Annotated in this window: 209 protein-coding genes and 1 pseudogene (2 of these 210 cut by a window edge); 101 read left to right on the top strand and 109 right to left on the bottom strand. The window is 37.6% G+C overall.

Translation table 11 applies throughout. The features are described 5' to 3' along the window. Window positions 1–256: the 3' end of a DEAD/DEAH box helicase gene (locus tag BUA72_RS14220; RefSeq protein ID WP_072923497.1), read on the top strand. The gene continues 3,086 nt to the left of window position 1, outside the view; the window shows 256 of its 3,342 coding nt (coding positions 3,087–3,342); its start codon lies off the left edge, out of view; it ends in the stop codon at window positions 254–256. Between the two features lie 186 nt (window positions 257–442). Here the strand turns inward: BUA72_RS14220 and BUA72_RS14215 are convergent, their stop codons facing one another. The 6 genes from BUA72_RS14215 to BUA72_RS14190 all read right to left on the bottom strand — a co-directional run bounded on the left by BUA72_RS14215 (window position 443) and on the right by BUA72_RS14190 (window position 4,744). After that, window positions 443–1,237: a T9SS type A sorting domain-containing protein gene (locus BUA72_RS14215; protein ID WP_047453373.1), complete on the bottom strand. Its 795-nt coding sequence runs from the start codon at window positions 1,235–1,237 to the stop codon at window positions 443–445. Between the two features lie 210 nt (window positions 1,238–1,447). Next, window positions 1,448–1,948 carry an endonuclease V gene (locus BUA72_RS14210; protein ID WP_047453375.1) on the bottom strand — a complete coding sequence of 167 codons (501 nt, stop codon included), beginning with the start codon at window positions 1,946–1,948 and terminating at the stop codon, window positions 1,448–1,450. Window positions 1,949–1,963: 15 nt separating this feature from the next. After that, the gene (locus BUA72_RS14205; protein ID WP_072923495.1) at window positions 1,964–2,326 is read right to left on the bottom strand and encodes a VOC family protein; all 363 of its coding nucleotides are present in this window, start codon (window positions 2,324–2,326) and stop codon (window positions 1,964–1,966) included. Beyond that, window positions 2,326–2,769, bottom strand: a complete 444-nt coding sequence (locus tag BUA72_RS14200) for a GNAT family N-acetyltransferase (protein ID WP_072923494.1) — start codon at window positions 2,767–2,769, stop codon at window positions 2,326–2,328. Before BUA72_RS14200 ends, BUA72_RS14205 begins: the two co-directional genes overlap by 1 nt. Before the next feature lie 279 nt (window positions 2,770–3,048). Beyond that, on the bottom strand, window positions 3,049–4,092 hold the full coding sequence (locus BUA72_RS14195) for a M28 family metallopeptidase (protein ID WP_072923492.1): 1,044 nt from the start codon (window positions 4,090–4,092) through the stop codon (window positions 3,049–3,051). 97 nt (window positions 4,093–4,189) lie between these two features. After that, complete coding sequence (locus BUA72_RS14190) at window positions 4,190–4,744, bottom strand: hypothetical protein (protein ID WP_072923491.1); 555 nt, start codon at window positions 4,742–4,744, stop codon at window positions 4,190–4,192. A 169-nt stretch (window positions 4,745–4,913) separates the two neighbouring features. Here BUA72_RS14190 and BUA72_RS14185 point away from each other — a divergent pair, with 169 nt between their 5' ends. Next, a complete protein-coding gene (locus tag BUA72_RS14185) occupies window positions 4,914–6,053 on the top strand; it encodes an aminotransferase class I/II-fold pyridoxal phosphate-dependent enzyme (RefSeq protein WP_072923489.1) in 1,140 nt (379 codons plus the stop codon). Between the two features lie 352 nt (window positions 6,054–6,405). Here the strand turns inward: BUA72_RS14185 and BUA72_RS14180 are convergent, their stop codons facing one another. The 11 genes from BUA72_RS14180 to pdhA form a co-directional block, all read right to left on the bottom strand. Further along, complete coding sequence (locus BUA72_RS14180) at window positions 6,406–9,141, bottom strand: sodium-translocating pyrophosphatase (RefSeq protein ID WP_072923487.1); 2,736 nt, start codon at window positions 9,139–9,141, stop codon at window positions 6,406–6,408. 316 nt (window positions 9,142–9,457) lie between these two features. After that, entirely contained in the window at window positions 9,458–10,069 is a 612-nt protein-coding gene (locus tag BUA72_RS14175) for an inorganic pyrophosphatase (protein WP_034727727.1), read from the bottom strand. A gap of 17 nt (window positions 10,070–10,086) precedes the next feature. Further along, window positions 10,087–10,599: a DUF7935 family protein gene (locus BUA72_RS14170; protein ID WP_034727726.1), complete on the bottom strand. Its 513-nt coding sequence runs from the start codon at window positions 10,597–10,599 to the stop codon at window positions 10,087–10,089. A gap of 24 nt (window positions 10,600–10,623) precedes the next feature. Continuing rightward, window positions 10,624–11,790 (bottom strand): hypothetical protein, encoded by a 1,167-nt coding sequence (locus BUA72_RS14165; RefSeq protein WP_139259618.1) that lies wholly within the window; start codon window positions 11,788–11,790, stop codon window positions 10,624–10,626. A 112-nt stretch (window positions 11,791–11,902) separates the two neighbouring features. Continuing rightward, a complete protein-coding gene (locus BUA72_RS14160; RefSeq protein ID WP_072923484.1) occupies window positions 11,903–12,835 on the bottom strand; it encodes a phytanoyl-CoA dioxygenase family protein in 933 nt (310 codons plus the stop codon). A gap of 87 nt (window positions 12,836–12,922) precedes the next feature. Beyond that, window positions 12,923–13,783 carry a hypothetical protein gene (locus tag BUA72_RS14155; RefSeq protein WP_228407886.1) on the bottom strand — a complete coding sequence of 287 codons (861 nt, stop codon included), beginning with the start codon at window positions 13,781–13,783 and terminating at the stop codon, window positions 12,923–12,925. 50 nt (window positions 13,784–13,833) lie between these two features. After that, on the bottom strand, window positions 13,834–14,511 hold the full coding sequence (gene radC / locus BUA72_RS14150; protein ID WP_072923482.1) for a RadC family protein: 678 nt from the start codon (window positions 14,509–14,511) through the stop codon (window positions 13,834–13,836). A 91-nt stretch (window positions 14,512–14,602) separates the two neighbouring features. Next, window positions 14,603–15,181, bottom strand: coding sequence for a murein L,D-transpeptidase catalytic domain-containing protein (locus BUA72_RS14145; RefSeq protein ID WP_072923481.1), 579 nt, complete (start codon window positions 15,179–15,181; stop codon window positions 14,603–14,605). Window positions 15,182–15,197: 16 nt separating this feature from the next. After that, window positions 15,198–15,866, bottom strand: a complete 669-nt coding sequence (locus BUA72_RS14140; RefSeq protein ID WP_034727716.1) for an ABC transporter ATP-binding protein — start codon at window positions 15,864–15,866, stop codon at window positions 15,198–15,200. 298 nt (window positions 15,867–16,164) lie between these two features. Further along, window positions 16,165–17,781: a 2-oxo acid dehydrogenase subunit E2 gene (locus BUA72_RS14135; protein WP_072923479.1), complete on the bottom strand. Its 1,617-nt coding sequence runs from the start codon at window positions 17,779–17,781 to the stop codon at window positions 16,165–16,167. Between the two features lie 97 nt (window positions 17,782–17,878). Further along, window positions 17,879–18,880 carry a pyruvate dehydrogenase (acetyl-transferring) E1 component subunit alpha gene (gene pdhA / locus BUA72_RS14130; RefSeq protein WP_047453401.1) on the bottom strand — a complete coding sequence of 334 codons (1,002 nt, stop codon included), beginning with the start codon at window positions 18,878–18,880 and terminating at the stop codon, window positions 17,879–17,881. A 124-nt stretch (window positions 18,881–19,004) separates the two neighbouring features. On the opposite strand from pdhA, the gene BUA72_RS14125 reads away from it, so the two are divergent. From BUA72_RS14125 to BUA72_RS14115, 3 genes are read left to right on the top strand one after another with little or no spacing between them, the layout of a single operon-like run. Then, the gene (locus BUA72_RS14125) at window positions 19,005–19,607 is read left to right on the top strand and encodes a phosphatase PAP2 family protein (RefSeq protein ID WP_072923477.1); all 603 of its coding nucleotides are present in this window, start codon (window positions 19,005–19,007) and stop codon (window positions 19,605–19,607) included. Between the two features lie 9 nt (window positions 19,608–19,616). Beyond that, a complete protein-coding gene (locus BUA72_RS14120) occupies window positions 19,617–20,111 on the top strand; it encodes a BlaI/MecI/CopY family transcriptional regulator (protein WP_072923476.1) in 495 nt (164 codons plus the stop codon). Between the two features lie 23 nt (window positions 20,112–20,134). Then, complete coding sequence (locus BUA72_RS14115; RefSeq protein WP_072923474.1) at window positions 20,135–21,925, top strand: DUF4153 domain-containing protein; 1,791 nt, start codon at window positions 20,135–20,137, stop codon at window positions 21,923–21,925. A gap of 518 nt (window positions 21,926–22,443) precedes the next feature. On the opposite strand, the gene BUA72_RS14110 is transcribed toward BUA72_RS14115, so the two are convergent. Next, window positions 22,444–22,812: an RNA recognition motif domain-containing protein gene (locus BUA72_RS14110; protein ID WP_034727704.1), complete on the bottom strand. Its 369-nt coding sequence runs from the start codon at window positions 22,810–22,812 to the stop codon at window positions 22,444–22,446. Between the two features lie 308 nt (window positions 22,813–23,120). Here BUA72_RS14110 and BUA72_RS14105 point away from each other — a divergent pair, with 308 nt between their 5' ends. From BUA72_RS14105 to BUA72_RS14080, 6 genes are all read left to right on the top strand, one after another. After that, window positions 23,121–23,324: a helix-turn-helix domain-containing protein gene (locus tag BUA72_RS14105; protein ID WP_047453408.1), complete on the top strand. Its 204-nt coding sequence runs from the start codon at window positions 23,121–23,123 to the stop codon at window positions 23,322–23,324. Window positions 23,325–23,379: 55 nt separating this feature from the next. Continuing rightward, window positions 23,380–23,790: a DUF6157 family protein gene (locus BUA72_RS14100; RefSeq protein ID WP_072923473.1), complete on the top strand. Its 411-nt coding sequence runs from the start codon at window positions 23,380–23,382 to the stop codon at window positions 23,788–23,790. 95 nt (window positions 23,791–23,885) lie between these two features. Beyond that, on the top strand, window positions 23,886–24,278 hold the full coding sequence (locus tag BUA72_RS14095; protein ID WP_034727696.1) for an acyl-CoA thioesterase: 393 nt from the start codon (window positions 23,886–23,888) through the stop codon (window positions 24,276–24,278). Then, window positions 24,275–24,835 (top strand): helix-turn-helix domain-containing protein, encoded by a 561-nt coding sequence (locus BUA72_RS14090; RefSeq protein WP_072923471.1) that lies wholly within the window; start codon window positions 24,275–24,277, stop codon window positions 24,833–24,835. Before BUA72_RS14095 ends, BUA72_RS14090 begins: the two co-directional genes overlap by 4 nt. A gap of 303 nt (window positions 24,836–25,138) precedes the next feature. Then, window positions 25,139–28,003: a heavy metal translocating P-type ATPase gene (locus tag BUA72_RS14085; protein ID WP_072923470.1), complete on the top strand. Its 2,865-nt coding sequence runs from the start codon at window positions 25,139–25,141 to the stop codon at window positions 28,001–28,003. Window positions 28,004–28,010: 7 nt separating this feature from the next. Then, window positions 28,011–28,739: a DUF72 domain-containing protein gene (locus tag BUA72_RS14080; protein ID WP_072923468.1), complete on the top strand. Its 729-nt coding sequence runs from the start codon at window positions 28,011–28,013 to the stop codon at window positions 28,737–28,739. 4 nt (window positions 28,740–28,743) lie between these two features. On the opposite strand, the gene BUA72_RS14075 is transcribed toward BUA72_RS14080, so the two are convergent. Both BUA72_RS14075 and BUA72_RS14070 read right to left on the bottom strand, forming a co-directional pair. After that, window positions 28,744–29,013, bottom strand: coding sequence for a hypothetical protein (locus BUA72_RS14075; RefSeq protein WP_072923467.1), 270 nt, complete (start codon window positions 29,011–29,013; stop codon window positions 28,744–28,746). Between the two features lie 162 nt (window positions 29,014–29,175). Continuing rightward, window positions 29,176–29,568 carry a carboxypeptidase-like regulatory domain-containing protein gene (locus BUA72_RS14070; RefSeq protein WP_072923465.1) on the bottom strand — a complete coding sequence of 131 codons (393 nt, stop codon included), beginning with the start codon at window positions 29,566–29,568 and terminating at the stop codon, window positions 29,176–29,178. Window positions 29,569–29,833: 265 nt separating this feature from the next. Here BUA72_RS14070 and BUA72_RS14065 point away from each other — a divergent pair, with 265 nt between their 5' ends. From BUA72_RS14065 to BUA72_RS14040, 6 genes are all read left to right on the top strand, one after another. Then, on the top strand, window positions 29,834–30,700 hold the full coding sequence (locus BUA72_RS14065) for a polysaccharide deacetylase family protein (protein WP_072923464.1): 867 nt from the start codon (window positions 29,834–29,836) through the stop codon (window positions 30,698–30,700). Window positions 30,701–30,868: 168 nt separating this feature from the next. After that, entirely contained in the window at window positions 30,869–31,528 is a 660-nt protein-coding gene (locus tag BUA72_RS14060; RefSeq protein ID WP_072923462.1) for a YggS family pyridoxal phosphate-dependent enzyme, read from the top strand. A gap of 56 nt (window positions 31,529–31,584) precedes the next feature. After that, complete coding sequence (locus BUA72_RS14055) at window positions 31,585–32,769, top strand: sigma-54-dependent transcriptional regulator (RefSeq protein WP_034727684.1); 1,185 nt, start codon at window positions 31,585–31,587, stop codon at window positions 32,767–32,769. A gap of 105 nt (window positions 32,770–32,874) precedes the next feature. After that, window positions 32,875–34,233, top strand: a complete 1,359-nt coding sequence (locus tag BUA72_RS14050) for an MATE family efflux transporter (RefSeq protein ID WP_047453427.1) — start codon at window positions 32,875–32,877, stop codon at window positions 34,231–34,233. A gap of 257 nt (window positions 34,234–34,490) precedes the next feature. Further along, window positions 34,491–35,318 carry a GLPGLI family protein gene (locus BUA72_RS14045; RefSeq protein ID WP_072923461.1) on the top strand — a complete coding sequence of 276 codons (828 nt, stop codon included), beginning with the start codon at window positions 34,491–34,493 and terminating at the stop codon, window positions 35,316–35,318. A gap of 11 nt (window positions 35,319–35,329) precedes the next feature. Continuing rightward, entirely contained in the window at window positions 35,330–35,818 is a 489-nt protein-coding gene (locus BUA72_RS14040; RefSeq protein ID WP_072923459.1) for a hypothetical protein, read from the top strand. Between the two features lie 51 nt (window positions 35,819–35,869). Here the strand turns inward: BUA72_RS14040 and BUA72_RS14035 are convergent, their stop codons facing one another. The 3 genes from BUA72_RS14035 to BUA72_RS14025 all read right to left on the bottom strand — a co-directional run bounded on the left by BUA72_RS14035 (window position 35,870) and on the right by BUA72_RS14025 (window position 37,745). Continuing rightward, window positions 35,870–36,418 carry a hypothetical protein gene (locus BUA72_RS14035; RefSeq protein WP_072923458.1) on the bottom strand — a complete coding sequence of 183 codons (549 nt, stop codon included), beginning with the start codon at window positions 36,416–36,418 and terminating at the stop codon, window positions 35,870–35,872. Between the two features lie 7 nt (window positions 36,419–36,425). Continuing rightward, complete coding sequence (locus BUA72_RS14030) at window positions 36,426–36,926, bottom strand: GNAT family N-acetyltransferase (RefSeq protein ID WP_072923456.1); 501 nt, start codon at window positions 36,924–36,926, stop codon at window positions 36,426–36,428. Between the two features lie 252 nt (window positions 36,927–37,178). After that, complete coding sequence (locus tag BUA72_RS14025; protein ID WP_072923455.1) at window positions 37,179–37,745, bottom strand: Crp/Fnr family transcriptional regulator; 567 nt, start codon at window positions 37,743–37,745, stop codon at window positions 37,179–37,181. 77 nt (window positions 37,746–37,822) lie between these two features. Here BUA72_RS14025 and BUA72_RS14020 point away from each other — a divergent pair, with 77 nt between their 5' ends. Next, window positions 37,823–38,512, top strand: coding sequence for an HAD family hydrolase (locus BUA72_RS14020; protein WP_072923453.1), 690 nt, complete (start codon window positions 37,823–37,825; stop codon window positions 38,510–38,512). A 10-nt stretch (window positions 38,513–38,522) separates the two neighbouring features. Here the strand turns inward: BUA72_RS14020 and BUA72_RS14015 are convergent, their stop codons facing one another. The 3 genes from BUA72_RS14015 to BUA72_RS14005 form a co-directional block, all read right to left on the bottom strand. Continuing rightward, entirely contained in the window at window positions 38,523–38,972 is a 450-nt protein-coding gene (locus tag BUA72_RS14015) for a hypothetical protein (RefSeq protein WP_072923452.1), read from the bottom strand. A gap of 50 nt (window positions 38,973–39,022) precedes the next feature. Continuing rightward, on the bottom strand, window positions 39,023–39,739 hold the full coding sequence (locus tag BUA72_RS14010; RefSeq protein WP_072923450.1) for a hypothetical protein: 717 nt from the start codon (window positions 39,737–39,739) through the stop codon (window positions 39,023–39,025). 65 nt (window positions 39,740–39,804) lie between these two features. Further along, on the bottom strand, window positions 39,805–42,207 hold the full coding sequence (locus BUA72_RS14005) for an alpha/beta hydrolase family protein (protein ID WP_072923448.1): 2,403 nt from the start codon (window positions 42,205–42,207) through the stop codon (window positions 39,805–39,807). A gap of 127 nt (window positions 42,208–42,334) precedes the next feature. On the opposite strand from BUA72_RS14005, the gene BUA72_RS24500 reads away from it, so the two are divergent. Next, complete coding sequence (locus tag BUA72_RS24500; RefSeq protein WP_156122788.1) at window positions 42,335–42,496, top strand: bacteriocin-like protein; 162 nt, start codon at window positions 42,335–42,337, stop codon at window positions 42,494–42,496. A gap of 57 nt (window positions 42,497–42,553) precedes the next feature. Here BUA72_RS24500 and BUA72_RS14000 read toward each other — a convergent pair whose 3' ends face one another. Together BUA72_RS14000 and era are read right to left on the bottom strand one after the other, a co-directional pair. Then, the gene (locus BUA72_RS14000; RefSeq protein WP_034727664.1) at window positions 42,554–42,982 is read right to left on the bottom strand and encodes a DoxX family protein; all 429 of its coding nucleotides are present in this window, start codon (window positions 42,980–42,982) and stop codon (window positions 42,554–42,556) included. A gap of 67 nt (window positions 42,983–43,049) precedes the next feature. After that, on the bottom strand, window positions 43,050–43,925 hold the full coding sequence (gene era / locus BUA72_RS13995; RefSeq protein ID WP_034727661.1) for a GTPase Era: 876 nt from the start codon (window positions 43,923–43,925) through the stop codon (window positions 43,050–43,052). 222 nt (window positions 43,926–44,147) lie between these two features. Between era and BUA72_RS13990 the strand changes: the two genes are divergently transcribed. Both BUA72_RS13990 and BUA72_RS13985 read left to right on the top strand, forming a co-directional pair. Next, on the top strand, window positions 44,148–44,711 hold the full coding sequence (locus BUA72_RS13990) for a Crp/Fnr family transcriptional regulator (protein WP_034727659.1): 564 nt from the start codon (window positions 44,148–44,150) through the stop codon (window positions 44,709–44,711). A 216-nt stretch (window positions 44,712–44,927) separates the two neighbouring features. Further along, entirely contained in the window at window positions 44,928–45,254 is a 327-nt protein-coding gene (locus BUA72_RS13985; protein ID WP_034727656.1) for a DMT family transporter, read from the top strand. Between the two features lie 68 nt (window positions 45,255–45,322). Here BUA72_RS13985 and BUA72_RS13980 read toward each other — a convergent pair whose 3' ends face one another. From BUA72_RS13980 to gpmI, 5 genes are all read right to left on the bottom strand, one after another. After that, a complete protein-coding gene (locus BUA72_RS13980; RefSeq protein WP_072923447.1) occupies window positions 45,323–46,090 on the bottom strand; it encodes a class I SAM-dependent methyltransferase in 768 nt (255 codons plus the stop codon). Next, a complete protein-coding gene (gene map, locus BUA72_RS13975) occupies window positions 46,090–46,899 on the bottom strand; it encodes a type I methionyl aminopeptidase (RefSeq protein ID WP_047453451.1) in 810 nt (269 codons plus the stop codon). Before map ends, BUA72_RS13980 begins: the two co-directional genes overlap by 1 nt. A gap of 178 nt (window positions 46,900–47,077) precedes the next feature. Next, window positions 47,078–47,509, bottom strand: coding sequence for a BT0820 family HAD-type phosphatase (locus tag BUA72_RS13970; protein ID WP_034727649.1), 432 nt, complete (start codon window positions 47,507–47,509; stop codon window positions 47,078–47,080). A gap of 94 nt (window positions 47,510–47,603) precedes the next feature. Then, window positions 47,604–48,584: an acyl-ACP desaturase gene (locus BUA72_RS13965; RefSeq protein ID WP_034727646.1), complete on the bottom strand. Its 981-nt coding sequence runs from the start codon at window positions 48,582–48,584 to the stop codon at window positions 47,604–47,606. A gap of 152 nt (window positions 48,585–48,736) precedes the next feature. Continuing rightward, window positions 48,737–50,278 carry a 2,3-bisphosphoglycerate-independent phosphoglycerate mutase gene (gene gpmI / locus BUA72_RS13960; RefSeq protein ID WP_072923445.1) on the bottom strand — a complete coding sequence of 514 codons (1,542 nt, stop codon included), beginning with the start codon at window positions 50,276–50,278 and terminating at the stop codon, window positions 48,737–48,739. A 359-nt stretch (window positions 50,279–50,637) separates the two neighbouring features. Here gpmI and BUA72_RS13955 point away from each other — a divergent pair, with 359 nt between their 5' ends. After that, on the top strand, window positions 50,638–50,961 hold the full coding sequence (locus BUA72_RS13955) for a translation initiation factor (RefSeq protein WP_072923444.1): 324 nt from the start codon (window positions 50,638–50,640) through the stop codon (window positions 50,959–50,961). Window positions 50,962–50,963: 2 nt separating this feature from the next. Here the strand turns inward: BUA72_RS13955 and BUA72_RS13950 are convergent, their stop codons facing one another. The 3 genes from BUA72_RS13950 to BUA72_RS13940 all read right to left on the bottom strand — a co-directional run bounded on the left by BUA72_RS13950 (window position 50,964) and on the right by BUA72_RS13940 (window position 56,244). Then, window positions 50,964–51,863, bottom strand: a complete 900-nt coding sequence (locus BUA72_RS13950; RefSeq protein WP_072923442.1) for a leucine-rich repeat domain-containing protein — start codon at window positions 51,861–51,863, stop codon at window positions 50,964–50,966. Between the two features lie 54 nt (window positions 51,864–51,917). Beyond that, a complete protein-coding gene (locus BUA72_RS13945) occupies window positions 51,918–54,071 on the bottom strand; it encodes an alkaline phosphatase PhoX (RefSeq protein WP_072923441.1) in 2,154 nt (717 codons plus the stop codon). Window positions 54,072–54,414: 343 nt separating this feature from the next. Further along, the gene (locus BUA72_RS13940) at window positions 54,415–56,244 is read right to left on the bottom strand and encodes a cytochrome c peroxidase (RefSeq protein WP_072923439.1); all 1,830 of its coding nucleotides are present in this window, start codon (window positions 56,242–56,244) and stop codon (window positions 54,415–54,417) included. A gap of 875 nt (window positions 56,245–57,119) precedes the next feature. On the opposite strand from BUA72_RS13940, the gene BUA72_RS13935 reads away from it, so the two are divergent. From BUA72_RS13935 to BUA72_RS13925, 3 genes are all read left to right on the top strand, one after another. After that, window positions 57,120–57,581 carry a hypothetical protein gene (locus BUA72_RS13935; protein WP_034727631.1) on the top strand — a complete coding sequence of 154 codons (462 nt, stop codon included), beginning with the start codon at window positions 57,120–57,122 and terminating at the stop codon, window positions 57,579–57,581. A gap of 19 nt (window positions 57,582–57,600) precedes the next feature. Then, window positions 57,601–58,455 (top strand): nucleoside phosphorylase, encoded by an 855-nt coding sequence (locus tag BUA72_RS13930; RefSeq protein WP_072923438.1) that lies wholly within the window; start codon window positions 57,601–57,603, stop codon window positions 58,453–58,455. Window positions 58,456–58,606: 151 nt separating this feature from the next. Continuing rightward, window positions 58,607–59,125, top strand: a complete 519-nt coding sequence (locus BUA72_RS13925; RefSeq protein ID WP_072923436.1) for a hypothetical protein — start codon at window positions 58,607–58,609, stop codon at window positions 59,123–59,125. 20 nt (window positions 59,126–59,145) lie between these two features. On the opposite strand, the gene BUA72_RS13920 is transcribed toward BUA72_RS13925, so the two are convergent. The 4 genes from BUA72_RS13920 to BUA72_RS13905 all read right to left on the bottom strand — a co-directional run bounded on the left by BUA72_RS13920 (window position 59,146) and on the right by BUA72_RS13905 (window position 65,883). After that, a complete protein-coding gene (locus tag BUA72_RS13920) occupies window positions 59,146–59,904 on the bottom strand; it encodes a Rossmann-fold NAD(P)-binding domain-containing protein (protein ID WP_072923434.1) in 759 nt (252 codons plus the stop codon). A 254-nt stretch (window positions 59,905–60,158) separates the two neighbouring features. Then, the gene (locus tag BUA72_RS13915) at window positions 60,159–61,592 is read right to left on the bottom strand and encodes a TolC family protein (RefSeq protein ID WP_072923432.1); all 1,434 of its coding nucleotides are present in this window, start codon (window positions 61,590–61,592) and stop codon (window positions 60,159–60,161) included. Further along, window positions 61,585–64,740 carry an efflux RND transporter permease subunit gene (locus BUA72_RS13910; RefSeq protein WP_072923431.1) on the bottom strand — a complete coding sequence of 1,052 codons (3,156 nt, stop codon included), beginning with the start codon at window positions 64,738–64,740 and terminating at the stop codon, window positions 61,585–61,587. The genes BUA72_RS13915 and BUA72_RS13910 overlap by 8 nt, the downstream gene beginning before the upstream one ends. Window positions 64,741–64,743: 3 nt before the next feature. Then, the gene (locus tag BUA72_RS13905) at window positions 64,744–65,883 is read right to left on the bottom strand and encodes an efflux RND transporter periplasmic adaptor subunit (RefSeq protein ID WP_072923429.1); all 1,140 of its coding nucleotides are present in this window, start codon (window positions 65,881–65,883) and stop codon (window positions 64,744–64,746) included. A gap of 104 nt (window positions 65,884–65,987) precedes the next feature. Here BUA72_RS13905 and BUA72_RS13900 point away from each other — a divergent pair, with 104 nt between their 5' ends. Beyond that, entirely contained in the window at window positions 65,988–66,869 is an 882-nt protein-coding gene (locus BUA72_RS13900) for a LysR family transcriptional regulator (RefSeq protein ID WP_072923427.1), read from the top strand. A gap of 125 nt (window positions 66,870–66,994) precedes the next feature. Here the strand turns inward: BUA72_RS13900 and BUA72_RS13895 are convergent, their stop codons facing one another. Together BUA72_RS13895 and BUA72_RS13890 are read right to left on the bottom strand one after the other, a co-directional pair. After that, window positions 66,995–68,371 (bottom strand): hypothetical protein, encoded by a 1,377-nt coding sequence (locus tag BUA72_RS13895; protein WP_072923426.1) that lies wholly within the window; start codon window positions 68,369–68,371, stop codon window positions 66,995–66,997. Between the two features lie 268 nt (window positions 68,372–68,639). After that, entirely contained in the window at window positions 68,640–69,197 is a 558-nt protein-coding gene (locus tag BUA72_RS13890; protein WP_072923425.1) for a DNA-3-methyladenine glycosylase I, read from the bottom strand. 138 nt (window positions 69,198–69,335) lie between these two features. Here BUA72_RS13890 and BUA72_RS13885 point away from each other — a divergent pair, with 138 nt between their 5' ends. The 3 genes from BUA72_RS13885 to BUA72_RS13875 all read left to right on the top strand — a co-directional run bounded on the left by BUA72_RS13885 (window position 69,336) and on the right by BUA72_RS13875 (window position 71,251). Continuing rightward, window positions 69,336–69,635 carry a hypothetical protein gene (locus BUA72_RS13885; RefSeq protein ID WP_072923424.1) on the top strand — a complete coding sequence of 100 codons (300 nt, stop codon included), beginning with the start codon at window positions 69,336–69,338 and terminating at the stop codon, window positions 69,633–69,635. A gap of 120 nt (window positions 69,636–69,755) precedes the next feature. Further along, the gene (locus BUA72_RS13880) at window positions 69,756–70,562 is read left to right on the top strand and encodes an enoyl-ACP reductase FabI (RefSeq protein WP_047453483.1); all 807 of its coding nucleotides are present in this window, start codon (window positions 69,756–69,758) and stop codon (window positions 70,560–70,562) included. Window positions 70,563–71,056: 494 nt separating this feature from the next. Next, a complete protein-coding gene (locus tag BUA72_RS13875; protein ID WP_072923423.1) occupies window positions 71,057–71,251 on the top strand; it encodes a hypothetical protein in 195 nt (64 codons plus the stop codon). On the opposite strand, the gene BUA72_RS13870 is transcribed toward BUA72_RS13875, so the two are convergent. The 6 genes from BUA72_RS13870 to BUA72_RS13845 form a co-directional block, all read right to left on the bottom strand. Next, complete coding sequence (locus tag BUA72_RS13870; RefSeq protein ID WP_072923422.1) at window positions 71,241–72,680, bottom strand: glycoside hydrolase family 30 protein; 1,440 nt, start codon at window positions 72,678–72,680, stop codon at window positions 71,241–71,243. The two genes, BUA72_RS13875 and BUA72_RS13870, sit on opposite strands and share 11 nt — an antisense overlap. 43 nt (window positions 72,681–72,723) lie before the next feature. Further along, window positions 72,724–73,533, bottom strand: a complete 810-nt coding sequence (locus BUA72_RS13865; RefSeq protein WP_072923421.1) for a glycoside hydrolase family 16 protein — start codon at window positions 73,531–73,533, stop codon at window positions 72,724–72,726. A 196-nt stretch (window positions 73,534–73,729) separates the two neighbouring features. Continuing rightward, window positions 73,730–75,952: a glycoside hydrolase family 3 N-terminal domain-containing protein gene (locus BUA72_RS13860; protein WP_072923419.1), complete on the bottom strand. Its 2,223-nt coding sequence runs from the start codon at window positions 75,950–75,952 to the stop codon at window positions 73,730–73,732. Between the two features lie 9 nt (window positions 75,953–75,961). Beyond that, on the bottom strand, window positions 75,962–77,389 hold the full coding sequence (locus BUA72_RS13855) for a glycoside hydrolase family 30 protein (protein WP_072923418.1): 1,428 nt from the start codon (window positions 77,387–77,389) through the stop codon (window positions 75,962–75,964). A gap of 3 nt (window positions 77,390–77,392) precedes the next feature. Continuing rightward, the gene (locus BUA72_RS13850) at window positions 77,393–78,937 is read right to left on the bottom strand and encodes a RagB/SusD family nutrient uptake outer membrane protein (RefSeq protein WP_072923414.1); all 1,545 of its coding nucleotides are present in this window, start codon (window positions 78,935–78,937) and stop codon (window positions 77,393–77,395) included. A gap of 11 nt (window positions 78,938–78,948) precedes the next feature. Beyond that, the gene (locus BUA72_RS13845; RefSeq protein ID WP_072923412.1) at window positions 78,949–81,870 is read right to left on the bottom strand and encodes a SusC/RagA family TonB-linked outer membrane protein; all 2,922 of its coding nucleotides are present in this window, start codon (window positions 81,868–81,870) and stop codon (window positions 78,949–78,951) included. A gap of 177 nt (window positions 81,871–82,047) precedes the next feature. On the opposite strand from BUA72_RS13845, the gene BUA72_RS13840 reads away from it, so the two are divergent. The 4 genes from BUA72_RS13840 (at window position 82,048) to BUA72_RS13825 (ending at window position 87,468) form a co-directional block, all read left to right on the top strand. Further along, entirely contained in the window at window positions 82,048–83,235 is a 1,188-nt protein-coding gene (locus tag BUA72_RS13840; protein ID WP_072923406.1) for an MFS transporter, read from the top strand. Window positions 83,236–83,258: 23 nt separating this feature from the next. Continuing rightward, window positions 83,259–84,047 (top strand): NUDIX hydrolase, encoded by a 789-nt coding sequence (locus BUA72_RS13835; RefSeq protein ID WP_052202469.1) that lies wholly within the window; start codon window positions 83,259–83,261, stop codon window positions 84,045–84,047. A gap of 129 nt (window positions 84,048–84,176) precedes the next feature. Further along, complete coding sequence (locus BUA72_RS13830; protein WP_047453496.1) at window positions 84,177–85,355, top strand: acyl-CoA dehydrogenase family protein; 1,179 nt, start codon at window positions 84,177–84,179, stop codon at window positions 85,353–85,355. Between the two features lie 163 nt (window positions 85,356–85,518). Continuing rightward, complete coding sequence (locus BUA72_RS13825) at window positions 85,519–87,468, top strand: T9SS type A sorting domain-containing protein (protein ID WP_072923405.1); 1,950 nt, start codon at window positions 85,519–85,521, stop codon at window positions 87,466–87,468. Window positions 87,469–87,531: 63 nt separating this feature from the next. Here the strand turns inward: BUA72_RS13825 and BUA72_RS13820 are convergent, their stop codons facing one another. The 6 genes from BUA72_RS13820 to BUA72_RS13795 all read right to left on the bottom strand — a co-directional run bounded on the left by BUA72_RS13820 (window position 87,532) and on the right by BUA72_RS13795 (window position 94,674). Then, entirely contained in the window at window positions 87,532–90,225 is a 2,694-nt protein-coding gene (locus BUA72_RS13820; protein ID WP_072923404.1) for a PD-(D/E)XK nuclease family protein, read from the bottom strand. Next, a complete protein-coding gene (locus BUA72_RS13815; RefSeq protein ID WP_228407885.1) occupies window positions 90,222–90,761 on the bottom strand; it encodes a DUF922 domain-containing protein in 540 nt (179 codons plus the stop codon). Before BUA72_RS13815 ends, BUA72_RS13820 begins: the two co-directional genes overlap by 4 nt. After that, a complete protein-coding gene (locus BUA72_RS13810) occupies window positions 90,761–91,165 on the bottom strand; it encodes a hypothetical protein (protein WP_034727594.1) in 405 nt (134 codons plus the stop codon). Before BUA72_RS13810 ends, BUA72_RS13815 begins: the two co-directional genes overlap by 1 nt. A gap of 62 nt (window positions 91,166–91,227) precedes the next feature. After that, a complete protein-coding gene (gene rsmG / locus BUA72_RS13805; RefSeq protein WP_072923402.1) occupies window positions 91,228–91,863 on the bottom strand; it encodes a 16S rRNA (guanine(527)-N(7))-methyltransferase RsmG in 636 nt (211 codons plus the stop codon). Between the two features lie 89 nt (window positions 91,864–91,952). Then, a complete protein-coding gene (locus BUA72_RS13800) occupies window positions 91,953–93,290 on the bottom strand; it encodes a M28 family metallopeptidase (protein ID WP_072923401.1) in 1,338 nt (445 codons plus the stop codon). A gap of 451 nt (window positions 93,291–93,741) precedes the next feature. Next, window positions 93,742–94,674, bottom strand: a complete 933-nt coding sequence (locus tag BUA72_RS13795; RefSeq protein WP_083544217.1) for a GLPGLI family protein — start codon at window positions 94,672–94,674, stop codon at window positions 93,742–93,744. A gap of 60 nt (window positions 94,675–94,734) precedes the next feature. Between BUA72_RS13795 and BUA72_RS13790 the strand changes: the two genes are divergently transcribed. The 4 genes from BUA72_RS13790 to BUA72_RS13775 all read left to right on the top strand — a co-directional run bounded on the left by BUA72_RS13790 (window position 94,735) and on the right by BUA72_RS13775 (window position 97,420). Beyond that, complete coding sequence (locus BUA72_RS13790; RefSeq protein WP_072923400.1) at window positions 94,735–95,931, top strand: pyridoxal phosphate-dependent aminotransferase; 1,197 nt, start codon at window positions 94,735–94,737, stop codon at window positions 95,929–95,931. 156 nt (window positions 95,932–96,087) lie between these two features. Further along, the gene (locus tag BUA72_RS13785) at window positions 96,088–96,720 is read left to right on the top strand and encodes a peroxiredoxin (RefSeq protein ID WP_034727580.1); all 633 of its coding nucleotides are present in this window, start codon (window positions 96,088–96,090) and stop codon (window positions 96,718–96,720) included. A gap of 143 nt (window positions 96,721–96,863) precedes the next feature. Further along, window positions 96,864–97,172, top strand: coding sequence for a thioredoxin family protein (locus BUA72_RS13780; RefSeq protein ID WP_034727578.1), 309 nt, complete (start codon window positions 96,864–96,866; stop codon window positions 97,170–97,172). After that, the gene (locus BUA72_RS13775; RefSeq protein WP_034727575.1) at window positions 97,172–97,420 is read left to right on the top strand and encodes a DUF6952 family protein; all 249 of its coding nucleotides are present in this window, start codon (window positions 97,172–97,174) and stop codon (window positions 97,418–97,420) included. The genes BUA72_RS13780 and BUA72_RS13775 overlap by 1 nt, the downstream gene beginning before the upstream one ends. Before the next feature lie 475 nt (window positions 97,421–97,895). Here the strand turns inward: BUA72_RS13775 and BUA72_RS13770 are convergent, their stop codons facing one another. The 3 genes from BUA72_RS13770 to BUA72_RS13760 are packed head-to-tail and all read right to left on the bottom strand — an operon-like array spanning window position 97,896 to window position 100,134. After that, the gene (locus tag BUA72_RS13770; protein ID WP_047453509.1) at window positions 97,896–98,585 is read right to left on the bottom strand and encodes a Bax inhibitor-1/YccA family protein; all 690 of its coding nucleotides are present in this window, start codon (window positions 98,583–98,585) and stop codon (window positions 97,896–97,898) included. A 25-nt stretch (window positions 98,586–98,610) separates the two neighbouring features. Next, window positions 98,611–99,054, bottom strand: a complete 444-nt coding sequence (locus BUA72_RS13765) for a peptidylprolyl isomerase (protein ID WP_072923399.1) — start codon at window positions 99,052–99,054, stop codon at window positions 98,611–98,613. A gap of 45 nt (window positions 99,055–99,099) precedes the next feature. Beyond that, a complete protein-coding gene (locus BUA72_RS13760; RefSeq protein WP_047453514.1) occupies window positions 99,100–100,134 on the bottom strand; it encodes an aldehyde dehydrogenase family protein in 1,035 nt (344 codons plus the stop codon). 59 nt (window positions 100,135–100,193) lie between these two features. Here BUA72_RS13760 and BUA72_RS13755 point away from each other — a divergent pair, with 59 nt between their 5' ends. The 7 genes from BUA72_RS13755 to BUA72_RS13725 all read left to right on the top strand — a co-directional run bounded on the left by BUA72_RS13755 (window position 100,194) and on the right by BUA72_RS13725 (window position 108,249). Continuing rightward, complete coding sequence (locus BUA72_RS13755) at window positions 100,194–100,544, top strand: 4Fe-4S binding protein (RefSeq protein WP_034727562.1); 351 nt, start codon at window positions 100,194–100,196, stop codon at window positions 100,542–100,544. 121 nt (window positions 100,545–100,665) lie between these two features. Further along, on the top strand, window positions 100,666–101,730 hold the full coding sequence (gene serC, locus BUA72_RS13750) for a 3-phosphoserine/phosphohydroxythreonine transaminase (protein ID WP_047453516.1): 1,065 nt from the start codon (window positions 100,666–100,668) through the stop codon (window positions 101,728–101,730). Between the two features lie 124 nt (window positions 101,731–101,854). After that, on the top strand, window positions 101,855–102,820 hold the full coding sequence (locus BUA72_RS13745) for a D-2-hydroxyacid dehydrogenase (RefSeq protein ID WP_047453518.1): 966 nt from the start codon (window positions 101,855–101,857) through the stop codon (window positions 102,818–102,820). 3 nt (window positions 102,821–102,823) lie between these two features. Then, window positions 102,824–104,068 carry a DUF1015 domain-containing protein gene (locus tag BUA72_RS13740; protein WP_072923398.1) on the top strand — a complete coding sequence of 415 codons (1,245 nt, stop codon included), beginning with the start codon at window positions 102,824–102,826 and terminating at the stop codon, window positions 104,066–104,068. Between the two features lie 55 nt (window positions 104,069–104,123). Next, window positions 104,124–105,527: a M20/M25/M40 family metallo-hydrolase gene (locus tag BUA72_RS13735; RefSeq protein ID WP_083544216.1), complete on the top strand. Its 1,404-nt coding sequence runs from the start codon at window positions 104,124–104,126 to the stop codon at window positions 105,525–105,527. A gap of 1 nt (window position 105,528) precedes the next feature. Then, entirely contained in the window at window positions 105,529–106,887 is a 1,359-nt protein-coding gene (locus BUA72_RS13730) for a M28 family peptidase (protein ID WP_072923397.1), read from the top strand. A gap of 3 nt (window positions 106,888–106,890) precedes the next feature. Continuing rightward, window positions 106,891–108,249, top strand: coding sequence for a M20/M25/M40 family metallo-hydrolase (locus BUA72_RS13725; RefSeq protein ID WP_072923396.1), 1,359 nt, complete (start codon window positions 106,891–106,893; stop codon window positions 108,247–108,249). A gap of 302 nt (window positions 108,250–108,551) precedes the next feature. On the opposite strand, the gene BUA72_RS13720 is transcribed toward BUA72_RS13725, so the two are convergent. Further along, on the bottom strand, window positions 108,552–109,064 hold the full coding sequence (locus BUA72_RS13720; protein ID WP_072923395.1) for a hypothetical protein: 513 nt from the start codon (window positions 109,062–109,064) through the stop codon (window positions 108,552–108,554). 492 nt (window positions 109,065–109,556) lie between these two features. Here BUA72_RS13720 and BUA72_RS13715 point away from each other — a divergent pair, with 492 nt between their 5' ends. Continuing rightward, on the top strand, window positions 109,557–109,820 hold the full coding sequence (locus BUA72_RS13715) for a hypothetical protein (protein WP_139259616.1): 264 nt from the start codon (window positions 109,557–109,559) through the stop codon (window positions 109,818–109,820). Between the two features lie 568 nt (window positions 109,821–110,388). Here BUA72_RS13715 and BUA72_RS13710 read toward each other — a convergent pair. The 7 genes from BUA72_RS13710 to BUA72_RS13680 all read right to left on the bottom strand — a co-directional run bounded on the left by BUA72_RS13710 (window position 110,389) and on the right by BUA72_RS13680 (window position 117,845). Further along, the gene (locus tag BUA72_RS13710; protein WP_072923393.1) at window positions 110,389–111,555 is read right to left on the bottom strand and encodes a retropepsin-like aspartic protease; all 1,167 of its coding nucleotides are present in this window, start codon (window positions 111,553–111,555) and stop codon (window positions 110,389–110,391) included. A 94-nt stretch (window positions 111,556–111,649) separates the two neighbouring features. After that, a complete protein-coding gene (locus BUA72_RS13705) occupies window positions 111,650–112,375 on the bottom strand; it encodes a DUF5131 family protein (RefSeq protein ID WP_072923392.1) in 726 nt (241 codons plus the stop codon). Beyond that, window positions 112,362–113,216, bottom strand: coding sequence for a three-Cys-motif partner protein TcmP (gene tcmP / locus BUA72_RS13700; protein ID WP_072923391.1), 855 nt, complete (start codon window positions 113,214–113,216; stop codon window positions 112,362–112,364). Before tcmP ends, BUA72_RS13705 begins: the two co-directional genes overlap by 14 nt. 139 nt (window positions 113,217–113,355) lie before the next feature. Further along, complete coding sequence (locus tag BUA72_RS13695) at window positions 113,356–114,396, bottom strand: peptidylprolyl isomerase (protein WP_228407911.1); 1,041 nt, start codon at window positions 114,394–114,396, stop codon at window positions 113,356–113,358. Window positions 114,397–114,477: 81 nt separating this feature from the next. Next, the gene (locus tag BUA72_RS13690) at window positions 114,478–114,990 is read right to left on the bottom strand and encodes an FKBP-type peptidyl-prolyl cis-trans isomerase (RefSeq protein ID WP_034727537.1); all 513 of its coding nucleotides are present in this window, start codon (window positions 114,988–114,990) and stop codon (window positions 114,478–114,480) included. Window positions 114,991–115,386: 396 nt separating this feature from the next. After that, on the bottom strand, window positions 115,387–116,667 hold the full coding sequence (locus tag BUA72_RS13685) for a spondin domain-containing protein (protein WP_072923389.1): 1,281 nt from the start codon (window positions 116,665–116,667) through the stop codon (window positions 115,387–115,389). A 104-nt stretch (window positions 116,668–116,771) separates the two neighbouring features. Next, window positions 116,772–117,845 (bottom strand): branched-chain amino acid aminotransferase, encoded by a 1,074-nt coding sequence (locus tag BUA72_RS13680; RefSeq protein WP_072923388.1) that lies wholly within the window; start codon window positions 117,843–117,845, stop codon window positions 116,772–116,774. Between the two features lie 85 nt (window positions 117,846–117,930). Between BUA72_RS13680 and mnmD the strand changes: the two genes are divergently transcribed. After that, entirely contained in the window at window positions 117,931–118,629 is a 699-nt protein-coding gene (gene mnmD, locus BUA72_RS13675; protein ID WP_047453536.1) for a tRNA (5-methylaminomethyl-2-thiouridine)(34)-methyltransferase MnmC2, read from the top strand. Window positions 118,630–118,729: 100 nt separating this feature from the next. Beyond that, window positions 118,730–119,146, top strand: coding sequence for an NUDIX domain-containing protein (locus BUA72_RS13670; RefSeq protein WP_034727529.1), 417 nt, complete (start codon window positions 118,730–118,732; stop codon window positions 119,144–119,146). Window positions 119,147–119,177: 31 nt separating this feature from the next. Here BUA72_RS13670 and BUA72_RS13665 read toward each other — a convergent pair whose 3' ends face one another. After that, on the bottom strand, window positions 119,178–119,882 hold the full coding sequence (locus tag BUA72_RS13665) for a DUF4294 domain-containing protein (protein WP_047453538.1): 705 nt from the start codon (window positions 119,880–119,882) through the stop codon (window positions 119,178–119,180). A 51-nt stretch (window positions 119,883–119,933) separates the two neighbouring features. On the opposite strand from BUA72_RS13665, the gene BUA72_RS13660 reads away from it, so the two are divergent. Then, window positions 119,934–121,007, top strand: coding sequence for a chryseobasin maturation metalloprotease ChrP (locus BUA72_RS13660; RefSeq protein WP_034727527.1), 1,074 nt, complete (start codon window positions 119,934–119,936; stop codon window positions 121,005–121,007). A gap of 96 nt (window positions 121,008–121,103) precedes the next feature. Continuing rightward, window positions 121,104–121,754, top strand: coding sequence for a ribulose-phosphate 3-epimerase (rpe, locus tag BUA72_RS13655; protein ID WP_072923387.1), 651 nt, complete (start codon window positions 121,104–121,106; stop codon window positions 121,752–121,754). Between the two features lie 71 nt (window positions 121,755–121,825). Here rpe and BUA72_RS13650 read toward each other — a convergent pair whose 3' ends face one another. The 4 genes from BUA72_RS13650 to BUA72_RS13635 form a co-directional block, all read right to left on the bottom strand. Then, a complete protein-coding gene (locus tag BUA72_RS13650) occupies window positions 121,826–122,455 on the bottom strand; it encodes a DUF4082 domain-containing protein (RefSeq protein ID WP_072923386.1) in 630 nt (209 codons plus the stop codon). A gap of 811 nt (window positions 122,456–123,266) precedes the next feature. After that, window positions 123,267–123,764, bottom strand: coding sequence for a chryseobasin maturation helper ChrI (locus BUA72_RS13645; protein ID WP_072923385.1), 498 nt, complete (start codon window positions 123,762–123,764; stop codon window positions 123,267–123,269). Between the two features lie 34 nt (window positions 123,765–123,798). Continuing rightward, window positions 123,799–124,890 carry an MNIO family chryseobactin maturase gene (locus BUA72_RS13640; protein ID WP_072923384.1) on the bottom strand — a complete coding sequence of 364 codons (1,092 nt, stop codon included), beginning with the start codon at window positions 124,888–124,890 and terminating at the stop codon, window positions 123,799–123,801. Window positions 124,891–124,893: 3 nt separating this feature from the next. Then, complete coding sequence (locus BUA72_RS13635; RefSeq protein ID WP_072923383.1) at window positions 124,894–125,103, bottom strand: MNIO class RiPP chryseobasin precursor ChrA; 210 nt, start codon at window positions 125,101–125,103, stop codon at window positions 124,894–124,896. A gap of 191 nt (window positions 125,104–125,294) precedes the next feature. On the opposite strand from BUA72_RS13635, the gene BUA72_RS13630 reads away from it, so the two are divergent. Further along, on the top strand, window positions 125,295–127,139 hold the full coding sequence (locus BUA72_RS13630; protein WP_072923382.1) for an alpha-L-fucosidase: 1,845 nt from the start codon (window positions 125,295–125,297) through the stop codon (window positions 127,137–127,139). Between the two features lie 77 nt (window positions 127,140–127,216). Here the strand turns inward: BUA72_RS13630 and BUA72_RS13625 are convergent, their stop codons facing one another. From BUA72_RS13625 to BUA72_RS13585, 9 genes are all read right to left on the bottom strand, one after another. Then, the gene (locus BUA72_RS13625) at window positions 127,217–127,633 is read right to left on the bottom strand and encodes a nucleoside-diphosphate kinase (RefSeq protein ID WP_034727888.1); all 417 of its coding nucleotides are present in this window, start codon (window positions 127,631–127,633) and stop codon (window positions 127,217–127,219) included. Window positions 127,634–128,250: 617 nt separating this feature from the next. Further along, window positions 128,251–129,177: a ribosome small subunit-dependent GTPase A gene (rsgA, locus tag BUA72_RS13620; RefSeq protein WP_047456548.1), complete on the bottom strand. Its 927-nt coding sequence runs from the start codon at window positions 129,175–129,177 to the stop codon at window positions 128,251–128,253. Between the two features lie 175 nt (window positions 129,178–129,352). Then, window positions 129,353–130,432 (bottom strand): chorismate mutase, encoded by a 1,080-nt coding sequence (locus BUA72_RS13615; RefSeq protein WP_072923381.1) that lies wholly within the window; start codon window positions 130,430–130,432, stop codon window positions 129,353–129,355. A gap of 427 nt (window positions 130,433–130,859) precedes the next feature. Beyond that, window positions 130,860–131,438, bottom strand: coding sequence for a hypothetical protein (locus tag BUA72_RS24140; RefSeq protein WP_083544214.1), 579 nt, complete (start codon window positions 131,436–131,438; stop codon window positions 130,860–130,862). Window positions 131,439–131,470: 32 nt separating this feature from the next. Further along, complete coding sequence (gene dnaX / locus BUA72_RS13605) at window positions 131,471–132,556, bottom strand: DNA polymerase III subunit gamma/tau (RefSeq protein ID WP_072923380.1); 1,086 nt, start codon at window positions 132,554–132,556, stop codon at window positions 131,471–131,473. Window positions 132,557–132,653: 97 nt separating this feature from the next. Further along, the gene (locus BUA72_RS13600; RefSeq protein WP_047456553.1) at window positions 132,654–133,286 is read right to left on the bottom strand and encodes a TetR/AcrR family transcriptional regulator; all 633 of its coding nucleotides are present in this window, start codon (window positions 133,284–133,286) and stop codon (window positions 132,654–132,656) included. A 6-nt stretch (window positions 133,287–133,292) separates the two neighbouring features. Beyond that, entirely contained in the window at window positions 133,293–134,549 is a 1,257-nt protein-coding gene (locus tag BUA72_RS13595) for an aminotransferase class I/II-fold pyridoxal phosphate-dependent enzyme (protein ID WP_047456554.1), read from the bottom strand. Window positions 134,550–134,968: 419 nt separating this feature from the next. Continuing rightward, window positions 134,969–135,325 carry a helix-turn-helix domain-containing protein gene (locus tag BUA72_RS13590; protein ID WP_072923379.1) on the bottom strand — a complete coding sequence of 119 codons (357 nt, stop codon included), beginning with the start codon at window positions 135,323–135,325 and terminating at the stop codon, window positions 134,969–134,971. A gap of 100 nt (window positions 135,326–135,425) precedes the next feature. Continuing rightward, window positions 135,426–136,169 carry a response regulator transcription factor gene (locus tag BUA72_RS13585; RefSeq protein WP_072923378.1) on the bottom strand — a complete coding sequence of 248 codons (744 nt, stop codon included), beginning with the start codon at window positions 136,167–136,169 and terminating at the stop codon, window positions 135,426–135,428. Window positions 136,170–136,251: 82 nt separating this feature from the next. On the opposite strand from BUA72_RS13585, the gene BUA72_RS13580 reads away from it, so the two are divergent. The 3 genes from BUA72_RS13580 (at window position 136,252) to BUA72_RS13570 (ending at window position 138,771) form a co-directional block, all read left to right on the top strand. Continuing rightward, window positions 136,252–136,899 carry a DUF1349 domain-containing protein gene (locus BUA72_RS13580; RefSeq protein ID WP_034727507.1) on the top strand — a complete coding sequence of 216 codons (648 nt, stop codon included), beginning with the start codon at window positions 136,252–136,254 and terminating at the stop codon, window positions 136,897–136,899. Window positions 136,900–137,731: 832 nt separating this feature from the next. Then, complete coding sequence (locus tag BUA72_RS13575; RefSeq protein WP_072923377.1) at window positions 137,732–138,163, top strand: hypothetical protein; 432 nt, start codon at window positions 137,732–137,734, stop codon at window positions 138,161–138,163. Next, a complete protein-coding gene (locus tag BUA72_RS13570; RefSeq protein ID WP_034727502.1) occupies window positions 138,160–138,771 on the top strand; it encodes a response regulator transcription factor in 612 nt (203 codons plus the stop codon). The genes BUA72_RS13575 and BUA72_RS13570 overlap by 4 nt, the downstream gene beginning before the upstream one ends. A gap of 172 nt (window positions 138,772–138,943) precedes the next feature. Here BUA72_RS13570 and BUA72_RS13565 read toward each other — a convergent pair whose 3' ends face one another. Then, entirely contained in the window at window positions 138,944–139,792 is an 849-nt protein-coding gene (locus tag BUA72_RS13565) for a hypothetical protein (RefSeq protein WP_139259614.1), read from the bottom strand. 256 nt (window positions 139,793–140,048) lie between these two features. On the opposite strand from BUA72_RS13565, the gene BUA72_RS13560 reads away from it, so the two are divergent. The 4 genes from BUA72_RS13560 to BUA72_RS13550 all read left to right on the top strand — a co-directional run bounded on the left by BUA72_RS13560 (window position 140,049) and on the right by BUA72_RS13550 (window position 143,034). Further along, complete coding sequence (locus BUA72_RS13560) at window positions 140,049–141,011, top strand: helix-turn-helix domain-containing protein (RefSeq protein ID WP_072923375.1); 963 nt, start codon at window positions 140,049–140,051, stop codon at window positions 141,009–141,011. Window positions 141,012–141,127: 116 nt separating this feature from the next. Continuing rightward, a complete protein-coding gene (locus tag BUA72_RS24755) occupies window positions 141,128–141,598 on the top strand; it encodes an MFS transporter (protein WP_262484413.1) in 471 nt (156 codons plus the stop codon). Beyond that, the gene (locus tag BUA72_RS24750; protein WP_262484412.1) at window positions 141,580–142,413 is read left to right on the top strand and encodes an MFS transporter; all 834 of its coding nucleotides are present in this window, start codon (window positions 141,580–141,582) and stop codon (window positions 142,411–142,413) included. Before BUA72_RS24755 ends, BUA72_RS24750 begins: the two co-directional genes overlap by 19 nt. A 204-nt stretch (window positions 142,414–142,617) precedes the next feature. Continuing rightward, window positions 142,618–143,034: a hypothetical protein gene (locus BUA72_RS13550; RefSeq protein ID WP_034727493.1), complete on the top strand. Its 417-nt coding sequence runs from the start codon at window positions 142,618–142,620 to the stop codon at window positions 143,032–143,034. A 272-nt stretch (window positions 143,035–143,306) separates the two neighbouring features. Here the strand turns inward: BUA72_RS13550 and BUA72_RS13545 are convergent, their stop codons facing one another. Both BUA72_RS13545 and BUA72_RS13540 read right to left on the bottom strand, forming a co-directional pair. Then, window positions 143,307–143,810, bottom strand: coding sequence for a thermonuclease family protein (locus BUA72_RS13545; RefSeq protein WP_047454090.1), 504 nt, complete (start codon window positions 143,808–143,810; stop codon window positions 143,307–143,309). 172 nt (window positions 143,811–143,982) lie between these two features. Continuing rightward, on the bottom strand, window positions 143,983–144,834 hold the full coding sequence (locus BUA72_RS13540) for an AraC family transcriptional regulator (protein ID WP_072923374.1): 852 nt from the start codon (window positions 144,832–144,834) through the stop codon (window positions 143,983–143,985). Window positions 144,835–144,946: 112 nt separating this feature from the next. Between BUA72_RS13540 and budA the strand changes: the two genes are divergently transcribed. The 4 genes from budA to BUA72_RS13520 all read left to right on the top strand — a co-directional run bounded on the left by budA (window position 144,947) and on the right by BUA72_RS13520 (window position 147,989). Then, window positions 144,947–145,717, top strand: coding sequence for an acetolactate decarboxylase (gene budA, locus BUA72_RS13535; RefSeq protein WP_072923373.1), 771 nt, complete (start codon window positions 144,947–144,949; stop codon window positions 145,715–145,717). A 26-nt stretch (window positions 145,718–145,743) separates the two neighbouring features. Then, window positions 145,744–147,147 (top strand): L-dopachrome tautomerase-related protein, encoded by a 1,404-nt coding sequence (locus BUA72_RS13530; RefSeq protein ID WP_072923372.1) that lies wholly within the window; start codon window positions 145,744–145,746, stop codon window positions 147,145–147,147. A gap of 139 nt (window positions 147,148–147,286) precedes the next feature. After that, entirely contained in the window at window positions 147,287–147,595 is a 309-nt protein-coding gene (locus tag BUA72_RS13525; protein ID WP_072923371.1) for a putative quinol monooxygenase, read from the top strand. 148 nt (window positions 147,596–147,743) lie between these two features. After that, the gene (locus tag BUA72_RS13520; protein ID WP_047454081.1) at window positions 147,744–147,989 is read left to right on the top strand and encodes a hypothetical protein; all 246 of its coding nucleotides are present in this window, start codon (window positions 147,744–147,746) and stop codon (window positions 147,987–147,989) included. A gap of 164 nt (window positions 147,990–148,153) precedes the next feature. Here BUA72_RS13520 and BUA72_RS13515 read toward each other — a convergent pair whose 3' ends face one another. The 4 genes from BUA72_RS13515 to BUA72_RS13500 all read right to left on the bottom strand — a co-directional run bounded on the left by BUA72_RS13515 (window position 148,154) and on the right by BUA72_RS13500 (window position 154,115). Continuing rightward, entirely contained in the window at window positions 148,154–149,449 is a 1,296-nt protein-coding gene (locus BUA72_RS13515) for a TolC family protein (RefSeq protein ID WP_072923370.1), read from the bottom strand. Window positions 149,450–149,569: 120 nt separating this feature from the next. Next, entirely contained in the window at window positions 149,570–151,984 is a 2,415-nt protein-coding gene (locus tag BUA72_RS13510) for an ABC transporter permease (protein WP_072923369.1), read from the bottom strand. Between the two features lie 132 nt (window positions 151,985–152,116). Then, entirely contained in the window at window positions 152,117–152,839 is a 723-nt protein-coding gene (locus tag BUA72_RS13505; RefSeq protein WP_034727465.1) for an ABC transporter ATP-binding protein, read from the bottom strand. Window positions 152,840–152,873: 34 nt separating this feature from the next. After that, complete coding sequence (locus BUA72_RS13500) at window positions 152,874–154,115, bottom strand: efflux RND transporter periplasmic adaptor subunit (RefSeq protein ID WP_072923368.1); 1,242 nt, start codon at window positions 154,113–154,115, stop codon at window positions 152,874–152,876. A gap of 206 nt (window positions 154,116–154,321) precedes the next feature. Between BUA72_RS13500 and BUA72_RS13495 the strand changes: the two genes are divergently transcribed. The 3 genes from BUA72_RS13495 (at window position 154,322) to BUA72_RS13485 (ending at window position 158,137) form a co-directional block, all read left to right on the top strand. Beyond that, window positions 154,322–155,665: a sigma-54-dependent transcriptional regulator gene (locus BUA72_RS13495; protein WP_072923367.1), complete on the top strand. Its 1,344-nt coding sequence runs from the start codon at window positions 154,322–154,324 to the stop codon at window positions 155,663–155,665. 22 nt (window positions 155,666–155,687) lie between these two features. Further along, entirely contained in the window at window positions 155,688–157,004 is a 1,317-nt protein-coding gene (locus tag BUA72_RS13490) for a sensor histidine kinase (RefSeq protein WP_072923366.1), read from the top strand. A 272-nt stretch (window positions 157,005–157,276) separates the two neighbouring features. Then, window positions 157,277–158,137: a penicillin-binding transpeptidase domain-containing protein gene (locus tag BUA72_RS13485; RefSeq protein WP_072923365.1), complete on the top strand. Its 861-nt coding sequence runs from the start codon at window positions 157,277–157,279 to the stop codon at window positions 158,135–158,137. A 615-nt stretch (window positions 158,138–158,752) separates the two neighbouring features. Here the strand turns inward: BUA72_RS13485 and BUA72_RS13480 are convergent. Beyond that, window positions 158,753–159,406: a response regulator transcription factor gene (locus BUA72_RS13480; RefSeq protein WP_175548905.1), complete on the bottom strand. Its 654-nt coding sequence runs from the start codon at window positions 159,404–159,406 to the stop codon at window positions 158,753–158,755. Next, on the bottom strand, window positions 159,390–161,117 hold the full coding sequence (locus BUA72_RS13475; RefSeq protein ID WP_047454066.1) for a sensor histidine kinase: 1,728 nt from the start codon (window positions 161,115–161,117) through the stop codon (window positions 159,390–159,392). Before BUA72_RS13475 ends, BUA72_RS13480 begins: the two co-directional genes overlap by 17 nt. A 695-nt stretch (window positions 161,118–161,812) precedes the next feature. Here BUA72_RS13475 and BUA72_RS13470 point away from each other — a divergent pair. Further along, window positions 161,813–162,517 (top strand): type 1 glutamine amidotransferase domain-containing protein, encoded by a 705-nt coding sequence (locus tag BUA72_RS13470; RefSeq protein WP_047454209.1) that lies wholly within the window; start codon window positions 161,813–161,815, stop codon window positions 162,515–162,517. Between the two features lie 181 nt (window positions 162,518–162,698). Beyond that, on the top strand, window positions 162,699–163,358 hold the full coding sequence (locus BUA72_RS13465) for a metal-dependent hydrolase (protein ID WP_072923364.1): 660 nt from the start codon (window positions 162,699–162,701) through the stop codon (window positions 163,356–163,358). A 15-nt stretch (window positions 163,359–163,373) separates the two neighbouring features. Here the strand turns inward: BUA72_RS13465 and BUA72_RS13460 are convergent, their stop codons facing one another. Next, on the bottom strand, window positions 163,374–163,952 hold the full coding sequence (locus BUA72_RS13460) for a Crp/Fnr family transcriptional regulator (RefSeq protein WP_072923363.1): 579 nt from the start codon (window positions 163,950–163,952) through the stop codon (window positions 163,374–163,376). Window positions 163,953–164,095: 143 nt separating this feature from the next. Here BUA72_RS13460 and BUA72_RS13455 point away from each other — a divergent pair, with 143 nt between their 5' ends. Beyond that, the gene (locus BUA72_RS13455) at window positions 164,096–164,860 is read left to right on the top strand and encodes a hypothetical protein (protein WP_072923362.1); all 765 of its coding nucleotides are present in this window, start codon (window positions 164,096–164,098) and stop codon (window positions 164,858–164,860) included. A gap of 129 nt (window positions 164,861–164,989) precedes the next feature. On the opposite strand, the gene BUA72_RS13450 is transcribed toward BUA72_RS13455, so the two are convergent. The 3 genes from BUA72_RS13450 to BUA72_RS13435 all read right to left on the bottom strand — a co-directional run bounded on the left by BUA72_RS13450 (window position 164,990) and on the right by BUA72_RS13435 (window position 169,735). After that, window positions 164,990–167,329: a hypothetical protein gene (locus BUA72_RS13450; protein ID WP_072923361.1), complete on the bottom strand. Its 2,340-nt coding sequence runs from the start codon at window positions 167,327–167,329 to the stop codon at window positions 164,990–164,992. Window positions 167,330–167,662: 333 nt separating this feature from the next. Further along, a complete protein-coding gene (locus tag BUA72_RS13440) occupies window positions 167,663–168,583 on the bottom strand; it encodes an AraC family transcriptional regulator (RefSeq protein WP_072923359.1) in 921 nt (306 codons plus the stop codon). A 249-nt stretch (window positions 168,584–168,832) separates the two neighbouring features. After that, entirely contained in the window at window positions 168,833–169,735 is a 903-nt protein-coding gene (locus BUA72_RS13435) for an SDR family oxidoreductase (RefSeq protein WP_072923358.1), read from the bottom strand. A 223-nt stretch (window positions 169,736–169,958) separates the two neighbouring features. Here BUA72_RS13435 and BUA72_RS13430 point away from each other — a divergent pair, with 223 nt between their 5' ends. The 14 genes from BUA72_RS13430 to BUA72_RS24490 all read left to right on the top strand — a co-directional run bounded on the left by BUA72_RS13430 (window position 169,959) and on the right by BUA72_RS24490 (window position 181,252). Further along, the gene (locus BUA72_RS13430) at window positions 169,959–170,675 is read left to right on the top strand and encodes a HEAT repeat domain-containing protein (RefSeq protein ID WP_175548904.1); all 717 of its coding nucleotides are present in this window, start codon (window positions 169,959–169,961) and stop codon (window positions 170,673–170,675) included. Window positions 170,676–170,760: 85 nt separating this feature from the next. Further along, window positions 170,761–171,546 (top strand): hypothetical protein, encoded by a 786-nt coding sequence (locus BUA72_RS13425; protein ID WP_072923357.1) that lies wholly within the window; start codon window positions 170,761–170,763, stop codon window positions 171,544–171,546. 216 nt (window positions 171,547–171,762) lie between these two features. Continuing rightward, window positions 171,763–172,905: a vWA domain-containing protein gene (locus BUA72_RS13420; RefSeq protein WP_072923356.1), complete on the top strand. Its 1,143-nt coding sequence runs from the start codon at window positions 171,763–171,765 to the stop codon at window positions 172,903–172,905. Window positions 172,906–173,002: 97 nt separating this feature from the next. Continuing rightward, window positions 173,003–174,457, top strand: coding sequence for a sigma 54-interacting transcriptional regulator (locus BUA72_RS13415; protein WP_072923355.1), 1,455 nt, complete (start codon window positions 173,003–173,005; stop codon window positions 174,455–174,457). 273 nt (window positions 174,458–174,730) lie between these two features. Then, window positions 174,731–175,675: an MBL fold metallo-hydrolase gene (locus BUA72_RS13410; RefSeq protein WP_072923354.1), complete on the top strand. Its 945-nt coding sequence runs from the start codon at window positions 174,731–174,733 to the stop codon at window positions 175,673–175,675. A gap of 476 nt (window positions 175,676–176,151) precedes the next feature. Then, window positions 176,152–176,445 carry a hypothetical protein gene (locus BUA72_RS13405; RefSeq protein ID WP_047454203.1) on the top strand — a complete coding sequence of 98 codons (294 nt, stop codon included), beginning with the start codon at window positions 176,152–176,154 and terminating at the stop codon, window positions 176,443–176,445. 2 nt (window positions 176,446–176,447) lie between these two features. Continuing rightward, window positions 176,448–177,257 (top strand): hypothetical protein, encoded by an 810-nt coding sequence (locus BUA72_RS13400; RefSeq protein ID WP_139259613.1) that lies wholly within the window; start codon window positions 176,448–176,450, stop codon window positions 177,255–177,257. Between the two features lie 50 nt (window positions 177,258–177,307). After that, on the top strand, window positions 177,308–177,817 hold the full coding sequence (locus BUA72_RS13395; protein WP_317043239.1) for a transposase: 510 nt from the start codon (window positions 177,308–177,310) through the stop codon (window positions 177,815–177,817). 31 nt (window positions 177,818–177,848) lie between these two features. Then, window positions 177,849–178,163: a hypothetical protein gene (locus BUA72_RS13390; protein WP_072923352.1), complete on the top strand. Its 315-nt coding sequence runs from the start codon at window positions 177,849–177,851 to the stop codon at window positions 178,161–178,163. A 32-nt stretch (window positions 178,164–178,195) separates the two neighbouring features. Then, entirely contained in the window at window positions 178,196–178,432 is a 237-nt protein-coding gene (locus BUA72_RS13385; RefSeq protein ID WP_047454044.1) for a hypothetical protein, read from the top strand. A gap of 475 nt (window positions 178,433–178,907) precedes the next feature. Next, complete coding sequence (locus tag BUA72_RS13380) at window positions 178,908–179,702, top strand: LuxR C-terminal-related transcriptional regulator (protein WP_072923351.1); 795 nt, start codon at window positions 178,908–178,910, stop codon at window positions 179,700–179,702. 177 nt (window positions 179,703–179,879) lie between these two features. Further along, window positions 179,880–180,671, top strand: coding sequence for a LuxR C-terminal-related transcriptional regulator (locus BUA72_RS13375; RefSeq protein WP_072923350.1), 792 nt, complete (start codon window positions 179,880–179,882; stop codon window positions 180,669–180,671). Window positions 180,672–180,933: 262 nt separating this feature from the next. Next, the gene (locus tag BUA72_RS24495; RefSeq protein WP_167375284.1) at window positions 180,934–181,077 is read left to right on the top strand and encodes a bacteriocin-like protein; all 144 of its coding nucleotides are present in this window, start codon (window positions 180,934–180,936) and stop codon (window positions 181,075–181,077) included. A gap of 28 nt (window positions 181,078–181,105) precedes the next feature. Then, window positions 181,106–181,252: a bacteriocin-like protein gene (locus BUA72_RS24490; protein WP_175548903.1), complete on the top strand. Its 147-nt coding sequence runs from the start codon at window positions 181,106–181,108 to the stop codon at window positions 181,250–181,252. Window positions 181,253–181,462: 210 nt separating this feature from the next. On the opposite strand, the gene BUA72_RS13370 is transcribed toward BUA72_RS24490, so the two are convergent. From BUA72_RS13370 to BUA72_RS13345, 6 genes are all read right to left on the bottom strand, one after another. Further along, a complete protein-coding gene (locus tag BUA72_RS13370; protein ID WP_072923349.1) occupies window positions 181,463–182,074 on the bottom strand; it encodes a DUF6134 family protein in 612 nt (203 codons plus the stop codon). A 610-nt stretch (window positions 182,075–182,684) separates the two neighbouring features. Beyond that, complete coding sequence (locus BUA72_RS13365; RefSeq protein ID WP_072923348.1) at window positions 182,685–184,154, bottom strand: alpha/beta hydrolase; 1,470 nt, start codon at window positions 184,152–184,154, stop codon at window positions 182,685–182,687. 9 nt (window positions 184,155–184,163) lie between these two features. Next, the gene (locus tag BUA72_RS13360) at window positions 184,164–184,373 is read right to left on the bottom strand and encodes a helix-turn-helix domain-containing protein (protein WP_047454039.1); all 210 of its coding nucleotides are present in this window, start codon (window positions 184,371–184,373) and stop codon (window positions 184,164–184,166) included. Window positions 184,374–184,376: 3 nt separating this feature from the next. Then, window positions 184,377–184,913 (bottom strand): DUF2975 domain-containing protein, encoded by a 537-nt coding sequence (locus BUA72_RS13355; protein ID WP_072923347.1) that lies wholly within the window; start codon window positions 184,911–184,913, stop codon window positions 184,377–184,379. 654 nt (window positions 184,914–185,567) lie between these two features. Next, the gene (locus BUA72_RS13350; RefSeq protein WP_072923346.1) at window positions 185,568–186,182 is read right to left on the bottom strand and encodes a hypothetical protein; all 615 of its coding nucleotides are present in this window, start codon (window positions 186,180–186,182) and stop codon (window positions 185,568–185,570) included. Window positions 186,183–186,347: 165 nt separating this feature from the next. Further along, window positions 186,348–186,719 carry a DUF1801 domain-containing protein gene (locus BUA72_RS13345; protein ID WP_072923345.1) on the bottom strand — a complete coding sequence of 124 codons (372 nt, stop codon included), beginning with the start codon at window positions 186,717–186,719 and terminating at the stop codon, window positions 186,348–186,350. A 906-nt stretch (window positions 186,720–187,625) separates the two neighbouring features. Between BUA72_RS13345 and BUA72_RS13335 the strand changes: the two are divergent. From BUA72_RS13335 to BUA72_RS13275, 12 genes and pseudogenes are all read left to right on the top strand, one after another. Then, a pseudogene (locus tag BUA72_RS13335) lies at window positions 187,626–188,955 on the top strand (IS3 family transposase). 263 nt (window positions 188,956–189,218) lie between these two features. After that, the gene (locus tag BUA72_RS13330; RefSeq protein WP_072923343.1) at window positions 189,219–192,005 is read left to right on the top strand and encodes a polysaccharide lyase family 8 super-sandwich domain-containing protein; all 2,787 of its coding nucleotides are present in this window, start codon (window positions 189,219–189,221) and stop codon (window positions 192,003–192,005) included. A gap of 874 nt (window positions 192,006–192,879) precedes the next feature. Continuing rightward, on the top strand, window positions 192,880–193,446 hold the full coding sequence (locus BUA72_RS13320) for a helix-turn-helix domain-containing protein (RefSeq protein ID WP_072923342.1): 567 nt from the start codon (window positions 192,880–192,882) through the stop codon (window positions 193,444–193,446). A gap of 84 nt (window positions 193,447–193,530) precedes the next feature. Then, the gene (locus BUA72_RS13315; protein ID WP_072923341.1) at window positions 193,531–195,948 is read left to right on the top strand and encodes a heavy metal translocating P-type ATPase; all 2,418 of its coding nucleotides are present in this window, start codon (window positions 193,531–193,533) and stop codon (window positions 195,946–195,948) included. Between the two features lie 42 nt (window positions 195,949–195,990). After that, window positions 195,991–196,383, top strand: coding sequence for a hypothetical protein (locus BUA72_RS13310; protein WP_072923340.1), 393 nt, complete (start codon window positions 195,991–195,993; stop codon window positions 196,381–196,383). A 254-nt stretch (window positions 196,384–196,637) separates the two neighbouring features. Further along, on the top strand, window positions 196,638–197,225 hold the full coding sequence (locus tag BUA72_RS13305) for a helix-turn-helix domain-containing protein (RefSeq protein ID WP_072923339.1): 588 nt from the start codon (window positions 196,638–196,640) through the stop codon (window positions 197,223–197,225). Window positions 197,226–197,470: 245 nt separating this feature from the next. Next, window positions 197,471–198,541, top strand: a complete 1,071-nt coding sequence (locus BUA72_RS13300; protein WP_072923338.1) for an efflux RND transporter periplasmic adaptor subunit — start codon at window positions 197,471–197,473, stop codon at window positions 198,539–198,541. 21 nt (window positions 198,542–198,562) lie between these two features. Further along, window positions 198,563–201,658, top strand: a complete 3,096-nt coding sequence (locus BUA72_RS13295; protein ID WP_072923337.1) for an efflux RND transporter permease subunit — start codon at window positions 198,563–198,565, stop codon at window positions 201,656–201,658. A gap of 30 nt (window positions 201,659–201,688) precedes the next feature. Beyond that, window positions 201,689–203,038, top strand: coding sequence for a TolC family protein (locus tag BUA72_RS13290; RefSeq protein ID WP_072923336.1), 1,350 nt, complete (start codon window positions 201,689–201,691; stop codon window positions 203,036–203,038). 25 nt (window positions 203,039–203,063) lie between these two features. After that, window positions 203,064–204,488 (top strand): MFS transporter, encoded by a 1,425-nt coding sequence (locus BUA72_RS13285; RefSeq protein WP_228407884.1) that lies wholly within the window; start codon window positions 203,064–203,066, stop codon window positions 204,486–204,488. Between the two features lie 147 nt (window positions 204,489–204,635). Beyond that, a complete protein-coding gene (locus BUA72_RS13280) occupies window positions 204,636–204,866 on the top strand; it encodes a heavy-metal-associated domain-containing protein (protein WP_072923335.1) in 231 nt (76 codons plus the stop codon). A gap of 37 nt (window positions 204,867–204,903) precedes the next feature. Beyond that, entirely contained in the window at window positions 204,904–205,758 is an 855-nt protein-coding gene (locus BUA72_RS13275; protein ID WP_228407883.1) for a heavy metal-binding domain-containing protein, read from the top strand. 585 nt (window positions 205,759–206,343) lie between these two features. Here BUA72_RS13275 and BUA72_RS13270 read toward each other — a convergent pair. Continuing rightward, window positions 206,344–206,940 (bottom strand): Crp/Fnr family transcriptional regulator, encoded by a 597-nt coding sequence (locus BUA72_RS13270; protein ID WP_083544212.1) that lies wholly within the window; start codon window positions 206,938–206,940, stop codon window positions 206,344–206,346. A gap of 384 nt (window positions 206,941–207,324) precedes the next feature. On the opposite strand from BUA72_RS13270, the gene BUA72_RS24660 reads away from it, so the two are divergent. Both BUA72_RS24660 and BUA72_RS13255 read left to right on the top strand, forming a co-directional pair. Next, a complete protein-coding gene (locus BUA72_RS24660; RefSeq protein ID WP_228407882.1) occupies window positions 207,325–207,471 on the top strand; it encodes an FAD/NAD(P)-binding oxidoreductase in 147 nt (48 codons plus the stop codon). A 952-nt stretch (window positions 207,472–208,423) separates the two neighbouring features. Then, window positions 208,424–209,713 carry a DUF389 domain-containing protein gene (locus BUA72_RS13255; protein WP_072923333.1) on the top strand — a complete coding sequence of 430 codons (1,290 nt, stop codon included), beginning with the start codon at window positions 208,424–208,426 and terminating at the stop codon, window positions 209,711–209,713. A gap of 179 nt (window positions 209,714–209,892) precedes the next feature. On the opposite strand, the gene BUA72_RS13250 is transcribed toward BUA72_RS13255, so the two are convergent. The 4 genes from BUA72_RS13250 to BUA72_RS13240 all read right to left on the bottom strand — a co-directional run bounded on the left by BUA72_RS13250 (window position 209,893) and on the right by BUA72_RS13240 (window position 213,743). Then, window positions 209,893–210,195, bottom strand: coding sequence for a helix-turn-helix domain-containing protein (locus BUA72_RS13250; RefSeq protein WP_072923332.1), 303 nt, complete (start codon window positions 210,193–210,195; stop codon window positions 209,893–209,895). A gap of 347 nt (window positions 210,196–210,542) precedes the next feature. Further along, complete coding sequence (locus BUA72_RS24845; RefSeq protein WP_410493311.1) at window positions 210,543–210,719, bottom strand: bacteriocin-like protein; 177 nt, start codon at window positions 210,717–210,719, stop codon at window positions 210,543–210,545. Window positions 210,720–210,898: 179 nt separating this feature from the next. After that, window positions 210,899–211,747, bottom strand: coding sequence for an RteC domain-containing protein (locus tag BUA72_RS13245; RefSeq protein WP_072923331.1), 849 nt, complete (start codon window positions 211,745–211,747; stop codon window positions 210,899–210,901). Between the two features lie 334 nt (window positions 211,748–212,081). Next, window positions 212,082–213,743 carry a helix-turn-helix domain-containing protein gene (locus tag BUA72_RS13240; protein WP_175548902.1) on the bottom strand — a complete coding sequence of 554 codons (1,662 nt, stop codon included), beginning with the start codon at window positions 213,741–213,743 and terminating at the stop codon, window positions 212,082–212,084. A gap of 324 nt (window positions 213,744–214,067) precedes the next feature. Here BUA72_RS13240 and BUA72_RS13235 point away from each other — a divergent pair, with 324 nt between their 5' ends. From BUA72_RS13235 to BUA72_RS13225, 4 genes are read left to right on the top strand one after another with little or no spacing between them, the layout of a single operon-like run. Further along, window positions 214,068–214,289: a hypothetical protein gene (locus tag BUA72_RS13235; RefSeq protein ID WP_139259611.1), complete on the top strand. Its 222-nt coding sequence runs from the start codon at window positions 214,068–214,070 to the stop codon at window positions 214,287–214,289. Between the two features lie 3 nt (window positions 214,290–214,292). Beyond that, window positions 214,293–214,463 carry a hypothetical protein gene (locus tag BUA72_RS24485; RefSeq protein ID WP_175548901.1) on the top strand — a complete coding sequence of 57 codons (171 nt, stop codon included), beginning with the start codon at window positions 214,293–214,295 and terminating at the stop codon, window positions 214,461–214,463. A gap of 23 nt (window positions 214,464–214,486) precedes the next feature. After that, window positions 214,487–215,980, top strand: coding sequence for a MauE/DoxX family redox-associated membrane protein (locus BUA72_RS13230; protein WP_072923328.1), 1,494 nt, complete (start codon window positions 214,487–214,489; stop codon window positions 215,978–215,980). A 23-nt stretch (window positions 215,981–216,003) separates the two neighbouring features. Then, window positions 216,004–216,264 carry a DUF6520 family protein gene (locus tag BUA72_RS13225; protein ID WP_072923327.1) on the top strand — a complete coding sequence of 87 codons (261 nt, stop codon included), beginning with the start codon at window positions 216,004–216,006 and terminating at the stop codon, window positions 216,262–216,264. A 15-nt stretch (window positions 216,265–216,279) separates the two neighbouring features. Here the strand turns inward: BUA72_RS13225 and BUA72_RS13220 are convergent, their stop codons facing one another. The 3 genes from BUA72_RS13220 to BUA72_RS13210 are packed head-to-tail and all read right to left on the bottom strand — an operon-like array spanning window position 216,280 to window position 223,185. Then, window positions 216,280–218,766, bottom strand: coding sequence for an alpha/beta hydrolase family protein (locus BUA72_RS13220; RefSeq protein WP_072923326.1), 2,487 nt, complete (start codon window positions 218,764–218,766; stop codon window positions 216,280–216,282). Next, the gene (locus tag BUA72_RS13215) at window positions 218,756–220,147 is read right to left on the bottom strand and encodes a RagB/SusD family nutrient uptake outer membrane protein (RefSeq protein WP_072923325.1); all 1,392 of its coding nucleotides are present in this window, start codon (window positions 220,145–220,147) and stop codon (window positions 218,756–218,758) included. The genes BUA72_RS13220 and BUA72_RS13215 overlap by 11 nt, the downstream gene beginning before the upstream one ends. Window positions 220,148–220,158: 11 nt before the next feature. Further along, window positions 220,159–223,185 (bottom strand): SusC/RagA family TonB-linked outer membrane protein, encoded by a 3,027-nt coding sequence (locus BUA72_RS13210; protein WP_072923324.1) that lies wholly within the window; start codon window positions 223,183–223,185, stop codon window positions 220,159–220,161. Window positions 223,186–223,836: 651 nt separating this feature from the next. Here BUA72_RS13210 and BUA72_RS13205 point away from each other — a divergent pair. Both BUA72_RS13205 and BUA72_RS13200 read left to right on the top strand, forming a co-directional pair. Further along, complete coding sequence (locus tag BUA72_RS13205) at window positions 223,837–224,130, top strand: helix-turn-helix domain-containing protein (protein ID WP_072923323.1); 294 nt, start codon at window positions 223,837–223,839, stop codon at window positions 224,128–224,130. A gap of 88 nt (window positions 224,131–224,218) precedes the next feature. Next, on the top strand, window positions 224,219–224,671 hold the full coding sequence (locus tag BUA72_RS13200; protein ID WP_083544211.1) for an integrase core domain-containing protein: 453 nt from the start codon (window positions 224,219–224,221) through the stop codon (window positions 224,669–224,671). 62 nt (window positions 224,672–224,733) lie between these two features. Here the strand turns inward: BUA72_RS13200 and BUA72_RS13195 are convergent, their stop codons facing one another. The 3 genes in view from BUA72_RS13195 to BUA72_RS13185 are tightly spaced (at most 8 nt apart) and all read right to left on the bottom strand, a layout consistent with a single transcriptional unit that may run on beyond the window. Further along, window positions 224,734–225,258 carry a toxin-antitoxin system YwqK family antitoxin gene (locus tag BUA72_RS13195; protein WP_139259610.1) on the bottom strand — a complete coding sequence of 175 codons (525 nt, stop codon included), beginning with the start codon at window positions 225,256–225,258 and terminating at the stop codon, window positions 224,734–224,736. Between the two features lie 8 nt (window positions 225,259–225,266). Beyond that, entirely contained in the window at window positions 225,267–228,854 is a 3,588-nt protein-coding gene (locus BUA72_RS13190; RefSeq protein ID WP_072923320.1) for a DUF6443 domain-containing protein, read from the bottom strand. An 8-nt stretch (window positions 228,855–228,862) separates the two neighbouring features. After that, a protein-coding gene (locus BUA72_RS13185) for an RHS repeat domain-containing protein (protein WP_139259609.1) crosses the window boundary here: on the bottom strand, window positions 228,863–230,686 show its 3' portion. 1,188 nt of this gene lie beyond the right edge of the window; only the last 1,824 of its 3,012 coding nucleotides appear in the window; its start codon lies off the right edge, out of view — the gene reads right to left on this strand; the stop codon is at window positions 228,863–228,865.

The following is a 230,686-nucleotide window of genomic DNA, read 5'->3' as shown; positions in this document are numbered from 1 at the left end:
TTATATTTATCTGGTAGATCCGTGGTGGAATCCTGCAGCAGAAAATCAGGCAATTGACCGAAGTTACCGTATCGGGCAGACCAAAAATGTAATCGCTGTCCGTTTAATCTGTTCGAATACTGTAGAAGAGAAAATCTTAAGCCTTCAGAAAAAGAAGAATGAACTGGCTCAAAACCTGCTGCAAACCGATGGAACTGGTATTCAGAAGCTTTCGAAGCATGATTTACTGGAAATACTGGATTCCAGGCCATTATAGAGGTTTCGGGCGGGCCGAATGGCCCGCCCGAAACTCTCCCCAATTTTATTGAAATTCTTAATCACTTTAATTCTCACATTAACTTCCCATAAATATTATTGGTTTCTTACAAAAAAGAAAACCGGCAGATAGGTCTGCCGGTCTAAAAAAACAAAAATTGATATGGATATGATTAGATAAGTGTTTCTATTTTTTAATGATCTTTTCAGTGATGCTTTTTTTATCTCTGGTGTAGATCTTAATTAGATAAGTTCCGGAAGCTAAGCTGTCCATATTGACAACATCGGATGTCCCTTCCGTAAGTTTCTGTCCAGCCAAATTATATACTTCGTATTTTTCCAGCCCTTCTTCAGTTTTCACAGTCAGAGAGGCTGATGTAGGATTTGGATATATTTTTGCAGAAGATTTCTTGGTTACCTCAGAGGTTGCCAGGTTGGAAGCCAATATATTGACGCTATAATCTTCTGTCTGTCCTGCTCTTAAGCCGCTATCACAGGCTGTATTAATTGAATTCGCTGCATTTGGATTAGAATAGGCTGCGGTATTCGTATTTTTAAGAACTCTCATCCTTGTAGCTCCAGGTGTTGCATTGGCAGGAACTGCAATCGTTCCTGTGATGGTCATTGCATTGAATGGATTAGCTGCACCAAGTCTTCCGATAGTAAAACTTTCACCTGCATCATCAAAACTACCGTTATTATTAAAATCAATAAAAACCACAACATCACTTGGGAACGTACTGGAAGGTCCTTTTACAGAAATCTGATACGTGTTTCCAGCCTTAATATCTGTAGACAGTGAAGTGAAACTTTCATAAGCCTGTGTACTTCCGGACTGAGAAGGGGATGTATTATTGATGTTTCCAAAACTCACGTTGGTGATCATGTTGCTGTCGGCTCCATATTGAAATGCCGGAGTACAATACTGCGCATTCATCATCATATAGAACATTACGGCAGAAAGAGTAGATAGTTTCTTCATTTATTCCTTTATTTTCTTGAGACAAATTTATATTTATTTAGAATCGATAAAAATAAGAAGCGAATGACATTTGTCACCTTTTACAGAATAATTTAAAAACGAAAAAGAGATAATAGATTAATCTGTTGAAAATCTAACAATTATAACAACGATCAAAGAAATGATCTTGCTGTTTATATTTGAATTTGATAAGTAGATTTGTGAAAATGATTACGTTCTGGACAGTTGATCCAGCTTTTTCAACAGTGTTGGCATTCGGTAGGCACCATGCATTTGTTCAACCTTAGGCAGTATTTCATCTACATTGGCTCCCATTGCTGTAAGAAACAGCGGAGTTTTACTTTCTCCTCTTAAAACATTTCTTCTTTGAGAATCCGGTGCGGCAAATTCATTCTTCGCAATTCCGATAATTGGATATTTCTGGTCCAAAGCTTCATACAGATAGCCTCCCAATCCAATTTTCCCGTCATTATCAAGAGTAACATAGCCATCCACAATAATAAGATCGCTTTCTTTCAATTCGATCGTCTTCAGTAAACTTAATATGCAAGGTAATTCCCTTTTGTAAAATGCACCACTCTCGTAAGCAGAGGTGATGTCTGTTTTTTCAGTAAAAATATTGGATTCGTTCTCAGAAGTCCAGTTTTCAAACGCGATACATACGGTGTTCGCATAATCGTCATAATAATAAGTATCAAAAGCGTAAATCATATTTCCTTTTCGTCATTAAAAAAATTCACCGAAATGCCACAAAATCCCAGACGGATCATGCACAAAGCATTCCTTTCCCCACTCCATGGTCCTCACAGGTGTAAGTCTGACTCTTTCATATTTTTCGGTAAGGTTTAAAGAAACGAGTTCCTTCCAGAACTCATCTGTATTGTCAACTTCCATAAAGATCATCGTATTGTCTACCCAATCTTTAGCATAATAATCCTGAAGATAGAAACCTGTTTGCTCTCTTTTAAATAAGGACAATTTAGGCTCAAGAATCACTTCCTCAAATCCCAAATCCTGATAAAAATGCCTGCTGACTTCAAAATTTTCAGCTCCGATAAACGGTCTGATCGATTTTACGCTCTGTGACATTATCTTCTGTTTTTCCAGTTGTTAAAAGTCATTTCAAATTTGATTTCATTGCCATGGGTTCCTGCTTCCAGCCAACCTGATTTTCTGTAGAATGTTTCAGCTCTGGTTCCCGGATCTGTTCCCAGCCAGACATCTTTCTGAGTCTGTTCAAAGTACCAATCCAGCATAATGTCATGAAGCTTTCTTCCGATACCAAGGTTTTCAAAATCAGGGTGCATAAAAAGTGCCCAGATATTGTTTTCTTTCAGGTCCACAATGGAGAAACCTACAATCTGAGATTCAATTTCACATACCCAGCCTTTTCCTCTTTCGAACAGAAATTCTTTACAGTCTGCATCAGTAACCAATGCAGGGTCGGAAAGCATATTCTCTTTTACCGAGTTTCTGACGGTCTGGATCTGTGGAATGTCTTCCGGTCTTGCTTCACGGATTGCTGTTTTCATTTGAATTAAAATCTATTATGGATTTATTACAATTTTGGCTAAAGCCAATGGTTATTAACTATTTTTATAAAACGGGCTAAAGCCCGCTCCTATTGAATATAAGTTTGAATATTGGACGGATAATGTTGGTCAGCGCAAAGGCGCAATGATTTTATCTCCGATAAAATACATACTGCTGAAAAATACTTTAAATTATCTAAATCAATGATTTAAATACATTTACACACTTTAATTTAAAGCAACTTATATTGCACCTTTGCGCTGATCCAACAAAGTATTTTATTTCTTATCCACTACAATTCTCTCTGCTCTGTTGGCAATTTCCCAGGCTGTAGCAAAAACAAGCTGTGCTCTTTTCTCAAGCAAAGGATAGTCAATTTTCTCAGGATCATCTGTCGGTTTATGATAATCTTCATGGATACCATCGAAGAAAAAGGCTACCGGTACATTGTTTTTAGCAAAATTATAGTGGTCTGAACGATAGTAAAGTTGTTCCGGATCTGCCGGATCGTCATATTTATAATTGAGTTCTAAATTATTGGTCTTCTTGTTTGCAGCCTCATTGATCACTTTTAGCTGGGAACTCAACATTTCTGAACCAATTACATAGACGTACTGTTTCCCTCTGTTTTCGGCATCATCACGGCCTATCATGTCAATATTCAGATCTACCACCGTATTGGCAAGTGGAAATACTGGATTGCTGATGTAAAATTCAGATCCAAACAAACCGTGCTCCTCTCCTGTTACGTGAAGGAAAAGAATAGATCTTTTCGGTCCTTTTCCTGCCTTTTTAGCCTCCTGAAAAGCCTTTGCAATCTGCATTACCGCTACGGTACCGCTGCCATCATCATCGGCTCCGTTGTAGACTACTCCATTTTTGGTTCCCACGTGATCATAATGCGCAGAAATAACCACTATTTCTTCAGGTTTTTCGCTTCCTTCGATGAAAGCCAGGATATTTTCGGAATCAGGAAGATTTCCGCCGCCTCTTTTTTTCATAAATTCAGCAGGAACCTTCTGATAATAGGATACTAATGCCTTTGGAGGATTAATTCCTAAGCTTTTATAATAATTGATCATATACTCACCCGCTTTCTTTTGTCCCGGACTTCCTGTATCTCTTCCTTCCATTTCGTCAGAAGCAATCACATATAAGTTTTTCTTTAGTTCATCAGCCTTAATGGTCTTATAGGCAGACAGAAACGCTTTATCCGCTTTTGCTACAGATGTAGACTGTGCTGAGGCTCCTTCAGAAGTTTTCGCTGTTCCGCAGCTGACTACCAACGCCAGACCCAACAACGGGATAAGTATTTTTTTCATATGATAATAATTTTCTTAAAAATAACAAATTTTTATTGAACCCCAAGCGCTATATAACGACGGTTTATGTTTATTGATCGTCTGGATCACCAATTGATCACAGATTCTGTTCTGCGTTTTTCAAAATTTTAATCAGTTCTTTCAATTCATCTTTACTGAATTCGTTTAAACTCTGGTTATACAGTGTGGACGGTATTTTTATATAATTGATCCAGCTTTTCAGCTTCTCATTATAGATCCCTCCAAATTCAATATTATTCAGGGTCAGAAACTTATACTTTACTTCCTGATCAGGTTTACCTTCATTTTCTTTTTGTTCTAAGGTTTGAAGAGACTGAATCAGTTTAGAAAGTTCTGCTTTTTCAATGGTTAATGTTTTCTTTGAAGTATTGTCAAAAGTTTCATATTCGTAGATAATTCCAAGAACACTTTCTGCAGTCTGATCAGACATGTCTTTAGTAACTATTTTCTGAATATCCAGGGTTTTGAATTTAGCCAGATTATAGATTTTCTTTTCAATGAGAGTCCCCTTTCTTGAGTTTATTTTCAGACCGCTGGATGTCGTTAATGGCTTTTTAATCACCGGAGGAGAAGTCTGTGCACTTAGAATGGTGCAGAAACCAAAAGAAAATAGAAGAATACTTTTTTTCATTGCGTTGTCGCTTATTTAAAATTTAATAATTGGATAAAGATAAAAAAAATCAAAATTTTCAAAAGTAAAAACACAGTTGAATAAAGATTCATTAAAGAAAACAATATATTTTTATGATTCAATTTAATGAATGTCTATTTTTCTTATATTTGATATAAATGCAAAATAGATGGAAAGAATTTACGGATTCACTCATTATTCGTTTTTCACGGAAATGTCTGAACTTGCGTCCAGAAATAACAGCTTCGACCTTTCTCTAGGGCTTCCCGATTTTGATATCGACAGCCGGCTGAAAACATTTCTGATAGAAGCTGCAGACCATCAATGCCATCAATATGAGCCGCTTGCGGGAAATCCTTTGCTCATTAAAAATATTATTACATTCAATGCTGCCAGAGTAAACAGTGTTCATCTGAAAGAAAATGAGGTGACCATCATTCCCTGCGCAACTTTTGCTTTACATACCGCCCTTAAATCTGTTTTAAATCAGGGAGATGAAGTGATCATTATTCAACCTTCCTATTACACATACGGACCTTCTGTAGTCTTAAACGGCGGTGTTCCCGTCTACTATGACCTTGACCATGATTTTACCATTAACTGGGAAAAATTTCAACTCTGCATTTCTGAAAAAACAAAAGCCATCATCGTCAATTCGCCTCAAAATCCTACAGGAACCATCTGGACGCAAAGTGACTGGAATCAGCTGTATGAATTAATCAAGCATCAGGAAATCTATCTCATTTCGGAAGAAATCTACGATACGTATTGTTATGACGGGGTTGAACATTACAGTTCTTTTCTTCATCCTGAACTGAAAAACAGGACTTTCTGTATTTTTTCTTTCGGGAAAATGTTTCACACTTCCGGCTGGAAGGTGAGTTATCTGCTCGCTTCTGAAGATCTCACGGCAAGATTCAGATGTCATCAGCAGTATATTTCTTACAGCGCCAATGCACCTGCCCAGTATGCTCTTGCACGATACCTTGAAGTATTTGATTCTTCTGAAAACCGCCGGATTATGCAGGGTAAAAGAGATATTTTTAATGAAATGATTGCCTTTACGCCTTTAGAAGCCACAAAAAAGGCTGAAGGAAGTGTTTTTCAGGTGGTTAATTTCAGAAATGTTTCCAAAACAATGACGGATGTGGAATTTTCGAAATGGCTGACCGTGGAGAAAAAAACGGCTTGCCTGCCGCTTTCTGCGTTTTATAATTCCAGACAGGACTCAGATTACATCCGTTTCAGCTTCGCGAAAAAAGATGAAGTGATTATTCAGGCTTTGGAGCATTTGCAAAAACACCTTTAGACAAACATTAATTCGAAATGTATCATGATGACAATCGGGCTGTATTTTTTTAACCACTGATTTCACAGATTGACACAGATGACTGTGGGTATTTTACAGTATTATAAAAATCTTTGATTTTTTACCAACTTAAGTGTTTTTTTTTGCATTAAGATTTAAACTTTAAATATACTCTTAAATGATTATAAAAAGCTTTTGTCACTTATGTGGTTGGTATTTTTTCCCACAAAATACACGGATTTCCCAGATGATTGTGGATAATTTTTATTTTAAATCTAAAGTCGTTATCCATAAAAAAGCACCGCCTGATTCCAGGCGGTGCTTTGTGTGTTTAATTAATTATTTTTTGATTTTAAAGAGCAAGAACTCTTACATCAATTCTTCTGTTTTTAGCTTTACATTCATCGGTATCATTTGCTTCACAAACAGGATGCTGAGAACCGTAGCCTTCTGCCTCTACTCTGTCTGAAGGAATACCCAATTCAAGCAACTTTAGTTTAGCCGTTTGAGCTCTCAGATTGGATAGTTTCTGATTGCTTTCTTCATTTCCAGTATTATCTGTATACCCGCCTAGTTTTATTTTTAGGTTAGGATAGGCATTTAGAATTTCAGCAAGATTATTTAACTGTAGTTCTGAACCAGTCTTCAGATCACTGGATCCGGTCTGGAAGTATAGATTTTCAACAGTATACCAGTTATTAGGATCGATGATCGTCTGATCTTTTTGCTGTACCGCTTTATACAATTGAAACAGCCTGCTTCCTTCTCCCAATGTAATTATTTTCCCACCTTTCAGTTTAATCTCCTGAATATTTCCGGTTTCATATACAAAATCTCCGTTTTCGTTCAGATGTCCTTTAATCTCCGTTGGAGAAGGAGTAACCGTTTCAAGCTGTGCATGACTTATCTTTGAGCTGCCAGTGGTTGCTCTTGTCAAGCTCTCCAGTTTAGCTTTTCTGTTCGCTTCAATTTTATCTTTATGAATGACCGCTAATGTCGGTGCAATCACCAGTGAAACGATAGACATCAGTTTGATCAGGATGTTCATGGATGGTCCTGAAGTATCTTTAAACGGATCTCCAACTGTATCTCCCGTTACGGAAGCTTTATGAGGCTCTGAACCTTTATAATACGTTTGACCGTTGATATCCACTCCTTTTTCAAATGATTTTTTAGCATTATCCCAGGCACCACCCGCATTATTCTGGAACATTCCCATCAGAACACCACAAACGGTAGCTCCGGCTAAGAATCCTCCCAATACTTCAGGGCCGAAGATAAATCCAACCAAAAGAGGTGAAATAATAGTAATAGCTCCCGGAAGCATCATTTTTCTGATGGATGCATCTGTGGAAATAGCTACACATTTTTCGTATTCAGGCTGTGCCTTTCCTTCCAGAATCCCCGGAATTTCGCGGAACTGCCTTCTTACTTCTTCCACCATAGCCATTGCTGCCTGTCCCACTGCCGTAATCGCAAGTGATGAGAAAATGAATGGGATCATTCCTCCGACAAACAATCCAGCCAGAACATCAGCTCTGTAAATATCAATGCCGTCAATACCCGCAATTCCTACAAAGGCTGCAAATAGAGCCAATGCAGTCAAAGCTGCGGAAGCAATGGCAAATCCTTTTCCACTGGCTGCTGTCGTGTTTCCAACGGCATCCAGGATATCTGTTTTTTCACGGACTTCTTTTGGAAGCTCGCTCATTTCAGCAATTCCCCCTGCATTATCCGCAATAGGCCCGAAAGCATCAATCGCAAGCTGCATCGCAGTCGTAGCCATCATTCCGGCTGCAGCAATAGCTACTCCGTAAAGTCCGGCACATAAATAGGATCCGTAAATACCGCCTGCCAGCACAAGAATGGGAAGTAATGTAGATTCCATTCCAACGGCAAGACCTCCGATAATATTGGTGGCATGGCCTGTAGAAGACTGTCTCACAATACTGGAAACCGGCCTTTTACCCATGGCTGTATAATATTCTGTGATGATACTCATTAAAGTACCTACAACAAGTCCTACCATAATAGCTCCGAAAACTCCCATCTTGGTAAACTCATGTTCCCTGAGAGTCATTTTTTCAGGAAGAAGGTAATTCACCAGGAAATAGGAAGAGATAGCCGTGATCACGATACTTCCCCAGTTCCCCAAATTCAGGGCATTCTGTACGCTTGAAGTGGATAAGCCATCATTCTCATTGATTCTTACAAATAAAGTTCCTATCATGGAAAAAATAATCCCAGTTCCTGCAATAAGCATCGGAAGAAGAATCGGTGCAAAACCTCCGAAAGCATCATCGGACATTGTTTCTCTTCCCAAAACCATCGTTGCTAAAACAGTAGCTACATACGAACCAAATAAATCGGCTCCCATTCCTGCTACATCTCCTACGTTATCACCTACGTTATCAGCAATCGTCGCTGGATTTCTAGGATCATCTTCAGGAATTCCCGCTTCTACTTTTCCTACCAGGTCGGCACCTACGTCGGCAGCTTTAGTATAAATACCTCCGCCCACTCTGGCAAAAAGAGCAATCGATTCTGCTCCCAGAGAAAATCCAGTAAGAATTTCAATCGTCTTTTCCATTTCGTGGGAATCTACTGTAGAATCAGGAGCAAAGATCTGTTTAATGATCAGAAAGAGAGCTCCCAAGCCAAGAACTGCCAGTCCGGCAACCCCCATTCCCATTACAGAACCTCCTGTAAAGGAAACCTTTAATGCTTTTGAAAGTGAAGTTCTTGCGGCTTCTGCCGTTCTTACATTCGCTTTAGTCGCGATCTTCATTCCAATGAAGCCTGCCAGAGCGGAAAATACAGCTCCAATAGCAAAGGCAAGCCCGATACTCCAGTGAGAATTGGAATTCGTAGATCCCATCACAGCCAGTAAAATGGCGACTACCACTACGAAATAGGTTAAAATCTTGTACTCAGCCTTTAGAAAGGCCATGGCACCGTCAGCGATATGTCCGCTGATTATTTTCATTTTCTCGTTTCCGGCATTCTGTTTACTTACCCAGTTACTCTGCAGGAAAGTATACAACAAGGCGACAACGCCGAAGACCGGAACTAAATAGAACAAATCCATAGTTTATTATTTTAATATTAATAAAAAGTAATTAGTTTTATAAATATAACAAAAAATCCATTGTTTTATTAAGTCTTGTTCTATAATATATTTTTTCGAAAATTTAAAACACGATCAAAAGGTAATTTTATAAAAGCATTAATTTATTTAATCTTTCTTGTATTTCTTATGATGTAAACTATGGAAAAAAGGGGAAATACGTTTTTGAAAAATCAATACAATAGCTTCTGTTCTCATTGGAAAACGAGTTATTTACACAAATAAAAAGGCAGATGAAAATTCACCTGCCTTTTTTATGATTTTGGAATGCTGTATTCTAGCCTCCGAATTTTTCTGCGTAATCTTTTTGAGAAGCTTTGATCACTTTTTTAGCGTGCTCAGCTCCGTATACCTCATGAATTCTACATTTTGCAGGTTCATCCGGTAAGTTTTTATACGTTAAGAAGTAGTGCATTAATCTCTTCACTTCAGCTTCAGGAAGTTCAGCGATATCTCTGAAATGCCCGAAAGCGTGGTCACCAATCATTACGGCAACGATTTTATCATCTGCTTCACCTCCATCGATCATTTTGAATCCACCGATTGGAATAGCTTCCATTAATAATCCTCCTGAATGAATATTGTGAGAGCTTAATACACAAATATCAAGCGGGTCATGATCACCTTCCGTTACATCATCTGCTCCAGCTTCTACAGCCAGTTTCATTACTTCATTGTGGCAGTATGTTCTTGGAACAAACCCATATAAAGCGGGAATAATATTAGAAAATTTCTGAGGTCTGTCTACCTTTAAAAATCCTGTTTCTTTATCTACTTCATATTTAATTGTATCTGAAGGAACGATTTCCACGAATACATTGACAACATTTGGCGCATCTTCTCCTGCAGAAACCCCGTGCCATGGATGTGCTTTAAAATTTGGAATCATTATTTATCTGTTATTTTTTAAGTTATAATTAAAATTTCTCTTCTAAGGTCTTCTATGGTAGCAGCGATATAATCATCCCCTTCCATATAGTTCATGATGAAAATGGTTTTGAATTCTTCAAGATCTGCATTCGCATTCAGCCCGTCATAGGTTTTGTGAAGTAAATCTATCAAAGCATTTTTGGAATCTACGATATTCTTCCATGAATTTTTCGTAACATACAGCTGTTGTGAAGTATTGTATTCAAACTCATCATTGATGGTTTTTTCGGTCAAAAAGATGAATTCATTCGGAGCCAGCCCCTTATCAAACTTCTGAATCAGGTTTGAAGGTTTCATCCTTTCCAGAAACAAAGTCATTCTTTCATAAGAATGGGCCTTGTTTTCAGCATTCGATTTTACAGAAAGCAGTTTGATCTCCTGATTCTTAAGGGTGATGTACGAGTGTACAAATTGTCTCAGCAAAACCAGAAAAGGAATTGCGATAATCAATGCAAAAGCATACGGTAAATATCCTGAAAAACTACCCATAATTTTAGACCGCAAAATTACTAATTATTTTCCGGCTTCTAAAGAGTTTTTGAATATATCGGTCTTAGAATTTTGAATATAAATCAGGGATAGTATAATGACGAGATAAAAACCGATCATCATTCTGTTGGCCAAACTCGGAAAAATCAAAAATCTAAAGAAAACAGAAACATAAATAGTTGCAAAGAACAAAGACTGCAACCAGCTTCTCCTACTATTCACCGAAAATTTATTAGCCAGAATGATCACAATAAATAACAATAAAATTGGAAAATACGAGCCATTAAAATCCAGCATTATTACTTTCTTAACATAATTCAGATAATCCGGAAAGTAAAACGGATCCGGATCTGATATAGGATAAATCTGAACTTTTGTAAACTGATTCATCACCAAGGTAGACCAGGAAATCTGGTTAAAATACTGAATCAAAAAGAAAGAAAGAAAAATATATCCATAAGACATCAATAGTTTCGAGCGGCTAAGCTGAAGATTGTTTCTGTAAAAATAAATTAAAATATAAAGAAATGAATATAGAATAAAATATTCGGGTCTTGTCAAAATACAGAGCATTGCAAAAACCGTAGTCCAAAGATGATTTTTTTTCACCACAAAAGTATAAAAGCTCAACAATAGTAAAAAACACGACAAACTGTCTGCTGAAGCATGTCTGCTGGCCTCCAGAAGAGGTTTGAATAAAGAAATTAAAACCGTTAAGATAAAAGCCAACGGATAATTCTTCAAAATCTGAATCAGAAAGCTGAATATTAAAACCAAAATGGCAACAAAAGAAAGGATGGAAGTTAAAGATACAGCGACTGGAGCTTTGAAGCCCAGTTTAAAAAACATCCAGTTGACAAAATTATAAAAGGGCTTTACTGAAAAAAGCTGCAGTTCCTCTTCATAGGCTTTGGGATTTTCTGATAGCACTTTATAATAAGTGTTCTCACCTACTGCAATTTCCTCATCCTGAGGCGTAATTCCAAAAATTTTCGGATTGGTTCCTTTGAGTTCTGTATAAACTTTTTTATGAATATCCTCTATTTTCATCTCAGGATATTCTGCTTTGTAAATAAGCCCAACATAGGCTTCTATATCAACATTGTAGTACTGATGAGTATACAGATAATATGATATCAGGCATAAATAGAGGGAAAATATAAAAACAAGAATAGTCTTAGTTTGCTTCATGAACATTTTGTTGATTCAGTAGAATGCAAAAGTAAAAAAACTATTCTATTGCCCGTTATTATTAAGATTTTTTATTCAGTAAGACTGTGTAAACCTTCGAAACTTTACTCCATCAAAGTTCAAAAAGCGCAGGTCTCTGGGTAACCTCATGATAACACACACTATTTTCATCAAAAAAGTGATACACAAGGCTTTTTCTGGTTCTGTTCTTATCAGTATGAGGTTCGCCGCCATGAAGGATGTTGGCATGCCATATCAGCATATCCCCTTTTTTAGCTTTAAAAATTTCTTTTTTCAGACCTAATTCCTTGACTTTATCTTCTAAAAATTCTTCATAAGCTCTGTAGCTTTTTTTGCCAATTCGGATGGCATCTCCTTCATTTTCATAATCAGAATTAAGAAAATAAGGAAGTTTGTGACTTCCCGGAATATAATGAAGGGCACCATTAGTTTCATCCACATCTTCCAGAGCAATCCATACTCCAAGAAGTCCGCCCAACGGATAAGTCGTCATGTGAATACTATCGGAATGGGTCTTTTGCTGACTGCCATTAATAAAATTGATACTCTGAAAAAGCTTGGCTTTACCATCTAAAAGTACAGATAGAAAATCCAGAAGCTTCTTATCACTTCCAATACTTTTAATGATTTCAGAATGATGAATAGCAAACATAAGTTTTCCTCCATAAATGAATTTCAGGGTACCATTTTCCATCAGTGTCTCAATTTCACTGTTGATCCTGTCGGCATCATCTTCACTGATAAAATTCCTTAAAATCATATAACCGTTATCATCATACTTCAGCGCACTTTCTTTATTTTCATCTGATAGTTCCTTGAAAAAATCTGTATGGGTAAGCTTCTCTTGACCAATAGTTCTTTCCGAAGCCGGAAGATGGGCAAAATCAGAACTGGAAATGCTGGAAAAGTAATTTTTACTAATACCGTACTTTTTATATAAAGGAATATTGTGCTGTAATTTTTTCTTATTAAAAAAATTATAGATGACATAAGGAAGTTTATATTGACGGATCTGCTTTAGCATAGCTGAAATATTAGTGATAAATACTTGATAAAGGTAACAAATAATATCTAATTAAAACCGTTCTAAATAATAAATTCTATAAGATAATTATCCTAAAATTTTCCCTCTCAAAATAAATGATGCATATTTTTTGATCAATGTTTCTTTTGAATTTTCAATGACTGCATACGGTCTGAGTTCAGGCCTGAATCCCCGAAAAAATTCTTCAATACTAGGGAGGTTTCCTCCTTCAAAATCAAAATTATAATTGGCTATATTTTCTTTGATTAAATAATCGATAAGTACTGATGCTCCGGCTATTTTAATATATTTTCTGTTATTGAAATTTCCTAAAAGAGCAATTGTATCATAATCCGAATAGGTAGCAATCATATTCGTAATCTGCTGATGATAATAGAAAGCTAAGAATTTCAGATGTTTGAGTGAGTAAAATGCTTCAAGACTTTTCAGTAATTCTATTGAATCATGTTCTTTATCAAGCCCTATCACATGCTGTTCTATAAAATCCTTTGCTTCCTGATAACTAACTTCTTTGATATCCGAATTTTCAATAACTTCATCATTCAGTCTTAATTTTCTTTTTCTCTTGGGGGAATATTTAGCAAAAACATTAGAATAATCATCAGAATACAAGATAAAATTCTTTTTAGAGTTCAATTTTGTCTCAAAACTATTGTTCTCATTAAAATAATAGACTCTGATCAGATAGTTTTTCTGTAGAAAACTGAGGAACTTCTCATTTATTTTTGGATTATCCTTAACTGAAAACACGCCCAATTGCTGACACATCAACGGATTATGAACGATTTTAATTCCGTTTTTATAGATAAAGGGGACAGGCATCACTGCTTCGTAATCATTGTACACCAGAAGATCCCATTTCTTGTCAGCCGTTATATCTAAGAAAGTCTGTGATGCTGAATATTTCCTTTGTATTGAATTCTCCAAACATTCTGTATATTTTTCAAAATCTATCTGGTTGTATTTCACTCCTCTAATCATAATAATCCTTCATCTGAGAAACTACAGTAGGTATCCTGTGTAATAATAATATGGTCTAAAAGCTGAATGCTTAAAGTATTTCCGGCTTCTTTTATTTTTTGCGTTATGCTGAGATCTTCTGTGCTTGGTTTTAAACTTCCCGACGGATGATTGTGGGCAATAATAATCCCTGTTGAGAAATGATCCAAAGCCGTTTTAAATAAAATTCTTACATCTACAATCGACTGGCTTATTCCTCCCTGTGTCAATTTTGAGATATGAACTACTTTATTGCTCTGATTTAGAAATACAGCCCAAAATTCTTCAGTTCTTAAATCTGTTAGATGATTTTTAAGAATCAGATAAGCATCACTGCTGTTTGAAATGATAGGCCTGTATGGGATTTCCTGAACAGATCTTCTTTTTCCAATTTCTAATGCTGCAATGATAGAAATGGCCTTTACCTCACCTACTCCTTTAAATTTCATCAGATCCTTGCTGGAAAGGAGACTTAGCTGATGCCAGTTGTTATTGACAGATGCAAGAATCTTTCTTGCCAGTTCCAGCGCACTCTCATCTCTGCTTCCGCTTCCCATGATAATAGCCAGAAGTTCGGAATCAGAAAGTGAATTCTTACCTTTCAGCAAAAACTTCTCTCTGGGTCTGTCGTCTTCAGCAAGGAATTTTATAGTCATTTTTTTTAATTAGAAGTTAGAGATTAGAAATTAGAGGCTAGGGTCGTGTTTATAAATTACTGATTATAAACTTTAAATGATATGAATGAATTTAATAAAATGCATATAAAATTACAGGTTTTTTAGATTCGTCAAGATATTTTGCACTCTGGGTCAACGCCTTCAAAGAAAGCATTGGGCACCCTAAACTTAAACAGGCTGGACTTTGACCTTCCTGATCCGGAACACATCCTAAAGAATGCAGTACTATCGCCCGCTGCATGGCATTGCTATTAGTAGAATCAAGGCCATTTAGCCGATACGCTTTTCCAAATTTACCGCTATAGCTCCCTAATATTGCATATTTCCCGAGTGAAGACTGGTAAGAACCTTCCGTATTGCTGAATTTAAGAGCTTCTGAATTCCTAATTACAGATCCTGAACCATGAGAAACGATAGCTTTTTGAAGTATTTTATCATTTTTAAGATCGTAAACAAAGTATCTATATTTTCCTGAATAGGTTTTAAAGTTAATAAATATAGCCAGATCCTGATTATAATCTTTCCCCTTTACGAAGTTTTTAATCTCCACAACCTTTGCTGCCGGAAGGACCTCGGATACATTATTTTCCTGAGACTCTGCTTTAATGCAGGAAATAATAAAAAGAAACAGGAAAATAAACTTTTTCATCAGGGTTAAAGGATTTTTATTCGACGATCATACCATCTTTCATAACCAGCTTTCGGTCTGTAATTTCTGCAAGATTAGGGTTGTGAGTCACAATCACAAAGGTTTGATTATATTTATCTCTCAAATCAAAAAATAACCGGTGAAGATCATCGGCATTCTTAGAATCCAGGTTTCCTGTAGGCTCATCTGCAAAAATAATTTTCGGAGAATTGATCAAAGCTCTTGCTACAGCAACCCTTTGTGCTTCTCCTCCTGATAGTTGATTAGGCTTATGATTCAGTCTCTGTTCTATCTTAAGGTCTTCAAATAAAGCATATGCTTTATCTAAAGCCTCTTTTTCGTTAGCCCCTCCTATTTTCGTAGGGAGCAACACATTTTCTAAAGCTGTAAATTCCGGAAGTAGCTGATGAAACTGAAATACAAAACCAATATTCTGATTCCTGAATTTTGAAAGCTGTTTATCATTCATATTGATAAAAGATTCTCCCGCAATACTTATCTCCGTATTATACTTATTGGAATTGCTTGGAAGATCTAAAGTTCCGAGGATCTGAAGCAATGTAGACTTTCCCGCTCCGGATTCGCCTACAATAGAAACAACTTCACCCATTTTGATATGGATATCCACTCCCTTCAATACTTCTAAATTCCCATAAGACTTATGGATATTACTCGCTTTAATCATAACCCAAAAGTACTAATTTGATTTTAAAGTTCAGCCATAAAACTCAAATCTCCACAACTTTTTTAAAGAAAAAGATTACATAAAAAGATATTTTGAAAAGCAGAAACTTTATATATTTTTGAATATTATTACAACTAAGAAATAAAAACTTATCATTATTTGAATAACAAAAAAATCAAATAGTAAAATGAGATTTTGAAATAAAATTAGTTTTACAGAAAAACGGGTTAAATGAACCCGTATTAAAACAAAAAACCTCTCGAAGCGAGAGGTTTTAATATTTTACAATCTGAGAATGTTACAGTAACAAAGTTAAAGGACTTTCCAGATATGTTTTTAAAGTCTGCAAGAACTGAGCTCCCGTAGCACCGTCCACCACTCTGTGGTCACATGCCAATGAAAGCTTCATGATATTTCCTACTACGATCTGTCCGTCTTTAACAATCGGTTTTTCAATGATCGCACCTACTGAAAGGATCGCAGAATTCGGCTGGTTGATGATACTTGTAAATGTTTCGATTCCAAACATCCCCAGATTTGAAATCGAGAATGTAGAACCTTCCATTTCATTAGCTTTAAGACCTTTGCTTTTCGCTCTTGAAGCCATATCTTTCACCGCTGCAGAAATCTGAGTATAGTTCATCTGATCTGTATTTTTAAGTACAGGAACCACTAATCCGTCAGGAATAGCCACTGCTACACCCACGTTGATATTTCCTCTGTGGATGATCTTGTCTGCCGCCCAGCTTGAATTCACCTGAGGGTGTTTTCTTAAAGCAACAGCAGTCGCCTTGATGATCATATCGTTGAAAGAAATTTTAGTATCCGGTAAAGAGTTGATTTCTTTTCTGGCCTCAATCGCTTTATCCATATTGATCTCTACCATCAGATAGTAGTGTGGAGCAGAGAATTTACTTTCAGCAAGACGTTTTGCAATAATATTTCTTACCTGAGAATTAGGAGTCTCTGTATCTTCACCCTGTACGAAGCTCAATGCAACCTGAGCTGCTGCCGGAGCAGAAACTGAAGGCTGAGCCTGTGCCTGAGCAGATGGCTGATAATTTTCAATATCTTTTTTAACAATTCTTCCGTTTTCTCCTGAACCATTCACGCTGTTGATATCAACACCTTTGTCCTGAGCCATTTTCTTAGCCAACGGAGAAATCGCTACTCTGTCAGAAGAGGAAGAACTTACAGCCGCAGCCGCCTTTTCTTCTGTCTTAGCTTCAGGTTTTTGTTCAGCAGGTTTTTCAGAGGTTTGAGCAGCTGCTTTTGGAGCACCTACCGCAGAAATATCTGTTCCTTCAGGACCAATAATCGCTAAAACTGAATCTACTGGAGCCGCACCCCCTTCTTCTACACCTTGCTTCAATAATACACCGTTGAATTCAGATTCAAAATCCTGAACGGCTTTATCTGTTTCGATCTCAGCAAGAAGATCTCCTTCTTTTACTGTATCGCCTACGTTTTTGTGCCATTTTGCTACTTTACCTTCTGTCATTGTATCAGAAAGTCTTGGCATGGTAATAATTTCTACACCGGCAGGAACTTCAGCAGTAGTCTGCTCAACGCTGGTAGCATTATTTTCTGTTTTGGATTCTTCTTCAGATTTTTTCTCTTCAGAACCAACTGCAGCAGGAGCAGCAGCTCCACCGGTTAATCCTGAAATATCTTCCCCTTCATTTCCTATAATCGCTAAAACAGAGTCTACAGCAGCAGCAGCGCCTTCTTCTACACCTACGTATAAAAGAGTTCCGTTTATTTCAGATTCGAAATCCTGAACAGCTTTATCTGTTTCAATTTCGGCTAAAATATCTCCTTCTTTTACCTGATCTCCTACTTTTTTATGCCATTTCGCCACTTTACCTTCCGTCATAGTGTCGGAAAGGCGGGGCATCGTAATTACTTCTGCCATAATTTATTGTGTTAATTTGTTAATATGATGATGTGATGATAAGAACAGTGAACATGGTATGGGCACATCATCTATCATCAAATCAGCAAATTATTTTTTAGTTTTCTAATTTGTCTAAGAATGGATAGTTTTCCTGAGCATAAACATATTCATAGATTTTATCTGCATCCGGATACGGAGAGTTTTCCATGAATTCGATACACTCATCCACAAAATCTCTTGACTTGTTGTCTACAGCTTCCAATTCAGCTTCTGTAGCCCATCCGTTTTCCAGAATTCTATGTTTTACCAGTTCCATAGGATCATCATTCTTATGAATGGCTACTTCTTCCTTGCTTCTGTAAGGTTCAGCATCAGACATAGAGTGCCCTCTGTAACGGTATGTTCTGGCTTCAATAAAAGTAGGCCCGTCTCCTCTTCTTGCTCTTTCAATTGCTTCGTAAGCTGCTTCAGCTACTTTTTCAGGATCCATTGCATCTACGGCAAGGCAAGGCATTTCATATCCAAGACCTAATTTATAGATATCTTCGTGGTTGGCAGTTCTTTTCACAGAAGTTCCCATGGCATACTGGTTGTTTTCAACCACAAATACTACAGGAAGTTTCCAGTTCATCGCCATATTGAATGTTTCATGAAGCGATCCCTGTCTTGCTGCTCCGTCTCCGAAGAAACAGATGTTTACAGCTTTTCTGTCATAATACTTATCTGCAAAAGCAATTCCAGCTCCCAAAGGAATCTGTCCTCCTACAATACCGTGTCCACCATAGAAACGGTGTTCTTTGCTGAAAATGTGCATAGAACCACCCATCCCTCCAGATGTTCCGGTAGCTTTACCGCAAAGTTCTGCCATGATTCTCTTAGGATCTACTCCCATCGCCATTGGATGGATGTGGCATCTGTAAGCAGTAATCATACTGTCCTTCGTTAAATCCATTGCATGCGTGAAGCCGGCAGGGATAGCCTCCTGACCGTTATACAAATGTAAAAAACCTCTGATCTTTTGTTTTAGATAAAGAGAACGGCATTTGTCTTCAAACCTTCTCCACATTGTCATATCTTCATACCACTTCAGGTATACCTCTTTAGAAAATTCTTTCATGTGCTAGCTCTTGCTTTTTTATGATGAATATTTGAGCAAAATTATAAAAAAAACTTTGTTTTTATCGTATACATACTAATTGTTTTTTTGCTTATAGTGTTATATTTGAATTTTAAACTTGAACATGGACGAAAAACAGCCTTCACTGGTACATAAAATTTCAAAAGTCATCTCAGATTTTTTCAATCCGCTCGTTTCTTTATTTATTTTCTTTATTTATATGAGTGTAAGAGAATACTCCTTAAAGGACTCTATTCTTTATTTTGCGCCTATATTATTAATGATCATTGCTCCGGTGGTTATCTGGTTGGTATGGAATGTAAAGACCGGAAGGTATACCAATATGGATGTTTCAGACCGCGTACAAAGGAAAACGCTGTATATCTTCATTGCTGCATGTGTTGTAGCTTATCTGATTTTCAATTATTTCAGAAACGGATATATCGATCTTGTCATGTTGTTTATCCTGATCCTGATTTTCACCATGCAGATCAGTAATTTTTATATCAAAAGTTCGATGCATACTGCTTTTAATGTATTTGTAGCCGCCCTATTTTTCACCTTAAACTGGAAAGCAGGACTGGTATGGCTAGGAATCGCTGCTTTAGTGGGACTGACAAGGATAATTTTAAAAAGACATACGGTAAAGGAAGTATTTATGGGTGCCGGAATAGCATTTGTGGTATCTTTTATTTATCTTTATTGCAATATACAATTTCAACATTAAGAACATTCTATGAAAATAAATCATCTTACCGCTGCTGAGGAGAATTTTATGAAGCTGTTTTGGAAGCTTGAATCTTTTTATCTTAAAGACATCATGGAGCAGCATCCTGAACCGAAGCCGCATCAGAATACCGTATCCACCTACCTTAAAATACTGGTAGAGAAAGGCTATATCACGACCCAAAAAGAAGGAAGGATCTTTAAATATACGGTAGTTGTTCCATCTGAGGAATACCGAAAATTTTTATTAAAAGAGCTTTCCCATAATTTTTTCAACGATTCAGGAAAGGAGATTCTGGAGTTTTTATTTAACGAAAAATTAATATCCCAGGATGATCTGAAGAATTATTTCGACCTTAAAATCGAAATCGTTCCTGCAAAAATCGAAGAACCTAAATTTGAGTATGCAGAAGAAATACTGAATCCTAAAAAAGTGAAAAAGGTAAAAGCAAAAGAAAAGGATACTAAAGATAAAGACAAGAAGAAAAAAAAGAAAAAAGACTAGTTTAGTCAAATAACACCCAAATCATGAAAACGAAATTCCAGGAAATAACCGGAAAAGCACAGGATGTCATCTTACGCTATCCAATGGTATTAGTAATGGCCCTACTCTCTTCTATCGGGGCTATTTTGGTCGTGAACAATAGATATGACAAAGAGTTTTTCTTTACGCATTCAAAATTCATTGCCTGCTGCTGTCTTGGAATTTCTTTGATGTTTGCTTTAAAAATCCTTTCGCAAAGAATTGGGAAAAGATTATTATTAGAAGGATTGGGAACCGTTTTCCTGATAGGATTTTTTTTCATTCTGCCCGAAAGAGAAAAAGATTTTAATGAGGTTCATGGCTTCATCATTGCGATTACATTTCTGCTGTCTCATTTACTGGTTTCTTTTGCTGCATTTTTAGAAAAGGATAAAGAACTCAATTTCTGGCAATACAACAAGAATCTTTTCGTGAATATTTTTCTTACAGCCGTATTCACCGGGGTTCTTACCGGAGGTGTTGAGCTGGCGATTCTGGCGGTAGATAAATTATTCGATTTTAATTTCAATGATAACCTTTATATAGATACGTTTTACGTTTTAGCTATTTTCGGAAGCTGTTTTATTTTCCTTCTGTTTAATGAAACCGGCCTGGATTATCTTGAAAAAGACGGGACTTATCCTGTCATCTTAAAATTTTTCACCCAATTCGTTCTGATTCCACTGCTTTTCATTTATCTGATTATTCTTTATATCTATTCATTTAAAATAATCATCAACTGGGAACTTCCAAGAGGCTGGGTTTCTTATCTGGTATTGGCTTACAGCATTGTGGGAATTCTTGCGTTACTGCTGGTTTATCCACTTAAAGAAGAAAAGGCAAAATCATGGGTGAAAGTTTTTTCAAAGCTGTTTTACTACACCATCATTCCACTGATAGTCCTATTATTTACGGCGATATTTACAAGAATCTTAGAGTATGGGTATACAGAGCCCAGATACTTCGTACTGTTACTGGCATTGTGGCTGTTGAGCGTTGTTGCTTATTTTGTATTGAATAAAACAGCAAGTATCAAATTTATTCCGATAAGCCTGTTTGCATTTGGAGCCTTTTCTTTAATTTTTCCATATTTGAATGCATTCAGCGTTGCAAAAAGAAGCCAGAAAAATGAGCTGGTAGCGTTGCTGGAAAACAATAAGCTTTTAATCAACAACAAGATCAATTTTGAGAAGAAAGTTTCCGATATGCTGGTTGACGAAATTGCCGATAAGTTTGGCTTCCTGGCAGAAAGGAAACAGAAAGATTTTCTTTTAACCCTTCTCGATCCTAAATCAAAAGAACTTTTAGTCCGTGATTTTGATAGCCCTACTTCATGGGGAATCAATAACAGTATTAGAAATGCTTTTACCCACGTAGATAAAATTTCAGACGTTTCAAAATTTGAAAGACTTGTTTTAGAATCCGAAACAAAGGTTACCCTTATTCAGGGATATCAGTATCTGATTAATTTCAACAGTTTTAATCAGGAATCCAGAACCATCAATGGCGATACATTTCAGATTGATAATCAGACCGAGGTGAATAACGCGAGGTCAATTAAAGTAAGTCTGAATTCGAAAGAAGCCGTAGACTTCAGCTCAGCCATGAATAAGCTGTTTGAAGACAATACAGGCAACACAGAAACTGTAAGCCTGAAGGAAATTGCGATGGAAAGTGACCTGGGTAAATACCACATCAAAATCATTTTTCCAAGTATTTCAAGAGACAAAGCCTCTTACAATAAGCAATACAATATCTACTATGAGGATGCAGTCATGCTCATCAGGGAGAAATAAATATACAAAGCCGTTTCACAACTGTGGAGCGGCTTTTTTGTTTTACCCCCTATTCTTTATCCACTTTAATACGTTCGCTTAGTCCAATTAATCTCGATTGACTTATCCTTTGCAATGCTAAAGTATGCATTATTAAGGCAAAATCTTCTTATCAAAAAATTGGATTAGGCGCAAAAGTTTTGAACTATACAAAAATTATGTACTCTCGCAGATCATATAGATAGAGCAGATTAAAAAAGTAAAAATCTGCGTCATCTGATTAATCTGCGTGAAATTTTTAAATCATTATACATCCACTGCCTTCATCAGAATCAATTCCATTGATTCCCAATTTACTTCCCTTTATAAAACAGTATAATAATTTTCTTTGCGTTAAAAAGACATGGTCAGTTCCACAGATTTTGCACGTAATCCTGAACATTCCCAATTATAGATGCAAAAAAATATCCCTTTCTAAAATCTTTTAAAAAGGGATAAATAATGCATAAAAAAAGCGGCTAAAAAGCCGCCTTATATTTTTACCAACGATTTCCGCCGCCGTTACCACCACGGTTGTTTCCACCACCGTAGCCGCTACCGCCGCCTCTATTGTTGTTTCCTCCGTAACCTCCTCCTCTGTTGTTGTCAAAGCTTCTTCTTGGCTTTTCTTCTCTTGGCTTAGCTTCAGATACGTTCAACTCTTTTCCGTTGAATTCTTTCTGGTTAAGAGCTTCGATAGCTTGCTTTCCTTCTTCATCACCCATTTCTACAAAACCGAAACCTCTTGAACGGCCAGTTTCTCTGTCTGTAACGATTTTAGCTGATGATACATCACCAAATTCTGCGAATAGATCGTGCAACTCATATTCTTTAGTTGCGTAATTGATGTTTGAAACAAAAATGTTCATTTTAAATAAAAATTAAATATTAATAAAAATTTGATATATAAGAGAAAAACAACATAAATTAATGAACAAATATTGATTCCAAATATAAACGTATGCAAGATACAATTAATAAATTAAAATCAAAGTTTTTTTTTAAGTATTTCTCACCTCCTATTGAATTCATCCTTTAATTTTATTAATTAATATCAATTAAGTATTGTTAATCAATAAATTTTTACCGAAATTCGCTTAAAGTTAAAGTTAGTTAACATAATAAAAACAGTTCGCGAATCCCCCCGGAACAGCAAATATAACCCAATATAATTACTATGCCTATTATAATAAACCTTGATGTGATGATGGCCAGGAGGAAAATGTCACTAAATGAGCTCTCAGAAAGGATCAATCTCACCCTATCCAACATCTCAAACCTAAAGACCGGGAAAGCGAAGGCTATCCGCTTCAGTACCCTGGATGCTATCTGCAAAGCACTCGACTGCCAGCCCGGAGATATTCTGGAGTTCCGGGAGTAATCCATACTGAACATTTCATAAATTTGTATTCCCAATCACTATACCTATTATATATATGATACACACCACCAATTACACCAATACTTTTATTGAAACCGCTGACGACTGCCCGGTATCAAATGCTGAAATACCTCCTGAAAAGAAAGTAAAAACCTTAGCTAAACTTCAGTATGAGCAGATTGTAAAAGAACCTTACCGGTATTCTTCTGATGACATTGTTTTTGAATGCTATGCTGTAAAAAATGATATTTCAGATAGTGAAAAGCCACAGGCAAGAATTGATTTCTTCTCTAAAGGTCAACCATGCCTCAGGTCCTCCCCTTTGGCCAAACGTTACGGATTCGGAATTCATCATAATGAGGATAGTAAAGTAGCCATTTTTCCAATTGAAAGTGACGAGTACGAGAAGTTTTTACATGATAATACCATCAAAAAAGTAAAAGCCATGCGTTCCAAGAAAATATGATTGAGAAAATGAATCATTTCCTTCAGATCAGTAAATACAGTTTCCTTGATAAACCCAGTTTTTAACACTAAATTTGTGAAGCAAATTATTAAAAGATGAACTACCATACCAGAAAATGGGTAAAACCCGAAGACCTGAACCCGAATCATTCTCTTTTTGGAGGAAGACTTTTACAGTGGATTGACGAAGAAGCCGCATTGTATGCCATTATTCAACTGGAAAATACAAAAGTGGTAACGAAATTTATTTCAGAGATCAATTTTGTAAGTTCAGCCAAACAGGGAGATATTATAGAAATAGGGATTGAGGCCACTCACTTCGGTTCTTCTTCCGTGACCTTAAAATGCGATGTAAGAAACAAAATGACCCACCAGACCATTATCACCGTAGACAAAATCGTAATGGTGAACCTGGACAGTGAAGGAAATCCTGCACCGCACGGAAAAACACAGATTGAATTCGTAAAAGACAGACTGAGCAAGCCATGAAAATTTTCATCAAAAACATGGTGTGCAACCGCTGTATTTCCGCAGTAGAAAAAATATTCAGTGAGGCAGATGTGAATATACGTTCTATCACTTTGGGAGAAGTCGAGACTGAAACGGATATTCCAGCTGAAAAAATGCTGGCCGTAGAAAAAAAGCTCCTCGAAACAGGCTTTGAAAGGATCATGGATTCTACCCATCAATTAGTCGATAAGATCAAAAATATAATCATTCTCAAGATCAGTGAACTCGATATTGATGAAGACTTTCTTCTTTCAGAATTTTTAAGTTCAAAGATCCATAAAGACTACAGCTCTCTTTCCAAAACCTTTTCACAAAACGAAAATATTACTCTGGAACAGTTCTTTATCCTTCATAAAATTGAAAAGGTAAAGGAGCTGCTTCTTTATAATGAATTTACCCTAACCGAAATTGCCGGAAAGCTAGGCTATAAAAGTGTTCAGCACCTTTCTTCCCAGTTCCGTAACATTACCGGTTTTACCCCTACAGAATTCAAAAAACTGAAGGACCATCAGAGGAAAACCCTGGACAGCTTTTGAGTTGGAGAGTTTGAGCGTCAGAGAGTTTGAGTGTCTGAGAGTTTGAGCGTAAACTTGTTTTAAGTTACTCAACTAGATTACTATGATAATAAAACATCAAAAGAGTCTCCATTCTCAAACTTTCCAATTTATATACACTCTTCCACTCTCAGACTCTAAAACCCTCCCACCCTAAAACCCTCCAACTCTAAAACACTCCAACTCTCAAAACTCAGCCCCGGCAAAATTCTATAACTATTATCCTTAAATTTATAACAGCCTTAGCCATTCATTTTGGACATTTGTACTATAAATTCAAGGATCATGAACAGACAATATAATATACTCGGAATGACGTGCTCCGGTTGTCAGAAAAAAATTTCTGAAAAACTCAACAGTGTTGAGGGAGTAACAGCCGATGTCAATCTGGAAACCCATACCGCAACCATCACTTCCGATAAGGAAATCGAACTTTCAGTTTTAAATAATGCTTTAGGAGATAAATACAGACTGGAAGACCCCAAAAAACCCGAAACTGCATTTGTAAAGCCTCAGGATAGGGTTTCGCCGTCTTCAGTCTATTACTGCCCGATGGAATGTGAAGGTGACAAAGTATATTTCAAGCAGGGCGAAAGATGTCCGGACTGCAAGATGTATCTGGTTCCCATCGAGGAAAAACATGCTAAAGATCCCAATCATAAACCAACCTATTCATCAACCCATCTTCCGGAGAACTTCAAAGACAGTGTAGGAAAGCACTACTGCCCGATGTTTTGCGAAGGTGATAAAGTCTATGATGAAAAAGGCGATTGCCCGGTCTGTCATATGCATCTGGAAGAGATTACCGAAGATTTAGCAAAAAATGCGGCTTCTCATAATAACCAACAGACTCATTCCCATCATAATCATCATGACCACAGTCATCATCATGAAGCACCAAAAGTCACCGATGATATGGCAGGAAAGTATTACTGCCCTATGTATTGTGAAGGTGATAAAACCTATGATTCCAACGTAGGATGTCCTGTCTGCGGAATGGATCTGGTGAAATATCCCGAAAAGAAAACCGCAAAGTATATCTGTCCTATGCACCCGGAGATCATTCGTGACGAACCCGGAGACTGCCCGATCTGCGGAATGGATCTGGTGAGAATGCCCGACAGTGAAGGTGATGAAGAGGATGAAACTTACAATATTTTAAAAAAGAAATTCCTTATTTCTCTGGCCTTTACCGTTCCTGTTTTTATTCTTTCAATGGGTGGAATGTTCATCAATTTCCCTTTCTCTCATAACATACAGGGATTCATCGAGCTTGCCTTAACGCTTCCTGTTCTGTTTTATTCAGGATGGTTTATTCTGAAAAGAGGCTGGGTTTCATTCAAAACGTGGAATTTAAATATGTTCAGCCTGATTGCTTTAGGTGTTGCCGCAGCATTTATATTCAGTATTGTGGCATTGACTTTTCCGGATATTATCCCTCATGAAATCAGAGGACACAATCATGAAATTCCGCTGTATTTTGAGGCAGTCTGTGTGATTTTAACTCTTGTTATATTAGGACAGTTAATGGAAGCCGCTGCCCATAAAAAAACAGGAAATGCCATTAAGGAACTCATGAATCTTTCTCCGGACGAAGCCAATCTTATGGTGAATGGAGAAGAAAAAAGAGTATTGCTTTCTCAGGTGAAAATCGGAGATCTTTTAAAAGTAAAACCGGGTGAAAAAATCCCTGTTGACGGAAAGATTACTGAAGGAACTTCTTTGGTAGACGAAAGTATGATCACCGGAGAACCTGTACCAGTAGAAAAAAGTATTAATGACAGGGTTTCTTCAGGAACCATCAACGGGAATAAAGTATTCATCATGAAAGCTGAAAAAGTAGGCGATGAAACCCTTCTTTCCCAGATCATTAAAATGGTGAATGAAGCCAGCCGAAGCAGAGCTCCTATCCAAAAGCTGACCGATAAGGTTTCCAAAGTTTTTGTCCCAGTTGTGATTCTGATTGCCGTTCTTACCTTTATTTTATGGCAGTTTTTCGGACCGGAAGGCAAAAGAAGTTTATTTGCTTTCGTGAATGCCGTTGCGGTTTTAATTGTAGCCTGTCCGTGTGCACTTGGATTAGCCACACCCATGTCTCTAATGGTAGGAATCGGGAAAGGTGCCAAAAGCGGTATCCTGATCAAAAATGCAGAAGCCTTGGAACAAATGCATAAAGTAAATGTTCTGATCACCGATAAAACGGGAACATTAACGGAAGGAAAGCCGTCTGTAGAATATATTGAAACGTCTGGAAACGAAGATAAAAATGAAATCTTAAAACTGGCTTTTTCTCTTAATCAAAACTCAGAACACCCGTTATCCAATGCGGTGATCAAAAAAGCAAAAGAAGAGAATTTAACCGCTGAAAAAGTAGATCAGTTTGAAAATATCTCAGGAAAAGGAGTTCAGGGAAATATCAATGGAAAAACGGTTTACTTAGGAAACGAAAGTCTTCTGATCTCAAATAGTCTTTCCATTCCACAGGAATTAAAACAAAAAGCGGTAGAAGTACAGTCGAAGGCACATACCATTTCTTATATTGCACAGGATAAAAATGTGTTGGGCTTCATCAGTTTTACGGATAAAATTAAAGTTACTTCCAAAAAAGCAGTTCAGCGCCTGATGAATGAGGGAATTGATGTTATCATGATGACCGGCGACAACGAACATACCGCAAAAGCAGTTGCAGATGAACTGGGAATCAAACATTATAAAGCAGGCTGTCTTCCGGAAGATAAACTGAATGAGGTGAAAAAACTTCAGCAGCAAGGCAAAATTGTAGCCATGACCGGCGATGGGATCAATGACTCCCCTGCTCTGGCACAATCGAATGTAGGAATTGCGATGGGAACCGGAACTGATGTTGCCATGGAAAGTGCAGAGATCACACTATTGAAAGGAGATATTTTAGGAGTGGCAAAAGCCAAACTTTTAAGTGAAAAACTCCTTAAAAACATCAAAGAAAACCTGTTTTTCGCCTTCATCTATAATGTATTGGGGATTCCGGTAGCGGCAGGATTATTGTATCCTTTCTTTGGAATATTATTATCACCCATGATCGCAGCAGCAGCAATGAGTGTCAGTTCACTGTCTGTTATTCTGAATTCACTGCGTTTAAACTCGGTTGATCTGGATGCGGATGTAAAATAAAAAAAATATGAAAAAAGGAAGTCTTTACATTGGATGTTCGGGATTTTATAATAACGACTGGAAAGGGTCGCTATATCCTGAAAATGCCCAAAGTAAAGACTTTCTTACTTTATATTCCGGGGTTTTCAATACGGTAGAGATCAATTCTACCTTTTACAGAAAACCTACTGCCAAAACACTTGTAAAATGGCATGATGAAACGCCCGATGACTTTAAATTCTTCATCAAAATTCCAAAAACCATTTCCCATGAAAAACGGCTGAAAGAAGCTAAAGAAGATATTTCGGAATTCTGCGCCCATATCCAGACTCACTTAAAAGAAAAACTTTCCGGGTTTCTATATCAGTTTCCGCCTTCCTTTAAAAAATCACAGGAAAATATGGATCTGATTAATTCCAGCCTTGATTTTAAATATTTCAACGTCATTGAATTCCGCCATGAATCCTGGTGGACCGATGAAGTTTTTACACTTTTAAAAGAACATCAAATTATATTTTCCGGGGTAAGTTTTCCGGGAAATCTTCCTGAAAATATAATCATCAATCATCCTGAAATTTTATATTACAGGCTTCATGGAAAACCTGTTCTCTATAAATCAGAGTACAGCTCAGAGTTTATTAATGCTCTTGCGGAAAAAATCAAACATTCAGACCGAAAAGCATTTATATTTTTCAATAATACCTGGGGAACTGCTGCCATTAAAAATGCGCTGTATCTCAAGAAAATTCTGGAGTAATCATTTATTTCTCTATTAAAACATCTACATTAATCGAAGGCTCTCCTGCTGAGAACTTTTTCCATTCTCCAAAATAATTTCTGTAATAGGTATTTTTAGAAAACGCGAAAATATTTCCTCCTAAAAAAAGCCTTCCTTTAAAATCTTCAGAAGCCCTTACGGAAACAAAGAAATCCCCATTCAACCAAATACTTTTATCATTCAGATCTAAAGAAATCGTATTCTCCCGGATGTCTTCTTTGGTTATCGTGAGCTTCAGTGTTTCATTTACCACCGATTCTCCGGGAAAATCACCTGCCGAGTTTTGAATATCGAAGATCAGGGTAACAGGCTGCTCAATTTCAAATATGGCTAGATTGAGATTAATCTTTTTTACTTTTAGTTTTCTTTGGTTCTTGATCTTTATCGCATATTCTCTGAAAATTTTCTTTACATCCTAGGAATCATAACCGCAATACACTTTTTTCGAATTTCTGGTTCCAAAGTTCTTTTGAACATACTTTTTGGGAACAATATTCACATTTTCAATTTCAACTGCTTTTTTAATGAGTGAAATATTATATTGGTTTAAAGCTTCAAAATCTGAAACCTTGATCTTAAAAGGTTCGTATCCGTTTACCTCTACTTTCAATATTTTATTTTTATCTAAGCCTGTAAAATCAATTAGATACTTTCCTTCCTGATCGGTAATACTTCCGGTATCTTCATTCTCAATTCCAATTCTGGCATCCGTAACAGGCTGATGCTTTTCCGAAAAGATGGTTCCTGAAATCTTCTGAGCAGATAAATTGGCCGAAACCAGAAGAATAAATAGATGTTTAAAATTCATCAGATAAAATAATTCCCGAATATAGGAAGAATAAGAAAACCTCAATACAAATAGAAAAAATAAATGGATTTAGTATTTATAAATGTTAAAATCAAAGAATACAAAAACATAATCCACAAAGCTGGCATTCTATCCTAAATATGCTTTAAAATAAAGTCCTTAAAATAAACTTAAAAAGTAAAATTTAACAATTGATGGCATATAATTTGTTAATATTTCAGCATTATTTTAACGATTTTTAACTATTTAAATCTCCATTATCTTTATGAAAAAAAAATTTGGGGAAAAGTCAAGAAACATGACTTTTCTTGGGATGACTGCATTGATGAGTGCGGCCTCAATGGTATTCAACAGCTGTAATGACAAAACCGATGTGAAAGACTCTGCTCAGATGAGTTCACAGGAACATCCCACCGTACAAACGGTCCCCCAAATAGATGATGAGAGTGTAGAAACCGATAAAAGAATCATCTACCTTACCTTTGATGACGGTCCCAACCAGGGAACGGAAAATCTTCTTAAGATCTTAAACAAAAGAAACGTGTGTGCCACCGCCTTTCTGGTAGGAAAACATGCCTATGGAAGCAAAAGACAGAAAGATGATATGAAGCTTCTGAAAAGCAATCCTCTGATCGAACTGGCCAACCACAGCTTTACCCACGCCCACAACAAATACACAGATTTTTACAAAAATGCTGATGCCGTCGTCCGTGATTTTGACATCGCAAAAGACAGTCTGAAACTTTATGATAAAATAGCCAGAACTCCGGGAAGAAACATCTGGAGACTGAACAATATTAATGTAACGGATATTAAAGGATCAACCGATGCGGCCAACGGTCTTAGAAAAGCAGGCTACAAAGTAATCGGATGGGATCTTGAATGGAGACCTTCGCAAAAAATGACATTGAAAGGCAGCCACGAAGCAATGATCAAAAAGGTAGACAGTATCTTCCTTAATGATCTGGAAAAAACATCCAGACACCTGGTTTTCCTTACGCATGATCAATACCTTAGAGACGCAGATTCCATCAATGAACTGGATATGTTTATTGAAAAACTTCAGAAAAGTAACAAGTTTGTGTTCAGAAAGATCTCGCAGTATCCGAAGATTAATGATATTCTGAATTAAATGTAACAATGAAATAATCTAACAGTGTAACAATTTAATGATGCGGGGAATAAATGACATTGGTGGCAAACTAGCAACTAGCAACTAGCAACTAGCAACTAGCAAAAGTCAACAACAATTTTACAGATTCATTAGTTTTTTCCTTTTATAATTCAGAAATTTGCATTTATGGGTATTCAAGAAAATTATACAGCAATAAAAGATCAGCTTCCGGCAGGAGTTCAGCTGGTAGCGGTTTCAAAAACACATCCGGTTGAGGCTGTTCAGGAGGTTTATGATCTGGGACAGAAAGTTTTTGGTGAAAATAAAGTTCAGGAGCTTATGGAGAAATATCCGCTCCTTCCTAAAGATATAGAATGGCATCTGATCGGGCATCTGCAGACGAATAAAGTAAAGTATATCGCTCCGTTCATCGATACCATTCAAAGTGTGGACTCTGAGAAACTTCTTGCAGAGATCAGTAAAGAAGCAGGTAAGAATGACAGAACGATTAAAGTCCTGTTGCAGGTAAAAATTGCAGCTGAGGAAAGTAAATTCGGACTTGAGATTGATGAAGCGAAAACCCTGTTTCAAAAATATATTGACGGAGAGTTTTCCCATGTTGAAATTACCGGACTGATGGGAATGGCTACATTTACGGAGGATAAAGATCAGGTAAAAGAAGAATTTTTAATTTTAAAAGGGCTTTTTGATGAATTAAATCAGTTAAAAACACTTAAAACATTATCTATGGGAATGAGTGATGATTTCCCGGCTGCCATTGAATGCGGTGCCAATTCCGTGAGGGTTGGATCTGCTATTTTCGGCAGAAGAGATTACTCAAAATAGTATATTTAGGTATGGTTTTTGCTAATAATTGAATCAAAAAATCTAAATTTGCAACTATGCAAAAAATCCTTATTGTAGAAGACGAAAAAGCAATCTCGGGAGTATTACACAGTATTCTTTCTGATGAACTTACCGATTACGAATTTGTTATCGCTGAAGATGGCCTTGAAGGCTACAAACAGATAGAAAAAGAAGATTTCGCATTGGTGATCTCTGATATCAAGATGCCTAAACTTTCCGGAACAGAACTTTTAAAACAAAGTATGATCCTAAAGCCTGAAAGCACATTCATCATGATCTCGGGCCACGCAGACATCGACTCTGCTGTTTCCTGTTTAAAGGAAGGCGCATATGACTTTATTTCCAAACCTATCGACATCAACAGACTGATTACAAGTGTGAAAAATGCTTTAGCCAAAGAAAGTCTGAAAAAGGAAAATAAAAACCTCCAAACTGAAAACAAGACCTTAAAAAGAAAGGTCAACAAAAAATACCAGATGATCGGTGATTCTCCTGCTTTGAAAAAAATCCAGGATATGATCGAAAAAGTAGCTGTTTCTGACGCCAGAGTTCTGATCACAGGACCCAACGGTGCTGGAAAAGAATTGGTAGCTCATGCGATTCACAACCAAAGTGAGCGTGCAAGAGGTCCTATGATTGAAGTGAACTGTGCGGCTATTCCATCTGAACTTATTGAATCTGAACTTTTCGGACACGTAAAAGGTTCTTTTACAGGAGCTATTAAAGACAAGCAGGGAAAATTTGAGCAGGCTAACGGCGGTACCATCTTTTTGGATGAGATCGGAGATATGAGTCTTATTGCTCAGGCTAAAGTCTTGAGAGCATTGCAGGAAAGCAAAGTTTCTCCAGTGGGAAGCGATAAGGAAATAAAAGTTGATGTAAGAGTGATTGCAGCAACCAATAAAAACATGCAGAAGGAAATTGAAGAAGGAAAATTCAGAGAAGACCTTTACCACAGGCTTTCTGTGATTGAAATCTATGTTCCACCATTGGATGACAGAAAAGATGATATCAAATTGCTAGTAGACCATTTTTCCGGTATGATTGCCGATGAACACGGTACTGCTGTGAAAAAATTTGATGATAAAGCAATTGATGCGCTTAAAGTGCTTTCATGGACTGGAAATATCAGAGAACTGAGAAATGTGGTGGAAAGATTAATTATTCTTGGCGGAAATTCTGTTTCCGAGGAGGATGTTGCAAGTTTTGTAAGGAAATAATTTAATTGAACATTAAATATATTATAACAATTTGCAGTAGCCCTACTGCAAATTTTTTTTTGCCCTATTTTTAAGTATTAAACTATATATGAATCATAAAATATTATGAGCTTTTTAAACAAAAACTATACGAAAGAATGCCTGACTCTGGCTCTACCTGTAATGCTTACGCAGGTGGGGCAGGTCTCGGTGAATTTGTTCGACAATATTATTGTCGGAAAACTTTTAGGTGCAGATGCCCTTGCTTCTGTTTCATTGGGAAATGCTGTGTTTTTCTCGGTGTTTGTACTGGCATTGGGATTTTCATTTGCTATTCCTCCGCTGGTTTCTGAAGCACACTCCAAGCAGGACCACGGAACTATTAATTCTGTATTCAGTCACGGATTTGTGATCAATATGTCTGTAGGAATTATTTTAATGGCAGTCTTGCTTTTAGGCATGCCACTACTCTATCATTCCGGGCAGCCGGCGAAGATCATTCCCAATACGGTAGATTTCCTCGGTATTATGGCGATCAGTATGATCCCGTTTATGGCTTTCCAGACGCTTCGTGAAGTTTCTGAAGGACTTTCCTATACCATAGGCGTAACTAAGGCAACGATCATTGCGAATATCATCAATATTGTCCTGAACTATGTTTTGATCAAAGGAATCTGGATCTTCCCTGAGATGGGGGTAAAAGGTTCAGCCTTAGCCACGTTGATTTCCAGAATATTCATGGTCGTATTCCTGTATGTTGTATTGGTGAAAGAGAAAAAAACGAGAAGATATATTAAAGACTTTTCTTTAAAAATCCAGGTGTTCTCCAAAAATATGTTTGATAAAATGGTGAAACTGGGTCTGCCTACTGCTTTACAGATGTTCTTTGAAGTAACGGCTTTTGCAGGTGCTGCTTTTATCTGCGGACTGATCTCCGCTCACGATATTGCCTCTCACCAGATCGCCTTGAGTATGGCTTCATTCACCTTTAACCTTTGTGTAGGGTTCAGTGTGGCTTCAACAGTCATGATCGGAAGAAAGCTTGGTGAACAGAATTTCGTTGAATTAAGAAAAGTTGGGATCAACAACCTGAAAATATCTTTTATTTTCATGTGTATCTGTGGATTGTTCTTTGTTCTGGGAAGAAATATCCTTCCGACTTTCTTTACTAAAAAAGAAGAAGTTGAAGTGATTATGCTGGCTTCAAAACTAATGATTATCGCTGCCTTATTCCAGCTTTCAGACGGAATTCAGGTGACGGCTTTAGGGATGCTGAGAGGTCTTCAGGATGTAAAAATCCCGTCGATCTATACTTTTATCGCTTACTGGGTGATTACGATTCCTTTAGGATATTTCCTGTGTGTCACTTTAAAAATGGGTGCTTTCGGAATGTGGATCGCTTTAGGGTTGGGACTTACCGTTTCTGCGGTTTTCCTGGTGAAGCGATTTCTCAATATGTCTGCGAAGAGAATTAAGCAGAATTAAGGAGTTGGAAGCTGGAAGAGGGAGGATGGAAGTTACTATTGGGCTTTTTTATTCCTGATAGTCTGATGAAAATTGATGAACAATTAACGTCCGATTAAAACCGGATCTTAAACGTTCCTGAAGTTGAATACCTACTCTATTCCCGCTTCTGTATTTCTAACATTATAAAAAATCACTAAAAAAGCTGCGCGAAGTCTTCGACTTCGCGCAGCTTTTTTTATTTTTGGTCCCTCAATTAAACAGAATCAATAAAAATCATGAAAAAAATTATATGCCTGCTCACTTTGTATGCAGGTTCATTCTATCAGTCACAGACCAACAGATTTATTTATGAACTTCAGTACCGGAAAGACGGTTCGGAAGAGTACAGACAAAATCTTATGAATCTTGATATCAGCCCGAAATCAGTCAAGTTTTATGATAAAAAGTTTGCTGATTATGATTCCATCAATAAAAAGGCAAATACTGCTGTTTCGAGATACAGTACAAAAACAGATCAGGTCATTGAAAGGGCACCCAATTCATTTAAAAACAAATGGTATAGAGACTTCTTCGAGTATTTCGTAGTGAATACCAATGATGAAATGAACTGGAAACTGCTTCAGGAAACTCAGCAATACAACGGCTATAAGCTTCAGAAAGCGACTACCGATTTCGGAGGAAGAACATGGAATGCATGGTTTTGCAATGAAGTGAATATTAAAGAAGGTCCGTATAAATTCAGAGGACTTCCGGGTCTGATCTTTATTTTGGAGGACACAGATAAAAACTTCATCTATAAACTGATCAGCAATAAAAAGCTGGACTCCGAATATGATACTAAAGAATTCGTAGAAACCCATTACGGAAAGCCGGCTCTTCCTATTTCTAACGAGAAATTCAACAAGTACATCGAAGAGTTTTACGAAAATCCAACAAGGACGTTAGCAGAAAGCATAAAAAACGGTCAGAAAACCTCTTTTAAGAACGAAAGTATAGAAACTATTGAAGAGCTTAACAGCAAAAGAGCAATGCTTCAGAACGGGATAAAAAGCCGTTACATTTACATTGAAAGGGATAAGGAGCCTTCTTTTAAAACGAAATAATTTCTTTAAAAATGGATTTAAGTATAGAAGAATTACGAAGACACGCTCTCTTCGATCCTACATTTGGAAGATTAGAAATCATTATTGAAGGTTTAAATAATGCAATAGTCTATTTCAGAGGAAATGAATTAGCAATTGACTGGTGGGGCTCATTGGATGAGAAAAAAGAATACGAGTCTATATACAAATTTGCAATTTTAGCCATGGAAGACTATTTAAGATTTACAATAAAGGATTTTTTTGACATTCATGAAGAAAAAGATTATGTCCCTTTTTATGAATCCGAGCCCCATATTGATCTGATTTTTCTTTTAGCTGATTATATAAAATCAAATTCAAAAGCATCCAAAGAATCATTCAGCAAGTTTAATCTAAGTATAGACAATTATCCAATTTATCATGGTGTTGTAATCCTGAATAAAGATCAAGATTTAAATGAAATTCTCAAAAATCTGAAAGAGTATAGAGCTAAACTTATCGATTTAAAATATCCGGAATAAATCTATTCCTTACAAATTCGGCGAAGTCTTCGACTTCGCCGAATTCAACTTTTAAATAATGATTCCGCCATACGCCAGATAAGTTAGCTTTGCTCCTTCTACAAATTCTTTAAAACTTGTATTTTCATCTGCATTTTCATTTTGAAGTTCAAAATAGTATTCATTGGGATTCATCCTACCTCTAAGAACATATTCTACACTATCTTTTTTGGCATTGCTATTTTGAGGGAAAATCCAGAATTTAAATCTCTTAGTTTGAGGATTTGTACTTAATAGAGGTAGCTCGTCCATGCTTGCAATTTTTAAAACAGTATTTCCATTGATTCTCATTGGATCTAACAGTCCATTTTCAAAAATCAATTTAAACTTTTCATCCAAATTCTTTGAAAACTCAATAAGTTTAACAACATCAATAATCATCCTATCCTTTTCCAGCTTAATCTGAAATCTTGAATATTTGGGATATTCCTGTTTCTTGTATTGAGTCTCAAAATGTTCTTTTGCCGGGTGATATTTTCCGCCATAGATATCTTCCGTTTGGGCATTTCCTTTAACCGCAAAAATTATAATGGATAAAATCGTAAATATTTTTTTCATCATATTAAAGCTAACCAACCCTTTTCCCTAAAATCGTCAAGCTCCTTTCTATCCCATCCAGAACCGCTACATCAGGAAACATTCCCCATTCTTCAAACCCGAAATATCTAAAAAGTTTCATACTGGCTTCATTATGAGAAAAGATAAATCCGAGAAGCGTTTTAATTCCTAAGCCGGGTGCCCGATCGATGCAGTATTCCATCACTTTTTTGCCAAAACCTTTTCCTCTACAAGATTCGTCAAGATAGATACTCATTTCAACCGTTCCATTGTACGCAGGCCTTCCATAAAATGAAGAAAAACTTACCCATCCAACCGTTTCATGCTCATTTTCAATAATCCAAAGCGGTCTTGTTTCAGGATTGTGTTCTCCAAACCATTCTTTTCTGCTTTCTACAGACACATTTTCAGTATCTGCCGTCACCAGTCTTGAAGGAATGGTAGAATTGTAGATCTCAACTATCTTTTCTAAATCTTGCAGATCAGCGTTTCTGAATTGTAAGTCTTGCATTTTTATAGGTTCGGTTTTATTTCGTGCAAAAATAAGAAGTAAAAACTTTTAAGCGTAGAGATTCATTCAGTAATTGTAATTAATGTTAGGATGGAAGCTGGAAGAGGGAGGCTAGAAGTTACTGTTTGGCTTTCATTTAAATAGTCGGATTTTTACGGTATAAAAAGCAGTCCAAGTCTTTTTGTTTGAAAACGTAGCAGCTGTGTTTTCGCACTCCATAACTTCCCTCTCCCATCCTCCATCTTCCTGACTCTATTTACCCAAATTCTTCAACGTCCTGTTCAGACTTCTCACCGTAATTCCCAGGTAAGCCGCCATATCTTCCTTTGAAATCTCAATTTCCTCCTGTTTCTGTAACTCAAGGAGTTGTGCTAAAGTGTGTTCTGCTGCATACAATTGTTGGTATGAAGCTCTTTTAGAAGTATTCACAATCCGTTCAGCAAAAACATTAAGGAGGAGATTGTTCAGGGAAAGATCGCTTCTGATTAAAGATTTGAAATACGATATAGAGATAGCATAAACGGTTACTTCGGTTACTGCTTCAATGCTACAGAGACAGGGAATATTACGGATCTGTTCTATTTCGCCGATGATCTCTCCTTTTCCCAGGAACTCAACAATATATTCTTTGTCGTTGTCTTCAACTAAAAAACATTTCGTAATACCTTCTTTGATGAGCATTATTTTAGAAGGATTTTCATTCTGGGTCAATACTCTTTCCCCTTTGGAAAAAGATCTTATGATGATATGTTCTTTACGTTCCTGCTTTTCGTAAAGATCTTCTACATAGTTTAAAAACAACTGATTAGTTCGTAACATATCTTATCCGGGACAAATGTCCTTTTCTAATTGAATTTTTATACTGAATTTTGTCGGGAGAAAAATACAAAAGTAAAATGAATAATCATATAACAACCATCGCCTTTGACGCAGATGACACCCTTTGGATCAATGAACCTTATTTTCAGGAAGCGGAAAAAGAATTCTGTGTGCTGCTCGAGGATTATCTACCACAACACTCTGTATCTCAGGAATTATTTAAAACTGAAATGCAGAACCTTCATCTGTATGGTTACGGTGTCAAAGGTTTTATGCTCTGTATGATTGAAACGGTGAGTCGAGTTTCCGGTGGTAACGCATCGATGCAGTTGATCAACCGGACTATTGAAATCGGCCAGGAACTTCTTCAGAAACCTATTGAATTGCTGGATGGTGTCACCGAAACATTAGATGCATTAAAAGGAAAATACAGACTGGTTGTGGCCACAAAAGGAGATTTGCTGGATCAGGAACGGAAACTTAAAAATTCAGGATTGCAGGAATATTTCCACCATATTGAAATTATGAGTGACAAGAAGGAAACCGATTATCAAAAGCTATTGAAACATCTGGACTGTCAACCTGAACACTTTCTGATGCTTGGAAATTCTATCAAATCAGATATTCTGCCTGTCCTGGAAATCGGAGGTTTTGCAGCACATATTCCTTACCATGTGACTTGGAGCCATGAACAGCATGAGCATCATTTGGAACATGATCATTTTATGGAGCTGAAAAGTATTGATGAAGTGTTGAAATACTTATAAAAATGCCTGCTCAAATGAGCGGGTTTTGTTTTACTTTTTGGTACAGGTTTTCTACTTCAATATTATTTTTCCATCCTCCGGATTTATACATTGAGATGATGATCATTTTTTCAAATTCATCTAATGTCCGGGAACTACCATTTACCGTTGCTCCTTTCCATGGACTATCATTTTCCGGAATCACATACTCGATCCTGTATTCACCGTAATAATTGGACCTAAACGCATTGATAACTATATAATAATCTGAATCCTGATGATCATTATTAAACAAAAGCAATGATGCATGAGAAGTTAATCCGTACAAAACAGTTTCCTTAAATATGGTATTGATAGATTCCATAACTTCCAGCATTGGTGTTCCACCATCTCCTATTTGATCTTCAGGCTTTGGGATAAACTCTTTATAAAACTCCTCTAATGTTGCCTTTTTTTGTTCAAAACGTCTAACTATTGGCATGATAAAAATTATTGTGGGAAATTAAAAATTACAGGATTATTTTCATCAGATTATTTACCGCTAAACTTCAAGTATTTCTTTATCTTTTCAGAACTATACTTTTTCTCGAAGTAAGCCAGTTTATCATGATATTCCGGATGTTTTCTTTTTATAAAAAAATTGGACTCAGTAATCTGCTCTACTAAATTCTGGGAGGAAGATGGATTAGCCAGAATCATCCGATCAAACTTTATTAAAACCGAATCAATTTCCTGCATCGTCCATTTTGATTCTTTAGTATTACCCAATAGCTGAATGAAATTTAAAAGTTCATGCTTAGTTTTAAGACTGGCTTTATGCTTCCTGTTAGCCTCTGTATCTTTTATATAATCTTTTTCCCAAAAAACCGTAGTGTAAAGTTCATCCGCTAAATGTGTGTTTGATCCTACACAACCCCGCTTAATACTAATGGGTTCATTATTTTTCAGATAAGAATCAAACAGCTGACTTAATGTCTTAAGTTTTCTATTAAAAACAGCATATGAACCATAAACTTTAGCTACAGGATTTCCATTAAAAGCAATATATTCCACTTCTTGATCAGAGGCTTTTTTATCGATCTCTGCAAACAATTTGTAGACTTCGCTTTCAGATCCTGCGTACCCAATAGCAGCAGATTCAACATATTTACTCTTTGATAATTCTTCATACAATTTGTTGATTTCAGGAGATAATTGCCCAAAACTTAAAGCAGGAATCAAAAATAATAGAGAGGTTATTTTCATCATGGTTATTATAGAAAAGGAATTAAAAAGCCCGTTCCAATCATGAACGGGCTTTCTCTTAAAATATTTTATTTCTTCAGACACTTCTCAAGGAACTGATCCTGTTCCCATAAAAGGTGTAAGATATTTTCTTTAGCTACATAACCATGGGCTTCTTTCGGTAGAAGAACCATTTTCACAGGAGCTCCCAGGTTTTTCAGAGCCTGGAAATACCTTTCCGTCTGCAGAGTGAAAGTTCCCGGGTTATTATCCGCATCACCATGAACCAAAAGCATTGGTGTTTTCATTTTGTCTGCATTCATGAACGGAGACATCGTGTTATAGATCTCCGGAATATCCCAGTAATTTCTCTGCTCGCTCTGGAAACCAAATGGAGTCAGCGTTCTGTTGTAGGCTCCACTTCTTGCAATACCACAGGCAAAAAGCTTGGAATGAGTCAATAAATTAGCTGTCATAAAAGCACCATAAGAATGTCCTCCTACTGCTACTTTCTTCTTGTCAATATACCCTAACTGATCCACCGCATTGATCGCTGCTTCAGCATTCGCTACCAACTGTGGAATGAAAGTATCATTCGGTTCTGTTTTTCCTTCTCCGATAATAGGGAATGCAGCGTCATCCAGTACTGCATAACCTTTCGTTGTCCAGTATACGAAAGATCCGTAATATGGGAACGTAAAGTCGTTCGGGTTCTGGGTATTCTGACCTGCTGTGTTTTTATCTTTATATTCTGTCGGATAAGCCCAGATCAGCAAAGGAAGCTTTTCTTTCTTAGCTTTTCTGTCATAATTGGCAGGCAGATAAAGGGTTCCCGTTAAAGTAACCCCATCATTTCTTTTGTACGTGATCACTTCTTTGTAAACATCTTTAATGCTTTCGAAAGGGTTAGCAAATTGGGTTACTGCTTCTGCTTTATTAGATTTAATATTCTTTTTAAAATAGTTTGGATAAAGGCTTGGAGACTGTTGAGTCGTTAAGATCTCACCTTTAGATGCATTAAGAATGTCGATGATTTCTTCTTTACCATTCTTGACATTGGAAGTGTAGAGTCTTTTCTTTTTAAGCGACTTTACGTCCATTTCATCGATGAAAGGATGCTGTCCGTCTTTGGTAAACCCGTCACCGATCAGGTAGGTTTTTCCACCTTTCATATCAATGACATACCTTCCAAACTGGTTTTTCGTGGTATTAAAATTCCCCGGATCACTGTAAACATCCTGATAATTTCTGTCATCAAAAACTTTAGACTCGCCATTATTAAGATCTACTAGGTAAGATTTTGTATTCCTTGTATCATACCAGCCTTCAGAAACTACAGCATAATGATCATTGGTCCAGCTTACGCCTTCATATCTCTGTTTTGTCTTAAAGAATGATTTTGGAGCGGCCGCAAACGGTGCTTCCCAAGTAAAGATCTCATCTCTGTATTCTGCTGGTTTAGACTGGTCACCTCCATCCAATGCCTGAGCATATAATAAGGTTGCCGGTACATCACTTCTCCAACCCATGCTTCTTTTTCCTTCTCTTACCGATGAAAATCCTTTCGGCATGATTTCATTCAATGGAACGTCATTTACTACTTTTACAGCATTTCCTTTCATATCATAAACGGTAGCTGTCAATGGGAACCTGCTTAACGGAACTATATACGAGAACGGTTTTTTGATGACCGTCGTCATTAAGTAATTTCCGTCAGGAGAAAAGCTTAAACCGGAATACATATCCTGATCTTTCACTTTTTTAAGGTTTCCACTAAGGTCTACGTTATAAATTTCAGAAGCTGTAAGAACCTCAAAGTTCTTTTCATCCTGAGGATTTTTCAAAAGATCCTGATATGTTCTATTTTGAGACACTTTACCATCTGCCGTAGAGACAATAGGCCCTGTAGGAAGATCTTTGCTGGCATCGATCAGCGCTGATCTGTTCTGAGGAAGCGTTCTGATCAGGATACTCTGAGAATCATTGTACCAAACATAAGGAGATCCTAAGTTGGCATTCAGATTATCTGCTGTCAATTTTTTAGCGGTGGCAGTTTCCATATCTACTATCCAAAGCTCTACTCCTTTCGCAGTCGTATTGGTAAATGCCAGTTTCTTTTCGTCCGGCGAAAATGAAGTATATGTAATCTTGGCATTAGCAGGCAGGTTGCTTACCTGAACTTCGTTTTTATCATTGATCTTTCTGATCTTCAAATTATTCGAATAGGTAGCACTGCTTGAAATATTGGTAACCGGATTGATTCTTAAGCCCGCAAGTTTCATTTCCTGCTGGTTAAGATCTTCCAGTGTTTTATAGGTTGGACGGTACGTGAAAACCACCCAGTCTTTTTTGCTGTTCATCAGAACGCTTGGGGGTCTTTCATAATCTGCCAGTTTCAGAATCTCGGCAGAAGGTTTTTGATAAGTAATACTCTCCTGTGCATCATAGAAATTGAGAAATGCCAGAAGGCAAATAGTCAGTTTTATCTTCATATAAATTCATTTTCTACGAATGTAGTGATTTTTGGAATATTACTAAAACTGTTAATCTTAACACACGAACTTGTGATATAATTAAATAATTTTATATTAGCAACATCAAATAATCAAAATACTTACTATGAAAAATCTAAAGAAATTATCTAAAGGAGATTTAAAAACAATTATTGGAGGGCAAGTACCTTCATGTCCTACAGGATACAGGCCATGCGTGGCCGGAATAGATGAAAATGACATCATTAAATGGACCTGTGTTTGGTCTTCACTACCATGCAAACCTTAAAAAAACAAAAAAGAGCATTAGTTGTCTAATGCTCTTTTTTATATTGCAAAGACCGTTTTACCAGTCTGAAGCTCTTCTTCTTTTTTCTATCATATGATCCACCGATACTTTTCCGGCGCCGAACGCCATCAGGAGAAGATAAACGGACAGATAAATAAGACTCATTTCTCTTTTCTCAAACGGATCTGCTCCATGAACCATAAAAGCAGCTATAACCATCGTAAAGATCAGAAAACCTAAAGAAATTCTTGTAAAAAGTCCTAATATAAGGAGTATTGAACAGGCAAATTCAGCAATAACCGTAAGAACCAGAGTCACTAAAGGACCCAATCCTAGAAAGTCATAAAATTCTATTTTACCGCCTTCCAAAAGCATCTGAAGCTTAGGAAAACCGTGAGAAAGCATAGCAAAACCTACAAACACTCTCACAACGAATAAAATAATATCTTTAGGTACTGAGCTGGAATTTGACTTGAAATAGTTCATTTACTAAAAATTTAGACTAAAGGTAATAAAAATCTTTTAATAGAACGGAATCGCAAGCGTTTTTAGTTTATCTGTACCCGAAATTTTTCAGATCCCTGTCGTTTTTACGCCAGTCTTTTTTCACTTTCACAAAAAGATTCAAATGTATTTTCTTGGAAAAGAATTTTTCCAGATCCAGCCTGGCTTCAGTTCCTACTTTTTTGATAGCTTCTCCCTTGTGTCCGATGATAATTCCTTTTTGGGTATCTCTTTCCACATAAATAATAGAATCGATGAAAATAATTCCTTCTTTTTCTTTAAACTGCTCAGTCACTACCTCTACAGAATAAGGAATTTCTTTCTCATAGTTTAAAAGGATTTTTTCACGAATCGCTTCGTTTACAAAAAATCTTTCAGGTTTATCGGTGTACTGTTCCTTGTCATAATAAGGAGGGTTTTCGGGAAGAAGAGATCTTAATTTCGGCAGAATGATATCCGTATTGAAGGCATTCAGGGCAGAAATAGGAAGGATCTCAGCTTTTGGAATCCTGTTGTGCCATTCTTCTACCAGTTTTTCAAGTCCTTCCTGGTTGGTCTGATCTACTTTATTCAGCAGTAGCAGTACCGGAACCGGGATCTTGTTCAGTTTATCAATTAAAAATTCTGAAGGTTCAGCTTTGTCAGTGACGTCTACAATGAATAAAAATACATCGGCATCCTGTAAAGAATCCTTTACAAAATCCATCATTTTCTCCTGGAGACCATACTTCGCGTCTAAAACTCCGGGAGTATCTGAAAATACGATTTGCAGGTCCTCTTCATTATAAATTCCAAAAATTCTGTGGCGGGTTGTCTGAGCCTTCTGCGTTACTATCGCCAGTTTCTCTCCCATTAACTGATTTAATAAGGTAGATTTTCCGGCATTAGGCTTTCCGACTATGTTTACAAATCCAGCTTTATGCATATAAATAATATTACGAACTGCAAAGTTAGTAAAAACAAAACTGGTCTTCACGGTATAAGTCAGTTTTTAAAAAAGAAAAAAGCCCAATCTCATTAAAAAATCCGCGGATGCTATTAATTTGGAGGATTCATTCCTATATTTATCTATTAATTTAGAAATTGAATACAATTCAGTTGTATTGCATCTCTTAAAACCAATACTTTTGACCTTATAATTCACTTTATGGATATAGACCAGATCCTTGACCGCATTGATGTACTTCCGGAAGCCTCCAAAGCCTCTCTGAAAAAGCATATCACGGAAGTATCACATCCCAAATCGTTCTGCCTTATGGAAGCGGATAAGATCATTCCTCATATCTATTTTATCAGGAAAGGGATTGTGCGTGCCTATGCTTCCACTGCCGACAATGACATTACGTTTTGGTTTGGGAGTGAAGGGGAAACCATCGTCTCCATGAAAAGCTATGTGGAAGATAAACCGGGCTACGAGAGCATTGAACTTCTCGAAGACTGCGATCTGTACATTCTGGAAACGGAAAGCCTGAGAAAACTCTTCAACGAGGATATTCATATTGCCAACTGGGGACGAAAATTTGCAGAAAAAGAATTGGTAAAAACAGAAGAACTCATCATTTCAAGACAGTTTAAAACATCCCTGGAACGGTATAAAGACCTGATGACCCACAAAACGGATCTGTTGAAAAGAGTTCAGCTGGGTCATATTGCTTCTTATCTTGGAATTACGCAGGTAAGTTTGAGCAGAATTCGTGCGGAGATTAAATAGAAAGGCTGGAAGCTGGAAGAGGGAGGCTGGAAGTTACTGGTAGTCATTCATTTTTAACAGCTTCCTTAAAAACAAATACATTTTGCACTGCAGTTGTTCTTTCGGATGGAATAACTCCGGTCTTCCGGTTTCCTGACAAATAAATCCTTTTTTAACAAATGTAAAATCTTTTCTCCTTTCAAATGTGGAAATTTGCAGGAGAGAAAATCAAAAAAAATGAATTGGATTATTTTAATCATCGCCGGAATATTTGAAGTGGCCTTCGCATCATGTCTGGGAAAAGCCAAAGAAAGCTCCGGATCTGAGATGTATTACTGGTACGCCGGATTTCTGGTAACCATGACGATCAGTATGGTATTGCTGATCAAAGCTACGCAAACACTGCCTATCGGAACAGCTTATGCGGTTTGGACAGGAATAGGTGCGGTAGGAACAGCCCTGATGGGAATTTTCTTCTTTAAAGATCCCGTAAGCTTTTGGAGAGTATTTTTTATCATGACCTTAATTGGTTCTGTAGTAGGATTGAAATCTGTTTCTCACTAAAATCGACTTAACGACTTCTATCTATATTAAATATCCCCGTCTTCGAATGTGAAGACGGGGATATTGTTTTATTTCTTGAAAACGACAGGTAAAATTTCGTTGTGTCTCAGCCCGTATTTTTTAATTTCTTCTTCTGAAAAATTCTGTGAATAGAAATTCGGTTCGGTTTCAAAACCAGCTTTCCTCAACCGTTCAAAATAATCCATTCCGTACCAGCGGACGTGGTCGTACTGGCCGAAATGCTTCTGACGTTCTTTAGGATCTTTAATCGTGAAATCTTCATAGGTTTTTTCCAGAGAATTCCGCATCGGAACCTGGAAAATCCCCCAACCTCCCGGCCTCATCACCCTGTAAAGTTCGCTTATGGCTTTAGCATCATCTTCTATATGCTCCAATACATGGTTGCAGAAAACAACATCAAAGCTTTCATCAGCAAACGGTAAATCAAGGATATCCGCTTTCACGTCTACAATAGGTGAATAAAGATCTGCAGAAATATAATCCAGATTTTTCATCATCTTAAATTTCCTCAAAAATTCCTGCTCGGGAGCAATATGCAGAACCTTTGCATTCTTAATAAAAAAATCAGTATCATTCTGAAGATACAGCCACATCTGGCGGTGTCTCTCCAAACTCAGGGTTCCCGGAGATAAAGCATTTTCACGCTGTTTTCCATAACCGTACGGAAGGAATTTCCGATAGGATTTTCCATCAATAGGGTCAAAAAAATTATCCCCTTTAAAAAACTGATAAATAAGAGGTCTCGCCCAGATACTCATTTTAATAAGCATCGGACGGGGTATTTTATTCAGTAAAAGTTTGGTTACTTTTTTCATTAAAAATCCAATTGGAATGGCTTCTCTTCATCACTTACGATGCCTAAAGCCTCGTAAACATACTTGAATGTGGAAAGCAGTACCGGTTTACCATTGATCACCGCTACATCATGCTCAAAATGCGCAGAAGGCAGATTATCAAGAGTCGTTACTGTCCAGCCGTCATTATGGAATTTCACTTTTTCTGTTCCAAGGTTCACCATGGGTTCAATTGCGATGGCAAGACCGTCTTTGATCACTTTTCCGCTCCCTTGTCTTCCGTAATTCGGAACCTGCGGATCTTCGTGCATCTTTCTTCCAAGACCGTGTCCTACAAGCTCTTTCACAACACCATAACCTTCTTTTTCACAATGTGACTGGATCGCATGGGAGATATCTCCTATTCTTTTTCCTCTCATACACTGTGCGATTCCTTTGTAAAGTGATTCTTTGGTGACCTGCAATAATTTTTTAACCTCAGGTTTCACTTCCCCGATCTCAAATGTATAGGCATGATCTCCTACGAAACCGTTCAGGACAACTCCGCAGTCTACGGAAAGAACATCTCCTTCCTGGATAATATCATTGTTGGGAAAACCGTGAACTACCTGATCATTGGGAGAAATACACAAAGAATTCGGGAAACCGCCATATCCTAAGAAAGCAGGTTCAGCTCCGTGATCTTTGATAAAATCATGAGCCAGCTTATCAAGATACAAAGTATTGATTCCCGGTTTTATTTCTTTAGCAAGCATTCCCAGCGTTTTTGACACCAAATGCGCACTCTCCTTCATGAGGCGTAATTCCTCTATTGTTTTTAATTGAATCATTTTTATAGATGTTAGATATTAGATGTCAGAAGTTAGACTACAGCTTAATGTATATTTTAAAGTATGATAAAATGATAGCCTTCCCAACATCTACGGTTTTCTGATAAAGTTTTAAACGAAGAAGCAGCATTAAAAAATTAATTTCTAATCTCTAGCTACTAACTTCTATTTTAAATTATTACCAGAAAAGTCCTTTTTTCTTTTCTTTTTTAAGTTTTGAATAAGCCAGCACTTCTTTTCCTTCTACACGGAATTCTATTCTGTCCTGGATAATATTGTAAATTTCGCCCCAGCCTGGAAATCCTCCTAAATTTCTGTCATCAATGAACCAGTCTGCATCTAATTTTCTGGATTGATTTTCAGAATCGAAAACTTCTCCTTCAAAGCTTGAGTTCACTGCATAAAATTCAATTCCATTTTTTTGGCAGAATTCCACGGCTTCATCTAATGTTTTTCCGTGTCTGTATGTCCAAAGGATTAGTCTGTACCCTTCTGCCTGAAGTCTTTTTAAGGTTTCGAAAGCGAAAGTTTTTGTTTTACCAATTGCCGGATATGCGTCATCCACGATGGTTCCGTCAAAATCAACAGCAATTTTTTTATTATTTAACATTTTGTACCTTTTTTAGCTTTGCAAAGATAAGAAATAAAAAGAGTGCCGAAAACGATGGCACTCTTAAGTTTTATAATTTAATGATAATCCGGAATTAGCTTTTCACCCATTTAAACTGGAACTGAAGATCCGGAGTTGAAATTCTGTCTGTAATTTTCTGAAGTCTTCCCGGAAGTTTCATCAGATATTCCTGTGCTTTTTCAGCTTTTTCAGTAAGTCCTTTTACATGCTCAATCTTCCATTCATCCAGAAGGTCTGACAAGATATTGATGTAGTCATTTCCTGTATACACCATACATCTCTGCGCTGCATCTGAGAAATGTCCCCAAAGTTCTCCTGCTTTCTGACCAGACTGTCTCATCATGTGAGCCGGCATTACGATCTTTTTACGCATCATATCTTCAAATGCAAGAATCATTTCCGAAGGATCTATTTCTAAAATTTTGGTAACAAAGTGTTTGTAGGCTTTTGCATGTCTGGCTTCGTCTGCGGCAATTACCCCACACATTTTCGCCAGTTTTCCGTTTCCGGACTGCTTGGCCAACGTTCCTACTCTTCTGTGAGAGATATTGGTTGCCGTTTCCTGAAAACTTGTATAAACAAAGTTTCTGTAAGGGTCCATGCTTGTTCCCAAATCGAAACCGTCATTAATTAAATATTGAGTGGTTACTTCCAATTCTCTCATGTTGACTCTTCCACACAAATAAAGATATTTGCTCAAAAGGTCACCATGTCTGTTTTCTTCACCGGTCCATGCTCTGATCCAGTTGGCCCAGCCGATTTCATTTTTCTCCTGATCTATTCCGTCTACGCCCATCAACCATGACTCATAAGAAGGCAATGCTTCCTCAGTGATACAGTCTCCGATCAGCGTTACGAAAAGGTCGTAAGGCATTTCACGGGCATATGTCTGAATTTCTTCAAGATCATATTTAAAATCAGCGCTTGACGGATCCGGAAGATAATCGGAAGGCTGCCAGATTTTCTCAATTGGCGTTAAAAATTTATCGAGAAAAGAACCCACCTCCTTTTCCAATATTCCCATTACTTCTTTTCTGACAAGCTTTTGATACATTTTACTATATGGATTTTAATTTACAAAGATATGATTTATTTATTATTTGTCGCATAATAACATATGCAACCCATACCATGACTGACATAAATCATACAAAAATGCCGCCATCTATATAATAACGGCATTTTTGGGACATTATTATTGAATTTTTAGCTGACTAAAATATCACCAGTCATTATTTCCGGAATTTCCACTCCCATTACTTTTAAAATAGTCGGAGCGACATCCCCAAGTTTTCCGGGTTTCAGATTCCAGGTACGCTCTTTATCCATTACAATAAATGGCACCAGGTTCGTTGAATGCTGTGTGTTTGGCGTTCCATCCGGGTTGATCATTACATCTGAATTCCCGTGATCTGCCAGAATAAATACGGCATATCCGTTCTCATAAGCGGCTGTTGCTACTTTTTCAATACATTGATCTACAGTTTCTGCAGCTTTTACAGCGGCTTCAAAAACTCCGGTGTGACCTACCATATCGGTATTGGCAAAATTCAGACATACAAAATCTGCCGTTCCGTTTTCAAGCTCGGGTACAATGATATTTGTAATGTCATAAGCAGACATTTCCGGCTTAAGATCGTAGGTAGGTACATCTTTCGGACTCGGGCAAAGAAGCCTTCTTTCGCCGTTGAACTCTTCCTCTCTACCTCCGGAGAAGAAAAATGTTACGTGAGGATATTTTTCCGTTTCTGCAATTCTGATCTGTGTTTTACCGTTTCTTTCAAGGATTTCTCCCATCGTTTCCTTTAATACTTCTTCATCAAATACCACCTGTACGTTTTGGTAGGTTTTGTCATAATTGGTTAACGTAATATAATAAAGGTTTAGTTTACGCATAAAGAAGTCCGGGAAATCCTTCTGAGTAAGAACTTCCGTAATCTCACGACCTCTGTCTGTACGGAAATTGAAACAGATCACCACATCGCCATCAATAATTTTAGCGACCGGAACGATGTTTCCTGTTTCTGTAGTATGAACAAGGATAATAGGTTTTAAAAACTCATCGGTTACATTGTTGTCATAAGAAGATTTAATAGCAGCCAAAGCATCTGTAGTCTGAACTCCAATTCCGTCTACCATGGCATCATAAGCCAGTTTTACACGCTCCCATCTCTTATCACGGTCCATCGCGTAGTATCTTCCAATAACCGTTGCCAGTTTGCCTACCGTCGTTGCCATATGATCCTGAAGCTCTTCTATGAAGCCAAGTCCTGAATGCGGATCACAGTCTCTTCCGTCTGTAAATGCATGGACGAAAACATTTTCATGCAGTCCGAATTCCTGAGCGGCTGTTAATAAACCTTTCAGGTGATTGATATGTGAGTGTACCCCTCCATTGGAAACCAATCCAATAAAGTGGAGCTTTTTATTTTCTTTTTTTGCGTATTCAAAGGCATCCTGAATGATCTGCTGCTGTCCCAGCGTTCCGTTCTCAACGGCCATATTCAGTTTTACAAGATTCTGATAGACCACTCTTCCTGCGCCCAAATTCATGTGTCCTACTTCAGAGTTCCCCATCTGTCCTGCGGGAAGTCCTACAGCCAGACCGCTGGCTTCAAGTGTGGTATGTGGATATTTTTGATAACAGCTGTCTATAAATGGAGTGTTTGCTTTGTCTAAGGCAGAAACCTCTGGATTCGTTCCCAGTCCCCATCCGTCAAGGATTGCTAATATTGCTTTTTTTGACATTTCGTATAACTTTTTGTTACACAAATTTACCTAATTTCCGATGAATGGAAGAATTTGAGAGGGTTATTTTGCAAATATCAGCGTAAAACAATACATACGATGAACCATAGAATATATGATTACAATACATTTTTTATCTCGCGCAGATTTCGCTGATGGCACAGATTTTTAAATTATATTTGGTTTGAATGATTGTGGTTATTTGTGGAAATTATTTGTAACGCTGTAACGAAGTTCTGTTTTTTTTAACCTCAGATTGTATAGATTTTCACAGTGATTGAGGTTGTTGATGTGAATGAGTAGTGCTATTTGTGAAAAATTATTTGTGATATTTGTGTTTAAACATTTAATTTTGCTTTATGGATTTACGAGATCAGTTAAAGAACCTTTTTCCTGAGCATGAGGAGAAGGATTTTGAGATGCCTAAAGAAGAATTTAAGCAGCATGAACCTTTGGTGTGCAAATTTGAAAAGAAAGGCAGAAACGGTAAGCCTGTAACGATTGTGGAAGGTTGGGAAGGCAGCGAGGAAGATTTAAAGAAAATCGCAAAAAAAATAAAAACCACCTTAGGAATAGGCGGTTCAGAAAAAGACGGAACGATCATTATTCAGGGCGATAATCGTGATAAGATAATGGATATCCTTAAAGAAATGGGATATAAAACCAAAAGAGTCGGCGGATAGATCTAGAAATAGATCTGAGTGTCCGGCATCAGGCTTTTCAACCGTTCAATCTTTGTTTTTTCTATAGGGTTTCCTGTAAGAATCAGGGTTTTAAGATTTTTAAGTTCCGCTATCTCTACAGGAATGTCTTTCAGATTGTTATGGGCCAGATTCATACTGGTTATATTTTTCAGTCCCTTTATTCCGGGGGATATTTCTGTGATATGATTATCACTTGCATTCAAAAATTCAAGATTTTTTGACTTGAACAGATTTTCCGGCAGCTTTACAATAGCATTCTGCTGCAGCTCCAGGTATTTTAAATGTTTAGGAAAAGACAAGTTTCCCAGGTCATTAATCTGGTTTTCAGACAAATTCAGAAATTTCAGATTTTTAATTCTGTCTAAGCGATCAACAATACTGCTGATCTGGTTTCCCTGAAGGTTAATTTCTTCCAACGAAGGAATTTCCATCAATGCTTCCGGAAAAATATTGAGGTTATTGGCATCAAAATGGACTGCTTTTAAGTTTTGAAGCTTTGCAATATTAGGATTAATGCTTGTCAGGCTGTTGAGATTCATGGAGAATGTGTTCAGCTTTTTCAGGTTTCCTATTTCATCAGGAATGTACTTGATGCTGTTTTCATTCACATTTAAAATTTCCAGTTCACTTAAAGCAAAGATCTCCTCATCCATTTTCTCCAGCTTATTTCCCATGATATTCAGAAAGAACAGGGAGTTCAGTTTCGAGATCTGTGGAGGAAGGTTAAACAATCCTTTTTCCCTGAAACTCATACTGTAAACAGTCTTTTTACTGTTTAAAGCCTCATCGATATTGGTAAACGTAGGATATTTTACAGGATCGATCTGTGCCTTAGCAAGACAGATTGAGAATACGGAAATTAATAGAACAAGCTTTTTCATAGAGATAAATTTCGGGCGGCGGCTACGCCGCCGCCCGAAATGAGTATTAATAATTTACTTTTTTACTAATTTCACAGTTTTCTGGAAACCTCCTTCTGCTTCGATATTCAGAACCAGAATACGGGATCCTTCAAGCTGATGTGTAAAGTCCAGATCCAATGATCTGTTCAGTCCGCTGAATTTCTTCGTGTAAACGATTTTTCCATCCAGGCTGTAAGCTGTTACAGAAATGTCTTTCAATCCTTTTGGAGAATTGATCTTAACCATTCCTGAAGTAGGATTCGGAGCTACCTCAACGGTAGTTTCTGCATTGTGGTTTTCAATGGTTCCCAACGCTCCTGCTGTTCCTAAGTTTTGTTTTAAAGCAACAACGATCGTGGCAGATTTTCCTCTGTAGTCAATTGTGTTTCCTGTAGCATCGATATCTGTAGAAATTGTAGAATCCGGATGCTGGATAGAGAAGAAACCGAATTTATGATCAGGTGTAAATGTCAGTCCTGTTGGCTCAGATCCTGCCGGCATTGAGGCGAACAGTCTCACTTTAGGATTAGCTTGTGTATGATCCGGAGCAATTACCCAGATATAATTTTTCCCACCATCCTGAAGAACCCAAAGGTTTCCAAGTTCATCAAATGTAAGGTTATCATTTCCATCACCCCAAGCTTCTGTTTTCACTCCCTGCGGCGTGTTAAAAGAATAAGCTGTAGAAGCACCTCCTACAAAAGTTTCTACCTGAGAAGCCGTAGTTCCGTTATCCTGAAGACGGTATACTTTATCCAGACCTTTCGCGGTAAAGTAGATTTTCCCATCCAGTGGGCTGATGTCTACATCTTCCACTCCGTTGAATCTCGTTCCGCCTAATGTCTGAGCAAGAGATGCAGTGTTATTCTGGTCTGCTTTTATTTTATTAGGAACCTGAATCCATGTCGCTGTAGTTCCTACCGGATCTCCTGAAGCGCTTAATCCCTGATCTAATTTTAATACATAAAGATTTCCTGAAGCAAGATTGTTCGGCGTATCCATTATGTATTTATAAACCATGTGTGTACCTCCATCTTCTCCGTAATATGCTGTAGTTCCTGCATCATTTACCACAACATTCTCGTGGTTCATAATTCCCATTTGCCACAGTTTTCCTTTGGATCCGTCTGTATTTTTGGAAACAACCTGAGCCTTAGCCGGATCGATTTCCACTAACCATCCGTAATCTTTGTAACCATCACTGTTTACATCATTGGAAGTCACAGATTCTTCTGCCGTAACAATAGTTCCCCAAGGTGTAACTCCACCTGAACAGTTTCTGATCGTCTGAACCAAACTTGGATCTGAAAAACTTACCGCTCTTGATTTGGTCAGCTGCCAAAGTTTTGTAGAGGCATTGTAATTAATTTCAGCCATTGTAACACCTCCAGGATTCGTTTCGTGGTTGACGGAAAGATATCCGTTGGTGCTGCTTCCTGTTTTGGCAACGTAACCCGTAAAGTCATTCTGACCGCCTACCATACCACCTCCTTCAGTGTAATTATCACCTTCTTTTAGGATAAGCTGGTATTTATGTTCTGCAGGAATGATCAGTTTATTGGTCTGTGCCGTAGGAACAATAGAAGTAAAACAGCTGATGTGCGTTCCTGTACATGCCGGAGGAGGCGTTACAGTAGCTGTTGTTTTTAAATAAGCATCGATTCTAAGATCTGAGCTGGTTCCTGTTCTGTTGTGAAGTTCTACGGAAATCCTGTTGGTTCCGTTTATAAATTTAGATTTCGGAATAGAGAAAATGTTATAAACACTTTCTGCCGCCCCATCTATTGTTGTAACAGAAGGGGTATTGAAAGCAATAGTCCCTGCAGGCATATTGTCTCTTACGACTTCCACTCCATTCAGATACACAACGATTCCATCATCTCTCATCACGCCCAGTTCCATATTGTCTGAAAGCGTTGCTAAATCCACTGTGAAATCTTTAGCAAAATAAGCCGCTGTAAGACCAGAGCTGATCGTAGTGGTTACCGGATCTCCATATCCTAAAGGTCCGTTTCCTGTAGTCCATGCAGAGATATCAAAAGTCTGATCTTTCCATGGATCTGCCAAAGCCTGGTTGTTATCTTTGTAGCTCCAGGAAGAGTTCTTATTGAATAAAAACGTCTGCGCCTGTACGCTAAAGCCGGCGACCATAGCCAATGCCGCAATTGTAAGTAATTTTTTCTTCATTTCTTATGATTTATTAGACCTTGCAAAACTATTTTTTTGGCGCTGAACCTCTGTTAATAGGACTTTAAATATAGATCAGGGAATATTAATTAATTCGGAACCCAATGTTAAGGGAATTAAATAATTGTTAAATAACGCCTTTGAGTTGGAGCATCAGAGTGTTTGAGGACTACAAAGGTTTTTATAAATTAGGCTGAAAATTGTTTGAGTGGAAGTATTAAATCTATGGCACAGTTTATATTTATCGTTAAAACCTCATCCATTATTGACATTCATACTCTAAAACTCTCAGACACTCAAACCCTACCACTCTAACACTCTCCTACTCTGAGACTCTCAAACATCACTTAGCTTTGCTAATATCAGTCAGAGAATTCAGGAATGCGATGACCTGTTTAATTTCCGTTTTTGTAAGTTCCAGTTTATCCGGTGGCAGTGTCTGGTTTTTCATTTTTAAGCCGAGACCTTCACCTCCGCCTTCGTTGTAGAAATCCATTACTTCTTCCAGCGTGTTGAAAGCACCATTATGGAAATAAGGTTTTGTAAGCGCGATATTTCTTACGGTAACCGTTTTGAAGGAATAATCATAGATCCATGATTTTTCTTTTTTTACAGGGCTGTTTCCTCTACCCAGATCGGAATCCAGTTCAATAGGAAGCTGATTGACAGGTTTTTTGGTTACGCCTAACACTTCAGATTCATTTTCGTTAAAGAATGGAGGTACGAGACCGGAAAAATGCGGTGCAAAGTGACAGGTTGCACAATTGGCTTTTCCCATAAACAGGTTATAGCCTTTTTTGACATCATCTGAAACGTCTTTTTCATTTCTCATAAAACGGTCAAAATCGCTGTCAAAAGAATGCAGAGAAGCAGCGTAAGAACTTAATGCTTTGGAAAAATTCTCTTTATTTATTTTACCGTCTTTAAAAGCTGAACGGAAAGCTTTTTTGTACTCAGGTTTTGTTTTCAATTTTTTAATGATGTCTTCGTAGCTGGTATTGAATTCATCATCGTTGTAGATCACGTGTTCTGCCTGTTGTTCCAGGTAAAATGCACGAAGATCATAGAAAAACCTTTTCGCAAAAACAGCATTGTACAAAGATGGAGAATTTCTTAACACCGTCTTTCCTTCCACATTGCTTAGTGATTTTGCTTTAAGATCTGTAAAAGCATTTTCCTGCAAATGACAGGCGGCACAGCTCATTTTACCGTTTTGACTTAAATTCTGGTCATAGAAAATAGATTTCCCTAAGCTACGGAGATCTGCATTATCTTCTGAAGACTGCAGCAATGTATAGAAATACGGGTCCAGAAAATCGCTGCTGAAAAGGTTTTTGCTCTTTACATTCCATCCGGAAAATTCTTTGAGATCATCTGCTCTTCCATCCCATTTTCCAAACTCTTCATACAAAGGCTGGACATATTTTTTATAAAATTCAATCCTGTCGAAAGTTTCAAAATCTTTGTTTACTGACAGATAACTAATTCCTTCGGTAAGGATCTGATTGGCTTTCTGAACATCATAGTTTTTAAAATAAGCATCATCGTTTATGTATTTTTTAATTCCTGTCAGGGCATGGCTGGCTTCTTCAGAGATATTCAGGGAACCGGGCGTATCAAAACCTGTTACGCCAAGAGTATAAATTCTGATCAGTTCGATTCTTAACGGCAATGTTTTGTTGTTTCCACGGCTTAAACCGTTCTTTACCGTGCTCAGATAAAAGCTGGAATAGGAGTTGTACAGGAAGTCTGTAATGGTTTTTATCTTTTCTCTTTCGTCTCCGGCTTCATCGGAAAAGATCAGTTCATCCAGCACCTGAAGTCCCTCCGGTGGCAATGTATAAGCTGAAGTTCCTGCAGCTTCAATATGAAAAAGCGGGGCGGCATTAAGATGGGTTTTTGTGAACTCAGGATAATGATAAGCAATATAAAATTCCACTTCTTTAAATGAATTCCTTGTAGCGCTTAAAGAATTTCTAAGCTCGTCAATGGAAATCTGCTCGTCAGAGAATTTGTATACATCTGATTTAAGCTGATCAAGCCTGTTTTTAAAATCTGACAGCCCTTTATTGACAAAGGTATTTTCACTTTTTTCTCCCTTATCAACCGGGTTAAAAGACATGACAGCAAAACCTATCAACACAATCACAGCTAGCAGCGGATACAATCTCATCAATTTTTAGCGGCAAAAGTACCGTTCCGATGTTATGGCAAGTTTAACAGCAGATTAAAAAATGTTTACGTTTTACCACAAGGATTGAAAAAATGAAGTGCTTTTAAACACAAGTTTCACTAATAAATTCACAAATAACACGAATATAATAAGGAAATAAATTTGTGTAATCAGCGTAATCTGTTGGAGATTTTAAGGAAAGCAAAAGGTCCAGCTGCCTCGCTGATGAAGTTATATGTGTACAATATTCACTTGATCGAATCCATTTCTTTACGTGAAAATATATCATGCTTTTTTTCACGCAAAGATTATTTTAAAAAGTGCTTAGTTTTGAGGAAGGCAAAGAGTTCGACTTCGTCGCTGATGAAGCTATATGGATAAAGAAGGTCGCTTCATGGAATCAATGAAATTGATTCTCCCTTTGCAGCCTTAAAATTTCACATTATAAAAATCAAACTTTGCGTAAAAAAAAATCTCTAGTCCACGTTTTGAAATAAATCCAGTATATGGATGTGTACAAGCAGTTCCTGATTTAAATAACAAAACTTACATTCCGAAATGCCATGAGCTGCTAAAATCTCCGGAAAAAAGTCTCAAATCTCCCATTCTGAAATCTGATGTCTAAAATCTAAAAAAAATATTTTATCCCGAATTCAGGTTAATTTAAAATTTCACAAAGCTATTTTTAAAGCGTAAAAATCTACAAACAGCAGTTTCTTATAGAAATATTTTTATTAATTTTAAACCCCGAAATCAAATTCATTATACTTAAGAACGGATGACTTCTTCAAGCCGGGTTTAAAAAATGATGACGAAAGATATTGGGCGAGGATTTTTTTAACATCATTTCAGCAGATTAAAAACAAAATATTATTATGAAAACAAAATTACTATTCGCTGTTGCGGCGAGTTTCCTTTCAGTTCTTGCCTTTTCACAGAAAAAGAAAAACAAAGAAATGGCCGTTTATGCAGAGAAGAAAGGGAACGACTATTATCTGATCCGTCTGGAAGAAGATAAACCGGTCCCTAATGTTTATGTGTATTCAAACGGAGTGACAAAACCTTATAAAAATTATACTGACCTTAAAGACATTGTGATGGATTTTCCTGGAATGATGACTTCCAACAATTCTACTAAAGAAGAAATGGTGTCTGTCATGAAAAAGGGAGATAAGTTTTACGAGATCACTTCTCAGCGAAAAGATCCGAACAACTTTGAAAAAACCATTATCACCGTCTATGAAATATTCCAGGGACAGAAAAGAATCGTAGAGGAATATGATACGATCTATGACCTTGCCGGATCACCTTACAAAGACGCTATTTTCATTAATTAAAAAACAAAAAATATAAATTATGCTAAACAAACTTGCTGCCTCAGAGCTGGTGCTGAATGATGACGGAAGTGTATACCACTTAAATCTTTTGCCTGAAGATATTGCTGATAAGATCATCCTTGTGGGAGATCCGGACAGAGTAGCAAAAGTTTCAAAATATTTTGACAAAGTAGAGATTAAAAAAAATAAAAGAGAATTCTATACCCACACGGGAACTTTGCGTGGAGAAAGAATTACCGTAATGTCTACAGGTATCGGAACTGAAAACATCGATATCGTGATGAATGAGCTTGATGCTTTGGTGAATATTGATCTTCAAAATAAAGAATTCAAAACTGAGCACAAATCCCTTGAACTTTTCCGTATGGGAACGTGTGGAAGTGTAAACCCTGATGTACAGGTAGATAATATGCTGGTAACCAAGAATGTGGTAGGTCTGGACGGACTGATGCATTTCTACCAGGATTACAGCTTTGAGAATGAATTTTCTAAAAACTTCACAGAAAAATTCCCGTATGAAAAAATCAAACCGATGCTTTATTTCTCAGATTGGGCAGAGGAAATGGGAGCATATTACAAAGATGCCAAATACCACGGTAATACGGCTACTTTCCCGGGATTCTATGCTCCACAGGGAAGACAGCTTCGTTTAAAGGCACTTGATGACAAGTTCTTAGAAACATTGAATGATCTTGGCGTAACCAACTTTGAAATGGAAACCTCAGCGATCTATGCCCTTTCAAAATTATTAGGCCACAAAGCGATTACCGTGAATAACGTTATTGCGAACAGAAGACGTGGAGAATTCTCTGCAGATCACCATGCTTCAGAGAAAAACCTTATTGATTGGGTATTGGAAAGAATTATTAAATAAAACATTTTAGGTCCTCAGACCTGGAGTTCAAACCTTATAGGCTTTAAAAACCTATAAGGTTTAATTTTAAAGACCACTTTGGTGTAAGAATGATCTCAATGAATTCTCTGCTGATCACATTCGTCTGAGAAAATATTAAACAAAACATATCATGGGTCAGGACATTACATGCCTTATAACGGATAAAGATATTAAGCTGAACAATGATGTGGTTCACTTTAAAGTGCATGGCTTTACTTTTATTCCTTTCAATACCTGCTGTGATCTTGGGTTGGGTGAAGCAAAAGATTTTGAACTCTTAAGTGATTATATCCTGCACTTAGAGTCTAAGGATAATTTTGAAAATTACATCTATGACCGTGACAATGACCATTGTGACCTTGATATTTTCAAAATGATAAAAGACCATCAGATTGAAAATTTCATTATTGAGCATCATTCTGAGTGGGCAGATATTCCGGTTGATTATTATTTCATGCGGGTAACAGACGGCAAAATCATCAAAAACAGTATCGTATTTGATGAAAGTGAGCTATCAAAAAACAACAAAGCGAATGTTCCGGAATCCAAGAAAAAATTTGGGCTCAATTTTGACTGGCTGGCCAATACTGATTTATTTTATTCTTATTTTCATGCTAACAGGATATATTCCATTCAGCAGACCAAATAAAACTTCACTATTTATAAATCTTAATGAAACGTTGTCGGATCGGGGTGTTTAAATACAAAATCCAGCTCTGAGATCAGTTTTGAAGATAAAATTATTTTCCCCTCACTGATTACTTCTTCAGCAGGTGGCAGATTTTTCTGAGCATTGATCACCTGAGCTTTTGACGGGTGTTGTGGTGCGGCTACATTGTATAATTTTCCTTCTGATCCCTTTTCAATCATAACTTCAATCACATTACAGATATCTTCATAATGAATATGATTCACGGGAGCTTCTAGGTTTGAAATCGTATAGTTTTTTAAGAGACGGTTATCCCCCATCAATCCAGCCAATCTCAAAATATTAACCTGTGGATAAGCGCTTTTAATCATTCTTTCTCCCTGAACCTGATCTGAAGAAAGACTTTCCTCGATATATTCACCCGGAATATCCGGATATACGCCGGTAGAACTCATCACAAACATCTGTCCGTGAAAATCACCGATAAACGATAATAAATTTTGAATTCTATTATACAAAGAACTTGCACAGCAGCTTTTTCCGGAAAGCGGAATCGTGATGATAACGACATCCATATCTTTGATTTCATTCCACTGTGTGATTTTTTCCTCCAACTGAAAATCAGGGAAGCTGGCGAGAGTGGTGTTAAATCCTTTGGAAGACACTTCAGCAACTTTATCATTTGTTGTTGCCGTTGTATATATCTGGTATTTGCCCGACATGGAAGCGACAATTCTGGATCCCAGCCAGCCGAAGCCTATAATTCCTATTTTCTTCATATATTTCAAGAATCTGCATTAATGATCTAAACCTTTTCTTCCATGCTTAAGAAGAAACCGGAATAGACATTCAACAAAATTAAATCAATTTATGGAGTTGGCAATTTTTTCTTCTACCTGTATTTAAAAGGTCATAACCAGATTAATGAAAAATGAATACTATCACTCTAATTAATTATAAAAACCGGTGCCTACAACACCGGTTTATTATTTCACTCTGAATTAACAGTTTGACTTTAAGAATTCCTTCCCAATCACTGCGTATTTTCTCCAAGCGCTTTATAAAGCTGAATGAAGGATGTATTGAGATCACCCTGCGATTCTGCAGTCTGCAATTCATTTTGCAGCAGGTTTTGCTGTACGGTTAACACTTCAAAATATAACGCAGATCCGTTGGTGAATAAAAGCTGGGCGTACTTTAAAGACTGTTGAAGTACTTTATTTTCTTCATCCAGTACTTTCTGCTTTTCCCTGATCTGCTCTATTTTAACAAGTGCATCTGAAACCTGATTAACAGCAATCAAATACGTGTTTTTGAAATCTAAAATTTTCTTTTCAATATTAATTTTCTTTATATTAACGGCTGTCTTGTTACGACGCTGATTAAATAAAGGCTGTGCAAGCTGACCTACAAACTGGGAAAGAAACGAAGCCGGATTGAACCAGTCACTTACTCGCATACTATTCAATCCTTGATTTGCAGTAATGTTAAATGATGGATAAAGATTGGTTTTGGCTATTCCAAGCTCAGCGTATGCAATCTCCACTTCGTATTCCTTGCCTTTCAGATCCGGTCGTCTGGACAGAAGGTCTGCAGGAACTCCCAATACAACAGACTGACGGTCAATGATGTCCTTTTTAGAAATAAATTCCAGCGGTTTTGGATTCTTTCCCATTAAACGACTGAGATAGTTTTCATGGATATGAACAACACTTACCAGATCAGGAATCTGAGCCGCTACAAAATGAGACTGTCTTTCAGATTGCTGTACAGCCAGTTTGGTTACGTTTCCATTCAGGTACTGCACATTCATCATTCTGGCTATATTTTGACTGAGCTGCAGATTATTTCGGGTGATGAGGAGTTGGTTATTCAGCATCTGAATATAGCTGTAAGTCTGCGCTGCGGAAGCCACCAGCTGAGTCTGTAATTCCTTCAGCTGCATTTCAGATTTTAACCGGTTGTACAACGCAATCTGCTTTTTGTTTTTAGTTTTTCCATACAGGTCCACTTCCCATCCTACATTAATCGTGGCAGCATAATCTTCTATCTTTCGGGAACCAAGCACTGTTTGCAGCTTGGTTCCGTTTTTTCCGTACAGACCGTTATCTGAAAAGTAATCAAGCTTCCCGCCTAGAAGCACATTGACATGAGGCAGGCCTGCAAAATTAGCCTCTTTCTGGTATTCTTTATAAATGTTCAGGGACTGACGGGCCATATTCAGATCCAGATTATTGGCCAGTACTTCCTTGATCACATAACGCAGCGAATCATCTGTAAAGAAATCTTCCCATGCTTTCGGAGCTTTTGCTTTTTTCTGGCCAGTGGCATTTTCCTGAAGTGTATTTTTATAACGGTCCTCAATGTCAAGTCTTTTCTTGTAATCCTCTTTCGTTACAGCACAGGAGGTCATCATAAGCGAGACAGAAATCAGGAGAACAATGTAAATAGTGGCTATTTTATTCATGATCTGTTGAAATTTGAGTTTTATCAATATGTTTTAAACCGAATAATTTTTCATGGAGATACTGGAATATGACAAACAGTACCGGAATAATAAATATCCCCAGCATCACACCGATAAACATTCCCCCAATCGTACTTGATGCAATGGAAAGATTCCCCTGTTTGGTTGCTCCACCCGAAAATAACAGCGGAAGCAGTCCTGCAATGAAAGCAAAAGAAGTCATCAGGATAGGACGTAATCTGGATGCCGCTCCCTGCATGGCAGCTTCTACCAAAGAGCATCCGGAATGTCTCCGCTGAAGAGCAAACTCTACAATAAGGATCGCATTTTTCGCCAAAAGACCTATCAGCATGATCATTCCAATCTGAACATAGATATTATTGCTTACCTGCATGATATTGATGAAACCGAAAACACCTAAAATACCTGGAGGAAGCGACAGAATAACAGAAAAAGGAAGAATATAACTCTCGTACTGCGCGGCCAAAAGAAAATACACAAAAACAATACAAAGGATAAATACAACCACGGTTTGGTTACCTGATTCGCTCTCTTCTTTAGCCATACCAATATATTCATGGGTAAATCCGGACGGAAGTTTCTCTGCCACTTCGTTAATGGCATTCATTGCATCCCCTGAAGAATATCCTTTTGCAGCCTGAACATTCAGATTAATGGAGGTAGCCTGATTCAAATGGGTAACCTGTTCCGGGCCGAAAACCTGTCTTAAACTGATGATCGACTGCAAGGGTACCATCTCGCCGGATGCGTTCTTGGTAAATACCTCCTTCAATGATTTTTCATCCTGACGGAAATTAGATTCCGCCTGAACTACCACACGGTAATATTTACCAAAGCGGTTGAAATCCGAAGTGAAAGTTCCACCGAAATAAGCCTGCATCGTTTCCATGACATCCTTTACCTCAACGCCCAACTGCTTAGCTTTTACAGCATCCACGTCAAGCATGTATTGCGGGAATTTAGCATTATAGGAAGTAAATGCAGATGCAATTTCTTTTCGTTGTTCAAGGGTTTTTAAAAAATCATCAGTGATAGTAGCAAATTTCTGAATATCTCCTCCCGTATTATCTTTAAGCACTACATCCAATGCATCCACGTTTCCAAAACCGGGTACGGTAGGCATAGAAAAAGTAAGCGATTTCCCTTCTGGCAACTGATCAAAATGATAGCGTATGGAATCCATGATCACATTGATATCATGATTCACCTTCCTGTCTTTGGGCTGTTTCAGAATTGAATATGATGCAGCATAAGAAGGAGAAGCAGTCCCGGCCAAAAGGTTGTTACCGTTAACCATTGCATTGTAATACATCCCGTCTATTTTGCCGAGTTTCCCGCTGAGCTGCGAAGTTACTTCCTTCGTTCGCTCCAGTGAAGTTCCCGGCGTAAGGCTGAATGCAGTCATTACCAGACTTTGATCTTCTGTCGGAATAAATGCTTTCGGAGTATTTTTTGCCAGAAAAACAGCAGCTCCACTCACAACAACCAGACCGGCTATAGCAAACCATTTGCGTTTAATCAAAAAATAAATGGCTTTCTTGTATTTTTTGGTGGCAGCATCAAAACCTATATTGAAAAGGTAAAAAAACTTCTGGAGACCTTTCTTATTTTCGTCAGGATTATGATAATGCTCTTTTAAAAGAAGTGCACAAAGCGCAGGACTAAGTGTTAAGGCATTGACTGCTGACAGCGCGATCGCAATAGCCAGAGTAAAGGCAAACTGTTTATAAAATACTCCCACCGGTCCTTCTATAAGGCCAATCGGAAGAAATACGGCAGCCATAATCAGGGTAATGGACAATATGGGTCCTGTAATTTCTCCCATCGCGGAAATCGTTGCTGTTTTCGCATTTTGATTTTTGCCATGTAACTTACTGTGGACTGCTTCCACCACTACAATTGCGTCATCTACTACGATACCAATAGCCAGAACCATAGCAAACAAGGTGAGAAGGTTGATGGTAAACCCAAAAATGCTCATGAAGAAAAATGTCCCGATAATAGAAACCGGAACGGCAATAGCGGGGATTAAAGTAGACCTGAAGTCCTGAAGAAAAATAAAAACGACCAGAAAAACCAATATGAATGCCTCAATCAAAGTACTCTCCACCTGACTGATGGACGCATCTAAAAATTTCTTGGTACTGTAAGCGATGTAATATTTAATCCCTTCAGGAAAGTCTTTCTCTGCCTTTTCCATGAATTTGAGGATTTCTTTCTGGATTTCGTTGGCATTCGATCCGGGAGTCTGAAAAATAGCGACTCCCGTGCCCGGATTTCCGCTGAGTGTTTGTGCTGTTGCATAAGCATGATCCAGAGAACCCAGTTCCACTTTAGCCACATCACCCAGCCGTAAGACTGTTCCGTCACTATTTGCCCGGATTACAATGTCTTTATACTGCTGTACATCATTGAATTTCCCCTCGTATTTGATACTGTATTCAAAGGAAAGGTCACTTCCCTCGCCAAATTTACCGGGAGCCGCTTCTATATTCTGATTATCAATAGCTGCCAGCACTTCTTTGGCATCCATATTGGCGTTCGCCATTTTACCGGGATCCAGCCAGATACGCATTGCATAGTCTTTGCTTCCGAAAACCTGAGCCTTACCTACTCCGGGAATTCTCTGGATATACGGAACAATATTGATGAGATCATAATTATTCAGAAAGGTAGCATCATACTTCGGATTGGTACTCTCAAAGTCAATGATCATGATCATGCTGTTATTCTGTTTTGCCGTACTGATCCCGTTATTGATTACCTCTTTGGGTAGCTGGCTGGTCACTTGGGCCACCCTGTTTTGTACATTTACAGCAGCTTCATCGGGATCTGTCCCCAACTTAAAAAAAACAGTAATATTTAAATTCCCATCGTTGGATGAGGATGAGGTCATATACATCATGTTCTCTACCCCATTAATGGCCTGTTCCAATGGTGTAGCCACAGAGCGGGCTACCGTTTCAGAGTTCGCTCCAGGATATCTTGCACTTACCACTACGGATGGCGGTGCAATCTCCGGAAAGGTTTCCATGGGAAGTCTGATCATAGCCAGCACTCCCAGGATAACCATAAGAAATGCAATCACCGTTGCTGTGACCGGTCTTTTAATTATATTTTTTAACATTGTTTATTCATTTACTGGATTAATACGCTGCCCTTCTTTCAATCGGTCTGCCCCTTTGGAAACAATCCTGTTGCCCACATTCAGTCCACCCGAAACCAAATAATTGTGAGTATCCTTATCTACAATCTGTATAGGTGCTAAATGTACCGTACGATCTTTTCCCATAAGATAAAGCATGGTCTTATCCTGAATCTTGAAAGTGGCCGATTGCGGAACTTTGATGATGTTCTGATAATTTTTAGGAATGATTACACGGCCTGTATTGCCTGAACGAAGCAGGCTACCCGGATTTCTGAAGGTTGCTCTGAAAGAGATGGAAGCCGTCTGCCTGTCGAACTGACCCAGTATCAGGTCTATTTTTCCGGTTTCGGGAAATAAGGACTGATCAGGAAGTTCAAGCTTTACAGGTGGGATTTCTTTTATTTTGTCCTCAATACTTGCCCCGTTATAGCGTTTCTTAAAACGGAGAAAATCAGCCTCACTCATTGAAAAGTAAACATGAACATCCGAAATATCGGATAAAACAGTCAGTGGTTCCGTTTCACTTCCACCTACCAAAGCTCCTTTTTTATAAGGTAATCTTCCTATATAGCCATTTACGGGTGCTGTGATACGTGTAAAGCCTCTGTTAACAGACGCCAGTTTTTCGTTAGCTTCTGCTTTTCTGACAGCTGCTATGGCATAGTCCAGTTCCTGCTTTACTGTTTTCAGCTGAACTTCAGAAAGTACGTTTGCCTGTTCCAGCCGGGCAATACGGTCATATTCTATCTGCGCTTTCTTTAAAGCAGACTGCGACATTTCTTTGGAAGCAACCGCAGACTGAAAGGTTTCCTGATACGTCTTTTCCTGAATCACAAAAAGCAACTGCCCTTTTTTCACATACGCACCTTCATCCACCAAAATACGGTCGAGGTAACCTGAGACCTGAGGTCTTACCTCCACATTATTAACACCAGATACGACTCCTGGAAAATGCTCTTCGGTCTGATAGTTCTCTTTACGGATCTGAACGATCGGGATAGAAGGTATTCCTTCCTTACCTTTCTCCTCTTTCTGAGCACAGGCAGACACGACGAATGAAAGCATCAATATACCTCCGAGATAAATCTTATGTGTCCCACAAAAATGTTTAATTATACCCATTACAACTGTTTTAATTTTTAACAGGGCAAAATTAGCACACCTTTATCTATAAAATAAATAGGTTAAATTATACTTATATATAAATAAATTTATACATTTGAACCATGGTAAATCTGGAATGGTACAGAACATTTAAGGCGATCTATGAAACAGGAACCCTGACGCAGGCTTCCAAAATACTCTTGATCTCGCAGCCAAACGTCAGCCAACATCTTTCATTTCTGGAAGCGCATATCGGTAAAAAACTTTTTGAAAGAAAACCAAGACGAATGGTTCCTACAGACTATGGAAAACTATTCTACGCCCAATTGATAGGCCCTCTCGAAGGACTGGAACGCCTGGAATCTGAATTCCGGTATACGCGGGATTCGGATATTCCTCTTACGTGTATAGGGGTTTCCCAATATTACTACAATATTAAACTGGCATCTAAAGTTGCATCAGCACGAGCTAATCTGGTTTTTGAATTTGATGATCTGCCTGTTTTGAGAGATAATCTGATGCAGGGCAACCTTAATTTTCTGATCAGTGATTATTGTGGGCATGAAAAAAATATCTGTTATGAGGAAATTCTTACCGCAGAAGAAATTCTGGTTGCGAGTTCTACAGTGGACACCAGCGCACTTGAACATATACCTTCTGCTTCAGAACATGAAATTGAACAATGGCTTCTAAAACAAAACTGGTATGCATACAGCAGCGATTTGGTTCTGATCAAAAATTTCTGGCAGGAAAACTTTAAAAAGCGGCCTAATATCAAGCCCAACCTTATTATTCCGGACTTTCATGCATTGATTAATACCTTGGCTGTGGGGAATGGTCTGGGTATCGTTCCGGATTATATTGCCGGGGAACACCTTCGCCAAAACAAAGTAAAACAGATTTGTAAAAATTTAAAAAACACTTCCAGTAAACTGTATCTGGCTTATAATAAAAATGTAGTTACTTCGGAACAGATTGAGATGATTCAGGAGATTTTGGGTTAAAGGGATTAGAGTTTAGGGAGCAGGGATTAGGGAATATCTGGCATCTGATGTCTTGCATCTTGGTTCTTGGTTCTTAAATCTATCCTTCACCATTCACTTGCGAAGCAAAATTCACAATTGACCTATTAGAATTCATTAATCATCACATAAAAATGTCCCGAATATAAGCTTTCCGCATTTCCGGAGATATTGGTCAGATTAATGATCACACTTGATGTAGAGGTCATTCTTGGGTTTGAAATGGAGAAAGAAGTATTGCCCGCAAAATCACCTGCAGGAGAAACGACAATCGCTGCTCTTGTAGAACCGGGCTGCATATTGGAAGGAATAGGAATCTCCAGAGTGACAGATTTTCCAGGAGATACATTGTTCACGGAAACCGATGGCCACGCTTCAAAGCTGATCTGATTTTTCTGTACACTCCCCTTTTCTCCGAGTTTATATGGGCCGTTGACATCCAATTTAGCAGAAGTATTCGGTGTTCCCGTACCAATTCCTACATTAGCATTATTATTTCCGATAATGATAGCATTAGCCTGTGAAGTTACAGCTCCGTAACCTACCGCGGTGGAATATTGTCCTAAAGCATTCGCTCCCGATCCTACTGCTGTTGAATTCTGATTATTGGTTACCGTATTATATCCTACCGCTGTTTCGCTGTTAGAGGTTGTTTTTGCATTGTATCCCACTGCCGTCGACTGAAAACCGGATCCTGTAGAGTTTTTCCCTAAAGCCGTTGCATCGTTGGTCGTTGTTTTAGCATTATATCCTACTGCAATCGACTGAAAACCTGATGCGTCAGCATTATTTCCTATTGCTGTAGCCTCGTTTACAGTTACTTTGGCATTAAAACCTACCGCCGTTGACTGATATCCTGAAATTTTAGAATTCGCTCCCAATGCAACAGATTCATTAGCAGTCACTGAAGTATTGGTTCCGATGGCAATTCCCTGGTAAGCGCTGCTGGAATTCCCCAGTGCAATACCATTTTGTGCCGCATTGGCTGCTGTTCCGAAACTTATAGAGTTATTGACCCCCAGTCTTCCTACTGATGTAGAATTTACTTTAAAGACAAGGTCATCTGAGGTATTGGTTCCTAAAGATAAATTGGTATTTACGCCACCGGAGTTTCCACTATTGGTCGCCGAGTTGTTCCAAACGGCTAATGGAGTCACACCACCGCTGGTTCCGTTTCCGCCATTTCCAGCATTTGTAGAAAGCATATTCCATTTGGATTTGCTCCAGTAATAGAATCCGGTATCGGCAAGGCTTCCTGATCCATTGTTCCAGACAATCAGTCCTTCAGCAGGATTTGGAATGGTCGTCTGATCTGTAGATGATGCAAGGGCAACACTTGGAAGCAGCATTCCTTTATTCTTTGAATTGATCTGTAGCATGGCTGAAGGATCCGGATTAGGAGTTCCAATCCCCACCTGTGCGTGAATTAAAATTGTAAAGAATGAAAAAAGAGAAATGAGCTGAAGTTTAAATTTGTTTTGCATCACGGTTATTACTGATCGTTTATTTTTCGAGGGTGCAAATATACAAATTTTTAACAAAATGCCATATTTTTTATTAAATCCATAATAAATACACTTATCAGTGAGTAAACCACCATTTAATCACTTTTAAATGAAACATTTTCCAACATTAACTCAACATTAATTCCCTTTCTATAGTTGTTGAGCAGCTTTTAACATTTTAATTTCAAGACATTTAATTATAGTATTTATAAAAAAGATCACCAAAAAATGAATAAAATAGAATTCATTACTTTCTAGTGAAACAACTTTCTATGTGATCATTAACCATTCCGGTTGCCTGCATATGGGCATAAACCACAGTAGATCCCATAAATTTGAAACCTCTTTTCTTAAGATCTTTTGCGAGAAGATCGGAAATTTCTGTCGTAGCCGGAACATCAGATAAAGCCTTAGGTTTATGGTCCTGCGGTTTTCCTTCTACAAAGCCCCAAATGTATGCTGAAAAACTTCCAAAATCTTTCTGTACCTCCTGAAACTTCTGTGCATTAGTTACTGTAGCCTTAATTTTAAGCCGGTTTCTTATAATTCCGGAGTCGTTCATAAGCTCTTCAATTTTATCTTCATTATAAAGAGCGATTTTTCTGTAATCAAAATCATCGAAAGCTTTTCTGAAATTTCCCCTTTTAGAAAGAATGGTGTACCAGCTCAATCCCGCCTGAAAACTTTCAAGGATTAGAAATTCAAAGATAGTGTCATCATCATACACAGGTCTTCCCCACTCATCATCATGGTATTTCCGGTAGAGGTCATCTTTTTCGCACCAGCCGCAACGTATTTTTTCCATAGCCGTTCAATTTTAATTAAAGTTAGTACTGATTTAGAAAAGTATAACAAAAGATTAAGAAAATTTTAACAGTGACCGCGGTTTTTAGGAATGGTTCTTGTTTAATTACTGGTACACAACAATAAAATATTACATATTATGAACAATTCAGAATACAACAAAGCGGAAGATGCAGTAAACAACACAGAAAACTCTTTAAAGAATGCAGCAGACAATGCAAAGTGGAAAATTGAAGATCTTGCAGATAAAGCAAAGGATTATATCAATGAAAAAAGAAACAGCGATCAGGAAGCTACTCAGGAAGACTGGCTAGATAAGGTGAAAAATAATTTTTCTGATACATGGGATGATATTAAAGATAAAGCCAATGATGCATGGGAAAATACAAAAGATGCAGCGGAAGATGTAAAAGCAGAATGGAATAAGAAAACGAATTAAAATTTCAGTCATATAAATATTTTCAAAAAAATGGAGTCTTAAATTGATAAGGCTCCATTTTTATTATGTCGCAAACACAAATTATTGTTACATTTGTATTTAAATAAACATTAAAAAATTATGTCATACGGTCTACTTAAAGGCAAAAAGGGAATTATTTTTGGAGCCCTTAATGAGCAATCTATCGCGTGGAAAGTTGCAGAAAGATGTCATGAAGAAGGTGCTGAATTTATCCTGTCCAATGCTCCGATTGCTTTGAGAATGGGAGAACTTAACGGTTTAGCAGAAAAAACAGGTTCTGAGGTGATCGCTGCAGATGCTACTTCTATAGAAGATCTTGAAAAACTTTTTGATGCGGCTATTGCCAAATTTGGTAAAATAGATTTTATCCTTCATTCAATAGGCATGTCCGTAAATGTAAGAAAAGGAAAGCATTATACTGAAATGAACTACGACTGGTTGGAAAAAGGCTGGGATATTTCATCCGTTTCTTTCCATAAAGTAATGCGTGTAGCTTACGAAAAAGACTGCATGAATGAGTGGGGAAGCATTTTAGCACTTACATATATTGCAGCTCAGAGAACATTCCCTGATTACAATGATATGTCTGACAATAAATCATATTTAGAAAGCATCGCAAGAACATTCGGATACTATTGGGGTGAAAGAAAAGTACGTGTCAATACCATTTCCCAGTCTCCTACTCCTACTACAGCAGGAAGTGGCGTGAAAGGTTTCGGTGGTTTCTTAGGTTTTGCCGAAGAAATGTCTCCACTAGGAAATGCTACAGCGCTTGACTGTGCCAACTATTGCGTAACCCTATTCTCTGATCTTACTCAAAAAGTAACCATGCAGAATCTTTTCCACGACGGAGGTTTCAGCAATACAGGAGTTACTCAGAAGGTAATCGACAGATATGGTGAATAACTGATCTGAATATAGCTATAAATAAACCGGCGGCCTCAAAGAGGCCGCCGGTTCTGTTTAAAATAATGTTGATATGAAGAAGTTTATTTATTTTTCAAATTGTTCTTTTGTCTTGAAACAAAATGAACCAAAAATTCAAGGCTGGAATCTTCCGCTAAAATTAAAACTTGCTCCTAAAATTCCCAAATTGACTCTCGTCGTTCGTCGAACCACTTCGTTAGGTTTCGCGCGGATTAATCATTACTGCTTCGGCTCAATATTTCGCCCGCACTCAGACAGTGGGAATTTTTTAACGGATCAAGTTTTAATTTTCTTAACGCTACAGCTTCCTAGGCCAATGGTATCTGGAAGTTTTATTAGTAGAATCTTTACCACAATGAAGGTTTCTTACTAATAAGGTAACCGACAGATATGGTGAATAACTGATCTGAATATAGCTATAAAAAACCGGCGGCCTCTTTGAGGCCGCCGGTTCTATTTAAAATAATGTTAATATGGAGAAATTAATCTTTAGTAAAGAAGCTGGAAGATGGAAGTTACTGACTCCGAAAAAACAACTGCAATACAATTTTATTACTATTCTAAGGGCTACATCATCACATTTAATGATGATCGGCAGAAATAATCTGCCCAACAGTAACTTCCATCCTCCTGCTTCCAGCTTCCAGCCAATTAAATCTATAAAATAACCGTTTGTATAGAGTGTGCCGGTGCCGATAATTTAGCCGACATTCCTTCGATCCAAAGGTTGGTTTCAATATCGTTTTCGGAATCATTCATAATTACAGTGACCAGCTGACCGTTTTCATTCATGAAAGTGGTGGAGGTAAGAGCGGCTCTGTTTGATGAACTTCCGATACGCTGAGCGTTGGGCTTAATATATTTTGATACATGACCTACATAATAGTATTCATAGGTATAATGTACTTCGCCCGTCTTAGTATCTGCAATGATCGGTGCAAAACAGAAGTTTCCTACATGGTTGGGTCCTCCGGTTTCATCCAGCAATACATTCCAGTCGGTCCATAAAGCGGTTCCTTTGTTGAAATCATTAAGCATATTTTTTCCATACAATTCTCCCAGACTTACATCATAAATTCCGGACATCTTGAACTGTTCTTTACATCCTTCTGTAAACGCCAGGAATTTATCCGGAAAAGCTCTCTGTGTTTCTGCTAAATTATCAAAAAGCTGTGTTTTGTTGTTCCAGGTTTCGTACCAGTGGTACCCGATTCCGTGGGCATATTTTGAAGTTTCAGGATCGCTTAAAGTCGTTGTTGCTCTCTGGTAAATCAGGTCTCTGTTGTGATCCCAGATCATTACTTTTTTGTCTTTATAACCGTTTTTCCAAAGTGTTGGTCCTAAATTATTTTTAAGGAATTCACCTTCTTCTTCCGCAGAATAGATACATGACTCCCAGCTTTGGGTAGCCATCGGCTCATTCTGTACCGTCAGTCCCCAAATATTGATTCCTCTTTTTTCATATTCTTTGATGAATTTAATATAATAATCTGCCCAGGTCTGGTAATACTGGTTTTCCAGTCTTCCTCCTTTGTACAGACTTTTATTAGATTTCATCCATGCCGGTGGACTCCATGGAGAGAAGTAAAAAGTGAAATCTTTCCCGATCGCTTTCTGAGCTTCTTTGATCATCGGGATCTTATACTTTTCGTCATGGGCAACATTGAAGGTCTTTAAAGCCATATCATTGTCTTCCACATAAGTATAAGAATCACTGGAGAAGTCGCATGAATTCATGTTGGTACGGACAACCGTATAACCCAGTCCGTTTTTCCCAAAGTAAGCTTCCAGAATTTCTTTCTGCTTGTTCTTCGGCATTTTATAAAAGGTTTCGGCAGATGCGTCAGTAATGGCACCGCCTATTCCAATCAGTTTCTGGTATTTAAAATCCGGATCCACAAAGATACAGGCATCTGTTTCTTTAGGTTGCCCGAATTTTTCAAATTTAACCGTTCCTTTATCCGCCATCTTTTCGTTGGTTTTGGAATTGGTTAAAATCACTTTCGCTGTTTTCCCTGCATTTTTCTTCCAGTAGTTCTGCGCATTGGCATTTACAAATGCACCTACCGCCAAACAGCTTACAATTAGTTTCTTCATAATCTTTTTCTTTCTGTTTTTGGACTTTACCGCCCTCGCTTCATTATTTATTTTGATAAACTCTTACATAATCTATATAATATTTTTGTGGAAAAATATTATCATCAATTCCTTCTTTTCCGCCCCAGAAGCCACCGACCGCCAGATTTAAAATCATAAAATAAGGCTGATCAAAAGGCCATGCTTCATAAGTCTTCTCTTCGTTTTCATAGGTGAAAAACTTCTGTCCGTCGATATAGACATCAATCTTTTCCGGTGTCCAATCCGCTTTATAGACGTGAAAGTTTTTACTTATATCTTTCACCACCAAAGTATCCGTTTTCTGCGTCCCCTGAATATGGTTATACTTTTTGGTGTGAACCGAAGCATGTACAAACCCCTGATTGAAACCCACATGTTCCATAATATCCAGTTCACCGTCATCCGGCCATTCCTTCATCTTTTCACTCATCATCCAGATGGCAGGCCAGGTTCCACGTCCTTTGGGAAGTTTTGCCCGGACTTCTACTGTTCCATAATGAAACGAGAATTTTCCTTTGGTTAAAAGTCTTGCGGATGTATATTGATTCTTTTCCCAGTTTTCTTTCCGGGCCTCAATAACAAGATTTCCACCCTCCATTCTGGCATTTTCAAGTCTGTTTTTGGTATAAAACTGAGCTTCCTGGTTTCCATAGCCGTCTCCTCCTACATCATAATTCCATTTCAATGAATCCGGAAGACCTTTTCCGTTAAATTCATCACTCCATATCAGCTTCTTCCCGGGATGTATTTTGTTGGAAACACAGTTTGTTATGGAAAATAAGATTAATCCCGTTGCGAAAAGTTGAATGATATGTTGGAGTTTGATTTTCATTGATGCAGCAATATTTAGGTTTGGCTGAAGCCGTTTTCTTTTTTGTTGCGTTAAATTAAGCGGGCTAAAGCCCGCTTCTATTGAATATATTTGGTATTCTGATGAATTCTTTTCTTTGAATTTCTTACGGTTTTATTGTTGATAATTTCTAATATTTTCCGTCAAAGCGGGCTAAAGCCCACTTCTATTGAATATTTTATTTTGTCCAAATGATTCTTTTTGTCTGTACGTTTTGAGAATCGGTTCCGACCATGATGTCGAATTCACCGCTTTCCCAGTCAAAATTTAATTGATCATCGAAGAATTTCAAATCTTCCGGAGTCAGTTTGAAATCTACTTTTTGGCTTTCTCCTTTTTTAATGAATACCTTCTGAAATCCTTTTAATTCTTTCACAGGTCTCACGACTTTTCCGAAAAGATCTCTGATATACAGCTGTACCACTTCTTCACCGTCATATTTTCCGGTATTGGAAACCGTCACGCTGATATTTAATGTCTGATTTCCTTTAAGATTTGCAGGACTTAAAACCATATCCGAATATTTAAAATCCGTATAGCTTAAACCGTAACCAAAAGGAAATTTAGGATCATTATCAAGATCAATGTATGCGGAAACGTAATTTCTGTCTGTATTGTTTTTGGCCGGTCTTCCGGTATTGTAATGATTGTAATACACCGGAATCTGCCCTTCTGTTCTCGGGAAGCTCATTGGAATTTTTCCACCGGGATTCACAGCTCCGAACAGAACATCAGCAATAGAATTCCCAGCTTCAGTTCCCAGCCACCAATTATAGGTTATAGCCGGAATATGATCCGCTGCCCAGTTGAAGATCAGAGGTCTTCCGGCATTGATCATTAAAACGATTGGTTTTCCAGTCTTCGCGATTTCTTTAAGCAGATCTTCCTGAACTCCTGTAAAACCAATGCTGCTTCTGCTTTTTGCTTCACCGCTCATGGCATGACCTTCACCCAATGTCATAATCACGACATCTGCTTTTTTCGCAGTTTCTATTGCTTCTGCAAACATAGATCGGTCCTGATCATCAACATTACAGCCTTTTGCATATAACAAGGTAGAATTTTTATCCAGTTGATTTTTAATTCCCTCAAACTGAGAAACAATTCTTTGATTGTCATCTTTAAATGCAATCGACCAGAATCCGTGATTAGCTACCGTTTCTTTTCCGAAAGGTCCGATCAGAGCAACCGTCTTCGCTGTTTTTGAAAGTGGAAGAATATTTCCCTGGTTTTTAAGAAGAACAATACTTTTAGAACCGAATTCTCTTCCGAATTTTCTGTTTTCCTGATTATCGGTCTGCTCTTTCTGTCTTTTTTCGCTGCTGAATCTGTAAGGATCGTCGAACAATCCCATCTCGAATTTTTTGGCTAAAATCCTGCCTGCTGCATCATCTACCCATTTTGCGTCTACTTTTCCTTCCTTCACCAATTTAGGAAGTTCCGTCATATAGACACGGCTTTCCATATCCATGTCGCTTCCGCCCAGAATGGCTCTTTCGGCGGCTTCGTTAGCATCTTTGGCATATCCGTGAGGTATCATTTCCCCGATACTTCCCCAGTCTGAAACCACAAAACCTTTATAATTCCAATGTCCTTTTAACAGTTCTCTTTGAATATATTGATTGGCTGTGGCAGGAATTCCGTTAATATCGTTGAATGAATTCATGAATGTCGCTACTCCAGCATTCGCAGCTGCTTTGAATGGCGGTAAATAGATTTCATGCAGCTGTCTTAAACTCATATCCACAGAATTATAGTCTCTTCCTCCGACTGCTGCACCATAAGCTGCGAAATGCTTAGCACAGGCCATCACCGCATCAAGACTTCCCAAACCTTTTCCCTGAAATCCTTTGATTCGGGCTAAGCCAATCTGTGTTCCCAGATAGGTGTCTTCTCCGGAACCTTCCATTACTCTTCCCCATCTCGGATCTCTGGCAACATCCACCATGGGTGCAAAAGTCCAGTGGATACCATATGCCGAGGCTTCTGTCGCTGCAATTCTTTCTGACTTTTCTATCATTCCCAGATCCCAGCTTGCTGCCTGACCTAAGTTGACAGGAAAAGTCGTTCTGTATCCGTGAATGACATCCTGCCCGAACAGTAAAGGAATTTTCAGTCTGGATTGCTGAGCCAACTTCTGGAAAGCTCTTGTTTCGTCTGCTCCGGCTACGTTCAGCATGGAGCCTACTTTTCCTTTTTTTATTTCTTCCAAAACGGCTGCAGAATTGGATTTCTGAGGTCCTGTAGCATATTCGAATCCGCTGTACTGGACCATCTGTCCTACTTTTTCCTCCAGGGTCATTTTAGAAAGCAGCTCAGCCACTTTCTGGTCAACCGTTTTCTGCCCGTAAGCATTCATTCCCAGCGCTGAGCAGGCCAGTAAGAGATATACTTTTTTCATACGATTATATTAAAAAACATAAGTTGCTGCCGAACTTCCTGAAAGAATGACGGGAGCGGTCTTTCCGTTATATTTGATATTAAAACTTTCTTCTGCAGTGTTTCCATTCTGGACAATCAATACCGTTTTTCCGGCCGGGGTTTTAAATGCCGCCGTAGAAAGGGTTTCTGTCTGTGTAGAAGCAATGCGCTGAGAACCTACAGGCACAAACTTGGAAGCGTGTGCAATGATATAGTAGGAAACATTTCTTGTAAAATTTTCACTGTCGGAAACCGTTATTGCTCCTTTACATTCCGTACATCCGCCCTCTGTGTGAGGTTTATACTGCGGATCATTTGCTACATTCCATTCCAAAGCAATACTGCTCCAGTTTCTCATAGAACCGATGACTACATTTTTAACGTGCCAGTTCAGATCTTCGTTAAAAGTGCCTTTCGATCCCGTCCACTGCTCGGTAAAATACAAATTTTTATCGGGAAACGCGTTGTGCACCGTGCTTAAAGCTGAAATATCTCCTTCATATAAATGGAAGGCTGAGCCGTCAATGTACTGATAAGCTTCAGGATCTTTCAGAATATCAAGAGCATATTCGGGTTTGTTGCAATTATGATCGTAGACTACAATTTTTGTTTTGATCTTATTGGATTTAAACACCGGACCTAAATGACCTTTGATAAAATCTCTCTGTTGATCAGACGGCATAAAAAGACTCGGATTGTTTCCCGGATGAAGCGGTTCATTCTGAGGTGTGACTGCATCAATGGTAATTCCTTCCTTTTTCATTCCAAGGATGTATTTTGCAAAATAGTCTGCATATACCCTGTAAAACTCGGGTTTTAAGCTTCCGCCTTTAGATTTCCCGTTATCTTTCATCCAAACCGGAGGTGACCACGGTGCTGCAATGATTTTAATTTCAGGATTAATGGCCAGAATCTCTTTCAACATAGCAATCAGGTCTTTGTCGTTGGCAAGACTGAATTTTGAAAGGGTCGGATCTGTCTGTCCTTCCGGAAGGTCATTGTAAGAGAAAACGCGACCATCAAGATCAGAAGCACCGATGCTTAATCTCAGATAACTGATGGAAATCGAATTCTTATCTTTTCCGAAAAGTTCGTTCAATAAAGCTTTCCTCTTTGCAGGTGAAAGACGGTTAATTACTTCTACACTGCCTCCTGTGAGGGTATATCCAAAACCGTCAACATATTGAAACTTCTGAGTATCATCAATTTCAATATTCTGCCAGTTGTTGGTACCTGTTACAAACCTAACGGGTGCCTGTTGCTGTAATTTTACACTCTCATTGCCTTTGGTAAGCCAATACTGAACCTCACTTTCTTTATCTGCTCCAACGGATGCACACGATAAAGGAAAAAGTACCACGCCGCAAAGCAGCGCGGTACCTTTAAAAAAGAAACTATATAAACTGTGAAACGTCATATTTTAATACAAAGGATTTTGCTTTAAAGCCGTATTGATCAATTCATTGAAAGGAATCGGAAGAATTTCGTTCTTGCCTACCTTAAATCCTCTTGTTCCCAGCTTCGCCGGTGCATCTCCCCATCTTACCAGGTCGAACCATCTGTGCCCTTCTCCTGCCAGTTCTCTTCTTCTTTCATCTTTGATCGCCTGCATAGAAACCGGTACTGAAGTAAGTCCTACTCTCGCTCTCACTGCATCCAGTAAGGCCTGAGCTCTTCCTCCTGCGCCACCTAGTGCTTCAGCTTCCATCAAGTAGGTATCTGCTAATCTGATGGCGATATAATTCTGACGGAAATTAAGTTCTGTATTTCCCGGCTGAGTAGATTCATCTGCTTTTCTTGGTAAATACTTGTTCAGGAAATACCCCGTATCTCTAAACCCGGGAGAATAACTGATTTTATTTTGTTGTTTTAAGCTTTTAGCATTAAAAATAGTCGCATCAAGACGTGGATCACCTTGCATAAAGTTAAACAGATCATCCGTGACAGGATTAAATCCCCAACCGGAATGAATACTTGGAGCATCATTATTGGGAATGCTTGTATTGGTTCCATAAGAAATGATTCCAACCATCTGATTGACTGCATTTCCTTCATCTTTACCAGATCCCCAGTTATCCCAGATTCCGTTTCCTTTATTGGTATGCATTGCTTCCAGGATGGATTCTGTAGTAAATTTATTATCTATCACCCAAAGGCTGGAAAAATTGGCAACCAGCTTATATCCATACTGGCTTGTTTGACCAGGAGTACCGTTGACCTGCTCAAACTGAGCTGCAGCTTCGGTGTTTTTCTTATCATACAAATAAATTTTACCTAAGATCGCTCTCGCTGACCCTTGTGTAATTCTACCCACTTCATTCATATTAGTGGTAGGAATAGTCATTGGCAGATCTCCAATTGCAGACACAATATCACTTTCTATCTGTGCGTAAACTTTTGCCGGATCTTCCTGAGGGATATTATAGTAATCGTCTGTTGCTAAAACAGGTTTTATTATTAAAGGAATATTTTTAAACATTCTCAGTAACTCAAAATAATATAATGACCTCAACACTTTTGCTTCTGCTATAAATCTTTTTCTTGTCTGATCATTCATATTGGCATTGGGAATTCTATCCAATAAAAGATTGGCATTTGCAATTCCCTGATAATAATCTCTCCAATAACTGGTCGGCATAATCACCGGATTCAGTGTATAGTTTGAAAAACCCTGGATACCTGCCCCATCCGAAGAATTTCCACCACCGGAATAGAAATCATCAGAAGCGCCATTAAAGAATGTGACCATATTTTCAAATCCGCCCGAATACTTTCTCATCATATCGTATGTCGCAACAAGGCCTGCGAAAGACTGCTCTTCGTTTTTGAAATAATTATTTGAATCGAAGGTTCCTGTATTTTTAACATCTTCCAAATTACTGTCGTTACAAGAAACAGCTCCCAAGCTAATTCCCGTAAGCATTAAAACGGAAATACTTTTATATATAAAATTTTTATTTTTCATTTTTTTAAAGATTAAAATTGAACATTAGCACCAAAAAGGAACGTTCTTGCCTGTGGATAGAAAGCCCTGTCTATACCGAAAGTATCGGCTCCTGCAATTTCAGGATCATAACCTGTATACTTCGTGAAAGTCACCAGATTTTCTCCTGTTACATAAAATCTTATTTTGGAAGCCCCAATCGTTTTTGCGATATCTTTAGAAAGAGTGTAGCCTAGCTGAACCAATTTGATACGCAGATAATCTCCATTTTGCAGATAATAATCAGACATTGCCGTATAGTTTTGGTTAGGATCATCTTTAGTCACTCTTGCTACTGTATTGGATGTTCCCTCACCTGTCCATCGGTCTAAAATGGAGGTCTGATAATTGGATTCCGGGATATCAAGTCTTCTCAACCCCTGAAAAATTTTATTTCCGGCCTGTCCCTGTGTAAATACCATTAAATCAAAATTCTTATAATTCATGTTTAGCGTAAAACCGAATGTATATTTCGGTACAGAATTACCTAAGTTAACATAGTCCTTGATATCAACGACTCCATCACCATTGACATCTTCTCTTTTGAAATCTCCCGGTTTCGCTTTATCCTGTAGTAGCTGTCCGCTTGCGTTTCTGTAAGCGTCAATTTCTGCCTGATTTTGAAAAACACCGATATTTCTGTATCCGTAAAAAGAGCCATAAGATTCTCCAACCTGTAATCTGGATACAGTCCCCAATGTCTGGAAACCAGCGAAAGTAACATACTCTCTATTTCCTTCCAGTCTTAAAATTTCATTTTTTACGTAGGCAAAATTACCGTTTGCAGATATCCCAAAATCACCCCAGCTTTTCTTATAACCTACAGTCACTTCAATCCCATCATTATTCATATCCCCAATATTTCTAAAAGGGTTTTTGCTTAGTCCCAAATAACCCGGAAGCTCAACTCTTCTCAAGATATCCGTACTCTTTTTTCTGTAGAGGTCAACGCTTACATCAAAGTTTCTGAAAACTTTAAGATCTGCCGCAATGTTAAATTGCGATGTTCTTTCCCACTTCAGATCACGATTCTCCAATGTACTTGGTGCATATCCTACATGAATAATATTATCTCCGAAAGTATAATTACTACCCGGAACAAGGAAATTGGCAAATGCAAAATCATCAATGGCATCATTTCCCAATACACCATATCCACCTCTTAGCTTAAAGCTGGTAACAATCTTGTTTTCCGGCCAGAAACTTTCATTGGAAACATTCCATCCCAAAGACATTGCCGGAAAATTACCCCAGTGGTTATTGCTTCCGAATTTCGATGATCCGTCTCTACGGATAGTCCCTGTGAAAAGATATCTGTTATTATAATCGTAAACTACTCTTGCAAAATAAGATGCCTTATGGGTTTGCTTTCCATCCCAGGCATTAGACGTTTTATTAGATTCCCCAACATCAAAATTAAACGAAGCTTCTTGCCAGTCATTCGTTGGAAGGTCCTTATACGTTGCATTCTGTCCATAGCTTATGTTATATTCATAATAACCCTGACCTAGTAAAACACTTAGATTGTGTTCTCCAAATTTATTTTGATACGTAAGGGTATTCTCCGTATTCCATTCGAATTTTCTTTGAACTTCTCTGAATAAACTATTTATTAGATTATTATTTGCGGTACTTAGAAACGCTGATGGAGTAAAGGCCTGATTTCCCCAATAAGACAGTTTACCGTTTACTGTAGATTTAAAATTAAGATTTTTATTTATTTTAAGCTCTCCAAAAACATTGGCAACAATATCATCGGACCATTTGTATCTCCCTCTTTGCGTTTCCTGAAATGCTAACGGATTAGTCATCTCTTTACTTACATACGGTGAAATTCCATAAGGATTTCCATTGGCGTCCCTTACAATATTGGGGTTATTCGTATAAACGGCCTGACTGAGATCTGTGGCTAAAACAGGAGTTACGGGATCTAAATTGATAGCAGAGCTTAAAGGCCCTCCAAATTCATTATTATCATTAATCCCCTGAGACTTTGTATGGGTGTAAGCAAAAGTCTGCCCTATGGTTAAAAAGTCAAAAACTTTATGCGTTGAATTAAATCTGGCATTAATTCTTTTATAATTTGAAATATCTCTCAAGACAATACCCTGCTGGTCATAATATCCGAAGGAAGTATAGAAGGAAGATTTATCGTTTCCTCCACTGATACTGAATTCATGAGACTGACGCTGTGCCGAATTGAAAATTTCTTTCTGCCAGTCCGTTCCAGTTCCCAATGAGTTTGGATTAGCAAACATGGGAGGATTAGGAGGATTGAGATTGTTGTACATATTATCATTGGCAATCACTTCATTCATGATATTCCCATACTGTGTGGCATTCAGCAGGTCCAGCTTTTTTGCGGCACTTCCCACTCCAAAGAAACCATTATAAGAAAGATTCATTCTTCCTTTTGCTCCTTTTTTAGTTGTGATCAAAACAACCCCTTTTGCAGCTGAAACACCATAGATAGCAGCAGAAGCACCATCTTTCAGAATTTCCATTCCTTCGATGTCAGACTGGTTCAGCCATCCGATGTTATCTACTACAATTCCGTCTACCACCCATAACGGGTCATTACTTCCGGCACCAAAACTTGTGATTCCACGTACACGTACAGTAGCGGCGGTTCCAGGTTGCCCTGAGTTGGATACTACACTTATACCGGCCGCACGCCCCTGCATGATTTGCTCAGGTCTTCCCGCCGTAGGAGAATTTTCAATATCGGAAGCTTTAATGCTTGAGATGGCTCCCGTCACATTGCTTTTTTTCTGACTACCGTAACCAATCATTACGACCTCTTCGATCTTATTCTCTTTCGGAACAGTGTCCTTTACGCTGGTCTGGGCGTTGAAGTTCGCTGTAAAATACAGCACAGCAACCACCCCCAGGTTTCTTGATATTCTTAGATTCATATACAGTTAGTTTTTTAATTCTCAAATTGAGACAATAAAAATATATTTTTTTTTAATTAATTAACATTGTATTCACAAATATTTTAATTTTTCGTTTATTTTTGGGACTTTAAAGCCTTATATTCGCGTCATAATTCATAAAATTATCTTAAAAATTCAATCTAAAAAGTCCCCAAAATGACAGCCAACCTTCCCAGGATCTCTCTTCCCTTAAAACTGACCTTCTTAATTTTTTCAATGGTTTTAAACTGTATGGGCATTGTGATTCTTCAACTTTCGGAAGAAAAAATAACGTATGAAAAGCTGGGATTTCTGGAATCATTCAAGGATCTGCCCATCGCATTTATTTCACTTTTCGCGGTGAATTTTATCAGCAAAACAGGCACTAAAAAAGCACTGATTTCCGCACTGGTTATTGTAGGAATCTGTTCATGTCTCCTACCCTTTGTCCAGGATTTTTGGTTTTACAAAGTTTGGTTTGCCATTATCGGGACGTGTTTTGCTGTGGGAAAGATTTGTGTGTTTGGGATTATCCGGAATAATATTTCAGATGAGAAATCTCTTGCCAAGATGATGAACAGTGTAGAAGCTTCATTTATGGTAGGCATTTTTGTAGTCAATACCGGATTCGGATGGCTGATTTCGAGCCAGTATTCCGAGTTCTGGAAATTTGGGTTTATCTCTATCTCGGTACTTTGTGCCGTTACGATCTATTTATTTTCAAAATTAAATATCTCAGAAGCAAAAAAAACAGAAAGTAAAAGTCTTATTTCTGAGCTTTCAGTATTTGCAACACCTGCCACTCTGGTATTTTTGGGTGTTGTTTTCTTTATCGTTTTTGTAGAACAAGGGTTTAATTCATGGCTCCCTTCCTTTTATAAAAACCACCTGAATGTCAATTCATTCTTTGCCCTGCAGGCTACGTCTTTTCTTGCCCTTTTTTCTTATGCAGGAAGAACTGTAACCGCTAATGTGATCCACAGATTTTCATTATCAAAGTATTATGTTTTATGTATTTCTTTAATTATTGTGGTGCTCCTCATGATTTTAGGAATTCAATATTTTGATTCTGTAAATTCCAATATCATCTTATTTTTATTCCCTGTGATCGGACTTTTTCTTTCACCCCTCTATCCTGTGATCAATTCAAAAATGATTGCTAAAATTGACAAAGAAAAAATCAACCTGTTTACATCCCTAATTGTCATTTTTTCATCCCTGGGTAGCTCTGTCAGTTCTATCATCATGGCCGTCCTGTTCGGAAAACAGCTGTTAAACTACTATCCGTTGTACATATTACTTGCTGTTTCTGTGCTTTTTACGGTGAGTTTGATATATTTTAAGCTAGCAGGAAAGAAATTATAGAAAATAATTTTATTTTTACTCCCATGAAAATCAAGGACACCAAAAACAAAGAAACCCTTCAGGAACTTATTGATACAAAAGATTTTGTAGCACATGTATCTGTTGACTGCACGATATTTGGTTTTCACAATAATATTTTGAAGGTTTTGCTTTTAAAGTACCACGATCTGGATCTGTGGTCGCTGCCGGGCGGTTTTGTTTTTAATGATGAAGACCTCCGTGAAGCTGCTGCCAGAGTATTGTATGAAAGAACCCAACTTCAGAACCTTTTCCTAAAACAGTTCCATACTTTCGGAAGAATAGACCGTACAGAGAATAACGTGCACCAGATTCTTCTTAATAATAAAGGAATTGAAGTTCCCAAAGACCACTGGATCTTCCAGAGATTTATTACAGTAGGTTATTGCAGCCTTATTGATTTTTCTATTGCAAACACTTTTCCGGATGCTTTTAACGAAAGCTGTGAATGGTTCGAGGTTAATAAATTGCCCAAGATGGCTTTTGATCATGACAGGGTCATAGAAACCGGCCTTGAATATTTAAGGATGAATATCAATACCGAGGTGGCTGCCAGCAATCTTCTTCCGGAGAAATTTACGATGAAAGATCTTCAGTCGCTGTATGAAACTATTTTAAATCAGAAATTCAGGAGAAATAATTTCCAGCGTAAAATATTAAGCTTAAATATTCTGGACAGACTGGAGAAACTTTATGACGGTTCTGCCAACAAAGCTCCGTATCTGTATAAGTTCAAAAGCAAGGTACACAATGCTGCCAACCAGTATCCTATCTCTAATGATGAGGAATCGTAGGAGACTGTATTTTGAGTAAAATCACATAAACACCATATTTATCTTACTGAGAATCAAAGGCAATAAAGATTTTCAAAAAAATTTTTCAAACCACACGAAAAGTCTTACTTTTAAACAAATCAAAAAATCATGTCATATTATCCTCTTACAAGCATTCCAGACTACTACGGAATTGATGCTTTACTTACTGAAGAACACAAACTGATCCGTCAATCGGTAAGAGATTGGGTGGAGAGTTTTGTAATGCCGCAGATTGATCAGGCCGCGCAAAATCATACAGATATTCCGGGCTTAATGAAAGAATTGGGAAAAATTGGAGCTTTAGGTCCATATATTCCGGTTGAGTACGGCGGTTCAGGGTTAGATCAGATTTCTTACGGTTTGATCATGCAGGAATTGGAAAGAGGAGATTCTGCAGTACGTTCTGCTGCTTCAGTACAGAGCTCGCTGGTGATGTTCCCTATTAATGAATTCGGTTCTGAGGAACAGAAGAAAAAATACCTTCCTCACCTTGCTGCGGGAGAAATGATCGGTTCTTTCGGATTGACGGAGCCTAACCACGGTTCAGATCCAAGTTCTATGGAAACGTATTTCAAAGATATGGGCGACCATTATCTTCTGAACGGTGCCAAAATGTGGATCACGAATTCCCCGGTTTGCGATATTGCTGTAATCTGGGCAAAAAATGAAGAAGGAAAAATTCAGGGATTAATTGTTGAAAGAGGAATGGAAGGTTTCACCACTCCGGAAACGCATAATAAATGGAGCTTAAGAGCATCTAAAACCGGAGAACTGGTATTCAATGACGTGAAAGTTCCTAAAGAAAACCTTCTCCCTGGTGTAACCGGATTGAAAGGACCTTTATCTTGTCTTAATTCTGCGAGATACGGAATCTCATGGGGTGTAATCGGTGCAGCGATTGACTGCTACTGTACAGCCGTTCAATATTCCAAAGAAAGAAGACAGTTTGGAAAGCCAATCGGTTCTTTCCAGCTTCAACAGAAGAAACTGGCTGAATTCTTAACGGAAATCACGAAAGCCCAGTTACTTTGTCTTCAGTTAGGAAATCTTAAAAATGACCACAAAGCAAGTCCTGCACAAATCTCAATGGCTAAACGTAACAACGTGAAAATGGCAATTGATATCGCAAGAGAATCAAGACAAATCCTTGGCGGAATGGGAATCATGGGTGAATTCCCAATGATGAGACACGCAGCCAACCTGGAATCTGTGATCACTTACGAAGGTACACACGATGTACATTTACTGATCACCGGTTTAGATATTACGGGAATCAACGCTTTTTAATTCAAAGCTAAAAATATACGGAAAAGGAGTCCGGCCATTCGGCCGGACTCCTTCTTTTACTCACTTTGCGGGGAACTTGTATTCAATGAATAATTATTGATGTATTAATATTCTAACGGTTTTGTTAAAAATATCTAATTTAATCTCAATAAAAAATATTGATATGAAAAAACTATCCACGCTTTTATTAGGTTTAACGGCTCCGTTCTTTTTTGCCCAACAGGCAGGAGATCTTGTGAACGTTGAACAAAAACTGGATCTGACTCCGCAGGGTGTTGTTAATTTTATCGCCAACAGTCTTGGCGAGCAGAACGCTCCGGATTTCGTGAGTTACCTGAATGGCTTCAACGTAGGCCTAAAAGGTTACAAGATCACCTATTACACCAAAAATGAAAATAACGTTCTCGTAAAAGCTACGGGACTGCTGATGTATCCCAACGTCAATTTTAAGCTTTCTACCATAGTTTCTGACCACGGAACCACAGACAGCAGGAATAATGTGCCTTCCAACTTTAAAGGGGCTTTAACCGCCGGATTTGTCGTTGAACTTTCTTACGTCCTTAACGGCTATATTTTAATGGCTCCTGACTACGTTGGTATGGGAACCGGCGACGGTGTTCACCCTTATGTAGATTATGCTACAGAGGCTGGTGCGACGATAGATTTCGTAACCGCAGCCAACAAAGTTCTGGCTCAGCAGGGAATCAAACGTTATGATGAATATTTCCTGGCAGGTTATTCTCAGGGGGCTCACGCTGCCATGTCCACCTTAAAAAGACTCAATATTTCCAATCCTACCAATCTGAAGTTCAAGTATGCCTATATGGGAGACGGACCTTATGATTTTTCAGGAGTCACTTTAAACAAAGGAGTTCTGGAGAAAGATTTTTATCCGTTTACCTCGTTTCTGGCTAATGTTGTTCATTCCTGTAACAATATGGGCTATAAAAGCTATACCAATGACATTTCAGAGGTTATTTCTCCGGAATATCTGGATAAATACGACTATCATGTTGTTCAGGATAACGGAGGCCTTCTTTGGGGACCGGTGATCTGGAGAAAGCTTTTCACTCAGAATTTCATCAACGAAACAACCAACAATCTTAATAGCAAGTTCAGACAATGCTTAAAACCTAAGGATGTGTATGACTGGTACAACAAAACACCAATGACCCTAGGCCATTCTTCTGTTGACCTGGCTATTCCGCCTGAAAACACATCCAAAACCATTGACGTACAGCGTGGCTACTACGCTTGGTGGGATCTGAATAAATATAAACTGGATTCATTCTTTTGGGGACCTTTAGGGCATGTTGGAGGAATTGTTCCATTCACACTGGCATCCAATGCGAAATTCAATACACTCAGAAGCGGAGGTCTTCTGAACCAGTGGGCTATTCTGACTTCAAAACAACAGGGAAACACTAACCCGGAAACCGTAACTTCGCTCTACTCTTCTCAATTAAAACCGGATCTTGGAAACATGCAGCTGGTCGGAATTACAGATTTCAATCAGGAAAAAGTGGCAAGCAAGTCAGCGACAGGAAACAGTTTATCTTCATTGAAAGATGGCGTATATCTTCTTAAGGTACAGGAAAACAATGATCAGAAATTACTTCCATTCGTTAAGAACACCCCTATAGAAGTTCCTGAAAATGAGATCATACAGTCAGAAAACAATGGTTTGTTAAAATTAAAAGTTCATCAGGAAGAACTGATTGCGGTTAATATTTTTGATGAAAATAAAAACCTGTTAAAAACAGTATCTCAGGAACAGTATGCTTCAGACGGAGGAATTAGCACAAAAGACATTGATAATCAAAATAATACCTTCGAAATCGTTACTCAATATTATAATCTGCAGTTCAAGAAAACGCTGACAGACCGTTCATTAGCCAACAAAGCAGAAATATTTACGAGAAGCCGTCAGATCGTTGCAAGAGCAGATAACGGCATTAAGAACATCAGCATCTACAGCATATCCGGTGCATTGATTTTGCAACAGGAAGTTAACAAATCAGAATTTGAATCAAAAAGCCTGGAATCAGGAATTTATGTTGTTCAAATGAGTGATAGCGATGGAAAAATAACCAACAAAAAAGTAAAACTATAAGACAAAGACGCTTGTATATTCTTCATTTCAAATTGAGTGCACTTCAGCAATGAGGTGCATTTTTTAATTCGAATAAGACTTGATATTTTCAATAAAGCTGAGATCGGGATTCAGAATTTCGAGGATCAGATTTTTCACAGACATCATCGCATCATCAATACTTCCTTTTTCAAACTGTAATGAAACCACTCCTTTTTTAGCTTCTGCAAAACTCCAGATCCCTGTTTCGATAGGAAGTCCCCAGAACTCCGGAAGATTCTGTACCACATAATGATAAATACAAAGCTGCAGGGCCTGTTTTCTTTCGCTGTTATGGAAATAATCGGTGACGTTGTTTTCGTCTATTTTTACCGTAAGATTTTTGATTTTTGCGGTCTTATAATCGATAATTCTTAATGTCCCGTTCAGGCGGTCTATCCGGTCGATAAATCCTAAGAATGAAATTTTGTCTTTGGCATCAAGATAAAAATCTACATTTTCAAACCTTTTTTCAATGTCTAAAATCTCGAGGGTATTACCACTTCTCACCAATTCAAGATCATGGTTCAGAACATTTTCAATCACCTTTTTAGCAATAGCTCTGTGGATGTAATTCATCCCTTTTTCATAAAATTCCGGCTGGTGTTTCAGCTTTTCAATTGCTACATTAATATATTGATCTATCTCTTTAATTGAATTCAGTAAATCCTTTTCCTTTAAAACTTTACCTTTAAGCAATTCATATACTTCTTGAAGTGAATAGTGAACTAAATTTCCATAGTTTTTAACCGACAGTTCTTCTTCAATTTCATCCGTTTCTGACGTCTTCAATATCTTCGAAAGGTAAAAATCAATCGGATTATAAAGGTAGCTCGTCAGGTGGGAAGCCGATACTTTTTCTTTCCACTTTTCAAGTCTTTCCATTACAATTTCCGTCTTCGGAATTTCTATAGGCATGGAAGCAATCGGCTCGGAAGAATTCTCAATAATAAGATGTTCTATCGGATGGGAACTCTCCATTTCAATCTGCGTAATGAACCGGCTCTTCTCTCCGGTATTTACCCCGGAACTGAGTGCATTGTATAACAAGTGGACATTTTGAGAATCCTGAATAAGTCTGTAAAAGTGATAAGCATAAATGCTGTCATTTTCCAGGAACGTATGAAGATCAAAATACCTTCTTATATCAAATGGAATATACGTGTTCTGCGAATTTCCCAAAGGAAGCTTCCCTTCATTCACGGAAAGCATGATCACGTTTTCAAAGTTTAAGAGACGGGTTTCCAGAAGTCCCATAATCTGGAGTCCGCGAAGTGGTTCCCCCTGAAAATCTATACTTTCAGAATTCACATGCTGGTTGATCAGAATTTCCAGCGTTTCCATTTTGATTTCAAAATCATAGGGACTCACCTGGTTTTTAATGATCCTGAAGGCATTTTCAAAATGGGAAACGTTTTCATACTGAATATCATCTATTTCCAGCCACTTGATATCACGGCAGAAACTGATCAGCATATCCAGATAAACTCCGGTGTGATCCGCTTTTTTAAGGAGACCATAGTACGAAAGCCCGCTCAGAAGTCCTTCTAAGAGTTTTCTTGATATATAAACAATATTCCTCTCCTCTATTTTTGTCCTGAAATTACTGATAATCGTTTCATCTTCAGCAGATTTCGGAAGCTCTTCAAGGATCGGGAAAATATCTCTGTAGTAATAGGAAGACTTGTTTTTCTCCAGTTGTTTCTGAAGATAAAAAAGCTGTTTGACTGCATTGGAAAATGAAAGATTCTTCAGCGGAAAACCCATGGTAATATTCAGGTTATCAACTTCGTACATGACGTCCAAACTTGCAGGAAGTAAATTCTCATCCAGCAATACAACTGCTGTATTGGAATAAGTCTTGTTTTCAATTTCCTTAAAAATTTCGGGCAGCACTTTCGTCTGCGTTACATTTCCGGAAACTTCGTAGACTTTTATATTTTTAGGCTGGTTAAAATCATCCTCAATCCACTGAAAAGCCCTGTCATCATCAAATTCTTTCCACATTTTATGGTTTCGGAGAAATTTTCCTGCTTCCTGTCTTTCGTCATCAAAATAATAACGGTCCGCCTGAAAAAAACACTGTGCTTTATTCCACTGCAGCAGGCTTCTTACCAGCTTCTCTTCCACAGGTGTAAAAGCATTGAAACCACAGAAAATAAAATGTTCGGAAGTGTTTTTAGCAAAATCTACAATCTTCGATTTAGCTGTTTCATGGATCATGCCGGAAGTTGCCCAATTCTTTTCCTTCAGTTTTTTCTTTAAGACAGGAAGAAAAATGTTCATATTCTGCCAGAAATTAAGAAATTTCTTACGCGGAACGTCATCATCTTCTCCCAGATCCTGAGCCCATTCTTTGATTCGCTCTTCATCAAACATATATTGCAAAACGGCTTCATCACTGTCAGAGAACTTCAGGATATCATCCCAGTCCTTCTGAAGGGTCGGAAACCACTTTAAAAAGTCCGCAAAATCATCTTTCGGGATAAGGCCAAGGTTCCGGTACACATCAAAGGCAAAAAGCCACAGAGAGATCCCCTGAACCGGCTGCTTATCTGCAATCCTGTCGATCAGTTCTTCTACGGTAAAAAAATTGGGAAGGAATCCTGAATAATTGTTTTCTTCCAGGATCTGCCTGATGAATACGATGGGACGCTTTCCGGGCAGAACGATATTAAACTCAGACAGGTCCGCATTTTGGGCCAGCAGTTCGTGGATGATCTTATTGAGGAATTTCAAGAGGCTTTATAGCTTTTTAAGTGGTCTATTTCTTCGTCGATGAGGGCATTGTATTCTGCCTGTTTTTCTTTATTTATCCCATGTTCTGTGATTTTGTCATAGGAGATTTGAAAATTCTTATAATCGTTTGATATTTTTTGATAGAGTGCTTTAAAATTTTTATCGTAATCACCGGAGGTTTTGATTTTCTCATCTACTTCTTTTCTGAATCTCCGGGCAAATAATTCCGCAATATCGAAATGTTTCTGCTCATGAAGGAGAATATAGTCATTCATCCTTTTGGTATCTTTCCAGGATCTGTCTTCATTGAAAATAGCGGTAATCTCAATTTTTACAGGAGATTTCGGATTGGTAGATTTCACCACAGAATATTCCCAGCCACAATGGGTATAAGCAGCTACATCGGGATTATTTTTCCTGTTCACCGGACTTTTAAAGTCATCCCAAACCAGTTTCCGGTCTTCATTCCAGATGATTTTCTGTCCAGACAGGGTATTCAAAGTAAGCAGGCAAAAAAGTGAAATCAATTTCATCATTATTCAACTACAATTGTTTTGGTGATCCAGCTGTTGTTGCCGTTCCAGAATTTAAACACATAATTTCCGGGCTGGCGTGGGCTGAAATTGATCTGGTTTGCCCCTACATGAGCTTCCTGAGCACAAGGCCCTTCAACAGTATATTTGTAGGCAGTAACAGATCTTCCGAGGCTGCTGTCATGAATATAATCATATCCGTAAAACCCTTCACATTGGGACGGATAGGTAGAATACGTCTTAATGCTCTGTATTGTAAACACATCCATGGTATCTTTCATGACCTTCACACTGTCGATCCTGATCTTGGCAATGGACTGTATGGTCTGATAATCATCATCTTCACAGGAGACAAAAACCAGTCCTGAAAACAATACGGAAAATCCAAATTTCAAAAGATTTTTCATACCCTCTAATTTACCGATTATTAATAAAAATTCAGTAAAAATTACTCCTTAATTTTACAAAATTAAGAACTAAAATTACCTTTTGATACATAAATCACTTTTTTAGTATCAAAAAATTCTTCATCAAAATAGTTTTTAAGGTTGAATATTTCACATTTAATTCCGGCCAGTTCTTCAGCAAGATCGCCGCCTTTTAAATATAAAACTCCGTTATGTTTGGGGTTTATCTGTTCTTTTTCAAACTTTCCTTTCAGCCATCTCAGGAATTCCGGCATTTGGGTTACGGCACGGCTCACTACAAAATGGAACTTCTCTTTCACCTTTTCTGCTCTTCCGTGAACAGCGGTAAGATTCGTCAATCCAATTCCTTCCGCCACTGCTTTCACCACAGTAATCTTCTTCCCGATAGAATCTACCAGCGTAAATTGAGTCTCAGGAAACAAAATCGCCAGTGGAATTCCAGGGAAACCTCCGCCGGTTCCGATGTCCAGAACTTTTGAACCCGGAGCAAATTCCATCACTTTAGCAATTCCCAAAGAATGCAGAACGTGCTTTTCATACAGCGATTCCATATCTTTTCTGGAAATCACATTGATTTTCTCATTCCATTCATTGTACAGTTCTTCCAATTGGTTAAACTGTTCGATCTGCTTCTCTGTAAGATCCGGAAAGTATTTTAATAGTAACGACGCTGCCATATGAATTATTATAATCCGCAAAAATAAGTTTTATTTCTATTGTATTCAAATCGAGTTGTCGTGACCGGGCTTTAATTTTTCCTTTCCGATCATCTGGCAATACCCGGAATAACCGGAACGCTTAGATTTCCATACTGATCAACGGTCTGTACAGCAAAAATATAATTGTCTTTGGAAAGTGGAATTTTAAGGGTCAGTTCTTTGGTCCATATCTTTTTCTGCCACACAGAACTGTCAGTCTCTCTCACCAAAATATAATAGCCTGCCGGAGTTCCTGATTTTGGCTTTTCCCACTGCAGTGTGGTAGAATTGGTGAGTTCCTTCACTTTTATTTCCACCTTTTCAGGTTTTGAAGTGGCTTTGGCAAGACTGGCCAGGACAGCAATATTCGCGGCCACATTCCTTTTCAGATAACTGTAATCTATAAACTCAGGAAGATCGCCATATTGTTTGTTATTTTCCACTCTTACATCCTGATGCTGATGGTCATAATTTTCATAATATTCTGTGAGTCTTACGGAAGGAAACCCTTCATTGACAAAGCTGGAATGATCACCTCCGCGCAGGAACCTGTCGTTTCTGTAGATCAGTTTTACTTCAAGTCCTTTCACATATTTCTCTGCAACTTCTTTAATGTAACGGGCTAGCTGTCGGGATTCACCGTCGTTTTCAAGACCGATATTTCTTATGTTCAATCCTTTTTTATCTAAGTCTGCAGCAGGCAATCCTTCACTGAAAACTCTAAGGATTCTGTTATTGATTTCTCCGGTTTCTCCGGCTTTGGGATTTCCGATCATGTCATTATTCAGGACCGCTTCTATCTGCAGGTTTTCTTTTTTAGCTTTGTCTGCCAGAAGTTTAGATCCTAGCAGTGACTGTTCTTCTCCCGAAAAAGCCACGAAAATAACGGAAGCTGAGAATGAAGATCTGCTCAGAATTCTTGCCGCTTCTATGACTGCACTTACTCCACTACCATCGTCATTGGCACCGGGAGCAAATGAAGTCCTGTTCATCACATCAGTTACTCTTGAATCCAGATGCGCGGAAATAAGGAAAATTCTTCTATCATTGGGATCTGTTCCTTTTAAAAAAGCGACTGGGTTTCCAAGATTGGTCACCTTGTCTATTCGTTTTCCATCGGATTGAATATCTTCCTGCTGAAGGTAAACTTCCATTCTTCCACCAGAATTTTTGGCATATTCCTTAAATTTTCCAAGAACCCAGTTTCTTGCCGCTCCTATACCTTGATTTTTATCGTCTGTTGAGCTTAAAGTATGCCTCGTATGAAAGCCGACAAGTTTGTTGATGTAAAATTTTAAAGAATCTGAGTTTACTTCGGAAACGTATTTCTTTATTTCATCGTCTTTTGAACGGGTCTGTGAAAAGCCAACGAAAGGAATCAGCAAAAAAAGAAGAGAATATTTCATAGGATGGGTAATAAGATGGATTAAATATACAAAACATAGAATAAGTTGAGGATAAGATATTCTGTTTTTAAAGTACCTGGAAATTTGAAACTGGAAAAGTTGTTATTGTTGGAAAACGCAAGGGCGCAAGGTTTTTAAACTTTATGAATATTTAAGGCGCAAGAAAATCAAAGATTTTCAGCTAAGGAGATCTTTAAACACTCAATTATAACGCAATCAATTTTATCGGAGATAAAATCCTAGTGCCTTAAAGCATAATCCTTTCCTATTTTTTTGCGACTTTTCGAAAAACCAACACTGCATTAAAATTTCAATTTAAATCATGTCTTGGTGGAAACGCTAAGGAAACAAAGATTTTAAATATCAATGTCGTAGAGAACCAAAGATTTTCAATTTTGTTTCAGATAAAATTCAAAAAAAAGACCGCTTTTTCGGCAGTCTCTGTTTATTTTTAATCTTTTTCAATTGGATTATTGGTCATTCTGAGTTTCTTCGCAATCAGAGCGTCCATCTGTTTTCCGCTTTTCTTCAGTTCGTTGTAATCCAGCTTGGTTACATAACCGTCTTTCAGTTCCAGTCCAATGACGCCCGCTTTGGAATCTACATTCATCCCGGCAATATCGTCTGCTGATGTAAAGGTGTAATTCTTAATCAGTTTCCTGTATTCAGTATGGGTCATCTGCTTATTGTTTTTAGGAATAAAAGAAGTCACCGTGCTGATTTTTTTAATTTGAACCAAATCAAAAACATGATCATTTTCACTGTCTTTCACGGAAACAACAAGTCCCGGAAGTCCTGTGAATTTATAAGGACCGTCACTAACCGGAAAGTCTTTGCTGAACCACGCTTCCCATTTTCGACCTTTATAATCTGCTACCGCTTTCTGACAGTTCATCTTATTGATCTTTTTGAAATCGTTCACAATTTTCCACTTAGGAGCTTCATTGTCCGATGTTATAATGCTTACTGTTTTATATTTATCGTAGAAATTAATGGTCTTTTGAGCATAATCTTTTTCTACGGTATAATTCAGATTACGGTCGTATTGTCTGCTTTTCAAAAGAGCCGGATAGCTTTTATCCGCATTATAAGTAGAATCCCGTTCATATTTTACCCCATTCTGGAAATACGATTTTTTCCCATCCGTATCCAGATTCATATAATCCGTTATTACTGAATCTTTCTTCGCTGCATCGGGTTTCATTTTGTACTCGTAAACAAAACGGTAGCTCTGGGCAGAAAAAAAAGAAGCCCATAATAAAAACAAAAGTCTGTACATTTTTGATGATATATTGTTAAAATACTCCTGAACAAAGGCTGAATCAGCCATTTCCAAATCTAGTGAATAAATAGAAACCTGACAAAAATCTTTTTTTCCGGCCATACTTTTATTTCCCGGCGAAACGTTTTTATTATATATTTGTTAAAATTCAAAAAGACCCACATGGATAAACTTTCAGATAGAGTAAAGAGATTAGGTTACTCACAGACTTTCGTCATGTCAAACAAAGCAAGAGAAATGAAGGCCGCCGGCGTTGATGTGATCAGTCTTACCCTCGGCGAACCGGATTTTGATGTGCCGGATAATATCAAACAGGCCGCTTTTGATGCCATCAACCAAAATTACAGCCACTACTCTCCTGTTCCAGGGTTTCTTGAACTTCGTGAAGCAGTAGCCTATAAATTAAAAAGAGACAACAATCTTGAATATAAACCATCGCAGATCTGCGTTTCCAACGGAGCCAAGCAGGCGATTTTAAATGTACTTGCATCGGTTATCAATGATGGTGATGAAGTATTGCTTCCTGCACCTTATTGGGTAAGCTACGATGAAATGGTAAAAATGATGGGTGGAACTTCCGTAATGCTTCCGACTTCTTATGTTACAGATTTCAAAATAACGGCCGAGCAGCTTGAAGAATCTATCACAGATAAAACAAAAGCGATTCTTTTCAGTTCTCCGTGTAACCCATCCGGTGGATACTATACATATGACGAGCTTAAGTCTATGGCAAAAGTCATTGCGAAATATCCTCATGTGACCGTGATTTCGGATGAGATCTATGAGTACATTAACTACGAAACAAAAACCACTTCTATCGCTCAGTTCCCTGAAGTATATGAGCAGACTGCCGTGATCAACGGAATGTCTAAGGCATTTGCGATGACTGGATGGAGAATCGGGTATTCCGCCTGTCCGGAATGGCTGGCGAAAGCTTGTGAAAAGATCCAGGGACAAATGACCAGCGGAGCCAATACAGTCGCGCAGAGAGCTTCCATTACCGCTTTGAAAACAGATCCTTCTGAATACAAATACATGATCGATGCTTTCCAGAAAAGAAGAGATCTTGTTTATGATTTAATGAAAGAAATTCCAGGGTTTAAAGTTTTGCTTCCAAAGGCTGCCTTCTATTTCTTCCCGGATGTTTCCCATTACATTGGAAAAACACTGAACGGTACGGAGATTAAAGATTCTGATGATTTCGCGATGTTCTTACTGGAGCATGCTCATGTAGGTTGCGTAGGCGGTGTTTCTTTCGGAAGTCCTGAATGCATCCGTTTCTCTTACGCAGCTTCTGAAGAAGACCTTAGAGAGGCGATGAAAAGGATCAAAGAATTGCTGGCACCTTTCAATTCATAAATTGAATATAAAGTAAACAAAAAGCTCTGATTTCAGGGCTTTTTTCTTTAAATCTATTAAAAACAATTATAGATTTTATTTATCGATATTCATTTGTTTGATAGATGAAATATTTATATATTTGCACTAGAAATTTAAATATAAAAACAGAAAATTATGTCTTTAGTAGGAAAAAAATTCCCAAATGTAACAATTGATGCTATGTCTGAAATGGGTGACGATCTTAGAATCAACATCCTTGAAGAAGCTACTTCTAACCAACAAAAAGTAATCTTATTCTGGTATCCAAAAGATTTCACTTTCGTATGTCCTACAGAGCTTCACGCTTTCCAGGATGCTTTAGGTGAATTCGCTAAAAGAAACACTAAAGTAATCGGTGCTTCTTGTGATACTAATGAAGTACACTTTGCATGGTTGAACACTGCAAAAGATAACGGAGGCATCGAAGGGGTAACTTACCCGCTTTTAGCTGATACTCACAGACAGCTTGCTAACATCTTAGGAATCGTAGACCAGGATTTCGAATACAATGAAGATGGAGAAGAAACTTTCACAGGTTCTAATGTAACCTACAGAGCAACTTATCTTATCGACGAAACTGGAAAAATCTTCCATGAGTCTGTAAACGATATGCCTTTAGGAAGAAACGTGAAAGAATATTTAAGATTAATTGATGCTTACACACACGTTCAAAAACATGGTGAAGTATGTCCTGCTAACTGGGAAGAAGGAAAAGATGCAATGAAAGCTGACAGAACTTCTACAGCAGAATACTTAGCTAAGAACTAATCAAAACACTATAACAATGTAGCAATACTAGTGTAACAATATATCAGTGTAGCAATGTAACAATATTTGAAAACCTATATTTTAATTGTTACACTGGTACATTATCTAATTGCTACATTGTTAAATTTCATAAAATTTAACTTATGTACACAGAATTAACAGAAGATACCTTACAAAATATCGTTAACGACAATGAAAAAGTAGTGGTTCAGTACGGCGCCACATGGTGCGGAAACTGCAGAATCATGAAGCCTAAATTCAAAAAATTAGCCTCAGAAAACGAAGAGATTCCATTCTTATACGTAGATGCTGAAAAGCTTCCTGAAAGCAGAAAATTAGCCACTGTAGACAACCTTCCTACTTTCGCAGTTTTCAAAAACGGAGAATTGGTGAATCAGGTACAGAGCAACCAGGCAGAAAGTTTAATTAACCTTTTTAACGAACTACAATAATGAAATTACCCGTAATCAGACAGTTTTATCAGAACCAGACTCCTGAGAATCTTGAAAAAACGTTAGAGGTTTTAGAAAGCTTCTGCGAGTTCAGAGGAACCAGTGAAGAAGATCTGAACGTAGCAGGAGAACTGATCACCAATATCTGTGGTGCTTTGGAAGTACACGCCAGTGTTCAGAACGGAATGAGCGAAAAAGACGCTTTAAATTCTTTTGCACAGAAGGTCTTAGGATCTATTGATAAATAATTTTTTTCTTTATTTAATCATTTAAAGATTTAATAATTAAAAGATTCAAACACAATACTACTGAGGCTTTCCTCGATACTATATTTTCTCCATTCTTTAATTTCATTGATAACACGTGCTTCAAAGCTTCTGTAATATGCCATTGCTGATGCGGTTGCCGTTGTTTGTATAGATTAAGGAATCCTATTAAAAATCCCGGTGAATGTCATCTGGATTTTTTGGGTTCAAATGTTTTGTTAAAACACGAATGACACGAATTTTTTACACTAATTACACGAATGTTTTAGCCTGTCAATTGTGATATTTGTGAAGCCATTTGTGGTATTTGTGGTTAAAAATTGAAAGATTCAAGCATTCAAAGATTTAAAGATTGCAGATAAAAAAATCCTGATGAAATAGATCACCAGGATTGTATATTGATGCTAGAATAATGTTTTAAAACTCATCATTCATAACTTAAAACTCATCACTAAATTTAGCTTCTTCTGCTCATCAGGATTCTAAGAATATACCAGAACAACAGCATAATAGACGCAAAAAGCTGTAAAGAAGCTCCCACATACTGTCCCGTCGTATATACATTTTTAAGCTTACTGGTTTCATACAGAATACTTGCAGAAGCCAGCACCATCATTCCTACCGAGAACCAAAGCCCCAGGTTGAATCCGAAAATAGCGCCTGCTACAATCAGTCCAATCGAAAGAAAACCTCCGATGATGATGATATTTCTTAAGAATGAAAAATCTCTCTTAGATGTAAATGCGATCAGTGAAAGTCCCGCAAACATCGCAATCGTAAGCATAGCAGCCTGGAAAATAATATTCCCACCACCCTGCATTCCTGCAGCGATATAAAGCATTGGCATAAAGATCACCGCTTCCAGAATGATGTAAAATCCTAATCCGAAATACTGCGTCGTTCTGCTCTGTGAAAGCGACCATTTCGAAGCCAGCATAGAAGCCAGCCAAAAAACACCGATAATCAGTAGCCAGGTATATTTCTGCCCGAACATCATCGCAATGATTTCTACCGGAACCGTTTTCAATAAAATAGTTTCAACCCCGATAAACGCAAGGATTGATAAAGCAACATGTAAATACGTTTTTCTGTAAAAAGCCGCCTTTTCCACCTCTGAGGAATGAGCAACTAAAACATCTGTCATCATAGTTATTTTTTATTTGAACATTAAATTATTTATCTTTCTTCGCAGGCATCACCCCAAGGATTTTTCCATCCTCTTCAAATACAGCCATAATCACCTCTTTTGAAGAAGAATCTCCGGCGTATTTATAATTGATGCTTGGCAAACTGGACCCATCCATTAATTTGTGGTAACCTGTTTTTAAAATTTCAAGCTTCTTGTTCACATCAAACCCTTCCTTCACCTTTTTCAGAACATCATCCGTAACGATTTCTTTCACTTTCTCTGAAAGAAGTGCATCAACTGCTGGTCGGTCCGAAGATTTTAGGGCATCAACAAACTTGAGAAAATTGTCATTATACAGATTAATCTTCTCTTTGCTAAGCTGTGCAGGCACCTCTTTCTGAGCCTTCTCAACCTTTACTCCAGTCACTTTCTGAGCAAACATCAGCTGTGCAGCAAACAATGTAAGTCCTAAAAATATTGTCTTCATAATCTATTTGGTATTTGTTGAAATAAGTGAGTTAAGATACGAAAATCAGACCACTTCCAAAAATTTCATCGTATCTACATTGTCGGCATAGGTATCGAGAGCCGGATGCTGGGCCTCACCAAAAGGAATGGAGTCTAATCCAAGCTCTTCTTTAGCTACGATACACTGGATATCTCCCTCATTTTCAGCAAGGAAACTTTTCACTTCATCAAGTGATGAATATCGACTGAAATTGATCACAGAAAGCGGACTGAAAAGTTTATCATCTTCTTTCAGCATTACAAAATTATTATCCCAGAACAGATCACGATTCAGAAGGTAAACCGCTCTGTTATAATCGTAATTGTTTGCATATTTATGATGATTGATGATATCCTGGAATCCTGTAAAACTTTCAAACAGCCTGTCGATCACAAAATCCTCCGGAATAAAAATTCTGGTCACATTTCTGCATCCAAGCCCGAAATATCTGAAAATATCTTCGGCCAGAAGCTGAAGCTCTTCAGGAGTCTCATCTCCCTTTAAAACCGCCGCAGAAGTTCTGTTTTTTCTGATGATGCTCAAATGATCTTTAAAATAATATTCAAGATATCTGGCCGTATTATTACTGCCTGTCGCAATCACCGCATCGAAATTCTCGAGTCTTTCAACGAATTCAAACGGTATGGTACCACCGGAAAATTCATTCCATTTTTCTAACAGGAACGGAACCATTCGTTTATCCTTTGAAGATAATTTGATTAATGGGATATGACCGCTTAAAACCACAGATATTACATCGTGAAACCCAACCAGAGGAATATTTCCAGCTAGGATCAATCCTACTCTTTTTGAAGCTTTTGAAACGGAATAGTTTCCGATCCAGTTATTTATATTTTCCTGAGTAAGCAGCTGGGTCCATTCATTCAGAGCAAACTTTTGGTTTTCCATGGTAAACCACGGATTTTCTATTTCGGATCTTTTCAGCAGTGATTCAAACTCATTATCATGATCATTATAATCCGCAGAATCCTTTGCTAAGAACTCTTTTATGTACTCGCTTAACTTAATAAGTCCTAAAACTTGATTTTCGATATTCATAATTACTTTTAAATTGGGGAATATTTTGTAATTTTGTGCAAATTTAAAAAAAATTAGCGATGGCTATTAAAATAACTGATGAATGCATTAATTGTGGTGCCTGTGAACCGGAATGCCCAAATAATGCCATATATGAAGGGGCCGTAGACTGGAAAGCTTCTGAAGGTACTGCTCTTGCAGGTACTGTAACCTTGCCGTCAGGACTTACTGTAGACGCAGATTCGCCACAGGAACCTGTGAGTGATGATGTATATTTCATTGTAACCGATAAATGTACGGAATGTAAAGGATTCCACGAAGAACCTCAGTGTGCAGCGGTCTGCCCGGTAGATTGTTGTGTTCCTGATGAAGACCACGTAGAATCTGATGAAGCGCTGCTTAATAAAAAAGCGTTCTTACACGGTGAATAATAAAGGCTCCGTCTCAGCGTTGAGGCGGTTTTTTTAACTACAAATTTCAAAGAATCTAGTAAAATATCAATAACAAAATCGCAAGTCCGTAAAATTCTTGCACAACCAAAAAAGTAAAAATATGAGCAAAAAGCACAACTTCAGCGCAGGGCCATGCATCTTACCTCAGGAGGTATTCGAAAAATCAGCAGAAGCTATTTTAGATTTTAACGGTATTGGATTGTCTCTTCTTGAAATTTCGCACAGAAGTAAGGATTTCGTTGCCGTAATGGACGAAGCGCGTGCCATTGTGAAAAGACTGATGAACCTTGGCGATGATTATGAAGTACTTTATTTAGGAGGCGGTGCAAGCCTGCAGTTTGCGATGGTTCCTTACAACCTGTTGAAAGTAGGCGGAAAAGCTGCTTACACGGATACCGGAACATGGGCAGCAGGTGCTGTAAAAGAAGCTAAAAAACTGGGAACTGTGGATGTGGTAGGTTCTTCCAAAGAAGAAAACTACTCGTTCATCCCTAAAGATTATACAGTAGGTTCAGAATATGATTATTTCCACTGCACCTCAAACAATACCATCTACGGAACTCAGATGAAATCTTTCCCGGAAGTGGATACACTGATGGTTTGCGATATGAGTTCTGATATTTTCTCAAGACAATTAGATTTTTCTAAATTTGATCTGATCTACGCAGGAGCTCAGAAAAACATGGGACCTGCAGGGGTAACTTTAGTGGTTATCAAAAAAGAAATTCTTGGAAAGACAGGAAGAGAAAATATGCTGTCTATACTGGATTATTCTCAGCACATTTCCAAAGAATCGATGTACAATACCCCTCCTGTTTTCCCTGTTTACGCCTCTCTTTTGACGTTACAATACCTGGAAAAGAATGGCGGTATTGCAGCAGCGGAAGCAAGAAATGAAGCAAAAGCAAAACTTTTATATGATGAGATTGACAACAATCCTCTTTTTGAAACGTTCTGTGTAAAAGAAGACCGTTCTCTCATGAATGTCTCTTTCAAACTGATCGACGAGAGCAAAAAAGAAGAATTTGACAATGCATGGAAGGCTGCAGGAATCAGCGGACTGAACGGACACAGAAGTTTAGGTGGATACAGAGCAAGTTTATACAACGCTTTACCTATTGAAAGTGTGCAGGTTCTGGTAGACGTGATGAGATCAATTAAATAATTTAAGCATAAAAAAATTCAAAGATTGAAAGATTTAGAGCAGTTAATAAAAATTTATTAATTTGCGCCCCGATTTAATAATGATTAAACAGCTGAATTTTTCAATCTTTAAATCTAAATAACACATGAAAGTTTTAGCAAACGACGGAATCTCAAAAACAGGAGAACTGGCCCTTACAGAAGCAGGATTTGAAGTCCTGCCCAACAGAGTGGCACAGGATCACGTGATTAATTTCATTAATGAAAATAACGTGGATATTCTTTTGGTAAGAAGCGCGACGAAAGTAAGACAGGACATGATCGATGCATGCCCAAGCCTAAAAATCATAGGACGCGGAGGGATCGGAATGGATAATATTGACGTAGATTATGCTAAAAGCAAAGGCATCAAAGTGATCAACACGCCTACAGCATCTTCAAAATCAGTAGCTGAACTTGTTTTCGGACACTTTTTCGCACTGGCAAGATTCCTTCACGAATCGAACCGGCTGATGCCATTGGAAGGGGAAACTCATTTCAATGCCATGAAAAAGTCATTCAGTAAAGCATATGAACTTTCAGGAAAAACACTTGGAGTAATCGGCTTTGGAAGTATAGGTCAGGAAGTGGTGAAAATGGGAATTGCATTAGGAATGAAAATCAAAGTATTGACAAAAAACCCGAAGACAAAAGTTCTTACCCTGGACTTTTTCGACGGACAGCGTCTGAATTTTGAAATCACGTCCACCAATGATATGGATGCATTCCTTAAAGACACAGACTTCATCAGCATCAATACCCCAAAAACGAATGAATATATCATAGACACGCCTCAGTTTGAAAAAATGAAAGACGGCGTCTACATCGTGAATACTGCAAGAGGCGGTGTCATCAATGAAGTAACCCTTCTGGATTTCATCGAATCTGAAAAAGTGGCGGGAGCGGCACTGGACGTTTTTGAAAACGAGCCAAGTCCGGAACTTCCTTTGCTGATGAACCCTGCACTATCCCTTTCTCCTCACGTAGGAGGAAACACAGTGGATGCCCAGGAAAAAATCGGCGCAGAACTTGCAGAACAAATTATTAAGCTACAAAAAGAAACCATAAGATAAAATATGCCTGTTTTTAAACCTTTCCGTGGAATCAGACCTCATAAAGACTTTGAGAGCACTTTCCCTACGCATCCGCTGGACAATTTCACCCAAGAGGAGATTGCAGAGAAAGCTCAAGTTGAAAATACTTACATCAACATGATTAAGCCCTACGTTGTAAGTAAATCTAAAGATATTGACCGGAATTTAAGGAAGATCCGTTCAACGTTTGAAGAACTTCTGGATGAAAAGAAACTGATCCAGGACAGTTCTGCGTACTATCTTTATGAGCAGATCTACCCCAATAAACAGATTTTCAGAGGCTTGCTTGGATTAGCGAGTATTGAAGATTTCTGGAACGGAAAGATCAAAAGACATGAAAGTACCATTCCTCAGAAAAAGGAAAAACTGGCTCATTATCTGGAAAAAGTAAGCCTTCAGGCTGAACCGGTACTTCTTACCTATCCTTCGAATTCCAAGATTGAACTTCTGATGAATCATGAAGAGAAGAATGTTCCTATTTTCAACCATATCGATTCTATCGGGATCAGACATAAGATATGGAGAATAGACAACCGTCTGAAACTTCAGCAGTTCAAAGAAGTAATTGATCAGATCGACTCTTTCTACATTGCAGATGGCCACCACAGGATCGGATCTACCGCTCTGAATGCCAAGCATCATAAAGAGAAAAACAAGAGACACAACGGTACGGAAGCCTATAATTTTGTATACAGTTTCATCGTATCCAACCAATCGATCAAGATTCATGATTACAACAGGATCTTAACCGACCTTAATGGACTTACCAGTGAAGAATTTTTAAAAGAACTGGACCAGTACTTCCTGATCCACGAAAAAGGGGAAACATCCTATTTCCCTTCTCAGAAATTCCATATCTCCATGTATCTGGATGGTAAGTTCTATTCCCTTCACGTAAAACATGATCTCCGTTCAAGAGAAATGTCTCTGGACAATCTTGACCATCATCTTTTGGATAAATACATCTTCAAAAATATCCTGAAAATAGAAAATTCCGATAGCTCTGAGAAGATCTCCTACGCAAAAGGAACTTCTAATCTACAGGGAATTAACTTTTTAAAGGAGAAAATAGACAGTGGCGAAGGAAAAGTCGGTTTCGGTATTTATCCCGTAAGTTTCAATGATATGATTAAAATTTCAGATCTGAAACTGAGCATGCCTCCGAAATGTACATTCATTGAACCCAAATTGGTTACAGCACTCTTAATGTACGATATGAAACCTTAATAAATTACTAATTTTTCCCTACTTTTATAAGCGGAAAAAGAAAGGTAAATAAAAAATGAAAAAAATCTTCATTATACTTCCACTCTTTTTGAGTGGATTTTTATTTTCTCAAAAAAAGCCCCAGAAAAAACCTGTAAAAAAGGCGACCACGGCGAAATTCAACTATCATGATGAGTTTAAAAAGATCTCGGATGAGATCATGACCAACGGCGCAGCCTATGATAATCTCGGCGAGCTTACCAAAGGGATAGGACCGCGATTCAGTGGAACTTCCGGCTATGTAAAAGCGGTGGAATGGGCAGAAAAAAAGCTCAAATCTATCGGTATTGAAATGATCTGGAGAATGGAAGCTAAAGCTCCGGTCTGGATAAGAGGAAAAGAATCTCTGGAGATAAAACCCGCTAACGGGGATTGGAAAAACATCAGAATGCTTTCTTTCGGAAATTCTGAAGGCACAGGCGGAAAAGATCTTACGGGGGAAATTGTTTTAATCAATTCCACTGCCGAACTTAATGCCATGTCCGTGGGGCAATTGAAAGGTAAAATAGCTTTCGCTAATCTTCCAATGGATCCAAAGATCATTAATACAAATGATTCTTATCTGGCCACTGCAAAATCCAAATTAATATCTGCTTCCGTGATTGCAAAAACAGGAGCAAAAGCTTTAATTATAAGATCGTTAACAACAGCAATGGATGATATACCTCATGCCAAAATGGTGTATTACGAACCTGATGACAAAGTAAGAATTCCGGCCCTATCCATTGGAGTAAGATCTGCTGACGAATTAGAAAAATTACTGAAAAATCAAAAGGTTACCGCCAAAATAAATATGACTGCACAGTCAAAAGGCGACACGACCAATCCCAATATCATTGCTGAAATTCAAGGTAAAAAGGATGCAAAAGTGATCGTTTTAGGAGCTCAATTAGACTCGTGGGATTTTGGGGAAGGCGCTATTGATGACGGAACCGGTATTGCACAGTGCATTGAAGTTTTAAGAACGTTCAAAGCGCTTGGTATTGAAAATAATCATACGATAAGAGTTGTCTTTTATGCCAACAGCGAAAACGGAGGACAGGGACGCGAAATGTATGCAGCCTATGTGAAAAAAAAGGATGAAAAACATGTTTTTGCTTTAGGAACAGATGCGGGAGGATATTCACCAAGAGGATTTTCCTTAGATATGCCGCCACAAAGACGAAAGCAGATTTTCGAATGGAAAAACTATTTCCTTCCTTACGGGATTTATGATTTTGACCAGACTGAAGCTATTCAGGATATATCCCCACTGAAAAAGCTGGATATTCCTTTGGCAGAACTGGTGGTAGATACTCAAAGGTACTTCGATTACCATCACTCTGAACAGGATACTTTTGATAAAGTAAACAAAAGAGAACTTCTTTTGGGTGCTGTTGCCATGACACAGCTGATCTTTATGATCGATAAAAACTGGTAATATGAACAAGACCTTCACCCTTTCCCTTTTATTAGCAGGAATGGCTGTTTTCGGGCAGTCAAAGGAAGACTCCATCCAGTTCAGTAAGATCTCCACAGAAATCCTGAACAATGGAAAAGGCTATACCGACTTAAAAGATCTTACCAAAAACATTGGAAACCGTCTTAGTGGAAGTGAAGCTTATGAAAAATCGGTGAAATGGGCAGAACAGAAACTGCGCGATGCAGGTGCTGATAAAGTATGGCTTCAGGAAGTGATGATTCCGGTTTGGGTCAGAGGAAAAGAATCTCTGCAAATCAAAACGGCAGATGGAACATGGAAGAAACTGAAAATGCTTTCCCTGGGAAATTCTGAAGGGACAGGTGGAAAAGATGTATCGGGAGAGATTATTATGGTGAGGTCTTTGGAAGAATATGACAAACTTCCTTCATCTCAAGTAAAGGATAAGATTGTATTCTTTAACTACCCTTTTAATCAGTCACATGTACAAACTTTTATTTCTTACAGAGAGGCCGGAGCGTACCGACGTTCTGCGGCTAATTTAACGGCTCAGAAAGGTGGAAAGTTCGCTGTCATCAGATCTTTATCTTCAGCATTTGACGATGTTCCCCATACGGGTAATATGCGGTATGATGATAACATTTCTAAGGTTCCGGCCGTAACCATCGGAAATACAACAGCAGATGAGCTGGAATTATTATTAAAAAATAAAAAAGTTACGGCAAAACTCAACTCCAACTGTGGCATGAAAGGCGAGAAACTCTCCCATTCTGTCATCGGCGAGATCACCGGAAAAAAAGACCAGAGCGTGATCGTGGTCGGAGGACATCTTGATTCCTGGGATGTAGGGGAAGGAGCGCATGACGATGGTGCTGGAATTGTTCAGAGCATTGAAGTTCTGAGAACATTTAAAAAATTAGGCATTCAAAATAACCATACCATCAGAGCGGTCTGCTTTGCCAATGAAGAAAACGGAACAAAAGGTGGAAAACAATACGGGAAAACAGCGAAAGAAAGCAATGAAAAGCATCTTTTTGCGATAGAATCTGACGCCGGAGGTTTTTCTCCGAGAGGAATTTCCCTGGAAATGGATGACAACAACAGAAAGCAGATCCAAAGCTGGGTCAATCTGTTCCTGCCTTACGGAGTCTATAACTTTGAAGGAAAATACTCAGGCTCAGATATTGCTCCGCTGCATGAAATGGGAGTTCCTACGGCAGAACTCGTCCCTGATCCTCAGCGTTATTTTGACATTCACCACACAGAAGAAGACACCTTTGAAAAAGTCAACCGCAGAGAACTCCTTTTGGGAGCAGCGGTCATGACTCAACTTATTTATATGATTGATAAAAACTGGTAAACTATGAAAAAGATAATTGGAACTTCATTATTATTTTTAGGAATGGCTGCTTTTGGCCAGTCTAAAGAAGATTCGATACAGTTCAGTAAAATTTCTACGGAAATTCTAAACAATGGAAAAGGCTACACAGAGCTTAGGGATTTAAGCAAGAACATTGGCCACCGTCTCAGTGGTTCCGCAGCGTACGATAAAGCCGTAAAATGGGCAGAACAGAAGCTTCGTGATGCTGGCGCCGATAAGGTATGGCTTCAGGAAGTAATGGTTCCCGTATGGACGCGGGGAAAAGAATCCCTACAGATCAAAACAGCAGACGGAAAATGGAAAAACCTGAAGATGCTTTCACTGGGAAATTCTGAAGGTACAGGCGGAAAAGACGTTTCAGGTGAGATCATCATCGTGAAATCTATGGAGGAATATGACAAGCTTTCATCAGATCAAGTAAAGGATAAGATCGTGTTCTTTAACTACCCTTTTAGTCAGTCTTTTGTGGAAACATTCAGAGGCTACGGCGATGCTGCAAAATATAGAGTAACTGCCGCTTCATTAACGGCTAAAAAAGGCGGAAAATTTGCGATAGTGAGATCTCTGTCTTCAGCTTTTGATGATGTTCCCCACACCGGAGCGATGCGTTATGAGGATAAAGTGTTGAAGATTCCGGCTATAGCTATAGGAAGTACAACGGCAGACGAGCTTGAAGCTCTTTTAAAAACGCAGAAAATTACCGCAAAACTGAACTCCAATTGTGGAATGAAGGGTGAAAAGCTCTCCCACTCTGTGATTGGCGAAATAACAGGTAAAAAAGACCAGAGCGTTATTGTGGTCGGAGGACACCTGGATTCATGGGATGTTGGTGAAGGAGCACATGATGACGGAGCCGGAATTGTTCAGAGCATTGAAGTTTTGAGAACGTTTAAAAAATTAGGCCTTAAAAACAATCATACGATCAGAGTCGTTTGCTTCGCTAATGAAGAAAATGGCGTAAAAGGCGGTATCCAATACGGAAAAACAGTAAAAGAGAAGAACGAGAAACATATTTTTGCCCTTGAATCTGATGCCGGAGGTTTTGCTCCAAGAGGTATTGCCCTGGAAATGGATGATCAAAAAAGAAATCAGATCAAAAGCTGGGCTGGCCTTTTCCTGCCTTATGGCGTTTACAATTTTGAAGGCAGATATTCGGGAACGGATATTTACCCGCTTCACGATATGGGAGTTCCTACCGCTGAATTAGTGCCGGATTCCCAGAGGTATTTCGATATCCACCATACAGAAGAGGATACCTTCGAAAAAGTGAACAGAAGAGAGCTTCTTCTGGGTGCGACGGCTATGACCCAGATGGTTTATATGATTGATAAAAACTGGTAGGGTTTTACCTTTAGAATACTTTTGCCTTTACAAGTGAAAGATGTTGTCAACAGGTTGATTTTGGTGAAGCTAACGGCTTTTCAGGATTAACTTGTTGATTTTTTTATTTAATCTGTATGTGAAAAATCTCCCGCAGATTCCTCAGATCGCGCAGATTTTATTATTGTGAATATAAAAATCTTTGATTTTTAAAAGACTTATGTGAACTTTCTGTTTTCAAAGCATTCACTTTAAAATAACTAAAGTGTCAAAAATCTTTTGTGACTTTTGTGGTTAATAATTTCACAGATTCCATGCGGTTTCTATTTTTTAAATTTCTTCACCATTCTCCTGTATTTGAATTCATAAAGGAAACTTTTCCAATAATGTCGTAATCCACCACCCGATTCCCAGTTAATATCAAACTTCTCTCCTTCCAAAGAATAACCTGGCTGTATAATCTTAACATGAAGCATTGGCGGATTATCTTTTATTTTTTCATAATAGTCAGGCTCCATATTTGATTTTCTGTAATATTGAATTTCGATAATCGTTTGTTTCTGTGATGCTTTAAAAATGTAAAGATTAATATCATACAAATCCTGATACTCTTTTTTTACTAATTCAATAACAGCATCTAGCGGCAAAGGTATTTTATATCTGTTGATCTTATTCCTTAATTTTCGCATTTCCCGAAAGTCTTCTCCGAATTCATTAAAATCTGAAACAATAAAAGTAGGTTGATGAGATATTTTATTCCAGCAATATTCTTCTGCCATTTTTATAAGCCTGGCAGCCATACTCTGTATATTTTCTTCTAAACTTTCAGGAGTCACTTATTATAGATTTATGCAAACTTAAAGTTACTTAATCATAAAAACAAGTTAAAAAATTCACTTTGGCATGAAATTCGCAAGCTAAATCATTGAAAAAAAATTATTTAAGCACAAACGATGAGAAAAGGTTACCGCGGAATATTCAGTTTCCGCTGAGCCGGAATAAGGCTGTCATCATATCTGATATAGTCGTATTTTCTTAGATACCGTATACAACGGAAGAGATAATCCTCTTATCAATTCCATTTTACGATGCAAACTGTGTACGGTGTCAAAGCTCATGAATCCTTTGTCGGGATTCAATACTGCTTTTAAATTAAAATTTTCTGGGTAACTTAAAGTATACCCTGATGTAAGACAATCAAACGGCCATATGATCATGACCTTAGCCAAGTATAACCATGATCCGTGCGCTATTAATGTATAACGGAATAATTCCGGACCGTTCTATGAAAGAATGGAAAACAGATGTATAACCCTTAAAAAGAGATTATGATGAGAGATTTTTTTGAAATGATTTTTAAGAGAAATGAAGATGCCGCAAAAATGAATATCTGGAGCCTGATGCTTCTGCTAAGCTTTGCTGTTTTTTCCGTATTGGTATATTTTATATATGCTACCAAACCAGGCTTTAACAGCTTAATAGTATATCTTACTGCATTTGCAGCTTATCTGGGCTTTGGACTTGTATTTATCAACTCCCTTACCGGAAAAATGAATTCTTCCCAAATGAGGAAGAAATCCAGACACGCATAACTTTAATTTCAATTTTACTAGAAAACCGTTCAATAAATTTGAACGGTTTTTTTATGATCTACGGCTATGGTAATTTCCAACTATTTTTAATTTCGCGCAGATTTCCATATGATCCCGATTGAATTATTTTAAACCATTAAGGTCAATGAAGATCATAAGAAAAAATCAAACGTTTTTTAAGCAACTTCACTTAAAGCAAAGCTAATCTTAAATACTCATAAAGGCTTAAAAATCTTAATGATTCAAGTTTAAAAAGATGGGTATAATCTAAACATTTTATATTATTTTTCTAACCACAAAAGGCACCAAAGTTTTTAATCCTAACCACTTTAGAACACCTTAGTTTTAAAAGTTTCAATATCCTGAAAACAGGAAGATCACAGAAGCCGAAAATCAAAGATTTTCATAAGAACTTAAGTGTACTTTCTTTTCGCAATCAATTCAACTTTAAAATAACTAAAGTGTTAGTAAGCTTTTGTGACTTTTGTGGTTGAAATCCTTGTTTAGTCCCAAAAGTCATACACGCACCAACCCTAAACTCTAAGACTCTCAAACTCTCCCACTCAAATCACACCTTCAAAAACTCCTTCTTCTCCAATTTCACCTCCATTACCTTTCCGTCTCTTCTAATTTTCACATTGATGGCATTCTGCCCGCTTTCAACTCTGTTGAGGAAATAGTGGCAAGCACCGTCTTTGTCCAGATTTTCCAGATTGGTATTGTTGATACTGATGATCGCATCTCCTACTTTCAGTGGGAAGTTCTCTTCCTGGAATACGAAAGCAACGGTAGGTTTTGCATCGATAAAACGGTATCCGAAGCCGAAAGACTCCAGTTTGGCGAGTTCATTTTTGATGCGTTTCATGTAGATTTTATTTCCGGTCCAGTCGAGGATGAAAATAAAGTTTTTAAAGAAATCATTTCCGATCAGGCTTGTGCTTCCGGTAGCGATAATTTCATTTGAAAAGCTCTCATTGCCCAAAGACAAACCTGCTGTCCTGAAAATATAGCCCGGAGCAGGCTTTGCAGCCCCATAAGCGCCCACTGAGTTAGTTCCGTATACTTCTACACTCTTTAAAGCTTTTTCGGCATTATATGCGTTGTCTGCGATTTTTAATCTTCCGGAAAATCCGGTATCGAAAGTAAGATCTATTTTTTTGCCCTGTAAATCGGTTTCTACGACAGGGGTTTTCTGCGCTCTCGGACTGAAGGGAATGACAATATCAAAATCTGCAGGATTAAACTGAGCAAGATCTTTTGACGCTTCCATTGAGTTTTCCGAGTAATTGATTTTCCAGAACAGCTTCGCCATTTGGTTCGCTCCCAGAATGCCGTCTATTTTAAAACAGCTCAGTTCCGAAATACTGAAATCCATCACCACAGCTCCTACATCCTTGAAAACGGCTTTATCAACGATCATTTCCGGCAGAATGGTAAAAATCTGTTCGTGTTTATTTTTCTGTGAATCCTTTACGGTACTTCTGTGTTTTTTCTCCAGGCCCAGTTCAGTATAAACCGCTGTAGAAATCACGGTAGGAGCTCCGGTATCAAACAAAAAATTGTATGATTTCCCGTTGATGCTCACCTGTACAAAAGGCAGATCATTGGCAAATCTCAGGTTGATCTTTTCTACCGGATTCTGAAGCTGTACTTCTCCGCTTTTGAAGAATTTCTTCCCTTGTGCGGAAATGGTGGTTGTGGAGAGAATGAGAAGGGTGTAGAGGATTTTTTTCATGAAATTACTTTACACGAAAGTAAGGAAATTTAGGAAAAAATATTAAATATTCTGACAGTCTATTTATAAATTATATTTCTAACATTAAAATAAGTTATATACTTCTCTGTAATTCAATTTCTGGCATTTCATCATATGTCCTTCCGTTCAGTATTCTTCCGGCAGCTTTTTTATTCTTTCCTCCCCACTGTTTAAAGAAAAAAGCGACCTCACTTTTATTACATTGTTCTTGGATATCAATAACCCAATCAGCATCCATAGGTCTCGGTTTATGTCCACTTTCGCCCCCCACAATAACCCAATCTATATTTGTAAGATTTAAATCAGGTAAGGGACCAATTAAGGGTTCAAGAGATAAGAATTTAACTTTAGCATTTGTGCCTCTGAGAAAATCAATTCTATCTTTGACTTTCTCATTTTCAACAGAAACTCCCATCCAAATATTATGTGACCATTTAAGTTCAGCATGCAACTCCAGAAGCCTTTCTGCTCTCTTGGTTAAAACCTGAAATACGTGTTGAGGATTGTTATTCATAACTTTAAATACTTTTTTAATAAAGTCTAATGGTATATCCTTATGAAATAAATCGCTCATTGAATTAACAAATACAACCTTAGAGTTTTTCCATGTATATGGTGTATCTAAAGCATCTTCATGAATTCTAACTTCAAAATTATCTTTATACTTTTCCAGGCCCATGGCTTGTAATCTTTTGGACATAATTTCAGCATAACAAAATTTACATCCTGCTGATATTTTATCACATCCTGTAGTAGGGTTCCAAGTCATTTCTGTCCACTCTATACTAGATTGTGCCATTGTTAAATTTTTTTGTTATACTATTTGCAATATTTATAGCAACCCTTGTATCTGATGCCATAAAAAAGTGAAACATTATAGAATTATTTTTATTTTTTAAAACATAGGGCTTTGATACGAATTTAAAAAGATTTTTCAATCTTTCTTCATATAATTTTGCTGCTTTTTCAACTGCATTTTGTTCTTTTGTTATTTTTTTTTCTTCTCCAAATAAAGTATGAACTGTAGATTCTTGATAAAAGTAAGGTAGTATTTCATCTTTAGTCATACCTAAAAACATTTCTAGTTTAGCTATCCAAGCTTCTGAAATATTTCCATCTTTCTTTAATAAACGATTTAATCCTATGCCAGTAGGAACTAAAATCCAAATATCAACTGAATTTTGTTTTAATGTTTGTAGAGATTTCCAGTTAACCTGCATACCATAAGGATCAATATATGCTAATGATTTATATTTTTTTTTCTTTCCAGAAAGAAATCTACTCATTGACTCAATTTTTTCATTGCAATCATGATTAGCAACATGTATACAGTTTTTCCTAGTCGGAAATGTATCATGTAAAGTTTTCTTAAGACTTTCTGCAAATTCTTTTTCTTTTTCAACAAAATAATATAAATCAAAACCTCTTGGTTGCTCAATTTCTAAAATTCTCTTTGCTGCACCTACAATACAATTTTTATCTTCTCCTATAATTTCTCCAGAACCTGCAAAACCATCAAAATATAATAATTGCCAATTATACATGTCAGCATACTTTTTCATTATAGTTAAGTATGCTTTAGCATATTCAATTAAAATTTCAATTTTATTTTCCGTCCAATTTCCTCCAAACTCATTCATGTTTTATTATTTTTTTAGTACAGTAAGATATAAAAATGCTAAAAATATCAATTCTGGGAAACCGTATTTCTACTGAATTTCAAGTAAAAACAAAAAAAAGCCGTCCTCACGGACGGCTTTCAATATTTTAAATTCTCAATTACTGTACTTTCACAAGCTCAACATCGAAAACTAACCAAGCGTTTGGTGGAATAACACCTCCTGCTCCTCTTTCTCCGTAAGCCATTGCTGGTGGGATCAATAAGGTAGCCGTTTCGCCTTCTTTAAGCAATAGGATTCCTTCATCCCATCCTTTGATTACTCTTCCCATTCCGATTGGAATTTCGATAGGCTCGTTTCTTTTGAATGAAGAATCGAATTCTGTACCGTCGATTAATTTTCCTGCATAGTGTACAGATACATTATCACCAGACTTAGGAGCTTTTGCACCTGCCACTGTTTTTGTGATTTTGTAGTATAATCCTGATTCTGTTTTCTGCATTCCAGCTTTAAGGTCTTCAACCATTTTCTCCTGGTTCGCTTTAAATTCTTCTTCTTTTTTCTTTCTGTCAGCCTCTTCTTTAGCGATATAAGCTTTATTGTTTTCCGCGATTTTAGCTTTTCCTTCTGTGAAAGTTTTTGATGCATCGTAGTTTTTGTAAGCATCACCTTTTCCGAAAACAGAAACTTTCTCTAAAACGATATCCGTTTTAGGCTTGTCCTGAGCTCCTTTTTCTACGTTAGCGATTGCATCGATTACATCGTTACCTTTCACTACTTTTCCGAAGATCGTGTGTCTTCCGTCTAACCAAGGAGTAGCCACTTCAGTGATGAAGAACTGAGAACCGTTTGTATTAGGTCCGGAATTCGCCATAGAAAGGATTCCTTTTCCTGTATGTTTAAGGTCGTTTTTCTCATCCTCGAATTTATATCCCGGATCTCCCATTCCTGTTCCCTGAGGATCACCTCCCTGGATCATGAAATCTTTGATCACTCTGTGGAAAATAGTTCCGTCATAAAAAGGAACGCCTTTCGCCTTAGCTTTGTTATCTATTTTCCCTTCTGCAAGACCGATAAAATTGGCTACAGTTACTGGTGCTTTTTTGTCTTCGAACTGCACGATCAGGTTTCCTTTAGAAGTCTGAAGATTTGCATAAAGTCCGTCATTAAGACCTTCGTAAGTTTCTTTGTCTACGTTCATTTTTTTATAGATTGGGGTACAACTCATCAGCGAGATACTTGCCGCTGCCAGAATTATATTCTTGTTAAACAATTTCATTATTTATAGAGCTTTTAATTTTATGATCAATGGTATATCGTTGTCTATATTCTTTTCGTCTCCAAAAGTCCCGTAGGCCAGTGAAGAAGGTACCAAAAGCGTTACTTCCTCTCCATCATGCATAAAACGCAAAGCATTCTCTACCGCTTTCAGTTCATCAAAATGCCCGAATCTGGCATCTCTTCTTTCAAAAGGTTTATCGTAGATCTTGGTTTCATCAAAATCATACAGATCATAAGAATAAGAGATCGGCGTATCATCCGCTCTTCTTGTCCTCTGATCAAAACCTTCAACCGTTACCCAGTAATTAAGCTGTGTAGGATAATACTTCACAGACTGGCCCTTGATCCAATCCTGAATCTGGCCTCTTTCTATGGTATTCAGATTCCTCATCCTTTCCTTGGAAACATCCAGATCTTTCTGGCTCAATACTCCGCCAACGGGAGGATGGGCCTCGGGAGCTTTCCGGTTACAGCTTAGCAGACATACTGCTGATATGAAGAGTAATTTTTTCATAAACTTTTGCGAAAATACGCATTTCGGGGAAATATTGTTCAATAGGTTTTAAAAAATTTTGGAGAAAATGGTGAAGAATTTTCCAGGGGTGGAATTATGGGAGATTTAAAGATTAAAAAAAATTAACCACAAAAGTCACAAAAGCTTAGAAAACACTTTAGTAATTTTTAAAGTTAATAGATTGTACATAGAAAGTACACTTAAGTTCTTATGAAAATCTTTGATTTTCTGCTTCTGTGATCTTATTGTTTTCAGGATGGTAAAACTTTTAAAACTTCAGTGTTCTAAAGTGTTTAACATTAAAGACTTTTGCCTCTTTTGTGGTTGAATTAATGAAATATTTAAAACAAAAAATCACCCCGTAAAGAGGTGATCTTATATTTTGATATTGAAATATTATTGAATGGTCACTTTAATCATCTGTGGCAGAGAAGGAAGTGTATTGAACGGATTCGGGTTGGCTAGCTGCTGTACCGGCAGGCTTTCCGTTTGTGCCGGCTGAGATCCGATATGAGCACCTGGGTAAGAACTTACCAAAGTTCCACTGTCAAAAAGCCCCATGATGGAAGAGATATCACCTCTTGTAGAACCATCTACCCCATTATTCATGGTTGCCGCAAACCAGTCATTAGATTGTCCGTACATCGTTACCAGTGCAATACGGTCTCCTTTACGGGCAGAAATTGTTTGTGATACTTTCCCGCCGTTTTTCCCGTCTATTCTGGGCTTTAAAACAGTATTCGCAGGATCTTTAAGAACAAATACTTCTTTTACACCGGATTGGGTTTTAAGGAAATTCGCAAGAACATCTGCATTCCCTTGCTGGGAAAGTTCCTTCAGACCTTGTCCGCGGTCATTCTCTCCTGTTTTAAAAATAGGACTTTCATTACCGCTGTACACGACGACTAATACTGGTGAAAACGGAGAATTCGGGCCTGTAATTCCGGTAAGATATTGGGTTAAAGCCGTTAATTTTCCGGTTTCAGCAAGATCTGTCAGTCCGTTAGCTGATAATTTACCCGGCGTAAAAATAGGATCTTCTTTTAACAGTGTACTTCCTGAACTATGAGATACTGTCCATACACCGGCGCTGATAGGTGTTTCATTGGCTGTACCGCCTGAGGTATTGGTTAATTTTAAAGTAAATTTTGTGCCCCCTTCAAAGGTAAGCTCAGCTTTTAGCAATTGTGAAGCAGGCGTACTCAATGCAACTTCCATAATATTCTTTGGAGTTGTTTCTGCTGTTCCCGGAGGAGTAAATGGGGCTGCAGGAGCCTGATTGACGCGTGTCCCGTTATCCCAGAGTCTGATCTGTGAAGACACATTCCCGGTTACCGGATCTCCGTTATCCTGATATAGTTTTATCCCCGGATTGGCAGGAGCAAAAAAAAGATCATAGCTCTTTCCGTACATCGCTGCAAAGCTGATAGTCTGCCCTTTTCCTGCGTAAAAACTGAAAGAAGTGGATTCTCCCGGATTAAGAACCGGTGATGATCCCGCATTCTGGAAAGTTCCGGACTGTGATAATGATTTACCTTCAATGATATTTTCTACAGTGATTACGGCTGAATCATTGACTGCCAATTCTCCATCATCATCAGTACTGCACGAAGAAAAAGCTAAAACGCTCATTAAAGAAAGCAGACCAAGAGGTCGTTTGAACTTTACAAATTGCATAGTATTCTAAATTTTCTGAAAAATTACCAATATTTAACGAGAAAATAAAAAAACCGGCAGAATAAATTTCCGCCGGTCCTATATTGAATCAAATAATGCTTATATTAAACAGTCTCCAAAACATCTTTTTCAACCACAACTCTCCATCCGAAAGGATCTTCGCTAAGGTTATTCTGAAGGTCTGTAAGATCTTTCTTAAGTAAAGCTGCATAGCTTTCCTCATCGGATAATCTTGGAAGTTCAAGCTTCACACCTTCATATCCTAAAGCCTGGAATATAGTGGTTACTACTGCTGTTCCTACTCCCCAAACTTCTTTCAATGTTCCGTTTTTCTGAGCTTCTACCACAGTTTTCACTGCTACAGGCTCTATTTTCACTTCAATTCCTCTTTTCTTAGCCAATTGGATGAAGCTGTCTCTTGTTACTCCGTCAAGAATTTTTTCAGAAGTCGGCGGCGTATAGATGGTATCGTTTATTCTTACAAATACGTTCATTGTTCCACTCTCTTCGAAATATTCGTGGGTAGCATCATCCGTCCAGATGATCTGCTCATATCCTTCCTCGATAGCAAGTTGTGTAGGATAGAATGAAGCCGCATAGTTACCTGCTGCTTTAGCTGAACCTACTCCTCCGCTGGCTGCTCTTGAATAATGATCTGAAATTTTTACAGAAACAGGTTCTGAATAATAGCTTTTCGCCGGTGTTGCCACGATGGCAAACATATATTTATTGGCAACTCTTGCTTTTAGTGCTTCTTCCGTAGCAAAAATCAAAGGTCTGATATATAAAGACATTCCTTCTCCCTGTGGAATCCAGTTTCTGTCGATATCTACCAATGCCTTTAATCCGTCTAAAAACATTTCCTCAGTTACTTCAGGCATGGCCAGACGGCTTGCTGATTTATTGATGCGTTCAAAATTCTTTTCTGGCCTGAAAAGGAAAACCTGCCCGTCTTTGTCTTTATAAGCTTTCATACCTTCAAAACAAGCTTGTCCGTAGTTCACCCCCATCATGGCCGGAGTAAATGGTATAGGACCGTAAGGAACCAATTTTACATCACCCCATTTTCCATTTTCATACTCACATATCACCATATGGTCAATAAAAGTACTTCCAAATGAAAAATTGTTCGGATCAAAGTCCGAAAGTCTGGAGTTTTCAGTTTTTTGAATTATCATTTTTAAAAATTTTTACGATGTTCTACAAATTTAACATAATTTTCTAAATATAAAAATTTTGGAGTAAATTTGACAAAAAAATAGCTTGAAAAGAGAGATTAAGACCACAAACGACGGTAGTAAAACATTGTTTATCAATGATTTAAACGAAAACTACCATTCTCATCATGGAGCGCTTCAGGAAGCAGAACATGTGTTTATCAAAAACGGATTAAATCAATTAAATGATTACGAAATTAATATTTTAGAACTCGGTTTTGGAACAGGTTTGAATGTTTTGGTGACAATTAATGAATATTTAAAAACTGACAAAAATCATGTCATCAACTATTTTTCGCTTGAAAAATACCCCATAAATGAATCTGAAATTAATGATTTGGCCTACTATGAGCATTTTGATAACCCGGAATTCAAAAATATTTATCAAAAAATTCATCAGGCTGAATGGGGAAAATCCACTGAAATCATTACCGGTTTTAATCTAAAAAAGATAGAATGCGACTTCTTTGACCTGAAAACCATAGACTTACCAAAAATAAACCTGGTATACTTTGACTGTTTTGGAGCGAGAGTACAGCCTGACCTTTGGGAAAAACCACTGTTTGAAATGGTTTCCGACAAAATGTCCGTTAACGGTTTGTTAACAACCTACTCTTCTAAAGGAAGCGTCAGAAGAATTCTTCAGGAACTGAATTTTAAAGTAGAGAAGAAACAGGGACCACCGGGAAAACGCGAGATGATTAACGCTATAAAGATGGAAGATCAGGAAAACACTGAAGGCTAAGAAGCGAAAGCAAGCCTATGGAACCTATAGATAAATTTGCAGATCGCTGTATTGGCCCTTTGCACTTATTTCCTTATTTTAGCTATACAAAATATTATATATGATTGATAAGATCAACATTAGAGTGTATGCGTGCGCAGTAAAAGATAAAAAAGTACTGACCCTGTTTGAAGAATATGCCGGTGAACCTTTAATGAAATTTCCGGGAGGAGGTCTGGAATTCGGAGAAGGCCTTATAGAATGTCTTCACCGTGAATTCGATGAAGAGCTGAATGTAAAGATAGAAGTGGTAGAACATTTTTATACGCAGGAAGACTTCCTGGTATCCCGTTTCAGAGAAAATGAACAATTGCTTACCATATATTATATAGTAAACATCACCACTGAAGAGGATTTCCTCATCCTTGATCCGTGTATTGAAAGAACAGAATGGATCGATATCGATACACCGGACAATCCTTTCCCACTTCCAATCGACAAAATTGTATTCGATAAATTAAAAGAAAAATTCCTGTAAGCAGCTTACAGGAATTTTTATATGTATTCTTTTATTTTCTGACTTTAAAATCTCCGGATCCTGGATAAGGTTGCAAATACCCTGAATTCCAGTTAGACTGAAGTAACGATTCTATAAACTCGTCTGTTCTGTTCTTGTGCGGGTTGTACTGGTCTTTCAGATCAATATCTGCCATCTTCCCTTTTACATTCCACCAGAAAGCACTCCATCCGCCTCTCATTTCTTTAATGATCTCATAAACGTTTTTTCCGGTTGCCCTGTTCATCAGCTTGGCAAAAACCTGGCCTTCTGTAGTCGTAAGATCTCTAAGCTGCTTTTCATACTGATCGGCAAGCATATTCTGTCTTTCTTTTACAAATTTTCTTTTGGCTTTACTGTCCATATCGGTCATGTCAGCCTGAATGTCTCTGTACTGCTGAAGTGCAGTAACAAACAACGGATAAACCCTGTTCAGCTTTTTATTGAGGAAATAGTAGTAATTTTTATCCAGTTGGTTATTAAACCTGGGTTTATTGACCAGAACCAGCTCGTCCAGCACCACTACGGGCTCGCCGTTAATTTCATAAACCTTCATCTTTTGGCGTTCGTCATAATAATATTTATTACCGAACTCATCCACTTTCAATGATTCCGCAGGATATTGATTGAGAGGCTTTGCAACAATAGAATCCTTCTGACCAAAAACACTGACTCCCAAAAAGAAGATAAAAAGACAGACAATCTTACTAAAATTCATTATTTTTACACTTATAATAACAAAAATTACACGCAAAAATCATTCCCTTTTATGAAATTTGAAAAGAAATCTTTAAAATTTTTAGAAAATTATCTAAATACCTCTTCTCCAACAGGTTACGAACATAAAGGACAAAAAATCTGGATGGACTACATCAGACCTTATGTAGATAAAATTGAAGTGGATCATTACGGAACTTGCTATGGGATAATCAATCCGGAGGCCGAATTTAAAGTAGTGATTGAAGCTCATGCCGATGAGATCTCATGGTACGTAAATTACATTACAGATGACGGATTAATCTATGTCATCCGAAATGGAGGCTCAGATCAGACCATTGCTCCTTCAAAAGTCGTTCATATCCATGGTGAAAACGGAATTGTAAAAGGAGTCTTCGGATGGCCTGCCATTCATACCAGAACCAACCAAAATGAACCGGTTCCGAAAATTGAAAATATCTTCATCGACTGTGGTGCAGTTTCAAAAAAGGAAGTGGAGGAAATGGGAATTTATGTAGGATGCATGATCACTTACCCGGACGAATTCTTTGAAATGAATGACAGATATTTCGTCTGCAGAGCATTGGACAACAGAATCGGAGGCTTTATGATCGCGGAAGTGGCCAGACTTTTAAAAGAGAATAAAAAAACGATTCCTTTCGGACTCTACATCACCAATTCCGTTCAGGAAGAAGTCGGTTTATATGGCGCAGATATGATCGCTGATACAATTAAACCTAATATCGCCATCGTTACAGACGTCACCCACGACACCACTACTCCAATGATCGAGAAGAAAAAAGAAGGTGACCAGAAGTGCGGCGACGGACCTGTGGTTTTCTTTGCCCCAAGTGTTCACCATACGATCAGAGAATTGATTATTGATACGGCAAAATCTAAGAAAATTCCATTCCAGAGAGCCGCAGCCAGCAGAGCTACAGGAACGGATACCGATGCCTTTGCCCACTCTAACGGCGGGGTACCAAGTGCATTAATTTCCCTACCTTTGCGCTATATGCATACAACGGTAGAAATGGTTTCCAAAGAAGACGTAGGCAACGTGATCAAACTGATCTACGAAACGCTTCTGAAGATTAAGCCGGAGATGAAACTGAAGTATCACTAATAAAGACACCTAATTTCAGACATCAGATAACAGACTTTAAGAGTCTGACATCTGATATCTTGCATCTGACATCTAAAATCTAAGTAAAAAGTAAAAATGAAAACGAAGCTTATTGCTCCTTCCCTTTTATCCGCAGACTTCGGGAATCTGCAAAGAGACATTGAAATGCTGAACAATTCCCAGGCAGACTGGTTCCACATCGATGTGATGGACGGAAGATTTGTACCCAACATTTCATTTGGTTTTCCGGTAATGAAAACGGTTCAGCAGCATGCTAAAAAATTCGTGGACGTTCATTTGATGATCGTAGAACCGGATAAGTATGTAGATGAATTCATCAATCACGGTGCAGACCTTATCTCTGTACATTATGAAGCATGTACGCATCTTCACAGAACGATTCATCATATCCAGAGCAGAGGCGCAAAAGCAGGGGTTGTTTTAAACCCATCCACACCGGTTCTGATGCTTGAAGATATTATCGCTGATGTTGATCTTGTTCTTTTGATGAGTGTCAATCCAGGATTCGGAGGGCAGAAATTCATTGAGAACACGTACAAAAAAATTGCTGAAACCAAGGATCTTATCCTGAGCAATAATTCTACTGCTTTAATTGAAATTGATGGCGGAGTCAATCTTGAAAATGCTTCAAAATTATTCGAAGCAGGTGCAGACGTACTGGTTGCCGGAAATGCAGTTTTCTCTGCAGAAAGCCCGGAAAGAACCATCGAATTGCTTAAAATCTAAACATTTTAGACCTATCCATACGAAAAGGCAGCTGAATCAGCTGCCTTTTCTTCTAAAAAAATATAGGGTTATTAGTCTGTCTGTTGAAAATTAAAGCTCAGATCTCCTCCGTTATAATCCTGGGAGATATTAGTCGGAAAAACCTGGGATGAAGTTGACAGCCATCGGTATTCCAGAAATTTTATATTCCCTGCAGTCACCGGATAGACCGCATTGCTGTTATCGGGTTTATTCTTCTTGTACCAGTCATTGGAATTCATTGTAATCATATACTTTTTGTCTTTCTCCAAAGCCAGCGCTTCAATCGCTTTCGTCAGTAAAGTATTGGATGTCGCTACATTGACTACCTCCGTTCTTAAGACTGTTTTAGAAGTATAATCCCAGATGGTAATTTTCAAGGCTGCATTCACATCTGGCAGCTTCACGGTAATGGCATTGATCTTTCCTTTTACATTAGGAGAAAACACGAGACCGAATTCATAATTTCCGGCATTGATAAAATTACTTACTGTGGTAAATCCTGTGGCTTCATGGTATTTATTTAATGGATTCTCTTCGGCATATACGATAGGTTGCGGAACGGGCTCATCTTCATCCTTACTGCAGCTTGCAGTTATCAATACTGAGCTCACGGCTATTGCTGTACATAAATTTTTAAGAGACAACGATCTCAAGTTGAAAAATACTTCTAAATGTTTCATGGGTTTAAATTTTAATAATTGATAGGGCAAAGATTAAAATAACCCAGAAGTAAAACATCAGGAAAAACACTTATTGATGGGAGTTATTGCACCGTTTTTTGTTTCAGTCTAAAAACTTAGGGAGTAAATATATATGCCTTTTGATTTTCAGAATATTTCATTTAAAACTACAAAAGACTGCTTATAATGATGTACTCTCGCAGATTTAGCTAATGGAACAGATTCTAATTTCACGCCTTTTTAAAGATTAAGATCTTATGAAGGATGTAAGATTAGTTAAGAAAAAATCAAATGATTTTTTAAGCTGTACTTCTTAAAGTGAAGCTAAAACTTAATATTCTTAAAAGCTTAACAAAATCTTAATAGTTTGAATTTTTTCTCCCGTAAATGACAAGGATAAAGCAGAAGAGCTAAAGTAAAGATCTGCGTCATCTGATTAATCTGCGTGAAATTGTAAAATCATGCGATCTCTATCCATCAATTTCATTCAACTTTGCTTCCCTTTAGCATGATCGTAATTTTCTTTGCGTTAAAAAAACGTTATTTGCTCCACAGGTTTTGATACTGATCCATTTTGCATATGACCCTTTTTTTGCAATCGTAATTAAAAAAATAAAAAGGCAGCTCTTGCGGGCTGCCTTTCTTCTTGCGGAATTTGAGCTTATGTGGTTATTAGTTTTTTTTGTCGTAAGACTTTAATGCTTAAGATTCCCAGTGCTATTACTTATGTAAAAGTCCTAATAAAAACCTATATCATGCATCCGTAGAAATACTGAATTTGAAATTAAGTATTTCTACGTAATCCCGAAATTTATTGTGACAACTGCCTGCTCCAGATGCATGCGCAGACCACTAAAGCGATACTTATGACTGAAAATACAGTCCTTACATTGTTTAAAAGATTCCACCTGTTTTCAAAACGGTCACGCATCTGCTTCACCACATCCGCTGTAGATCCGCTGATGTCAAACTTATCCAGCATGTCATTTAAGGGAACATTTCCGGCAACCGTTACTCCGAACACGCCTATCAGATAAACTGCAGATGCCAACAGAAGAAAGATAAAAGCCGGCTGGTCTCCCCGAAACAGGAAAGTAGTTACGGGAAGCAAAATCGCAGTTCCCATAAAGCTCATGAAAAATACAGGATTAAGGATCTCGCGGTTAATACTCTGCATAGATTTCAGATATTCCGTATCTGAAAGTTTGCCCAAGCCAAGGACTACAGAGCATGAGTAGGCATAAAAAAGCCCGGCGATCAAAGCCGTAAGTACGGCAGTAATTAGTAAAAATACCGTTGTCATTTTCATATATTTTGATTTGTGATAGATAGCAAAAGAAATCCTAGTAAGGATTCCATTTTTTGATAATTTGCTGTGCGGTAGTGATCATTTCTTCATCCCAGGATTCAGGTTTAAAGTAATGAAAATCCCTGTTTTTAATCGATTCGGTAGTATTTCCGTCAAATAAAAGCCTGGTCAGTTCCGTCTGCTCAGCATAAAGTAAGAGATCTTCAACAGGTTGTGAATGAACAGTCTTTTTTCTGTTCCAAATTTTCTCTTCACCCACCGGATAATCCGAAAGTTCAATGATTTTTTTAACCCTGTTAAAGTCATCAAAAAAAATCTGTTTCTCAGCCTCTGTATGTAAGGTATGACCAAGCCTTTCAATAATAACATATTCAGGATGGCACTGGATCAACACTTCAGGCAGTAGATTTAATATTTCTTCAGGAATGCGGTCGTCATGAGTATCTCTTCTTACCGGTTTCTTTCCGTAAGCACTATCCTGCCAGCTTCCTCCCGAAAGGTGAATTTCTTTTACTTTTTCTAAGGGATAAAGGTTGATGATTTCCCTCATATCCACTTCAAAATTACAGGACTGGCAGTAAATATTATGAAGATCCAGAATAAGAAAGCCATCAATGTCTTCCACCAGCTTATCCAGAAATTCACCCTGCTCTTTTACATCATCCATGGAAAATGAAAAAGCAAGGTTTTCTACGCCCACAGGAATTTCTACAGCATCCTGAAGTCTGCTTAGCCTGTCTTTTCCTATCTGAAGAGTTTTTGGAAGCAATGGAACTGGCAGCGGTACACCCTGATGAAAGTTCTCGGTATTCATAAAACCGAAATGCTCCGTAATATGATTGTATCTTCTTCGTTTTACCTCTTCTTTTAATTTTTTGAGCCAGACCTCCTGCCTGTCCGCCCATCTCGCATCAAAAAGAGAATAGTAAACACCATGCCCCAAAAGCCTGTTATTTTCTGCATAAAGATCCAAAAGACCGGAAAGCCATTCCAGTTCTTCTGCATCATAAAAGGTATCAAAAGACCACTCCAAAACATCCACAGACTGCGTCTGCAGAAGAGGAAGTACGGCGGAAACAAAGTCTGCTTCCGGCATCATAGCCAGACCCAATAACGGCTTTTTCATAGACTACCCCATTCCGCAGGCAGGACATCCGCCACCGTGTTTCAGAATAGTATCCCTTTTCACCACCTTTACAGGTTCTGCTTTTACGGTCTTTGGAGAATCCATTTTTTTAACTTTTTTCACGGACTTTGTTCCCTTTTTTACAGGTTTTGTCGTTTGTCCGGATACACTTACAGCCAATAAACTGGCCATTACTAATGCTGGAATTTTCATATTCTATTTTTGATGAAACTTACAATAAACGTTCCATTTATGATTATGCTAAAAATACAACAATTTAACGTATCCCATTTTTAAATTTAAAGTTTAGACTTAATATTTTCACTACCAAAGTCAAGATCCAACCTCATTATCCGAAAATCAGCACTTCTTTGTTTATATTTAAGCTTTAAATTAAAAAGAAAATGAAAAACAGGTGGATCACAGCCTTTTTCTTAGGACTCATAACCGTGTCGCATCCTATGAATGCACAGACAAAACCGGACGACAATGCCAAGATGGAATGGTTTAAAAATGCCAAACTCGGTGTTTTTATTCACTGGGGTATTTATTCCGTCAACGGAATTTCCGAATCCTGGTCGTTCTTCAATAATTACATCAACCATGAGAATTATATGAAACAGCTGAACGGGTTTTCGGCTTCGAAGTACAAGCCGGACGAATGGACAGATCTGATTAAAAAATCCGGCGCTCAATATGCCGTCATCACAACCAAACATCATGACGGTGTTGCACTTTGGAATTCAAAAGCTGAACAATCCACCACCATCCCTACTCACTCTCTGGCTAAAAAAGACGTTCTCACTCCTTTCGTCACAAGCCTTCAGAAATCAGGACTGAAGACAGGACTTTATTATTCCCTTCCTGATTGGAGCCATCCGTATTATGATTTCAATACCCGTACAAAAAAACGGTATGAACTAAAAGATGATCCGAAACGCTGGCAGCAATTCGTCAGTTATTATCAAACCCAGCTCACTGAATTATCTTCACAATACCATCCCGACCTGCTATGGTTCGATGGCGATTGGGAACACACTCCAGAGGAATGGCAGCCTTCCAAAACCTTAGATATCCTGAGAAAATACAATCCCAATATTATCATTAATCCAAGACTCAATAAACATGGTGATTATGATACGCCGGAACAGGGAATTCCCGTTGTAAGTCCATCACACAAGTACTGGGAACTTTGCTATACCATGAATGACTCCTGGGGATACCAGCCTGATGATGAAAATTATAAGACACCCAATATGATCATCAGAACTCTGGCAGATGTAATCAGTATGGGAGGAAATTTACTTCTGGATATCGGTCCAAAATCTGATGGCACTATTCCGGAAAAACAGGTTGATATTTTAAAACACTTAGGAAGATGGGCTGCAAAAAACAAAGAAGCTATTTACGGAACCACCAAAGGATTGCCATTTGAAAACTTTAAGGGAAAATCTTCGTTTTCAGGAACTGGAAAATCAGTTTTCTTATACCTTGAAGAAGCCAAAGATTTTGTAAAAGTATACGGTTTAGCCAATAAGCCTGATGCTGTAAAAATGGTCGGGGACGATCTTGCTAAAGTGAATTTCAGTTTTACTCATGACAAAACAATGACTGTTGATCTTTCCAAGGTGAAATTTGATCAGGATGTCACCACTGTAGAACTTGTTTTTAAAGAAAAGCCGATTTTCCTGAAGAACTTTCCGGCAGACGCCTATTCCCTTACTGACATTCTTGAGCAGAAAAGTACCAAAATGGCAGCTTATGACCTTGCCAATCATCTGCATGGCGGAAATAATCTTCTGAACGGCTCGGGATTTACCAGCGACGGACAGGACATGAAAATTCAAAAAACATCCAAAACGAATCCGGAAACTTTAGAATGGATAAGCAAACATGCGGAAGCATTATATGAAACAGGACAAGGTTTGCCCGAAGGACATTACTCAGGAATGAGCGCCCTTTCAAAAGACAGACAGACCATTTATCTCTTTGTTGAAGGGAAACCTACAGGTCCCGTGGCTTTGAAAGGAATAAAAAATAATGTCGCAAGAATCAGAATCGTGGGTGAAGGATCCATCATCAGTCATAAAGTTTACAATAAACTGTACTGGAGTGACACGCCTGGAATGATGTACATCGATGTTCCAAAAGGTAGACTGGATAAAAATATGACCGTGATTGCCATACTTCTCGATAAACCGGTAGAATTACACCGAGAAAAAGTAAATGCTATAGAAAATAATTTATAATCAAGACATTACAGACATTTTGTCACAAAAAAACCAGAGAAAATTCTCTGGTTTTATATTTTTTGAGGTCGTTTTTCTTAGAAAATCTCTCTTCCTGAAAAATGGAATTGAGCCTCGATAAGAGCGTTCTCGTCAGAATCTGAACCGTGAACGGCATTTTCACCGATGCTTCTTGCAAACATTTTTCTGATCGTACCTTCCGCTGCTTCTGCAGGGTTTGTAGCACCGATCAATGTTCTGAAGTCTTCTACTGCATTAGCTTTTTCCAAAACAGCAGCTACGATAGGACCTGAACTCATGAATTCTACCAACTCACCGTAAAATGGTCTTTCAGCGTGAACTTCATAGAATTTTTTAGCGTCAGCTACAGTAAGCTGAGTTAATTTTAGAGCTTTGATCTTAAAACCTCCTTCTGCGATCTTACCTAATATAGCACCGATATGTCCGTCTGCTACTGCATCAGGCTTAATCATAGTGAATGTAATGTTAGACATAAATGTATATTTTTTTAATGCCGCAAAATTACAAAAAATATCTTTGATTTTTATTTTAATTTTTTTTAACATAAAAATAACTTTTATTAAGAAATGCAGAAAAAACTTTGGCACAGTAATTGTTAATTCTATTACGATTCTCATGTTTAATTTGAGTTTTCATGGTTATTAGTTTTTACCCAGCTTCGGCTGGGTTTTTTATTTGCAAAAATTCAAACATTATGTTGCGAATTCGATAATTTTTAAAACCCATTAAAACCATATTAATACATTATTGCTTCTATTTCAATCAATGAAATAAAATTAATTTTTCAATATTTTTTTTGTCACGTTTTTTTGACATCGAATCAATGTCAAAAAATGTCCATATCTGCCAAACTAATTGAGACAAATAGTAGAGTTATTCAAAAAATGGAAGTGTGTTTTTTTTCAGAAGAAATTCTGATTTAAAAAAAATGAGCTTTTTTCAGACAAAGTGCAAAAGTTACTATTTAACCATGTCAAAGTTTTGAACCTTGACATGGTTAATCTTAGAGTTTTAAGTCATGAAAATCCTCTCAGATTAATTTAATAATCTAAGCCTTATACAAAAACATGGCTGTTAAATGGTAATTTTTCTATTTCTGAGCAGCTTCTTCCGCCTCTTCCATCAGTTTGATGTAGTTGGCATAACGGGAATACTGGATTTCTCCTGTTTCAAGAGAATCAAGAACGGCACATTTGGGTTCATTGATGTGAAGACAGTTGTGAAACTTGCATTCTTCTCTTTTCTTGAAGATCTCAGGGAAATAATGCTGTACTTCCTCTTTCTCGATGTCGATCATGGCAAATTCACGTACACCCGGAGTATCGATCACGTTACCGCCAAAGTCCCAGAAATGCATCTGAGCAAAAGTGGTGGTATGCTTTCCTTTCAGGTGGGAATCTGAAATTTCAGAGGTCTTTAAGTTCAGTCCCGGTTGTAACGCATTAACCAAAGTAGATTTTCCACATCCTGAATGTCCGAAGAACACAGATGTTCTGTCTTTAAGAAGATCCTGAAGCTGATCAAAATTCAGCCTGGAATAAGAGGAAATTTCTAGGGTATCATAACCGATTTCCTGATAAAGGAATTCAATATCCTTCACAAGTTCTATTTCCTCTTCGTTGAGAACGTCGATTTTATTGAACAGGATTAAAGGTTTAATATTGTAAGCTTCGCAGCATGCCAGGAATCTGTCAAGAAATCCCAATGAAGTTTCGGGATGTTTTAAAGTAAAGATAAAACAGGCAAGATCTATATTGGAAGCAATGATATGGGCTTCTTTTGAAAGGTTTACAGATTTTCGGATCAGGTAATTGGTACGCTGCTCTATTTTGGTAATCCACGCAACGTCATCCTGTTCCAGCTGAAATTCCACAAAATCTCCTACGGCAAGCGGATTAGTAAGTCTTGTCTTGATGAGTTTGAATTTGCCCCGGATTCTGGCTTCGAAAATTCTGTCTGTTCCGAATTCCATGACCTGGTACCAGCTGCCTGTAGATTTAATGATTTTTCCTTTCATATGATAATTGACTGCAAAGATAAGCAATTAGGGCTTAGGGTTCAGGATATAGTTGAAAACAAATAGTATAATTTTCCTTTAATCCAGATGCCCTAAGCCCTAATATGTATAGGCTTAAAAGACTCGAGACGGTTTCCCTGATCTCTAATCCAAAATCCCTTAATTCTTATCTCCCTTATCTTTCGATCATAATACTGTTCTGTACTTCGATAGATTCTTCGTGAATCGCTTTGAAAACTTTTTCAATGAATTCGTGAGACATTCCGGTTTCCTTTGCTTTCTGATTAGCGTATTCTGTGATCACTTTCCATCTTTCCGGCTGGAAGATGGCGATATCATTCTCTTTTTTAAGTTTACCGATCTTTTCAGAGATCTTCATTCTTTGGGAAAGAAGTTCGATTAACTGGAAGTCAAGGTCAGAAATTAATGTTCTGTGTCTTCCCATTTCGTTGTCGAAACCTGCAAGACCAGAATTTCTTACTTTTAAGTTACCGATCAGTTGCGCCAATACTTCCGGAGTAATTTGTTGTGACGCATCGCTCCAAGCCTCATCAGGATTACAGTGTGATTCAATGATCGCTCCCTGGTATCCTACGTTAAGTGCTTCCTGTGTAATATCTGCAAGACCTGTTCTGTTTCCACAGATGTGTGAAGGGTCAATCAGCATTGGAATATTGGGAAACTGGCTTTTGAAATCAAGAGCAATCTGCCAGTTCGGGTTGTTTCTGTATTTTGTTTTCTGGTATGTTGAAAATCCTCTGTGAATGACTCCAAGGTTTTTAATATCCTGTCCTAAAAGTCTTTCCAAAGCACCGATCCATAAAGCAAGATCCGGGTTGACAGGGTTTTTCACGAATACAGGCTTGTCTGTTCCTCTTAAAGCCATCGCAATTTCCTGAACCGTAAATGGGTTTACTGTAGAACGTGCTCCAATCCAAAGAACATCCACATCAGCTTCTAGGGCTGCAAATACGTGGTGGGCATTGGCTACTTCTGTAGCCGTCTTGAATCCGTATTCTTCCTTTACTTTCTTCAGCCAGTTCAGACCGATTACGCCTACTCCTTCAAAACCATTCGGCTTGGTACGGGGCTTCCAGATTCCTGCACGGAAAATAGACACCTGCGCATTGGTTTCTCTTATTCTTCTGGCGGTTTCAAGCATCTGAGCTTCACTTTCTGCACTGCATGGTCCCGCGATCATTAAAGGCTGCGAAAGCTCATTGATCCACTCGTTTTTTACATCTATTAAATTCATATTTTTAAATTTATTGTTTTATTTTTTTAGATTAACAGCAATAGTCCTTTCATTATAAAATTTACTTTATAATTCTTTTCAAAAAATGCCGTTCAAAATGGTTTAAAGGAATCAGGAAAATAAAAGGACTTTAATTCTCCTGTATTTTTTGGAAAGAAATTCAGTTAGCAGTACCAATAAAATCGATAATACGTTCTGAAATTTCTATAATAGAAAGCAGAAAAACTAAAATAACCGCTAAAGAAATTAGCGGGTGAAGGAGACAGATATGGGTTTGATAATTTTTCCACCTGGATTCTGAAACTTCTGTTCGTTTAGTTTTAAATCTGATTTGTTTTTGTCAAAAACTTATTTTTTGCAAAAATCTTTGACAAAGATATAAAAAAACTGATTCTGACAAAAAAAAATTGAGATAAATACAAAAAAATTAGGTGAGATCAAACTTCATTAAATCGTCAAGATCCTTTAATAAAGGGTTTTTTTCAATAAACTTTTCAAAAATTTTTCTTTTGGTCACCACTTCGATCTTGAGACTATCAAAATCTCTCTGATAATCTACCTCAATAGCGTGGTTGTGAACCTTTGTCTTAAAATGATTAAAAAATTCCCCTGCGATCTTATCAAATTCCACTTTGGCAGAATCTGAAGGATATAAAACTTTAATGGTATGCTCGCCGGACTTGATCAGCTTAAATGCTTTTACCGCATTAAAGATAAAGCTGTTTCTTTTCTGAAGCTGCTTGAGCATAAGGTTCCATTCCATCTGGAGATCTGTTTCTGTGAAATGGTTTTGGGGAAGGTTTTCGGTTCTTACGACTACGGTTTCTTCTTTTACTTCTTTCTCCTCTTTATTCAGAAAAGAATTAATACTGAAGCCTGAAGAGACTCCCTGTCTTGATAAAGGTTTTGTGGTTTTTACAGTATTTTCCTGTACGGGTTCAGGTTGCTGAGCAGGTTTTTCTGCTACGGGTTCTTTTTTCTCCGGAGCCTTTTCCGGGATCTTCACTTCCTGTTTCTCACTGAGAAACGGGGCCAGTATTAAGAACTTTTTTTTTTAGTATCGCCTAAATTAGCTGTCAGGGAAGACAGCTGCATCAATGCAATTTCTACTGTAAGTCTTGGATTCTTTGAATTCTTATAATTGATATCCGCATGATTGCAGATCTCGACGGCGTCGATGAGCTGTTGTGCATTCCATTTCTGGCTTTGCTCCACGAATTTCACTTTCGTCCGCTCCCCGACTTCAATAAGTTCTATCGTCCTTGCATTCTGGGCCATCATCAGATCTCTGAAGTGATTTCCTAAGCCTGCAATAAAGATATGGGGATCGAAGCCCTTCTTCACAATATCATTAAAGGCGAAAAGCACTTCGGGGATTTTGTTTTCTTTGGCCAGATCCACGATATTGAGATACTGATCGTAGTCCAGGATGTTGAGAACTTCTGCAGCTTTAGCCAGTGTAATATTTTTCTGGGAAAAGGTGGAAAGCCTGTCGAAAATGGAAAGTGCATCTCTCAAAGCACCATCAGCTTTCTGGGCAATCAGATAAAGCGCATCATCTTCGTACTGGATATTTTCTTTCTGGGCTATAGTTCTTAAATGTCCCTGAATATCTTCAATGGTAATTCTTTTGAAGTCATAAATCTGACAACGCGATAAAATAGTGGGAATAATTTTATGCTTTTCTGTAGTCGCCAAAATAAAAATAGCGTGTGCCGGCGGTTCTTCAAGCGTTTTAAGGAAAGCATTGAAGGCTGCAGAAGACAGCATGTGCACCTCATCGATAATATAGACTTTATATTTACCTACCTGAGGCGCAAAGCGGACCTGATCTATCAGTTCCCTGATATCATCCACGGAATTGTTGGACGCCGCATCCAGTTCATAGATGTTGTAGGCGAAGCCGTCTTCTGAAACAGAACCATCCTTTTCGTTGATCTTCCGGGCCAGAATTCTGGCACATGTCGTTTTACCCACACCCCTCGGACCGCAGAAAAGTAAGGCCTGAGCCAGCTGATTTTCTCCAATAGCATGTTCCAGCGTATCTGTAATATGAGACTGCCCTACTACAGTGTCAAACTGTTGGGGGCGATATTTTCTTGCAGATACGATAAAATTTTCCATTGGTCAAAAATAAGAAATATAGTTTTAATCTGAAAATTAAAAGTTTTCAAATATCAACAAAAACTGATTTTCGGTAAGATTGGAAAACTTTTAATCATTAATCTTGCTTCTGGTAGGCAAATTCTATAAGATCCACAATAGCTTTTTCTATTTCAGATCTACCTTCATCACTCTTCATATCAAGGCCACAAAACTCGCTCGCGTTATAAGCAGGATACAGGTTCAGATAATAAGCTCCTGAAACAATCAAAGCAATAATAGCTCTAAATCTCTTCGCACCCTCTCCAAAGTAAGGATCTGTAACGTTTCCGAACAGATCAGCGCCTACAGCTTCTCTTTGTTCTACCAATTTACGAAGGATAGGTTTGCTTTCAGAAAGTTCCCAAAGAATAATTTTCTGAAGTTCTTTATTTTTCTTCAGACTCTCAAACTGCATGAGAATTCCCTGGGTCAGAGCTTCCTTACCTTTAGAAGACACCTGTTCTTCTTTAATGTCCGGACTGAACTTACTCCAATAATCCTGAGACTTTATATATTCGTCAATCAGTTTATCTGTACTTCCAAAGTACTCATAGATAAGCTTTTTGTCGAAACCGGCTACTGCTGCGATCTTACTTACTTTAAGACCTGAGTATCCTTTTACTCTCAAAATTTTTCCAACTGCTGCAAGCAGTTTTTGTTTTGTTTTTTCCTTGTCCCTAATGGGCCCTTGCACTACTTTTCTAGGCATAATTTATTATTTTTTCGCAATATGCATTTTTTTATTTATATCATCAAATACATTGAGTGTTTTATCAAGATGTTCTTTGTTGTGTCTTGCTGTCACACTCATTCTGATGCGCGCGTCTTTTCTTGCTACCGCAGGATACATAATAGGGTTTGTATAGACTCCTTTTTCTATTAATATCCTCCCGATATCCCACATTTTACTCTGGTCTCCTATTTTTACAGGAATGATTGCTGAACATGTAATACCGGTATCCAGACCCAGATCGTCAAGACCTTTTTTGAAATAATTGATATTATTCCAAAGTCTTTCTCTCCAGATCGGTTCTTCATCAATCAAATCTATAGCTTTAACTATTCCTGCGGAAGAAGGTGGCGCTGTTGCTGAGAAAATCTGTTGTCTGGATTGGAACTTAAGGAATGATGCTATTTTTTTATTGGTAATAACATATCCCCCCAGGTTGCCAAAAGTTTTACTGAATGTGCCGGTAATGAAATCCACTTTATCCATTAATCCGGGATCTTCAAGACTTCCTCTACCGGTTTGTCCCAAAATCCCTACCCCATGCACATCGTCTACCATAAGATAGGCATTATACTTTTTCACGAGGTCATATATCTCACTAATGCGCGAAGTGTCGCCATCCTGAGAATATACTCCATCCACTACAACAAGTTTCGTACGGTACGTATTTTCAGATATCTTCAAAATGTGTTCCAAAGCTTCCAAATTATTGTGCGGAAATGTTTTTTTATTTGTAAACACACATCCTTCATGTACGCTGGCGTGTACGGCCATGTCTAAAATAGCGATATCTTCCTTCTGCATCAGAATCTGTAAAGTGGCACTGTTTGCGGTATATCCGGTGGTAAAGATAACTGCTTCTTCCTCTTCTCTGCCAAAAAAACCGGCTATTTTTCTTTCTAATGCATTATGATAATCAAAATACCCCCCGATAAGCGGTGTAGCTCCTGTTCCTGTTCCGTATTTTTCAATTCCATCGATGGCTGCCTGTTTTACTTTCGGATGCTGTGTGAATCCTAAATAATCGCTGGATACAAAACTTACATATTCTTTGTTCTGATTTGCAATATTGATGTTTAATGTTGCATTGGTTCCTGACATATTTTTCAGTCTGTAATTCATGTGACCTTTAGCTGTCATGTGGTCCAGGAATTCATAAAAATAGTTCGCTCTTTGAGCAATATCATAATCTGCAATATTCTCAAAGTCTTTAAAAGTTGCTGTTTCAAAATCGATACTCATCCTTAATGTTGTTAGTGTTAGTTGTTAGTGTTTATGTTAGTTGTTTGAAGAAACAAATATATGATTATTTAAAGCTTGTAAAATCTATCTATTATATTAAATATTATCCAGTATATAAGACATTTGACCTTATGATCTGATAATCAAATTACTTTATTTATCAATACATCTATTGTATGTTTCAATGGTTGGTTATTTTTTTACTGAACCTAAATTTAACAAAAAAAAGACAACAATAAATCACTATTCATATATAAATCACAAAAAAAAGACAATAGTTTTCACAATTGTCTCATTACTAAAATATTATTTTTTAAAATTAATCTTTAGGTGTTAAAATTTCTTAAAATCATCCAACTAAAGAAAGCCTTTTGTCCACTTTTTTTATGGGGTTTGTGAAAATTTTGACAGCATTTTCATCAGATCGATTTACTATTCTTTCGGAATGCTCCCGGTGTGGTACCTGTCATCTTTTTAAAGAACTTGGAAAAGTTGGAAGGATCATACGTAAATACCCTCGCAATTTCTGCAATAGACTGATTCGAATCTGCAATCATCTGCTTGGCTTCATGGATGATTTTTTCATCATAAAAATAACAGGGATGCTGGCCTTTTTCTTTTTTTACAGTATCCGTAAGGTGAGTATGGGAAACGGCAAGTTGTCCTGCAATTTCGTTGAGTTCCATAAATTCTGGAACCGATCCGGAAAGCACCTCCTGAATATGTTTATCCAGAAAAGCAAAATACTGCATAGTAATCTCTTCGCTTCTTTTCATTTCGTTATCATCATTGTTTATAGTAAAATCTTAATCTATAAAGTTAAAGATAAGAATAAAAAAAGCATGGTGAACTTTTCGGATATTTAACACTCCGTCTTTAATGAAAACTGTCTTTAAAGGCTTGTACGGAATTTTTTACGTTCAGTTTTTCAAGGATGTTCTGACGGTGTCTGCTTACTGTATTGACGCTTATTGATAGAAATTGCGCAATCTCTTTACTGGCATAGCCCTCTCCTACATATTTTAAGATTTCCAGTTCTCTTTTGGAAAGAATATTCTGATAATCCAGTTTGTCTTTTACCATCACTTCTCCTTTGGTGGTATTTATGATCATAAAATCGGAGATCAGCGGCTGTGTCTGGACCAGCACTGTGTGATAAAGACAAAGGGCAAATCTCAATTTTCCGTTATCTGGTGAATAGACGTAGAACATGCGGTGTTTCACCAGTCTGTATTCATCATTCTTATCTTTCATCCTGATTTTTGAAAGGACGCAGTAGTCTGCACGGAGTTCCGGATCCAGAGACTCCATCAGCTCATAAAATCTCAGTTCATGGATGTATTTTTTAAGGCGGTCATCCGGGTGAATCTTCATAATGATTTCTTCCTCCCAGATCGAATTGATTTCTGCGGGATTTTCTTCCATACTTAAACCCAGCTCCAGCGCAGCCTTCGATTTGTACACATAACTCTTATCAGCCTGCATATCGCTTAATACCGAAACCGCTCCTTCCATCTGCATATACACCAATGCTCTCTGCTTATATACTTCTATATCAAGCTGGCATTTTCGGGCCGTTTTATCCAGAAGCCGGCTGTTCAGTTTATCTATGATCTCCATAAATGGTTATTTATAAGCATTGGCAGAATATGGGTTTAGTTTTACTTTTGCTAAAGTAATAATTTACGCCCAGCTAAAGAAAATGAAGAGAATCGTTTTAAGCTTCTGTGCTGTTTTATCGGTCCAGACAGCCTTTGCACAGACATTGGAAAAGATGAACTGGTTTAATGAACCTGAAAAATGGGAGATCAAAAACAACAGTTTATCGATGTCCGTCACTCCGCAGAGTGATTACTGGAGAATTTCCCACTATGGATTTACAGTAGATGATGCCCCCTTTTACTATACCACGTATGGTGGAGAATTTGAAGCCAAAGTGAAGATCAGCGGCAATTACAAAGCCAGATTTGACCAGATGGGGCTGATGCTGAGAACAGATGAAAAAAACTACATAAAAGCCGGCATCGAATTCGTGGACGGAAAATACAATCTCAGCACCGTCGTTACCCATGGAACCAGTGACTGGAGTGTCATTACATTAGACAAAATCCCGTCTGCCGTCTGGATCAAAGCAGTACGGAGGCTTGATGCTGTGGAAGTATTCTATTCTTTTGATGACAAAAATTATACGATGATGCGCAACGCCTATCTTCAGGACAATACTCCGGTGATGGTAGGCTTAATGGCCGCATGTCCGGACGGAAACGGCTTTACAGCAGTTTTTGAAGGTTTCAAAGTAAAACACCTTCCCGACCAACGCAGGCTGAAATGGCTTGAAAACAATCAATAGCGATTGAATCTTTATTCAATATACAGTCAATTTTTATTCACCTCCCACCTTGGGAGGTTTTTGTTTTAATTTAATTGGAATACAATGGAAAAGAGGAATGATATGTAATCATTTTTTTAATTCACGCAGATTATACAGATGATGCAGATTTTTACTTTTATTAATCTGCTCTATCCGTATCATCTGCGAGAGCTGATTAGTTTTGTTTAATCTACAATTTTTGCGTTTGATATGAAAATTTGAGCGCAGAAAATCCGGGACACTTAAAAGCATTCCGGACTGATTAGAGTATAAAAAGGCATGTATAAAGCTCAAACTAAAAAAAGATTCATGCTCCGATGAAACTGTTTTCTCTGCAGATCTGAAAGGCTGAAATCATATGAGGGAACAGGTCATTCAGCCATTGCATCTGTGCTTTTAGAATTCATCTGACTGGTTATGTCAATTCAATAAAAATCTAAAATTCTGAATTTGTAAAGCCGCGGTCCAAAAATAAAAATCCTCAATCTCTTAGCAAAATAAAACACGTAGAACAATATTTCACCATATGTAGAATAAAATCTACAGACTTATGATGATATCCGTCTGTATGATAGATAAAATCGTTGTCAAATTATCTCAGAGTATGATAATTTATGCGCATAAAATCACTAATTTTACACCATAATCCAAATCTGTTTAAAAACAAAAACACATAACGCTAAAATATTTAATGAAAGAAAATTATATTCAGTTATTCCCATCACTTAAAAAAACTTCGGCTTGTACAATGACTATTATTAATAAACTTCCAGGCTAATCATCCGGAAAACATAGATCATTTTATACAGTTATGAAGGCTTGGACATTGTTTTCTGTCATTTTGTTTCCGAACATTTTCAGACAGCGTCATACTTCCACGGGACATGGTAACGGCAACGGACTTTTGCAAAAGAAAGCAAAAACCATTGCTGCAGATCTTTATAAACATATCTCTGATCTGGCTAACGCTTTCGTACCAGCCTTCAATATCATTAAAAACCATCAAAAACTAATTATAATAACCGCCGATACGGGAGCGGAAACGTCTGCCGAACAGATCCTTGACGACACCAGCCTGCCTGACTATCCTGAGTATGAAAGTTCTAATTTCTATGGAAAAGGTCCGAAGCTGTCCAGCGTCATTCATCTGGTCAAAAAAATTAATGCGAAAATTAATTTCAGACCTCATCATTCCGCCGGAACTATCGTTGAAATTACTCTTATTAAAGCCAATTTTTTATGAATGAACGAATCTTAATTGCTGATGACCACTATGTCGTAAGAGCAGGAACTGCTTTAGTGTTAGAGTCCGCTTATCCAAAGCTTACCATTGATTTCGCAGAAAATTATGAACAGGTACAGAAACATTTATCTGAGCGCCACTATGACCTGATCCTTCTGGATATTGATATGCCAGGAACCCAGTACAAAAAAATGGTCACTGAACTTAAAAATATACAGGAAAGCCTGAAGATCCTTATATTTTCAGGGCATGATAAAAACGTAGCCATCCAATATATCCGGGAAGGTGCTGAAGGCTACCTCAGCAAACAGAGCAGTGAGGAAGAAATCAGAGAAGCTGTGAAATCTGTTATTGAGAAGGGCTATTATTATCCGGGTGAGCTGATCGGGCTTATTATTCAGAATAAAAAGAGCAATCCTGCTGAAAAGCTGTCAACCCGTGAATATGAGATTTTTAAACTGCTGGCAAGCGGCAATGGAAACCTTGAAATCGGAAACAAGCTCGATATCCAGATGTCTACCGTGAGTACCTATAAAAAGAGAATCTTTCAAAAGCTGAACATCAGCAATATTGCAGAACTGATCAAAGTGCATGAAATGATGCATTAACCCATCATTTAAATCAATGGTTTAAAAATTGGGACCGGAATCTCTCATCAGAAATCCGGTCCCGGTACAAAAACAAGTTACTGATGTGACTTTTCCGTCAGTTCCGGAATATTTTTACAATTGTTTTCTATCGTTAGTGTAGTGTTTTTAGAATCGGACGTGCAGATGATCATTAGTACAGTCTCTGAACTGATAAAAATAATTCTCTGGTATTGTCCGCTGTATTTGGATCTGTAGTCGTTGAATTACTCGATCCTGCTGTAGATTTATTATCCACACGGAATGCATAATATACTCTGTACCATCTTGGTTCCGGTTCCTGTAAAGTAATATCAAAGGTTACCGTCTCATTGTGAGTCTGTGTAAGATAAACCCCATCATCAAACTGCCTGAAAGCACCCGGTGAAAGTTTGATATTCCCGTTATCCGAATCCCCTGTATGGGTAGACATCTCAGAAACCCAGATCTTAATATCTGATGTACCTACATTATAAAGACGCGGGTTAAATGTAGTCGCCGCACCTGTTCCGGATGAATTTCCGTCAAACTGGGCATCCAGCCTTAATACACCACCCAGAACAGGAAGATCCGAAAGATAGGTACTGGCCAGGATATTCGTCCCTGAAGTTGATCCCGGGATGCTGCCGTGATAATATACCAGCTCTCCTATTACAATATCATCATTATTTCCTCCAAATGCAAATTTCCAGGTTTCACCATTGAACATATAATATCCGGGCTTATCTACTTTTGCTGTTTTTACGGAAGCCGTCGTTACAGCCTGAGTGACGTAGACCAATGCTCCGGTCTGATCTGCAAGATATACATCATCTTTAGCTTTAAGCTGATTTCCGGTCATTCTTGGGGCAATCACTCCATCTGCCACATTAGCTACATCGGGTTTTCCTGCCACATGAAGTGTGGCTTTAGGAGATTCTGTATTGATACCAACCTGAGCTAAAACAGTACTGGAAATCATAGTAAAAGTCAGACCCCAAAGAGATAATTTAATTTTCTTCATTTTTAATTATATTTGTTTTTTATTTATACGACAGGATATGATAGATCATGATTTTGTCAGATACAGACTCATCGGGTAATTAATCTGCCACAAAGTTATCCGCTGGAATAAATCAATTTTATAAATAAGCAATGAAAAACCGGAAACGGTTTAAAAAACACAAAAGACTAAAACACAATAACTTAAACCAGTTATTTTCTGATAATGACTGCTCATGTAGATATTGAAACAGAATCTAATTATCTTCGAAACACAAATGGCAACCACTCATAACATCAAGACTGAAAGAATTGAACATTACAAAAGAAAACTGATCCATTATTATATCATTTTGATGGCCATTATTCTTTCTGTATTTGCACTCATCTTTACATTCATCGTTCCGGATAAAACCATGTCCTGGTATCTGTATGGCGGATTGTTTTTTATGATGTACACCTATATTATTGTCCGCAAAAGTTATTCAGTAGAAGTATTGATTCATACCTATATGATCTCTGCTTCCTTTTACAATTTTTACATTATGCTGGCTTTCTGGAATAATTCGGTAGCGAGCTTTGTCTGGCTGATTCCTATTCTTCTGGGAGCTTATGTTTTTCTCGCTAGAAAGTATGTTTTAATCTATTTCATTTTTGTGCTTTTCAATATCATTTTAGGGTATCTGATTTCTAATAATTTTGATTTCAACTTTCCAAAACACAGCCCCGAAGACGTAAAAATGACAGACACTGTGCTGATGATCTCTAATGTAGCTGTCATAGCACTCCTGCTCTATTTTAAAGATAAAATCAGACGTGTGGAGATTTACAGTGAAATTGAAGAAAAGCTGCAGACAGATCTTAAAACAACAATCCCTTCTGTAGAAAAAGACATCTATTCAGAAGAATTGTTTGGAAAGATTGAACACATGATGAATGAGAAACATTTCTATAAGGATGTGAATTTCAATATTTCCAAATTATCCACAGAAATGGGTGTGAACAGCAGTTATATTTCAAAATCGATACGGCATAAGGGCTTCCCGAATTTCAATAATTATCTTAATCTGTACAGAATCAACTGTGTCAAAAAACTTTTGGATGAAAATGATCTGGAACGTGTGACTTTAATGTATATCTACACCGAAGCCGGATTTTCAAACCAGTCTACCTTTAACCGGGTTTTTAAACAGATTGAAGGAACCACTCCTTCCGAATACATAAGCAGAATGCAGCGATAATCGGTTTTACCAATAAACCTGATTGAATAAAGCGTTTTCAGAATTGAAAAAATATCATGAACTTTACGGGACATTAATTTCTATAAAAACCACAGCGTTTTTAATCGTACAAAATCATGAATCTATCTGAAAAAGCAGAAAAAGGAAGCCAGCGTTTCCGGTATATCAAACTTTGTATTTTCTTTTCGGGACTTTCCGTATTTGCGCAGCTTTATCTTTTTCAGCCGATGCTTCCCACCGTCTCAGACTATTTCAAAACAACGGCCGGCGACAGTTCTCTTCTGGTTTCTTCTTCCACGATAGGAATGGCCATTGGATTGTTGTTTTTCGCTTTTAAGGCCGATAGTTATTCAAGAAAAAAACTGATGACTTTTTCACTGGTTTCATCTGCATTGCTTACGATTATCTCAGCGTGGATGCCAAGTCTCAGCTTACTCATTGCGACAGGTGTTTTAAAAGGTTTTGTGGTTTCCGGAGTTTCAGCGGTGGCACTCGCCTATCTGACTGAAGAAGTTCATATTTCTGTCGTCGCCCTGGCCATCATTTTGTGGTTTCCGGAGTTTCAGCGGTGGCACTCGCCTATCTGACTGAAGAAGTTCATATTTCTGTCGTCGCCCTGGCCATCAGCATGTATCTCAGCGGAAATACCATTGGTGGTATGAGTGGAAGAATATTGGCAACGATCTTAGCCGGGGAATTCGGTTGGCGGAATGCCGTTCTGATTATAGGGATAGAAAGCCTGATTCTGGGACTGGTATTCTGGAAACTCTTTCCGGAATCTAAATTTTTTAATCCCCAGAAAACGGATTATTCTCTGAAAGTCAAACAGATGAGAAAGTTCCTTACAGATTCTTATATGCTGCGTTTGTACTGCATCGCTGCTTTGCTGATGGGTACTTTTGTAAGTGTTTATAATTATCTGACTTTCAGACTGGAAGATCAGCCATTTTCGTTGAGTCATTTTGTGATCGCTTTTATATTTTTAATGTATATTTTCGGGGTATTCGGTACGATGATTACGAGCAGACTTTCGAAAAGATTCAGCCGCAATCTTATTCTGAAAGGATCAGTTCTGTTTATGTTTTCCGGTACTTTGTTTCTGTTGTCGGAGAATATTTATGTCGTGATTTTCGGTCTAGGGCTATTCACTTTAGCCTTTTTCGCAGCGCATACCATGGCAAGTCAAATGACGGCACTGCATGCAAAACAAGGAAAGTCGTCAGCTACTTCCATTTATTGGCTGTTTTATTATTTCGGATCCAGTATTCTGGGAAGCGGAACGGGATATATTCTCCATGCCTTTTCCTGGACTGTTTTTATAACGGTACTCTTATTTTCCGTTGGAATTTCGTTTGTGCTTGCGGCAAGAAACAGAGATTTGGGAACATTTAAAGTTCTTTAACAAACAACAGATACCACACAACTACCACATTTTATTTTCTATTTTTCTTTAATTTTAAGAAAAAACAATATTATTTTAACATATAATTAATTATTTATAGAAAAAATTAACAAAACATTCAAAATCAAAGGCAATTTACTCTAATGCAGGGCATAATATTTGCAAGTACTTAAGGACCACACACCTTTCTAAACTCACAATATTATGAACGCAGCAGATCTTAAAATTAAAAACTTAGTTGAATACAAAAACCAAACGTATACGATCACTGAAATTTTTCATGGCAGAAACCATGATTATTTTGTAAAAATCGAGAATGATATTCACAGTATTTCAGTTCCCGCAGATGCTATTACGCCTATTCAGATCACTGAAGAATGGCTTGAAAAGTTTGGCTTTTTGCGGACCTACAGCTCAGAGCAGAGAATCCGTTATGAAAGACCGGAAGCGTTTATCAAATATGACATTGATTTAAGTTCTAAAAAGATCCTGGAAGGCCTGAAAATATATGGAAATTCCATCAGATGCAGGTATATCCACGAGTTTCAGAATATTTTTTCGTGTCTTTTCGGAAAAGAGCCTGCAACATCCAGTTTCGGATTGTTAAAGGCTGAGTCTTAGTTTTATCATGTTTATTATAAAGAAACCGTTGCATTGTGTGCAACGGTTTTGTTTTATACTTTTTTGAATTAAATTGAAAATAACTTTGATTCTATATTGAAGGCGAGTTTTTTTAACGCAAAGTTTAATTATAATGCTTCATATTTTGAGGAGTGCAAAGAGGAAATCAATTTCATTGATTTGATTAAGCGGATGCTTTATTACATAATCTCATGGATTTCCTCACAGTACTTTTGAAGCCCCCACTATTCCATCTACACATTATCAAATCATCAAATCACTCCTTGCTTCTGAAGACGCTTCTGTTTTGCCTTTTCTCTCTGTTCTTTACGAAAATCCCAAGGTGAAACGGCTGTTTTATCCTGCCACAAACCCAGTTTTTTTGTTTTTGCCTTAGTTTGCATCACTCCAAGATCTGCATCTTTGGAATAAGAATAATACCACCAGCCATATCCGGCCTTTATGATTTCCGCTGAAAGATATTTTCCGTTGTCATAGTAAACCTTTGCCACCGAACGGCCATAACGGTCTTTCTTCATTTCCGTAAACATGATCTTTTTAGCAAAAACCTGATCGGAGGTAAATTTTTTGGCATTTTTTCCAAAAGGCTGCCGGTTTTCGGGACAGTCTACTTCAGCCAGCCGAAGTTTCTTCTGTACATTCCCGTCCAATAAAACTGTGATCGTGTCTCCATCTGAAATCCCAACTACTTTTGCCGTCGTCTGTGAGAAAAATGAAAGAGGAAAGCATAACAATGCATATAGAAAAATTCTCATGATGCGAAATTATGTATTTATTTCGGAAACCCTTTGATACAGGTGTTTTTTTTTATTTATTTCACTTTTAAAAAAGTCAATTGTGAATTTTGCTTCGCAAGTGAATGGTGACTTCGAGAACCTCAGCCGCCAGAGATATTTTTCCTTCATTTAAACAAGTCACAGCAACTCATCAACTCTCATTATGCTGTACAAATTCCAGTCTGAAAGCTTTCGGACTTTTCCCACGCTGGGCTTTAAAGAATTTATTCAGATGGCTTTCATCCGTAAAGCCTAGTTCGTCTGCAATTTCAGTGATTCGTCTGTCGCTGTGTTTCAAGCGATGTTCTATTAAAGTTGTTTTATAGTTATTGACGTAGGACTGCAAGGTTTCGCCACTATGTTTTTTAAAATATTTCCCGAGATAGTTCTCTGAAAATCCAAATGCCTTGCTGATGCTTTCCGTACGGATCATTTCCGGCTCATAAATATGGCTTTGAATATAGTTAAGGATATTAATAATACGAGATTCGGAGGTTTCATCTATTTTCTGAGGCAGGTATTTGGCAATATTACGGGCTACAACGACAATAAGGGTATTCACCAATTGAGCCGTAATGTCACCATGGTAGACATCTCTGTTCACAGCCTCTCTGATCAGCGCTTCTACAATCGGACGGATGAGTGTTTTATCACTTTGATTTTTCAAAATACAGCCCGGTTTGTGGTTGGCATTCTCCATAATAAATTCCAGCCGCTGGATATTTTCTTTTGAAATGCTGCTGTCTTTTAAATAGATATTACTGAACTGCAGAAAGAAAAACCTTGTTGTACTGTCGATCCAAAACTGACTGCAATCCTGAGGGGTCAGGAGAAACATATGGTTGTCAGAATAGGAAAAACTGTGCTTGTTGATACAGTGCCTACCTGTCCCCGACAATATAAAAACAAGCTCGAAAAAGTTCTTCCGGCTTTCCTTCTCCGGAAAGGTATCTAAAGTTTCAAAATGAATACTGTAAGGCTGATATAATACATCGCGGTTCATACAAATCGTATTTTATTGACATGAGCAAAAATATACAAAAAAATAGAAACAATATACCATTAATCTGCTTAAAATCAGTATAATTTTGCTCCATAGAATATAAATATCACCTATGACAAAAACATTATTAAGTATAACCCTGTTATTTATTCTGTCTGTTTCACTGCATTCACAGGGGATTGAAGATAAAATTTACCACTACTCCTCTATGGATGCCATGAGAAACGGAGTATATACCGGAGACATTACTGTAAAAGAATTAAAACAAAAAGGCGATTTCGGACTGGGAACCTATAATTTCCTGGATGGTGAACTCATCGCGCTGGATGGCAAAATATACCGCATTGCAACCGATGGATCCGTTGAAGTGGCAGATATAAAAAGAAAGGTTCCGTTTGGTTCGTTTACTTTTTTCAAAAAAGATAAATTGGTGACACTTGAACAAATTAAAACCATTGATGACCTTCTGAAGAAATTACCTGAGCTTTTGCCTTCACGCAACCGTTTTTATGCTATAAAAATTGAAGCAACATTCAGCAGTTTAACATTGGGTGGAGCGATAAAGGTGGATGAAAAAGATACAACTGGTATTGCCACTTTTATGAAAACAAGACCATTGTACAAAAAGCAGAACATCAGAGGAATTATTATAGGCTTTTACAATCCCGGATACGCAGGAGGCTTGGATTTATCGCCGTTTCATTTCCATTTTATATCAGATGATAAAAAGGCCGGAGGGCATATGATAGAAGGAAATTTTTCCGATGCAAAAATCACCATTCAGATTGACGAGAAAAACGCTTACGAAGTGATATTACCGAACACTAATGATGTCGGTTATCAGCGAACCTGGACCTCGTCCCAAGCAAAAGCACAGTATTAAATTTTAAAATATAAATATTCAATTTCATGAAGACAAGAAAATCAGCTTTTATACATGTAGCAGCCCTACTCTCTTTCAGCTTAGTCTCTGCCCAGCAAAAGGTTCTGCAAACCGATTTCAATAAAGGAACCTGGGAGCAGGTAGGTCAAGGTTTACAGCGAAAGTGGGTTTCGGGAGCGCAAAGCACTTTTGCATTCTGGAAAATGGATAAAGGTGCCCATGTCCCACCACACCAGCATCCGAATGAACAGGTAACCTATATTACAAAAGGAAGCGTTAAGGTTCTGATGAATAATAAGGAGCACATCGTAAAAGCAGGTGGTATCCTGATCATTCCCGCCAATATCACCCACGAATTTTTCTGTCTGGAAGACGGCACCGAAGATCTGGACTTTTTCACACCTGTTCGTAAAGACTGGACAGACGGAACAGCATCCTATCTTAAGCAACAGGGAAATCCGCTTGAAGTCGTGGCACAGTTTGATGAGATGAGACCTGGAAATGTAGCAGTAAGCCGTAATGGACGGGTCTTTGCCACTATTCATCCTTTAGCATCCCCAAAACTCCAGCTGGTAGAAATCGTCAATGGAAAACCTGTTGCATTCCCTTCCAGAGAATTGCAGAAAAACGGCGGACCGGCTGACCATAATAAGTTTGACACACCTCTGGGCGTAACTGTAGATAAGCAAAACCGTCTCTGGATGATCGATATGGGTCTGGAACTGGGCAAAACCCGTCTTTGGTGTTTTGATTTAAAGAAAAATAAAGTAGTAGAAAAAATTGAACTGCCAGCTGATATTGCTCCCAAAGGAAGTTTTGTACAGGATGTTGCTATCGACGAAAAAAACGGCTGGGCTTATCTTGCTGATATTGCCAATCCCGGCATCATTGCTTTAAACCTGAAAACAAAAAAAGCCAAAAGATTCAGTGGACATGAGGCTTTACAGTCTGAAGATGTCGATATGATCATCGATGGAAAAGTGATTGATTTTGGCGGAAAACCATCCCGTGTAGGTGTTAATCCTATTACTCTTTCAAACGACAGGGAAACGATTTTCTTTGGATCTATGAACGGTACTGCATGGTATAAGGTTCCGGCCAGACTTTTCCGGGACAATGCTGATGATAAATTGATTGGTAATGCGATTCAGAAATTCGGAGATAAACCTGTCAGTGATGGTGCAGCGACGGATCAGTACGGCAATCATTATATCACCAACCTTGGCGGACACAGCATCAGCAAACTGAATGCTAATGGACAACTGAGTGAAGTGGTTAAAGACGGAAGATTGAAGTGGCCCGATAATGTAGCGGTTTCTGAAGACGGATACCTATACATTTCGGTGAATCAGCTGGACAGTACAACTGCGTTTTCGGGTGATCAGGATCAAGGGAAGCCGCCTTATTTTATTTACAGGGTAAAACTTTGAATACATTGATGACCACCCCGTCAAAAATTCTTTGAATTACCGTCACTACTCAGGCAGAGGGAAATTTCTCCCCATCCAATTGAATTACCACTACCATTGAAATTTTTCGAAACGTAATTAATAATAAAATTTAAACATTATGACTGACGAACAATTTTTGTCAACAGCCGTTTTAACAGCTAAAGAAGGAAAAAGAACCGCCTTAAAAGAGGCTCTGTTACAACTGATAATCCCCACACGCAGCGAACCGGGATGTCTTTACTATATTCTTTTTGAGGATAAAAATAATACAGGTACTTTTTATATGCGTGAGGCGTTTAAGAACACTGCCGAATTTGAATTTCATACCCAAACCGTTCATTTTAAAAACTTTGCCGCACAGATGGACGAACTGATGAGCGAGCCTATCCAACTGATTGAACTGAAGCCGGTTTCAGACATGGAGTAAAGCCATAACAGAACAGGAATTCTCCAGCATTATAAAAAACCGTAAATACTAGGTACACTCACAATCTGAAAAAAATAATAACCTACAATACATTTCTTCAGATTCGATTTAAATTATTGATTATATTTGAGTTACTAATATATACATCATGAAAAATACAAAATTAAAACTGAATGCGATGGGTCTCGAAGCTTTAAACAGATCCAAACTAAAGAGTGTAAACGGAGGCGTGGCCGCTGGTGCATGCGACAACTGGGGAGGTGCTGAATTTTCAACTTGCTACAACTGCTGCCTCGGAAATTATCAGAGCCAAACAGATTTACCAATGGGACCTGCTCCCTATGAGATCTGTGATGCGGTGTGTGGAGGAACTCCGGTTGTTATCCATCCTTAACAGCAATAAACCAGAGATTTTTTTAAACCATTATATTAAATAATACTTTAATAATCAAACTGACAAAAGATGAGGCTGTCCCAAAATTGGGGCAGCCTCTATTGAATTTCATATGATGATGCAGTATCTCTGAATGTTTAAAACAGTTACTTAAAAACAATCCATTATAATCCGGTCTTCAGCACTTTTAACAGTTCTGTCTGCTGGATGACATCATTTTTACTATTGATCAGGTTATAATTGGCCTGAAGCCAGTTGTTTCTCACAACAAAGAAGGTATAGGCATCCATAAGGCCTTCTTTGTATTTTTCTTCTGATTTCTGAAAAGACAGTTTCTGATTTTCAAAATTGGCTTCTAAAAGGGTGTATTTTTCCTGAGCATTTAAATATTGAGCCTTTATGGAATTGATGCTTTGCGTAAGGTTGTTCACAATCAATTCTTTATCATAAGTAGAATTGATCACATTCAATTTGGCAACTTCCACATTGTTTTTGACCTGAAATCTATTAAAAATAGGAATATTAAGTCCAAAAGACACCGATTGGTTTTTATTTTGAGAAAACTGATCGGAAAAACTGGCTGTGGAAGCATTATTATTTAAAGATTTGTTATAAAAAGTAGACCAGCTATAACTTCCGTTGAGGGTTGGTAAATAAGCTGATCCAGCAAGATCTACCGTTTTTTCCTGAGCTTTGATCTCCGCAAGAACAGTCTGGTATGCCGGATTATTTTCCAGTAACCTTTTGGTAAAATCAGACTGATTGAAATCATCTTCCGCTAAAGCCTCCTCATGAGTAGTCACAAAATCAATAGAATCCTGAGGGATGGCTAAAGCGTTTAGAAGATTTATTTTAGCCAGATCACGTTGATTTTTTGCACTTACCCATTGTTCCTGCAACGTTCCTAAGTTGGCTTTTATGTCATAAATGTCACTTTTTGAGCGGCTTCCTATTTCTACTTCTTTTTCAGTTCGCTTAATCTGCTCTTCAATCCCTGAAATCTGCGTTTCCAGGACATCCAGCCAGCTTTTACTGTTTTGGTAGATAAAAAAGGTCTGAATAACATTCAGTTTCACTTCATTCTGAGCTCTTTTAAGCTTATAGGAGCTGGTTTCTTTGTTGAGTTTTGAAAGGGAAATATTCACATAATTCCGCCAGTTGAAAAGCTCAATATTGGCCTGAGCCTTCAGCTGGTCGTATTGTGTATTCAGCACTTCTCTCTGATTACTGGACTGATTAATTGATGATCCGAAACTATAGCTGTGATCAACACCAGCCTCTACAGAAGGCAATAACATTCCTTTTGAGGCAGCAATCTGATGATCATTTTTCTTGATGTTTACCGTTGCCTGTTTGACCAGCGGATGATTGGCCGCAGCATAATCCAGACACTGCTGAAGATTCCACGATTGCTGTGCAGGAAATAGCCCCACAAAAAATATGAAGATTAGATTTTTCATGTACAAGATGAATTTAAATTGAGTTCGGGTTAGGCTTGTGGCTTTCTGATATTGTTAAAAACAAAATCTCTTATTCTGAACTCAGGTTATTGTAAAGAAGATAAGTGACGGGAATGAAAATCATTCATATTTAAGATACTTCACAAGACTTACTTTGGTTGCTTTGTAGGCTTTAATACTCACAACAGCGAATGTTAAAACAAGCAGCGTAAGAAGACTGATAATGAAGGGCCAAACCGGCATATCTATTCTGTAAGCAAAGTCTTTCAGCCATTCGTTCATCAGATAATAACTGATCGGAATGCTTATAAGAACCGCTGTCAATGTAATCCAAAGGAATTGTTTGGTCAGTCCCATAATTAAAATTCCGTCTGAAGCTCCCAAAGTCTTTTTAATCGCTACATCTTTCAGTTTCTGCTCAATCATCAATGAAGACAAGGCAAATAATCCTAACAAAGCCACCATTAAAACCATTGCATTCAGAATTGTGAAAAGGGTTTGCTGTTTTTGGTATCTTTCAAAGGTTTTGGCAAATTTCTGATCGATAAAAAAGTAGTCAAAAGGATACCCCGGTTCTACCGAGCCTGACCAATATTTTTTTATCCGGTTTACCGTACCTTCAATATCATCCGGTTTTATTTTCAGCTGAATATTATAAACATATTCTTTTTTCCAGTCTGTTTCCCTGTAGTGAAAAAATACAGTAGGTTCTATTTCAGATCTTAAACTTCTGACATTGAAATCTTTTACGATGCCTACAATATGGTATTTTATGCTGTCAAATCCCGGACGGATTTCATTCTTTAAAGCCTCGTCATCATTCCAGCCAAATTTCTTCACAAAAGCCTCGTTGACCAAAGCGGTATTGATGGTATCAGAGGCGAGATTCGGATCCAGCCAACGTCCTTTTTTCAGTTTTACATTCATAAACTGAAGGTAATTGTAATCCATAGATCCGTGCTGAGCCTGGATACTTTGATTCATAAAATCAACATTTGAACTGCTGGATCTGTTGGTTCCGGGAATAATTTCTCCATAAGTAACTTCATCCACTCCCGGTATCTTACTCATTTCGGTTCTTAATCTTTCGTATTTCAGCCATGGCTTTGGATTAAATTCCCTGAAGTTGACGATCAGTACCTGTTTTCCGCTATAGCCAAGATCTTTGTTCATCATATGTTTCACCTGTTGATTCACGATCAATCCGCCAATAATGAAGAATGATGAAATAATAAGCTGTAAAGTCAGAATTCCGTTTCTCAGCCAGATTCCGTGTTTGCTTCTTGCGAAATTTCCTTTCAGAGTTTCTATGGCTTTGAAGTTGGACAGATACATCGCCGGAATCAACCCGGAAATCAATGTAACCATAATGACCATGACAAAGGAATAAAAGTAGACATGCCAGTCGTTCATCTTCATCTCCTTATCAAAAAACTTGTTGAAGCTTGGTAAAAGAAGCTCTGTTAAGGCCAGCGAAAGCAGATAAGAAGCGATACAAAGAACAAAAGTTTCCAGTAAAAACTGAACAATAAGATTGGTTTTTGTACTGCCAATGGCTTTTCTTACTCCGATCTCTTTAGCCCGCTGAGAAGCCTGTGCCGTTTTCAGATTGATGAAATTAATAGCTGATAAAACAACAATTAAAACAGAAAGGGTAAACAGGATCATTAAGGTTTTGAAATCAGGTACCCCAAACCATGATGCTTTTGCGTGAAGTTTTACCTGATCAAGAGGGGTCAGCAGACTATCCGTAGGACCATACAGATCCAGATACTGCTGTGGAGTCAATCCATCGGAATCCTTATCCAGTTTTGCCCTGTATTCAAAAATATCGGTTATAAATTTTTGTCGTAAGGTAGAAGGATCTGTCCCTTTTTTAAGCATAAAAAAACACCCAAAATTGAAATTTCCCCAGTTATTTTCATCATCTTTAATCTGTTGTACAGGATTGAGAACAAACTCCGGTTTGATCTGGCTGTTTTCTTTCGGTAGCTCGTAAACAGCTGTTACCACGTAATTTTTATTGTCAAATTTGACACTTTCTCCTGCAACATTCGTCGTTCCGAAAAGATTTTTGGCAGCAGTTGTCGAGAGTGCTATGACGCCATCTCCTTTCAATGCATTTTTATAGCTTCCGGAAACCAGTTTAAACGGGAAGAAATTAAAAAAATGTTCACTGGCAGTCAGTCCATCCTGCTGATACGCTGTTTTATTTTTCGTGGTCATTTTAAATCCTATTCCTGCACTATTGAACAAAACATAGTCCTCTACTCCCGGAATTACATCCTTAGCACGTCTCGCCATCGGAACCGAAAGATTATTCCCGTAAGAATTCTCTTTCTTATGATACGTTTGAAAATAGTAGATCTCGTTCTTTTTAGGATTCCACTTTTCGAATGACTCTTCATCATTCCAATGCAGCAGAATCAGCATAAATCCCGTAAGTCCAACCGTAAGTCCAAATAAATTGATTGCGGTAGACAGCCAGTTCTTTTTATAATTGATGAAAGCAATTTTAAGCCAGTTATTAAGCATGATCGTATAATTTTGTAAGTAATGAAGATATATTTCCAGGAGGATTCAGGTCAAAAATACACCTGATATCCAGGAAACTGAGTTCCACGGTTATTAGTTTTTTACAATATAATGAGTTAAAGAATGTTCCAGTTACTGGAGCTCCTGCGCATCCGCCTTTTCGAAAACATCTCTTCTTTGGGAAGCATGTTCTTCATTAAATATTTCACCATCCTTCATATTCACAATTCTGGAAGCAAAACCTGCATCATAAGAAGAGTGCGTTACCATGACAATGGTGGAACCTTCCCTGTGAAGTTCTGCCAGGAGATTCATCACCTCATTTCCGTTGGAACTGTCAAGATTTCCGGTAGGCTCATCTGCAAGAATCAATTGAGGTTTTGTCACCAAAGCTCTTGCAACGGCCGCCCTCTGCTGCTGACCTCCCGAAAGCTGCTGAGGATAATGCTTGGCACGGTGTCCAATATTGATTTGCTCCATAATTTCCTCTACTCTTCTTTTTCTCTCAGAAGAGGAAACTCCGTTATAAATCAAGGGTAATTCTATATTTTCATATACACTAAGCTCATCTATCAGATTGAAATTCTGGAAAATAAAGCCTATATTTTTCTTTCGGATAGCCGATTTCTTTTTCTCTCCTGCTTTTACCGTTTCCACTTCTGCAAATTTGTAAGATCCTGTAGAAGCATCATCCAGCAGACCCAGAATATTAAGAAATGTAGATTTCCCACAGCCTGAAGGCCCCATTATGGCTACAAACTCCCCTTCTTTGATATGAAGACTGATGTTATTCAAAGCATTGGTCTGTACGTCTTCAGTTTTATAGATTTTAGAAAGATTCTGAACGTTGATCATTTTAATTTTTATTTAAAGGTGAAGGTTATTATTATTATTTTTTAATCTCAAGGATTTCGTATTTTTTAATATCTGAATAGTCAGATGTAATCACTGTTTCACCGCTTTTCAGTCCTGAAACTACTTCGTAAAATAAAGGATTTTCGCGACCTAAAACAACGTTTCTTTTTTCCGCTTTATTTCCTTTGACCACGAAGATCCATTTTCCGCTGGTATCTTTATAAAAATTACCTTTTGGAACCATGACACTCTGGGTATCAGCAGATAGTTTGAGTTTTACGCCAAAGGTCATCCCTATTTTCAGGTTTTGCGGTTTTACATCAGTAAAGTTAAGTTCTACGGAAAACTGTCCGTCTTTTACTTCCGGTAAAATTTTAGTGATGATCACTTCGTATGATTTACCGTCGTTATCCAGACTTCCTTTGATGCCGTTCTGAAGTTTATTGATGTAATATTCATCTACTTTAGCTACCAATTTATAGCCGTCCATCAAATCTATTTTACCAATACTCTGGCCCGTTGTCAGGTTTTCGCCTATTGAAACATTAAATGATGACAGCCTTCCCGAAACCGGAGCCATGATCAGGAAATTGTTTTTGTTGGAATGCAGGATCTGACGGCTTTTCTCCATTTGACTGATAGAAGAATTAATGGCAGACATTTGTGAGCTTCTGGATTTTTTTTCGTTAAAAGCTCCCTTTTCTACGATTGATTTTCTTTGTTTCTGGTAATTCAGATTCTGCAGACTGATATCATAATCCGTCTTTTTCCCGATCTCAGCATCATAAAGACGTTTTTGCAGATTAAACGACTGTAAAGCCGTATTATAATCATTCTGGGACTGCAAGAGTTCTTTGTCCTGTACAAATTCCTGATTTTTAAGTTCAAGAAGTGTACTTCTCATCTGGCTGATCTGCTGCATGATTCCCGTTTCCTGATTCAGATAATTAAATTCTGTATTCGGATTGTAGACTCTTGCAATGGGTTGTCCTTTTGTGAGGATCTGCCCGTCTTCCGCAAATTTTTCCTTTATGGCGCCACCTTCCAGAACATTCACCAAGGATGAGTTTAAAGATTGTGTCTGTGCGGTGAGCATCAGCATGTCTTCAAATTTTCCACGGGTGACCTCTTCTATCTGAATGTCTTCCGCTGAAATATTATACGTCTTTTTCTGTTTCATGAAATACAGACTGAACAGTGATCCTGCCACTATAATCATCAATCCGATTAAAACAATTTTCAATGTAGATTTCTTTTTTACTATTTTCGTATCCATAATTAAGATAACTCGTTTGCTTACAATTAATTACACAATCCAAATGCCAGTAAATTATAAATCTGTAAGTGATTGACAATCTGAAATAAAGCTTTTAACCCATTGGTTAAAACTGTTCATTATCGGACACTTTTTGTGCGAAAATGAACACTTAAGCTTTACATTTGTGTAACGAGTTCTCTGTTTTAATTAATTTTTTAAATAGTATGCGTAAAAAAGAAGCCCACATATTGATTGTAGATGATGATGAAGATATTTTATTTTCTGCAAGAGTCTGGCTCAAGAAATTTTTCTCGGAAGTAAGCTGTCTCAGCCAACCCACAAAAGTTTTGAAATTTATCATTGAACATCAGATCGATGCGGTTGTTCTGGATATGAATTTCCGGAAAGGATTTGAAAGTGGTCAGGATGGCCTGTATTGGATGAATGAGATCAAAACTCTTGAACCCCAGCTTCCTGTCATTCTTATGACGGCTTACGGCGAAGTGGAATTGGCGATCGAAGGTTTAAAAAAGGGAGCATCCGATTTTATCCTCAAACCATGGAATAACGAAAAACTGTATGCTTCTGTGAATCTTGCGGTAGATCTTTCACGAAAAAATAAAAAGCTGAGCCAGTGGGAAAATATCAATCAAAAAAGCAATCAGTATCAGCTGGACAGCCATTCTCCTAAAATGCAGGAAATTCTTGAGCAGATAAAAAAAGTTTCTCCTACTGACGCCAACATCCTTCTTCTTGGGGAAAACGGAACGGGAAAATATGTTTTGGCGGAATCTATTCATGAACAGTCGGACAGAAAGAATGAGCCTTTTGTGCATATCGATTTGGGAAGTATTTCTGAGAATCTTTTTGAAGCTGAGCTATTCGGATATAAAAAAGGAGCCTTTACAGATGCTCATCAGGATTATGCAGGAAAAATAGAAAACACCCAGAATGGAACTGTTTTTCTGGACGAAATCGGCAACCTTCCTCTTCAGCTCCAGACCAAACTGCTCAGTTTGATTCAAAACAGAAAACTTTCCAGAATTGGTGAAACGAAGGAAAGAATGCTGGATGTACGTTTTATTTTTGCAACCAATGAAAATCTGAAAAAAGCAGTCGCAGAGAACCGTTTCCGTCAGGATTTATATTACAGAATCAATACGGTGGAAATCAATATTCCCGCTTTGAGAGAAAGACAGGAAGATATCCATCTTCTGGCCACCTATTTCTTAGACCGCTATAAACAGAAATACCATAAGCCGAATTTAGAATTATCTGAAAACTTATTATCTCAACTAAAAAACTATCCTTGGCCCGGAAATATCCGTGAACTGGACCACTGCATAGAACGAAGTGTGATTTTATCCAATGACAAAAGTCTTCAGCTGCTGATGCCTCAACTGGAAGAACAGGAAAGTACCATCACTAACCTGAATATTGAAGACATGGAAGAAATACTCATCAAAAAAGCACTAAAAAAACATCAGGGCAACATATCTTTGGCAGCAGAAGATCTGGGACTCTCAAGAGCGGCTTTGTACAGAAGGATGGAAAAGTTCGGATTATAATTGAATCTATAGATACATTTCAATGCGTAAAAATAATTACATCTGGCTGATTTACATTTCATTGGCCATCGTCTGCGGAATATTGGGCTATCATTTCTTCCAGTTGGAAAAATGGATCAATGTGCTACTCTTTGCTGCCCTGGTTCTGATTCTAATCATTTTAGCTAATTTTTCATTTTTATCTCAAATTGCAAAAACAGAGAAAATTATTCAATCCATCATCAAAAAAGATTTTTCATTATTTCCAAAGGAAGATGCTTCTGAGCTAATGAGCAGCAGTGTACAGTTATACTACCAAAGTAAAAATGAACACCTTTCTTTGTCTTCCTACAAACTTCTGTATGAAAGTATTTTAGACCAAATAGACACCGGTCTGATGATTTTATCTGAAACCGATAAGGAATGGAAAGTATTCTATGTAAACCCTACTTTCCTGAATATACTTGAAATTCCAAAATACAATTCATGGAAGCTGTATGCCGCTAAAATTCCTGAATTTTACAGAATCATTGAGGAGACGAATTATGAAAGCTGGCAGGAATTTCTTGATATTTCTATCCGCCAGAATGCGAAACAGTCTTTTTCTATGAGAACGAAACAGGTGAAAAATGTTCAGCACAGCTTTTTCATCATTACTCTGGAATCTGTTCAGAAAATTATTGAACAGAAAGAAAAACTGGCCTGGAACAACCTGATGAAAGTGATTTCCCATGAACTTTTAAATACATTAACTCCCGTCAACAGTCTTATCCAAAATCTGGAATACATCAGTAATCAAGAGACAGTCAATAAGGAAGATCAGGAAGAAATGAGAGAAAGTCTGATGATCATCACTTCGAAATCAAAACAGCTGCTCAATTTCGTTGACAATTACCGTCAGGTGGCGGAACTTCCCAAACCTCTCCTTAAAAATGTATCGCTGAAAACAATTACAGAATCTGCGGTCGATTTCTTAAAACACGAATTTGAAAAGAACCATATACAAGTGATCTTAGATCTGGAAGAACACTTTGTTTCCGCAGATGTAAAAATGATTGAACGAAGCATTATCAACCTTTATCTCAACGCTATATTTGCAGTCTCAGAAAAGGAAGAAAAAATCATTACAACATCCATAAAATCTCAAAACAACAGGGTTATTTTAACGTTAACAGACAATGGTTCCGGCATTACCGATGAGATTAAAAACAAAATATTCCTTCCGTTTTTCACGACAAGAAACGGCGGCTCCGGAATTGGCTTAACTCTTTCCAAAAGTATTATGGAAGCACATCGTGGTTATCTTATCTATCATGCACAGGAAGAAGGAAGCTCTTTTGAGATGTGGTTTCTGCAATAGAAAAAATTGCGGATTTTGTTTAAATTTTCACGAGGATTAGCCGGATGATCGTGGTTTTTCATTAGCCACGGATGACACGGATTTTCACGGATGTTTGTGGATATTTTCTATTGGTTAATCTAATAACTTCTGATTTTTTTTAAACTTTTGCGACTTTGTAACTGGAATAAACAATTAATGAATAGCTTAAATCATTAAGCTCAGCTTGGCTTTAAGATATACAGCTTAAAAAATGTAATTTAGCCCGATACACCAGAACATTGAATTACAAAATGCTTTTAAAAAATATAGTTTTTGGAATAGTCTCAATCATTTCCCTTATTTCCTGCGCTTCAAGTCACGTAAAAAATAATGATCAAAAGTCTTTATTTACCGACCCTATTGTTTTACGACCGGATTTTAAAAAATATTTTGAAGACTGTACTGCCAACGGTTCGATTGCTATCTATGACAATCATCAACATCAGTGGATCTTGTCTGATACGGTAGACAATAAAAAAGAAACGCTTCCGGCATCTACATTTAAAATCATTAATATGCTTATTGCACTGGAAACCCAAACCATCACCAGTGAAAACGATATTGTACAATGGCCGGGCAAAACAGATACCCTAAAATACGGCTACAGACCGGATATTTATCACGATATGTCTGTAAAAGAAGCTTTTGAAGTTTCGGCGGGCTGGGTTTTCGTAGAATTAACGAAGAAAATAGGAAAAGACAATTACATGAAATTTTTATCTAAAAGCCAATATGGAAATCTTGATCTGTCACACACGGATGAGGATTTCTGGAACTTTGGGCAATTTGCGATCTCTCCCATCAATCAGGTGGAATTTCTGAAAAATCTATACAATGATCATTTACCCTTTTCCAAACGCAATCTGGATATTGTAAAAAATGTGATGTTGACGGAAAAGAATTCTGACTATATCATCCGTTCAAAAACCGGATGGACAAGGGATCGCGGGATGAATACAGGCTGGTGGGTAGGATTTATAGAAAACCAAAATGGTGCTTATTTCTTTGCGACACGGCTATTGCAGGATAGAAAATTCAACAGTTCTAATTTTGGGAGTTGCAGAAAAGACATTACGAAGTCTGTATTTAAAAATCTGGGGATTGTCAAATGATTTTATGAATGTCCAGGTTTGTTTTTAATGCAAAAGAAATGAAACAAAGGGAGAGATCAAATGAATTGATTCTGATGAAGAGAATGGATGAACATCCTTTTAAAGTTTCACGCAGATTTATCAGATGATGCAGATTTTTTTATGTATCAATCTGCTTTATCTCTGTAATCTGCGAGAGCAAAAATAAAGCTGTTGAATTTGAAGATATAAAAAAAGGAGCTCATCCCTATGGACAGCTCCTCTTTTTCTGTGTTAAACGACCTTCAAATACCAAAACTTCTCTATCGTAATTTGTGTTTTTTTAATAGTGGCTTTCGAGAAATTCAGCTAAAGGTCATGCATACACTTATATTAATTCATCACTTAGCGTTTAAGCAATTATAGTTTTATAACTTTACACCTACAATTACCCTTGTTCATCCGCATAACATTAAAAATTCTTTTCAGATTCTAATTTTATGCGTTTTTTCATTTGTTGTTTTTGTTGATACAAAGTAACGACATTGCAGGAAAAAATAAATCACAAAGGGCATCGATATATATCGATAAGAGCATAGATGTTTATCGACACAATGGTCTGAATCGTGTGAAAATGAAGAACTGATGGTAGAAATCCTAGATTTTATGATGAGTTTTGACAAGATCGATCAGCTCGACAAGATTTTCTATTTTTAATTTCTCAAATATGTTTTTCTTGATCGTGCTTACCGTGTTCTGTTTGATATTCAAATGATTGGCAATTTCCAGATTTCCATTTCCTTCAGCATACATTTCTGCAATCTGCAATTCTCTGTTCGTTAAGCGGCTCAAAGGATTGATCAAATCCGGATTATGAACAAACTGTACCATCAAGTTCCTTGAAAGGGCAGAAAAGTACTCGCCTTTCTGTACCATGTCGGAGATCGCCTGTCTTATCTCTTCCTCTTCGCTTAATTTGCTGACATACCCATTAGCTCCGGCTTTAATAAATTTAAGCACGTGCAGATCTTCTTCAAGGCCTGTAAACACCAGTATTTTAATATTGGGATTCGCCGCTTTCATCTGTGACAGGATGTGCAGACTGTTTCCATCCGGAAAATGGGCATCAATGACGGCTATTTCTACTCCTTTTGATTCTATCAGTTCTACGATCTGCAGTAGAGACGAGGTTTGGTAAATCTTAGCATTCGGAACGATTTCATCTATAAGAATTGCCATCCCCTGGCGTACAATGCTGTGATCATCCGCTAAAAGAAATACAATCTCTTTATCTTCAATTGGCTCCCCCATTATTATTCATATTTAAATTGATACTGAATGTTACTTTTGTTCCTTTATGCAATTTACTTGAAACCGCGATCTCTCCGTCGAAAAGTTCGATAATTTCTTTACATAAACTCAGCCCAAGACCAGCTCCAAAATTATTAATTTCATCTGATATCATCCCCTGATAGTACGGTTCAAAAATTTTCTCGAGATCAGATTCTGATATTCCTACGCCTGTATCCGCGACAGTTGTTGTCAGCGTAATGATATTCGCACCTTTCATTTCAGTAGCCATGGAAAGATCAATCTGTCCGTTTTCTGTGAACTTATTGGCATTGCCCAGAATGTTCATAAAGATCTGGTTCATTTTAATATTGTCCGAGCTTACCACAACATTTTCAGGGATTCGGTCGGTGACCAGAAATTTATTATTCCTTGTTTCGATGTAAGGTGTAATGGCCGTTGTAATAGAATTAATTTCATCTTTAAGATTAAAGACGGTTTTATTCAGCTGTTTTTGAGCCTCCTGATTTTTTGTGTACTCCAGGATCTGATTCGACTGGATCAATAACGTACTGTTGGTAAATTTTATTGATTTTAAATAATCTTTCGTTGTCTCATCTTTCGTCGTTCTGTTGATCTTATCAATAAAAATATTAATAATTTTCAACGGAGACATCAGCTCATGGCTGAGCATTCCCAGAATTCTGTTTTTAAAGGTAAGGCTCTTTTGAATTTCTTTGTTTGCAGCATTAAGCCTCAATTCGTAGATGAAAGCCATTCTGGTGAAATACATAATCAGAATCGATACGATAAACATCAGGACCATTAATCCCAATACAAGATACTTTCTGATTCTGTTATTATCCGAACTCTGCTGGTTGTATTCTTTTTCAAGTTCTGATTTAAAGTCTTTTATCGCTTTTTCATAAACATTAATCAAGCCGTTACTGTAGACTAAGAGTTTACTGAAATTACTGTAAAAATGGGCATTATCACGTTGACTTTTGACTGCAGACTGCTGAACCTTTCTTACCTCATCCGCATAATGCTTATCCATAGATTTGATGGCATTATCCATTTCGGATTTTACGTTGGAAAGATCTACCGTTTTTTTATTGGTCATCGTGATCACCGTACTTTCCTTCCGGACATCTACTTTCCCCGATATCGCATCTTTCAGACGGCCCATAAAACCTTTCTTTTTAATGGTGTCAGAATAGGTATGGGTCTCTATCTTCAGATCTTCGAAGTCGTTTTTATACTTTTTCAGCTCATAAGGCTTCTCCTCCACTTTTGCCGGTGGATTGAGGGATGATTCGTAGGCGGAGTCTATCAGCACCTTCAGTCTTTTAACTTCCAGCGTATCTTTTTTCTGCAGTGCCACATTCTTTTTTAGTTTTGGACGTATGCTTTCGTAATCCCCTATTTTATCAAAATTGGTCTTAAGTTTTTTAAGGGATTCAAAGTATAATTTAAGGTCTTTATCATCCTGACTGACCATATAGTTCTGCAAATGGTTTTGGGCATCCATGAAATCCTTTCTGGAATCATCGGTAAGCCCACCTAAAGCTCTGCTTTCTTCCAGCTGATCTTTAATGAACTTCAGTTTCTTTTCATTAACAAATTCGTTATAAAAAAATATGGCTATAATGACCTGTATCAATAAAATACATATGATCAGTGAGTAATGAACAATCTTCCTCAATTTAAAATTTAAGAATTTATTTTTCATATCTATTTATCAGCTAAATTAATTTTCTGATTACTTAAGTCTGTTAGGCATTAGTTTTAAACGATATAATTTACGCTAAAAAATCCAGTAATACGTATATATCTTTCAACCAGCAAAGTTAAAGTAATTTTTGTCTTTTTTTTACAGCAAATATGTGATATAAACCCAGAAATTAATTATGTCATGCATCAAAACACGACATCCAGTTCAATCCTAAAAGGCAACGAAAATGGCAGGTCACGATGAAAGTAAAAACGATAATTGTATTATGATATAAAAAAAAACATAAAGGTTTCAAAGCACTATGGATAAACGATTTTAAAGAATCTAAAAAAAAGGATTTTCTGAACTTTTATGGATAAAAATATTATTTCTTACCCATCAATAAATCTATTTTTTTAAGAAAAATCAGGTCATTCATTCATGGCCAAGTGATCTGCGTCACATAAACAACAGTCTTTTTCTTAAAGTGACATAGATCACACTAAAATCTTCTTTATTTACTCCAAATTCGTACTGTTATTTAAAGACAAAGAAATGGAGTCTTATCATTCTATCCACGTCATCTGCTTTAAAGTTTGTTTTTCATACTGGCATGATCATGGTTAATTTTAAAGCAGCCGTTCCTTTAATGAATGTTTCAGACAAGTTTTGTCTTTACAAAATACAATAAGATAATTTTTAAATTCAATATAATGAAAACAACAGATTTCAAGGTACTTTTTGTCCTTACGTCGCACGATCAACTGGGTAATACCGGACTTAAAACAGGGTTTTGGTCAGAAGAATTTGCCGCTCCTTATTATTCACTCACGGATGCGGGTGTACAGGTTACCCTTGCTTCCCCTTTGGGCGGCAGACCACCTCTAGATCCTAAAAGTGAGCTTCCTGATTTCCAGACAGATGAAACCAGACGTTTCGATGCAGATGAAGCGTTACAGGAAAGATTATCTCATACCCTGAAACTTAGCGGGGTGAAAGAGGAAGATTATGATGCTGTTTTTTATCCGGGAGGTCATGGACCGCTTTGGGATCTGACCAATGATGAAAATTCAATTGCTCTGATTGAAGCATTTTACAGAAAAGGTAAGCCTGTAGCAGCGGTTTGTCATGCTCCAGGTGTATTAAGATTCGTGAAAAATGAAGATGGTACTCCATTGGTACAAGGGAAACAGGTAACAGGATTTGCCAACAGCGAGGAAGATGCCGTACAACTGACAGACATCGTTCCTTATCTTGTAGAAGATGAGCTTAAAAAACTGGGTGGAATTTACAGCAAAACAGAAGACTGGCAAAGCTATGTGGTTAAGGACGGCCATTTACTTACCGGACAGAATCCGGGATCATCCATCGCTGTAGCTCAAAAATTACTTGATTTACTGAACAGCCAAAACTCATAAGGGTTTTACAATAATGAAGTTTAGACGGTCCGCGGCCTGCATGTTCCATGCAGGCCGCGGATTTTTATATTCTACAAAGCCAGAATGAGCACAGATAAGTTTTATAAATTCTTGATTTTTATCAAGAGAAGCTCTCCTGCATTCCTCTACTTTTATCAAAAAATTAATCAATACAACTGTTATGTTTATAGGACACTTCGGACTTTCATTCGCTGCTAAAAAACTGGCTCCAAAGGTTTCATTAGGAACTCTTTTTATCGCAACCCAATTTGTTGACCTTCTTTGGCCGTTCCTGCTTATTTTCAATATCGAAAAAGTGGCTATTGTGCCGGGTTATACGGAAACCAATGCTTTTGAATTTCTTTTTTACCCTTACACCCACAGTTTACTGATGAATCTGGTTTGGGGAATCGTGGTAGGGCTTATCTATTGGTTTATTAAGCGGGATAAGCGAGGATCAGTAATTGTTGGGCTTTGCGTATTCAGCCACTGGTTTCTGGATGTGATTGTGCATGTGGCGGACTTACCATTGACTCCCTTCAGTGATTATAAAGTAGGACTTGGCCTCTGGAATCATTTAGCTGCCACTCTGGTAATTGAAACCACTCTGTTTCTGATAGGTACGGCTATTTATATCACTTGTACAAAAGCCAAAAATAAAATCGGAAAATGGGGACTTTGGGTATTGGTTGTTCTGCTTTTAGCCGTTAATTTCGGAAATGCATTTGGGCCTACTCCATCCAATTCAATAATGACCTTATTCGTATCTTCGGTTATCGCTTCTGTACTTATTATTTCACTCTCGTATTGGGTAGATAAAAACAGGGAAGTAAAAGGGTAATCAACAGTTTTTACATTATGAATTTTCGATCTGGCGTTTTCTTATTCTGCTGAATGTTTCAGCGGTCATGCCGAGAACGGAAGCTATGTATTGCAAAGGAACCTGATTAAACAATGCTTTGTTATGCTGAAAATAGGTGTAATATCTTTCTTCGGCATTCATGGATAAGTGAGAGAACACCCGCTCTTCCATCATGGTAAAACATTTGACGATGAATCTTTTTTCAATCTCAATCCATTTAGGGAATTCTTTGCAAAGTTTGCGATAGTTTTCTTTGGTGATGGTTAATAGTTGAGTCTCGGTCAAAGCCTGTATGGTCCAGCGGTTGGGCTGATCAAAAAAGAAACCCATCACTTCTGTTATCAGGTAATTTTCTGTAGAAATCCATTGTGTAATCTCCTTTCCATCTGACAAGGTATAAACCCTGAGAATACCGGACTGGACAATGCTTAATTTGTTGCAGACTTTATCTGATTCTGTGAAAATATCATTTTTCTGAAGCTTTTCTTCAGTAAAGTAAGAATACAGCATTTCCAGTTCCTGATCGGTCAGCTGTCCAAAATGCTCCTGTATTAATTTGTTAAAATTTTGCACGAAATATATTTGTAATAGGTACGAGGATTCAAATATACAGAATAGTTTTTCAGTACCATTTCCTGATGATATCTATTTTTCAGCTTCATCCATTCAATTTTAAATGACCATTCAAACCACTTTATTCTTTATATTTGGATGGTATGATAAAAAAAATAATTTCCACGGTGATTCTTCTGAATCTTTTTTACGCCTGTCAGTCTCAGGATTCTAAAGTTGTGTTGATAGATAAGCTGGACAAAAGCTTCAAAGTTGCCCGGTTTTATGAACCCAAGCTGAAAAAAACAGATGAACTTTTATCTTCTGACGTTAAAAAGATGGATAAAAAAGCAGCAAAAAAAGCTCTGGAGACTGCGATGTTCGCCAAAGATACGCTGGCTTTTTACAAATCAAACGGAAGATTACCCTCTGAATTTTATGTGGAATCTACCAACGACTGGATGTCGAGGAAAGAAAAACCTGTCAAATACTTTGGTTATGCATACAGCACAGTTGCTTACGATGAGGAAAAAGATACGCTGGCTATCTTAAATAAAGTGGCATTTCCTTCATTGGGCATGACAGAGAACAACAAAGGGGAATTCGTTTATTTACTGGCTACCAAAACCTCAAAAAATAAAAATGATGTTACCAATATCCTGAGTTTCCTGAAAAAAAATTGTACCCGCGTGAATATTGAAGATCAGTCATCGGAGAAAGTAAGCTGCTGGGAAGATAAAAATTTCTATTACGTGCTGTCCGCAACAGATGAAAAGAAAGAAGAAATTCTCTCCTACGATCAGTCAGGAAATAAGAATTCAAAAATGGTAGATGTTACAGATATCCGTTTAAAAATATATTCCAAAGATTATGTTCAGACGATGAGGAATGAGAAAGCATATCTGCCGGATTTTATTCCTGCTAAATAACGGCATTTGAGAAATTAACAGCATATAAAAATAGCCAGCTCATTACCAGCAGGCTATTTTTTTTAATATTAAGATGAACTTTATAGGAAAAGTATTCATCTGAAATAATGATCTGCAGGCATTCCTGTTCTACTGTGTAGCAAAACCCTTAAGCAGCTGTTTGTCCCTCATCGTATCCTGAAGCTGGAATATATATCTGCTTTTCTTTATGTTAGTGTCCAGCTCATTACGCATCTTAGCTACTGATTTTTCACTGAGAATTCTGGTGAGATTGTACTTTCCTGTCGGAATAAGTGTTATGATACGGTCCTTTCCATCATTACTCATAAGAACCACCTGCTTCTGAAGCTGTTTAACCGCAAGAACCTCATGCCCGGTAAAGGGATTTTTCGCCATTGCAGTTACTGTATTAAGTATGGATGCTCTTGAATAATTTACAGCAAGGTCGCTATCTGTTTTTGTATTTAATATATTGATCATCGTGAATTTTACACGGAGCTTCTTTTCTTTAACATATTTTTTGAGTGCTGTATAGATTTCCTGAGTCGTAGAAGTTCCCGAATTTTCGAAGAAACCACCGTCGGTCAAACGTCCTACTCCATGAAGGAAACTGTAGGCATTAATGAGGGGAAATGACTGGCTTGCATTTACACATGCAGACATCGGAATCTCTTTATTTACGGACCAGTCACATTTACGGTAAATTCCGTAGGCATCTTCATAAAGGGTGAAAAGAGCATAATCATTTTTCTGCCCGTCGCTTACAGTATCTATGGGTGTATTAAGCTGTACCGGACTGAAAACTACTTTTTTCCCATTTTCAACAATAGCTGAATTAAGAAATAGCAGAGGCATATTGTATTTACTTTTTTTTCTGTTGTAATAGTACATATAGTCTCTTGAAAAAAATTGTTCTACGGAATCTTTTGCAGACCATGTTCCCGCTTTTTTATGAGCATCCACAAAGGCATTTTGCTCTTCCATCTGAAAATAATAATTTCTGTCGCGTACCTGCATTCCAAAAGCTCCGGCAATGGTTTCGATAAAGTCTCCGATGAGCAATCCGTACAAAGCACCACTTAAGTAGTTTCTTGTATAAATGTTCTTTACAACCTCCCGTTTAGCCGTGGGTGAAAGTGTATAATGTGCCTTTGAAGCCAAAAACATCATGGCACCGGAACTTGATCCTGACACGGTGGATACAGAATAGAGATTTTTATAGAAATCCTTGCCAGTGTTATTGTCCAGTTCAAACATATTGGACATAAACCAGTAGGCTGCTCTGGAACCGCCTCCCTGACCTGAAACCAGGAATACTTCCAGATCACCTGTATTCGGATCATGATTACGTTTTTTGTACCATTCTGCAAAGTGGCTGTAAAGGGTTTCACGGACAAAGTATTCACTCTGATCTTTTACAGGAGTCTGAGTGATGATATGAGGATTGGTACTGCTGAAAAGTAAAACAATCCATCCTACTGCAAAAGAAACAACAACTCCCCTGTACACCCGGAATCTGAAGCGGGTATCAGCAAAACCTTTGATCATTAGATTAGAAAGCAGTATCTGGGAGGTTATAAACAGCTCAATAATAAGGATATAAAAACTCATAACCATCGTCCCGATTGTGATGGGCGAAACATTACTGAGCGTGCCGTTTATCTGTTTTATAAAGTAAAAGATCATCACTCCTCCGGAAATCAACAGCAATAAACCGTGCATGTATAAGGTTTTATCATGAATCATTTCCATTTTACGCGGATCACCATCCGGAAAATCCTCTGAATTTTCTTTGACAAGAAAAAAAGTATAAGAAAGCAAAACTCCCGTTATATTGGCAAATACAATAAGCGAAGTATAATACCCACTGACACCACACTGCAGAATCACATATTCAACGGCCAGTATAATCAAAAGACAGATAATTTCCCAAAACCTTTTAAGCTGAAGAAAAGTGGTGTCAAAAGATTTTATTAAAACTTTACTGTAATAATCCAGAAGCTTAATAATAAGAATAAGTGCAAGAATGGTGACCACCATCACTTTCTTCCCATAATAAACATTTGTAAGGGAAATGATGAAAATAATCCAGGGAAATACAGCAACATAGCGAACAGGAACCTGAAGTATTTTTCTCACTCTATCAGACTTGGGCTTTGCATTGTATAAGTCCAGAAGCCTATCCAGTATCACAAGAACTTTATCTGATGGCAGCCTGTTGATCTGTCTGAATATGTGGATAGAAATGGTAGGTATACACCATATACTCAGCCCTAGAAAGAGAAATGAAGCTATAACATAAAAGTTTTTACTACCCAGCATTTCACGGGATGTAAGATCCAGGACAATTTCCTGGCCTGCTCCGAATTTATAAAGCAGAATAGGAAAAAACACTGCGAGGAATATAAAAAGTCCGTTGTCTTTGACGGTATTCACAAGACCTTCGAGATAATCAAAAATTTTTTCCATGGTATATTAGTTTTTATTAAGATGAAGTCTGAAAATTCAGCCTTTGTAATTAAAGAAAGTTCTGAATGAAGTTTTCATGCGAGTTCCTTTTGCAAAGAATCTTATTATCATAAAGTTAAAGAAAAAAATACCGCATAAAAATCACCCTTTTGTGTTATTTTATTTTTACTATTCTGATCAAAAAAGAAAATTGATCATTTTTTCAGGTCATGAAAAAATGGTTTTGATTGCTTCAGATATCACTAAATTACCAGACTGGTGGCAGCCTTGAAATAAAAAAATCACTGATTGAATCAATGATTTATGAGTGTAAGAAAATTGAGAAATCATTCTCTAATTAAAAGAACTCCTGAATTCTACAGGCGAAAGATTTGTTTTGCTTTTAAACAGCTTGGTAAAAGACTGCGGATGTTCAAAACCCAGCTCATAAGCGATTTCACTCACCGACAGATCTGTTACCGACAGTTTTTCTTTGGCTTTTTCAATCAGTTTATCATGGATCATCTGCTGCGTGCTTTGTCCGGTAAGTGTTTTAAGAAGCCTGCTCAGATAATTGGAAGACACATTTAGTTCATTTGCGACGAATTGTACAGTGGGCAATCCCTTTGAAACCAAATCATTGTTTTCAAAATAATCATTCAGAATATCTTCCAAACGATCAAGGGTTTTATGGTTGGTGATCTTCCTTGTGATAAACTGGCGCTCATAAAATCTTTCCGAATAGTTAAGCAAGGTTTCAATGTGTGAAATAATGATATTTTGGCTGAATTTATCAATAGTAGCGTAGTATTCCTGCTGAATATTTTCTATAATTCCATTGATCGTTTTTTCTTCTTTATGGGAAAGAAACAACGCTTCATTCACCGAATAGCCGAAGAAATCATACTGTTTTATCGTTTTAGCAAGTGATGTATTCCACAAAAAATCAGGATGGATCAATAACATCCAACCCGATTTTTCTGTCTGAGAATCTTTATCAGCCTCAATTCTAAAAACTTGTTTGGGAGCAATGAAAAACATCGTTCCTTCATCAAAGTCATATGCCTGCTGGCCATATTTCAACTGACCATTAATTCCAATTTTAAGAGAGATCATATAGAAATCCAGCATCCAGTTGACCTCTCCAATATCAGTGGGTCTCTTCACAGCATTATAGTCAACGACGCTGATCATCGGATGTTCAGGTGGTTCCAGTCCTCTGGAACGATGAAACTCTGTGATGGTTTTTATTCTTTTTGTCGTGCGCTGTTCCATATGGATAAAGTTACGATTAGATTTCAGATTTTTAGATTTCAGATATGAGACTTTTAAATTAAGGTTGAGATTGATTTGAAAAAATGTCAATGGCGGCTTCGAGAACCTCAGCCGCCAGAGATATTTGTCCTTCATTTAACTAAGAGCAACAATGAACCAGCAACAGATAACCCGAAACTCTTTTACTCAAAAATTCTCAAGCCCCTAACACGAACACCGCAACTCTTTTACTCTAAAACTCTCCGACTCTCAAACCCTATAGGCTTCCGCAAAATCTTTTGCAAAATCTGCCAGTTTTACTTTCCCCAAAACAGGTTTATTCTTGTTATAATCTTCATACAATACACCGCTTCCCTGGCTTGCCTGAGTTTCCACAAAACCTCTTGCGACCTGTTCATTGAACCCAATATTCAGCCAGTTTTGAAATAATTCTTCATCCGGAATAACCTTCCATTTCAGATCCGGTTGACCAATCGCTTCACCCAAAGCTTTTGCAATTTCATTCGGTGAAACTTCGTCACTCGCTACATAACGGACAGTGCGCCCTTCAAATGGCTTTTCTATTTCTTCAGCAATCACATCTGCAATATCCAGCGGTGAAACCCACGGCTCTTTCTGATCGCCTCCCCAATTGGAAATGATAGAGCCCTTATTTTTGATGGTCCTGATAAACGAAAACATATTGAAATAAATACCTACCGGACGGATAAATTTAATGGCAACATCCTCCGGCAGCTGTTTCAGAATATTTTCCACATGATGATGAAAAACAATAATTCCCGTTCCCTGATCCGTATGCGCGCCAATACTGCTGAGATGGACAATCTTTTTCACACCCGACTGTTCCACCGCTATTTTGTATGCTTCACCGATTTTGCTAATGGAGCTGATAAAATTAATACTTTTATCAAATAGATCTCCTGCGGCTTCCATAGTTTCCATTAAATAAACGATGTCCGCTCCTTTGAACGTTGCAGTAAGGAAATCTGCATCAAACATGCTTCCAATAGCTGCTTTTGCTCCAATATTTTCAATAGCTGCAGTTCTTTCTGCGTTGCTGCTGATCACTATTACAGTATGTCCCTTCTTTACCAGTTCTTCTGTAAGTGGCTTTCCGATGTTCCCGATGGAACCTGTTAAAACAATATTCATTTTTGATTTTTTTTGTTGGTGTAAAATTCTGAATATCCCTAAAAACAGGCTTATCCTAATCTGTCCTCTACTTAGCCAAAAAAGAACCTGAGATTATATTCTTTACCTTCATCAAAACCTCAGCTTCATTCACCGCCGGAAAATGATCATTTCCATATCTTTTGCCTTATTGTTTGTTTTGATTAGCAATCTATTATACATTTGCCATATACTAAAATCACCCATGAAACAGTTATCAGAATATAAAAGCTGGCTGAAAAATATTATTGACAATAATCAGGAAGACGAATACCTGGAATTTGTTTGGGAGATTATGGAAAGTCCTTTTGTGGAATATCATTATGAATTGATGAAGGACCCTGAAATGGATGATGATTTCAGAAGAAACCTAAGGTTTAGATTTAATGAACATGGTGAAGAAGGAGCAGCGTTCTTACTTTCTAAACTGGAAAAGAATGAAGACCCGGAATTTCATGCTGCAATTCTTTTTATTTTGGGCAAAACGAAAGGGAAACAGAAAGAAAAAACAATGGAATATGCCAGAAAATTCGTCAAAAGCCAGGATCCTTTACTAAGAGAGAATGCATTTATTGTCTTAGGATGGATAGGTCAAATGAAAGACCTCATCATTTTAAAAAAAGGATTATTTGAAGATGAACAACCAAAATGCAGAGCCTGGAGCGCATCTTCTTATATGCAGATGTGGTTCAGAAATGAAAATAGCCATCTAAGAGTAAAAGCATTTGAGGCATACAAAACTGCATTACCGAATGAAAAAGACTACATTGTGCTGTCAGTTATTTTATCCTCAATCAGAGTAATGGGAAAAACTAAGCTGGGCATTTCCCAGACTGCATTAGATGCAATGGACAGAGAAAAAATAGACACCGTTATACCCAAAGCTTTAAAATTCCTCGAAAAGGCACTGAACAATAATTAAGAAAAAAATCCACAGAAATAATCCGGAAGAAATTCTTCACTGGCATATAAAACCATCACCCGATCGAACAAAAAATACTGCACCTATGGGAAACAGATGCTATCTCTATCTAAAAAATCCGAAAAAGGAACTGCCACTTTTTGAGGCCAATAACTCCCTGCCCTTCTTTTGGATTGCTGTTTTGGATAAAAAAATACTGATTAATAAAATCCAACAATGGAAGGCTTATGAACAATATGCCGAAAAACATCCGGAAGAAGAAACCGAACTCTATCTGAAACAGCATTCCAACAATCTGTCTGTAGACCGGGAAACATTCACAGGAAATGCAAAAAGAAGCCGGGAATTTCTGCAAGAAAATTTTCCTGAAACCTTACCTCTCTTCGATGATTTTTTAAAATTCATTCATTCTAAATTTGAAACGGATGACCGTTTAGAAATCGATATTACTCAGTTTTCTGCTTTTTATGACTCGCTTGAAGAATTTTATCTGGACTTAACCAGCGAGATGGACGCCATTCATAATAACCAAGCAGCAAACATAAAATTTCTTCTACCCAATGATCTGATTGCCGGAGGTACAGGTTTTCACTCTATTTCGGGTAATGAATTTTCCACATTGCCCACTTATGCCAATGCAGTACAAAACCGGGGTATTCCTCAACAGCCTTTCAACAGAAAGTCGCTCACAGTGGCTGTAATGATCTTAATGATATGCCCGCTGTTCTCCTATTGGGCTTACCGTATCTATACAAAAGACGGGTTTAATACATGGGTAATCATCATCGGCTTCTTGAATATGTTATTTTATATATACAGCATCTCCACGATTATTCTGGAAATTAAGGCGTACCGAAAGAATCCGCAATAGCCATTGACTGAAATAATCTTTCGTGATATATTTTCATTTCATATCACGGTCATTAGTATTTTCTATTTTTCATGAGGCTAATATTTCCCTAACTTGTATCCTTTAAAACAACTAAAGAAATACAGAATACCTGCAGATAATTTCAGTTGAATCTAATTTCTGACGATTATCGTAAGTATCTAAAAGCAAACAACAGCAAAACAGCTTCATCATTTTATGACGAATAAAGATTTTAACGCCCGAAAAGGGTTTATATTCAGCAGACATGTTCCGGAAGAGATCTCGCATTTTGACCGGATCTTTGATGTTTTCAAAGATTTGCTGACCCATACTTCAGGGGACATTGAGGAGGCTTTTGAGTGGCTCGATGTGCTGGATAAAGAATATGACATTTTCACCGATGAATATTCCCTTCAGGATTTTGAAGAGGATCTTAAAAAGCGCGGCTATATCAAGGAAGAAGATGATTCCAAAGACGGTAATTCAGGAACCGGGAAAGGCAAAAATATACTGACTGCCAAACTGGAGGCTGCTTTACGCGAGTACGCACTGGATCAGATTTTCGGAAAGCTAAAGAAAAGCGGTGCAGGAAATCACCGGACCACAAAAACCGGTGTGGGTGATGAGCGTGATGGCGAAAACCGATCCTTCCAGTACGGAGATGATCTATCTACAGTGAATATGACCGAAAGTTTAAAGAATGCACAGATCAATAATGGAATTTCAGACCTGCGCCTGACAGAAGATGATCTTATCGTGGAGGAAACTAAACACAAAGCTCAAATGAGTACAGTGCTGATGATCGATATCAGCCACTCCATGGTTTTATATGGTGAAGACCGAATTACGCCTGCCAAAAAAGTCGCGATGGCTCTGGTGGAATTAATTAACCGGAAATATCCTAAAGATTCCATAGATATTATTGTGTTCGGAAACGAAGCCTGGCCGATTAAGATCAAAGATCTCCCCTATTTGAAAGTAGGTCCTTATCACACCAATACGGTGGCCGGTCTGGAACTGGCAATGGATATTCTTCGCAGAAAAAGAAATACCAACAAGCAGATTTTTATGATCACCGACGGAAAACCAAGCTGCATTCAGTTGCCTTCCGGAGAATTTTATATGAACAGCAACGGCCTGGATGAAATGATTGTTTCCCAATGTCTCAACAGAGCTGCACAGGCCAGAAAACTGAAAATTCCGATTACCACTTTTATGATCGCTCAGGACCCTTATCTGCGTAAATTTGTGGAAGCTTTCACCGCACAGAATAAAGGAAAAGCCTTTTTAACAGGACTTTCAGGGCTTGGACAAATGATTTTTGAAGATTACGAGAAAAACAGGATAAAGAGGATATAGGTGGTAGATATAAGATGCCAGACATCAGATTTCAGACTTATGTACTGTTCGCCGAAAGTTCTCATGAAAAGATAATTATTATTACTTAAAAAAGAAAATGAAAAACGATATTACATTTAAAGAATTAAAAAATTCCGGGTATACGGACAAAACAATCAATCAGGAAATTCAGGCTAATTTAATTGCAAAAATAAAAGCCAAAGAACCTGTATTTGAAGGACTTTGGGGTTATGAAGATTCTGTAGTTCCACAACTGAAAAAGGCTATTCTTGCCGGTCATCACATCAACCTTTTAGGTCTGCGTGGACAGGCTAAAACCAGAATTGCAAGAAGTATGGTAACTCTTCTTGATGAATATATGCCTATCGTAAAGGGATCTGAAATTAATGACAGTCCGTTTCAGCCTATTTCAAAATATGCCAGAGATTTAATTGCAGAACATGGTGATGAAACTCCAATTTCATGGGTACACCGCTCAAACCGTTTCTTTGAAAAACTGGCTACTCCTGACGTGAATGTTGCCGATTTAATTGGAGATATAGATCCAATCAAAGCGGCTACTTTAAAATTGCCTTATTCAGACGAACGGGTTCTGCATTACGGAATGATTCCCCGCGCCAACCGTTCTATATTTGTACTGAATGAGCTGCCGGATTTACAGGCCAGAATTCAAGTTTCATTATTTAATATTCTGCAGGAAGGTGATATTCAGATCCGTGGATTTCAGTTGAGAATGCCACTTGATATTCAGTTTGTTTTCACGGCCAACCCTGAAGATTATACCAATAGAGGAAGCATTGTGACGCCTTTAAAAGACAGAATCGGGTCACAGATTTTCACACACTATCCAAAAACCATTGCCCTTGCAAGACAGATTACAGAGCAAGAAGCCCTGATTTCAGCTGAAGACAGAACACAGATACAGATTCCGGGTCTGGCTAAAGATCTTCTGGAGGAAGTGGCTTTTGTAGCCCGCGACAGTGAATATGTAGATGCGAAAAGTGGCGTGAGTGCACGTCTTACCATCAGTGCGATGGAAAACCTTGTGGCTGCGGCAAAATTACGTTTAATTGAATCTGATACTGAAAATACTACAGTTCGTCTGCTTGATTTCATGTCAATTATTCCATCTATTACCGGAAAAATTGAACTGGTGTATGAAGGTGAGCAGGAAGGGGCAGATTATGTAGCGAAAATATTAATTGACCAGGCGGTAATGATTCAGTTTGAAACCTTATTCCCACGTATTTCCAAATTAGAAAAAGAAGGGATAAAAACGCCATACACAGACCTGATCAAATGGTTTAACAAAAACCATCTGGAACTCAATTATACGGATACTAATGAGGAATTTTATGCTAAGCTCAACAGCATAACGCCTTTGGTAGAAGTCGTTGAGGAAAACGCTTCCGAATTAAGTACCGAAGACCAGAATTTCTGCAAAGAGCTGGTTTTATGGGCGCTTACGATCAGTAAAAAATTAGACAAATCTGAAAACCAGTCTGCTTTTACTTTTGATTCTGCTGGAATTGGCCAGTATTTGCGTAATTAAGAGAGTTCCTATATTCGAAAACAGATTTGTAGATGTAAAATACAATAAGAGGCAGGCCAAAAGGTCAGCCTCTTTTTATTTATCTTTCCTGTTCCACTTGATCTTCATCGCATGTAAGAAAATCTGGTATGAAGAAATAAAATTCTTTTTCATGGTTTGTTTTAAAATAATAACCGCTGATTTTAATCTTACCGGAAAGATTTATCATCGCAGAAAAATAATGTAAATTTGCCCTATCCTACTACAAAAAACATGGATTTTACTTGATATACAATGAAAAAAACAGCACTTTCTCTATTGGCTCTCTTTGTACATATTGCTATTCAGGCTCAAAACTTTGATGTCATTCCATTAGGTATATATGGTGGCGAACAGGAAGATAATTTATCGGCTTATTTAGTGGGAGCTCCAAAAGACAGCGCCTTTCTCTGCCTTGATGCCGGTACTATAAATACAGGAATACGAAAAGCGATTCAGTTAAAAAGTCTCAACGGAACGGAAGAAACGGTTCTGAAAGATCAGATTAAAGGATATTTTATCTCACACGGCCATCTGGATCATGTATCAGGTCTGATAATCAATTCTCCGGCGGACTCAAAAAAGAACATTTTCGCGATAGCGCCGGTACTTCAAATTCTGCAAAATCATTATTTTATAACAGACACGTGGATTAATTTTGCCGATCAGGGCCAGAAACCGATGCTCGGAAAATACCATTATAACGAACTTCAAAATGGAGCAGAGATTCCTGCGGAAAACACTCCGTTTTTTATTACAGGCTATGAACTAAGCCATGTGAATCCATATAAAAGCAGCGCTGCACTGGTAAGAAAAGATGATCATTATCTGCTCTACCTGGGAGATACGGGTTCTGACCGCATTGAAAAATCTGATCGTCTTAATATACTTTGGGACCGTATCGCTGCGCTTATAAAAAAAGGACAGCTCAATACGATACTAATTGAGGTCTCTTTCCCTAACAGCCAGCCTGAAAATCTTCTGTTTGGCCATCTCACACCTAATCTTTTACTGGAAGAGCTCAGCAGGCTGAAAGAAAAAACGGGGCAGAAAAATTTAGAAAACCTTCATATTGTGGTTACTCACAGAAAACCGACAAAAGACAATCCGGAGATTATAAAAAAAGAATTACTCCAAAACAATCCTTTGAAAGTACATTATATCTTCCCGGAACAAGGCAAAAAAATCAGTTTACCCTAGATATCAAAAGATGAGATAAAATTTTATTTCATCTTTTTTATTGCCCTTTATTTTCATAAAACAATACTAATCTTTCAGTTAATTACTGCTTTTGCATTTCTCAAACTCTCCTATCGAGTTGGAGTATTTCCTGTGGATAAACTAAGTGTTGGACCAATGTTTTTATTCAATGCTGATCAATATTTTCTACGAGATACAATTTTATTAATCTTGTATTTTATCACCACATATTGAATAAAAAAATCAATAAAAAGTTAATTTAATAGGAATAATTTTACCAAAAGTTAAATTTCATTAACATAAAACTTGTAGCAAAACATGAAAATGACAGATATCTGCTATATGTTTACATTTTCCGGTCTATTAACTTTGCCCTCAAGATACTACCGATACAATTCGGTAAAAAAACACAAACATTTTCGAAACTAAATTACAAATCTTTTTAAAGAATTGTAATTGATATAAATGAAAAAAAAATGAAAAAAACAATGATTTCGATAGGTGTAATCTTGTGCACCTCAAATGTCTTCGGGCAGGTTGGTATCAATTCCGCGACACCTCACCCATCAAGTAACCTTACAGTAGCTCCTACAGATTTAAAGGGACAATACAAAGGAACCCTTTTAAGCCTAATGACAACAAGCCAGGTTAATTCTATAGCCAATCCGGCTAAAGGTCTGCTCGTTTATGATACTCAACTAAAGTGTCTAAAAGTAAATAAAGGGACTCCCGCTGCCTCTCAATGGGTATGCATAAAAACCAGATCATAAAGATGAATAGATTAAGCATTACAATATGTATAACAGCAGGTGTCGTATTATCAAAAGGACAGGTTGGAATAAACACCTCAACACCGGATCCATCTGCCAATTTACATGTAGCTCCCACCAACACCTCCAACCAGTATAAAGGAACATTACTAGGAACTATGTCTACCACCAATAGAAATTCTATTTCCCAGCCGGCAACCGGTTTGATGATCTATAATACGACTGATAATTGTCTGCAGGTTAATAATGGTACACCGGCTGCTCCCCGTTGGCAGTGTCTGAATGAAGATCCTAATCTTCCTTTCGGGAACATGATTTTTGGGCGTTATAAACCTATTTATCCAGGGATTACTGCAAATACAATTTCGATACCTCCACCTCAATATAGTCCTACCAACAATCAGCTATATGGCTCTTATCCCGCGAATGGAAATTTTGCCTCCAATGATATGTTTCGAGTAGATGTGGGAAGGAGAACAGGAGACACTTACTCAGCGGTTCTATATAATGTTTCCGGAGAAAGTATCACATTTAATTATAGCAGTAATGCATATCACAACCCGGTAGCGGCTAATAATATCAGTTTAAATAATACACAGGGAAGATTTATAGATGGTGATAATATAACGTATTACACCGAAGCTCAAAATTGTTATGTAACTGTCACTTCTCCGGCTAAATGGGCAGGAAGAAAATTTTTAATAGGTGTGAATATCTTCAAAGAAGATACTTCGAACACGATTGCTACGGGTGGAAACGGCACCGGAAAGGAAAACCAATCTATGCTCACTTATATTTTTGAATTTAAGTAATACGATTTAAATCTTCCATCAAACTAAAAACACTTTTTATATATTTTATCATGATTACAGGCCTTTCAAAGGCTTGTGGTCTGGTAAAAATCAAAACAACAACAGGTTTCATATTCAGTAATTTAAATAAAGAATTAATGGATTTTAAAAACATACATATAGGTCAGATCATTCACAAAAGAGTATTGGAATCTGAAATTGATATTTATCGTATCTGCAAATTCCTTAAGTCTTCAGAGGATGAAATCAATGCCATGTATACTTCAAAAAGTCTTGATTCTGAAGTCCTATTGAGATGGAGCAAAATTTTAGAATATGATTTTTTTAGAATTTATACCCAGCATTTGATCTGGTATGCTCCTTCACTTGTAAAAAATCAGTCTGTTGCAAAGCAGAAATCGGGATTGCCCAAATTCAGGAAAAACATTTATACAAAAGAAATTATTGATTTCATTTTAAGTCTGATTGAAAGTGGAGAAAAAACAAAAGCTCAGGTGATTACGGATTACAGAATTCCAAAAACCACGCTATACAAGTGGCTTGGAAAATATAAATCATAAGAGCACATGCACATAAACAAAAAAAATAATCATGGAAAATAAAGGACCTGATTATGTGAAAATTTTTTCAGATATCATTACGAAAAAATGTCCGGAGAAAAATTCCTGTTGCAAATATTTTCTGGAAAAGGAAAAGTTGTCCTCACTAGATGTTATAACCCTGAACCGTATTTTATTTCAAGATGATAAAACAGGTAATGAGCACAGGTCTTATGATGATGAAAGTATTAACGAAGTATTGGAATATCAAATAAAAACAAGGATGACAAACACAGAAATTGCTTTGCTATTTAAATTAAGCCGGAATACTCTGGCCATCTGGAAAAAAAAATATGGTAAAAAATAAAAACACATCACAAATAAAAATCATTTCGCAGGATGAAAAGTAAAAGATATTATTTCCACGATAAAAACCATAATATTATATCCGAAGACCAACTCATTGGAAAAAAAATGGACGATATCGAATGTTTTCTTATTGAATACAAGGTACAAAAACTACATACCAACGAGCGTGTTTTTATCCTGAAAAAATCGTTTTTCGGAATATTTAAAACAAAATTGCATTTGTATCTCACTGAAGATACAGTATATGACTATGTTATTCAAAAATAAACATATTTAAATGTATAACACTGCATCGGTATATTTTTTATTCTTTCATATTTTTTTTAAGAGTTTGATTTAATTTCCTTCTATTATTTTGTTTGGGATACCGATGCTTTGTTATTAATTAGATTTCACAATCGTAAATGCTTTTTGAAATCCAAACTGAACACCAGATGAAAATTCTTTAGTCTTACGCCAAACAGGTCAATTCTACTACTTCTAACCATTTCTCATAAAACAGCCGAGGACAAAAAAGGTTCAATATTGACTAAAATTTTGTTCAAAAATCTGCTTGTGTTACCCACTAAACAGACATTAAGAAATTTTAAATCTTAGTACTTTATGTTCTGCAATCCTTTTAATAAAAGCCTCTAAATCATAAGGAATCATTATTTTTCTTCTGTAATCATTGGTATAATTATCGATATAAAAAAATATCAGACCATTTTATTTAACAATAACATATTTTATTTACAATGCTATGAAAAAAAAGATCAATCCAATGGATGCCAAGCAGTTTAATGATTATTTTGATAAAAAAGATGGTGAACTGCCTAAGAATTATTTTGACTTTTTTGCGGATTGCATTCATGAGGCTAAAAGTTTCGCCATAGGACCCTATCTGTGGTTTATTAATAATGGTACCAGAATGAAAACAGAAAGAACGAGTGAAAATATTGAACAGTTTACTCCTTTTAAAAAGGAAGATTGGATGGATTCCGGTACTGAATTTTTTATGAATCTGTTTCATCCGCAAGACAGGGAGTATTTAATGGCCGCTTTTGTATTTTCTGCTAACGTGCGCTTACAGTTTTTAAGAGAAGGAAAAACGGACGTGGTATTCAATCATTACGGCAGAATGATCAACCAGAATGGCGATTATCGCTGGATATTGCTGCAATCCCCTCTCCAAATCACTCATAATTACGAAATAAAAGCTTCTATAGTCTTTATTTACGATCTTTCTCATTTTATTATTCAAAATATGCCGCTGCTTTCCATCATAGATTTTACGAACGATGAAGTTCAGTATTTCAGGCATATTGATCAGCATCTGAATAAAATAGATGTGGACAAGCCTTACATCACAAAACGTGAAAAAGACATTCTAAAGCTTATGGCACAAGGCTTCAACAGTCCGGAAATCGCAGAGAAGCTCTTTCTTTCTTATCATACAGTGGAAAACCATAAACGTAACCTTAGAAAAAAAACAAACACTAAAACTTCAGCGGAACTCATTGCTTTTACCATGAATCATAGTCTTCTCGTGCTTTAAAATAAAGGTATCATTTCAATCAATTTAAGCTAATAACTTCTTGTTTATTTTCAGGAAGTTTAAATTTCTTGATCGCTTTATTCTCCACTTTTAAAAAGCTTCTTTCAGCGCCTAAGAGAAATATTACTGTTAAAAAAAACACGTCTTATCTGACAATATTATTCTATTTACAATGCTATGAAAAAAAAGATTAATCCGATAGATGAACAGCAATTTTATGATTATTTTGCAAAGAACTCTGAGCTGCCTAAAAATTATTATACCTTTTTTTCGGAGGCAATTAAAAATACAAAAAGCTTCTCTATCGGACCTTATTTCTGGTTCATTACCAACAATACAAAAATGAGAACAGAACGGATCAGTGAAAATATTGAGCAATTTACTCCTTACCGTAAAAAAGAATGGCTCAATTCAGATACTGAATTTTTTATGAATCTTTTTCATCCGGATGACAGACGTCATATCATGGCTGCATTTGTGTTTTCCGCCACTTTACGACTGCAACTTCTCAGGGCAGGAAAAACCGAAGTAAGATTCAATTATTATGGACGAATGATCAATCCGGATGGAGAATATCGCTGGATTTTGCTACAGTCTCCTCTTCAATACATCAATAATTACGAAATAAAAGCCTCTTTAGTAGTTATTTATGATCTCTCTCATTTTATCATCCAAAATATGCCGTTGCTTTCCATCATAGACTTCACTGATAATGAAGTTCAGTATTTCAAGCATATTGATCAGGACCTGCAGAAAATAGATATGCAAAAACCAAATATAACCCATCGTGAAAAAGACATTCTAAAGCTTATGGCACAAGGCTTCAACAGTCCGGAAATCGCAGAGAAGCTCTTTCTTTCTTATCATACAGTGGAAAACCATAAACGTAACCTTAGAAAAAAAACAAATACCAAAACTTCAGCGGAACTGATTGCTTTTACCATGAATCACAGTCTCCTTGTGCTTTAAAATCAAGATGGCATTTAAATAAGATGACTTAAGGTACTCACTTGGCTTCTAATTCCAGTAATTCCCACTTCTTTTCATAGCTTTCCATTTCATGTTTAAACAGTATTTCTCAACTCTTCCACATATTATATTTAATCGACCCATAAGGGCTTTGACATATAAATACCGCACAATAAAACTCATTTAAGGGGGATATTTTGAAAATATTTTTACATCAGATGAAGAAAATTGATTAATTTCGAATACAACTAAACCTATTCATATGAAAAATTTAAAAAAAATCGAAAGACAGGAATTGAAGGCTATTAAAGGAGGCATTAACTGCCCGGGTGGCCAGATATGTTTAATCAGCGGAAAATGGCAATGCATGCCATACGACGGATGTGGCGGTGGAAATCAGCCCTAAATTTTAAGTTTAACCCAATTACTTTATTATGAAAAATATTAAAAAAATCTCAAGAGAGCATTTAAAAAATATCAATGGTGGAGCATTAAGCTGCTCTGAAGCCTGCTGTCCGCCTCCGGGAATCAAAAGATGTCCGTGGGTGATATGCATTGCTCCATGCGATATATTAAGCTAAGACTAAAAACGTTATCATTTCTCTGATAACCATATCCTATAATTTACTTAAAAATAAAAAACCTTAGAATCAGAGATTCTAAGGTTTTTTATTATTTGGGACTTACTATAAAAACATACCGTAAGAAAGTTAACTTGAATTATCATAATATTAAAAGGATAAGCGAAAATAGAAGATATCTACTATGTTCGAAGAGCACTTTAATAAATTTTATTTGGAGTTCGTATTAAGAACAAACTTTAGGTTTGCAAAATCAGTATTGGCTTCAACTAAAGTGCAAATTCCATTGCTGTATGTGTAGGTAGTCGTGTTTCCATTCGGTAAATCCATCCTGTATTTTTTGGAGTTAATTTTTTGAATAGGAATCATTTTTTGAAACTTTTCCGAAAAAACAGATTTTATATTTCCCGGCTCATTAAAATACAGGCTTGCCGTTGAGCTGAAAATAGACTGTTTTAGAGAACCATTGGCGCCATCTTTGTCCGAAAGATTATAAAAACTTCCGTTCCAGGTAGCCGTATTGTTCACTTTCAGCTTCCCGTTCATTGTTCGGTATAGTTTGGCCTGCTGTAGAACATTTTGTTTAAAAGTGACGCCCATTTTGTCGTAAATCTCAATACTGTAAAGGATTTTTACTTTAGCCCGGGATTCAAAAAGATATTCAGTCATATCGTCTTTTAATGAACGTTCCACACGGATATTACCAATGGTCTTATCGTCTTTTATAATAGAATAATTCAGATATTCTTTGGTAATGGGTGTTGCAATATATGGTTGAATATAACTGTTCAACACGATCGAAAAAAACAGGAATGCTTTCATTGTATTTTTATTTTTTTAAATAATAGCTTCTTTTATAGGGTTTTTTATTAGAATATCGAAGGTCCGAAACGGATTTTTGATGGATGAAGAATGATCCATACAACGTATTTTCATACATCCTAGACTGATACTTTAGTTTCTTCCACATTCATAATAAAAATATTTATGATGCAAAATTAGGTCAAGGAAAAGCTAAGATTGTTCCATAGGATAAATGCGAACCTATTAAAGCTACAAAACACAAATTACTGAAAATGAATATAATATACATAAAACTACGTTCCAGTCTATAATTGTGAACCTTATTTTTGAAATTCTGGAGGTATATGATAGTAGTTCTTTTAAAGCAGTAACTGATCAATATTTTAAGGTCTCCATTAATGATGTAACAAACAATGTAGCTATTAAATGGAAAAAGATATGATGAAGGCTTATGTATGCAATACCATCCAGGAGCTTTGCATACAAACAAAATAAAGTCGCTAAAAACAAAAAACCCTTAGATTGAATCTAAAGGTTTTTTTGATCTCTTACGTGGGCTTATTGATCGCGGCGGTCCCAAAGACAATCCCTCGGAGAACCCGGGAACGTCTTAGTCAGGTCTTAGAACTTATTTATTTTTAAATACAGCTTTAAAAGTTCCATTCGGCTGAACTGATGTAAATCCTTTAGGCTTGCCCTCACTCATTTCAAAAGTGATTGTATAACCCTGTTTCCCTTTTACAGTGAAAACATTTTCTGATATTGATTGAAATTCTTCATCGGCCTGTCCTGGTACTTTAGCCCACAGGCTTCCGCTTCGCAATTCTAATGCCATATCCAACTGAAAATCCACCAATGTGTAAATACCATCATATTTCTGCAAATAATCGACGGAAACTTTCGGAACTTTCTTAGCTGTAACTGCATTTAATTTATTTATAATCGTGCTATCGCTTTTAATTTGCAATGCCTTTTGGTAATTGGCAATGCTATTAATCGTATCTTTTTGAGTTAAAAAATAGTCGGCATAAGCATCATATCCTTTACTGCTTTGGGGATACCATTCGATATTTAATTCAAAGAGTGCTTTTGCTTTATTGTAAAGCTTTTTATCCATTGCATCGTATGCCAGATAGTTGATGAATGCTTCAGGCGCTGCATTTTTATATCCCATTTCTTTTGACACTTTAGCATAGTGAGTTTGTAGTTTTGAAGCGATCTGGGCTGTAGGATCTGTAAAATCCTTTTCATTGGCATCAAAAAAGTAATAATCAAAAATAAAACGCAATCCATCGTATGTACTTAATAGAGGAACGGTGTTGTGCCTTTCTGCCCGGTAAAAATTTTGAACGTACAATAAGCCATAATTGTTATGCTTCACAAATTCATCAAATTTAAAAATAGAACGGATATGTTGTGTTTCATCTGTTTTATCATTTTTAAGTTGTGATATCGCCATCCCTCCGGGCATAGTGTTGGCTATTCCAACAAAGAGCCTCTTGCCATTCATATTGAGCTTGGCAAATTGAGAAATAATATGATGCAAATATTTTTCCTGATCATACCACATACTTGGATCTATTGCGATGCAGGCATTAAATAATTGGGGAAAGTCGGCAAGTATATCAATTGCCGTAAGCCCGGCCAATGAATGTCCCACCAGCATTTTATAAGGTGCGGTATTGTAGTTTTTATCTATGTGGGGTATGAGTTCAGAGGAAAGGAAGCTAACAAACGGATTGGTTTTGCTGAAATCGGCAGAAGGCACAAGGTCCCTTAATCTGTTTGTGTTTTCAATAGCAACCACGATCATTTCAGGCAATACGCCATTTCCATTGGCTTGACTAAGTTGTTGGATGATGCCAACCGTCGAATAGAAATGAGCACCACCGTCTAATAAGTATAATACAGGGTATCTCTTATCAGGGCTTGTATTTTGGGAAGTGATATTTGGTGTGTAAACCCAAATTGTTCTGTTTTCATTTAGCGCTTTGGAATAAATGATTTCTTTTTTACCTATTGTGACACTTCTCTCATTTTGTGCATTTACGCACAAGGAGAGAAGTAGTAAAACTGACGATATCAATATTGTTTTCATAAATTATTTTTATGTTTCATCTACAAATTCAAGAATATCAGCGGGTTGGCAATTTAAAGCCTTACAAATAGCTTCTAAAGTACTAAACCGTATAGCTTTTGCTTTTCCCGTTTTTAAAATGGAAAGGTTGGAAAGCGTTAGCTCTACTTTTTCTGATAGCTCGTTAAGCGATATTTTACGCTTTGCCATCATTACATCTAAGTTTACAATAATCGGCATAGTTTATACAGTTAAATCGTTTTCATTTTGAATCTCAACTCCTTTTTTGAAAATGGTTGCAATAATATAAATCACCGCTCCCATTAAAACAAATGCCTGACTGTCTTCCCAAAATTTATTCAGGTTGTCAGCAACCATTCTTTGATGCACTACACCGTCCGTTACCTGCCTTGCAATGTAGCTTACCAACCCAATCAATATCGTGCAATAACTGATTAGCGAGATATGCTTTGCAACAAAAGTGTTGAAAGGTTTTGACAAATCCATTTTGTGCATTAGCCTGATGACTATGTAAAACAGGTAGGCTTTTAAAACTGAAATGAATATGATAAAACTGTAGATAACGAAAAAGGCTGATTTACTGTCTTTATACATCTCAGTTATATCCAACTTTTGATAAAGATTTTGGATAAATCCGGGCTTATACAGGCTGAAAAAGAAATTTACTATTAAGCCTCCTGCTTCTATGCACAAGGCTACAAAAATGATCCAAGCCAAAATGTGCAAGCCCTTAAATATGAAGGTGTTTGTTTTATACATGATTTTAAAAATTTAATTCAACATTGTAAAAATAGCAAATATTTATTGATAAACAATAAAATTACATTCTTTTTCAAAAAATATTTACCGATCGGAAAAATTACTTTTACTAATTTCCGAATTATTTGATTGAGACCTGTTGAAAAGAAGATGACTATAGTATGGTCGTAAATTGGTCAAGGTTGTAGAGTCTTTCAGGATTTTCCAAAACGGCTTGGTTTATGCTGAACTGAATCAGGCATAGCTTCAGGAACAAAATTCCTGTGGAATTCGGAAGCAAAACACAAATTGACGAAGCCTATATAAGTGGTAAGACCAGAAAATAATAAGGTAAGAAACGAACTAATGGAAAAGCTCCGGCTAGAGGCCTTTTATCTGAAGGAAGAGCACATACTCGGGTAACCGTTACTGTTTGCAGCGGGAGTTCTTAAAACGATCATGTATGATTTGATACAGGATTTGTTGGTTAAAATGTTTTGTATGGTCCCCAAGTTTTGAAATTGATCCATTTTTTATTTCCATTTTGCGCATTTAAGAACTACTGGACTCTGCGCAGTTTTCGAAAGGACAAAATTTCATGTTACAAAGGTTCCATCTTCCGCAAAGTATATAAAGCTATAGAATGGCAGCCCCATTTCTATTGAGCCCTTCAACTCAATTCTGCGGCTTTGTCTCTAGAATCATCCATCCTATTGAAGCACCATCATCGGTAGGTGTCATCTGTATCCAGATATTTCTATCGCTGCGGCGGATCAGATATGTTGTAGTAACAGCATATCCGATAAAACCATATCCACTTACATACTTTACCTTATTACCCTCATCAATTCCATCAGCAATATCTGCAGGAATTTTTCCTTCGCTGATTTTCACGCCTCCAAGGGAAGCAATCGACTCGCCTAAACCTTTAAGCAATTCGGATTCTGAAAAAACTTTGCCTTCTTCAGCTTTTACCCTGCTGAAAAATACTTTTCCTTCAGGCTGCTCGAAATGATCTCCGGACCAAAAGTAAGCTTTGTCCATATCTGATATCGGGTTTTGACTGACATTGGCATAGCCCTGTGGTAAGACTATGTAAGGAAAACTACCCAGTTCTTTATCAGAAACAGGAACATTTTCAAGATTGAACTTATTAGTTTTCGGAGCAGGATCTAAGGTTGTTTTTACAGTGTCTCCTGCAGGCACTTCAGACGCGTTTCTTTTATTCTCGCTGCATGCAGCAATGATAAAGGCCGTAACCAAACCAGCTAAAAATATCCTTGTTTTCATATTCGTTATTTAAAGATTTTATAGTTGCTAATATATTAGTTTTATTTTAACCTGTTATTGGAGTGGTTTTCTACAGACTGTTCATTTTCAATAGATTTGGTCTTGTTTAAGATAATTTCTTTTTGAAAACAAAACGGTCTGTACAGTGTATATTAACCTTTTTTATTAGCCTGTTTTTAGTTGTACAACTCCTGTTTTATAAAGATCAACCGCTTTCTGTAAAATAGCTTCAATTTTCTGAATAGGCAGATCTTCGTTTGCATCAAAAAGCATGATTTTCATTCGGGAGCGATCTTCCTGCAAAAGAAACGGCTCGCTAAAATGTTTACCTTCAACAATACCAATATAAGGCTGTTTATATTTTTTGTGCACCCATAAATAACAGAACATTTTCCCTTTGTAACAAAAAAACGGCATACCGTATTTCCATGCCGCAGCAATATCCTTATCTTGATTTAAAATAATAGCACGAAGAGCCAGCAGACAACTTTTTGTTGGCTCTTCGTGTTGTTCATAGTAGTTTTCTAATACGTTCATTTTGACGATTTTTGCCTATTACACTACAAAACTAAAACAAGATTGTGACAACTGTATGTCATGGGTTACGAAAAAGATTTTTGTTTGTATATTTCCTGAACTGCAGTTTTTGCAAATCCCCGTATCACGAACTTTGATACACTAAGAATGATCCTCAGTCATTTAGGATGTTTTTTATCCGCTAAAATAAACAAGAGCAGGATAACCTGCTCTTAAATTATAAATTTAAAGTTTTTATTTTAATTGATATTCAGCTTATTAGCTGTGAAAATTATCAAATCTCTAAGTTTGAAACATTGCCCAAAAAGGATTGCTTATTTTAGACAAAAAAAAAGAGGGGCTTCTTGAAGAAACCCCTCTTAGCGGAGAGAGAGGGATTCGAACCCCTCTTGTAAATGCCCTATTTAAGCTATTTTTATTAAATGAATCTTAAAGTGCCATGAAATTGCCACAATTTTTATAACATAGACCCAGATAACAAAATATATTATTTCTGCAAAATTCTTACAACTTGAACCAAAGAACGCTTTAATTTTTAGCTGTAAATATAAAACATATTCAACAATATTTAAAACCAAATTTAACTTTCCCACTCAGAAACTGAAACTCTTTTATTATCAATACTTTTAGCAATATAGGGGACAAATCGGGGACTACTGTGCACAAACCTCGATTAGTCTATTCAAAGATATGACATATCAGATATTTAGGCAAATTAAATGCTAAGTTGAAATTCAAATTGGCGGAAACTCAGTGTTTCACTAAAAGGATTTTCACACATCTTATGAGTCGAAATGTTTGCTAAAATGTAGTTTACATATCTGTAAATCGTCAGCAAAAAGTGTACTGATTTAGGCTCTCACTTAAGGAGTTTTTCATAAGAGATTAATTTTTAAATTTGATATTATGAACACCAGGAAAAAACCAACTCCTGAAACCTACATTAAAGAGATCAGGAGAAAAAACCAGAAGAATCTTCACTGCCGACCAAAAGATCCTCATTGTAATGGAAGCCCTTCGTGCAGAGACCTCTGTAGCAGAGCTGTGTCGTAAGCATGGCATTCAGGAATCCACATTTTACAAATGGAACAAAGAATTTCTTGAAGCCGGTAAGAAACGCCTTTCCGGAGATGTGGTTCGTGAGGCTACTTCTGATGAGGTCAGCCAGCTTCGTGAAGAAAATAAGAAGCTTAAGGAAATGGTTGCAGATCTCGTTTTACGGTATGATATTGTAAAAAAAGCTTGGACATGTTGGACTAACCCAGAAATATAGAAGATATATGAGGTTATCCGCCGGTGAAAAATTAGAGATGATAGAACTCGTTACGCGCAGTGAAATAGGTGTTAATAAGACTTTGAGGGAACTCGGCATCCATAGGAGCACCTTTTACAATTGGTACAATCTGTATCTGAAAAAAGGATATGAAGGATTTTTTTCCTCCCCTTCTTTTAACAGAAAATAATGGAACAGCATTCCTGAGAAACAAAAAAACCTTGTGGTAGAGATCGCATTGGAACATCCCGGACTTTCCAGTCGGGAACGGGCCTACAAAATGACTGATGAAAAGGGTGTTTTTATTTCAGAATCAAGCGTGTACAGAATTTTGAAAAAACGGGGTCTGATCACTGCTCCCTCTCATATCCTGCTCTCAGCTGCTGATGAATGTAAAGATAAGACCAATTTTGTACATGAGATGTGGCAAACAGATTTCACTTATTTTAAGATTATACCATTCTAGATGATTACAGCCGTTATATTGTTCACCACTAACTCTGTAGAAACATGAAAGTGAATGATGTAAAAAGAACGGTAGATTCAGCTGTAATAAAGTCAGGGCTTAAAAAAGGACAGATTCCTAAACTTTTATCTGATAATTTCTCCTGCTACGTATCTTCTGAATTGAAAGACTATCTGCTGAAAAAGTATCAAATCAATCAGCTTCATGGAAAACCTGCTCATCCGCAGACCCAGGGAAAGATCGAGCGGTACAACCGAACGATGAAAAATTTGGTAAAACTTCATTTTTATTACAGCCCTGAAGAATTGGAAAAAGCACTGGAGGAATTTGTAAACCGTTATAATAATCAGCGGTATCATGAGTCTCTGCAAAATCTAACTCCTGCTGATGTATATTTTGGAAGAAGCGATGAAATACTCCGGGAACGCAGGAAAATAAAAGGGAAAACACTGCAACTCAGAAAACGGAATTACTTTAAAGAAATAATAAAACGCTAAAAAAAAGTTGTTCTGGAAAATTTTTGAGTCTCAAAGCTCAGAAATTTTTTATGGAAATCAACTTTTATTATAACTTTAAACTAACAAATACTCCCTAAGAGAAAGTCCATTTCCTTTTGAAGACATAAAAATTTATATTCCGTTTCGAGAGCCGACACAAAATTTTAAAATTGAATAGTAGGCCAACTTGCTTGTATGTTAAATACAATTTTTTTTTAATTATCATTAAAATATATCTTTGTTTAAACTATAATACTCAATATATGTTGAAATCTGTTTTATTTTCGTGTATACTGCTTTCTTTTTCGTTTTTGAATGGGCAACTTCATGAAGTGAATAATATAAAGACTAAATATATCAGCTGGCTTACAGATAACACGATCACTACGTATTCTAACTCAAGCGTAAAAGGCTTATACGACAGATATATCCTATTTGGGAATACAGCTGAAACCAATGTGGTAAATAATTATAATTTTAATGCTCCCGAATCTGCCTGGAATATGACTAATGGAACTGATAATGGAGCAATGGTAACATTGGTCAACAATCACTTGTTTTATCTTGTAATGGCCTACCATTTAAAAGGGCCTGTAATCAACGGGCTGCCTTCAAATCCAAAATACCACAGCACTGCCCTGAAGAACTTGATTTTAAAGGTTTTCAAATACATAAAAGACAAAGGGATCAACAGTACCACCGATTTTAATTTTAGTTTAAATGCCTCGCAGGAAACGGTTAATATCAATAATTCTGGTTTCGGGCTGCGATGTTTTACCTATGCCGCCTGTGTTCTTTTAATGAAAGAAGAATTAGCGCAGACTGGAGAATTTTCTCACCATATGGGTGTTCTGGGTAATCTCACTTCTTTTTTGGATCCGGATAATCCAAACTTTCATTTTACAAACCCTGGTTTTAATACCGATGTCGTGAGAGCATTGATAGAAACCCGTTTATGCTACGTTCTGGGACAGGAAGATACTGATACTGATAAATTGGCAAATATGGAGTTTCTTATTAATTTCACCGATAATGCCCTTTTGATTGGAAACGGATGGGCAGATTTTATAAAACCAGACTTTACCACTTATCACCACAGAGGTGCTTATGCCAACAGTTATGGTGGAGATGCCCTTTTTTCTATGGCGATCATGAACTATATTCTTAAAGGTTCTGCCTATGAATTGAAGCCCGTTTCTCAGACTCATCTGAAAAAAGCTTTGATGGCTTATCAGAAATTCAGTGCAGATTTTGAAATGCCACGAGGGCTGGCCGGACGATTTCCTAATTCTACAACCCCTCTGTTGGACTACCGATATGCATTTGCCTTATTATATGCAGCAGATCCTGTTGCTAATGCCGATGCCGGAAAGTTTTTTAAAAGAATCTATACGATGCCTCAGTCGGGATTTAGCAGGAATCTAAGTGTTAAAAATCCCGTCATGGCTGGACAGATTGCGGTCAATATCAATACGACACTCACTCCTGATGTTCCCATTACACAAGGACATTTTGGACTTCCTTATGGCGGATTGAGTATCCATAAGTATAATGGTTATCAGATTTCTGTAAAAGGAACCAGTAAACATATCTGGCATTATGAAAACAGTGCATCAGAGAATCTTTTTGGAAGATATACTTCAGCCGGGGCCATGGAAATTTTATCTGCAGGTTCTCCCAAAACACGCCTTTCCAATGGTTTGGGAGTCGCGAATGCTCAGGGTGGACTGACAGATGACGGCTGGGACTGGACGCATATACCGGGAGTTACTGCTGCATTTGTTCCCATGAACGAGCTTACATCAGGAGCCAGCAGAGAATTTAATGGCCGAAATTTTCTTGCCCACGCTTCTCTGGATGATAATGGAGTTTTTGCGATGGATTATAAGGATATCAATTCTGCCACGGGAATGACTGCCTTAAAGACCGTATTTTTCTTCAAAGATAAAGCGTTAAGCTTAGGTTCTGATATTAAAGACACCGGAGGAACACGCCCAGTACATACCACTGTTTTCCAGACCGGACTGCCTGATGCCTCTACTGCCACAGTCATCAATGGTACAACTCACACGGGACTAAATGTAAATTTTTCACAAAACACAGGAAGTATATGGGCTACAGATGCTGTGGGTAATGGTTTTGTTATTCCTTCCGGATCCTATACCGGTTCAGTGGTGATCAAAAGAAGTGCCCAGCAGTCGAGCAATCAGTCCAATACAGCAGGCACACAAGGGAACTACGCAACAGCTTATATAGATCACGGAACAGCAACTGCTTCGGGTAGATATCGTTATGGAATTATGCTTCAGGGAGGAACTGCCGGAACACAGGATTTTGCAGATCATCTGGCAGATTATTTCGACGTTATCCAACAGAATAACCAGGCACATGTTGTTAAATTTGTACAGGATCAGATCTATAATTATGTGATTTTTGATGCAGCATCTGTTTTCCAGTCAGATGTAGTAGTTTCTGTGGATAAACCGTCTGTTGTGATGACCCAGAGTACTAACGCCGGAAATAGGCTTAAAGTGAGCCTTACCAATCCTAATCTGGGTCTTTTGAATGATAATGAGTCCTATACCTATTCACAGGTCACAGGAACAGCTTCCCGTCTCTACCGTGTACCTCAGGTAAATCCTGTAAAACTGACACTGACAGGAAAGTGGAAGCTGGAAAATCCGATGAATAATATTACAACTTTAATAACAGGAAATAAAACGGAAGTGACTTTTAATACTATCAACGGAAACACTATTCAGACAAGCCTTGTTCCGGAAACATTTTTAAAAATCCAGGATATGGAAACCGTGAAAAATCCGGAAACCTTTACTGTTTATCCGAACCCTGTCAAAGAAAATCTGTATATTACTTTAAAGAAAGGGAATACTGAAAATATTAAAATATTGAATATGGCAGGCCGTGATATTACATCAAAAATTACTGTTACAAAAGGTAAAGGCAATTTAAATCTAAATATGCAGGCACTCGAAAAAAGTGTTTATTTGCTGTGTATTGATGGAGAATGTATAAAGATTATCAAGGATTAAATTTCACTGTGTTTTTTAAGGAAATGTCCTGCCATTTACACTGTTAGTGAGATATTACCTATAATCTTTTCAAAAAATTAGATATAGGGCTGTTTTAAAACATCCTGTGCTAAAGCTGAAAAGAAGGATAGCCAAGATAACTGATTTCATTACTGTCATAGAATGTTTTACGATTGTAAGGGTTAACCGAGAAACCATGCAGTAAGAGTACAACTCAAAAAATGCTTCAAAAACACTCAAAAACAATGTGGCAATTTCATGACACTTTTTTATTTCAAAAAAAACTTCCACAGATTCAGATCTAAATAATTGTAAAACAAATGATTAAATAAGTTAACAATTTGGCTTTAGAGAGCATTAATTCGATATTACTAACATTTAAAAATTGTTGAATTATGCTAGAAAATAGTTATGGGCCAACATTCTCTTTAAAGAGCCCAAAAAGAAAATGTGATATCATCAGATATGTTTATTTGCCACTGCTTTGAATTATTTGCTTTCATCTTCGAATAATTTTAATAAATCAGCTCTGCTGTAATAATCCGATCCCATCACTTTTTCTGAAACGGATTTTGCCTGCTGTGCGGATGTTTTGAAGTGTAGCAGGTGAGATCTCCATTATTCGCCGAACTGATTTTCTTCTAAGCCATTCCTGCTCGTCACTGTTAGTACTAACAGTAATTTTATTGGTTATTTTTTCATGGAGTAGTTGGAGCCTTAACTGCCGGAGATCGTCTTACTATCCAATCTTTGAATACTGCTTTACTTTGGATTATTTATTCAAACAAGTGTCGGCAACATTTGATCATGCATGAATAATTGTTTTTTAATTATAAATTTGTCGCTCAATATTTAAAATTAAGCTAACAGGGCTATGAGTATATTATTCATTAAAAACATGGTTTGCAACCGTTGTATCATGGTGATTCAGAATGAGCTCGAAAAAATCGGTTTGGACTTTACCCATATTAAGCTGGGTGAGGTTACCCTTACCAGAGAGCTCAGCGCTGAAGATAAAAAATTACTGGAAGCAGTACTTATCCCTTTAGGTTTTGAAGTAATTGATGATAAAAAGAGCAGAATTATTGAAAAAATAAAAAATATTATCATTGATCTGGTTCATCATCAGGATAATGATACAAAAAAGAATCTTTCTGACTTGCTGAGTGACCAGCTGAATCACGACTACAACTACCTTTCCAACCTGTTTTCTGAGGTGGAAGGAACAACAATTGAAAAATATTTTATTGCCCAGAAGATTGAAAAGATAAAAGAGCTATTAGTCTATGATGAACTTTCATTAAGTGAAATCGCCTTGCGTTTAAACTATTCAAGTGTTGCCTATTTAAGTAACCAGTTCAAAAAAGTAACAGGACTCACACCAAGCCATTTCAAACAGATCCGGGAAGAAAAAAGAAAACCATTGGATCAGTGTAAGTAAATCTTACAAATCAAATCCATAATTCCACAATCGCATTCAAAGATCTTGTCGCCAACTTTGCAGGTAGATAATAACAAGCAAAATATGGCTACAAATACCATTCGGGAAACCATTTACATCCCTCTGGAAGACGTTGAAAGTGAACACTGTGCACTGATCGTAGAAAAAGGGCTCACACAGATCCAGGGCATTGAAACCCAAAAAGTAGAGCTGAATAACCGCAGGGCGGCCATTACGGTAACAGACAACGAAGTAGTTTTCAAAGCCGTTAAAGCCGTTAAAGATCTAGGCTATGGTGTTCCAACAGTTAAAAACTCCTTCCCTGTTTTGGGTATGACCTGCGCATCCTGTGCCGGCAGTGCAGAAAGTATTGCAAAGTATGAATCAGGGGTCATTGACGCCTCAGTAAACTTCGCAACAGGAAATCTGACGGTAGAATATCTTCCCAATATGACGGATGCTTCCAGGCTGCAGAAAGCTCTTCAGTCTGTGGGATACGATTTGCTCATTGTGGACGAAAACCAGCAGCAGGAATCTTTAGAAGCAATCCACGCCGAGAAATTCAAAAAGCTTAAAAATAAAACCATCTGGGCGGTTCTCCTGTCTTTACCTGTAGTCACTATCGGTATGTTCTTTATGAATATTCCTTATGCCAATGAAATAATGTGGTTCTTTTCTACTCCTGTTGTTCTCTGGCTAGGGAAAGACTTTTTCATCAATGCATGGAAGCAGACCAAACATCGTTCTGCCAATATGGACACCTTGGTAGCTCTTAGCACAGGGATTGCCTACCTTTTCAGTGTATTCAATATGGTTTTCCCTGATTTCTGGCATCGGCGCGGGTTGCATGCACACGTTTATTTTGAAGCAGCAGCCGTGGTTATTGCATTCATCCTTCTGGGTAAATTATTGGAAGAAAAAGCAAAAGGCAATACCTCATCAGCCATTAAAAAACTGATGGGCCTGCAACCTAAGACTGTAACCATCATACTCCCCGATGGGAATGAAAAACAAACTCCTATTGAGCAGGTCCAAGCCGGAGATGTATTACTGGTAAAACCAGGTGAAAAAATTGCGGTAGACGGCATGGTGAAATCAGGTAACTCTTATGTAGATGAAAGCATGTTGAGTGGAGAACCTGTTCCTGTACTGAAAACTGAAAACGAAAAAGTATTTGCCGGCACTATCAATCAAAAGGGAAGTTTTCAGTTTATAGCAGTCAAAGTAGGTAAAGAAACCATGCTGGCCCAAATCATTAAAATGGTACAGGATGCCCAGGGAAGCAAAGCCCCGGTACAGAAGCTGGTCGACAAAATTGCAGGTATATTTGTTCCCGTAGTCATCAGCATTGCTATTGTCACTTTCTTATTATGGATCGTTTTAGGGGGAAATAATGGAGTGGTTCAGGGACTTTTAGCCGCCGTTACCGTATTGGTTATCGCCTGTCCGTGTGCATTGGGATTAGCAACCCCTACCGCTATTATGGTCGGTGTTGGTAAAGGGGCTGAAAAAGGTATTCTGATTAAAGATGCGGAAAGTCTTGAACTCGCTAAGAAAGTAACAGCTGTCGTTTTAGACAAAACAGGAACGATCACGGAAGGAAGACCTCAGGTAACCGGTATTCAATGGCTGAACAATGAAGATACAGCCAAAGATATCTTACTGAGTATTGAAAAACAGTCTGAGCATCCATTGGCAGAAGCCGTGGTAAAACATTTGGAAGGAATTCCAGTGACTCCGATATCAATGTTCGACAGTATTACCGGTAAAGGAGCTAAAGCAGACCACAATAACGAAACTTATTTTGTAGGTAATAAAAAGCTGCTGGCAGAAAATAATATTACTATTGGTGATCAACTGCAACAGCAGGCTGATGAATGGGGCCGACAGTCCAGAACTGTGATCTGGTTCGGGAACAGCACACATGCACTTTCTGTGATTGCTATTTCTGACAAGATCAAAGAAACATCAGTGCAAGCCATTAAAGAAATGCAGAAAATGGGAATTGAACTGTATATGCTTACCGGCGACAACGAAGCTACTGCCAAAGCTATTGCCGAACAAACAGGTATACTCCACTATCAGGCAGAAGTACTGCCTCAGCACAAAGCTGATTTTGTGAAAAAACTGCAACAGCGGGGAAAAGTAGTAGCAATGGTAGGTGATGGTATTAATGACAGTACCGCACTGGCTACCGCTGATGTAAGTATTGCAATGGGTAAAGGCAGCGATATTGCTATGGATGTAGCCAAAATGACCATTATCTCATCCGATTTAACAAAAATACCACAAGCTATACGCTTATCCAAGCAAACCGTAGCCACCATTAAACAAAACCTGTTCTGGGCATTTATCTACAATCTTGTGGGTATACCGCTGGCAGCAGGGATTCTTTTTCCCATCAATGGATTCTTACTCAACCCAATGATTGCAGGAGCTGCCATGGCACTAAGCAGTGTAAGCGTGGTCATTAACAGCTTACGCCTTAAATGGAAAAAATAATGTAAAGAAGACCGGAATTTTAACCCAATTAATACTATTCAAATGAAAATCAATACGATTAAGATCATTCTATTTACTTTAATCGCCGTACTTGCCTCCTCCTGTGGTAGCAGTGATAAAAAAGAAAAAAATACGCATTCTCTTGGCGAGGGTGACGGACATCATCACACTAAAGCATTAGAAAATAAAGAGACTACCAAAAAAATCAACAAGTATGAAAACGAGCTTGGACAGGCCCTCGATAAAAATGGAAAATTTATAACAGGCTGCCCCTCACACAAAGAAATGATTGGCTCAGAAGGTGATACTTGTCCTAAATGTGGTTATATGACCATGTTACCCATTACATGGTCACTGGAAGGAATAGATACGGTAAGGGTAACAAGCCTCCCCGACTATAATCATCCTTCTGACAAGCTAAAAAAAATAAATTGATTACAAAAAAAGTTTTAGAATTTTTACATTACGGCGGCCCATCATTTCCGGGTCACCGTTTTTATATCTATCATTCTGTATTGTGACCCACATACGATTACTTTCTCTGTTTAGTCTGCTATTTTTAATGTTGAATAAATTCCCATGATTCATAAAATATCATAAATCAAACAAGTAATACCATAACATTTTATTATTCATAAAAACAGACTTTTGGAGTGGTAACAATATGAATACTAAATATTTTATACTCCATGAAATTATTAATCAAAGGGATGGTATGCAACAGGTGCATTTTTGTTCTGGCTCAGGAGTTTCCAAAGCTGGGTCTTGAACTGTCAGAAATACGTTTAGGTGAGGTCATTCTAAAAGAAACAGATCAGACAGCCATTGATGAGAAAGTGATCAAAGCCATGCTGAAAAAAAATGGGTTCGATCTTTTCTACAGTAAGAATCAAAAGACAATAGATCAGATCAAAGATACTGTTGAAAAAGGTATTCAACAACAATTATACACTGGTAACCCTGTGAAATTTTCTGCACTTCTCAGCAACGAACTTCATAAAGATTATGATTCATTAAGCTCGCTGTTCTCATCCTCTGAGGGATGTACTCTGGAAAGATTCATCATTTCAAGAAAAATAGAAAAAGTAAAAGAACTTCTTGTGTATACTAATCAATCGATGTCCGAAATTGCATATGCCTTAGGATATAGCAGCCCGGCACATCTTTCTAACCAGTTAAAAAAATATACCGGTTTTACATCTTCTTACTACAAACAGATCAGACTTGATAAAATGACCATTATACAGGAACAGTCTCCTGATGATCCACCTTCCTGACAACCTGATTCCACTTTTTCTCATACAGATGACAAATCTACCACGAGTATCATTTTAAGCGAAGCCCTGTTAATTGATGGGCTTCGCTTTTTAATGCTGTTCGGTATAGATTTATTTACTCACATCTTAGGATATGACAAGATAAATTCCGCAAATCTTATCTGTAATTGTGTAGAAGGCACTACAGGGTCTGTAGGTAATTTTGACCTTAAAATTTAACAATTAGTTGGATTAAAAAAAAAGTCATGTTATACAAATACAGTACACAAAGATTGTGGGTTTTAATTCCCATGCTAGGCATCCTGTTGATTGGTTGTGAAAACAAAGAAAAAAAAGCACCTGAAAAAGCAGCAACAGCTCAGGCAGACACCAGCAAATTACCGGTAGACATTATAATCGCGCAGCAGCAGCAAATCAATCAGGAGGAAGCTGTAGTGGGAACTATGATGCCTTATCGTGAGGTTTCAATTGTGAGCGAACTGCCGCAAAAGATTACTCAGGTAGCTTTTAAAGACGGCAGTTATGTCCGTCAGGGAGCTGTTCTTTACAAGCTGAACGATGCTGATATCAGATCCCGTTTAAAGCAGATCGGGGCAGAACTTAAGCTGGCCCAGCTAAGTAAAAACAGGTTGAGCAATCTATTAAAAACTGAAACGGTAAGGCCCCAGGAATACGACGAGGCGGTTATGCGTTTTCAATCTTTAACTGCACAGCAGGAGCTGCTTAGGGTAGATTTGGCTAAAACGGTCATCCATGCTCCCTTTTCGGGAAAAATCGGGATTTCAAAAGTACATCTGGGTGCTTATGTAACACCTGGTATCGGGTTGGTTACCTTACAGGATCAAAGCAGCATTAAAATCAATTTCTCTGTTCCTGAAAAATACCTGCCATTGATACACGCAGGAGGCCAAATACGGTTTACGGCTGAGCTTTCTGATCAGGAATATTCAGCAACTATTATCGCAACAGAGCCGGGACTTGATGCCGAAAGCAGAAGCTTACAGGTACAGGCAATTACCCAAAATATGGGTGGAAAATTTCGTGCAGGACTTTCTGCTAAAGTCTATTTCCATGTTTCCGATAAAGGAGCTACCGGTATTATGATCCCCACTGAAGCTCTTGCTCCAGGTGAAAAAGGCTATACCGTATTTGTCATAAAGAATGGCGTAGCAAAACCCAGGCCCATCACTATTAGCAACAGGACAGAAACAGACGCTGTTATTACATCCGGTATTGCTACAGGGGACAGTATTATTGTTTCCAATATGCTGCGCTTAGGAGACGGCACTCCTGTAAAAGCAGTGGTCTCTAAATAATCAATTTCAAATCTTAGCATTATGAGCATATCAGCTTTAAGTATAAAAAAACCGGTTTTGGCCGGTGTATTTTCGCTCCTTATCGTTATTTTAGGGATCATAGGATGGAAAGAATTAGGGATTCGGGAATTTCCGTTGACGGAGCCACCTGTCATTTCGGTCGTTACTTTTTATCCCGGAGCAAGCCCCGAAGTAATCGCATCCAAGATTACCAAACCAATGGAAGAATCGATTGCCGAAGCCAATGGCATACGGACCATATCTTCCGAATCGAGAGAACAGGCAAGTGTTATTTCAATAGAATTCAACCGGGAAATAGACATTGAAGATGCCCTCAATGATGTTAGAGATAAAGTGGCTAAATCCAGGAAACAGCTTCCCGTCGATGTGGATCCTCCAATCGTTCAAAAAACATCATCACCGGACAATCTGGTAGCATTCCTTGAAGTGGAAAGTGACACCAAGGACATCAAAGAGGTTAGCCACCTCGCCTCTACTACCATCAAAGACAGAATTCAATCGATTCCCGGCATTAATAACGTATCCATTGTAGGAGAGCATAAATACGCGATGCGCCTTCGTTTTGAACCTGCTAAACTGGCAGCCTATCAGCTTACTCCCGCAGATATCCGCCAAGCATTAGCAAGGGAAAATATTGACCTGCCCGCAGGACGGATAGACGGAACGAACAGCGAACTAAGTATCCGTACCATGGGACGTCTTACTTCTGTAAAAGATTTTGAGGAAATGCTCATTAAGCAAGTAGGAAGTACCGTAATCAAACTGAAAGATATCGGCTCAGTCGAATTGGGAGAAGTCAACGAACGTACGGCTATTATCAACGAAACAGGAAACCTTAACCGTGTGGGTATAGGTGTGGCTATTCAGATACAGCGTGGGGCTAATGCAATTGAAGTGGTAGATGAGTTTTATAAACGTCTGGATCAGCTTCGAAAGGAAATCCCCTCTGAATACCGTCTGATTGTGGGCTTCGACTTTACTCAATCTGTGCGGGAATCTATCAAGGAGGTAGAAGAAACGCTCTTTATTGCTTTCGGACTGGTGGTATTGATCATCTTTCTATTTCTTAGAGACTGGCGGTCCACCCTGATTCCGGTGATTGCCATTCCCGTTTCGATTCTTTCCGCATTTTTCATCATGTATGTGGCTGATTTTTCCATCAATATACTGACTCTTCTGGGACTGGTCCTTTCCATAGGACTCGTGGTGGATGATGCCATTGTTGTCCTTGAAAATATCTATAAAAAAATTGAAGAAGGTATGTCGCCGATACAGGCAGCATTCATAGGTTCTAAGGAGATTTATTTTGCTGTTATTTCCACTACCATTACGCTGGCCGCAGTATTTCTGCCTATTGTTTTTATGGGTGGTATCAGCGGACAGCTTTTCAAGGAATTTGCCATTGTAGTATCCGGCTCAGTACTCGTCTCTGCTTTAGTGGCATTAACGCTTACTCCCATGTTGAGTGCTTATTTTCTGAAGAAAAAAGAAAGACCGAATTGGTTTTACCGTGTTACCGAGCCATTCTTTGTCCGTTTAAATAATGGATATGCCTTTTTGTTAAAAGCCTTTATGCGCGCCAGATGGATGGCCTGGGTTTTCCTTGCGGGCACGACCTCACTGATCTATTTTGTCGGCGAAAAACTTCCGTCAGAATTGGCTCCCATAGAAGACCGTTCCAATATGAGCCTCATTGCTGTTGCTCCCGAAGGCGTTTCTTTCGACTATATGAAAAAACATATGACTGAGGTTGGGAAATATGTCAACGATTCCACCGACGGTCTTTATCAGACGTATTCGATGGTTGCTATTTCATTTATTCCAGCTCCTGCCCCTGTCAATGTGGCTGTACAAAGTATCTATCTCAAAAATCCTAAAGAACGGAAATCCAGCATTCAGGATCTCTATAGCCAATATGGAGCTGCTTCCGGGAAATTCAGAGGGTTTCTTCTGTTTCCTTATCTGCCTCCAACTATTGGGAGCCGATACGGAGGAGGTATGCCTATCCAATATGTATTACAGTCACAGAACCTGGATAGTCTGACTGCTGTACTTCCAAAATTTCTGACAGCAGCGCGACAAAGTAAAAAGCTTCTCTTCGTTGATGCTGATCTCAAAATCAATAAACCTGAAGTCAAAATTAATATCGACCGCCAGAAAGCAGCTTTGATGGGAGTGTCTATGGAAGAAATAGCCCATACTTTGCAGCTTTCATTCTCCGGACAGCGTTATGGATATTTTCTGCGCAACGACCGTCAGTACGAAGTGATTGGACAACTGGATCGTGAAAACAGGAATGATAAAAGTGATTTAAGTGCGATCTACGTTCGCTCGGCAACAGGCATGATGATCCCGTTGAATAATCTGATCACCACGGAAGAAGCCGTAAGTCCGGCAGCCATTTACCGGTATGATCAATATACATCAGCTACCGTATCTGCAGCAATGGCACCCGGAGTAAGTCTTGCAGAAGGAATACAGGAAATTGAAAAAATCAAGAAAGAGATTCTGGGTGAAAATTTCAAAAGCTCCTTAGCCGGTCAGTCAAGGGACTATACTGAAAGCCAGGGTAATATCAGCTTTACCCTGATTGTGGCATTGCTGTTTATCTATATGATCTTAGCGGCCCAATTTGGAAGCCTTCGTGATCCGCTGATCATCATGCTTACCGTACCAATGGGCATCACCGGAGCGATTCTGAGTCTGTCATGGTTCGGGCAAAGTTTAAATGTATTCAGCCAGATCGGGATCATTACCCTTGTAGGACTGATCACCAAAAACGGAATATTGATTGTGGAATTCGCCAACCATCTGAAAGATACAGGACTTTCAAAATACGAGGCGGCAATACAAGCTGCAGAACAGCGTTTCCGTCCGATTCTGATGACATCACTGGCCATGATATTCGGAGTACTGCCCATTGCACTTACTGTTAACAGCCGCCAGTCATTAGGAATTGTCATTGCAGGTGGGCTCGTCTTTTCGGGAATCCTCACCCTATTCATCATTCCTGCTGTTTACTCCTATTTATCAAGCAGTAAACTTAAGAAAGTTGTTGTGGAAGAAAATCCCGAAGACCAGACAGACCATGAGTAAAATAATGATGTAAAATTCAAAGAAGATAAAATGAAAATAAAGATTTTATATATAGCAACAGCAGTGCTTTTGACCCAAAGTGTCAATGGATTGTATGCACAGAAAAGAGCACTGACTCTAACCGATGCCCTGGAAATGGCAAAACAGGGAAATAAAGCCATACAGATACAGGTTTTGGAAGAGATCCATGCTAAAGAAATGACCAGAGAAACAAAGGGCAGCCTGCTGCCCAGCATTTCTGCCAATGCAGCCTATTCCCGGTATTTTGACAGACAGGTTATCTTTCTCCCGGGTTCATTTGCAGGTACCGACAAACCGGTTCAGGATGTCGCTGTTGGCGGAAAAAACACCTATAATACATTTATATCCTTATATCAGCCTGTTTATGCTCCGGTCAAACATCAGCTGACGAAAGTATCAGCGATTAATGAAAAGATCGAGAATGTAAAAACAGCTGATCTGAAAAGCCGTGTGGCCCTTAAGATTTCTACAGGCTATCTTGATATACTGATGATGAACCGCCAGCTTGGTTCATTCGAGCAAAGCCTTGAACGGAATATCAGGGCACTAAAAGATTCCCGCTCTCTGCTGGCCCAGGGAAGAGGTTTAAAATCAGATACCTTGAGCAGCTTCATTGCGGTGGAAAATCTTAGATCCTCTATATCCTATTTAAAAAACAGCATCGATGTATCCGGTATTGAACTCAAAAGACTGATCGGATTGAAAGAACCAGTCGAAATTGAATTGACCGATCCGCTTGAGCTTGGTATAGAGACAAGCCAAAGTGAGTTTCAACAGGTGGATGAAGCATTTGGTATCGCTGAGAAAAACAGGAACGATATCACGATTCAAAAACTGATGATACACCTCACAGAAAAAAAATTAAAGGCTACTCAGGCAAAACTATTGCCACAGATATCCCTTATAGGTCAATATCAGGTACAGCTGCAGGCTGATGATTTTAAATTCAGTCAATATGCATGGCCAAAAACTTCTTTTGTGGGCATAGAACTGAGTGTCCCTATTTTTAACGGCAACCGTGTACAGTCTCAGATCAGTCAGGCAAAGATCAAAGCACAGCAGGAAGATATACGGCTCCATGATTTAAAAGATGAGGTCAGAACTGAACTCGCCACGATTATCAGCAAATGGAAAGAGGCCCTTACACAGCTTGACATCCATGAAACAACGATAAAATCTGCAGAGTTAAATCATAAAATGGTCGAATCCCGTTTTCAGAACAGCCTGGGTTCAAGGCTTGAACTTACAGATGCCGAACTGGCGCTGACCCAGGCCCAGATCAACTACCTGAATGCTGTCTATCATCTACGGATTCTCCACGTACAGCTGCAACATGCTCTTGGATTGCTGAGCTTATAATTAAACCTAATAAATAATAAAAAAAATGATAACAGATACAACACAGACCATGGGCCATACAGTCCCATACAGCAAACGCTGGTCGGCCCTTTTTTTACTGTGCGCAGCAGAATTTATAGTAATTATGGATACCTCAATTATCGGGGTGGCCCTGCCTGCCATAAAAGCAGACCTTGGTTATTCTCAAAGTGGTTTGCAATGGATTTTTAATGCCTATGTTATTCTGTTCGGCGGTTTTTTACTGCTTGGTGGCCGTTTGTCTGATTTGTTTGGTCCGCGTAAGATTTTTATGTGGGGTTTTGGTATCCTTTCCGGTGCCTCTCTTTTGGCAGGTGTGGCCTGGTCAGAAGCAGCACTGAATACGGGAAGGGCTTTGCAGGGCTTAGGTTCTGCCCTGATCGCTCCGGCAGCGCTTACTTTGGTCCTCTCTAAATTTACCGACCCCAAAGAACTCAATAAAGCATTAGGTTTTTGGGGTGCGTCTGCGGCAGCTGGTGGTTCTGCGGGAGTTTTTCTTGGCGGAGCTATTACCGAATGGCTTTCATGGCATTGGGTATTCCTGATTAACATTCCTATCGGAATTGCAGTGTTGCTTTTTAGCAAAAATCTTCTGTTTAAAGGAAGTACTCAAAAAGGAAAAGTGGATATCACAGGGGCCATTTTTGCAACAGCAGCATTGATATTGGCCGTTTATGCAATCGTATCAGCTGAAGGTGCAGGATGGAAATCTATGCAGACTATTGGACTGCTGGCCCTTTCCATACTGTTATTGATCATCTTCCTGGTGATCCAAAAGCAGAAAAAGGAACCCTTGGTACCGCTTAGTATATTCAAAGTTCCCAATCTATCACCGGGTAACCTGGTCATGGCTTTATTGGCGGCAGCGTGGATCCCTTTATGGTTCTTTCTGAATCTCTACTTGCAGCAGACCTTACATTATTCAGCCTTCAACAGTGGATTGGCATTATTGCCCATGACCATTGCGATCATGCTTCTGATGGTAGGCGTTACAGGCAAACTGGTCGCTAAATTTGGTTTTAAAACCAATCTGATAGCTGGATTGATGGCCCTTACAGCTTCCCTTCTCCTGTTTAGTATCATACCTCCGGATGGAACATTCCTGGTTAATGTACTGCCAGCTTCTCTACTGGGTGCCTTAGGAATGTCATTAGCCTATATTCCGGGGACTATTGCATCAATGTCTGGTGCCAAGCCTGGAGAAACAGGACTTGCTTCCGGGCTGGTGAATACTAGTTATCAGGTGGGTTCAGCTTTGGGTCTGGCTATTGTAGTCGCTATTTCAGCGGCAAAAACCAATGCTGTTAAAATCGCTGGAGCTACTGATACTGCTGCCCTTAACGAAGGGTTTCAAACTGCATTTTTATCAGCAGCTGTTGTCTCTGCAATTGCTGTTATCATTGCTGCTTTTTCCATCAAATCCCTTAAGTAACTAATGACGGCCGGACTTCAGATATGTGTTTGAAGTCCGGTTTTTGTAAATCAGTAAATCTTACAAATCAAATCGAAAATAGCGCAAAAAGCAGCACCCTTATTTTGCTCACCTTTGTATCATTAAAACAATTAAAATTTAAAAACAATGGAAAAAAATAACACTCAAAATTTTCAGTTCAAGACTAATATCAACTGTGGTGGTTGCTTAACAAAAGTAACTCCATTTCTAAATGATGCCGAAGGCGTTTGCAATTGGGAAGTAGATATCGATCATAAAGATAAAGTACTTACCATATCCACAGAAGGCATTGGCGAACAGGAAGTTATAGAAGCTGTTCAAAAAGCAGGCTTTAAAATAGAGCCTCTCGATTCTTAAAAAGAGAATCCATTAATCAGTAAAACCCCATTAGCATATGAAAAATGCCCATCAGACAGATCATAAAAATGTGTATACCTGCCCTATGCATCCTGAAGTAACAGGCCAACAGGGAGAACGATGTCCAAAATGCGGAATGGACCTGAAAGCTGCCGATCAGGAGAATTCAAATGAATATCAGGTACAGCTAAGCACTTTCCCAAAAACTAAGGAAGCAGGAATACCAACACAATTGACATTTGCCATCAAAGAAAAAGGTCAGAATGTACCGTTAGAGATTTCTCACGAAATGAAAATACATTTAATGGCAGTCAGTGAAGATCTAACCTGGTTCCGCCATATCCATCCTGAAGAACAGGCAGATGGCACCTATGTGATCACAGAGATCTTTCCTAATGGAGGTAAGTACCTTTTATTTGCCGATTTTAAACCAAGTGGCGCGCCGCAGGTTGTCAACAGACAGGAAATTGACGTGCAGGGCAATTATAGAGCAAGTAACCAGAAGGTGTCTCATCCTTGGGTTTCAGAAGTTGATGGTTACATAGTGACACTTGAAAATGGAAATGATTTCAAAACTAGCAGAACACAATCTCTGGAAATATCCGTTAAAAAAGGTGGAGAGAAGTTGCAGGAAAATAATCTGCAGCCTTATCTGGGAGCATCTGCTCATATCGTCATGATCAGTGAAAAGGATAAAGAATTCCTTCATATTCATCCTGTGTCAGATGAACGTTTTCCTATCTATTCAGAAACGTACATTGAAAATTCTGGTACTTACAGAATGTGGGTACAGTTTAAAATAGATGGAAAGGTGCATACCGCGGATTTCACGGTTGATGTCCCGGAGGGGAAAAAAACAGAGAAAGAAGAAATGCACCAAGGACACCAGTAATAAATGCGATTGATTAAAAAGTATGGTTAGCGGGAGTTAGCAAAAAAAAACATTTCAAAATATACGTTAAGCCATATAGAGAATATTTGAATCCTGATTTTGAGGTGGTCAATTCCGTTTTCGAATATACCTATAATCATTGCATTTACCTTTTTTATTTAAGGAGCATGGAGAATTTTCTTCATGCTTTTTGAGCTTACTATTACTGATTATTAATATAGTTTTTAAAATACACAACGTGTTCATATTAATGCTTATTTATTCTTCACGACAATTCACTACAATATGAATATATATATATTTCTTATTATAGTAGCTTATTTCAGCTTCTGTTGTGTACTCACAATAAAGTCATTTTTTGATGTTTATCAGGAAAATTTCAGATGCTACAAGAATGAGAGTAATGTTGAAATACACATACTCCTTCATCATCCGGCAGAACTTATACCTATATACAGATGGAAGATCAAACATTAAGTATATTCTCCTATCATTACGTTAATCGTAACAAAGATTAGCCAATTTATACATTATTATGGTGGATAAATACAAATAAATGTTCCAAATCGGTATTGCTTTTTGAGGTCAGTACAGTATTTTTCTACCTTCTATTTTCACCATATTCTCGCTCTCCATTTTTTTTACGGTTCTTATTACCGTTTCTACACGTAGCCCTGTAAGATTGGCAATTTGTTGTCTGGTATAGGGTATTTGAAAAGTTTGGTTATTATCGCTGCACTGGGTTGATTTTAAATAATCAATAATTGTTTTGATTTTGAATTGAGGGTCTGAAGATGAAATATTAAAAAGCATCAAATATTTGTAATAGAGCCGGTCGGCCATACATTTAAACATATCCATCATAACATTTCTGTTTTGACCAATAAGAGAAAAGAAATCCTCCCGAGGTACTTTTAAAAGGGTACACTCTGTTTTTGCAATAGCATTCATAGGATAAGATTTTTCATTAAAGAGCAGTGACTCTCCAATGCTCTGTCCATCAGACAAAATATTCTGGGTAAATTCTTTGCCATCCTGATGGTAGTTGTTAAGTTCTACAACACCATTAACAATCTGAAAATAAAATTTTGGGAGGCTCCCTTCAGTAAAAATTATTTCATTAGGAGAATAGGTTTCGTATTTGCCTCCATACTCTAATAAAAGGTCTTCACGGATGATCATATCTTAAAAGTTTTAAAGTTAAGTAATGAATCTCTTAGTAAAAATTATTTTTTTCAATATCAAAAAACAAGCCATATTTATTTATTGTTATTAAAAAAAAACAATCTCATTATGATCGAAGTAATAATACAGGAGAATAGCGTTTGCTAACTTTAACAAATATTATCTGCTCCAAATAAAAAAACAAAATGAAAATTGCACAAGAGGAAATCTTATAAAATCATTAAATAATGATAAAAGATTTCTTATCACTCTGGCTGATAAGAATAATTGCCATGTTTTCCTCCCCCTTATTTACCAAGTTGGTACGTCTTTTATTCAGGCATCTAATATCAGTTATCCTTTCCGTAGATTATTTTCTAGATATAAAATGTAAATTTTCACATGGAAAGCCTTCTTGGAGTTGATCCTGAAAACAATGTATTAGAGATAGATACAGGAAACTTACGATATGATTATTTAGTGCTCGCCCTGGGAACTGAATCTACTTTTTTGCAATGGAGAATGTACAGAAATATGCTCTTCCTATGAAAAATATCCAGGAGGCTCTGTACTTACGAAATCATATACTGCTCAATCTCGAACAAGCAGCAAGAAATAAAGATATAAAAATGGCAGAAAGACTTTAGAATATAGCAATCGCCGGTGGTGATCCTACAGGTGTAGAACTAGGCATGCTTGCAGAAATGGGAAAATATATTGTGTAAAAAGAATATCCTGAAATAAAACTCAATCTCTCCAATCTCTGTCGATTGATGCGCTCCCTACAATGGCACAAAAAACATCCTATAATCTGCTGAGAACATTTCACATCTGTATAGCTTATTTTTTTCGCATGTCTGCTGATCACACAAATGTCTGAAGTAAAATTTAGTTTTACTTCTCAGGCAAGCTCCTGGCCAATCAGTCCATTGGATCTTAATATAGTCTGCATACTATTTAATCTTTTTAATTCACATTATTTTCTCAACAATTTGATACTTATAAACTGGTATAATTTCTGGTATAAATACCGAAGAAGCTAGATAGATGTTAAAAGCGCTGATACTATATTCAGTCTGACAAATTTCAGAAGAAAAGGAATAACCAGAGTACCTAAATTATAGTAAGTTGTAACAGAATCTGTGGTCGTGTCAGATTGCTTCTCAAAACATTTAAAAAAAAGACTTACATTCTTAAAATTTATTCGCCATACAATTAATACAGTAACATCCACAACCTTAATAAAAAATATCATTCATTTATTTGAGTTCAATTATTATTGCTTGTTTTAAAACCTGCTACTCTACTCTTTCTTTTACGTGATTTATTTCTGAGGTAAAAAGGGAAATAAGCTAGTAATGCGAATCTCTTTACAGTCAAAAAGAATGAAAAACCTTATTTTTGATTATAAAGGCACTGAAAAACATTGATGTGCTCCATGTAGAGTGCAAATCATAGATCAATACTAGCATCTATATATCAAACAGAAAAATAACATATAATGAATTTTTTTTTAAATTTTATCAATCTCCATAATGGCGAAGAAAAAAAGGATAAAGTACTGGATAACGTTACGTCCAACATTTCTTTCAGGGGATCAAATCTCTGGATTCTTGCCTGTGCTATAATTATAGCTTCAGTAGGACTCAATGTAAATTCAACGGCAGTAATTATCGGTGCCATGCTCATCTCCCCTTTAATGGGACCCATTGTTGGGGCGGGATTTGCACTGGGAACAGATGATTTCCCCTTACTTAAAAAATCTATTAAAAATCTCCTTATAGCTACTGTGGTGAGTCTGCTTGTTTCTGCAGTTTATTTCTATTTAAGTCCTTTTAAGGATGTCCAGTCTGAGTTATTGGCAAGGACATCTCCTAATATTTATGATGTATTGATTGCGTTTTTTGGAGGTCTGGTTGGGGTCATTGCCATTACGCGGGTAGAGAAAGGAAATCCCATTCCCGGAGTTGCCATCGCTACAGCACTGATGCCACCTCTGTGCACTGCAGGATTTGGATTGGCTACATTTAATTTTTCTTATTTTTTTGGAGCATTCTATCTCTATACCATTAACTGTTTTTTTATCTGTATCGCTACATTTCTGGTTGTAAAATATCTTAAGTATCCATCTTCGCTTATCGGTAATAAATATGAAAAAAGAATTCGCTACAGTATTTCATTTTTAATGATCGTCATGATTGTACCAAGCTTTTACCTGGCTTATAACCTTTATAATGAAAAAAAGTTTACCAAAACCGCTGAACAGTTTATACAGAAGGAATTTGACAACAATGGATATACCGTGATTTATAAAAAGATCAATTATCATTTAAATCCCAGGACTATTGATGTTGCTTTTATTAATAAAAAGTTTACCCCGGCTGAAGTTGAAGCTTATAATAAAATGCTTATCAGCAGCGGTCTGTCCAATACAAAATTGAATATAAGACAGAACACATCAGATCTTAAATCAGAGATTTTAAGTGAAATCAACAAAGCTGACCGTCACATCTCTGAAAAAGACATTGCCATTTCACAACTAAGGCAGCAGCTCGACATGTATAAAATCTCTGACTCCACGCTCATGAAGGAATTACAGATTTTATATCCTGATATGAAAAGAATTTCTTACGGGAAGATTGAACAGTATCCTCATACAGACAGTATGAAGCTGCAATTTGCAATCATTTATTCAGGCGAAAATATAAATGAGCCACAACTCAAAAGCTGGTTAAGGCAAAGACTACATGAAGAAAATATTGAAGTTGTACAAAATGAAACTAAACAATAATTTCAGCTCATAAAAAAAAGATGGGCTCAATACCTATAATAATGGTTAATAAAAATGAATTATACAAGACAACATTGCTTCTCTTGTTTAAAACAGATGAATGACAGCATCCTCTTGACAATAATAAACCTCAAAAATTTCAATTGTATAGGTTCACATTTCTGTTCAGACGAGGATGCTTACTGATAGGATCTTCGGCATCCTGCACTAAAGCTGTCTCTGATGAGCTGATGGACATCAGAGAGTTTATAATACAGCTTACCACTGATGGTATAGTAAGGTAATTTTTTATCAGAACGGTAGCGCTGCAGGGATCTTGAACTTATTTTAAGCAGCTGTAAAACATCCTGATTATCCAGCAGCTGCTCTCCATCAATACTGTTTAACTCGTTTTTATTCTCTTTTAACTTCTCACTAAGAATGTCAAATCTTGTCATAATTCTTTCCATCCAGGAAATGAATTCTATTCTATCAATATTCATAATACTTTTGTTTTAATGGCTCTTACAAAGTTTAGCAAATACCATGAATTTCCTTCGGTAGCCCATCGGTACTACCGTACGATTCTTCTCCGAATACCATCAATATTACACTTTTAAAAATTATCTCAACGGGATTCCAATTGATCTTAAGGTTAAAACGGGACATCATATACTCAATCAAGCAATGAATAATAAAGCTAAGACATATTCAAACAATCAAACAGATATACTGATTTTCAGATACGCTAAAGCCTTCCTATAGGGAAGGCTTTTTAAATTTGAAGTTGGTAAAAATGTCAAACTGCTATCCTTGTCAAAATCGGCAATTATTCTCCAGAACCAAAAAATCAGGCAGAGCAGCAAAGTCCAGTTCTTGAATCACATATTCCAATAAACGGAGATCCGTCAACAGTGCTGGTGCATACACATCTTACTACACATCCTATTTGTAAAGGTAAAATAGCATTTAATGCTCCTTTTACATTCTTTAGATCTTGTCTTGAAAGTTTTTTTAGATTTTTCATAATCATATATGGTTAAGTTATTTTGTTTTCTGCTATACAAAAATGAATGAGTTTTTGATCAAAACAAACCTTCAATTAATAAGTGTGAATAATTTAAAAGTAAGTGTCGCATTTTTATGAAACAGCTGTTGCAAATCTCAGCCCGCTTTGACGGTAAAAAATTGAAAGGGGATACGGTATTAATCTTCTCCTTCCGTTAAAGCCTTCTCAAGGCTTTCTTTCAATAGCTCCAAAAATTTAGTTTTAGTATATTTTCTGCTTTTAATTTCACCAATGGTCTTGTAAAAATTGCCTAAATCAATTTCTAATGATCGTTCTGTAAATCTTACGACTTCACTGAAATCAACATTACCCCCATTAAAACAACCCGTCCTGTGAAGTGCATACATCAGCTCTATCAGTGACACTTTTGAAGATGTCCATATTAATTTTCCTACTTCCCCGCTATTTACCACTGTTTCCTGCCCGATATTGCGGATTGATTTTATCAGGTAATCTTCCAGCAGCTCATTAGCCTGTATTACAGCTATTTTATGGTCATGAGAGGTTGTAAAATCTTCATCAAGGTTGTATATGCTTGAGGAAAGTTTCATCTTTAAATCGTATGATTTTCTGGTAAAATACTTATGATCCAGATAAGTCGCTTTTCTTCGGCAGTAATTGTAAAAATCAGCCTGATCAGAATAATACCTCCTGAGTTTTAACAGTTCTGCCTGATAAAATTTTCTCAATGCTTTATCGCCCGCTACCGGTTTGGAGGTCTCGGTATTCAATACTTTGGAATAATAGATATACCTGGAAATAAAGTAGGGCTTATGATCTTTAAAAAAATAAACCTCATCAGCAACAGATTCAAAGGTAAAATTCTTGACCAGCTTTTTAAGTTTCCTTATACTTTCATCAAGTATCAGGAGTATGATCTCAGATGATGTCATAATATCATCATATTGATTTGTTACTATTACAATCTGCTGTTCTACATCTTGCCGGAGTACAGATAGATTTCTAAAAAATGTCTTTGTTACCATGTCTTTTCTTAGAAAATTACAAAGATTTAAAATATCAGAGAGAAACATCCGTTTTCTACCGAACTCGTAGTTTTATTTTCGGAAAGACCTGCAGAATTTCAGTTTATGACTTGAATCATAAACTCTTATTTAAAACTCTTTTTACATTTATATACTTGAATACTTTCATACTTCTAAAAATTTACACTTTGCCTCTCGTGCCCCGGGAGGCTTTTGTATTCCTGATTGTAATCTAGCATATGGAAAAATAAACTATTATGTAAATAGAACAAAAGTACTTCTTCAGGCCTGCAAGAAAAGTCTTTACAGATATTTAAATTGACAGACAGTAAAATCAGTTTTCTTCCAGTTCTTCTTTTCTTTTCCTGATAAAATCCTTTGGTCTGATTCCATTGATTTCATAAAAAAGATCTGAAAAATTTTGTCTCGAAGAAATCCCACATTCTTCTGCCAGCGCTTCAATGGTATAGTTCAGGTATTTTCTATTGGAATTTAAAAGCTGGGTAATATATGAAATTCGAAGCTCCCCTATATACCGGTTAAAATTCATTTTCTTTTGTTCATTGATATAGCTAGATAAATACGACGTATTGGTATTTAACTGCAAGGCGAGCTTATTTTGGGTCAGCCCTTTTTTGACAAACCCCTTATTGCTTTCAAACAGGCTAAGTTTAGATGATAAATCCTGGATCTGTTCAGCAGTAAGGACACTTTTCCTCTGCTCGCCTTCCGCTTTCAGCTTTTCATTCTTTTCCCGAACTTTCAATCCTTGTTCACTTAATTTGTATTGAAGCTCAGTATATTTCCGCTGCACCTTTTGCTCCCTATAATATCGGAAAATGAACATTCCTAAGAAAAATAAAGCCAAAGCAATACATACAATCATTGAAATCAATCTTCCCTTACTTTTCCTTTCAAGCTGATCTTTCTTATCAATGAGTAATCTGGTGTCATATTCTTTATGAATCCGGGGAGACAAATAACTAAAATCCCTAACTAAGACACTGTCAACTTTTAGCAGCTGTTTGGTGTAGTACAGCTCCTTTTCCAAACTTTTCTCTTTTTTACTGCTCTTGATCAGATCTTCATAACTTGCCCTAACTTCAGGTAATATGAAATGATGGGTATTAAAAATTGAATCCACCTTCATCAGATATTTCAGACCTTTGGCTTCATCAAAACCACTGTAGCTTTTTCCCAGGTAATAGTATACCACAGAGGCCCAGGCAAAATCTTTCGCCTTCAAAATCGGATCCAGCGATTGCCCCAGATCAGATATGGCTGCTTTATAATTTTTATGATTGTATTCTAAAAGCCCTTTGCATTTAAAAAAATATCCACGCTCCAAAGAAAATTCATTCATATCATATGTTCTGGAGAGCGCCACATTCACCAGACTATCCGAAACTTTAAATTGTTTTAGATTCCGATAACATACAATCATCTGATGCAGGGTGTTATAATATCCCCTTGTATTATTATAAATTTCATTAGGGTGGAGTTGTTCTTTGGATTTTGTTTCAAAGAAGTGGTTGCAGTCGTTAAACAGTTCCAACGCGTCCTGATAATACCCCAGATAGCTTTTAACAACCCCAAGATGGTACTTCACCTTATATCTGAGATAATCATCGCTGGTATTCTGGGCATATTGATAGGCTTTGAGATATTCATCCAGGGCAGGCTCAAATTTCTTGAAGTTGAAATAATAAATAATCCCTTTGCCAAGATAGGCCATGCTTATTAGATCTTTGTCTTCTGATTTCAGCGCCGCCAGAATGGTGCTGTCCGCATACAGCATCTTATGCTGATTCGAAGGTGAAAAAAAGACAGCATCTTTATAGCCCTGAACCAGACGGGAATACTCCTTTTCCTTTTTGGCTTTCGTAATATACTGCTTTACTCCCGGTAAGGCACTCGAATTATTTTTCTCCAGATTTTCATACTGACTTCTGATATCTAGATAACTCTTGTTCCCCGACTGCGGAAAAAAATTCACAAAATAAATCAAAAGAGCAAATAAAAAAAATCGAGCAGCTGTCATAAAAAAATATTATAAACATGACTTCCAAATTTAAACATTTTATATCAATAATATGTGAAATAAAAACTCTTTTTAGGATTTTCATCTCTTATTGAAGATTTTGCACTCAACAGATAGGTCTTTCGGGAAATATATCTGTCAAAATTTAAAAATTGGGACGTCTTAATTTTTAAAGCCTGCCACAGATCAGTTTTTTCATGTCTTTAACTGAGATAATTTTGGAATATGAATTCAATCAGATCCCGGCCGGGAAAACTTTTAATCTTTAAAAAAACAATCATGAAAAAGTTCATTCCCATCATCAGCAGTGTAATCCTGCTAACATCATTAAGCTGTCGTCAGACGGACAGCATTGAAGAAGATAAAAAAGACCCAATTCCTTTGAGCCCATATCACATGGAGAAAAGCTCAAAAACGGATACCACCGATCAGGAAAAAGATCCCCCTATAAAGGACGGACAGGACTGGCGGCTTTATAACCCAATCAAGCTTAATCCATAAAAAATGATTCCCTGTACTTCCATTATCACCTGTTCTACCGGATTACCCTGTCCTGCCAGCGGCATATGGGAGAGTATTGGGAGTTTTAAAACCACCCGCCCCATTGCCAAAGGCAACAAAATGCCAGACTATTGTGGTAAAAAGGTCAGCTGGAAACTCATTCAGATAGGATAAATCATCATACACCCCCTATTATTATGAAAAATATTGCCTACATCATAGCCTTACTCATAGCCTACTTCTTTGTTCTGCTATTCTGTTATGCAGGCATCAGCAAAGTATTGGATTTTGAAAATTTTCAGGTACAAATTGCCCAATCCCCTCTGCTCAGCGCATTTGCAGGATTCATATCATACAGTGTAATTCTCACTGAGATCATCATTGTTAGTTTTTTGCTTATTCCAAAACTTCGGTTAGTGGGGCTGTATGCTTCACTTGGTATGATGACGACCTTTACCATTTATATCTATCTTATTTTGAATTACAGTGATTTTGTTCCCTGTTCCTGCGGTGGTATTTTGGAGAAAATGGGTTGGACCGAACATCTGATATTTAATACTGCCTGCATTTTTCTGTCATTGATCTCTGTTATTATCATTGAAAAACATAGGCAGACCAAGAAGATAAAATATTTTATTTCGTCAGCTATTATAATAGTCATATCGTGTTTAATGGTGATCATTCTTTTTTTTCAATCCGAACATATTATCAAAAAGGAAAATAATTTTACAAGAAAGTTTCTGCCAAATTTTATCATAGAAAATGAAAAGACAGATCTTGACCACGGTGATTATTATTTTGCCGGTAAAGATAATAAGGGAATATACTTAGGAAGTCGCAGTACGCCTTTAATTCTGACAAAAATAGATTACGGCCTAAGACGAACAGAATCATTCAAAATTATTCCGGACCAATCAAATTATTCTTTCAAAAGTTTACAGATTAAAGTTAAGCATCCTTATTATTATCTTTATGACGGAACTGTGCCTGTCATTTATCGGGGTACATTAAACGATTCTTCCGCTAAAACCATCAGCAAGGGCGATGCCTTCTTTTCCCAGTTGGCGGTAATAGATTCATCTAACTTCATTCTTCGAACCCAAGACAGTAGGACGCACGAGTATACCATCGCCCGACTTCGTACCGGACAGAAAACCAATATCTCTCTGTTTCCTACAATTTTAGAAAAGCAGATCGACGGTATTTTTGACTGTGATGGCAAACTGATCGAAAACCAGCAGCATCCCGGAGAATTTCTATACACGTATTTCTACAGAAACCAGCTTATCATGATTAATGATAGTTTGCCCCGCGTAAAAAGACAGTCAACCATTGATCCTATTTCTAAAGCACAGATGGATATCACACAACTTTCCAATGGCACTCATATCATGAATGCTCCACCAACAAGGGTCAATATTAATTCCGCATTTTACGGAAACTACGTCTATAATCTTTCGGGTTTGCCAGGAAAATTCGAACCTGCCAGACTACGTAAAGGAAGAAAGGCCGTAGACATCTACAGAATAGATCGTAATGAATATATCGGAAGCTTTTATCTCCCAAAGCAAAAGGTCGAAGATATCATCGTAACCCCTGAGGGTCTGTATATCATTTCAGGAAAACAATTACTCAGATATGAATTTAGAAAACCATTAAAAGGGGAAGCCGAAAACCTTACAACAGAGTAGGCATCACTTTATATTTTTTTATTATGAAAAAGCTAATGATCCCTGCTGCTTTAGTATTACTGGGCACAGGCGTTGCTTTTGCAACCAAAGCAGCAAACAGCACCAAAGGTGCAGTTATTCCAACGTATCGTATGGACCCCGAATCGGGACTCTGCGTACAGGTTGGACAGGAATGCAGCACCATTCAAAATGTAGTCTGCAGGTGGACGGCAGACGGAGTAACACCTCTTCATCGTGCTCCGATAAGCCCTACCGAGTGTGGCAGTGTTTTATTTAAACCTTAACAACGAAAGAGGATGCTACTGAGCATCCTTTTTCATTTGTTTATCTATCCATCCAATATCTGATTTATCTTTTAAAAAATAGTCCCACCAATCAATCATTCTCCGATTTAAATCTCTATTCTCCCTGGTCCCGATTCCCAAATCATGTCCCCCATTACGGTACAATAATGCTACTACCTGTTTATTACTTCTTTTAAGGGCTATATAAAATTCCATAGTCTGTTCTGGCACCACGTTCTGATCCTTGAGGCCAGTCCACAATAAGATGGGAGCACCTACCCTATCTGTATTCAGGATGGGATTGTTCCTCATGTACAATTCATTATCCTCAAAAAAGGAACTCTTCATTTCATACTGTCCGGTTTCTAACTGCCAATAATGAGGACTGGAATAATTTCTGTTATATGAAAAATAAGAACTGACCAGATCACTTACTCCAGAACCGGAAATATAGGCTGAAAAACGGTTAGAATGAGTGGCAATAAAATTTGTTAAGTAACTGCCAAACGAGTGTCCTATGAGCCCAAATCTTTTAAGCTTCAAGGGATATTTCTTTAAAGCATCCAAAGAGCGCTCCACTGCATCCAGACCGGAGGTTCCCGGAGAATCGTTTTCAGTCACCACATCCGGAAGATAGACAAAATATCCCCTTTCCACTAAGGTCCTGATATTAAAACCTATCTCATCATATCTTGGCAGTAGATAATTTTTAGCCTGATCAGACTGCTTCTGATAAATATGAACAATAACAGAATATTCCTGTAAGGAATTAAAATTGGCAGGGTAATATAAAATCCCCTTTAACGGTGTTCCTGAAGAAGTTGTATATGAAATAATCTGTTGCCTGAGTAATCCCGCTTTCCAATCCGATGATTCACTCTCGAATAAAAGTTTCTTTTCATGTTTGGTAGATTCTATCATCCAGAGTCCGGGAGGCCTGTTAAAGTTTTCTTCCAAAACAGCCATTCTCGTCAAGTCCCTGCTAAACACTATTGATTTCAGATTATTGGAGGATAAATACATTAATTTGCTTTTTCCATTCTTAAGAAACTCATAGGAAACTACTCCATTCTCCCCATCCTCAATTTTTAGGACTAAGCCTTTTTTATCATTTACCGAGCTCTGATAAAAATTATATCCTGTGCACAATGACTTTTGCTCACCTCCAATGATCTGCACCTTTTTTCCTCTGGCTGTACTAAGACTTTCCACCTTCCCCGATTCCACAAAGTACAGCCATACCCCTGAATCACTTTCAAAATAGATGGTTTTTGAATCCTGACTGAAATAAGGTTTTTTCAATCCTTTGCTCTGAATCTCCTGCTTTTCCCATGTTTTTACATCAAGTAGCTGCCAAACGCCAAGGCTGTCCATGACTAGGATCAGACTTCCGTCTTTTGAACTCACCAATCTGGGCCCAACTCTACCTATACTTATTTTTTTTCCTGTTAAAGTATCATACAGGGACATATTCAAATCAGCATTATGATGTACATAATCCTGCAATTCATCTCCGCGAAAGACCACAAAATAACGATCACTCCCAATAGAGCTTATTGTTTCATTTTCCAGGGTGCTAAAAGGGATTGCTTCGTCAAGGCCAGGTTTCCATCTCCAGTATCTGCGAAAAGGTTTTCTTCCAAACTCTCTGCTTTCAAGATCCCGGTCATTGCCATACCAGATTTCAACTTCATTTTCAGGGTACGGCACATTCCTGACCGCCTCAATTAAGAATGAATCCCCCTTACCTATTTCCTTTAAGGTCAGGTAATCTGCCAGAGTACCCTCTTTTCCTAGTGGATAAGACCAAGTTCCGCTTCCTATATCCATCAGCATGAGATTACGAAAATCTTTCCCTGACGATTGTCTGTAAATGGCCAAATACCGATGTGAATCCGTCAACTCCATGCGCTCAAAATCATCCAGATCCAGCAATTTTCTAAAACCGGGGTTCTGGAATTTCAGGATTTCATGGCCCGTTTGGGTTTTTGCCTGTACCATAAGATTTCCTTTCCCGTCGGTAATATAATATTCCACACCAGCATATTGAGCTAAGATCTTCCCTTCAGCATCCATGATCCGTAATTGCCCAGATCGGTTTAAAATACAATATCCATCAGGAGACCACATCCCGCTCTGTTTCACATCGTCGTAACTGATCTTTTTCTCTGACATAAGATTCCACCAGGATGCCTGCCCCTGCCCGGTAAGCATTGAATAGTTATCATCATACAGCTCAATCATAGAAGCTTTAGCAGCCATATGCTGATTTTCTTTTTTATTCTTCGTATCAAAAATAAGGATGCTGTCCTGATCGGTATATCTTTTCTTCAGTGCTACCCATCTTCCATCCGGAGATAGGGAAAGACCGTCTGTTTCATAAAATTTAGACACCCACTGATCCAAAGTATCTTTCTCTGTTCCCTGCTGCCCCGAAAACAGCCCTACCACTCCCAAAACCAGCACAAAAAGACAGCGTTTCCTTATGCTCTTAATAGCCATTATTCTGAGGTTTAAGATTAGAATTCATAAGCAGTTCCTTCTGCGGAACCGGCCACACACGGTGATATTCTTTCCAATTGGGTTTTACCGGACTGAGCGAAGCAAGACGCCCGAATCTTTTAAGATCCAAAAAGCGGTGTCCCATTTCACAGAAGAATTCTCTGCGATTCTCAGAAACGATCTCATCCAATACCGCCTGCTGGGAAGGCATACCCGCTAAGGCAGAAAGCCCCGCACGAAGTCTGGTGTAATTGATATAGGGAAGTGCCTCAGAGAGTTTATTCTGCCTGACCAGAGCTTCAGCCAGGTTGAGATAAACTTCCTCCATCCTAAACACAACAGAATACTCCGTAGGATTTGCAGCGCGGTTCTTATATTTATCGGCGCGATACCAGGTATTCTGATTGACCGTTACGGGTATGATCCAGTTCTGTCTTCGCTTATCACCTGGTAAAAAAGAGCTTACCAGATCATTGTTTAAGGCATATAGGTTAGGTGCAGAATCAGAAAAATAATAGGTCTGTACCTCGCTGGTAGGATCATTATTATTTTTAGGTTTAAGCTGCCAGAGGATATGGGTACCTGATTTTTGAAAAACTTTAGTGATGTCCTGTTCAAAAGTATACAGAGGGCTGGATGCAATGGTTTTTAAAGCGCCCTCCGCCTCATTCCACTTTCCCTGGAGCATGTATACTTTGGCCAGCATCAGCTGTGAGACTTTACGGTTAGGAAAAATTCTTTCAGCACTTCGGTACTGGTCAGACAAAAGATCTGCAGACTCCTTAAAGTCGGATTCCAATCTCAGTATCACCTCGGCAGCAGAGGTTTTGGATAAAGACTGATTAACCTTATAATCCGTTGTGAGTGGCATTGGAATATTTCCAAAAACCTGCTGTAGGTAGAAAAAAAGAAGGGATCTTATCAGCAGAGCCTCCCCTTTTATCCTGCTTTTTTCAGACTGCGGTAGTGATTTTGAGTTCTCCGCCCCTTCCATAATAGCATTGGCCATATACACCTCTTTATAGGCTGAAGACCAGTACATATATACCGCAGAATTGGAGGCGATCTGAAGGTTGTTATAAAGATCGAGCGCTCCACTGCTCTCCCCCGAAGCATAATAGCAGACCAGATCATCCGTATAACTTCCCAGTAGCACCCCACTTCCCTGCGTTCCTCCTGACAGAGGTGAATTATCCCATAGGTTAGCATAAAGTCCTGCCAAAGCAGCATTGGCCGTCTGAACACTCTCGAAAACCAGCCCGGTATCCAGCTGGTCGGAAGGGGTATCAACTTCCAGCAGATTTTCGCATCCTACCAGTACATGCAGTACTGCGCATACAGCAACAATCTTTTTTATATTAATCGCTTTAAATAATTTCATGATTTCTGGTTTTAAAAATTAATCTGTGTTCCAAAAGAATAGGTTCTTAAAGGCGGTAAAAATCCTCCTGCTGTAAATTCAGGATCCATCCCGAAGTATTTAGTCCATGTCAGGAGATTCTGACCCTGAAAATATATTTTAACATTCTTCACCACCCTACTCTGTAGCGGTAGCGTATAAGTCAGCTGGATATTTTTAAGACGGATAAATGATGCATCGGAAACACTTGCCGTACTGTTCCTGAAATTATCCTGAGCCGTATTCTGATCTCCCACCGTACCGGTACTATACGGCATATAGTATCCCGAAGGATTATCAGGTGACCATACGTCCAGAACTTCTACAGGTTGATTAAACATTCCTCCCGGCAGTGGCATGGAACTGTTATAATTGAGATTCCTCTGCTTCACAAACTGAAACAGCACGGAAAGATCCCATTCCCGGTACTGAAGCGTATTGCTCCAGCCTCCAAAGTAACGCACCCCAATATTTTTCGTCACTTTATTATCTTCAGGAGCCGTGATCTTCCCATCTCCGTTAAAATCCTTAAACCGGTAGAGTCCTGTCTGGGGATCTATTCCTTCCAGCTCAAAAAGCCTTACCACCGAAACGGGCATCCCTATCACCAGTTTATTCTCATACGGTGATCCTTCAAGACCCGGAAAAGACAAAAGCTTATTCTTTGGAAAACTGATATTAAAACCTGAAATCCACTTCACAGACTGTCCTGAAAGAGGCCTTGCGCTAAGCTCCACTTCCCAGCCTTTATTTTCCACCACAGCATCCATATTGGAAAGCACTGAGGTAAACCCTGTCATGGAAGGAAGCTGATAGCCTACCAGCTGATTGGAGCTTATATTCCGGTACCATGACGCGTTGATATTCACCCGGTCTTTAAAGAATCCCATCTCCAGGGCTGTTTCCAGCTTTCTGGTCTTCTCCCAGCTGTAATCCGGATTGTAGAGCCTCGAAGGCACCAGCCCTGTTACCGAATTATAGATATATTCAGAGACTAAATAATTATCCAGATACTGGTAGTCCCCTATATTATCACTTCCAGTAATCCCATAGCTTCCTCTCAGTTTCCCAAAGCTCAGCCATGATCTGCTGTTAAGAAAACTTTCCTGAGAAAAAAGCCACGCTGCCCCTACAGCGCCAAATGAGGCCAGCTTCCTGTTTTCCCCAAAGCGGCTGCTTCCGTCACGTCTTCCGGTAAGATTAACTATATATCTATTTTTATACTGATAATTCAGCCTTCCGAACAGGGCGGCATATCGGTACTCTGTCGTTACCTGATCCGCAATTGTTTTGGTCTGGGCCGCTCCGATATTGTGCAAAAATGCATTGCTCTCAAAACCACTTCCGCGCATCGACTCCCTTGAATTCTGCTCCACCTGTATACTGGTTCCCAAAAGTGCGGTCAGCTCATGTCCTGTCCTTTTAAAACTCCATTCCAACTGCGGTTCCACGATATAGGAAAACCGGTTGTTATTGCTCTTAGAAGCACTGGAATAAAAGCTTGACTGCCCCGTCACAAAGGCAGGATTATAAATTGTATTGGGCCTCAGAGACCACTCCTCAAAAGCTTTATAATTGATCCCCCCGTTAAGCTTCACCAAAGTATGGGGAAGCAATTCAAACTGAGCGTTAAGGTTGCTCAGAAACTGAAGGCTTTCATTGGTATATGTACTGTTGTATACCGCCAGAGGATTGGTAAAAGTATTATTCTCCCAGTTCAGACTTCCATCCGGTTTATAGAGTTCCGGAGCATTAGGAGCCAAGAGCAGCGACTTCTGGGTACTATCTTCATTAAGTACATTACTTTTCTGAAGCGAGAACTGATTGGAAAGCGTGAGCTGTAATTTCTTATCCTTCGATCGGTGGGATATATTACCGGATATGGTATGGCTGATATAGGTAAAATCCTTCGCAAAAACAGTCGCCTGCTCATTACGCCCCAGGCTCAGTAAAAAGCTAGTGGTTTCACTTCCTCCCTTAAGCGAGAGCTGTACCGAGGAAGAGGCAGCGACATTCCCAATGAGTTTCTCAGGCCAGTTGGTATACCGATTCCGGGACCATTTCCCATTGATATCATAGGCATTAGCAGGATATGACGTAAAGCCGTCATTCGCATAGGCCTGCGCCCGCATTCCCAGATACTGCCCGGTATCCATCATCTTAAGCCCGATCATGGCCCTGCTGAGTCCATAATTGGTATTCAGGCTCAATTCCGTCTTTCCGGACTTCCCACTTTTGGTGGTCACCAGTATCACCCCATTAGCCCCTCTGGAGCCATAAATGGCCGTAGCATCCGCATCTTTTAAGATCTCAATGCTTTCTATATCATTGGGGTTAATAGAGTTCAAAGGATTAATACTCCGAAGCGGAATCACTAGGGTGGAAAACTCCGACTTCATATCTCCACCTACAGGAACCCCATCAATCACATACAGAGGCTGATTGCCGTCTATTTCACTATTGGCCGTGGTACGCAAACTATTCCTTCCCCGAATCTGAATATCAAATCCTCCTCCGGGTATTCCTCCTCCCTGCGTAATGCTGACCCCGGCCATTCTCCCCTGCACTGCGGATAGAACATTCCCTACCGGCTGATTGGCAATATCCTTGGCCGAAACCTTAGCAATACTCCCGGTCCTCTCCCTGTCTTTCACCTTATAGTAGCCCGCATTAAGGACCACTTCCCCAACACTGGTCGCTGTTGTTTTCTCAGCTGAAGACAAAGAAACATTAAGAACCGTCCCTACTCCAACAGAAACCCTCCGCTCCCCATACTCCGGATGACGGAAAATAAGCACCGGATTTTCTCCCAAAACCTCCACCACATATTTACCTGAAGCCCCGGTCAACGCTACTGCATCACTACCCTCCTGAAATACCGAAACTCCTTTAACAGGTAGATTATTCTCTATGACTGTGCCCGTAATCTCGCGCACCTGTCCTATTGCTATGCAAGACACCAGCAATGTGAAGCCAAAAGCCAACTGAATATGGCCTAGGCTGCAAAAGTTTTTTTTCATACTTTTGAAAAGTTTAATTTAATTAAGCACTTAGGCTCTTTCCTGCACAGCGTAGATTCGAATAAACTCTGGTGCGGAAAGGGCTTTTCTCTTTCTTCTTCTATGGTTACTATACTTTACACTTTCTGTTTCTTAAAAATCTATTTTTTTATTGAGTTCTTGATCTCTGATTGATGAAGGCTTGGGAGGAAGTCTAAGCACACGGCATCACCTCCTGCCCTAAGCCCATCAATTGAAATATGAATGAAATTTGTGTTCCCGTGAAAGCTGTAAAGCCGCAATAGATTGTACCCTCCTATTGTATCGTGTCGTATGATACTGTATTTGTTGAAACGGCTTAGTGATGTAGAGATAGCGGACTGCATTGAAAATAAAAACGGCATGGAACTCTACAATATCCTAACTGAGGTACTGGTATACCTTACATACAGATAAGAGAGCCCACGCCTAGGTCGTGAGCTTCCTGCTTATCGTCTCGTATGTTTAAAAATTACCAGTTTTCAGTTAGAGATTCTAAGCAATAGCTTCTAATATTCGTTGAAGTATCGCAAAGTTACATTTATTGTAACCTATGTTACAAATATAATATATTTTTTCAATCTGTGACATATTTGTCAATGATATTTTTGACAAATATGTCACTTTTATTCAATGAAATACATTGAGGATAAATATTTTATTGCTATTGCTGACTACATTAAGAGTTTCATTGACCAAAAAGGAATTGATGCGGCTGATCTTGCTGCAGCGGCAAATGTTGATAGAAAACAAGTCTATAGATTAATAAACAAAGAAAACATTCCTAAATTATCTACTTTAATAAGGATATCTTTAGCTGCCGGTATAGAGCCATCAAAACTTTTCGCTATAAAATTTGACTTTGATATGTATATGAGAGATAATAATATTTTTATAGCTATACCAAAAAACAAGAGAAAATCTTGATGTAATTGCTTTTTCAATCTTTTAAAATTTTATTTTATTTGAAAAATTTACGACTAACAGAAGTCACACATGATCTAATTATGATCATATGATATCCTCTAAACTTATCTATAAGATAATATTTGGGCGTAATTCACATTATGTAATAATGTTTTTTTTGTGTATAGATATTTCAGGACTAGACAAATCATTAATTCATCATTCTGATCGTGGTTTACAATATTATTCAAATGTTTATCAGAAGGTACTGGAAAAACATAAGCTAAAATGCAGCATGACCCAAAATTCTGATCCTTATGAAAATGCTGTTGCAGAGAGGGTAAATGGAATTTTAAAGCATGAATTTGATATTGATAAGCATAATATCAGCTTTGTGTTAAGAACAAAAATTGTAGACGAATCCATCAAAATTTATAATGAAATGAGACCGCATTTTTCAAACCATTATTTAACTCCAAATCAAATGCACAATCAATCAGAAATCAGGATGAAAACCTATAAAAGCAAAAACCAAAGCAAAAAGAAATTTGCTTTGGTTTAATTGTTTATTTTTGTCCTTTAATATGTATCGGATTTTCAGGACTAGTCACTATAAATTATATGTTATTTTGAATTGAAAAGTCTAACAGTTTTAGCAGAAGAGTTTTGTTTTTGAGCTTCAACTATTTTTTTTTGAATAACCCATTCATTGCCTTTACCATCATTATCAAATTCTACCATAGAGTTTACAGTTCCATTTTTATTATAGAATATCCACCAACCTATTCTATATTTTGTTTGCTTTATATAGCTAATACTTCCTTCATGTTCAAGTTTCCCATCTGGATAATATCCAATATCTAAATAGAAGTATGGCTCCTTATCTAATGTTGAAATTGTTTTTACTTTTCCGTTTTTATAGTATTCAGTTGCTTTAATTATAGTCCCTTTTTTATTATAAACAAAATCATATTCTAGAGTATTTGTTTTTCGATTAATCGATCTAGAACTTACTAAAGTGTCATTTTTTATTTTTTTTTCGATAATGAAGCTATATGTTTGTTCTTTTTCCACCCTATCTTTTTTTCTACATGAAAAAAGAGTAAAGAGTGAGATAGATACTAAGCCTATTGTATTTATGACTTTCATTTTATTAATTATTTAACTTTTCTGTCTATACTATCTACTTTTTTACGGATATCACTATTACCCAAATAATCATATCTTTTATTGGTATTAGGCATTTTAGGAACTTGCATTGAGACTGCAGTATCTCTCGAAGTTACATACCCTAAATTTGGATCGTATTTATAACCAACTCTAAATTGTACATTTACAATTGTATCATCTTTACTCTTTCCTCCAAATGTTGAAACGGCTAAATCAGCTAGTGCAGTTATATCCACTCTATAAGCCATAATGTCTTTCCAATCTCTTCCTCTGCTTAAACTATTCACCATGCCGCCAAAATAACCCTCTACATCTACTATTTTATCTATGTCACCTCTGAAAAATGGATTATATCCTGAGCCTAAACCTAAACCGCCTAGATTAGAATAATAGTCGCCACCCTCATTTCCTAAATGTGACAAATATTTAGTAAGATCGAATTTTCCAGATGCTGCATTTACAGAAATACCATCAATATCAAATGATCCATTAAGTGTACTTCCAGACATATCACTAACACTGCCATTTGCATTTAATGTATGGGTAGTATTCCCATTCCCATCTGAAATTTCACCTGTTGCTCCAACTTCATAAACATTCTGATATCCTGCATCTAAAGCTTGATTTATAGTTTGCACATTTGGATCGTACGTCAAAGTTGTTTGATTGGTTTGAGGGTCTATCATTTTTATCCAATCTGCACTCGCCCGCCCATCAGGATCAATAAACCTAATCGGATTATTAAATGCATAATTGTAAGGACTAAATCTTGTCATCTTCTCCGCCAATGGATCAGCAACGCCCCATCTTCCTAAATCAGGCATATAGAACCTTGCTCCGTAATCATACATCCCAGTTTCCTGAAGTTCTTTTCCATTGTATTTATAACTGTAATAACTTCCCAAATTTGCCCCCTCAAACATTCCTTGAATATGGTTTAATCCGAATGGATAGTAATTATTTGTATCAGTAACTTCTAGAACACCTTCGCTATTTTTGGCAAAACTTACCCTTGCATTTCCTAAATGATCTCTATATTGGTAAATATAACGGTTTTCTGTGAAACTATAAAACCCTTCAGCAGTAGGTACAAAATCAAGTTTCCATTGTGGAGTTAAGTCAATTCCAGGAAATGTTTTTCCTATATTACCATATGCCTGTTCTTCAAAAGCAGTTTCAGTTCTACAAGTCAGACATATACCTCCCCCTTCAAAATAGTTATACTGGAAACCATCTAAATAATCTGTAGTATGTGTTGTGGCTGATGAACCTCTTCGGCCCTGTTTATAATAGTTTTTACGTAATTTTATTCCGTCTGCACTGTATAGATAAGTTAAACTTACATTTGAAGTTTGTCCAAGCCCAAATGGATCTGACTGAGTAATCATAAAAGTATTAGGAAGATTTAGGTAATTATAAACAATATCTTGAATCCCCTTATCTTTCATATTAGTCATATTTCCGTTCAGGTCATAATCTATAATATTGTTTCCTCCTTCATATCCTGTGTCATTAAGAGCATTTTCAATAACTTTATCCAATCTATTTCCTGTGTATTGATATACTAAGTTATCTACTGTTGTAGATGTCGTACCTGAAACAGGAATAGCATTTCTCTTTAAAGAAGCAATATTCCCATTTAAATCATAGGTAAGACGCTCATCAAAATTTTTGTTATGCGGATTTGTTGCACTAGGTTCAGCATATTCAGCATCAGCTAATCTGTTCAATTTATCATAGATATAGTTATATCTTTTCAAATTATTAACGGTTGACACATTCCAATCTATTTCAGCAATATTTCCATTGTATCTACCAGAAGCGATATCAGAATAAATAGGATCGGTATACTTTATTTTATATCCAAATAGCTTTCCACTTAGATTTACAGGATCATTGATTTGAGTCATCCATCCTCTTATATTGTATTTGTAATCTATGCTTTGAAGTGGTAACCCAATGCTAATTCCTCCAACTTTCTTGTTTTCAAGCTGGGAAAGTTCATTGTACTTATTTTGAGCAAGAATTTCCTCAGGATTATTATCTATCTGATGCTTATGTACCAATAGCCTGTTTTGATGATCATAGGTAAAGGTTTCAGTAATTACTCTTTCTGTATCTGTATTTAATCTTTTATGCCTTGTGACAACAGTTTGTGGTACACCTGCAAAATCAAGTTTAGATTCTGTTTTTGTGTAGCCTCCCAGATGGTTAATAGAGTAGGTTCCTATTATACGACCTTTAGTATCGTAATAGGTATAGTTTTTAGTCCAGTTATCATCTTCAATGTTTTTCACTAGACTAAATACGGGAAGTCCTTTTGTGCTCCTACCATCAATAGGATTAGCTGTAAGGATTTGCTCACCCAATACATCTGAAATTGTTGGATTAAAACTATAGCCAGGAAGGGTATCATAATAGTTTAAAGACAATAATGTTACCCATGTCGGAGATTTAGGATAAGTATTTTCAGGATTGTCATAATAGACATCAATACCTTGTCTGTTAAATAGCACTGTACCGATCCTGCCTACATTATTTGAATTCTGGAGATCAGCCTGAGTCTGCTCTACTGACCTTAATCCTCCTGTACTTATTCCTGTAATAGCTACTCTACCAAACTGGTCATATTTAGTGTAAAGCCACTGTCCTTTACCTTTTAAAACAGTATCCTGGCTTGCAACAAGTCGGTCCTGTTTATCATATACCATATATTCCCAACCTTTGCCAGGGAGTTTTTTCTCAACCAAACGGTTTCTTCCGTCATAGTGGTATTGATAACATAATTCATCCTGTTTTAACAAGTTAGGAACAATATCACCACGAATGCTTGCTAATGGTGGAATAACAAATGCCAGCTGATTAAATTCATTATAGACATAATATGTATCTGCATACTCATCTATATTGATTACCTTTCTAGCTAGAATAAGCTGCCCCTGCCCATTTTTGAATTCGATGGTTTCATTGCCGTCTTCATCTTTGACAGAATTCTTATATAGTTGTCCATCAGTATACAGCCAGTTTTCTTCCAAAACAGATTTGGTCGCTCCAGCATCCCATGAGGTAATAGTAGTAAATTTTCTTACTCTGTCCGGCACAGTAACAGCACCATAACCAAATTTTACAGGTTTGTTACTCCAATCATTTCCTGCCTGCTTTTGTTCTAGGATTCTATTAAGGGGAGAATTTTCTAGTGTTTTCTCTGAATAAATCTTTTCCTGGCCATAAATATCGGGTTGGGTAGCATTAGCCAGTGATAGAGGAACAATTCCTCCATTCAGAGTTCCTGGTTGGGGAACTGGTAAATAGTCCTTGGTCTGCCTTCCAAAGCTATCATATTCAATATGGGTGACCACGTCTTTTCCATTTGGAGATGCTTTTACGTTTACAATTTGTTTTAGTCTTCCCAGACCGTCCATATACTGAACCGTTTCGGAAACTTTTGTAGGTTGCCCGAGCTTATTATAATCAAGATAAGTCTTGGAATATACATAGTTTTCACTCTGACTAAGCTGAGCTTGTGCTGAATGAGCAGTCACCAGCATACCAATGGGGATGATTATTTTTTTCATGTCTGTGTTTAGTTTTTATAGTTGTATTTGTATTCTTTTAATATTTTACCATTCTTATTATCTTCTCTAATTTCTTTCAACCTGTTAGCAGTATCATAAATATATATTTCTCTGATACCTGATGGCGGAGTTATACTTGTTACACCAATTAATGGGTCATAAGTATATGTTGTTACTTGATAGTTTGATAAAGTGGAATTATTCCTAAAATTACTCAATGCTGTAATTAAATCAGGTTCATTAGCAGAGTTGGAAGCGTCATTTTCAGATGCTGTTACTATAGTTGAAACTAAACTTGAAATCTGATCGTAAGTTGCACCTTGTACTTTAGCAATAGGTTGGGTATAATTATATCCCCAAATAATAGCTACAGGAATCCCTTCTTTGGTTGTATATTGTTGAAGATTTCCGTTATAATCGTATTTGTCATAGGTAACGTCTGTAGAAGGTAATGCTATATTTTGCAAGTCATAAGACTTTATGGATAATGGTAATACTAAGTTTCCAGTTTGTGAGGTTGGTAAGACTGTTGGATAAATCGTTTGTGTTTTTGACAAAGTCTTGGTGATACCATTATTTGTTTGTACTAAAATACTTTCTAAAGGAATGCCAATCATATTTCTGTCTACCATTAGTTGGTTACCTTTTTCGTGAGCATAACTGTAATTAATTTCATTTGTTATACCATCTGGAGAAGTTGTCTTTTGTTTGCTTAGCTGATAATTTGTAGAATTATTATAATAATATTCTATTTGGCTTAACACTGGTGCTCCGTTTTGATAATCGGTTGTTTTTTCTCCTATTTTTTGTACTGCATTGGAATAGATAACATACGGTGTAAATTTTTTGTATACTAATGCAACAGAACCAGCATTCATAACTGGTGGAGGTCCTACCATTGCATATAAATAATCAAGTTTAAAATTTCTAATCCCTTCTGTTAATCGATTCGGATTTTGATTATACTGAATCGAAGTCTCAGATAATAAATTATGATTATTATCATAATTTATTTTTGAGAGTAATAGCCCTCTTTCGCTAGATAAAGAATTTCGCATCGTATTTATATTGGTGCTGAACCAATTAGAACTCATATAAGAGCCATTGTGACTATAATTTGTTGTTGAATTATATTTTTTTGATGGATAGTTTGGTGTTAAATCATTATAACCATTATCATAATTGCTATAAGAGTATTCTGTTATACTGCCATTTTCATTTTTTTCAAAAACTTTTGAGTAGCCTATATGATATCCTTTTGTTTCACTAAGAGGAATATATGCGGATGATGTCAGATTTGTAATGGTATATCCTGCTATTAAATCAAAATTATCATTTTGTATATAATTGGGGATCCCAGAAAGTACGCCGCTTGAAATGTTTTGATTATTAAAGTAATCCCTAACATAATAATATCTTTTTATAGTTGGTGAAGAGTTATTTGAATCATACGTTTTTATTCTTCTAACTCTTAATCCACCAGCTAGTTTATCAATATTGTTGTCTACAATACTCTGCTGGTTATTCTCACTTTTTACATATTTTGAGTATAAATTAGACTCATATTCCATTAGACTATGCCCACCAGTAGGATAATCGATTCTTTCAAGTGTTTCTGCTCTTACAGCAATGCTATCAGGTTCCCTCTGATTATAATAATTGTTCATAGAAGATGAACCAGAGTATATTGATAGTATATCTGCATTTTTATTATTAAAAAAGCCCCAATGATCTACATTTGTTTTATTAAAAACGAGTGCTGGAATAGTAAGAGGATTATATGTAAAAGTATATTTTTTCTGTGCAAGAGGGTCTTTGCCTATTTTAATACT

The organism is Chryseobacterium sp. OV279, assembly GCF_900128945.1.
Lineage (GTDB): Bacteria > Bacteroidota > Bacteroidia > Flavobacteriales > Weeksellaceae > Chryseobacterium.
This window is presented reverse-complemented; position numbering and strand designations above follow the sequence as displayed.

What these genes read in the sequence shown, in the direction of transcription:
- BUA72_RS14215 (WP_047453373.1), bottom strand. Translation starts at nt 1,237, where the DNA reads ATGAAGAAACTATCTACTCTTTCTGCCGTAATGTTCTATATGATGATG.
- BUA72_RS14210 (WP_047453375.1), bottom strand. Translation starts at nt 1,948, where the DNA reads ATGATTTACGCTTTTGATACTTATTATTATGACGATTATGCGAACACC.
- BUA72_RS14205 (WP_072923495.1), bottom strand. Translation starts at nt 2,326, where the DNA reads ATGTCACAGAGCGTAAAATCGATCAGACCGTTTATCGGAGCTGAAAAT.
- BUA72_RS14200 (WP_072923494.1), bottom strand. Translation starts at nt 2,769, where the DNA reads ATGAAAACAGCAATCCGTGAAGCAAGACCGGAAGACATTCCACAGATC.
- BUA72_RS14195 (WP_072923492.1), bottom strand. Translation starts at nt 4,092, where the DNA reads ATGAAAAAAATACTTATCCCGTTGTTGGGTCTGGCGTTGGTAGTCAGC.
- BUA72_RS14190 (WP_072923491.1), bottom strand. Translation starts at nt 4,744, where the DNA reads ATGAAAAAAAGTATTCTTCTATTTTCTTTTGGTTTCTGCACCATTCTA.
- BUA72_RS14185 (WP_072923489.1), top strand. Translation starts at nt 4,914, where the DNA reads ATGGAAAGAATTTACGGATTCACTCATTATTCGTTTTTCACGGAAATG.
- BUA72_RS14180 (WP_072923487.1), bottom strand. Translation starts at nt 9,141, where the DNA reads ATGGATTTGTTCTATTTAGTTCCGGTCTTCGGCGTTGTCGCCTTGTTG.
- BUA72_RS14175 (WP_034727727.1), bottom strand. Translation starts at nt 10,069, where the DNA reads ATGATTCCAAATTTTAAAGCACATCCATGGCACGGGGTTTCTGCAGGA.
- BUA72_RS14170 (WP_034727726.1), bottom strand. Translation starts at nt 10,599, where the DNA reads ATGGGTAGTTTTTCAGGATATTTACCGTATGCTTTTGCATTGATTATC.
- BUA72_RS14165 (WP_139259618.1), bottom strand. Translation starts at nt 11,790, where the DNA reads ATGAAGCAAACTAAGACTATTCTTGTTTTTATATTTTCCCTCTATTTA.
- BUA72_RS14160 (WP_072923484.1), bottom strand. Translation starts at nt 12,835, where the DNA reads ATGCTAAAGCAGATCCGTCAATATAAACTTCCTTATGTCATCTATAAT.
- radC (WP_072923482.1), bottom strand. Translation starts at nt 14,511, where the DNA reads ATGACTATAAAATTCCTTGCTGAAGACGACAGACCCAGAGAGAAGTTT.
- BUA72_RS14145 (WP_072923481.1), bottom strand. Translation starts at nt 15,181, where the DNA reads ATGAAAAAGTTTATTTTCCTGTTTCTTTTTATTATTTCCTGCATTAAA.
- BUA72_RS14140 (WP_034727716.1), bottom strand. Translation starts at nt 15,866, where the DNA reads ATGATTAAAGCGAGTAATATCCATAAGTCTTATGGGAATTTAGAAGTA.
- BUA72_RS14135 (WP_072923479.1), bottom strand. Translation starts at nt 17,781, where the DNA reads ATGGCAGAAGTAATTACGATGCCCCGCCTTTCCGACACTATGACGGAA.
- pdhA (WP_047453401.1), bottom strand. Translation starts at nt 18,880, where the DNA reads ATGAAAGAATTTTCTAAAGAGGTATACCTGAAGTGGTATGAAGATATG.
- BUA72_RS14125 (WP_072923477.1), top strand. Translation starts at nt 19,005, where the DNA reads ATGGACGAAAAACAGCCTTCACTGGTACATAAAATTTCAAAAGTCATC.
- BUA72_RS14120 (WP_072923476.1), top strand. Translation starts at nt 19,617, where the DNA reads ATGAAAATAAATCATCTTACCGCTGCTGAGGAGAATTTTATGAAGCTG.
- BUA72_RS14115 (WP_072923474.1), top strand. Translation starts at nt 20,135, where the DNA reads ATGAAAACGAAATTCCAGGAAATAACCGGAAAAGCACAGGATGTCATC.
- BUA72_RS14110 (WP_034727704.1), bottom strand. Translation starts at nt 22,812, where the DNA reads ATGAACATTTTTGTTTCAAACATCAATTACGCAACTAAAGAATATGAG.
- BUA72_RS14105 (WP_047453408.1), top strand. Translation starts at nt 23,121, where the DNA reads ATGCCTATTATAATAAACCTTGATGTGATGATGGCCAGGAGGAAAATG.
- BUA72_RS14100 (WP_072923473.1), top strand. Translation starts at nt 23,380, where the DNA reads ATGATACACACCACCAATTACACCAATACTTTTATTGAAACCGCTGAC.
- BUA72_RS14095 (WP_034727696.1), top strand. Translation starts at nt 23,886, where the DNA reads ATGAACTACCATACCAGAAAATGGGTAAAACCCGAAGACCTGAACCCG.
- BUA72_RS14090 (WP_072923471.1), top strand. Translation starts at nt 24,275, where the DNA reads ATGAAAATTTTCATCAAAAACATGGTGTGCAACCGCTGTATTTCCGCA.
- BUA72_RS14085 (WP_072923470.1), top strand. Translation starts at nt 25,139, where the DNA reads ATGAACAGACAATATAATATACTCGGAATGACGTGCTCCGGTTGTCAG.
- BUA72_RS14080 (WP_072923468.1), top strand. Translation starts at nt 28,011, where the DNA reads ATGAAAAAAGGAAGTCTTTACATTGGATGTTCGGGATTTTATAATAAC.
- BUA72_RS14070 (WP_072923465.1), bottom strand. Translation starts at nt 29,568, where the DNA reads ATGAATTTTAAACATCTATTTATTCTTCTGGTTTCGGCCAATTTATCT.
- BUA72_RS14065 (WP_072923464.1), top strand. Translation starts at nt 29,834, where the DNA reads ATGAAAAAAAAATTTGGGGAAAAGTCAAGAAACATGACTTTTCTTGGG.
- BUA72_RS14060 (WP_072923462.1), top strand. Translation starts at nt 30,869, where the DNA reads ATGGGTATTCAAGAAAATTATACAGCAATAAAAGATCAGCTTCCGGCA.
- BUA72_RS14055 (WP_034727684.1), top strand. Translation starts at nt 31,585, where the DNA reads ATGCAAAAAATCCTTATTGTAGAAGACGAAAAAGCAATCTCGGGAGTA.
- BUA72_RS14050 (WP_047453427.1), top strand. Translation starts at nt 32,875, where the DNA reads ATGAGCTTTTTAAACAAAAACTATACGAAAGAATGCCTGACTCTGGCT.
- BUA72_RS14045 (WP_072923461.1), top strand. Translation starts at nt 34,491, where the DNA reads ATGAAAAAAATTATATGCCTGCTCACTTTGTATGCAGGTTCATTCTAT.
- BUA72_RS14040 (WP_072923459.1), top strand. Translation starts at nt 35,330, where the DNA reads ATGGATTTAAGTATAGAAGAATTACGAAGACACGCTCTCTTCGATCCT.
- BUA72_RS14035 (WP_072923458.1), bottom strand. Translation starts at nt 36,418, where the DNA reads ATGATGAAAAAAATATTTACGATTTTATCCATTATAATTTTTGCGGTT.
- BUA72_RS14030 (WP_072923456.1), bottom strand. Translation starts at nt 36,926, where the DNA reads ATGCAAGACTTACAATTCAGAAACGCTGATCTGCAAGATTTAGAAAAG.
- BUA72_RS14025 (WP_072923455.1), bottom strand. Translation starts at nt 37,745, where the DNA reads ATGTTACGAACTAATCAGTTGTTTTTAAACTATGTAGAAGATCTTTAC.
- BUA72_RS14020 (WP_072923453.1), top strand. Translation starts at nt 37,823, where the DNA reads ATGAATAATCATATAACAACCATCGCCTTTGACGCAGATGACACCCTT.
- BUA72_RS14015 (WP_072923452.1), bottom strand. Translation starts at nt 38,972, where the DNA reads ATGCCAATAGTTAGACGTTTTGAACAAAAAAAGGCAACATTAGAGGAG.
- BUA72_RS14010 (WP_072923450.1), bottom strand. Translation starts at nt 39,739, where the DNA reads ATGATGAAAATAACCTCTCTATTATTTTTGATTCCTGCTTTAAGTTTT.
- BUA72_RS14005 (WP_072923448.1), bottom strand. Translation starts at nt 42,207, where the DNA reads ATGAAGATAAAACTGACTATTTGCCTTCTGGCATTTCTCAATTTCTAT.
- BUA72_RS24500 (WP_156122788.1), top strand. Translation starts at nt 42,335, where the DNA reads ATGAAAAATCTAAAGAAATTATCTAAAGGAGATTTAAAAACAATTATT.
- BUA72_RS14000 (WP_034727664.1), bottom strand. Translation starts at nt 42,982, where the DNA reads ATGAACTATTTCAAGTCAAATTCCAGCTCAGTACCTAAAGATATTATT.
- era (WP_034727661.1), bottom strand. Translation starts at nt 43,925, where the DNA reads ATGCATAAAGCTGGATTTGTAAACATAGTCGGAAAGCCTAATGCCGGA.
- BUA72_RS13990 (WP_034727659.1), top strand. Translation starts at nt 44,148, where the DNA reads ATGGATATAGACCAGATCCTTGACCGCATTGATGTACTTCCGGAAGCC.
- BUA72_RS13985 (WP_034727656.1), top strand. Translation starts at nt 44,928, where the DNA reads ATGAATTGGATTATTTTAATCATCGCCGGAATATTTGAAGTGGCCTTC.
- BUA72_RS13980 (WP_072923447.1), bottom strand. Translation starts at nt 46,090, where the DNA reads ATGAAAAAAGTAACCAAACTTTTACTGAATAAAATACCCCGTCCGATG.
- map (WP_047453451.1), bottom strand. Translation starts at nt 46,899, where the DNA reads ATGATTCAATTAAAAACAATAGAGGAATTACGCCTCATGAAGGAGAGT.
- BUA72_RS13970 (WP_034727649.1), bottom strand. Translation starts at nt 47,509, where the DNA reads ATGTTAAATAATAAAAAAATTGCTGTTGATTTTGACGGAACCATCGTG.
- BUA72_RS13965 (WP_034727646.1), bottom strand. Translation starts at nt 48,584, where the DNA reads ATGTATCAAAAGCTTGTCAGAAAAGAAGTAATGGGAATATTGGAAAAG.
- gpmI (WP_072923445.1), bottom strand. Translation starts at nt 50,278, where the DNA reads ATGTCAAAAAAAGCAATATTAGCAATCCTTGACGGATGGGGACTGGGA.
- BUA72_RS13955 (WP_072923444.1), top strand. Translation starts at nt 50,638, where the DNA reads ATGGATTTACGAGATCAGTTAAAGAACCTTTTTCCTGAGCATGAGGAG.
- BUA72_RS13950 (WP_072923442.1), bottom strand. Translation starts at nt 51,863, where the DNA reads ATGAAAAAGCTTGTTCTATTAATTTCCGTATTCTCAATCTGTCTTGCT.
- BUA72_RS13945 (WP_072923441.1), bottom strand. Translation starts at nt 54,071, where the DNA reads ATGAAGAAAAAATTACTTACAATTGCGGCATTGGCTATGGTCGCCGGC.
- BUA72_RS13940 (WP_072923439.1), bottom strand. Translation starts at nt 56,244, where the DNA reads ATGAGATTGTATCCGCTGCTAGCTGTGATTGTGTTGATAGGTTTTGCT.
- BUA72_RS13935 (WP_034727631.1), top strand. Translation starts at nt 57,120, where the DNA reads ATGAAAACAAAATTACTATTCGCTGTTGCGGCGAGTTTCCTTTCAGTT.
- BUA72_RS13930 (WP_072923438.1), top strand. Translation starts at nt 57,601, where the DNA reads ATGCTAAACAAACTTGCTGCCTCAGAGCTGGTGCTGAATGATGACGGA.
- BUA72_RS13925 (WP_072923436.1), top strand. Translation starts at nt 58,607, where the DNA reads ATGGGTCAGGACATTACATGCCTTATAACGGATAAAGATATTAAGCTG.
- BUA72_RS13920 (WP_072923434.1), bottom strand. Translation starts at nt 59,904, where the DNA reads ATGAAGAAAATAGGAATTATAGGCTTCGGCTGGCTGGGATCCAGAATT.
- BUA72_RS13915 (WP_072923432.1), bottom strand. Translation starts at nt 61,592, where the DNA reads ATGAATAAAATAGCCACTATTTACATTGTTCTCCTGATTTCTGTCTCG.
- BUA72_RS13910 (WP_072923431.1), bottom strand. Translation starts at nt 64,740, where the DNA reads ATGTTAAAAAATATAATTAAAAGACCGGTCACAGCAACGGTGATTGCA.
- BUA72_RS13905 (WP_072923429.1), bottom strand. Translation starts at nt 65,883, where the DNA reads ATGGGTATAATTAAACATTTTTGTGGGACACATAAGATTTATCTCGGA.
- BUA72_RS13900 (WP_072923427.1), top strand. Translation starts at nt 65,988, where the DNA reads ATGGTAAATCTGGAATGGTACAGAACATTTAAGGCGATCTATGAAACA.
- BUA72_RS13895 (WP_072923426.1), bottom strand. Translation starts at nt 68,371, where the DNA reads ATGCAAAACAAATTTAAACTTCAGCTCATTTCTCTTTTTTCATTCTTT.
- BUA72_RS13890 (WP_072923425.1), bottom strand. Translation starts at nt 69,197, where the DNA reads ATGGAAAAAATACGTTGCGGCTGGTGCGAAAAAGATGACCTCTACCGG.
- BUA72_RS13885 (WP_072923424.1), top strand. Translation starts at nt 69,336, where the DNA reads ATGAACAATTCAGAATACAACAAAGCGGAAGATGCAGTAAACAACACA.
- BUA72_RS13880 (WP_047453483.1), top strand. Translation starts at nt 69,756, where the DNA reads ATGTCATACGGTCTACTTAAAGGCAAAAAGGGAATTATTTTTGGAGCC.
- BUA72_RS13875 (WP_072923423.1), top strand. Translation starts at nt 71,057, where the DNA reads ATGGAGAAATTAATCTTTAGTAAAGAAGCTGGAAGATGGAAGTTACTG.
- BUA72_RS13870 (WP_072923422.1), bottom strand. Translation starts at nt 72,680, where the DNA reads ATGAAGAAACTAATTGTAAGCTGTTTGGCGGTAGGTGCATTTGTAAAT.
- BUA72_RS13865 (WP_072923421.1), bottom strand. Translation starts at nt 73,533, where the DNA reads ATGAAAATCAAACTCCAACATATCATTCAACTTTTCGCAACGGGATTA.
- BUA72_RS13860 (WP_072923419.1), bottom strand. Translation starts at nt 75,952, where the DNA reads ATGAAAAAAGTATATCTCTTACTGGCCTGCTCAGCGCTGGGAATGAAT.
- BUA72_RS13855 (WP_072923418.1), bottom strand. Translation starts at nt 77,389, where the DNA reads ATGACGTTTCACAGTTTATATAGTTTCTTTTTTAAAGGTACCGCGCTG.
- BUA72_RS13850 (WP_072923414.1), bottom strand. Translation starts at nt 78,937, where the DNA reads ATGAAAAATAAAAATTTTATATATAAAAGTATTTCCGTTTTAATGCTT.
- BUA72_RS13845 (WP_072923412.1), bottom strand. Translation starts at nt 81,870, where the DNA reads ATGAATCTAAGAATATCAAGAAACCTGGGGGTGGTTGCTGTGCTGTAT.
- BUA72_RS13840 (WP_072923406.1), top strand. Translation starts at nt 82,048, where the DNA reads ATGACAGCCAACCTTCCCAGGATCTCTCTTCCCTTAAAACTGACCTTC.
- BUA72_RS13835 (WP_052202469.1), top strand. Translation starts at nt 83,259, where the DNA reads ATGAAAATCAAGGACACCAAAAACAAAGAAACCCTTCAGGAACTTATT.
- BUA72_RS13830 (WP_047453496.1), top strand. Translation starts at nt 84,177, where the DNA reads ATGTCATATTATCCTCTTACAAGCATTCCAGACTACTACGGAATTGAT.
- BUA72_RS13825 (WP_072923405.1), top strand. Translation starts at nt 85,519, where the DNA reads ATGAAAAAACTATCCACGCTTTTATTAGGTTTAACGGCTCCGTTCTTT.
- BUA72_RS13815 (WP_228407885.1), bottom strand. Translation starts at nt 90,761, where the DNA reads ATGATGAAATTGATTTCACTTTTTTGCCTGCTTACTTTGAATACCCTG.
- BUA72_RS13810 (WP_034727594.1), bottom strand. Translation starts at nt 91,165, where the DNA reads ATGAAAAATCTTTTGAAATTTGGATTTTCCGTATTGTTTTCAGGACTG.
- rsmG (WP_072923402.1), bottom strand. Translation starts at nt 91,863, where the DNA reads ATGGCAGCGTCGTTACTATTAAAATACTTTCCGGATCTTACAGAGAAG.
- BUA72_RS13800 (WP_072923401.1), bottom strand. Translation starts at nt 93,290, where the DNA reads ATGAAATATTCTCTTCTTTTTTTGCTGATTCCTTTCGTTGGCTTTTCA.
- BUA72_RS13795 (WP_083544217.1), bottom strand. Translation starts at nt 94,674, where the DNA reads ATGGCCGGAAAAAAAGATTTTTGTCAGGTTTCTATTTATTCACTAGAT.
- BUA72_RS13790 (WP_072923400.1), top strand. Translation starts at nt 94,735, where the DNA reads ATGGATAAACTTTCAGATAGAGTAAAGAGATTAGGTTACTCACAGACT.
- BUA72_RS13785 (WP_034727580.1), top strand. Translation starts at nt 96,088, where the DNA reads ATGTCTTTAGTAGGAAAAAAATTCCCAAATGTAACAATTGATGCTATG.
- BUA72_RS13780 (WP_034727578.1), top strand. Translation starts at nt 96,864, where the DNA reads ATGTACACAGAATTAACAGAAGATACCTTACAAAATATCGTTAACGAC.
- BUA72_RS13775 (WP_034727575.1), top strand. Translation starts at nt 97,172, where the DNA reads ATGAAATTACCCGTAATCAGACAGTTTTATCAGAACCAGACTCCTGAG.
- BUA72_RS13770 (WP_047453509.1), bottom strand. Translation starts at nt 98,585, where the DNA reads ATGATGACAGATGTTTTAGTTGCTCATTCCTCAGAGGTGGAAAAGGCG.
- BUA72_RS13765 (WP_072923399.1), bottom strand. Translation starts at nt 99,054, where the DNA reads ATGAAGACAATATTTTTAGGACTTACATTGTTTGCTGCACAGCTGATG.
- BUA72_RS13760 (WP_047453514.1), bottom strand. Translation starts at nt 100,134, where the DNA reads ATGAATATCGAAAATCAAGTTTTAGGACTTATTAAGTTAAGCGAGTAC.
- BUA72_RS13755 (WP_034727562.1), top strand. Translation starts at nt 100,194, where the DNA reads ATGGCTATTAAAATAACTGATGAATGCATTAATTGTGGTGCCTGTGAA.
- serC (WP_047453516.1), top strand. Translation starts at nt 100,666, where the DNA reads ATGAGCAAAAAGCACAACTTCAGCGCAGGGCCATGCATCTTACCTCAG.
- BUA72_RS13745 (WP_047453518.1), top strand. Translation starts at nt 101,855, where the DNA reads ATGAAAGTTTTAGCAAACGACGGAATCTCAAAAACAGGAGAACTGGCC.
- BUA72_RS13740 (WP_072923398.1), top strand. Translation starts at nt 102,824, where the DNA reads ATGCCTGTTTTTAAACCTTTCCGTGGAATCAGACCTCATAAAGACTTT.
- BUA72_RS13735 (WP_083544216.1), top strand. Translation starts at nt 104,124, where the DNA reads ATGAAAAAAATCTTCATTATACTTCCACTCTTTTTGAGTGGATTTTTA.
- BUA72_RS13730 (WP_072923397.1), top strand. Translation starts at nt 105,529, where the DNA reads ATGAACAAGACCTTCACCCTTTCCCTTTTATTAGCAGGAATGGCTGTT.
- BUA72_RS13725 (WP_072923396.1), top strand. Translation starts at nt 106,891, where the DNA reads ATGAAAAAGATAATTGGAACTTCATTATTATTTTTAGGAATGGCTGCT.
- BUA72_RS13715 (WP_139259616.1), top strand. Translation starts at nt 109,557, where the DNA reads ATGATGAGAGATTTTTTTGAAATGATTTTTAAGAGAAATGAAGATGCC.
- BUA72_RS13710 (WP_072923393.1), bottom strand. Translation starts at nt 111,555, where the DNA reads ATGAAAAAAATCCTCTACACCCTTCTCATTCTCTCCACAACCACCATT.
- BUA72_RS13705 (WP_072923392.1), bottom strand. Translation starts at nt 112,375, where the DNA reads ATGGCACAATCTAGTATAGAGTGGACAGAAATGACTTGGAACCCTACT.
- tcmP (WP_072923391.1), bottom strand. Translation starts at nt 113,216, where the DNA reads ATGAATGAGTTTGGAGGAAATTGGACGGAAAATAAAATTGAAATTTTA.
- BUA72_RS13695 (WP_228407911.1), bottom strand. Translation starts at nt 114,396, where the DNA reads ATGAACGTAGACAAAGAAACTTACGAAGGTCTTAATGACGGACTTTAT.
- BUA72_RS13690 (WP_034727537.1), bottom strand. Translation starts at nt 114,990, where the DNA reads ATGAAAAAATTACTCTTCATATCAGCAGTATGTCTGCTAAGCTGTAAC.
- BUA72_RS13685 (WP_072923389.1), bottom strand. Translation starts at nt 116,667, where the DNA reads ATGCAATTTGTAAAGTTCAAACGACCTCTTGGTCTGCTTTCTTTAATG.
- BUA72_RS13680 (WP_072923388.1), bottom strand. Translation starts at nt 117,845, where the DNA reads ATGATAATTCAAAAAACTGAAAACTCCAGACTTTCGGACTTTGATCCG.
- BUA72_RS13670 (WP_034727529.1), top strand. Translation starts at nt 118,730, where the DNA reads ATGATTGATAAGATCAACATTAGAGTGTATGCGTGCGCAGTAAAAGAT.
- BUA72_RS13665 (WP_047453538.1), bottom strand. Translation starts at nt 119,882, where the DNA reads ATGAATTTTAGTAAGATTGTCTGTCTTTTTATCTTCTTTTTGGGAGTC.
- BUA72_RS13660 (WP_034727527.1), top strand. Translation starts at nt 119,934, where the DNA reads ATGAAATTTGAAAAGAAATCTTTAAAATTTTTAGAAAATTATCTAAAT.
- rpe (WP_072923387.1), top strand. Translation starts at nt 121,104, where the DNA reads ATGAAAACGAAGCTTATTGCTCCTTCCCTTTTATCCGCAGACTTCGGG.
- BUA72_RS13650 (WP_072923386.1), bottom strand. Translation starts at nt 122,455, where the DNA reads ATGAAACATTTAGAAGTATTTTTCAACTTGAGATCGTTGTCTCTTAAA.
- BUA72_RS13645 (WP_072923385.1), bottom strand. Translation starts at nt 123,764, where the DNA reads ATGAAAATGACAACGGTATTTTTACTAATTACTGCCGTACTTACGGCT.
- BUA72_RS13640 (WP_072923384.1), bottom strand. Translation starts at nt 124,890, where the DNA reads ATGAAAAAGCCGTTATTGGGTCTGGCTATGATGCCGGAAGCAGACTTT.
- BUA72_RS13635 (WP_072923383.1), bottom strand. Translation starts at nt 125,103, where the DNA reads ATGAAAATTCCAGCATTAGTAATGGCCAGTTTATTGGCTGTAAGTGTA.
- BUA72_RS13630 (WP_072923382.1), top strand. Translation starts at nt 125,295, where the DNA reads ATGAAAAACAGGTGGATCACAGCCTTTTTCTTAGGACTCATAACCGTG.
- BUA72_RS13625 (WP_034727888.1), bottom strand. Translation starts at nt 127,633, where the DNA reads ATGTCTAACATTACATTCACTATGATTAAGCCTGATGCAGTAGCAGAC.
- rsgA (WP_047456548.1), bottom strand. Translation starts at nt 129,177, where the DNA reads ATGAAAGGAAAAATCATTAAATCTACAGGCAGCTGGTACCAGGTCATG.
- BUA72_RS13615 (WP_072923381.1), bottom strand. Translation starts at nt 130,432, where the DNA reads ATGAATTTAATAGATGTAAAAAACGAGTGGATCAATGAGCTTTCGCAG.
- dnaX (WP_072923380.1), bottom strand. Translation starts at nt 132,556, where the DNA reads ATGGAAAATTTTATCGTATCTGCAAGAAAATATCGCCCCCAACAGTTT.
- BUA72_RS13600 (WP_047456553.1), bottom strand. Translation starts at nt 133,286, where the DNA reads ATGCCTAGAAAAGTAGTGCAAGGGCCCATTAGGGACAAGGAAAAAACA.
- BUA72_RS13595 (WP_047456554.1), bottom strand. Translation starts at nt 134,549, where the DNA reads ATGAGTATCGATTTTGAAACAGCAACTTTTAAAGACTTTGAGAATATT.
- BUA72_RS13590 (WP_072923379.1), bottom strand. Translation starts at nt 135,325, where the DNA reads ATGAAAAGAAGCGAAGAGATTACTATGCAGTATTTTGCTTTTCTGGAT.
- BUA72_RS13585 (WP_072923378.1), bottom strand. Translation starts at nt 136,169, where the DNA reads ATGGAGATCATAGATAAACTGAACAGCCGGCTTCTGGATAAAACGGCC.
- BUA72_RS13580 (WP_034727507.1), top strand. Translation starts at nt 136,252, where the DNA reads ATGAAGAGAATCGTTTTAAGCTTCTGTGCTGTTTTATCGGTCCAGACA.
- BUA72_RS13575 (WP_072923377.1), top strand. Translation starts at nt 137,732, where the DNA reads ATGAAGGCTTGGACATTGTTTTCTGTCATTTTGTTTCCGAACATTTTC.
- BUA72_RS13570 (WP_034727502.1), top strand. Translation starts at nt 138,160, where the DNA reads ATGAATGAACGAATCTTAATTGCTGATGACCACTATGTCGTAAGAGCA.
- BUA72_RS13565 (WP_139259614.1), bottom strand. Translation starts at nt 139,792, where the DNA reads ATGAAGAAAATTAAATTATCTCTTTGGGGTCTGACTTTTACTATGATT.
- BUA72_RS13560 (WP_072923375.1), top strand. Translation starts at nt 140,049, where the DNA reads ATGGCAACCACTCATAACATCAAGACTGAAAGAATTGAACATTACAAA.
- BUA72_RS24755 (WP_262484413.1), top strand. Translation starts at nt 141,128, where the DNA reads ATGAATCTATCTGAAAAAGCAGAAAAAGGAAGCCAGCGTTTCCGGTAT.
- BUA72_RS13550 (WP_034727493.1), top strand. Translation starts at nt 142,618, where the DNA reads ATGAACGCAGCAGATCTTAAAATTAAAAACTTAGTTGAATACAAAAAC.
- BUA72_RS13545 (WP_047454090.1), bottom strand. Translation starts at nt 143,810, where the DNA reads ATGAGAATTTTTCTATATGCATTGTTATGCTTTCCTCTTTCATTTTTC.
- BUA72_RS13540 (WP_072923374.1), bottom strand. Translation starts at nt 144,834, where the DNA reads ATGAACCGCGATGTATTATATCAGCCTTACAGTATTCATTTTGAAACT.
- budA (WP_072923373.1), top strand. Translation starts at nt 144,947, where the DNA reads ATGACAAAAACATTATTAAGTATAACCCTGTTATTTATTCTGTCTGTT.
- BUA72_RS13530 (WP_072923372.1), top strand. Translation starts at nt 145,744, where the DNA reads ATGAAGACAAGAAAATCAGCTTTTATACATGTAGCAGCCCTACTCTCT.
- BUA72_RS13525 (WP_072923371.1), top strand. Translation starts at nt 147,287, where the DNA reads ATGACTGACGAACAATTTTTGTCAACAGCCGTTTTAACAGCTAAAGAA.
- BUA72_RS13520 (WP_047454081.1), top strand. Translation starts at nt 147,744, where the DNA reads ATGAAAAATACAAAATTAAAACTGAATGCGATGGGTCTCGAAGCTTTA.
- BUA72_RS13515 (WP_072923370.1), bottom strand. Translation starts at nt 149,449, where the DNA reads ATGAAAAATCTAATCTTCATATTTTTTGTGGGGCTATTTCCTGCACAG.
- BUA72_RS13510 (WP_072923369.1), bottom strand. Translation starts at nt 151,984, where the DNA reads ATGCTTAATAACTGGCTTAAAATTGCTTTCATCAATTATAAAAAGAAC.
- BUA72_RS13505 (WP_034727465.1), bottom strand. Translation starts at nt 152,839, where the DNA reads ATGATCAACGTTCAGAATCTTTCTAAAATCTATAAAACTGAAGACGTA.
- BUA72_RS13500 (WP_072923368.1), bottom strand. Translation starts at nt 154,115, where the DNA reads ATGGATACGAAAATAGTAAAAAAGAAATCTACATTGAAAATTGTTTTA.
- BUA72_RS13495 (WP_072923367.1), top strand. Translation starts at nt 154,322, where the DNA reads ATGCGTAAAAAAGAAGCCCACATATTGATTGTAGATGATGATGAAGAT.
- BUA72_RS13490 (WP_072923366.1), top strand. Translation starts at nt 155,688, where the DNA reads ATGCGTAAAAATAATTACATCTGGCTGATTTACATTTCATTGGCCATC.
- BUA72_RS13485 (WP_072923365.1), top strand. Translation starts at nt 157,277, where the DNA reads ATGCTTTTAAAAAATATAGTTTTTGGAATAGTCTCAATCATTTCCCTT.
- BUA72_RS13480 (WP_175548905.1), bottom strand. Translation starts at nt 159,406, where the DNA reads ATGGGGGAGCCAATTGAAGATAAAGAGATTGTATTTCTTTTAGCGGAT.
- BUA72_RS13475 (WP_047454066.1), bottom strand. Translation starts at nt 161,117, where the DNA reads ATGAAAAATAAATTCTTAAATTTTAAATTGAGGAAGATTGTTCATTAC.
- BUA72_RS13470 (WP_047454209.1), top strand. Translation starts at nt 161,813, where the DNA reads ATGAAAACAACAGATTTCAAGGTACTTTTTGTCCTTACGTCGCACGAT.
- BUA72_RS13465 (WP_072923364.1), top strand. Translation starts at nt 162,699, where the DNA reads ATGTTTATAGGACACTTCGGACTTTCATTCGCTGCTAAAAAACTGGCT.
- BUA72_RS13455 (WP_072923362.1), top strand. Translation starts at nt 164,096, where the DNA reads ATGATAAAAAAAATAATTTCCACGGTGATTCTTCTGAATCTTTTTTAC.
- BUA72_RS13450 (WP_072923361.1), bottom strand. Translation starts at nt 167,329, where the DNA reads ATGGAAAAAATTTTTGATTATCTCGAAGGTCTTGTGAATACCGTCAAA.
- BUA72_RS13440 (WP_072923359.1), bottom strand. Translation starts at nt 168,583, where the DNA reads ATGGAACAGCGCACGACAAAAAGAATAAAAACCATCACAGAGTTTCAT.
- BUA72_RS13435 (WP_072923358.1), bottom strand. Translation starts at nt 169,735, where the DNA reads ATGAATATTGTTTTAACAGGTTCCATCGGGAACATCGGAAAGCCACTT.
- BUA72_RS13430 (WP_175548904.1), top strand. Translation starts at nt 169,959, where the DNA reads ATGAAACAGTTATCAGAATATAAAAGCTGGCTGAAAAATATTATTGAC.
- BUA72_RS13425 (WP_072923357.1), top strand. Translation starts at nt 170,761, where the DNA reads ATGGGAAACAGATGCTATCTCTATCTAAAAAATCCGAAAAAGGAACTG.
- BUA72_RS13420 (WP_072923356.1), top strand. Translation starts at nt 171,763, where the DNA reads ATGACGAATAAAGATTTTAACGCCCGAAAAGGGTTTATATTCAGCAGA.
- BUA72_RS13415 (WP_072923355.1), top strand. Translation starts at nt 173,003, where the DNA reads ATGAAAAACGATATTACATTTAAAGAATTAAAAAATTCCGGGTATACG.
- BUA72_RS13410 (WP_072923354.1), top strand. Translation starts at nt 174,731, where the DNA reads ATGAAAAAAACAGCACTTTCTCTATTGGCTCTCTTTGTACATATTGCT.
- BUA72_RS13405 (WP_047454203.1), top strand. Translation starts at nt 176,152, where the DNA reads ATGAAAAAAACAATGATTTCGATAGGTGTAATCTTGTGCACCTCAAAT.
- BUA72_RS13400 (WP_139259613.1), top strand. Translation starts at nt 176,448, where the DNA reads ATGAATAGATTAAGCATTACAATATGTATAACAGCAGGTGTCGTATTA.
- BUA72_RS13395 (WP_317043239.1), top strand. Translation starts at nt 177,308, where the DNA reads ATGATTACAGGCCTTTCAAAGGCTTGTGGTCTGGTAAAAATCAAAACA.
- BUA72_RS13390 (WP_072923352.1), top strand. Translation starts at nt 177,849, where the DNA reads ATGGAAAATAAAGGACCTGATTATGTGAAAATTTTTTCAGATATCATT.
- BUA72_RS13385 (WP_047454044.1), top strand. Translation starts at nt 178,196, where the DNA reads ATGAAAAGTAAAAGATATTATTTCCACGATAAAAACCATAATATTATA.
- BUA72_RS13380 (WP_072923351.1), top strand. Translation starts at nt 178,908, where the DNA reads ATGAAAAAAAAGATCAATCCAATGGATGCCAAGCAGTTTAATGATTAT.
- BUA72_RS13375 (WP_072923350.1), top strand. Translation starts at nt 179,880, where the DNA reads ATGAAAAAAAAGATTAATCCGATAGATGAACAGCAATTTTATGATTAT.
- BUA72_RS24495 (WP_167375284.1), top strand. Translation starts at nt 180,934, where the DNA reads ATGAAAAATTTAAAAAAAATCGAAAGACAGGAATTGAAGGCTATTAAA.
- BUA72_RS24490 (WP_175548903.1), top strand. Translation starts at nt 181,106, where the DNA reads ATGAAAAATATTAAAAAAATCTCAAGAGAGCATTTAAAAAATATCAAT.
- BUA72_RS13370 (WP_072923349.1), bottom strand. Translation starts at nt 182,074, where the DNA reads ATGAAAGCATTCCTGTTTTTTTCGATCGTGTTGAACAGTTATATTCAA.
- BUA72_RS13365 (WP_072923348.1), bottom strand. Translation starts at nt 184,154, where the DNA reads ATGAAAACAATATTGATATCGTCAGTTTTACTACTTCTCTCCTTGTGC.
- BUA72_RS13360 (WP_047454039.1), bottom strand. Translation starts at nt 184,373, where the DNA reads ATGCCGATTATTGTAAACTTAGATGTAATGATGGCAAAGCGTAAAATA.
- BUA72_RS13355 (WP_072923347.1), bottom strand. Translation starts at nt 184,913, where the DNA reads ATGTATAAAACAAACACCTTCATATTTAAGGGCTTGCACATTTTGGCT.
- BUA72_RS13350 (WP_072923346.1), bottom strand. Translation starts at nt 186,182, where the DNA reads ATGAAAACAAGGATATTTTTAGCTGGTTTGGTTACGGCCTTTATCATT.
- BUA72_RS13345 (WP_072923345.1), bottom strand. Translation starts at nt 186,719, where the DNA reads ATGAACGTATTAGAAAACTACTATGAACAACACGAAGAGCCAACAAAA.
- BUA72_RS13330 (WP_072923343.1), top strand. Translation starts at nt 189,219, where the DNA reads ATGTTGAAATCTGTTTTATTTTCGTGTATACTGCTTTCTTTTTCGTTT.
- BUA72_RS13320 (WP_072923342.1), top strand. Translation starts at nt 192,880, where the DNA reads ATGAGTATATTATTCATTAAAAACATGGTTTGCAACCGTTGTATCATG.
- BUA72_RS13315 (WP_072923341.1), top strand. Translation starts at nt 193,531, where the DNA reads ATGGCTACAAATACCATTCGGGAAACCATTTACATCCCTCTGGAAGAC.
- BUA72_RS13310 (WP_072923340.1), top strand. Translation starts at nt 195,991, where the DNA reads ATGAAAATCAATACGATTAAGATCATTCTATTTACTTTAATCGCCGTA.
- BUA72_RS13305 (WP_072923339.1), top strand. Translation starts at nt 196,638, where the DNA reads ATGAAATTATTAATCAAAGGGATGGTATGCAACAGGTGCATTTTTGTT.
- BUA72_RS13300 (WP_072923338.1), top strand. Translation starts at nt 197,471, where the DNA reads ATGTTATACAAATACAGTACACAAAGATTGTGGGTTTTAATTCCCATG.
- BUA72_RS13295 (WP_072923337.1), top strand. Translation starts at nt 198,563, where the DNA reads ATGAGCATATCAGCTTTAAGTATAAAAAAACCGGTTTTGGCCGGTGTA.
- BUA72_RS13290 (WP_072923336.1), top strand. Translation starts at nt 201,689, where the DNA reads ATGAAAATAAAGATTTTATATATAGCAACAGCAGTGCTTTTGACCCAA.
- BUA72_RS13285 (WP_228407884.1), top strand. Translation starts at nt 203,064, where the DNA reads ATGATAACAGATACAACACAGACCATGGGCCATACAGTCCCATACAGC.
- BUA72_RS13280 (WP_072923335.1), top strand. Translation starts at nt 204,636, where the DNA reads ATGGAAAAAAATAACACTCAAAATTTTCAGTTCAAGACTAATATCAAC.
- BUA72_RS13275 (WP_228407883.1), top strand. Translation starts at nt 204,904, where the DNA reads ATGAAAAATGCCCATCAGACAGATCATAAAAATGTGTATACCTGCCCT.
- BUA72_RS13270 (WP_083544212.1), bottom strand. Translation starts at nt 206,940, where the DNA reads ATGATCATCCGTGAAGACCTTTTATTAGAGTATGGAGGCAAATACGAA.
- BUA72_RS24660 (WP_228407882.1), top strand. Translation starts at nt 207,325, where the DNA reads ATGGAAAGCCTTCTTGGAGTTGATCCTGAAAACAATGTATTAGAGATA.
- BUA72_RS13255 (WP_072923333.1), top strand. Translation starts at nt 208,424, where the DNA reads ATGAATTTTTTTTTAAATTTTATCAATCTCCATAATGGCGAAGAAAAA.
- BUA72_RS13250 (WP_072923332.1), bottom strand. Translation starts at nt 210,195, where the DNA reads ATGAATATTGATAGAATAGAATTCATTTCCTGGATGGAAAGAATTATG.
- BUA72_RS24845 (WP_410493311.1), bottom strand. Translation starts at nt 210,719, where the DNA reads ATGAAAAATCTAAAAAAACTTTCAAGACAAGATCTAAAGAATGTAAAA.
- BUA72_RS13245 (WP_072923331.1), bottom strand. Translation starts at nt 211,747, where the DNA reads ATGGTAACAAAGACATTTTTTAGAAATCTATCTGTACTCCGGCAAGAT.
- BUA72_RS13235 (WP_139259611.1), top strand. Translation starts at nt 214,068, where the DNA reads ATGAAAAAGTTCATTCCCATCATCAGCAGTGTAATCCTGCTAACATCA.
- BUA72_RS24485 (WP_175548901.1), top strand. Translation starts at nt 214,293, where the DNA reads ATGATTCCCTGTACTTCCATTATCACCTGTTCTACCGGATTACCCTGT.
- BUA72_RS13230 (WP_072923328.1), top strand. Translation starts at nt 214,487, where the DNA reads ATGAAAAATATTGCCTACATCATAGCCTTACTCATAGCCTACTTCTTT.
- BUA72_RS13225 (WP_072923327.1), top strand. Translation starts at nt 216,004, where the DNA reads ATGAAAAAGCTAATGATCCCTGCTGCTTTAGTATTACTGGGCACAGGC.
- BUA72_RS13220 (WP_072923326.1), bottom strand. Translation starts at nt 218,766, where the DNA reads ATGGCTATTAAGAGCATAAGGAAACGCTGTCTTTTTGTGCTGGTTTTG.
- BUA72_RS13215 (WP_072923325.1), bottom strand. Translation starts at nt 220,147, where the DNA reads ATGAAATTATTTAAAGCGATTAATATAAAAAAGATTGTTGCTGTATGC.
- BUA72_RS13210 (WP_072923324.1), bottom strand. Translation starts at nt 223,185, where the DNA reads ATGAAAAAAAACTTTTGCAGCCTAGGCCATATTCAGTTGGCTTTTGGC.
- BUA72_RS13205 (WP_072923323.1), top strand. Translation starts at nt 223,837, where the DNA reads ATGAAATACATTGAGGATAAATATTTTATTGCTATTGCTGACTACATT.
- BUA72_RS13200 (WP_083544211.1), top strand. Translation starts at nt 224,219, where the DNA reads ATGATATCCTCTAAACTTATCTATAAGATAATATTTGGGCGTAATTCA.
- BUA72_RS13195 (WP_139259610.1), bottom strand. Translation starts at nt 225,258, where the DNA reads ATGAAAGTCATAAATACAATAGGCTTAGTATCTATCTCACTCTTTACT.
- BUA72_RS13190 (WP_072923320.1), bottom strand. Translation starts at nt 228,854, where the DNA reads ATGAAAAAAATAATCATCCCCATTGGTATGCTGGTGACTGCTCATTCA.